The organism is Bacteroides difficilis (genome assembly GCF_048319815.1).
GTDB lineage: Bacteria > Bacteroidota > Bacteroidia > Bacteroidales > Bacteroidaceae > Bacteroides > Bacteroides zhangwenhongii.
In genome coordinates this window covers 2,076,171-2,306,856 of sequence record NZ_CP182814.1, presented here as the reverse complement: position 1 = coordinate 2,306,856, position 230,686 = coordinate 2,076,171, and the positions used below count along the sequence as shown (strand labels likewise).

Annotated in this window: 157 protein-coding genes, 2 tRNA genes and 2 pseudogenes (2 of these 161 only partly in view); 95 read left to right on the top strand and 66 right to left on the bottom strand. The window is 44.0% G+C overall.

The annotated features are described in order from the left end of the window. The 6 genes in view from ACNOGP_RS08500 to ACNOGP_RS08475 are tightly spaced (at most 44 nt apart) and all read left to right on the top strand, a layout consistent with a single transcriptional unit that may run on beyond the window. Window positions 1-700, top strand: the end of a protein-coding gene (locus ACNOGP_RS08500; RefSeq protein ID WP_418214550.1) for a SusC/RagA family TonB-linked outer membrane protein. 2,564 nt of this gene lie to the left of the window's left edge; only the last 700 of its 3,264 coding nucleotides appear in the window; its start codon lies beyond the left edge, outside the window; its stop codon occupies window positions 698-700. A gap of 21 nt (window positions 701-721) precedes the next feature. Beyond that, entirely contained in the window at window positions 722-2,683 is a 1,962-nt protein-coding gene (locus ACNOGP_RS08495; protein WP_418214549.1) for a RagB/SusD family nutrient uptake outer membrane protein, read from the top strand. Window positions 2,684-2,694: 11 nt separating this feature from the next. Then, on the top strand, window positions 2,695-4,869 hold the full coding sequence (locus ACNOGP_RS08490; RefSeq protein ID WP_418214548.1) for a hypothetical protein: 2,175 nt from the start codon (window positions 2,695-2,697) through the stop codon (window positions 4,867-4,869). Between the two features lie 19 nt (window positions 4,870-4,888). Next, entirely contained in the window at window positions 4,889-6,481 is a 1,593-nt protein-coding gene (locus tag ACNOGP_RS08485; protein WP_418214547.1) for a pectinesterase family protein, read from the top strand. A gap of 44 nt (window positions 6,482-6,525) precedes the next feature. Continuing rightward, window positions 6,526-8,148, top strand: coding sequence for a pectate lyase (locus ACNOGP_RS08480; RefSeq protein WP_418214546.1), 1,623 nt, complete (start codon window positions 6,526-6,528; stop codon window positions 8,146-8,148). Between the two features lie 8 nt (window positions 8,149-8,156). Beyond that, window positions 8,157-9,623, top strand: a complete 1,467-nt coding sequence (locus ACNOGP_RS08475) for a pectate lyase (RefSeq protein WP_418214545.1) — start codon at window positions 8,157-8,159, stop codon at window positions 9,621-9,623. Window positions 9,624-9,750: 127 nt separating this feature from the next. Here the strand turns inward: ACNOGP_RS08475 and ACNOGP_RS08470 are convergent, their stop codons facing one another. From ACNOGP_RS08470 to ACNOGP_RS08455, 4 genes and pseudogenes are all read right to left on the bottom strand, one after another. After that, a complete protein-coding gene (locus tag ACNOGP_RS08470; protein WP_418214544.1) occupies window positions 9,751-14,322 on the bottom strand; it encodes a two-component regulator propeller domain-containing protein in 4,572 nt (1,523 codons plus the stop codon). Window positions 14,323-14,412: 90 nt separating this feature from the next. Next, window positions 14,413-16,155 (bottom strand): pectinesterase family protein, encoded by a 1,743-nt coding sequence (locus ACNOGP_RS08465; protein WP_418214543.1) that lies wholly within the window; start codon window positions 16,153-16,155, stop codon window positions 14,413-14,415. Window positions 16,156-16,557: 402 nt separating this feature from the next. Further along, window positions 16,558-17,493, bottom strand: coding sequence for a pectinesterase family protein (locus tag ACNOGP_RS08460; protein ID WP_055278523.1), 936 nt, complete (start codon window positions 17,491-17,493; stop codon window positions 16,558-16,560). After that, window positions 17,467-18,660, bottom strand: a pseudogene (locus ACNOGP_RS08455) (glycoside hydrolase family 88 protein); the annotation flags it as partial. The pseudogene ACNOGP_RS08455 and the gene ACNOGP_RS08460, both read right to left, overlap by 27 nt. Before the next feature lie 299 nt (window positions 18,661-18,959). On the opposite strand from ACNOGP_RS08455, the gene ACNOGP_RS08450 reads away from it, so the two are divergent. The 3 genes from ACNOGP_RS08450 (at window position 18,960) to ACNOGP_RS08440 (ending at window position 23,059) form a co-directional block, all read left to right on the top strand. Beyond that, window positions 18,960-20,360: a PTS galactitol transporter subunit IIC gene (locus ACNOGP_RS08450; RefSeq protein ID WP_007751151.1), complete on the top strand. Its 1,401-nt coding sequence runs from the start codon at window positions 18,960-18,962 to the stop codon at window positions 20,358-20,360. 37 nt (window positions 20,361-20,397) lie between these two features. Beyond that, window positions 20,398-21,318, top strand: a complete 921-nt coding sequence (gene kduI / locus ACNOGP_RS08445; protein ID WP_007764793.1) for a 5-dehydro-4-deoxy-D-glucuronate isomerase — start codon at window positions 20,398-20,400, stop codon at window positions 21,316-21,318. A 292-nt stretch (window positions 21,319-21,610) separates the two neighbouring features. Continuing rightward, window positions 21,611-23,059: an MFS transporter gene (locus ACNOGP_RS08440; protein WP_007764791.1), complete on the top strand. Its 1,449-nt coding sequence runs from the start codon at window positions 21,611-21,613 to the stop codon at window positions 23,057-23,059. A 396-nt stretch (window positions 23,060-23,455) separates the two neighbouring features. Here ACNOGP_RS08440 and ACNOGP_RS08435 read toward each other — a convergent pair whose 3' ends face one another. The 5 genes from ACNOGP_RS08435 to ACNOGP_RS08415 all read right to left on the bottom strand — a co-directional run bounded on the left by ACNOGP_RS08435 (window position 23,456) and on the right by ACNOGP_RS08415 (window position 31,571). Next, window positions 23,456-26,863, bottom strand: a complete 3,408-nt coding sequence (locus ACNOGP_RS08435; RefSeq protein ID WP_418214542.1) for an AAA domain-containing protein — start codon at window positions 26,861-26,863, stop codon at window positions 23,456-23,458. After that, window positions 26,838-27,662, bottom strand: a complete 825-nt coding sequence (tatC, locus tag ACNOGP_RS08430) for a twin-arginine translocase subunit TatC (RefSeq protein ID WP_186966756.1) — start codon at window positions 27,660-27,662, stop codon at window positions 26,838-26,840. Before tatC ends, ACNOGP_RS08435 begins: the two co-directional genes overlap by 26 nt. A gap of 11 nt (window positions 27,663-27,673) precedes the next feature. Continuing rightward, window positions 27,674-27,892 (bottom strand): Sec-independent protein translocase subunit TatA/TatB, encoded by a 219-nt coding sequence (locus ACNOGP_RS08425; protein ID WP_007751163.1) that lies wholly within the window; start codon window positions 27,890-27,892, stop codon window positions 27,674-27,676. Window positions 27,893-28,047: 155 nt separating this feature from the next. Further along, a complete protein-coding gene (locus tag ACNOGP_RS08420; protein WP_418214541.1) occupies window positions 28,048-30,606 on the bottom strand; it encodes a bifunctional UDP-N-acetylmuramoyl-tripeptide:D-alanyl-D-alanine ligase/alanine racemase in 2,559 nt (852 codons plus the stop codon). Then, window positions 30,582-31,571, bottom strand: a complete 990-nt coding sequence (locus tag ACNOGP_RS08415) for a GSCFA domain-containing protein (RefSeq protein WP_418214751.1) — start codon at window positions 31,569-31,571, stop codon at window positions 30,582-30,584. The genes ACNOGP_RS08420 and ACNOGP_RS08415 overlap by 25 nt, the downstream gene beginning before the upstream one ends. An 82-nt stretch (window positions 31,572-31,653) precedes the next feature. Between ACNOGP_RS08415 and dxs the strand changes: the two genes are divergently transcribed. The 14 genes from dxs (at window position 31,654) to ACNOGP_RS08345 (ending at window position 46,932) form a co-directional block, all read left to right on the top strand. Further along, on the top strand, window positions 31,654-33,558 hold the full coding sequence (dxs, locus tag ACNOGP_RS08410; protein WP_186966754.1) for a 1-deoxy-D-xylulose-5-phosphate synthase: 1,905 nt from the start codon (window positions 31,654-31,656) through the stop codon (window positions 33,556-33,558). 1 nt (window position 33,559) lies between these two features. Continuing rightward, a complete protein-coding gene (gene trkA, locus ACNOGP_RS08405; RefSeq protein ID WP_007764769.1) occupies window positions 33,560-34,900 on the top strand; it encodes a Trk system potassium transporter TrkA in 1,341 nt (446 codons plus the stop codon). A 40-nt stretch (window positions 34,901-34,940) separates the two neighbouring features. Continuing rightward, window positions 34,941-36,392: a TrkH family potassium uptake protein gene (locus ACNOGP_RS08400; RefSeq protein ID WP_143864891.1), complete on the top strand. Its 1,452-nt coding sequence runs from the start codon at window positions 34,941-34,943 to the stop codon at window positions 36,390-36,392. 110 nt (window positions 36,393-36,502) lie between these two features. Then, window positions 36,503-36,880 carry a hypothetical protein gene (locus tag ACNOGP_RS08395; RefSeq protein WP_186966752.1) on the top strand — a complete coding sequence of 126 codons (378 nt, stop codon included), beginning with the start codon at window positions 36,503-36,505 and terminating at the stop codon, window positions 36,878-36,880. Between the two features lie 118 nt (window positions 36,881-36,998). Continuing rightward, window positions 36,999-37,349, top strand: a complete 351-nt coding sequence (locus ACNOGP_RS08390; RefSeq protein WP_007751185.1) for an NADH-quinone oxidoreductase subunit A — start codon at window positions 36,999-37,001, stop codon at window positions 37,347-37,349. Continuing rightward, complete coding sequence (locus ACNOGP_RS08385) at window positions 37,340-37,942, top strand: NADH-quinone oxidoreductase subunit B (RefSeq protein ID WP_007764716.1); 603 nt, start codon at window positions 37,340-37,342, stop codon at window positions 37,940-37,942. The genes ACNOGP_RS08390 and ACNOGP_RS08385 overlap by 10 nt, the downstream gene beginning before the upstream one ends. 17 nt (window positions 37,943-37,959) lie before the next feature. Next, complete coding sequence (locus ACNOGP_RS08380; RefSeq protein WP_418214540.1) at window positions 37,960-39,552, top strand: NADH-quinone oxidoreductase subunit D; 1,593 nt, start codon at window positions 37,960-37,962, stop codon at window positions 39,550-39,552. A gap of 25 nt (window positions 39,553-39,577) precedes the next feature. Next, window positions 39,578-40,654 carry an NADH-quinone oxidoreductase subunit NuoH gene (gene nuoH / locus ACNOGP_RS08375; RefSeq protein ID WP_373172121.1) on the top strand — a complete coding sequence of 359 codons (1,077 nt, stop codon included), beginning with the start codon at window positions 39,578-39,580 and terminating at the stop codon, window positions 40,652-40,654. 7 nt (window positions 40,655-40,661) lie between these two features. After that, a complete protein-coding gene (locus tag ACNOGP_RS08370) occupies window positions 40,662-41,150 on the top strand; it encodes a 4Fe-4S binding protein (protein ID WP_007751191.1) in 489 nt (162 codons plus the stop codon). A 2-nt stretch (window positions 41,151-41,152) separates the two neighbouring features. After that, window positions 41,153-41,665 carry an NADH-quinone oxidoreductase subunit J gene (locus ACNOGP_RS08365; protein WP_007751193.1) on the top strand — a complete coding sequence of 171 codons (513 nt, stop codon included), beginning with the start codon at window positions 41,153-41,155 and terminating at the stop codon, window positions 41,663-41,665. Window positions 41,666-41,695: 30 nt separating this feature from the next. Next, window positions 41,696-42,004 carry an NADH-quinone oxidoreductase subunit NuoK gene (gene nuoK, locus ACNOGP_RS08360; RefSeq protein ID WP_007764713.1) on the top strand — a complete coding sequence of 103 codons (309 nt, stop codon included), beginning with the start codon at window positions 41,696-41,698 and terminating at the stop codon, window positions 42,002-42,004. A 39-nt stretch (window positions 42,005-42,043) separates the two neighbouring features. Next, entirely contained in the window at window positions 42,044-43,933 is a 1,890-nt protein-coding gene (gene nuoL, locus ACNOGP_RS08355; protein WP_418214539.1) for an NADH-quinone oxidoreductase subunit L, read from the top strand. A 38-nt stretch (window positions 43,934-43,971) separates the two neighbouring features. After that, window positions 43,972-45,456 (top strand): complex I subunit 4 family protein, encoded by a 1,485-nt coding sequence (locus ACNOGP_RS08350; protein ID WP_186927299.1) that lies wholly within the window; start codon window positions 43,972-43,974, stop codon window positions 45,454-45,456. 36 nt (window positions 45,457-45,492) lie between these two features. Beyond that, complete coding sequence (locus ACNOGP_RS08345; protein WP_418214538.1) at window positions 45,493-46,932, top strand: NADH-quinone oxidoreductase subunit N; 1,440 nt, start codon at window positions 45,493-45,495, stop codon at window positions 46,930-46,932. A gap of 60 nt (window positions 46,933-46,992) precedes the next feature. On the opposite strand, the gene ACNOGP_RS08340 is transcribed toward ACNOGP_RS08345, so the two are convergent. From ACNOGP_RS08340 to ACNOGP_RS08315, 6 genes are all read right to left on the bottom strand, one after another. Beyond that, window positions 46,993-49,797, bottom strand: a complete 2,805-nt coding sequence (locus ACNOGP_RS08340; RefSeq protein ID WP_418214537.1) for an ATP-binding protein — start codon at window positions 49,795-49,797, stop codon at window positions 46,993-46,995. Window positions 49,798-49,965: 168 nt separating this feature from the next. After that, window positions 49,966-51,219, bottom strand: a complete 1,254-nt coding sequence (locus ACNOGP_RS08335) for a hypothetical protein (protein ID WP_418214536.1) — start codon at window positions 51,217-51,219, stop codon at window positions 49,966-49,968. A 42-nt stretch (window positions 51,220-51,261) separates the two neighbouring features. Continuing rightward, the gene (locus ACNOGP_RS08330) at window positions 51,262-53,976 is read right to left on the bottom strand and encodes a TonB-dependent receptor (protein ID WP_418214535.1); all 2,715 of its coding nucleotides are present in this window, start codon (window positions 53,974-53,976) and stop codon (window positions 51,262-51,264) included. A 126-nt stretch (window positions 53,977-54,102) separates the two neighbouring features. Then, on the bottom strand, window positions 54,103-55,443 hold the full coding sequence (locus tag ACNOGP_RS08325) for a mechanosensitive ion channel family protein (protein WP_143864884.1): 1,341 nt from the start codon (window positions 55,441-55,443) through the stop codon (window positions 54,103-54,105). A 33-nt stretch (window positions 55,444-55,476) separates the two neighbouring features. After that, window positions 55,477-56,478, bottom strand: coding sequence for a DUF4435 domain-containing protein (locus tag ACNOGP_RS08320; protein WP_007751215.1), 1,002 nt, complete (start codon window positions 56,476-56,478; stop codon window positions 55,477-55,479). Continuing rightward, window positions 56,456-57,304, bottom strand: coding sequence for an AAA family ATPase (locus ACNOGP_RS08315; RefSeq protein WP_007764689.1), 849 nt, complete (start codon window positions 57,302-57,304; stop codon window positions 56,456-56,458). The genes ACNOGP_RS08320 and ACNOGP_RS08315 overlap by 23 nt, the downstream gene beginning before the upstream one ends. A 107-nt stretch (window positions 57,305-57,411) precedes the next feature. Here ACNOGP_RS08315 and ACNOGP_RS08310 point away from each other — a divergent pair, with 107 nt between their 5' ends. After that, entirely contained in the window at window positions 57,412-58,329 is a 918-nt protein-coding gene (locus ACNOGP_RS08310; protein WP_143864882.1) for a DMT family transporter, read from the top strand. Window positions 58,330-58,340: 11 nt separating this feature from the next. Here the strand turns inward: ACNOGP_RS08310 and meaB are convergent, their stop codons facing one another. The 5 genes from meaB to ACNOGP_RS08285 form a co-directional block, all read right to left on the bottom strand. Further along, the gene (meaB, locus tag ACNOGP_RS08305) at window positions 58,341-59,435 is read right to left on the bottom strand and encodes a methylmalonyl Co-A mutase-associated GTPase MeaB (protein WP_007764683.1); all 1,095 of its coding nucleotides are present in this window, start codon (window positions 59,433-59,435) and stop codon (window positions 58,341-58,343) included. Window positions 59,436-59,448: 13 nt separating this feature from the next. Beyond that, the gene (locus tag ACNOGP_RS08300; protein ID WP_186927306.1) at window positions 59,449-60,516 is read right to left on the bottom strand and encodes a DUF1573 domain-containing protein; all 1,068 of its coding nucleotides are present in this window, start codon (window positions 60,514-60,516) and stop codon (window positions 59,449-59,451) included. Between the two features lie 237 nt (window positions 60,517-60,753). After that, entirely contained in the window at window positions 60,754-66,477 is a 5,724-nt protein-coding gene (locus tag ACNOGP_RS08295) for an alpha-2-macroglobulin family protein (RefSeq protein WP_418214534.1), read from the bottom strand. A 701-nt stretch (window positions 66,478-67,178) separates the two neighbouring features. After that, complete coding sequence (locus ACNOGP_RS08290; protein WP_418214533.1) at window positions 67,179-68,636, bottom strand: aminoacyl-histidine dipeptidase; 1,458 nt, start codon at window positions 68,634-68,636, stop codon at window positions 67,179-67,181. A 24-nt stretch (window positions 68,637-68,660) separates the two neighbouring features. After that, the gene (locus ACNOGP_RS08285; RefSeq protein WP_186966740.1) at window positions 68,661-69,647 is read right to left on the bottom strand and encodes a lysylphosphatidylglycerol synthase transmembrane domain-containing protein; all 987 of its coding nucleotides are present in this window, start codon (window positions 69,645-69,647) and stop codon (window positions 68,661-68,663) included. 112 nt (window positions 69,648-69,759) lie between these two features. Between ACNOGP_RS08285 and rsmA the strand changes: the two genes are divergently transcribed. From rsmA to ACNOGP_RS08270, 3 genes are all read left to right on the top strand, one after another. Then, window positions 69,760-70,548 carry a 16S rRNA (adenine(1518)-N(6)/adenine(1519)-N(6))-dimethyltransferase RsmA gene (gene rsmA, locus ACNOGP_RS08280; RefSeq protein ID WP_007751236.1) on the top strand — a complete coding sequence of 263 codons (789 nt, stop codon included), beginning with the start codon at window positions 69,760-69,762 and terminating at the stop codon, window positions 70,546-70,548. Continuing rightward, entirely contained in the window at window positions 70,545-71,885 is a 1,341-nt protein-coding gene (mgtE, locus tag ACNOGP_RS08275; protein ID WP_007764675.1) for a magnesium transporter, read from the top strand. Before rsmA ends, mgtE begins: the two co-directional genes overlap by 4 nt. 85 nt (window positions 71,886-71,970) lie before the next feature. Then, window positions 71,971-73,824 (top strand): DUF349 domain-containing protein, encoded by a 1,854-nt coding sequence (locus tag ACNOGP_RS08270; RefSeq protein WP_418214532.1) that lies wholly within the window; start codon window positions 71,971-71,973, stop codon window positions 73,822-73,824. Between the two features lie 318 nt (window positions 73,825-74,142). Here the strand turns inward: ACNOGP_RS08270 and ACNOGP_RS08265 are convergent. Continuing rightward, a tRNA-Gln gene (locus tag ACNOGP_RS08265) sits at window positions 74,143-74,213 on the bottom strand. A 264-nt stretch (window positions 74,214-74,477) separates the two neighbouring features. On the opposite strand from ACNOGP_RS08265, the gene rsfS reads away from it, so the two are divergent. The 3 genes from rsfS to ACNOGP_RS08250 are packed head-to-tail and all read left to right on the top strand — an operon-like array spanning window position 74,478 to window position 77,853. After that, on the top strand, window positions 74,478-74,837 hold the full coding sequence (gene rsfS / locus ACNOGP_RS08260) for a ribosome silencing factor (protein WP_007764646.1): 360 nt from the start codon (window positions 74,478-74,480) through the stop codon (window positions 74,835-74,837). A gap of 9 nt (window positions 74,838-74,846) precedes the next feature. Then, on the top strand, window positions 74,847-76,979 hold the full coding sequence (gene ftsH, locus ACNOGP_RS08255; RefSeq protein WP_272720236.1) for an ATP-dependent zinc metalloprotease FtsH: 2,133 nt from the start codon (window positions 74,847-74,849) through the stop codon (window positions 76,977-76,979). A 31-nt stretch (window positions 76,980-77,010) separates the two neighbouring features. Beyond that, window positions 77,011-77,853 carry a phosphatidate cytidylyltransferase gene (locus ACNOGP_RS08250; protein WP_029425812.1) on the top strand — a complete coding sequence of 281 codons (843 nt, stop codon included), beginning with the start codon at window positions 77,011-77,013 and terminating at the stop codon, window positions 77,851-77,853. A gap of 112 nt (window positions 77,854-77,965) precedes the next feature. Here ACNOGP_RS08250 and ACNOGP_RS08245 read toward each other — a convergent pair whose 3' ends face one another. The 3 genes from ACNOGP_RS08245 to surE all read right to left on the bottom strand — a co-directional run bounded on the left by ACNOGP_RS08245 (window position 77,966) and on the right by surE (window position 80,860). Further along, a complete protein-coding gene (locus tag ACNOGP_RS08245) occupies window positions 77,966-78,772 on the bottom strand; it encodes a NigD-like protein (protein WP_186927167.1) in 807 nt (268 codons plus the stop codon). Between the two features lie 91 nt (window positions 78,773-78,863). Further along, window positions 78,864-80,000, bottom strand: a complete 1,137-nt coding sequence (gene lpxB, locus ACNOGP_RS08240) for a lipid-A-disaccharide synthase (RefSeq protein ID WP_418214531.1) — start codon at window positions 79,998-80,000, stop codon at window positions 78,864-78,866. A 92-nt stretch (window positions 80,001-80,092) separates the two neighbouring features. Beyond that, window positions 80,093-80,860, bottom strand: coding sequence for a 5'/3'-nucleotidase SurE (gene surE / locus ACNOGP_RS08235; RefSeq protein WP_418214530.1), 768 nt, complete (start codon window positions 80,858-80,860; stop codon window positions 80,093-80,095). A gap of 57 nt (window positions 80,861-80,917) precedes the next feature. Between surE and ACNOGP_RS08230 the strand changes: the two genes are divergently transcribed. The 6 genes from ACNOGP_RS08230 (at window position 80,918) to ACNOGP_RS08205 (ending at window position 88,086) form a co-directional block, all read left to right on the top strand. After that, entirely contained in the window at window positions 80,918-81,061 is a 144-nt protein-coding gene (locus ACNOGP_RS08230) for a hypothetical protein (RefSeq protein WP_157444699.1), read from the top strand. Window positions 81,062-81,885: 824 nt separating this feature from the next. Continuing rightward, window positions 81,886-82,650 carry a ParA family protein gene (locus tag ACNOGP_RS08225; protein WP_007749166.1) on the top strand — a complete coding sequence of 255 codons (765 nt, stop codon included), beginning with the start codon at window positions 81,886-81,888 and terminating at the stop codon, window positions 82,648-82,650. Between the two features lie 11 nt (window positions 82,651-82,661). Beyond that, complete coding sequence (locus tag ACNOGP_RS08220) at window positions 82,662-83,552, top strand: ParB/RepB/Spo0J family partition protein (protein ID WP_007749168.1); 891 nt, start codon at window positions 82,662-82,664, stop codon at window positions 83,550-83,552. Next, window positions 83,553-84,437: a DUF5683 domain-containing protein gene (locus ACNOGP_RS08215; protein ID WP_055278632.1), complete on the top strand. Its 885-nt coding sequence runs from the start codon at window positions 83,553-83,555 to the stop codon at window positions 84,435-84,437. It abuts the gene before it with no gap. Window positions 84,438-84,471: 34 nt separating this feature from the next. Further along, on the top strand, window positions 84,472-85,767 hold the full coding sequence (locus ACNOGP_RS08210; RefSeq protein WP_418214529.1) for a transglycosylase SLT domain-containing protein: 1,296 nt from the start codon (window positions 84,472-84,474) through the stop codon (window positions 85,765-85,767). 72 nt (window positions 85,768-85,839) lie between these two features. Beyond that, on the top strand, window positions 85,840-88,086 hold the full coding sequence (locus ACNOGP_RS08205; RefSeq protein ID WP_418214528.1) for a RelA/SpoT family protein: 2,247 nt from the start codon (window positions 85,840-85,842) through the stop codon (window positions 88,084-88,086). Between the two features lie 35 nt (window positions 88,087-88,121). Here ACNOGP_RS08205 and ACNOGP_RS08200 read toward each other — a convergent pair whose 3' ends face one another. The 12 genes from ACNOGP_RS08200 to ACNOGP_RS08145 form a co-directional block, all read right to left on the bottom strand. Then, a complete protein-coding gene (locus ACNOGP_RS08200) occupies window positions 88,122-90,179 on the bottom strand; it encodes a hypothetical protein (protein ID WP_418214527.1) in 2,058 nt (685 codons plus the stop codon). Between the two features lie 20 nt (window positions 90,180-90,199). Continuing rightward, complete coding sequence (locus ACNOGP_RS08195) at window positions 90,200-91,423, bottom strand: glycoside hydrolase family 88/105 protein (RefSeq protein ID WP_272720230.1); 1,224 nt, start codon at window positions 91,421-91,423, stop codon at window positions 90,200-90,202. Window positions 91,424-91,426: 3 nt separating this feature from the next. Further along, window positions 91,427-93,403 carry a hypothetical protein gene (locus ACNOGP_RS08190; RefSeq protein WP_418214526.1) on the bottom strand — a complete coding sequence of 659 codons (1,977 nt, stop codon included), beginning with the start codon at window positions 93,401-93,403 and terminating at the stop codon, window positions 91,427-91,429. 11 nt (window positions 93,404-93,414) lie between these two features. Beyond that, window positions 93,415-94,185, bottom strand: coding sequence for a rhamnogalacturonan acetylesterase (locus tag ACNOGP_RS08185; protein ID WP_270539934.1), 771 nt, complete (start codon window positions 94,183-94,185; stop codon window positions 93,415-93,417). A gap of 44 nt (window positions 94,186-94,229) precedes the next feature. Further along, window positions 94,230-95,834, bottom strand: coding sequence for a glycoside hydrolase family 28 protein (locus ACNOGP_RS08180; protein ID WP_418214525.1), 1,605 nt, complete (start codon window positions 95,832-95,834; stop codon window positions 94,230-94,232). Window positions 95,835-95,857: 23 nt separating this feature from the next. Then, the gene (locus ACNOGP_RS08175) at window positions 95,858-98,884 is read right to left on the bottom strand and encodes a glycoside hydrolase family 2 TIM barrel-domain containing protein (protein WP_418214524.1); all 3,027 of its coding nucleotides are present in this window, start codon (window positions 98,882-98,884) and stop codon (window positions 95,858-95,860) included. Window positions 98,885-98,930: 46 nt separating this feature from the next. After that, a complete protein-coding gene (locus tag ACNOGP_RS08170; protein WP_418214523.1) occupies window positions 98,931-100,646 on the bottom strand; it encodes a hypothetical protein in 1,716 nt (571 codons plus the stop codon). 11 nt (window positions 100,647-100,657) lie between these two features. Beyond that, window positions 100,658-102,487 carry a RagB/SusD family nutrient uptake outer membrane protein gene (locus tag ACNOGP_RS08165; RefSeq protein WP_418214522.1) on the bottom strand — a complete coding sequence of 610 codons (1,830 nt, stop codon included), beginning with the start codon at window positions 102,485-102,487 and terminating at the stop codon, window positions 100,658-100,660. A 12-nt stretch (window positions 102,488-102,499) separates the two neighbouring features. Beyond that, a complete protein-coding gene (locus ACNOGP_RS08160; protein ID WP_418214521.1) occupies window positions 102,500-105,763 on the bottom strand; it encodes a SusC/RagA family TonB-linked outer membrane protein in 3,264 nt (1,087 codons plus the stop codon). Between the two features lie 20 nt (window positions 105,764-105,783). After that, on the bottom strand, window positions 105,784-109,689 hold the full coding sequence (locus ACNOGP_RS08155) for a hybrid sensor histidine kinase/response regulator transcription factor (protein ID WP_418214520.1): 3,906 nt from the start codon (window positions 109,687-109,689) through the stop codon (window positions 105,784-105,786). Window positions 109,690-109,971: 282 nt separating this feature from the next. Next, window positions 109,972-110,313, bottom strand: a complete 342-nt coding sequence (locus ACNOGP_RS08150; RefSeq protein ID WP_186966726.1) for a MerR family transcriptional regulator — start codon at window positions 110,311-110,313, stop codon at window positions 109,972-109,974. 23 nt (window positions 110,314-110,336) lie between these two features. Next, on the bottom strand, window positions 110,337-111,305 hold the full coding sequence (locus tag ACNOGP_RS08145) for a M23 family metallopeptidase (protein WP_143864869.1): 969 nt from the start codon (window positions 111,303-111,305) through the stop codon (window positions 110,337-110,339). A 172-nt stretch (window positions 111,306-111,477) separates the two neighbouring features. Between ACNOGP_RS08145 and alaS the strand changes: the two genes are divergently transcribed. The 7 genes from alaS (at window position 111,478) to ACNOGP_RS08110 (ending at window position 123,535) form a co-directional block, all read left to right on the top strand. Next, window positions 111,478-114,096, top strand: a complete 2,619-nt coding sequence (gene alaS, locus ACNOGP_RS08140; protein ID WP_007764627.1) for an alanine--tRNA ligase — start codon at window positions 111,478-111,480, stop codon at window positions 114,094-114,096. A 183-nt stretch (window positions 114,097-114,279) separates the two neighbouring features. Then, window positions 114,280-116,517: a GH92 family glycosyl hydrolase gene (locus ACNOGP_RS08135; protein ID WP_418214519.1), complete on the top strand. Its 2,238-nt coding sequence runs from the start codon at window positions 114,280-114,282 to the stop codon at window positions 116,515-116,517. A 29-nt stretch (window positions 116,518-116,546) separates the two neighbouring features. Beyond that, a complete protein-coding gene (locus tag ACNOGP_RS08130) occupies window positions 116,547-117,107 on the top strand; it encodes an RNA polymerase sigma-70 factor (RefSeq protein WP_418214518.1) in 561 nt (186 codons plus the stop codon). 31 nt (window positions 117,108-117,138) lie between these two features. Continuing rightward, entirely contained in the window at window positions 117,139-118,146 is a 1,008-nt protein-coding gene (locus tag ACNOGP_RS08125) for a FecR family protein (RefSeq protein ID WP_418214517.1), read from the top strand. A gap of 37 nt (window positions 118,147-118,183) precedes the next feature. Then, a complete protein-coding gene (locus ACNOGP_RS08120; RefSeq protein WP_237924646.1) occupies window positions 118,184-120,463 on the top strand; it encodes a GH92 family glycosyl hydrolase in 2,280 nt (759 codons plus the stop codon). Next, window positions 120,460-122,727 (top strand): GH92 family glycosyl hydrolase, encoded by a 2,268-nt coding sequence (locus ACNOGP_RS08115; RefSeq protein ID WP_418214516.1) that lies wholly within the window; start codon window positions 120,460-120,462, stop codon window positions 122,725-122,727. Before ACNOGP_RS08120 ends, ACNOGP_RS08115 begins: the two co-directional genes overlap by 4 nt. 373 nt (window positions 122,728-123,100) lie before the next feature. Beyond that, the gene (locus ACNOGP_RS08110; protein WP_186966720.1) at window positions 123,101-123,535 is read left to right on the top strand and encodes a DUF6078 family protein; all 435 of its coding nucleotides are present in this window, start codon (window positions 123,101-123,103) and stop codon (window positions 123,533-123,535) included. A gap of 261 nt (window positions 123,536-123,796) precedes the next feature. Here the strand turns inward: ACNOGP_RS08110 and ACNOGP_RS08105 are convergent, their stop codons facing one another. From ACNOGP_RS08105 to ACNOGP_RS08090, 4 genes are read right to left on the bottom strand one after another with little or no spacing between them, the layout of a single operon-like run. After that, window positions 123,797-125,278, bottom strand: a complete 1,482-nt coding sequence (locus ACNOGP_RS08105) for a BACON domain-containing protein (protein WP_418214515.1) — start codon at window positions 125,276-125,278, stop codon at window positions 123,797-123,799. A gap of 54 nt (window positions 125,279-125,332) precedes the next feature. Further along, on the bottom strand, window positions 125,333-126,754 hold the full coding sequence (locus ACNOGP_RS08100) for a BT_3987 domain-containing protein (RefSeq protein ID WP_186966718.1): 1,422 nt from the start codon (window positions 126,752-126,754) through the stop codon (window positions 125,333-125,335). Between the two features lie 25 nt (window positions 126,755-126,779). Continuing rightward, window positions 126,780-127,934: a DUF1735 and LamG domain-containing protein gene (locus ACNOGP_RS08095; RefSeq protein ID WP_186966717.1), complete on the bottom strand. Its 1,155-nt coding sequence runs from the start codon at window positions 127,932-127,934 to the stop codon at window positions 126,780-126,782. Between the two features lie 11 nt (window positions 127,935-127,945). Further along, complete coding sequence (locus tag ACNOGP_RS08090; RefSeq protein WP_418214514.1) at window positions 127,946-128,884, bottom strand: glycoside hydrolase family 18; 939 nt, start codon at window positions 128,882-128,884, stop codon at window positions 127,946-127,948. Between the two features lie 181 nt (window positions 128,885-129,065). Between ACNOGP_RS08090 and ACNOGP_RS08085 the strand changes: the two genes are divergently transcribed. Genes ACNOGP_RS08085 through ACNOGP_RS08065 form a run of 5 tightly spaced genes read left to right on the top strand, consistent with a single transcriptional unit; the run spans window position 129,066 to window position 138,192 of the window. After that, complete coding sequence (locus ACNOGP_RS08085) at window positions 129,066-132,416, top strand: SusC/RagA family TonB-linked outer membrane protein (RefSeq protein WP_418214513.1); 3,351 nt, start codon at window positions 129,066-129,068, stop codon at window positions 132,414-132,416. Window positions 132,417-132,435: 19 nt separating this feature from the next. After that, complete coding sequence (locus ACNOGP_RS08080) at window positions 132,436-133,998, top strand: RagB/SusD family nutrient uptake outer membrane protein (RefSeq protein WP_418214512.1); 1,563 nt, start codon at window positions 132,436-132,438, stop codon at window positions 133,996-133,998. Window positions 133,999-134,010: 12 nt separating this feature from the next. Continuing rightward, window positions 134,011-135,042: a glycoside hydrolase family 18 gene (locus ACNOGP_RS08075; protein WP_237924641.1), complete on the top strand. Its 1,032-nt coding sequence runs from the start codon at window positions 134,011-134,013 to the stop codon at window positions 135,040-135,042. Between the two features lie 10 nt (window positions 135,043-135,052). After that, window positions 135,053-136,222 carry a DUF1735 and LamG domain-containing protein gene (locus ACNOGP_RS08070; RefSeq protein ID WP_418214511.1) on the top strand — a complete coding sequence of 390 codons (1,170 nt, stop codon included), beginning with the start codon at window positions 135,053-135,055 and terminating at the stop codon, window positions 136,220-136,222. Between the two features lie 29 nt (window positions 136,223-136,251). Next, window positions 136,252-138,192, top strand: coding sequence for a BT_3987 domain-containing protein (locus ACNOGP_RS08065; RefSeq protein ID WP_418214510.1), 1,941 nt, complete (start codon window positions 136,252-136,254; stop codon window positions 138,190-138,192). Between the two features lie 75 nt (window positions 138,193-138,267). Here ACNOGP_RS08065 and ACNOGP_RS08060 read toward each other — a convergent pair. Further along, window positions 138,268-138,654: pseudogene (locus tag ACNOGP_RS08060) on the bottom strand (ATPase); the annotation flags it as partial. A gap of 172 nt (window positions 138,655-138,826) precedes the next feature. Then, window positions 138,827-140,245: an ATP-dependent DNA helicase gene (locus ACNOGP_RS08055; RefSeq protein ID WP_418214509.1), complete on the bottom strand. Its 1,419-nt coding sequence runs from the start codon at window positions 140,243-140,245 to the stop codon at window positions 138,827-138,829. 95 nt (window positions 140,246-140,340) lie between these two features. Here ACNOGP_RS08055 and ACNOGP_RS08050 point away from each other — a divergent pair, with 95 nt between their 5' ends. Together ACNOGP_RS08050 and ACNOGP_RS08045 are read left to right on the top strand one after the other, a co-directional pair. Next, window positions 140,341-141,027 carry a hypothetical protein gene (locus ACNOGP_RS08050; protein WP_143864850.1) on the top strand — a complete coding sequence of 229 codons (687 nt, stop codon included), beginning with the start codon at window positions 140,341-140,343 and terminating at the stop codon, window positions 141,025-141,027. Continuing rightward, on the top strand, window positions 141,027-141,797 hold the full coding sequence (locus ACNOGP_RS08045) for a DUF3822 family protein (RefSeq protein WP_418214508.1): 771 nt from the start codon (window positions 141,027-141,029) through the stop codon (window positions 141,795-141,797). Before ACNOGP_RS08050 ends, ACNOGP_RS08045 begins: the two co-directional genes overlap by 1 nt. 40 nt (window positions 141,798-141,837) lie before the next feature. Here the strand turns inward: ACNOGP_RS08045 and ACNOGP_RS08040 are convergent, their stop codons facing one another. Then, window positions 141,838-142,413: an ORF6N domain-containing protein gene (locus ACNOGP_RS08040; protein WP_418214507.1), complete on the bottom strand. Its 576-nt coding sequence runs from the start codon at window positions 142,411-142,413 to the stop codon at window positions 141,838-141,840. Window positions 142,414-142,715: 302 nt separating this feature from the next. Between ACNOGP_RS08040 and ACNOGP_RS08035 the strand changes: the two genes are divergently transcribed. Then, the gene (locus ACNOGP_RS08035; protein WP_143864824.1) at window positions 142,716-143,279 is read left to right on the top strand and encodes an RsmD family RNA methyltransferase; all 564 of its coding nucleotides are present in this window, start codon (window positions 142,716-142,718) and stop codon (window positions 143,277-143,279) included. On the opposite strand, the gene cls is transcribed toward ACNOGP_RS08035, so the two are convergent. From cls to ACNOGP_RS08020, 3 genes are all read right to left on the bottom strand, one after another. Continuing rightward, window positions 143,248-144,687, bottom strand: coding sequence for a cardiolipin synthase (cls, locus tag ACNOGP_RS08030; RefSeq protein ID WP_186966706.1), 1,440 nt, complete (start codon window positions 144,685-144,687; stop codon window positions 143,248-143,250). The genes ACNOGP_RS08035 and cls overlap by 32 nt on opposite strands. Before the next feature lie 128 nt (window positions 144,688-144,815). Continuing rightward, a complete protein-coding gene (locus ACNOGP_RS08025) occupies window positions 144,816-147,746 on the bottom strand; it encodes a TonB-dependent receptor (RefSeq protein WP_418214506.1) in 2,931 nt (976 codons plus the stop codon). An 83-nt stretch (window positions 147,747-147,829) separates the two neighbouring features. Next, entirely contained in the window at window positions 147,830-148,234 is a 405-nt protein-coding gene (locus ACNOGP_RS08020; protein WP_007764558.1) for a hypothetical protein, read from the bottom strand. An 87-nt stretch (window positions 148,235-148,321) separates the two neighbouring features. Between ACNOGP_RS08020 and aroB the strand changes: the two genes are divergently transcribed. After that, entirely contained in the window at window positions 148,322-149,383 is a 1,062-nt protein-coding gene (aroB, locus tag ACNOGP_RS08015) for a 3-dehydroquinate synthase (protein WP_418214505.1), read from the top strand. A 5-nt stretch (window positions 149,384-149,388) separates the two neighbouring features. On the opposite strand, the gene ACNOGP_RS08010 is transcribed toward aroB, so the two are convergent. Then, window positions 149,389-150,255 carry a helix-turn-helix domain-containing protein gene (locus ACNOGP_RS08010; RefSeq protein WP_186966703.1) on the bottom strand — a complete coding sequence of 289 codons (867 nt, stop codon included), beginning with the start codon at window positions 150,253-150,255 and terminating at the stop codon, window positions 149,389-149,391. Between the two features lie 309 nt (window positions 150,256-150,564). On the opposite strand from ACNOGP_RS08010, the gene ACNOGP_RS08005 reads away from it, so the two are divergent. The 3 genes from ACNOGP_RS08005 to ACNOGP_RS07995 all read left to right on the top strand — a co-directional run bounded on the left by ACNOGP_RS08005 (window position 150,565) and on the right by ACNOGP_RS07995 (window position 152,507). Next, window positions 150,565-150,639, top strand: a tRNA-Pro gene (locus ACNOGP_RS08005). A 103-nt stretch (window positions 150,640-150,742) separates the two neighbouring features. Then, window positions 150,743-151,963, top strand: a complete 1,221-nt coding sequence (locus ACNOGP_RS08000) for an S-adenosylmethionine:tRNA ribosyltransferase-isomerase (protein WP_418214504.1) — start codon at window positions 150,743-150,745, stop codon at window positions 151,961-151,963. Window positions 151,964-151,985: 22 nt separating this feature from the next. Beyond that, window positions 151,986-152,507, top strand: coding sequence for an NUDIX hydrolase (locus ACNOGP_RS07995; RefSeq protein WP_418214503.1), 522 nt, complete (start codon window positions 151,986-151,988; stop codon window positions 152,505-152,507). Window positions 152,508-152,723: 216 nt separating this feature from the next. Here ACNOGP_RS07995 and glmM read toward each other — a convergent pair whose 3' ends face one another. The 8 genes from glmM to ACNOGP_RS07955 all read right to left on the bottom strand — a co-directional run bounded on the left by glmM (window position 152,724) and on the right by ACNOGP_RS07955 (window position 162,196). Beyond that, entirely contained in the window at window positions 152,724-154,115 is a 1,392-nt protein-coding gene (glmM, locus tag ACNOGP_RS07990) for a phosphoglucosamine mutase (RefSeq protein ID WP_143864818.1), read from the bottom strand. Window positions 154,116-154,154: 39 nt separating this feature from the next. Beyond that, the gene (locus ACNOGP_RS07985; RefSeq protein ID WP_186966700.1) at window positions 154,155-154,847 is read right to left on the bottom strand and encodes a DUF4827 domain-containing protein; all 693 of its coding nucleotides are present in this window, start codon (window positions 154,845-154,847) and stop codon (window positions 154,155-154,157) included. A 118-nt stretch (window positions 154,848-154,965) separates the two neighbouring features. Beyond that, window positions 154,966-156,003, bottom strand: a complete 1,038-nt coding sequence (locus ACNOGP_RS07980; RefSeq protein WP_195477290.1) for a DHH family phosphoesterase — start codon at window positions 156,001-156,003, stop codon at window positions 154,966-154,968. A 46-nt stretch (window positions 156,004-156,049) separates the two neighbouring features. Further along, window positions 156,050-158,134, bottom strand: coding sequence for a ComEC/Rec2 family competence protein (locus ACNOGP_RS07975; RefSeq protein WP_418214750.1), 2,085 nt, complete (start codon window positions 158,132-158,134; stop codon window positions 156,050-156,052). 25 nt (window positions 158,135-158,159) lie between these two features. Then, a complete protein-coding gene (gene rpe / locus ACNOGP_RS07970) occupies window positions 158,160-158,810 on the bottom strand; it encodes a ribulose-phosphate 3-epimerase (protein WP_143864815.1) in 651 nt (216 codons plus the stop codon). Between the two features lie 23 nt (window positions 158,811-158,833). After that, complete coding sequence (fmt, locus tag ACNOGP_RS07965; protein ID WP_418214502.1) at window positions 158,834-159,802, bottom strand: methionyl-tRNA formyltransferase; 969 nt, start codon at window positions 159,800-159,802, stop codon at window positions 158,834-158,836. A 36-nt stretch (window positions 159,803-159,838) separates the two neighbouring features. Then, the gene (locus tag ACNOGP_RS07960; RefSeq protein WP_195477293.1) at window positions 159,839-161,632 is read right to left on the bottom strand and encodes a chloride channel protein; all 1,794 of its coding nucleotides are present in this window, start codon (window positions 161,630-161,632) and stop codon (window positions 159,839-159,841) included. Next, window positions 161,633-162,196 (bottom strand): L-threonylcarbamoyladenylate synthase, encoded by a 564-nt coding sequence (locus ACNOGP_RS07955; RefSeq protein ID WP_186966698.1) that lies wholly within the window; start codon window positions 162,194-162,196, stop codon window positions 161,633-161,635. A 78-nt stretch (window positions 162,197-162,274) separates the two neighbouring features. Here ACNOGP_RS07955 and ACNOGP_RS07950 point away from each other — a divergent pair, with 78 nt between their 5' ends. From ACNOGP_RS07950 to ACNOGP_RS07805, 30 genes are all read left to right on the top strand, one after another. Continuing rightward, a complete protein-coding gene (locus ACNOGP_RS07950) occupies window positions 162,275-162,706 on the top strand; it encodes an acyl-CoA thioesterase (protein ID WP_418214501.1) in 432 nt (143 codons plus the stop codon). A 136-nt stretch (window positions 162,707-162,842) separates the two neighbouring features. Then, on the top strand, window positions 162,843-164,357 hold the full coding sequence (locus ACNOGP_RS07945; RefSeq protein WP_418214500.1) for an HAL/PAL/TAL family ammonia-lyase: 1,515 nt from the start codon (window positions 162,843-162,845) through the stop codon (window positions 164,355-164,357). Window positions 164,358-164,368: 11 nt separating this feature from the next. Continuing rightward, window positions 164,369-164,839: a hypothetical protein gene (locus ACNOGP_RS07940; protein ID WP_195477297.1), complete on the top strand. Its 471-nt coding sequence runs from the start codon at window positions 164,369-164,371 to the stop codon at window positions 164,837-164,839. After that, window positions 164,836-165,564, top strand: coding sequence for a 3-oxoacyl-ACP reductase FabG (gene fabG, locus ACNOGP_RS07935; RefSeq protein ID WP_418214499.1), 729 nt, complete (start codon window positions 164,836-164,838; stop codon window positions 165,562-165,564). The genes ACNOGP_RS07940 and fabG overlap by 4 nt, the downstream gene beginning before the upstream one ends. 26 nt (window positions 165,565-165,590) lie before the next feature. Continuing rightward, on the top strand, window positions 165,591-166,814 hold the full coding sequence (locus ACNOGP_RS07930; RefSeq protein WP_007764491.1) for a beta-ketoacyl-[acyl-carrier-protein] synthase family protein: 1,224 nt from the start codon (window positions 165,591-165,593) through the stop codon (window positions 166,812-166,814). A 21-nt stretch (window positions 166,815-166,835) separates the two neighbouring features. Then, window positions 166,836-167,087, top strand: coding sequence for an acyl carrier protein (locus tag ACNOGP_RS07925; RefSeq protein ID WP_004305450.1), 252 nt, complete (start codon window positions 166,836-166,838; stop codon window positions 167,085-167,087). A gap of 2 nt (window positions 167,088-167,089) precedes the next feature. Further along, entirely contained in the window at window positions 167,090-168,001 is a 912-nt protein-coding gene (locus ACNOGP_RS07920; protein ID WP_418214498.1) for an acyltransferase, read from the top strand. 25 nt (window positions 168,002-168,026) lie between these two features. After that, the gene (locus ACNOGP_RS07915) at window positions 168,027-169,097 is read left to right on the top strand and encodes a class I SAM-dependent methyltransferase (RefSeq protein ID WP_099146013.1); all 1,071 of its coding nucleotides are present in this window, start codon (window positions 168,027-168,029) and stop codon (window positions 169,095-169,097) included. Continuing rightward, window positions 169,094-169,531, top strand: a complete 438-nt coding sequence (locus tag ACNOGP_RS07910) for a hydroxymyristoyl-ACP dehydratase (RefSeq protein WP_418214749.1) — start codon at window positions 169,094-169,096, stop codon at window positions 169,529-169,531. The genes ACNOGP_RS07915 and ACNOGP_RS07910 overlap by 4 nt, the downstream gene beginning before the upstream one ends. Then, complete coding sequence (locus tag ACNOGP_RS07905) at window positions 169,528-169,971, top strand: acyl-CoA thioesterase (RefSeq protein WP_004305454.1); 444 nt, start codon at window positions 169,528-169,530, stop codon at window positions 169,969-169,971. The genes ACNOGP_RS07910 and ACNOGP_RS07905 overlap by 4 nt, the downstream gene beginning before the upstream one ends. Continuing rightward, window positions 169,956-171,728, top strand: a complete 1,773-nt coding sequence (locus tag ACNOGP_RS07900) for a beta-ketoacyl-[acyl-carrier-protein] synthase family protein (RefSeq protein WP_418214497.1) — start codon at window positions 169,956-169,958, stop codon at window positions 171,726-171,728. Before ACNOGP_RS07905 ends, ACNOGP_RS07900 begins: the two co-directional genes overlap by 16 nt. Beyond that, the gene (locus ACNOGP_RS07895) at window positions 171,721-172,002 is read left to right on the top strand and encodes a phosphopantetheine-binding protein (protein WP_004297289.1); all 282 of its coding nucleotides are present in this window, start codon (window positions 171,721-171,723) and stop codon (window positions 172,000-172,002) included. Before ACNOGP_RS07900 ends, ACNOGP_RS07895 begins: the two co-directional genes overlap by 8 nt. A 3-nt stretch (window positions 172,003-172,005) precedes the next feature. Next, a complete protein-coding gene (locus ACNOGP_RS07890) occupies window positions 172,006-173,196 on the top strand; it encodes a beta-ketoacyl-[acyl-carrier-protein] synthase family protein (protein ID WP_418214496.1) in 1,191 nt (396 codons plus the stop codon). A gap of 24 nt (window positions 173,197-173,220) precedes the next feature. Further along, window positions 173,221-174,219 (top strand): beta-ketoacyl synthase chain length factor, encoded by a 999-nt coding sequence (locus ACNOGP_RS07885; RefSeq protein WP_418214495.1) that lies wholly within the window; start codon window positions 173,221-173,223, stop codon window positions 174,217-174,219. Continuing rightward, on the top strand, window positions 174,216-174,893 hold the full coding sequence (locus ACNOGP_RS07880) for a polysaccharide deacetylase family protein (RefSeq protein WP_418214494.1): 678 nt from the start codon (window positions 174,216-174,218) through the stop codon (window positions 174,891-174,893). The genes ACNOGP_RS07885 and ACNOGP_RS07880 overlap by 4 nt, the downstream gene beginning before the upstream one ends. 12 nt (window positions 174,894-174,905) lie before the next feature. Then, the gene (locus tag ACNOGP_RS07875; protein ID WP_418214493.1) at window positions 174,906-175,541 is read left to right on the top strand and encodes a LolA family protein; all 636 of its coding nucleotides are present in this window, start codon (window positions 174,906-174,908) and stop codon (window positions 175,539-175,541) included. Then, entirely contained in the window at window positions 175,516-176,076 is a 561-nt protein-coding gene (locus ACNOGP_RS07870; RefSeq protein WP_115484526.1) for a hypothetical protein, read from the top strand. Before ACNOGP_RS07875 ends, ACNOGP_RS07870 begins: the two co-directional genes overlap by 26 nt. A gap of 3 nt (window positions 176,077-176,079) precedes the next feature. Then, complete coding sequence (locus tag ACNOGP_RS07865; RefSeq protein ID WP_418214492.1) at window positions 176,080-176,514, top strand: 3-hydroxylacyl-ACP dehydratase; 435 nt, start codon at window positions 176,080-176,082, stop codon at window positions 176,512-176,514. Continuing rightward, a complete protein-coding gene (locus ACNOGP_RS07860; protein ID WP_418214491.1) occupies window positions 176,511-177,701 on the top strand; it encodes a DUF2062 domain-containing protein in 1,191 nt (396 codons plus the stop codon). The genes ACNOGP_RS07865 and ACNOGP_RS07860 overlap by 4 nt, the downstream gene beginning before the upstream one ends. Next, complete coding sequence (locus ACNOGP_RS07855; RefSeq protein ID WP_418214490.1) at window positions 177,698-181,555, top strand: 1-acyl-sn-glycerol-3-phosphate acyltransferase; 3,858 nt, start codon at window positions 177,698-177,700, stop codon at window positions 181,553-181,555. Before ACNOGP_RS07860 ends, ACNOGP_RS07855 begins: the two co-directional genes overlap by 4 nt. 1 nt (window position 181,556) lies before the next feature. Further along, complete coding sequence (locus tag ACNOGP_RS07850) at window positions 181,557-183,047, top strand: phytoene desaturase family protein (protein WP_418214489.1); 1,491 nt, start codon at window positions 181,557-181,559, stop codon at window positions 183,045-183,047. Further along, window positions 183,040-184,761, top strand: a complete 1,722-nt coding sequence (locus tag ACNOGP_RS07845; protein WP_418214488.1) for a C45 family autoproteolytic acyltransferase/hydolase — start codon at window positions 183,040-183,042, stop codon at window positions 184,759-184,761. The genes ACNOGP_RS07850 and ACNOGP_RS07845 overlap by 8 nt, the downstream gene beginning before the upstream one ends. Window position 184,762: 1 nt before the next feature. Further along, a complete protein-coding gene (locus ACNOGP_RS07840; protein WP_186966682.1) occupies window positions 184,763-186,058 on the top strand; it encodes a phenylacetate--CoA ligase family protein in 1,296 nt (431 codons plus the stop codon). Between the two features lie 55 nt (window positions 186,059-186,113). Beyond that, complete coding sequence (locus ACNOGP_RS07835; protein ID WP_418214487.1) at window positions 186,114-186,689, top strand: hypothetical protein; 576 nt, start codon at window positions 186,114-186,116, stop codon at window positions 186,687-186,689. 349 nt (window positions 186,690-187,038) lie between these two features. Then, on the top strand, window positions 187,039-190,200 hold the full coding sequence (locus ACNOGP_RS07830; RefSeq protein WP_418214486.1) for a SusC/RagA family TonB-linked outer membrane protein: 3,162 nt from the start codon (window positions 187,039-187,041) through the stop codon (window positions 190,198-190,200). Window positions 190,201-190,212: 12 nt separating this feature from the next. Next, window positions 190,213-192,036: a RagB/SusD family nutrient uptake outer membrane protein gene (locus tag ACNOGP_RS07825; protein WP_418214485.1), complete on the top strand. Its 1,824-nt coding sequence runs from the start codon at window positions 190,213-190,215 to the stop codon at window positions 192,034-192,036. Window positions 192,037-192,073: 37 nt separating this feature from the next. Then, window positions 192,074-194,809 carry a SusC/RagA family TonB-linked outer membrane protein gene (locus tag ACNOGP_RS07820; RefSeq protein ID WP_418214484.1) on the top strand — a complete coding sequence of 912 codons (2,736 nt, stop codon included), beginning with the start codon at window positions 192,074-192,076 and terminating at the stop codon, window positions 194,807-194,809. Window positions 194,810-194,821: 12 nt separating this feature from the next. After that, a complete protein-coding gene (locus ACNOGP_RS07815; protein WP_418214483.1) occupies window positions 194,822-196,474 on the top strand; it encodes a RagB/SusD family nutrient uptake outer membrane protein in 1,653 nt (550 codons plus the stop codon). A gap of 50 nt (window positions 196,475-196,524) precedes the next feature. Continuing rightward, window positions 196,525-198,042, top strand: coding sequence for a glycoside hydrolase family 16 protein (locus ACNOGP_RS07810; RefSeq protein WP_418214482.1), 1,518 nt, complete (start codon window positions 196,525-196,527; stop codon window positions 198,040-198,042). 94 nt (window positions 198,043-198,136) lie between these two features. After that, window positions 198,137-202,234 carry a glycoside hydrolase family 3 N-terminal domain-containing protein gene (locus ACNOGP_RS07805; protein ID WP_418214481.1) on the top strand — a complete coding sequence of 1,366 codons (4,098 nt, stop codon included), beginning with the start codon at window positions 198,137-198,139 and terminating at the stop codon, window positions 202,232-202,234. Window positions 202,235-202,372: 138 nt separating this feature from the next. Here ACNOGP_RS07805 and ACNOGP_RS07800 read toward each other — a convergent pair whose 3' ends face one another. The 5 genes from ACNOGP_RS07800 to ACNOGP_RS07780 form a co-directional block, all read right to left on the bottom strand. After that, window positions 202,373-203,758, bottom strand: a complete 1,386-nt coding sequence (locus ACNOGP_RS07800) for an ATP-binding protein (RefSeq protein WP_418214480.1) — start codon at window positions 203,756-203,758, stop codon at window positions 202,373-202,375. Between the two features lie 86 nt (window positions 203,759-203,844). Next, on the bottom strand, window positions 203,845-205,779 hold the full coding sequence (locus ACNOGP_RS07795; protein WP_418214479.1) for a RagB/SusD family nutrient uptake outer membrane protein: 1,935 nt from the start codon (window positions 205,777-205,779) through the stop codon (window positions 203,845-203,847). Window positions 205,780-205,841: 62 nt separating this feature from the next. Further along, on the bottom strand, window positions 205,842-209,324 hold the full coding sequence (locus ACNOGP_RS07790) for a SusC/RagA family TonB-linked outer membrane protein (protein WP_418214478.1): 3,483 nt from the start codon (window positions 209,322-209,324) through the stop codon (window positions 205,842-205,844). A 41-nt stretch (window positions 209,325-209,365) separates the two neighbouring features. Continuing rightward, window positions 209,366-210,532 carry a FecR family protein gene (locus tag ACNOGP_RS07785; RefSeq protein WP_418214477.1) on the bottom strand — a complete coding sequence of 389 codons (1,167 nt, stop codon included), beginning with the start codon at window positions 210,530-210,532 and terminating at the stop codon, window positions 209,366-209,368. A 58-nt stretch (window positions 210,533-210,590) separates the two neighbouring features. Next, window positions 210,591-211,112, bottom strand: a complete 522-nt coding sequence (locus ACNOGP_RS07780) for an RNA polymerase sigma-70 factor (RefSeq protein WP_007764431.1) — start codon at window positions 211,110-211,112, stop codon at window positions 210,591-210,593. 243 nt (window positions 211,113-211,355) lie between these two features. On the opposite strand from ACNOGP_RS07780, the gene ACNOGP_RS07775 reads away from it, so the two are divergent. The 10 genes from ACNOGP_RS07775 (at window position 211,356) to dnaG (ending at window position 226,659) form a co-directional block, all read left to right on the top strand. Further along, entirely contained in the window at window positions 211,356-213,542 is a 2,187-nt protein-coding gene (locus tag ACNOGP_RS07775; protein ID WP_418214476.1) for a glycoside hydrolase family 3 N-terminal domain-containing protein, read from the top strand. A gap of 22 nt (window positions 213,543-213,564) precedes the next feature. Continuing rightward, window positions 213,565-215,379, top strand: coding sequence for a DUF4091 domain-containing protein (locus tag ACNOGP_RS07770; protein ID WP_418214475.1), 1,815 nt, complete (start codon window positions 213,565-213,567; stop codon window positions 215,377-215,379). Window positions 215,380-215,581: 202 nt separating this feature from the next. Then, on the top strand, window positions 215,582-217,300 hold the full coding sequence (gene recJ, locus ACNOGP_RS07765; RefSeq protein ID WP_272720715.1) for a single-stranded-DNA-specific exonuclease RecJ: 1,719 nt from the start codon (window positions 215,582-215,584) through the stop codon (window positions 217,298-217,300). After that, on the top strand, window positions 217,293-219,197 hold the full coding sequence (locus ACNOGP_RS07760; protein ID WP_418214474.1) for a RecQ family ATP-dependent DNA helicase: 1,905 nt from the start codon (window positions 217,293-217,295) through the stop codon (window positions 219,195-219,197). Before recJ ends, ACNOGP_RS07760 begins: the two co-directional genes overlap by 8 nt. Window positions 219,198-219,236: 39 nt before the next feature. Next, window positions 219,237-220,199, top strand: a complete 963-nt coding sequence (locus ACNOGP_RS07755; protein ID WP_418214473.1) for a tetratricopeptide repeat protein — start codon at window positions 219,237-219,239, stop codon at window positions 220,197-220,199. Window positions 220,200-220,498: 299 nt separating this feature from the next. Beyond that, complete coding sequence (locus tag ACNOGP_RS07750; protein ID WP_418214472.1) at window positions 220,499-221,347, top strand: prephenate dehydratase; 849 nt, start codon at window positions 220,499-220,501, stop codon at window positions 221,345-221,347. After that, the gene (locus ACNOGP_RS07745) at window positions 221,322-222,533 is read left to right on the top strand and encodes a pyridoxal phosphate-dependent aminotransferase (RefSeq protein ID WP_418214471.1); all 1,212 of its coding nucleotides are present in this window, start codon (window positions 221,322-221,324) and stop codon (window positions 222,531-222,533) included. The genes ACNOGP_RS07750 and ACNOGP_RS07745 overlap by 26 nt, the downstream gene beginning before the upstream one ends. Window positions 222,534-222,607: 74 nt before the next feature. Continuing rightward, the gene (locus tag ACNOGP_RS07740) at window positions 222,608-223,669 is read left to right on the top strand and encodes a bifunctional 3-deoxy-7-phosphoheptulonate synthase/chorismate mutase type II (protein WP_007764407.1); all 1,062 of its coding nucleotides are present in this window, start codon (window positions 222,608-222,610) and stop codon (window positions 223,667-223,669) included. Between the two features lie 9 nt (window positions 223,670-223,678). Further along, complete coding sequence (locus ACNOGP_RS07735; protein WP_007749366.1) at window positions 223,679-224,452, top strand: prephenate dehydrogenase; 774 nt, start codon at window positions 223,679-223,681, stop codon at window positions 224,450-224,452. A 125-nt stretch (window positions 224,453-224,577) separates the two neighbouring features. After that, the gene (gene dnaG / locus ACNOGP_RS07730; RefSeq protein ID WP_195475716.1) at window positions 224,578-226,659 is read left to right on the top strand and encodes a DNA primase; all 2,082 of its coding nucleotides are present in this window, start codon (window positions 224,578-224,580) and stop codon (window positions 226,657-226,659) included. Here the strand turns inward: dnaG and folE are convergent. From folE to ACNOGP_RS07700, 6 genes are all read right to left on the bottom strand, one after another. Beyond that, a complete protein-coding gene (gene folE, locus ACNOGP_RS07725; protein ID WP_007749368.1) occupies window positions 226,656-227,243 on the bottom strand; it encodes a GTP cyclohydrolase I FolE in 588 nt (195 codons plus the stop codon). The genes dnaG and folE overlap by 4 nt on opposite strands. Window positions 227,244-227,250: 7 nt before the next feature. After that, window positions 227,251-227,700 (bottom strand): SPOR domain-containing protein, encoded by a 450-nt coding sequence (locus ACNOGP_RS07720; protein ID WP_007749378.1) that lies wholly within the window; start codon window positions 227,698-227,700, stop codon window positions 227,251-227,253. Window positions 227,701-227,801: 101 nt separating this feature from the next. Next, window positions 227,802-228,560, bottom strand: coding sequence for a triose-phosphate isomerase (tpiA, locus tag ACNOGP_RS07715; protein ID WP_418214470.1), 759 nt, complete (start codon window positions 228,558-228,560; stop codon window positions 227,802-227,804). 14 nt (window positions 228,561-228,574) lie between these two features. Next, a complete protein-coding gene (locus ACNOGP_RS07710) occupies window positions 228,575-229,870 on the bottom strand; it encodes a BT_3928 family protein (protein ID WP_418214469.1) in 1,296 nt (431 codons plus the stop codon). Beyond that, window positions 229,860-230,402 carry a DUF1599 domain-containing protein gene (locus ACNOGP_RS07705; protein WP_022275726.1) on the bottom strand — a complete coding sequence of 181 codons (543 nt, stop codon included), beginning with the start codon at window positions 230,400-230,402 and terminating at the stop codon, window positions 229,860-229,862. The genes ACNOGP_RS07710 and ACNOGP_RS07705 overlap by 11 nt, the downstream gene beginning before the upstream one ends. A 121-nt stretch (window positions 230,403-230,523) precedes the next feature. Then, window positions 230,524-230,686: the 3' portion of a peptidoglycan DD-metalloendopeptidase family protein gene (locus ACNOGP_RS07700; RefSeq protein ID WP_186966669.1), read on the bottom strand. It continues 710 nt past the right edge of the window; the window shows 163 of its 873 coding nt (coding positions 711-873); the start codon falls outside the window, past its right edge; the stop codon is at window positions 230,524-230,526.

Here is a 230,686-nt window from a genome sequence, read left to right as displayed (position 1 = left end):
GACCATTACAGGTGGTAATTATTATCCCGGAGGACTGAAAGTTGAATGTGACGCAAACGGAAATCCAATCAAACAAAAGCTTGGAAATACTGTAGCTCCCGTTGTAGGCGGTTTCGGATTAAACGGACGTGTCGGCAACTTCGACTTCAACCTGTTCTTCAATTATTCTATAGGAAATCAGATTGTTAACGGAGCCAAACTGGCGACTTCCTTTTATTCAAGTTCCCGCGAAGGTTACAATCTAAACAATGATTTTGCATTGGCAAACCGCTATACATGGGTGGATCCGGTAACAGGAATGAATTTAGGACGCCCTTCATCCAGTGTTCTCAACACATATGGAGGTGAGCAAGGATTGATTAACCGACTCAATGCCATTAATTCTGAAGCCTCGAACTACAATCCTGCCGCCGTATCAACTATGCAGTTGACCGACTATGCAGTGGAAGACGCTTCATTCTTACGTGTCAATAATATCACCATAGGTTATTCATTTCCGAAATCATGGATAAAGAAATGCTTTATGGAAAACGTCCGCATCTACGTCACCGGTTATAACTTATTCTGCATAACCAAATACTCAGGGGCCGATCCGGAAGTAGATACCAGCAGTAAACGAAACGCTATGACACCGGGTATAGATTATGCAGCTTATCCGAAAAGCCGTTCGTTCATAGGAGGCATTAATGTCACATTCTAAATTATCATAACAGACAGCATCATGAAGAATATATCAAAACTAATCATACTAACTGCCGGTATCCTGACCGTTACCGGGTGTTCTGACTTTTTAGACCAGACTTCCCCGTCTGAACTCAACCGGGATGAACTCAGTGAAAGTACCTATTATACGGGACTGTTGATCAATAACGTCTATGGCGGCCTTGTACAAGATGCAACTTATTCCCGTGACATTCCAATTGCAATGAGTACCAACACAGATTGTGAGCTTATCGACGGACTGGGCTCAGATGCTCAGAACACATCCAACGAACGGGGAAACATGAATTATAACGCTAATCCCGGATGGTCAGAACTTGCCAGAATATGGGATGCCATGTATTCCACAATCGAAAGCGCCAACCTTGCCATTGCCACTATTGAGAACAGCGCTCTTATCCATTCCGGAGGAACTGACCAGAAAATCATGGAACGTTATAAAGGCGAAGCACTTACCTTACGAGCAATGCTCTATCTGGACTTAATCCGTATTTTCGGTGATATACCTTTCAAGACTGATGTTTCATCCACCGATCTGAGTAATGTGTATAAAGGAAAGACAGACCGTGACGAAATAATGGATTCTCTGATTATCAATCTGAAAGAAGCTATAGAATTATTGCCATGGGCAGGAGAAGTATCCGGATATACCACAGAACGCGCAACTAAAGGATATGCTCACGCACTATTGGCAACCATCGCACTGACACGTGCCGGATGGGCTATACGGGAGCAAGCTAAAAATGGTTACGAAACTCATAGAACCTGTTCGGACCCTGTTTATCCCACCCAACGTTGTGGTGAAGAGAAACGAAAAGAACTGCTAAAACTGGCTTTGACACATCTGACTGCCGTCATGAGCAATCCCTCTCCACACCAACTTAATTCGTCTTTTGAAAATCAATGGACAATGGTGAATAGAAGGGAATTGGATGAGACTTTCCGCGAAAACCTATTTGAAATTCCGATGGGACTAGGTGTCAGCAGCGAATTCGGTTATACAATCGGAGTACGTATCAATGGAGAAACAGCCGAATATGGCACACGTGGCAACTCTTCCGGAAAGCAGCGTCTTACCTCCACTTTATATTGGTCATACCGTCCGGATGACGAACGACGGGACATCACTTGTTCCAACTTGCAACTGACACAAAACAGTGCCGGAATAACCGTAGAGGAAATGTTGGGGAATTCTCCTTTCCAAATATACTGTGGGAAATGGGATGTACGTAAAATGCCGGATGATTTGGCAAACGTGGCACTCAATGCCGGAGACTCAAAATGGTTTACCGGAATCAACTGTGTGAAAATGCGTTATTCGCAGGTATTATTGATGTATGCTGAGGTCATGAACGAATTATCAGGCAGTGCTGATGGCTCTTACGCCGGAAGTGCCGGAATTACCGCACGCCAAGCTCTATCTAAAGTGCACTGCCGCGCATTTGCCGATCCTTCTGCTGAAGAAGAAGCGTATATCAACCAACTGCCAAGTAATAAAGACGAATTTTTCAAGGCCATCGTTGACGAAAACGCATGGGAACTGGCAGGTGAAGGAGTACGCAAATACGATTTGATCCGCTGGAATTTACTGGTAGATAAGATCAACCAATTTAAGAATGACTATAGCGAACAGATACAAGGGGCATATCCCAGGTATTGGTTATTCAATTATGCAGATGCTCAAAAAACAAAAATAGACCTCAATTCTATCACGGGAGACGGTTACTACGCCTCGTCTACTAACAGCAACTGGGCAGCAACATACGATGCACGTGTCAGTGCTTGGGGCAGTGAAAGAACAACCAGCAACCCCCGTAATTCTCAAGAATACTTGCCAAGTATCTCTAGCGGATTGGTTGGTGATAATGTACAGGTAGTCAACCGATATCTGATGCCTATCGCCTCCACTACCATCTCCGCGCTGAACGGACGCATTCACAATTCATACGGATATTCTGACTAACACACTAAATCATGAAAGTAATGAAAAGATTCAACCATATATTAACATCGGGAGTTCTGGCATTCTTATTAGGAATGATAGTTTTCTCCTGTACGGATGGTAACGATTGGGAAACGAATACTGCATCAGCCCGTTTATTTCGGGTAAACCCAAAAAGCATTTCCATCACCGCATCTGCCCTGACGGCCTCTGTTACATGGGACACAACTCCTGAAGCAGAATATTACATCATCGAAATCAGTAAAAGCCCTTTGACTGACGACATCGTAATAGGTAGTCAGGGAAATCTGATTTTCGGACAAGACCAATCCATTCGAAAAGCGCCCTATATTCTTTCGGGACTGGAAAGTGACACTGAATATTACCTGCGCATCAAAGCTGTAGGAAACGGAAAAGAATCCTATTGGTCTTACCCGTCTGATGAAAACTTTGAAACTACGGACGAACAGATTCTGAATGAAATAACTGCCGAAGATATCAACGGGGGAACTATTCGGACTACATGGGATGCAGCCGGTTTGCCTGTTACTCACTTAACTTATCAGAAAGAAGGTGAGACAGATGTTGTACGCCGTGATCTGACAGCCGAAGAGATTGCCACAAGCAGTGCTACCATTACCGGTTTGGAACTTGGCTCATCATATATAATCTATATCTATAATGCAGAAACAGTACGCGGCATGACATCTTCTGCGGTGACAACCGAACAAATCATGAATGAAGTAACGGATGAAGATTGTACTAGTGAATCTATCCGAGTAACCTGGAATGCAAACGGCAAAAACGTCAACCGACTGATTTGCTATCTGAAAGAAGGTACTACTGAAACCGAAGTAATAAACCGCCCGCTCACTATGGATGAGCTGAATGCAAGTACAGCCACGATTGACGGGCTACAACAATTCAGCCAATATGTGATCCGTATTTACAATGAAGATATTTTGCGAGGAGAAATTGAAGCTACCACTAAATTAGGACAGCCGGTAGAATCAACAATAGAAGAAGGCAGTTTGACAGCCAACTCGGTCACAATTCTTTGGAATGCGGAAGAAATCGGTACTATTACCGGCTATATTCTATATGAAGGTGAAGTAACGGATATTCCGCAAGAACCGACAGAAGAACAAAAGGCATTAGAAAACAATGGAAAACTGTCACTCGCCGACTTGGATTCAAATACGACTTATACGTTGGTAATTTATAATGGTAAGAATATACGGAGTACTTGTACGTTTACTACATTAAAAGGTATCCCCACTGGATATACCATTGTAAAAGTTACAAATTTGGCAGAATGGAGAACAGCGTTAACCGGTAATTCCGGAAATGTTGCAATTATCATTCCTAGTGGTTCAAATATAGATATAACAGGAACCACGAATGGACTGGAAATTCCATCTACTATTTCTTCACTCCTAGTTTGGGGAGGCGATTACGACAATCAAAATTATGAAGAATATAAAGAGGATGAGAAACCTAAATTAGGAAGCTATGGATTCTATTTTACAGGAGGTAAAACTAATATCCAATTCTATAATCTAAATTTATATTCCAACAATAATTATATAATAAATCAAGCAGGCAATGACAATATTGAAAATCTAACATTTGAATCTTGCAATATCTCAACGGCCGCAGGAGTATTTTGTGTGAGAAAAACTTCTGCAGCAGGAGGAAGTTGCTCAACCATAAACTTCAACGATTGTGTTATATCTAATATTGGAAACTATTCGTTAGTTTATTTACATATTGATGGGGATGCCGGTACCTATACAACCAACAGTTTATCAATTACAAATTCTACGGTAGATACCGTTACCGGAAATATCTTTAGACTAATGCAAACCAATCCATTTAATCTAAACATAAATGGCTGTACGTTATATAATAGTATACAATCTTGGTTGCGTTCAGGAGCTTCTTCCGCTAATATTACCATTAGTAATACACTTATTGGTAATGTTAATACAAGCACTAATCCTAATAATACATTAGGAAATGCTATTAGCAGCAAGAACAAAGATAATGTATATACAACTAATGAGGCAAACATATGTTACTCTGTCGTGTGGGCAACCAAAACAACATATAGCTCTGAACAATTCTTTAATCTTTCATCCGATAAGAAATTCAAAGTAACAGATTCAACTTACGCCCCTTATGGTGACCCACGTTGGAAAGAATAAACTTAAAAAACGAATAACCATGAATAAAAGATATATTTATACAATCAGTACATACATCCTCTCTCTCATGCTCCTGTTCGCAGTACAAGCGTGCAAAGATGATGATAACACAACAGACAATAGCGTATTAACGCTATTGTCCTACACACCTGATAATGGTTCTGAAATAGCGGAAACAGGCACAGTACAGCTGACTTTCAACAAGAATGTACGTCAGACAGCGGGTTCTACCATCTCAATGAACGGCGAAGCGGTCAGAGTGATTATCACTAACAATATAGTGTATTGCCATTTCGACCTGCCTACTGCAACAAAACTCACTTTGGATATTCCGGAAGGGGCTTTGACTGACTTCTATGGACAAAGTTTCGAAGGGATCACTTTAAACTTTCCGTTGGTTCCAACCATGAAACTATTTGATGCGGTAGTCGATAAAAATGGCAAAGGTGACTATACTTCCGTGCAGGCAGCAATCAATGCAGCACCAACTAATCAAACCCAACCCTATCTGATATTCATAACCAATGGTACGTATGAAGAGCTAGTGAATGTAAACAGTAATAAACCCTTCATACATCTCATCGGACAGGACTGGGAAAAGACAGTCATTACCTACAAAATGAACCGCACTACTGATGAAAATAATGCCGGATGGCCTTACTCAAGCCGTAATCCTGCTAACGCATCCATTATCACTCAAGACGGAGCAACCGTACTTCAAGCAACCGACTTTTATGCCGAAAACATCTCTTTTGAGAATAAATGGGGAACCGACGAACGGGGCAACAGAGGACCGCAAGCAGATGCAATGATTACCAGAGCAGACCGAATCGCTTTTAATCATTGCCGTCTCCGTTCCTATCAGGATACTTGGTGGACAAGAAACTACACATCCGGCTCATCAAGCAATATCAATATGCGGAACTACGCAACAGATTGCTGGATAGAAGGCTGCGTAGACTACGTATACGGTGGAGGAAATATTGTGATAGAGAATTCCACCTTTTATAATGTAGACCAGCAAAGCAAAATAACTGCCGGATCTCATGTAGAAGGAACCGAATGGGGATATGTCATCAAAAACTGTATCGTGGATGGTGAAGAAGCAGCCAATAATTCTACAGTATTTGGTCGTCCTTGGCAAAACAGTCCGCTTACTGTATTCATCGATACAAAATTAAAAATAAACATAACTCCGGCTGGCTGGGAAGACATGAGTACGCTTCCTAAACTATACGCTGAATACAACACTACAGATGCGGATGGTAACCCCGTTGACACTAGCGAAAGAAGAACGCACTATAACGCTGGAGAGTACACCAAAACAACCCTCACAGCAGAAGAAGCCGCCCGCTATACATACGAAAATATCATCCAAAGCAAAGATGGCTGGAATCCCAAACTTTATATGCAGAAAACCGCCACTCCGGAAGTTAGCAAAAACGGAGCTACCCTGAATTGGGATAAAGTAACGAACGCTATTTGTTACGTGATATTCAAAGATGGAGTCTACGATGGACAGACAATAGACACCTTTTATGAAATAGAAGACCAAGACGCCACTTACACGGTTAAATCCGTTAATAGATATGGTGGATTGAGCGAAGATTAATTATATTTGTCAAATAATCATTTACCGAAAAAGCACATAAAACAATGTATATACGCAATCTTTATATAATCGGTCTGTTGTTGACCTCCCTATCTTTCTTCACCATAGCATGCAGTGATGAGGAAAACGGACAGAGTAACGAACAAACAGGAGGTGAGACCGATAATGAATATATCAACAATCTACCCGAATATTCCGCTCCTGACCGTTCACGGATCGCTTCATTTCCCGGTGCCGAAGGTGCGGGAAAATACACAACCGGAGGTGCGGGAGGAACTGTCTACACGGTTACCTCTCTAGCCGATGACGGTTCGGAAGGCACATTGCGCTGGGCTGTAGAACAACCGGGAAAGCGAACGATCGTTTTCGCAGTAGGCGGAGTGATTTCCCTGACCAAAAAACTGCAAATCAAGAACGGAGATATAACCATTGCCGGACAAACAGCCCCCAAACCGGGAATCTGCTTAAAAGGAAACACCCTGAATATCAGTGCAGACAACGTCATCATCCGCTTTATCCGTTCACGTATGGGAGATGAGACTCAGACAGAAGACGACGCGATGAATGGTTATCAGAAAGAATACCCCGGTAAGAAGAATATCATAATCGATCATTGTTCCATGAGCTGGAGTACGGACGAATGTGCATCATTCTATGGCAATTCCAATTTTACCATGCAATGGTGTATCATCAGCGAAAGCCTTACCAATTCGATTCATGGTAAAGGAAAACATGGCTATGGCGGTCTGTGGGGAGGAACTCCCGCCACTTTCCACCACAATCTGATAGCCCATCACAGCAACCGCACTCCACGCCTTTGCGGAAGCCGTTATTCCAATAAGAAAGAGATGGAGAATGTAGACATTATCAATAATGTAATCTACAACTGGACAGGCGAAGGAGCCTACGGCGCGCAAGGCGGTTATTACAATCTCATGAACAATTACTATAAACCGGGACCGGCTTCCGTTTCAGCCGAAATTCATTGCCGTCTCTTCACCGCCTACATCAATAACGAAGTGGACGCAAACGAAGAAAACCAAGCGGCAGGTATTTACGGAAAATTCTATGTCAACGGAAACTATATGGACAACACCGTTACGGGATTGACTACCAATCAGCAAGAAGAAATAGCGGCTGCCAATGCTGACAACACTTCCGAAAGCGCATTCAAAATGAAAGTTGTAAATGCAAAAGGCAATGAGGTGAAAGAAGGTATAGTAATCATCGTTCCAAACAGAGAACAGTACTTATCCTCCTCTCAATTCGTACTATGGCAGGATTACCGCTTCATGCAAGAAGCCCAAACAGCCTATCAATCCGTATTGGCTTATGCCGGTGCTTCCAATATCCCCGACAAAATCGATACACGTATCATCAAAGAAACACGGGAAGGAACAGTTACTTATACCGGTTCAATAGGCGGACTTTCAGGTCTCATTGATACTCAAACGGATGTTGAAGGCTGGGAGGAATATATCGAATCCCGTTCTACCTTGACCGATACAGATGGAGACGGTATCCCCGACAGCTGGGAAACGGAAAACGGGTTGAATCCGAACGACAAAAATGACGGCAGTAAATACAACCTAAGTAAAGAGTATACCAATCTGGAAGTATATCTTAACAGCCTGGTAAATTCATTATATCCTACAACTAGTAACTGAATAAGACTATGAGCAAAAGAATTTTAACAGCACTATATACGTTGCTGATCGTTTCTTTGGCAGCCAATGCCACAGTTCTTACCTCTACCCCCGACCGCTCCAAAGTCCCCGCCTTTCCCGGAGCCGATGGAGCCGGTAAATACACCACAGGCGGTGCCGGTGGCGCAGTCTACACCGTCACCTCCTTAGCCGATGACGGTTCGAAGGGAACACTCCGCTGGGCTATCAATCAAAAAGGTCCGCGTACCATTGTTTTCGCGGTCAGCGGGATCATTGAACTCCAGAAATCATTGAAAGTGAATAACGGAGACCTGACTATTGCAGGTCAGACAGCACCGGGCGATGGTATATGTCTGAAGAACTACACATTCTCCATTCAAGCGGACAACGTGATTGTCCGTTTTATCCGTTCACGTATGGGAGTTGACATCAAGCAAAAAGGCGACGATGCCATGAACGGAACGAAAGCGCATCAGAATATCATCATCGACCACTGCTCCATGAGTTGGAGCACGGACGAATGCGCCACATTCTATGACAACCGCAACTTCACCCTCCAATGGTGTATCATCAGCGAAAGCCTTGCCAACTCCATTCATGAAAAAGGAGCACACGGCTACGGAGGTATATGGGGCGGTCAAGGAGCTTCTTTTCACCACAATCTGCTGGCGCACCACACCAACCGCACACCGCGTCTCTGCGGAAGCCGCTATACCGGCAAGCCAGAAGAAGAAAAGGTAGACCTGTTCAATAACGTGATATACAATTACGGCAGTGACGGAGCATACGCGGGAGAAGGCGGTTCGTACAACTTCATCAACAACTACTACAAGCCGGGTCCTTTCAGCGCCACCAAAGGTTCTTACAAACGCCTGTTCACCGCATACGCCGATGACGGAAAGAACAATAATAAAGCCGGAGTTCACGGAGTGTTCTATTTTGACGGCAACTATATGGATCCTACCTGCTCCAGTCTGACAGACAAACAAAAGGAAGCTCTCTACAAAGTGAACCGGGACAATGCTTACGGACTGGTTATCAAAAAGGAATTCGCACCCGAAGACGAGGTTCTCTCTTCCAAAATATTCGATATAGCCGAACGCGCCTCATTGCAACCTGCCAAGAAAGCGTACAAGGATGTTCTCGAATTTGCCGGAGCTTCTTATCGCCGTGATGCGGTAGACCAACGCATCGTGGAAGAAACAAAGAAAGGGAAGTATACTTACGAAGGTTCTCATGGCAGCACCAACGGAATGATCGACCAACCGAAAGATGTAGGCGGATGGCCAGAATATAAAACAACCGCCGCACCTGCCGACACAGACGGTGACGGTATGCCTGACGAATGGGAGAAAAAGAACGGATTGAATCCGAATGATCCTGCTGACGGGGCGGTTTATGGACTTAGCAAAGAATACACCAATCTGGAAGTCTACATGAACAGCCTGGTCAATCACTTGTTTCCTCAAAAGTAAATTCCGCGATACCACAATCGGATAAAACGCAGGATTAACGCGGATTTTCGCAGATCAGGCTCCAGATAAAGAGTTTATCTTTGCGAAAATCCGCGTTAATTCACGTTAATCCGTATTTAAACAAATCCTATTTTCCCAGTTTCTTATCTCTATATTCAGTCGGTGTCATCCCCACTTGCGCTTTGAAACACTTGCTGAAATATCGCGGATCATTAATACCCACCATATACGAAATCTGCGTCATATTAAACTCCCCTGTCTCTATCAACTGCACGGCACGCTTCATACGCATCTCCTTTATAAACTCAATAGGCGCCAGTCCTGTCAAGGTCTTCAGTTTCTTAAAGAATACCGAACGGCTGACTGCCAGTTCACTGACCAGATCGTCGACAACCAACTCTCCGTTATCCATATTCTTTTCCATCAGTTCGACCAACTTATCCATAAACTTACGGTCGTTGGGAGACATCACCGGAACCTCCGACACCTGTCCGTCCACATCGTTCTTCTGTGCTTCGGAGGTACCCCCGACAACCGTTTCGGACGTTGTGGATACACCGGACAAACTACCGTTCGAGTCCACAACCGGTATATTCAGCAAATTCTCCCGATAGAAACTCTGCAACTTCTTCCGCTGCGACAGCAAGTTCTCCACACGCGCCTGCAAATAAGTCGCACTGAAAGGCTTCGTTATGTAATCATCCGCGCCATATTCCAACCCCTCCAGTTTACTCTCGATCGTAGTCTTGGCCGTCAACAAGATAATAGGTATATGGCTGGTCGTCATATCCGCCCGGAGTTCACGCGTCATCTCAATACCATCCTTCTCCGGCATCATGACATCACTGATAATAATATCCGGTACATACTTCAACGCCTTGCTCCATCCTTCCATACCATCGGCAGCCTCCACCACCCGATAATTCGAAGCGAATATGCTACGCAAAAATACTCGCAACTCTTGATTATCCTCCACTAATAACATCAGTTCCTTAGCGTTTCCCTCTTCCGTTTCCTGTTCTTCTTCCACAGAAGAAGCGGTCCCCACCTCCTCCGCGTCCGCAACCAACCTTTCGGACTGAATGGAGGAATTTGCCAAATCCACCACCTGCCCCATTTCCATCGGAGCGTCGGTATCTTCGAGGATAAACTCAACCTCTTTATCATAATGTTCTTTCCCTTTCAGGAAATCCACTTTGAAACAACTGCCCTCTCCCAAACGGCTGTCAACACTGATAGTAGCCTGATGCATCTCTACGAGTTCCTTCACCAGCGAGAGCCCGATACCCGTGCTCGCCTGATTGAAAAGATTCTTATCCACCAGATTCTCAAAACGGACAAACAGCGATTTCTTCTTGTTCTCGGCTATACCGATACCTTGATCCTGTACACCGATGGAAACGATTTCTTCATCCTCACGGATAAAAATCGTAATCATCTTCCCGTTCGGCGTATATTTAAAAGCATTGGAAAGCAAGTTAAACACAATCTTCTCCAACTTATCCGCATCCACCCAAAGATAAAGATGTTCCTTTTCCGTCTCAAACAAGAAATCAATCCGGTGCTCTTCGGCGACAGCCTCGAAGTTATCCATCACCTTACGGACGAACGGCACGACATCCACACGCTGCACCTGCATCTTCATCTTCTTGTTCTGAATCTTGCGGAAGTCCAATATCTGATTGACGAGACGAAGCATCCGACTGGTGTTCCTTTCTACCACCACCAACTGCTCCCGTGCGTCGGCCGGCAATCTATCATTCTTCAGCACCTGCTCCACCGGTCCGGCTATCAACGTAAGCGGCGTACGCAGTTCGTGGGAAATATTTGTAAAGAAGCGCAACTTAATATCCGAGATCTGCTGCTCTACCGATACCTCATGCTTCAACCGATAGATCGTGAACAGAATATAAACAGCCACGAGGATAATAATCAAAACAAAGAGTACATACATCACATACGCCACAGGAGTCTCCCAAAATGAAGGAAGAATCACTATATCCAACGCACGTTCGTTCTCCACCCACACCCCGTCGCTGTTGGTAGAACGGACACGGAGCACATATTTCCCTTTCGGAAGATTCGTATAAGTCACACTCCGCTGCTTGTCGGCAAACGTCCACTGCTTTTCAAAACCGTCCAGAATATATGAATACTGCACATTCTGCGGATTGGTGTAGTCCAATGCCGCAAAATGAATGGAAAAGATGTTCTCGTCATGCGAAAGCACTAACCGGTCTGTATCATCAATATCCACTTTCAGCAACGAGCCGTCTCCGGGTACGACGTCTTCATTGGCTACCGTCAACTTGGAGAATACGATAGACGGAACATAGCTGCTCTTGTGAATAGAATCCGGATTGAAAATAAAGACACCGCCACTGGCGCCGAAAAGCATACTTCCTTTGGCAGTCAGCGTAGAGGCCGCCTCACTGAAACGCACCGGAAAAGTAATGCTGCGTTCATCAAAACTCTCGAAGCGTTCTTCCGACGGACTGAACTTGCAAAGCCCGTTCTCCGTACTGATCCATAGATTCCGTTTATGGTCTTCGCGGATGGAAAGCAGGATATCCGAAGAAAGCCCATCCTGCACCGAATAGGACTCGAATTTAGCATGACCGTCTTTGTCGATAGATACCAGTTTGTTGAGACCGCCGCCGAATGTTCCCAGATAAAGTTCCTTATTTTGAGTAGGGATAATCCAATGCACGTCATTGTTGCTCAAGCTTTGCGTGTCGTTCGGCACACGGGAGAAATGATGGAACTCCACCTCTTCCGGTTTTTCAAAGTTCTCGTCGAAAGCGATAGCCCCCGTAGTAGTCCCCACCCACAGGCGGCCGTTATTGTCGGAAGTAATAAAGCGAGCCTTATAGCAAGGGTCGATAGGATAACCTTTCAGATTATTACGATGATTGATAAACAAAGTCTTCCGGTCCTTGTCCTCCGTGATATAATTGACACCTCCGCCAAAAGTAGCTACCCAAATACGCCCGTGATGGTCTTCGTACACACAATACACGTTATTATCACTCAAACTGTACATATCATCCTCCTGATGAAGATAGCGGGTCAGCTTGTAGGACATACCGTCCGGAGAGGTGGACTCGGCACGGATCAGTCCGTCACCTTTCGTCGCAATCCAGATGATACCTTTTGAATCCTGAATGACGAAATAGGCGGTTCCCCTCATCGGAGTACCGGTGGTAGAGACAGTACCGTTCTCCGTCAGATAACCTTTGTACGTTCTGCGGACATCATACAGACGGAGCATACCGTCTTTCAACCCCACCCACAGGTTACCCAATTTATCTTCGCACAAAGCACGCACCTCGTTATGCAGCGATTCATGCTCGTGCAATACGGGAATCATCATCGAAAAGGGAACATTGCGATACGTCACCTTTTCCAATCCTTTGGAGTGGGTACAAAGCCATAGGTTGCCTTGTTTATCAGAAAAAGCCGAGTGAATCTTATTGGAGAAACGCCAGTCGTGACTGCCCAATTCATTATAGAAAGGAACCAGACGCCTTTTTTGCCGGTCGAAGAAAGAGAAACCGCCACCGTACGGATGCACCCAGAGGAAACCGTTCACGTCCTCAAAAATGTGGAAAGCCGGACGCGAACGTTCGGGATTACTGTATTCAATCAGAATCTGTTCACGGGTGACTGCTCCTGTTGCCGGATTGAAATGAGCCACGACACCCGGTTCTTCCTGTTCAAACCAAACTTCAGAAGAACGGTCTACGTAGGCCGAAAGAATCGGACGGTCGGGCAACGCTTTGCAAGTCAGAGAAGAATAATGTACGGCAGCTTTCGTCTTCAGATGATAGGTAAAGAAACCATCCGAGTCCGTTGTGACCACCGTCTGATCCGGAGCGACTTCGTGAATGGAGGTGATGCGGCTCTTCGTAGGCAGTTCAAACAACGTAAAGTCGCCACCTTCTTTCCGATAAGACCAGATGCGTCCATGATCGGAAGCGAAACGGATGTGTCCGTCATTCTCCTGCGCCGCATAAAAAGCCTGGTTCATGCCACCGTTCTTTCCTTTTGTCTCCGTAAAGTAGGAAACAGGTTCCCGCGTGCCAGGACGAATCAAGCCCAATCCGTTATCCGTCAACAGCCAATCGTTTCCCGCTTTATCCTGATAGACTTTAAAAACATGGAAAGAAGGGAACAATTCCGACTTGCCAGAGTAAATATCCCATGTCAGGCGGTTATTTTCTTCGGGATGGGTCAGGATACGGATCGCTCCGTCATTGTCGGTCAGCAACCAGACAGTCCCGTTCGGCATTACTTCAATGGTATGTACATTGAACGTACTCCCCTCTTCTCCCGCAGCGGGCACTTGCTCGAAAGTCTCCGTTTTGGGATCGAAGCGATGGACACGGTTGTCGTATGTCAGCAGCCAGAGGAAACCGTAACAATCCTCATACATACGGTCCACCCTGTTATTGGTCAGACTGATGTAATCTCCCTGACGTGCCTTATAGGTCTTGAAAGTGTATCCGTCAAAACGGTTGATACCATCCCAAGTAGCAAACCACAAATTGTCTTTATGGTCCTGAAGGATGTTCATGACCGTGTTCTGCGACAATCCGTCCTCTGTAGAATAGTGGGTAAAGAAGCAATGTTGCTGTGTATGTGCCGTGAATACGACAGCCAACAATAGAATTACGGAAATTAAGGTTTTCTTTATCATATATCACTCGATTCTGTGCCGTAAAGATAGAAAAATACTTGCATTCTGGCGCTATCTTCAACAGCTATTTTGCAGAATCGGGAGATATAATCAACGTTTCACATCCAACAACCGATTTCCGTCCCTCACCGGATTCCAACCATCGTCTCCTGCCAGCACTGTTACCGGCTCATAACCTTTCAGATTTTTCAACTGACGGGAGAATGCCACACGTGCTTGCGGATTGGCCCCTGCGCCCTTACTGTCATATTCGGCATAAAAGACGGTCTTTTCATTTTCCTTCTTACCCCAATTATTCCAGCCGACAGGAAGAATATGTTTACCCAGTTCGCAGCGAATAAATACAGCCTGTGCATAAGGTCGCCAGGGACGTGACAAATAGACCTTTGTAGCTTCCGCATCAGCCGTCAGCCGGCAGTCGTAGAAAACGTAGCCATACTTCTTTCCTTTATCGGTAGAAGGGGCAGTGACGTAACCATCCCCCTTGCTGTGAATGCGGCAACGGTTGAAGACAGCCGTAGACCAGCCGAAAATAAAATCGACCGTTCCTTCGATGTAGCAGTCCTCATAATATTGGCGGCTTTGCTTGCCGTACGTGTAGAGTGTATCCTGAAAGCCGAGAAAACGACAGTTCTTAAAATAGGCACGGTCGGCAGAAACAAAACAGGCAACGGCTTGTCCCACGGGACCCGCAGAGTTCTCGAAGGTGATATTCTCGGCATAAAAATCAGGAGCATAGATGTAACAGCTGGACGAACCGGAAGTTCCCATGTTCTCACCGAATACGTTCTTCTTATTCGCGAAATCGTCATTGGTCAGTATCGTACCATCTTCGCCAATCAGGGAGATATTAATCTTACTTTCGGGGATGATTATCTTTTCTTTGTAAGTGCCTTTGCGGACAAGGATTGTGGTACGTACATTTTTGCGAAAGTCGGGGACAGCATTAACGGCTTCCTGCACAGTGAAGAAATCACCGCTGCCGTCTTGCGCCACCACATAATTATAATGACGGATATATTTCGCCAATTCTGGAATTTCTTTGCCGATGGCTTCCACCGCCAATCCCGCTACGGTTCTTGCCCCATAGATATTCAAATGAGTATTGTCCTCACGTCCTTTCGGAAAGGCCGGAACCCGATTGGGTTCTACAAACATGAACAGCTTTTTCGACTCTACGGGACCAAGTCCCTGCACCAAGTCGTGCGTGATTTTATTCAAGTCGATGAAGGTCACTCCCAACTCTTTGGCAACATTGCGGGGAGAGTCCAGATATGCCCCATGAGTATCGAACAGAACGGTTCCTTCTTTGGGCTGCTCTTTGGATGTACCGGGTATCCGTCGGATGTCTTTCGCAATAGAAGCGTCTTTTGGCTGAACAAAGTTACGGCGGACGATGGAATTGAATAGTACGGGGATACCGCCTTTCGCACGGGTTTCGTTGACAAACCGACGGAGATTATCGTCGAAAGTAGTTCCCGGATCGGTATGACGGGTAGAATCCGCTTTTTCATCATTATGCCCGAACTGAATAAAGACATAATCTCCTTTCTTCACTTTAGAAATCACTTTTTCCCAACGTCCTTCAGAAATAAAGCTTTTGGAACTGCGCCCGTTGGCGGCATGATTGTCTATCCGTACATCTTCGGAAAAGAAACCGGGAAGCATCATTCCCCATCCCCTTTCGGGATTTCCCCCATCCATCTTTTTATTTGCCATCGTCGAATCACCGATCATAAAGATAGTGACAACAGGTTTATCCGCACGGAATGCAGACAAAAGAATAAAAGCCGCCGCCAGCAGCCATATCATTTTATTTCCTTGTATTTTCATACTTATCTTACTTTAATTATACTACTCTCCTACATACAAAAAAAACGTTTTCCTCTATCACCTATTACCTTCGATAGTCAAACTGCTTATTATCAAACAGTAAGGTGGTGACAGATCCTCATAACCAACCTATCACCCATCTGTCACCTATCACCGTGAAGCCAAACGCTTATCACCGTAAAGCTAAGTGTTTGCCGGTACAAAGCAAAGAGTTTCAAGCAGCCGAACAGAAAGTTTCAAGCGCTTGAAACTAAAGTTTCCCACTGATGAAACTAGAGTTTCTCACCGGTGAAACTACAGTTTCACGCCGATGAAACCGAAGTTTCATGCCGTGAAACAAAAAGTTCGCTGTGGCGAAACAAGTGGAAACAAGCCGGCAAAGGACCGTTTACCCCATTTCTCTTACTTGTAAGGATACCAATTGCTATTTTCTTTGAAAATATTCTCCGGTGTATACCTCAAGGCTTCCTTCTTTGTAAGCTGTTTGCTCCATGCCACGCGTCCCGATGTATCCGCACCGTCTCCTGTGTTTCCAAATTCCGCATAACGGGCTGTTCTCTCATTCTCCGGATTCTTCCAATTATGCCAACCTTCGGGACGGATATGTCCGCCAAACTCACAATTAATAAAAGCCGTAGCGGCATACGGACGCCAAGGACGGCCTAAATAGACCTTTTTCACTCCAGGGGCAGCCGTCAGCTTGCAGTTTTTAAAGACATAGCCGAATTCTTCATTTTGAGGAGTCGAAGCGGCAGTGATATACGAATCACGTTTGCTATGCAGCTCGCAATACTCAAAAAGTGCAGTGGAAGGACCGAAGATAAAATCGGTAGTACCTTCTATATAACAGTTGGTAAACAACAAACGGCTACCCTCCGAGCCTGTATAAATGGTATCTTGATTTCCAAGAAAGCGGCAGCCGACAAACATCAGCCGGTCTCCTTCGGTATGGAGGGCAACTGCCTGCCCCAAAGGAGCGGCATTATTCTCAATCGTCAAGTCCTTGAAAGTGATATCACTACCCTCCACTTTCACAGTGTAGGTACGGAATGTCCCCATCTTATTGATATTGGCATGATCATCGTACGTAATAATCGTCTTTTCGGGATCTTCACCTACCAGTTGCACGTTCTTCACCCACGAAGGAATCACTAGCTTTTCTTTATATACCCCTTTCTTTATATAGATAGTCACCGTATAATCCATAAAGGCGCGTACCGCCTCCACAGCGTCCTGAATATTACGATATTTACCCGTTCCATCACGTGACACAACCAACGTGTCTTGCTTTTGCTGTTGCTCATAGGGCAAAAGACGTTCATATTCCAGACTCGCCATTATGAACGGACCTACCGCCTTCGGGTCATTATTGCGAATCGTTTCATTGATATAATAGTCATAATCGCCTGAACGGTATACTTTTCCTCCCAATCCTGCCACCGCGCAAGCCTTCGTGACAGTTACCACTCCATTCTTGTCCACTTCGATAAAATTATTCAGGAAACCTTTATAGCCTTTCAACGCCACATTCAAATATGATTTATCAATATATCCCAGCCGTACCGCCTTGAACAAGGAATAAATAAACATAGCAGAGCAGGAAGATTCCACATAATTCCCCTTATCCCCGCTTCTGTCCATCACCTGATACCATCCTCCGGTCTTCGGGTCTTGAAGTTTCTTCACTTGTACGGCAACATTATTCAAAATATCCAGCAGAGAATCTCTTCCGGCTTCATGCTGCGGAATAAACTCCAGCGCATCAACCAAAGCCATCGCATACCACCCCATCGCACGTCCCCAAGTGTGCTTGGACTGTCCCGTGACGGGATCCGCCCAACGTTCGGTGCGGCTCACGTCCGCCGCATGACGGTAAAGCCCGTTCTTTGGATCGTATGTGTGGCGGGCACAGGTAACAAACTGATTGATTACATCCGCATAAGCCTGCGGAAGATTATTGCGGAACGCATATTCCGCGTAGAAAGGAGCTCCCATATAAATGCCGTCCAGCCACATCTGATGCGGGTAAATCTTCTTGTGCCAGAAGCCGCCATCCGCATTGCGGGGCTGCCCTTCAAACTGGCTGTAAAGCAAGTCGAGCGCTTTCTTATACTTGGGATTCTTCGTCTGCTCATAAATACGGAAAAGGATTTTACCGGAGTTGATACGATCGAGACTGTAATCGGTCAGCTTATAAGCGGTAATCGTCCCGTCTTCATGTACCATTGTGTCTGCGTAAGCGATGGCGTAATCACGAATCTTCTTATCGCCATACGCATCATATACATCGAGCATAGCCCCCAATTCAAGTCCGTGACAATAGTCCCACTTCAACTTCGGCTGGAAATCAAGCTGCCAGGATTCGGGGCAACGGATCATTTCCGATTCAGTCATCCTCACCGACCAGGGCAATTTGCTGTCTACCTGCTGAGCCGACAAGACTAAAGGAACGGTTGTTATGAATAAAAACAATATAAAAAAATCAGAAAAGAGAGTTCGTCTCATGGATTGCTATTTTAAGGATTAAACATTCAGGTCTTTTCACGGTACGAAAGTAGCGCTTTTCCTCCAAAGCCTATGGGATTTTTTAGTCAACTAGGTGTATTTTTTGTTTTTCGTGCACGGAAACGACTAATTTTGTGCACGTAAACGTCAAAAATGTCCATTTTTGATGCAATATCTGATAAATTAAGAGTTTCGTTTTGGAAGAAAGCGGAAAAGGTCGTACTTTTGGCACGGTTTACAACTAATACCCTCTGGGGAAACACAGTAATATATCATTAAAACAGAGAAAAAAGAACAGAATGGAAGAAGTATTCAAGTACATTATCGGTCTTGGAGCGGCAGTAATGATGCCGGTCATTTTCACAGTCTTAGGAGTATGTATCGGTATTAAACTACCGAAAGCGCTGAAAAGCGGTTTATTAGTAGGTGTCGGTTTCGTCGGTTTGTCGGTAGTCACAGCGTTGCTTACCAGCAGTCTGGGTCCTGCACTGAGTAAAATGGTAGAAATCTACGGATTGGAATTGGGTATTTTCGACATGGGTTGGCCTTCTGCGGCAGCAGTAGCCTATAATACCTCTGTCGGTGCTTTTATTATTCCGGTTTGTTTGGGAGTCAACTTGCTGATGTTGCTTACCAAAACGACACGCACTGTCAACATCGACCTTTGGAACTACTGGCATTTCGCTTTTATCGGAGCGATCGTTTATTTTGCTTCCGACAGTATTCTTTGGGGATTCTTCGCCGCTATCATCTGCTACATCATCACGCTTGTAATGGCGGATATGACTGCTCCCGCTTTCCAGAAGTTTTATGACAAGATGGACGGTATCTCTATCCCTCAGCCGTTCTGCCAAAGTTTTGTTCCATTCGCTATTGTTATCAATAAATTACTTGATATGATTCCGGGATTCGATAAGTTGAATATCGATTCGGAAGGTATGAAAAAGAAATTCGGACTGATGGGCGAACCGTTGTTCCTGGGTATCGTAATCGGTTGCGGTATCGGAGCGCTGGGTTGCGCAAGCTGGCAAGAAGTAGTGGACAGCATTCCCGGCATTTTAGGATTGGGTATCAAGATGGGAGCCGTAATGGAATTGATTCCGCGTATCACCAGCCTCTTTATCGAAGGTTTGAAACCAATCTCCGACGCTACCCGCGAGTTGATTGCCAAGAAATATAAGAACAGCACCGGTTTAAGCATTGGTATGAGTCCCGCTTTGGTGATCGGACATCCTACTACACTGGTGGTATCTCTGCTTTTGATTCCTGTCACTATCTTCCTGGCTGTTATCCTTCCGGGCAACCGTTTCTTACCGCTGGCTTCTCTGGCAGGTATGTTCTACTTGTTCCCGATGATTCTGCCTATCACAAAAGGCAATGTGGTGAAATCATTCATCATCGGTCTGGTAGCCTTGATAGTAGGTCTGTACTTCGTTACAGAACTGGCAGGATTCTTCACACTGGCTGCCAAAGACGTATATGCAGCTACGGGTGACCCGACAGTAAATATTCCCGCAGGCTTTGAAGGCGGTGCGCTCGACTTCGCTTCTAGTCTCTTCTGCTGGGGTATCTTCCACCTGACTTACAGTCTGAAGATTGTCGGCCCGGCTATCCTTGTGATACTTGCGCTCGGAATGGCTGTTTACAACCGTATCCGCATGACTAGAAAAGATGCGAAAGAAGCATTAGAGAACAAATAATCAATGACATAATAATAATCCAATAAAAATTCGAAATATGAAAAGATTAGCAATTGCAATGATGTTGGGTATCGCAGCCATGTCTGCTTCAGCCCAAGTAAATTACAAGATGCAAGTGGCTTGCAATCCGCAAGACGTGAAAACGTATGATACAAACCGCCTGCGTAGTAGCTTCCTGATGGAAAAAGTAATGGTTCCGAACGAAATCAACGTTACTTATTCCATGTATGACCGTTTTATCTTCGGTGGAGCAGTTCCTGCAACTAAAGAGCTGGTATTGGAAACTATCGACCCGCTGAAAGCTAAATTCTTTTTGGAACGCCGCGAACTGGGTGTTATCAACATTGGCGGTGAAGGTATCGTAACCGTAGACGGTAAAGAATACACATTGAAATTCAAAGATGCTTTGTACGTAGGTAGAGGCAAACAGAAAGTGACTTTCAAGAGCAAAGATTCAAGCAATCCCGCTAAGTTCTACATCAACTCGGCTACTGCTCACAAGGAATACAAGACTCAGTTGATTACAATCGACGGACGCAAAGGTTCTCTGAAAGCGAACTCTTTCCCTGCCGGAAAGATGGAAGAAAGCAACGACCGCGTTATCAACCAGCTGATTGTCAATAACGTGCTTGAAGAAGGCCCTTGCCAATTGCAGATGGGACTGACAGAGTTGAAACCGGGTAGCGTATGGAACACAATGCCTGCACATACTCACAGCCGTCGTATCGAAGCATATTTCTACTTCAACGTACCGGCAGGCAATGCAATCTGCCACTTCATGGGCGAACCGCAAGAAGAACGTATCGTCTGGATGCAGAACGAACAGGCTATCATGTCACCGGAATGGTCTATCCACGCCGCTGCCGGAACCAGCAACTATATGTTTATCTGGGGTATGGCGGGTGAGAACCTGGACTATGGAGACATGGACAAGATTAAATATACAGAAATGCGCTAATCGTTGCGCAGCTCTGAATCACATATCAGTAAGAGAATGTGTTAATACGCAGATTAACGCAAATTATCGCAGATTGTTTTAATTATATATAGGTTAACCAACGGCCTATAAAATTACTTCTGTGATAATCTGCGTTAATTTGCGTTTTATTATTCGTTATGATGCCCCCTTTGAAACAAATTACATATATAATGTAACGGATAATACATGAATTCGACCAATTTTTACAAATGAAATCCAGTCGAAATACCGACCTTTGTCAGCGAATCAAAATCTATTTAAATCCATTATCATGAATGCATTTCAAAAAACAGGCGAAAAGATGACAAACTACAGATGGACTATCTGTGCTATGCTATTCTTTGCTACTACAGTCAATTATCTCGACCGACAGGTTCTTTCATTGACCTGGGACGAATTTATCAAACCGGAATTTCATTGGAATGAGGTACACTATGGTACGATCACTTCCGTATTTTCTATTGTCTATGCCATTTGCATGTTGTTTGCCGGACGCTTTGTCGACTGGATGGGAACCAAGAAAGGATATCTCTGGGCAATCGGCGTATGGTCGGCAGGTGCTTGTATGCACGCACTTTGCGGAATCGTAACCGAGCAATACGTAGGTATGCACAGCGCAGCCGAACTGATGGCCGCTACCGGAGACGTTGTTGTCGTGCTGGCTACCGTAAGTATGTACTGTTTCCTGGCTGCACGCTGTATCCTTGCACTTGGTGAGGCCGGTAACTTCCCTGCAGCTATCAAAGTAACAGCCGAATATTTCCCGAAGAAAGACCGCGCTTATGCAACTTCCATTTTTAATGCCGGTGCTTCTATCGGTGCTCTGATCGCTCCCGTATCTATCCCATTGCTCGCTAAGGCTTGGGGATGGGAAATGGCTTTTATCGTTATCGGTGCTCTCGGCTTTATCTGGATGGGAATGTGGGTATTCATGTATACTTCTCCCGACAAGAGCAAGCACGTCAATAAAGCCGAATTGGACTATATCGAACAAGATAAGTTTGAGGAAGGTGAGATCCCCGCAAATGCAGAAGTGAAGGAAGAAAAGAAAATGAGCTTCCTCCAATGCTTCACATACAAGCAGACATGGGCTTTTGCCGCCGGTAAGTTTATGACCGACGGTGTGTGGTGGTTCTTCCTGTTCTGGACTCCGTCTTATCTGAACACCCAATTTGATATTAAGACATCCGATGGATTGGGTATGGCATTGATTTTCACGTTGTATGCGGTGACCATGTTGTCTATCTACGGTGGTAAACTTCCGACTATCTTTATTAATAAGACAGGTATGAACCCGTATGCTGCCCGTATGAAAGCGATGTTGATTTTCGCATTCTTCCCATTGGTAGTATTGTTGGCACAGCCGTTAGGAACACTTTCTCCGTGGTTCCCGGTTATTTTAATCGGTATCGGTGGAGCGGCTCACCAATCATGGTCGGCCAATATCTTCTCTACGGTGGGCGATATGTTCCCCAAAACCGCAATTGCAAGTATTACAGGTATCGGCGGTATGGCCGGTGGCGTAGGTTCTATGCTTATGCAATACGGTGCGGGCGTATTATTTGTGCATGCTGACGAAACTCACATGACATTCATGGGATTTGAAGGCAAACCTGCCGGATATTTCATCATGTTCTGTATCTGTGCAGTATCTTACTTACTCGGATGGGTGATTATGAAAGCATTAGTTCCGAAATACAAACCTATCGTATTGGATTAATTCATCCACTTACGTTAGATAACAAACAAGAGGGGGAACTCATCGCGAGTTCCCCCTCTCTCTTGTGTATTAACAATAAATTTCTTTGAAAAAGGAAAAATAAAAAAGCCTCTTCTCACGAAGAAGGCTTTTTAGGTTTACTTATTCTGCACCATCTTCCTGCAATATTTCCAATTGCAACACTTGAGATGAAGTGTCATTGCATTCTCATAATGAAGAATAGTAAACGTTAAGATGAAAAAAAGGGAAGTCTCACGACTTCCACAATTCTTCTAACCTTAAATCTAAATCTCTATGAAAAAAACGTGCTGCAAATATAGGCGTTTGTTCAACATAGAGGTGTTAATGAATCGCATAAAGAGAGAATAAAAACTAACATCTGCAAAAATTAGCAAATCACTCCTTATACTCCATTAAATTTAATAAACTTTCGTAGAGTGGATTGGACTTCAGATACTTAGGGACTCCTGTCACAAACATCTGTTTTCGCGCACGGGTAAGAGCTACATTCAGTTTACGATCAATCAGCGTACCGTCTTCTTCTGTTAAATTCGATACAAACTTTAATTGAAAATAACTGTTGATGCAACAGGAATAGATGATTACATCCCGTTCGCTCCCTTGAAAACGCTCGACAGTATCAACCATAATCCGGTTCAGAGCCGGAATGCCCAATGCGGCTATTTCTTTTTTAATCAGTGCTATCTGACTTCTGTAAGGGGTAATGATTCCCAACGTACGCGCCTCATCGAAATCTGTCCGGCAATCCTCATAGATACGGGCAACCAGATCCGCTACAATACGGGCTTCCGAATGGTTTATTTTCGTAGATGTTCCTGTCTTCTCCGGTACGGAAGGATAAAAAGCCAGACGACAAACAGTATCGGAGTCTTCCAGTTGGTGAGGCAATCCGACGGGAATCAGACGCCCTCCATAAAAAGCACGGTTGGCAAATAGAGCCACTTCGGGATGCATACGACCTTGACGGCAAAGCATATCGTAGGAAGGATGAGAGGTCAGGGATGACTGACGAGCGGTGCAGTTGCGGTAGAGACGTTCAAACAGGGAATCTTTCAAGTTGGTCAGTCCGATAGACAGCAAGGACTCCTCGTAGATAGCGGACTGTTCAGAACTTTGCAGCACAACGGCAGGAAGTTGCTTATGGTCGCCAATCAGGATAAATTTATCAATGGCATTCCCACCCTCTTCGCCACGTGCACAAAGAATGCCTAATAGCTGAGGTTCCAATATCTGGGTAGCTTCATCTATAATGGCAACATTAAAATGTTTCAGACGGAACAATTCCGGTTTGCCGGAAATGGCCGCTACGGTTCCTACAATGATGCGGCAACTCCGAATACGCTCGTAAACTTCCGAACGGCGGTTGCAGGAGGCCAACTCGTTTTCTATCAGATGAGTGCGGTAAGTCTCGTCGCACGACAATTCACTTCCCACACGGATAAAATCAACGACAGGACGAATGGAAGCAAGCGATTTGCATATCTCGTCGACAGCCCGGTTCGTATACGAAAGCAGGAGGATTTGAGCGCCTTTATCCGCATGGAATGTTTCAACCATCTTCTTTAAGGCACAAGAGGTCTTTCCGGTTCCCGGAGGACCGATAAGAAGAAAATAATCTTGCGCGGCTTTCGCTTTCAATGCGACACGGGTGAAGTCGTCTTTCGCCTGTGAAACAAGAGAATCCAATGATTCGTCGAACTTCGGCGGACGCTGTGCCAGCAATAAGTCGCGACGTTCCTGTGTTGCAGAGAGATAAGCGTACAATCCTTGATACATGGAGCGGAATGTCGTATCCATCGTGTCATGTTCTATCGCATAAAGGCTATCGGCAGGGAGCACCGAAGGATTCTGCTGTGTAGCCCGAAGGCGGATACCTATTTCATGATCGGTCAGATGTTCGATATTACCCTTGAATACCATTTTATTGGTTACGTTATCCGTCCCGCAGTTTCGTTCATAGAGGATAATGGCGTCACCTTGACGGAAATTAGGAAGTACGTTTTGTATATCATTGTCCCCCACTGTCTCCGGCAGTTCCTTTTCTTCTAGATCGGAACGTACCAATAATAAATAAGCTTTATGCTCGTCGGCGGCATGATTTTCACGAATCCGCAAATTATAGATAATCTCACCGGCTTCGCATTTCTCGGCCAATGTGGAAAGCCACAAGGAAGCTGCACCCGTACGCCCTTCATAATCCACATCACCGGACTTAGAAGTATAAAGTTCTTTCGTCAGAAAATTATAGACCGCATAAAAATAGCTCTTTTCTATGGCGGAAAGCCTCTGCAACTTCTCCTGAAAGCGATCAATGGGCGGCCGCAAATAGGTTTCCCAGAAACGTCCTCGCAAGCCACGTTCATTCAGTGTGGAAGCATTGATCTCATCTAACTTCCGTGCGGTATATTCCGGATTGTTATGCAACTGGATACCATATTCATCGGCTACAATCCGGTTGCGCAAGTCAATCACACGGCGCACCATTGCCCAAGAAGGCCGTGAAGGGTAAAGAAGCGGATAACGGGTATAAAGCAAATAGGCTTTTACTTTCCGGTGATCCATCCCCATAGAGTATTGCAATACTGCCTGATAAAGCAACATCTGCACCTTGTTGTTCTCTTTCGGTTCCACCTTGCCACGGATAGCGTACTCGTCAGCCTTACCCGATTTCATTTCGATGAAGGAGGACATATCCCGTTGCATATAATCAAGGCGGCCTTGCAGTCCGAGCGCTTCGCAGATATAAGAAGGTTCAAGCACCGCATCCGTCTTGTCCAATTCGTATCCGGCAGCATGAAAAGTATCATTCACCGTTTCGCGGATATGCTCGAAATGTAATTTGCAATCATCAAAGAATTGCCGCTCCTTCTCTCTGTCCCGCAAATCGGGGCAAGCCGCCAATTCGATGGGATAGCGGCGGAAAGCCTTTTGCATACAAGTCCGATAATCAATATCCTCGTTCGGCGCATGAATCCATTCATCCAGAAAGAGATTGGCAATATTTCCCAGTAACAGGGGACGGGCATTCTCAATCGGTTGCATTCGGGAAAGGAAGTAGTTTCCCGGATGGTGTCCGTAATCGCGGAAACACTCTGCAAGCGAACTGATATCAATCAGATAATCCGGTTCGAGAACGATGAAAGAAGGGGTAAGGATTCCCGCCTCATCTATCGCAACGTCAAGCAGATTCACCTGGGCATGTTGCCAAAGCAGCTTACAGGTTTCTGCAAACTCTTCGTTTATTTGAGGTATATTATAGCGGACAAGATAGGGCTTTTCCGAGACTTCGTCCAAAGGAGTCACATACAGATATTGTTCGTCCGCATATTGAAAACAGACACGCATTCGCCGGACTCGTTCACGGGCAGGAGGGGCAACCAGATAGGTAGCGTCCGCACGGGGAAGCAAACGGTATAACTCATCCGGAATATTTTCTCCCGAAAGTTTGCGGATCAGAAAGGCCAGTGTTTTAACATCCCGCAAGAGGTTTTCCCTGTTCGGTTCGAAACGGCGGTTCAGGATTTGATTGGAAGTCAGGCGGAAAGTATGAAGCCGGTTCTGCTCTCCTACCGAAAGTCCGGTCTTGGCGGCAATAAAACTGATTCGTGCCGAGAGGTCGGTCATTTGCAAACTGCCGCTCTGCATTTGCGCCCGGCAAATACGTTCGAGCAAGTCGCGCATCTGCTTGTAACCAACGGTCAGTTCATCCTCTCCCGCCTTGCAGACTGCTAAAAGTAATTCATAAGATTCTATCGCTTCACTCTTCTGACAGGGCAATTTCATCTTCTATTTCCTCTTCGGTTTTCTTCTTATCCTTTATCATCAGGATACTCATTTCGTATAGCAGATAAAGCGGAATAGCGACAACACTCAATGTAAACGGATCGCCTGTCGGAGTAATAATGGCAGCAGCTATCACAATGACGACAATCGCATGGCGACGGTATTTCCGCAAGAAAGACTTATTGACTATTCCCAGCAGGGATAGCAACCAGGTCACTAACGGCAACTCAAAAGCCAGCCCCATACAGAGTACCAACATCATAAAATTGTCGATATAGGAATTGAGCGACAGAATATTCTCCACTTCCGCACTCAACTGATAGGTGGAAAGAAAACGGAGCGTCAACGGATAAACCATAAAGTAACCCAGCAAAACACCGACAAAGAACATCACCGTTCCAACTGTCAGAGCTTTACGCACTCCTTTCTTTTCATTGGGATAAAGGGCAGGACCGATAAAGCGCCATACTTCAAAGAAAAGATAAGGCATGGCAGTGACTACCGACATCCAAAAGGCTGTCGACATATGTATAAAGAAAGGAGCCGCCAAGTTAATATTGACCAGCTTCACTTGAAATTCTTGTGTGAAGAAATCATCGGTCAAATCAAGCGCCCGACCGATATGCCGTAATAAATCGTAGAATATGAAATCATTGTGGCAAGGCGCCAATATCACATGATCAAAAAGATAAGGCATGGCAATAAAATAACCTATTGCCAATACAAACCAAACTCCGATCACCCGGAAAAGTACCTTGCGCAGTTCATCCAAATGATCCCAAAAGGTCATTTCTGCCATCCGTACTTGCTTTACTTACTTGAGTCCGCCGGTTTGTCCAGGTCTTCTTTTGCCTTATTTATTTCCTCTTTCGCATCATTCACTCCGTCTTTGAAGCTCTTCACTCCTTTTCCCAAGCCACGCATCAATTCAGGAATTTTCTTTCCGCCAAAAAGAAGAAGGATAACCAAAGCGATAATAATCCATTCGGACCCACTAGGCAAAAAGCCTAACAATAATAAGTTTGTCATAAGTTTATTTGATAAAGAGGTTTTTATTAGTCGGTACAAAGATAATTATTTTCACCACAGATTACACGGATTAACACAGATTTATAGTTTATCGCCTGATTTACCCTTCTGATAATCCTCTTCAATCTGTGTTAATCCGTGTAATCTGTGGTGAACTAATCCTGATAATATACCCGTTTCACCCGCGTCGATATGCTAGTCAGCACTTCGTACGGAATCGTATCCAGCTTGTCGGACAATACTGTGATCGGCAGGTCGTCACCGAAGATTATAGCTTGGTCGCCTTCACGGCAGTCGATGTCCGTAACGTCTATCATACAGACATCCATGCAGATATTGCCCACATAAGGGGCTTTCTTGCCGTTCACCAGACAGTAAGCATTTCCACGCCCCAAGTGTCGGTTCAGGCCATCGGCATAACCGATAGGAATAGCGGCTATACGGGACGGACGTATCAAGTGTCCCATCCGGCTATATCCCACCGTATCTTCTTCGGGGACATCCCGAATCTGAAGTATGGTTGTCTTGAGCGTGCTGACATTATGTATAATCGAATTATCTATCGGACTCACTCCGTAAAGTCCGATACCTAGCCGTACCATGTCAAACTGTGCTCCGGGAAAACGCTCGATTCCTGCCGTATTGCAGATATGGCGTAAAATCTTATGCGAGAAAGCCGCCTGCAATTCTTGCGAGCCTTTTTCAAACAACTCGATTTGCTGCCGGGTGAAAGCGTCAAATTGAGGAGAATCACTGCCCACGAAATGAGAGAATACCGAACGGGGAATTACCGCATTCTGATTCTTCAAGCGACGGATAAGCAAGGGGATATCTTCCGCTTCAAAACCCAGCCGATGCATTCCCGTATCCAGTTTCACATGAATAGGGAAATTGGTGATTCCTTCCTTTTCTGCGGCTTTAATCAGCGCATCAAGCAAATGGAAATTATAAACTTCCGGCTCCAGTTTATAGTCAAACATCGTTTTGAACGCTGTAAGCTCCGGATCCATGATGATGATAGAGGACGTGATACCCGCTTTGCGCAGTTCGGAACCTTCATCGGCTACCGCCACAGCCAAGTAATCGACATGATGTTCCTGCAAAGTCTTGGCTATCTCGTATGAACCGGCTCCGTATGCCGACGCCTTCACCATGCAGATCATTTTCGTCTCAGGATGGCGCAACATGGAGCGGTAATGATTCAAGTTCTCCACCATCGCACCCAGATTTACCTCCAGTATCGTTTCATGCACTTTCAGTTCGAGTGCTTCGGACACCAGATCGAAGTTGAACACACGAGAACCCTTTATCAGAATCACTTCCGAATGAAGGGATTTGAGCAGTTCCGATTTAAGAAGCGCTTCGGTATTAGGGAAGAAATAACGTTCTATCCCGTCGTCAAAACGAGCGGCACACGAAGAAATTTCCGGTCCTACTCCTATCAATTTATCAATACCCCGACTCTGCACCAGTTGGGCTACACGCCGATAAAGCGTGGCAGTACTCTGTCCCGTTTCCAGAATATCCGACAGAATCAGCGTACGTTTCAGTCCTTTTTTTTCAGAACGGCGCACCAGGAAGTCAAGAGCTATATCCAGAGAGGCCAGATCCGAATTATAGCTATCATTAATCAATAGGCAGTTATTCTTTCCCTCTTTCACTTCAAGGCGCATGGCAATCGGTTCGAGACGTGCCATGCGTTCCGTTATCTGATCGGCGGGAGTCATCAAGTAAAGACAGGCAGCCAAGCAGTTTAGTACGTTTTCGATAGAAGCGTCGTCGATGAAAGGAATGCAGAAAGTGTTATCCATATTCAGATAACGGTAAGCGATAACGGTATGGTCTTCTTTCTTTGTCACACGACTGATGTACAACGGACGTTCAATATCCGTACGGCTCCAGGCAATCTCACGTGCGGTCAGCATTGATTTCGCCACACAATTGCTAATCAACTCATTATCACCATCATAAATCACGACATCACAATCTTTGAAAAGGGTTAGCTTTTCCATGCACTTCTCCTGCAATGAGAAGAAGTTTTCCTGATGAGCACCACCGATATTCGTCAGAATACCGATAGAAGGCTTTATCATCCGTTTCAATGCACCCATCTCCCCCATCTCAGAAATACCCGCCTCGAAAATTCCCAATTCTGCTTCTTCGGAAAGTTGCCACACAGACAATGGAACACCAATCTGCGAATTATAACTACGCGGAGAACGGACGATACAACGGTCCGGACTCAGCAATTGGTGCAACCACTCTTTCACAATGGTTTTTCCATTGCTTCCGGTGATACCGATTACAGGAATATTAAACCTCTCCCGATGTACCTCAGCCAGTTTCTGCAATGCTTTCAGAGGGTTCGGAACGATGAGGAAATTGAGAATGGAGGAGAAATTGAGAGTTGAGAGTTGAGAATTGAGAATTGGCTGCGCATCATCACCCTGCATAGCACTCTCAATTCTCAACTCTCCATTCTCAACTTGTTTAAACTCTTCCTCTGAGACCACAAAGTTTCGGACACCCCGGGCGTACAGTTCGGGGATGTAGCGGACTCCACTATTGCGTTTGGTGGTTAATGCAAAGAAAAGGGTTTCTTCCGGAAAACTCAGGGAACGGCTATCTGTTAAGAGCCAATCGATAGTCGCTTCATATTCACCCACACGGCGGGCGCCGATACTTTGGGCTATGGATTCAATCGCGTATGACATAGTTCTGTTTCTTTTTGAAAATCTAAGTACGGGTATTTTCTGATAAGTCGTTCTATTTTTAACACTATTTGTCCTAAAAAGCGTTGATACGCTTCGGACTCGGGATGAAAGGGCTTGTGCGCCAAGTCCCGGCGAATGTCTTCTACTTCGCGGATAACCTGCTTTGTTTCAGCGGAAAAGAAGGTTTCGGAAAAGCGCTCCCAAAGGTAACGGACCGCCAACGGAGACGGATGCAACATATCATCCGCATAGAAGCGATAATCACGTAATTCATCCAATACGATTTCATAAGAGGGGAAGTAGAAAACTTGTTCCGGGAACAATTGCTGCAACCGGTCGATGGCCAGTAACAAAGTAGATTTACTCAATTGGTTGGCGTGCATTCCATCCCGGATATGACGGATGGGACTGACTGTAAACAAGAATTTCAAGGTTGCATTGCAAGCAGCCATATCGGTAATCAATGAAGTGTATTCATCTACTATCTCATCCACAGACAAAAGTCGGCGATTAAAATCATTCTCCGGTAATTTGTGACAATTGGAGACTACCTTTCCTGTCTCTTTTGCTTCATAAACATAGGCTGTTCCGAAAGTCAACATCAGCCAATCAAGCTTCGGCACAGTCTGATGGGCTTGCAGCAAACGGGCATTGATATTCTGCAACGTAACCTCCGGAATAGTAGCCGAAAAAGAGCCATGATGCATAGTACTATGCCACACCCCTCTATAAGTAAACAAATCTTTCTCCGTATATTCTTTCTTTGTAATAATCTCTTTCAAAGCTGAGGATATGGACAAAGGATTATACAGAATTCCGAAAGGATTCAAATCCAGTTGAAACTTGGCCTCTGTCAAGAAAGTTCCCATATTCTCAGCAAAACAAGATCCCATCAAAAGAATAGGAGATATATGGCTGATAGACGGTAGTCCGACCGGCAATTCCACTGATGTTTGAAAGTTCATCATGATTTTCCTACATTTTATTACGTTTCGTGGGCAAAAGTATACTTTCTTTTCGTATTTTTGCGCTAAATTTCCTCGAATCATGAAGAATGAACCGATATATAACTTGCTAAATGCTATTAATTACCCCGAAGACCTACGAAAACTAGACGTAGACCAACTGCCGGAAGTATGCGATGAACTAAGGCAAGACATTATTAAAGAGCTCTGCTGCAACCCGGGACATTTTGCTGCCAGTCTGGGGACGGTGGAATTGACTGTAGCCTTACACTATGTCTACAATACGCCATACGACCGTATTGTATGGGATGTGGGACATCAGGCGTACGGCCACAAAATTCTGACAGGGCGGCGCGAGGCTTTTTCCACGAACCGCAAATTTGGGGGAATCCGCCCTTTCCCGTCACCGGAAGAAAGTGAATATGATACTTTCACTTGCGGACATGCTTCCAATTCCATCTCCGCAGCTCTCGGTATGGCTGTAGCCGCTGCCCGGAAAGGAGAAACCCAACGTCATGTCGTAGCCATCATCGGCGATGGTTCGATGAGTGGCGGACTGGCTTTTGAAGGACTTAACAACGCATCTACTACGCCTAATAACCTGCTGATTATCCTGAATGACAACGATATGGCAATTGACCGTAGCGTGGGAGGAATGAAACAATATCTTTTCAATCTGACAACCTCCAACCGTTACAACCAATTGCGTTTCAAACTTTCACGGATGTTGTTCAAGCTCGGTATTCTGAATGAAGAACGCCGCAAAGCGCTGATACGTTTCGGCAATAGCTTGAAATCGATAGCTGCCCAGCAACAGAATATTTTCGAAGGGATGAATATCCGTTACTTCGGTCCGATAGACGGGCACGACGTGAAGAACCTAGCCCGGGTGTTGCATGATATTAAAGATTTGCAAGGTCCCAAAATCCTTCATCTGCACACAATCAAAGGAAAAGGATTTGCACCGGCGGAAGAACACGCTACCGAATGGCATGCTCCGGGCAAGTTCGATCCTGTCACCGGCGAACGTTTCATAGCCAACACGGAGGGAATGCCTCCTCTCTTTCAGGAGGTATTCGGTCATACCCTAGTGGAGCTTGCAGAAGCTAATCCAAAGATTGTCGGTGTGACCCCCGCCATGCCCAGCGGTTGTTCGATGAATATTCTTATGGAGAAAATGCCCGAACGCGCGTTCGATGTCGGTATCGCCGAAGGACACGCCGTTACCTTCTCCGGAGGAATGGCTAAAGACGGGATGTTGCCATTCTGCAATATCTATTCCTCGTTTATGCAACGGGCGTATGATAATATGATTCATGATGTAGCCATACAAAATCTTCCCGTTATATTGTGTCTCGACCGTGCCGGACTTGTCGGCGAAGACGGTCCGACTCATCACGGAGCTTTCGATATGGCTTATTTGCGTCCGATACCCAACCTGACCATCTCCTCCCCAATGGATGAACATGAATTGCGCCGATTGATGTACACAGCACAACTGCCGGATAAAGGTCCGTTTGTGATCCGTTATCCGCGAGGACGCGGGGTAGTGGTTGACTGGAAATGTCCGTTGGAAGAAATCCCGGTAGGAAAAGGCCGGAAACTGAAAGATGGTGACGACCTTGCGGTTATAACAATCGGCCCGATAGGCAACACTGCCGCCCGCGCCATTTCCCGTGCTGAATCGGAACCAGGCAAGTCTATCGCCCATTACGACTTACGTTTTCTGAAGCCTTTGGATGAAGAGCTATTACATGAAATCGGACGGAAACATCAACGTATCCTCACCATCGAGGATGGTATCGTCAAAGGTGGCATGGGTAGTGCGATTCTTGAATTTATGGCCGACAATGAATATAAGCCGACCGTAAAACGTATCGGTATTCCTAATATATTTGTGGAACATGGTTCAGTTGCAGAGCTGTATCATTTATGCGGTATGGACGAGGAAGGTATTCTGACTAAAATAAAAGAATTTATCAACTGACATGAAGATCATTATTGCCGGTGCCGGCAACGTAGGCACCCATTTGGCCAAATTGTTATCGCGCGAAAAGCAAGATATTATCTTGATGGATGATGACGAAGAGAAGCTAAGCGCTCTCAGCTCTAACTTCGACTTGCTGACAGTTGCCGCCTCTCCTTCTTCCATTTCCGGACTAAAAGAGGTGGGTGTCAAAGAGGCCGATCTGTTTATCGCAGTCACTCCGGATGAGAGCCGCAATATGACTGCCTGTATGCTGGCTACCAACTTGGGAGCAAAGAAGACAGTGGCGCGTATCGACAACTACGAATATCTTCTGCCTAAAAACAAAGAGTTCTTCCAGAAACTGGGAGTAGATTCATTGATCTATCCGGAAATGTTGGCTGCTAAAGAGATCGTATCTTCCATGCGTATGAGCTGGGTACGTCAATGGTGGGAGTTTTGCGGAGGAGCACTCGTGCTGATCGGTACAAAGATGCGTAAGAAAGCGGAAATTCTAAATATTCCCCTACATCAGTTAGGCGGTCCCACCATTCCATATCACGTAGTAGCCATCAAACGTGGAACGGAAACCATTATCCCGCGCGGAGATGACGTAATCAAACTAAATGATATTGTTTACTTCACCACTACTCGCAAATATATTCCTTATATACGTAAGATAGCCGGGAAAGAGGATTATGCCGACGTGCGTAATGTAATGATTATGGGTGGAAGCCGCATCGCTGTCCGTACCGCCCAATATGTGCCGGACTATATGCAGGTGAAAATCGTCGATAATGATATCAACCGTTGCAACCGACTGACCGAATTATTGGATGACAAGACTATGATTATCAACGGGGACGGCCGTGACATGGATCTTCTTATTGAAGAAGGGCTGAAAAACACAGAAGCCTTCGTTGCCCTGACCGGGAATTCCGAAACCAACATCCTTGCCTGTCTCGCCGCCAAACGCATGGGAGTGGAAAAGACAGTTGCGGAGGTGGAGAATATCGACTATATCGGCATGGCGGAAAGTCTCGACATCGGCACGGTTATCAATAAAAAAATGATCGCCGCCAGCCACATCTACCAGATGATGCTGGATGCTGATGTGTCTAATGTAAAATGCCTGACATTCGCCAATGCGGATGTTGCAGAGTTTACCGTTCCCGCCGGAGCTAAGATAACCAAGCATTTAATCAAAGACTTAGGGCTCCCGAAAGGAACTACCATCGGAGGTATGATCCGTAATGGAGAGGGAATACTGGTAACCGGCGATACGTTGGTCCAACCGGGTGACCACGTAGTGGTGTTCTGCCTGAGTATGATGATTAAGAAAATTGAGAAGTTCTTTCATTAAGTTCTTTAATTAGATAGATAGTAAGTATCAGGTAATTGTTATGATTAACTCGAAGATGATATTCCGGATTCTGGGCTTTCTGCTTCTGATAGAAACAGCCATGTTACTATGCTGCGGAGGTGTCTCGCTCTTCTATGAAGAAGGGGATTTAAAAAGTTTCCTAATCTCATCAGCTCTTTCTGCCGGTATAGGCATTGTATTGCTCGCCATCGGCAAAGGGGCGGAAAAATCACTCAACCGACGTGACGGATATGTCATTGTCAGTGTGGCGTGGGTTACATTTTCCCTTTTCGGGATGTTACCTTATTATATAGGAGGATATATTCCCAATGTCGCCGACGCATTCTTCGAGACAATGTCCGGATTCAGCAGTACCGGTGCCACTATCTTGAACAATATCGAATCAATGCCTCACGGAATCCTATTCTGGCGTGCAATGACGCAATGGATAGGTGGTTTGGGAATTGTATTCTTCACCATTGCCGTCCTACCGATTTTCGGTGTGGGAGGTATCCAGGTATTTGCAGCGGAAGCCAGCGGACCGACGCACGACAAAGTGCATCCCCGTATTGGTGTCACCGCCAAATGGATATGGGGAATCTATGCCGGAATGACGGGAACTCTGATTATATTACTGACAGTGGGAGGCATGAGCATATTTGACAGTGTATGTCATGCTTTCACAACAACCAGTACAGGTGGCTTTTCCACCAAACAGGCCAGTATCGAGTATTACCATTCGCCTTATATAGATTATGTAATCTCTATTTTCATGTTCCTTTCAGGTATCAACTTTACGTTGCTACTGCTCATGTTCAATGGTAAAATAAAGAAATTTATCCATGATGCGGAACTGAAATTCTATTTCCTATGCGTATCTTTCTTCACCATATTCATTGCAGTCTGGCTCTATCAGACTTCTCCGATGAGCGTGGAAGAAGCATTCCGCAAATCCCTCTTCCAAGTTATTTCACTACAGACTTCGACAGGATTCGCCACAGCCGACTATATGCTCTGGCCTTCTATTCTTTGGGGGTGTCTCCTTATCGTAATGATCATCGGAGCCTGCGCAGGCAGTACAACCGGAGGTATCAAATGTATCCGCATGGTGATCCTCTTCAAGGTAGTAAAAAATGAATTCAAACATATCCTGCATCCCAATGCCGTACTTCCGGTACGGGTGAACAAACAGGTTATCTCCCCTTCCATCCAATCCACAGTATTGGCCTTCACCTTTTTGTACGCGGTAATTTCTATTATCAGCATACTCATTATGATGGGCTTTGGAGTCGGTTTTCTGGAGTCAGTGGGAACAGTTATCTCAAGTATGGGCAATATGGGACCGGGACTTGGCACGTGTGGTCCGGCTTTCTCATGGAGTGAATTGCCCGATGCAGCCAAATGGCTGCTTTCCTTCCTAATGCTGTTGGGGCGTCTGGAATTATTTACGGTATTATTGCTTTTCACTTCCGACTTTTGGAAGAAGAACTAAACAAAGATTGATATAAATTAATCGGAGTGCTAAAAAAACCTTTTTTGCTACCCCGACTTTGCAAAAAGTATAAATATTAGTTCTATATTTGCAGCCATTAAAAGAGAAAGATGAAACAAAGCTTAAAATTCGGACTACTTTTGGTACTGGCTTTGCTCATTCATTGCGCTACAGACGGGGCAATGGAAAACAATTGCAAAGCTTCCTCCCCGACTTATCGGCAGGAGAAGTGCTATGTATCTCAGGACCGTCCGGTACATAATGCTTTGGAACGCCTTTACCATCTTTATTCCACCCAATCTTGCGATATGAGTCATACGGACGTCGCACATGTTCCGGCAGATAAAAGTATACTGTTACTGATCACTTACTTCTGCGAGCATTATAAATTCCAAAGTCCGCCTCCCTTATCTTCGCTTCACTCTTCCGAATATTTCTACGATCCTATCTCCTATTATATATATGGGTTAAGAAAGATTGTGGTTTAGCCGACGGTACAGTCGACACTTTCATTCGTCATCTCTTACAGTTGGTTTTATCCCCCAGAGGGTGGACAAACTAATTGTTTATTTCTATATAATATTCAATCTAAACAGCTATTGAATTATGAATTTTACATTTTTAGTTGTTGTTTTACTGACAGCGCTTGCTTTTGTCGGTGTGGTGATAGCTCTTTCACGCGCTATCTCTCCCCGTTCGTACAACGCACAAAAATTCGAGGCTTACGAATGCGGTATCCCGACACGTGGTAAATCATGGATGCAGTTCCGTGTGGGCTATTACCTGTTTGCCATCCTGTTCCTGATGTTCGACGTTGAAACAGCTTTTCTGTTTCCATGGGCAGTGGTCATGCAAGATTTAGGCCCGCAGGGACTTGTTAGTATTCTCTTCTTCTTTATTATCTTAGTTCTGGGCCTTGCGTATGCCTGGAGGAAAGGAGCTTTGGAATGGAAATAACCAAAAAGCCAAAAATAAAATCAATTCCTTATGAGGAGTTCATTGACAATGAATCATTGGAAAAGTTGGTCAAAGAGCTCAATGCCGGAGGGGCAAACGTCGCTCTCGGAGTTCTTGACGACTTCATCAACTGGGGACGCAGCAATTCACTGTGGCCGCTTACTTTTGCAACCAGTTGTTGCGGTATCGAATTTATGGCACTGGGTGCCGCCCGTTATGACATGGCCCGCTTCGGGTTTGAAGTAGCCCGTGCCAGTCCGCGCCAGGCTGATATGATTATGGTATGTGGAACAATCACTAATAAGATGGCTCCGGTACTGAAACGACTGTACGATCAAATGCCCGATCCGAAGTATGTAATTGCTGTAGGCGGATGCGCTGTTAGCGGAGGTCCTTTCAAGAAATCCTATCATGTGGTGAATGGAGTAGACAAGATTCTCCCGGTCGATGTATACATTCCCGGATGCCCGCCACGTCCCGAAGCTTTCTATTATGGCATGATGCAATTGCAACGCAAAGTGAAAATAGAACGATTCTTTGGTGGAGTGAACAGAAAAGAGAAGAAGCCGGACTATTTAAATAATGAAGAATAAGGTATTAAAAAGGATTTATGCAAGAAATACAATTTATAGCCCCTGCAGCATTACACGACGAGATGTTGCGCTTGCGAAATGAGAAGCAGATGGACTTTCTCGAAAGCCTTACCGGTATGGACTGGGGAGTGGCAGATGAGAAAGACGCTCCGGAGAAGCTCCGTGGATTAGGCGTAGTCTATCATTTGGAATCTACCGTTACGGGCGAACGGATAGCACTGAAAACTGCGACAACAAACCGCGAACAACCGGAAATCCCGTCCGTCAGCGATATATGGAAAATAGCCGACTTCTATGAACGGGAAGTTTTCGATTACTATGGTATCACCTTTATAGGTCATCCTGATATGCGCCGTCTTTACCTGCGCAATGACTGGGTAGGTCATCCGATGCGCAAAGACAATGATCCAGAAAAAGACAACCCGCTCTGCATGACCAATGAGGAGACGTTCGATACAACTCAAGAAATCGAGCTGAACCCTGACGGAACAATTAAAAACAAAGAAACCAGACTTTTCGGGGAAGAAGAATATGTGGTCAACATCGGCCCGCAGCACCCTGCTACACATGGTGTTATGCGTTTCCGTGTTTCACTAGAAGGTGAGATCATCCGTAAGATTGACGCCAACTGCGGTTATATCCATCGGGGTATCGAGAAGATGAATGAAAGCCTCACTTATCCACAAACATTGGCCTTGACAGACCGTCTTGACTATCTGGGTGCGCATCAGAATCGTCATGCATTATGTATGTGTATTGAGAAAGCGATGGGGATCGAAGTAAGTGAACGTGTGCAATATATCCGCACGATCATGGACGAATTGCAACGTATTGATTCTCACTTGTTATTCTACTCCTGTCTGGCTATGGACTTAGGAGCCTTGACAGCTTTCTTCTATGGATTCCGCGACCGCGAAAAGATCCTTGATATTTTTGAAGAGACTTGTGGCGGACGTTTGATTATGAACTATAATACGATTGGCGGTGTACAGGCCGACCTTCATCCTAACTTCGTCAAACAAGTAAAAGAGTTCATTCCTTATTTAAGAGGAGTTATCCACGAATACCACGATATATTTACAGGCAATATCATTGCACAAAGCCGTATGAAAGGTGTCGGTGTATTGAGTCGTGAAGATGCGATTTCTTTTGGTTGTACGGGAGGTACGGGTCGTGCTTCAGGATGGGCCTGCGATGTACGCAAACGAATGCCATACGGTGTATATGATAAAGTGGATTTCAAGGAAATCATTTATACGGAAGGCGACTGTTTTGCCCGTTATCTGGTACGTATGGACGAAATCATGGAAAGCCTGAATATCATCGAGCAATTGATAGACAATATTCCCGAAGGGCCCTATCAGGAAAAGATGAAACCCATCATCCGCGTTCCTGAAGGAAGTTATTATGCCGCCGTGGAAGGAAGTCGCGGTGAGTTCGGTGTATTCCTCGAAAGCCAAGGTGACAAAACCCCTTATCGTCTCCACTACCGTTCTACCGGTTTGCCGCTTGTTGCAGCGATAGACACGATCTGTCGGGGAGCCAAGATAGCCGATTTGATCGCTATTGGCGGAACAATAGACTACGTAGTTCCGGATATAGACCGGTAATCACTAACCACTAAAACACTAAAAAATGTTCGACTTTAGTATAGTAACAAACTGGATACATGAGCTACTCCTCTCCGTCATGCCGGAAGGATTGGTCATCTTTATAGAATGTGTGGCTGTCGGTGTGTGCCTTGTTGCATTGTACGCCATCCTCGCCATCATCCTAATCTACATGGAACGTAAGGTTTGCGGTTTCTTCCAATGCCGTCTCGGTCCGAACCGTGTCGGTAAATGGGGTTCTATCCAAGTGGTATGCGACGTGCTGAAAATGCTGACAAAGGAAATCTTCATGCCGAAAGGCGCCGATCATTTCCTCTACAACCTTGCTCCATTTATGGTAATTATCGCTTCATTCCTCACTTTCGCCTGCATTCCTTTCAACAAGGGAGCGGCGATTCTGAATTTCAATGTAGGTGTATTCTTCCTGCTGGCTGCTTCCAGTATCGGTGTGGTCGGTATTTTGCTCGCCGGATGGGGTAGTAACAATAAGTTCTCTCTGATTGGCGCCATGCGAAGCGGAGCGCAAATTATCAGTTATGAACTTTCCGTCGGCATGAGTATCATGACGATGGTAGTACTGATGGGAACCATGCAATTCTCTGAGATTGTGGAAGGACAAGCCAACGGATGGTTTATCTTCAAAGGACATATTCCTGCCGTGATTGCCTTTATCATCTACCTGATTGCCGGAAACGCTGAATGTAACCGTGGTCCGTTCGACCTTCCCGAAGCGGAAAGTGAGCTGACAGCCGGATACCACACCGAATATTCCGGTATGGGTTTCGGTTTCTTCTACTTGGCGGAATACCTGAATCTGTTTATCGTAGCCAGCGTTGCCGCCACTATCTTTTTAGGAGGATGGATGCCGTTGCACATTGTCGGGCTGGATGGATTCAATGCCGTGATGGATTATATTCCCGGTTTCATCTGGTTCTTCGGTAAGGCATTCTTTGTAGTATTCCTGCTGATGTGGATCAAATGGACTTTCCCACGTTTGCGTATCGACCAGATTCTGAATCTGGAATGGAAATATCTGGTTCCTATCTCTATGGTAAACCTATTATTAATGGCATGTTGCGTAGCCTTCGGCCTCCACTTTTGATTAGATTATGGAATATAAAGATAAAAAATATACGTACTTAGGTGGTCTGGTGCATGGCATCAGTACACTGGCAACGGGTATGAAAACCAGTATCAAGGTGTACTTCCGCAAGAAAGTGACCGAGCAATATCCCGAGAACCGTAAGGAACTGAAAATGTTTGACCGGTTCCGCGGAACACTGAACATGCCCCACAATGAGAATAATGAACATCGCTGCGTAGCTTGTGGATTGTGCCAGATGGCTTGTCCGAATGACACTATCAAAGTGACCGGCGAAACAATCGAAACGGAAGACGGCAAAAAGAAGAAAATCCTGGCTAAATACGAATATGACTTAGGATCTTGCATCTTCTGCCAACTTTGTGTGAATGCGTGTCCGCATGATGCCATCACGTTCGACCAGAACTTCGAACACGCAGTATTCGACCGGACGAAGCTCGTCTTGCAACTGAACCGTCCCGGCAGTAAAGTAATAGAAAAGAAAAAAGAAGTATAGATATGGGATCAACACTTGAAACAGTAGTATTCTACTTTTTGGCAGCATTTATTATTGCTATGTCCATCATGACGGTGACTACCCAACGCATTGTCCGCTCGGCTACTTACCTGCTCTTCGTGCTTTTCGGCACGGCGGGTATCTACTTCTTGCTGGGCTACACCTTTCTGGGCTCTGTCCAGATTATGGTTTACGCCGGTGGTATCGTTGTGCTTTATGTATTCTCCATCCTGCTGACCAGTGGAGAGGGTGACCGTGCCGAAAGGCTGAAACGAAGCAGGTTCCTGGCAGGACTCTTTACAATGATTGCCGGTCTGGCGATAATCCTGTTCATCACGCTGAAGCACAACTTCATGCAGACAGCCAATCTTGCCCCGCAGGAGATAAACATCCATACGATCGGACACGCTTTGCTGAGTAGCGACAAGTACGGTTATGTACTGCCTTTCGAAGCAGTCAGTATCTTATTGCTGGCCTGTATCATCGGTGGAATCATGATCGCCCGCAAACGTTAATCATTAATCACTAAAAAACGAATCACTGATATGATACACATGGAATATTATCTGGTGGTCTCTACCATCATGATGTTTGCAGGAATCTATGGATTCTTTACCCGCCGCAACACGCTGGCTATCCTGATTTCCGTAGAGTTGATGCTAAACGCTACAGATATCAACTTCGCCGTGTTCAACCGTTTCCTCTTTCCGGGAGGAATGGAGGGCTATTTCTTTGCATTGTTTTCCATCGCCATCTCGGCTGCGGAAACCGCAATAGCCATCGCGATTATGATTAACATTTACCGTAACCTCCGAAGCATCCAGGTACGCAATCTGGACGACTTGAAATGGTAAGTATAAGTAATAATAACTCAAGTAATTAAAATAAACTGTATGGAACTAACAATTCTAATACTCCTTCTTCCTTTTTTCTCCTTTCTCCTATTGGGAATCGGGGGAAAATGGATGTCACACCGGACGGCAGGTGCCATCGGTACGTTGGTACTGGGAGCGGTAGCAATACTGTCTTACGTGACTGCTTTCCAATATTTCTCAGCCCCGCGACTGGAAGACGGAACATTTGCCACATTGATACCTTATAATTTCACGTGGCTACCTTTTACAGAGACGTTACATTTCGATTTGGGCATTCTGCTCGATCCTATATCCGTAATGATGCTGATTGTCATCTCTACCGTGTCGCTAATGGTACACATCTACTCCTTCGGTTACATGAAAGGCGAGATCGGTTTTCAACGTTATTACGCTTTCCTTTCCCTGTTCACCATGTCAATGCTGGGATTGGTAGTAGCTACAAACATTTTCCAGATGTATCTTTTCTGGGAGTTAGTGGGCGTAAGCTCTTATCTATTAATCGGATTCTACTATACAAAACCTGCTGCAATCTCCGCCTCCAAGAAAGCGTTTATTGTCACTCGTTTTGCAGACCTGGGCTTCCTCATCGGTATCCTGATTTACGGATATTACGGAGGAACATTCGGTTTTACTCCGGATACGGTATCGCTGGTTAGCGGCGGAGCGGCCATGCTTCCATTAGCCCTCGGATTAATGTTCGTAGGTGGTGCCGGAAAGAGTGCGATGTTCCCGCTACATATCTGGTTGCCGGATGCAATGGAAGGTCCTACTCCTGTCAGCGCCTTGATTCATGCGGCTACGATGGTAGTTGCCGGAGTCTATCTGGTGGCACGTATGTTTCCGCTCTTCATCGAATATGCTCCGAATACGTTGCATATGGTTGCCTGGGTAGGTGCAATCACTGCCTTTTATGCAGCAAGTGTAGCCTGTGTACAATCGGATATCAAACGTGTACTCGCATTCTCTACTATCTCGCAGATTGGTTTTATGATGGTGGCTTTAGGAGTTTGTACATCAATGAATCCTCATGAAGGCGGTTTGGGATACATGGCATCCATGTTCCACCTTTTCACGCACGCCATGTTCAAGGCGCTGCTCTTCCTCGGTGCCGGTAGCATTATCCATGCAGTACACTCCAATGAGATGTCGGCCATGGGCGGATTACGCAAATATATGCCGATTACCCATGGGACATTCCTGATTGCTTGTCTCGCCATTGCGGGTATCCCCCCATTCTCGGGTTTCTTCTCGAAAGATGAGATTCTGGCAGCTTGCTTCCAATACAGCCCTGTAATGGGTTGGGTGATGACGGTAATCGCCGCTATGACCGCTTTCTATATGTTCCGCCTTTACTACGGTATCTTCTGGGGAAAAGAGAACAAAGAACTTCATGCGCATCACACTCCCCATGAAAGTCCGTTGGCTATGACTTTCCCATTGATGTTTTTGGCAGCAGTGACTTGTGGAGCCGGATTTATTCCTTTCGGACACTTTATCAGTTCCAACGGTGAATCCTACTCCATTCATCTTGCCCCGTCAGTGGCTATCACAAGTGTTGTTATCGCGATTATTTCCATTGCCATCGCGACCTGGATGTATAAGAACGCCAAACAGCCTGTCGCCGATTCGCTGGCTAAACAGTTCAAGGGATTGCATAAGGCTGCCTATCACCGTTTCTATATTGACGAGATATACCAGTTCATTACGCATAAGATTATTTTCCGTTGCATCTCTACTCCTATCGCATGGTGGGACCGTCATGTCGTAGACGGATTCTTTGACTTCCTGGCATGGGCGACGAATGCGACAAGCGACGAGATTCGCGGCTTACAGAGCGGTCAGGTACAACAATATGCGTATGTGTTCCTTTGCGGTGCACTGGCACTTATTCTGCTGCTGGTTCTCTAAACAAGTAATAGTAAATCTTTAAACAGTAAATCATAAAGATGAATTTCTTATCAATATTCGTACTTATCCCCCTCCTGATGTTGGCCGGACTTTGGGCGGCACGAGGAATTAAAGCTATCCGGGGGGTTATGGTTACGGGCGCATCAGCGCTTCTGATAGCCTCTGTCGTACTTACATTCATGTATTTGGGAGAGCGTAGCGCCGGAAACACGGCGGAAATGCTTTTCCGTGCAGACACACTATGGTACGCACCGCTTCATATCTCCTACTCGGTAGGCGTAGACGGCATCTCGGTAGCTATGCTGTTACTGTCCGCCATCATCGTATTTACCGGCACATTCGCTTCCTGGCGTTTGCAACCGTTGACCAAAGAATATTTCCTTTGGTTCACGCTGTTGTCGATGGGAGTGTTCGGATTCTTTATATCCGTAGACCTGTTCACCATGTTTATGTTCTACGAAATAGCCTTGATACCTATGTATCTGCTGATTGGCGTATGGGGTTCGGGACGTAAGGAATATGCAGCGATGAAGCTGACACTCATGCTGATGGGTGGTTCCGCTTTCCTGCTGATCGGTATTCTCGGAATCTATTTCGGTGCAGGAGCCACTACCATGAACCTTCTCGAAATCGCACAGTTGCACAACATACCTTTTGCACAACAATGTATCTGGTTCCCGCTGACATTTCTCGGTTTCGGTGTGCTAGGCGCTCTTTTCCCCTTCCACACATGGAGTCCCGACGGTCATGCCTCCGCTCCGACAGCAGTTTCCATGCTTCATGCCGGAGTGCTGATGAAATTAGGAGGTTATGGTTGTTTCCGTATCGCCATGTATCTAATGCCGGAAGCCGCTAACGAACTTTCCTGGATATTCCTGATACTGACCGGTATCTCTGTCGTTTACGGAGCTTTCTCCGCTTGTGTACAGACTGACTTGAAATATATCAACGCATACTCTTCCGTATCCCATTGCGGATTAGTTCTTTTCGCAATCCTCATGCTGAACCAGACAGCAGCCACAGGCGCTATCCTCCAAATGTTGTCACACGGACTGATGACAGCATTGTTCTTTGCGCTTATCGGTATGATTTACGGACGTACCCACACCCGTGACGTACGCGAGCTTGCCGGTTTAATGAAGATCATGCCTTTCCTGAGTGTATGTTATGTCATTGCCGGTCTTGCCAATCTCGGTCTGCCGGGATTGAGCGGTTTTATTGCCGAGATGACCATCTTTGTCGGATCTTTCCAAGACAATGATGTATTCCACCGCACACTGACCATTATAGCCTGCTCCTCCATCGTGATTACAGCAGTCTATATCTTGCGTCTGGTAGGTAAGATTCTGTACGGGACCTGTACCAACAAGCATCACCTCGAACTGACCGATGCAACTTGGGACGAGCGTGTAGCCGTTATCTGCCTCATCGTTTGTGTAGCCGGACTGGGTATGGCTCCTTTCTGGGTAAGCCACATGATTGGTGAAAGTGTATTGCCCGTTGTCTCACAACTGATACCCTAGCTCTTTAATTTTTAATCTCTAATTTAATTGATAAAGATGGATTATTCACAATTTCTACATATGCGAGAAGAGCTGTCGCTCGTAGTAGTTCTGTTACTACTGTTTCTAGCCGACCTCTTCATGAGCCCGGATGCGCACAAGAACGATGGAAAGGCACGACTGAATACAATGTTTCCCGTCATTCTGATGGCTATCCATACGGCTATCAACCTGATACCGGGTACCGCTGCCGACATTTTCGGCGGTATGTACCACTATGTGCCCATACATACAGTCATTAAGTCAATCCTGAACGTAGGTACATTAATCGTCTTTCTGATGGCGCACGAATGGATGAAGCGTGAAGACACTTCATTCAAGCAAGGAGAGTTCTATGTACTCACTCTCTCTACTCTGTTCGGTATGTATCTCATGATTTCCGCCGGACACTTCCTGATGTTCTTCATCGGACTGGAGACTGCTTCCGTTCCCATGGCAGCTTTGATTGCCTTCGATAAATACCGTCACAACTCCGCCGAAGCAGGAGCCAAGTATATTCTTACCGCACTCTTCTCCAGCGCATTGCTGTTGTTCGGTTTGTCTATGATTTACGGTTCTGCCGGAACCTTGTATTTCGATGACCTTCCCGCCCATATTGACGGAAACCCGTTACAGATTATGGCATTTGTATTCTTCTTTACGGGTATGGCATTCAAGTTATCGCTCGTTCCGTTCCATCTTTGGACGGCAGACGTTTACGAAGGAGCCCCGAGTACGGTCACCGCTTACTTGAGTGTTGTATCCAAAGGATCGGCGGCATTTGTATTGCTGACTATCCTCATCAAGGTATTTGCTCCTATGATAAACGATTGGCAGGAAGTGCTCTATTGGGTAACGATAGCTTCCATCACCATCGCGAATATATTCGCTATCCGCCAACAGAACCTGAAACGTCTGATGGCATTCTCCAGTATCTCGCAGGCAGGATATATCATGCTTGGTGTAATCGGTGGCACGGCACAGGGAATGACAGCCCTAGTATATTATGTACTTGTGTATGCAGCCGCCAATCTCGGTGTATTTGCCGTAATCACTATTGTGGCATTGCGCAGCCAGAAGTTCACCCTCGAAGATTATGCGGGACTTTATAAAACGAATCCGAAGATCGCCCTCCTGATGACCCTTTCTTTGTTCTCATTAGCAGGCATTCCTCCATTTGCCGGATTCTTCTCCAAGTTCTTTATCTTCATGGCGGCCTTCGATGCAGGCTTTCATTTGTTGGTGTTTATAGCATTGGTCAATACAGTAATTTCGCTGTATTACTACCTGCTGATCGTGAAAGCGATGTATATCACCCCGTCCGAAAACCCGATTCCGACTTTCCGCAGTGACCGATGCACAAAGTGGGGACTGGCACTCTGCACGCTGGGCATCATCGGACTAGGTATCGCAAGCGTTGTATACCAGTCTATCGACAAACTGGCATTTGGAATCTAAACAAAAGAGCGTATGTCACTTCAAGGTGACATACGCTCTTTTGTTTATCTTTGTTGTCTTTTACTGAAGACTTTCTTCCGTCATGACCATTCCAGGTATCGTAAACCAAAAACGCGATCCCTTACCTTTTTCGGAGTCAACGCCAATACGTCCACCTAATTGTTCCACAATACTTTGGCAAATAGAAAGTCCTAATCCCGTGCCATGCACAAAAGAATTAAGCTTTACAAAACGCTCAAAGATGTGCGGTAATTGTTCCTTCTCTATTCCTATCCCCGTATCCTGAACATAGAACTCCAATCCTTCATCTTTCAGCACATATCCCACACGGATACTGCCCTCTGAAGTAAACTTAATCGCATTGTTCACAAAATTGGATATCACCTGATATATACGGTTACGGTCACTAGTAATATGGCAAATAGAAAAATTTGGTTCGAATACTAACTTTACATTCTCTTTCGTTTTCATCTGCATAGAACGGACCAGATCTTCACACAGCAGATTCACATCCACATCTCCATGCGAAAATTCAAATGTCCCTGCCTCAATTTTGGAAAGGTCGAGAATATCTGATATTAACTGTAACAGCAAATCATTATTTTCCCGCACGATCTTCATATACTCTCTCCGTTCTTCTATATCCGCAGTTTCCACCAATAAATCGGAAAAGCCTACGATAGCATTCAGAGGCGTACGGATTTCATGGCTCATATTGGCAAGGAAAGCACTTTTCAGACGGTCCATCATCTCCGCCTTATCACGTGCATGAATCAGTTCAGCCTCCGTCTCTTTCAGTTTCGTTATATCATAATTGACACCAATGATTTCGATTTCACCCTCTTCCGGTTTATATTGGGTTACCATCACATTCGTATTTACCCAGTTCCACTCATTTTCCGTTCCGGGACGAAGAATACGCATTTCCCCTTGAAAATGTTTTCTTTTCCCGACTTTGACTTCTTTATAGAAATCAAGCAGACCTTTGCGGTCTTCCGGATGCATTTTACGATAGACTCCTACTACATCACTTAATGCAATGTCTTCCTCTTCCCCCATATTTTTATACCATTGCTTGATGGCATATCCCTTCCGATTCAGAAGATTTAATTTCGCATAACCAACTTTTGCAAAATCGGATATCATCAAAAAGAAATTTTCAAAATCACGAATACGGTTCATTGCATCAATACGTTCCGTATTATCAATACTAATCAGAATATACCCGATAAACTCTCCCTCTCTATCGTACAGTTTAGTTACTTTCGAATACAATTCTATCACATTAGAACGCATGGTACGATAATATCCTTTAATCTGGTCGAAAGAATAATTAAGTCGGAAATCCACTAAATCCTCATTTCGTACACGATCACGAATCGTTTGCGGCACGTTCGGATTTTCAAAGAAGTTAATACCTATTACATCCTCTTTATTGGCAATTCCGAATATTTCCAAATTCTTATTGTTCAGATCAAGCAGATATCCATCCTTATCATAGATCTCTACTCCTGCCGGAATATTAGCAAATATATTTTTAAAAAGTTTCTCACTACGGTCCAATGCACGATTAGCCTCTACAGCCTCAGTTGAGTCCGTAAACAATCCTACCACCTCATCTTTCTCCGGCGAATACACAATCCAGTGAGTGTACAATCCCGTTTGAGGAAAATACTCATCCTTTTCTTTGTAAGGCTTACCATCAAGAACTTCAAGGATAAAATCCATTTTCTCTGAATGATCGGAAACCAAATCCGAAGCCAACACACCTACATATTGTTCCAAAGGTTTGCCAAAGAAATGGGAACTGATCTGGTTAGCGTCCGTTATCCGATAATCATAAGGCTTGTTGTTCTCGTCACGAAGAACAGACATACGTATATACCCCATTGGCATAAAATGGAAAAGATTACGTAAGAAAGACTGTTCATAAGTTACTTTATCTTTTGCTACGCGTAGTTCAATACAAATGCTTATAATATTTCCCAACGAAGAGAACCATTGAAAATCCTCGTTGCTCCAGTTACGATAACTATCTATCAATTCAATACCCATTCCTCCCCATACATGATCACCAGCCATCAAAGGAGTTACCATGAATGAATAGACTCCCCGTTCAGCAAATTCTCGTCTCGTTTCCGATGCTTCTTCCGGTAGTTGTTTCAACGAATTCAACACGATAGCTTTGCCAGACAGAATCTGCTGATTCCACCATTCCGACCGATCGACCGGTATGTCTTGCCAACATTGTTTTTCTGTCGACATCCCTTCGGAAACGACTTCATACGTGCAACTGCGATAAGTGTGTTCTTTATTGTACTCGAAAATATAGACACGTCCTTTTCCATTATAAAGATTCAGTATATCCTTTAAAATCTCTGTTACACATTCTTCAACTCTTTCATCCCGAAGAAAACGGTATAAAGACTGCGAAATGTAATTCTGACGGAGAAGCAAGTCATTCACACGTTTCAGAGCTTTCTTCTGTTCTATCTGTTCAGGAGCCTCTACGCGTTGAATCACTCCAAAAGATTTGTCTCCCCCATTAGTCCCCGTTCCTTTCTCACGGGAAGCCAAACGGGTATGCAACCAGACTTCGCCATATTTCGAATAGATGGGAAAGGTCTGTTCGTAAAAATCCTTATGGATAGAACTATTTGCCCGGAACTCATGTGCAATCTGACAACGATAATCTTCACGCACCAAGTTCAGAAAATCAGAAAATGAGATAGTATCTCCATCCAAATCCAAAAGATCACAAAGAAAGTCGGAACAAAGATAATATCCTCCCGTCAAATCCGCTTCCCACCATCCGACTTGAGCCAAAGAAGCCATTTTACGATACCGTTCGTAGTCTGTATGCATAATATTGATTTTTAAAGATACAAATATAAGAAAAATACATTACAAACAGTTATTTACAACTCAAATTTCAAGGCTGTATAAACAAAATAGTTGACAAACGGAACAATAAATGCGTACGTCGGTATCGACGCACGCATCAAACAATTGAAAAACCTCTTTAATCTTTTATTAATTCAAAGTCGGAAAAGAATAGTTTGTCCATGCAAAAACAGAAGTGTTTGCACCGGCATTAGAAGCCGACGTAGTCAGTGTGACAGTTCCCTGCCCAACGACATTCTTATCGGGATTTGTTTTATCAACATAATCCACCACTTTTTCGTTTGTATATGAGAAAGAAGAAGAAGTCGTAATATTGATAGTCACGGTGCCTCCCCCTTTTGAGTCGGTAGCGTCAACCAGGTCTTTTGCTTTCAGTGCATCAGCCGAAGTAGAAGCTACCAATGTGTTCTTGATAGTAGCAGTTGCACCACGACGCACCTTGATTACATCGTCCATTGCATTCTTCTGTCCGGTAGTCGTATTTCCACCTACCGTGTTATTGACAATCGTCATTCCGTCTATGATAAAATCAGACTGCCCCACATGGTCTACTCCGTTTCCATCCAGATTACCATCAGCCTCAACTCCACGCGGATCTTCTTCCGTGCTGGTATACCCGTCTTCCCAGATACCATAACAATTACTCAATGTGCCCTTATATCCTTGAGTGAAATCAAACATATCATCATCAGGATTGACAGCCAGCAGATTAGTCACATTTACTGTTCCACCGAAGAATTCGATAGCGTCATCGGCACTTTCCAACACATAAACGTTCTGGATTTTCGTCCCGTTACCCACACCGTTCAAAGTCAGCCCGTTGTGCTCAATATCAGCCGTATTACGTGCACCGGCATAGAGGATATTCACATAAGTCAGCGCACCGGAATTGTCGGCTCTGTCACTACCGCCGTATTTGTAAGCATTGTTAATCTCCGCATTGGCTGTATTAGTACCCTCTGCTCCCGCACCGGAAATAGGTGCTTTACCATTAAGGATAATTCCTCCCCAGTCACCGGCTTTCTTTGTCGCTTCTCCAGAAGTAAATGTGACAGGTTGTGAAGACGTACCGTTAGCATAAAGTTTTCCACCCTGTGCTACAAGAATATAGCTACTGAAACCTTTAGTCGCTTTAATCGTTGTTCCGGCAGGAATAGTCAGTTCGCCTCCATTTTCGATAATCACCGTTCCACCCAGAATGTATTCCCCTTCTTCCAACGTTTGTTTACCGGTCAGGTTTCCCATCAATGTTTTACCGTCGGCAGCCAGAATAGAAGCCCCGTCGGGAGTATCATTCCCGTCATCATCACTACCACAAGAAGTTAAAGTCAAAGTTGTTGCGATAGCAGCCATTGCCATCATGCTTAAGAATAATCTTTTCATCTTTTTAGCGTTTAATTGATAATATTTCTGTTTATATAGAGCTTAGAATGTGCACGACACTCCCAAGCTCACGTTAATTCCTTTTTTATAATCGCCCAATATCACTTTCCGACCGCTACCGTTCGCCTTACGGCTCAGTTGATAGGACGGATTAAGCAAGTTGCGTGCTTTAAGAGTAAGGGCAATATGCTTGCCTAATTTCGCCTGCGATACGAAGTCGAGCGTAGCCACTCCCTCTTCCATCACATCCTGAAACCCTTGTGTACCGATAGTATACACTTTTTCTCCCACATATCCGAAGACCAATGTGTTGGTAAACGAATATCCGGCTGAAACATAGGTGTGTGACAGATCGAAGTTGGCAATCCAAGGAGCCGCCCCTTCCAGTTGCGAGCCATCCGTATCGGTAGCGGCAATATCGGGGTCGTCCACTTTGGCATTCGTGTAGATATACGATCCGTTCAATCCTGCCGTCAGGCGGTTCATACCGTTGTTGGCTGTCGAGCGTGAGAATATTTTTTTGCGTATCTCCAGTTCAATCCCCGCCACAGTAGCCTGGTCGGCTACGTTTTCGTATGAAAGGAAACCTCCGGCACTTGGCGTTTCGATACGCGAAATAGGATTCTTTATCATTTTGTAGAAAGCAGTAACAGAGATCAATTCGGTTGATGTAGGGTTGAAATCCCATTTCAAGTCTATGTTGTAATTGTCCGACGGTTTCAGATTTGCGTTACCCTGACTCTTAAAGTTGACACCCACATAGCGGTAAGGTGAAATTTCCTTCGACTGAGGCAAAGTATATGTCTTGCTCAATCCAAGCCGCAAGGCGTTCTTATCATTCAGGCTGTACCTCATGTTCAAACTCGGAAGGAAGTAGTTTTTCCGGATATTGTTCTTGCCTTTGGAGTTTCCTTTATCCACATTGTAGTCTACGGTCATATCCACATTGTCATACTTCAAGCCGAGATTGACCACCCAATGCCGGGTGAACTGATAGACCGCTTCCGCATAAACCGAATGTATGTTCTTCTTCACCGCATATTTATCCACCGCATTGTCCAGCGTGAAACGGTCGTTGAAATGGGCCGCAGAATAAAAGTCATCCAATGAAATATCGTCCACCGAAGTAAATGAAGGACCATTCAAGGTAATCATATTGTATTCCGTCTGTTTGAAATCATCGTTAATGATACGTCCGGTGTATCCGAACCGAAGTCTGGAGATTTCTTCCCAATCGTCTTTCAAGCGATAAACCACTCCGGCACGGAGATTCAGATCATTCTCCGTCAGAGAAGAGAAAGTACGGAACTGTGTATTACCTCCTACCAATCCGTATCCGGTTTCATTCCGGGTTATCTGGTTGATACGGCGATCCGGCTCATATCCGCGCACCATATTATAGGAGGCTCCTGCGTCAACGCTCAGCCGGTCTGTCAATCCCCAGTTCGTCATGATCTGGTTGACTAATAACAGATTGTCGTTCACCTGCTGACGACGGGTCATTCCCAGATTACCGTAATCGTCACTGAAAGTAGCGTCTTTCCCTTCGTAGTTTCCCACAGACTGCACATTGCTATGTACCATCATGAAGTTGTAAGACAAATGATGACGATTGTGCATATCATAATCTACATTAGCCAATGCCAACTGACTGATATTCGTTGTTGACTTATGTCCGTTCAGATCTTTGTATATAGTACCGCCCGTATTTGTATTACGTATGATTTCATCCGTATATCGATAATCAACGGAATGCCCCACAGTGGCAAAGAACGAAAGAGCATCCCGTTGCCGACCTACATAAAACTTCTTTCCGCCTGCGATATTATAACTGCGGTCCATCTGGAAGTTTTGCGCCGACGGGTCGAGTTTGTTCTTAAATCCCCACACATCCGTGCCCGGTTCCGTCCGATTGGCAAATCCCAGCAGATTCACTCCATCCGGTTGGAAAAAATCGGAGGAAAGGGTCTGTGTATTCACACCGGCCGATACACTGGCGCTAATGTAACCGTTGCCTACCAGTTCTTTGGACGAGATATCAATATTTGCGCCCCCTACATCGCCTCCGTTCCCGGCAGTAAATGCTTTGTTGACTCCTACGGACTGTATAAGGTCGGTTCCGAAAAAATCAAGAGAGATATTCTTGTATTCCGGGTCTTCCGACGGCACAGGGAAACCATTGAACGTAGTAGTATTATAGCGGTCACCCAATCCACGTACGAATACGTTCTTCACACCGTCCTGCTTGGAAATTCCGGCGACTTTCGTCACAGCTCCTTCCGCATCCGAAACTCCTTTGCGTGAAAGCTCCTTCACACTGACCGACTGCACGGCAATGACCGCCTTTTGCTGTTCCAGCAAAGCCATATTCTCATTTTCCCGGTTCTTTTTCGCCACAACAACCACATCCGACAGCTCTTGCGCATCCGTCTCCATCTCCATATTCAGAATGACCAGATTCCCATTCTCTACGCGGACCTTCCGACGTACTTCAGTCTTATATCCTACGTATTTAATCTCGATATCATACATACCCTCCAACACTCCCACACCGTTTAGCTCAAAATTACCGTTCATATCGGTAACCGCTCCGGCCTGGGTTCCAAGCAAGCGTATCGTCGCACCTATCAAAGGCTCTTTGGATAACTTGTCCTTTACAGCTCCTTTAATCTTGATATTGGCAGCCAATGCGGGAAGTACACACAACAGACAAAAGAAGGCCGCCACTGAAAATCGGATAAGAAATAGCTTTTTCATCTACCTTTACTCTACGTTTTTGATTACGTCGGCAAAGGTAGATGGCCTGTGTTACAAGATTGAGACAAAGAAAATACAATCAATTGAAAGAGTCGTTGCAATGTTATTACACTGCAATATCCTCTATCAGTTTTCTATCTTTACTCCTATCCGGCGCAAGTCCGCACCTGACGGATTCTGGAAGACACGCAAGTCAAATTCCGGAATAATGGCAAGCACATGATCGAAAACATCCGCCTGTATGCCTTCATACGGAATCCAGTCCTTAGAAGCGGAAAAGAAATAAAGTTCCATCGGAATACCTGTTTCGGTAGGTTGAAGCTGGCGTACCATGCACGTCAAGTCTTGATTGACGGTAGGCAGGCTTTTCAGATAATTCGTAAGATAGGCACGAAAGACGCCCAAGTTAGTCTGGCGACGCCCGTTCACCAATACGGAGTTGTCAATATGATGCTCTTTATTATACTCCTTCACGACCTTCTCCGTTGTCTCCACATACTCCTTCAGCAATTGGATTTTACGATATTTCGCCAACATCTCCGGTGTACAGAAACGAACGCTGGTCATGTCGATATTAATGGAACGCTTCACACGCCGTCCACCGGATTCCCGCATCCCCTGCCAGTTCTGGAAAGAATCACTGACCAGCAAATAAGGCGGTATGGTCGTAATCGTATTATCCCAATTACGCACTTTTACCGTATTCAAAGTCACTTCTATCACAGTTCCGTCGGCGCCATATTTCGGCATAGCAATCCAGTCGCCTACTTTCAGCATATTATTGGCAGAAAGCTGAATACCGGAAACAAAACCCATAATACTATCCTTGAACACCAACATCAGAATAGCGGCCGAAGCTCCCAATCCGGTAAGCAACACCATCGGACTCTGCTTAATCAGAATACTTACGATAATAATAGCCCCGACAAAGAAAAGAACGACTTGAGCGGTCTGCAACAACCCCTTCAGAGGCTTGTCCTTATATTGCTCCTTTTCACTGTAAACATGATATACCGCCGACAGAAAGACACTGATGAAACGGAGGAAAACCGCCAAGATATAAATAAGGCAAAGCCGTCGCAGGAAATCGAGCAAGTTGGAGTCGGCATGTTCCGGGAAAGCGATGGGAATAGCAAGGTAAATCAATATCGGGGCTACCATCCGGCTGACGTGAACCATTACCTTATGGTCGAACACTATGTCGTCCCAAGTAGCTTTGGTCCGTTTCACCAATTTCGCTACCGTACGCAAAATGATCTTACGGCAAATCAGATTAGCCAACAAGGCCACACCAATAATCAGCAACAAAATGACAAAGTTGTCCACCTTATCCGCCAAAGCCTCATCCATTCCTGCCGAAAGCAATGCATGGTTCACTTCCTGAATCACTACATCAGTCACCTCCTGTGTTCCGCCATTGGCCAACTCAACTGTCACGGTATCAACTATTTCTTTTACTTCTTCCATAAGTAATCTTCTCTCTATTCTTCTTTCTTGTTCTTATTTCCCTCGTTCCAGGTATTCACGAATATCCTGTCGCAGCCAGTCGTAGTGGAAAAGCCGCTTATAGGCCACATTCTTCTTCAACATGATTTCCACATTTACCTGACTGTTCTGATAACAAGTCAATTCGTTCTTAAATTGTTCATTATGTTCGGCAAGTCGCTTGATTTCCTGTTCCCGTTCCCGGCGCAATACCGTACAAACCGGAATCAGAAGTTTCATCACCACATTATCCATTACGTGGTGTCCCTGCATATACAGATAGGTATTTTCCGGAAATAGCCCCAACTCTCTCAGATCTGTCCCTAAGGCATTTACTTGATTCATGCTGCGGGAAAAACGTTTCTTCAGTTCCGACAATTTCTGATTTACCCGTTGCTGCAATGATTCAAGACTCTTTTCCGGGTGTCTGAGATTTATCTCACGCAGAGAAGTATAGGCATGAAAATCATACATCGGAAAGGTGTAAGTATCCCGTTGGCGATAGAACCACACGTTCCATAAAAAAAGCGGATATACGATTTCAGAGTATCTTTTCAGGTAAGCATTGAAGTCCATCACAAAACGGTCGTTCAACGTAGCCTGCACACATACCTCATGGAGGCTTTCGGCAAAGCAATGATAGTTTTCAATGGCGTATGTATAGGTCTGGAAGATATATTTGTTGCGGTTGATTTTACGGGAAGTATTGGTCGCGCCCTGCAACAGGAAATCATAATCGCTGTCCACACAGGCAATCAGGCTTCTTCCCAGTTCCGCGGTATTCAACGTATTCATCAAGACCATCTTTTTCCCTTTAGCCAATGAGGTAGTAGAAGGAAGCATTACCTGGAAATAGTGTTCGTCATCTTCAAATTCTTCGAGCAACGTACGCCAGAAAGCAATGTCATCATAGCTTTCCACATAAGCTATGATACGCCGACGGGCCTTCTTTGAATAAAGCTTATGAGCGGCATTGAAATAAGAAGATGTCAGGTTATCTCGTAGTGAAGTTGCCATTATTATATAATGTTGAAATATCACTTACTTCCGTCACTGCATCCAGCCAGCCCTCCATAATGACGGCCGGCGAATGGGTAGTCAGGATGATCTGTACATTCGGATTCAACTCACGTATCATGGCAATCAACTTCTGTTGCCATTCAATGTGGAGAGAGGCTTCCGGCTCATCCATAAACAGTACGCAATGGCTGTTGTCCTGCACAAGCACGGTCAACAGAATGACCAGCATTTGCTTCTCACCGGAAGAAAGTTTGTAAGGGAACAACAGTTCTCCATCCTGATAGAAAGCAATATCATTCCGTTTGCGGTCTATTTTCTTGCGTGTATAACTGAACAACTCGTCAATCATATCCTGAAAACGACGCTTGGCTATGGACAAAGTAGCTGCTTTGGCCCGTACTTTCTCGTCATTATCGGAGAGCATTTCAATCATCTTGTTACCTATATTGACCTGATAATCAAGATAGCGGCGTTGCAACAGATAAAGCTGCCAATCCAATTCGGACTTCACGTTCTTATCGGCCATACGGGCAGTAAAGTCACCCATAATCAGAGGACGGTCATAACTCCGGATCACATCGTATGGGATATAGGTCGCCTGAGGATTGTCGAAGAAAAGACGGACACCGTTCTTCTCGTCACTTTTCATTTCGCCGGAGAGTTCTTCAAGATATCCTACCGAACGGTTCAAGATGGTAGTTTTTCCTACTCCGTTAATACCGGAAAGGATATTCACATCGGGACGCAAATCCCATCCTATATTAAAACGCTCCCAGAGTCCATGAATTTCGATACGACGGATATAGTTGGCCTGTTGTTCCATAATATTCAATTTTATTCAAGGCAAATATAAACAAATCATACGACAAATTAGCTACCTTTGCAGCAGTTTTCAATAAAGGTAACAATTAAAAAGGCGTATACGCACTTATGAAGAATAACAAGAATCTGCAAGGTCATCTGTTTGCACTTACGGCAAACGTCATGTGGGGGCTGATGTCTCCTATCGGTAAATCAGCGCTTCAGGAATTCTCCGCAATATCCGTCACCACTTTTCGGATGGTGGGAGCGGCGGCGGCTTTCTGGATACTTTCCATTTTCTGCAAACAGGAACACGTGAATCATCAGGATATGCTGAAGATATTCTTCGCTTCACTGTTTGCTTTGGTGTTCAATCAGGGAGTATTCATTTTCGGCCTTTCAATGACTTCACCCATCGACGCTTCCATCGTAACCACTACTTTACCGATTGTCACTATGATCGTAGCGGCTATTTATCTGAAAGAACCGATTACCAATAAAAAGGTACTGGGTATTTTCGTCGGCGCTATGGGAGCGCTTATCCTCATTATGAGCAGTCAGGCGGGAAACAACGGAAACGGAAGCTTAATCGGCGACCTGCTTTGTCTGGTGGCACAGATCAGTTTCTCCATCTACTTAACCGTATTCAAGGGATTATCCCAGCAATATTCGGCAGTCACTATCAATAAGTGGATGTTCGTTTACGCTTCGATGTGTTACATACCGTTCTCTTATCACGACATTTCCATCATTCAATGGGAGGCAGTCTCCACAATCGCCATCATAGAGGTTCTTTACGTAGTATTGGGAGGCAGTTTCCTTGCCTATCTCTGCATCATGACCGCACAGAAACTACTCCGTCCCACCGTTGTCAGTATGTATAACTATATGCAGCCGATTGTAGCTACAATCGCTGCCATCATCATGGGGATAGGAAGCTTCGGCTGGCAGAAAGGACTGGCTATCGCACTCGTGTTCTTGGGAGTATATATCGTGACACAGAGCAAATCAAGAGCCGACTTCGAAAAGATAGGGAAAGAACTGTAATCTGTGGTGAACTACATCTTTAAGTCCTCAAAATAAGTGTCCAGCAAACTTTTGGCGGCTATGAATGAAGTAAGATTACCACTTAATACTTGTTGTTCCTTCTCTTGAAGCATGGCTTCAATCTTCGGATTATGGTAGAAACTGTCGCGAAGCTGTTCATTGATACTTTCATACATCCAGTATTTGCTCTGCTCGTTACGGCGATATTCAAAATAGCCATTTTCTTTTACAAAGGCAATGTACTCATAAACCATATCCCATACTTCCTTAACGCCTATATTGTAAAAACCGGAATAAGTCAGAACCTTTGGTGTCCATCCGGATTCGGGCGCAGGAAACAGATGCAGCGCATTACGGAACTGAGTGGCAGCCAGCTTGGCACGTTCCAGATTATCTCCGTCGGCTTTATTAATCACAATGCCGTCCGCCATCTCCATAATGCCACGCTTGATACCTTGCAATTCATCTCCTGTTCCCGCCAACTGAATCAACAGGAAGAAATCGACCATCGAATGGACTGCCGTCTCGCTCTGTCCCACTCCCACGGTCTCCACAAAGATTTTATCGAATCCGGCCGCCTCGCAAAGAATAATCGTTTCACGCGTCTTACGTGCTACTCCTCCCAATGAACCGGCCGACGGGCTGGGACGGATAAATGATTTAGGATGTACGGAAAGCTGTTCCATACGGGTTTTATCTCCTAAAATGCTTCCTTTGCTACGCTCACTACTCGGGTCGATTGCCAGTACAGCCAACTTACCGCCTTTTTCGAGCACGTGCAGGCCGAAGACATCAATCGAAGTACTCTTTCCTGCACCGGGAACACCGCTGATACCTACCCGGATCGAGTTGCCGGAATAGGGAAGACACTTCTCTATCACCTCTTGGGCAACGGACTGATGTTCGGGTTTCACACTTTCAACTAACGTCACAGCCTGACTTAGTATAGTGACATCACCTTTTGTAATGCCGTCCACAAACTCAGCCACCGAGAGCTGGCGTTTCTTAGGCTTCCGTTTCAGATAAGGGTTCACCGACGAGGGCTGTTCAATACCTTTATTGACAACAAGCCCCTTATATTCTTCACTATTTTCAGGATGTTCCATAGCAATAGGAGATTTAACGTTTGATATTGATTTCAACTTTCGGGCGCAACGGGTCGTTTGTTATCATCAAGATACGCAAGTGGTGTTTCTTATTACCCACATCACGCTTACGAATAGTCACTTTCAACTTCGTCATTCCATCCGGAGGAAGTACCGTTTTTTTCAAGCTTACTCCGACCGACGAGTTGAATACCTGCAACTTACTAATTACCAATGGAGTCTTTCCGGCATTAGCGATCAGGATATCATGACTGGCTTTCTTCTTCTTTATCAACGGCACGCTAAGATCAATGTCCGTTTCCGAGATTCGTATAGCAGGCGCATTCAAAGAATCATTCGCTGTCATACGCGAGAAGTCGGGAAGAAGAATAGCCGAAACCGGTATTTCATTATCTTCGCTCACCTTATCACCGGAAAAACGGGAAAGGTAAACGGATGTCTGCGTCAATCCGTAGTCTTTCAACTGGCTGGCATCCAACGTCAGTTTCACAGTGCCTTTTTTACCTTTCAGCAGAACCTTAGGCTCCGCTTCCATTTTAAGATAAGGAGGCAGATGCATCAACACCGGTTCGTACGGACGGTCGGATAGGTTCGCAATGCTAAAAGTCATCGTGGGCTTCTGACCGTGATACACATCGGGGAAGGCAAATTCGTCACGATCGATACGGATATTACCTATTGCATAAGGATGAGTCTTGGTATAGTCTTTTATCTCTTGCACCACTTCACCGATAAATTTCAGATAAATCAGACTGGGCGTGGCATTGCTGTATATTCCTACTGTTTTTTCAAAGTGTCCCAAAGCTTTGGCGTCAAAGGAGGCTTTGACAATTCCTTTTCCTCCGGGAGCAATCGGTTCTTTGGTCCAGTCGGCTACGGAACAGGCGCAAGAGGTAGTGACATTGGTAAGCACCAATGGCTGGTTACCGGTATTGGTAATTGTATATTCCACCGTCACCGGGCGTTTCCATTCTATTTGTCCGAAATTATGTGTCTCTTTATTGGAAGAGATGCGAGGTTGGGCAACGGCTGCCAAAGCGACAGTGAGTAGAGAAAATATAAATAGCAAACTACGTTTCATGCGATACTTTTTTATTTTGGTGCACAAATGTAGGACTTTTAGATGAGTTTCTCACCACAGATTACACAGATTAACACAGATTGGGAAAAGACTTTACTTACAGAGAGAACCTGTAATGCCTTATTTGCAGACTAAAAGTTCCCCACCGAGGAAAAGGGTCTTCCTCGGTGGCGAACCACCTCTTCATCGGTGAGGGAGCACCCTTTCACCGGTGAGGAGGAAAATCTTCGCTTTTGGTTATTCAATAATAATTGTCATTGATGCGGAATGTGAAGCGTATTCGGGAGCGTATGCGCACTGAATAGTAGCCAGTCCTGTTTCGTAAGTTCCTTCACGGCTCACACGGTAGCTGTATTCCAGTACATAGACACCTTTGCCCAAATGGTCGAAGAAGAAGTTGGTAGAGGCGTCTTTAATGTCTACATAATAGCCGAATCCATTGTTCCAGCGATAACCGGAAATACTGCCGACAGGCTCGAAGCAGGCGCCACGCTGGTCTTTCAACTGCACAAAGTCCATCGTACGGTCTACACTGATGGTCAGACGGGAAACAACTTTATCACCTACTGTGAGAACGGTCTTTGAAGTAATAGGCTGCAATTGTGCAACGTTGTTCTCTATGCGTTCTACGTACAGTTGCTTCTCTACATTCAATGCACCCCCCTGTTGTTTCACATCACTGATAGGAGAATCGTATTCGGCGTAAACAGCTCCCCAAGCGATACCCGGATTCCTCTTTTCCACTTCAATCTTACGGGCGTCTACCACATTTTTCTGTGTGAACGAACGTTTGATATAGCCCAATCCCGGAACGGTTGTCTTACTCGGAGATACCGTTTCCAGTACCTCGTTGGCAATCACAATACGTACGTCCCCTTGATTATCGAGCAGATTGGCGCCTTTCATCAACAGGGCATACACAGCGTCCGCCGTAGCTACCGGAGAGCTCCACTGCTGCGTCTGTTTTTGCTTTAACAGCCAGAGTTTCATTTCTTCGACTGTTTCCCAATTTCCGTTTCCGCCAATCAGTTCCAATGCTTCCATCACATCTACATGGGCTTGCAACTTCATACCTCCCCAAGCATACGGACTCTCGTTGAAGGCAAAGAACATTCCTTGCTCATCCGTTTTCGTCAGATGTTCCTTCAAGGAAGCGACAAACTCTTGGGCTTCTTTCTTACGCCCGGCTTTATCAAGTACAATGGCGGCAATCGCTTTCGTTTCCATCGAAGAAGAGGTAAGCAACTCTCCCACTTTAGACAGATAATAAGCATAAGCAATCTTACTTGCCGCAGGAACCTGTTCACCGGAAATCGCGACAATATACAGATATTGCAGAATACCGCTTGAAACTCCTGTCTGTTTCACTCCCTTTTTCTGCGCTTTCAGTATATTCTTGTATTCTTCTAAAGCCGACTGATGAAGATAAGTTAACGCCTTAGCCTGCAAGTCAAGGGCGGTTCCACTCAATGGCACACCTGTCAGTAGCGCAAGGCGGGCATTCAGTTCGGCAATATAAGCCGTTACATAACGGCTGCCGTTCATTCCCTTAAACCATGACCAAGCACCGTCGGAATTCTGCAATTCCTGCAATCTGGTCAAAGCCGCTATGTTATTGCTGCGGATATTATTCAGGTCGAACAGCGTAGCGATACGTTCTTTCTGCTGTTCTTCCGTCTTGGCTTCGAGTACCCACGGCGATTCGGACAACAGAATATTCTTCACTTCCTGGTTCTTTTGCAAATTACTCAAGAAGGTTTCTTTCGTACCGCCTTGAAGTTTCCAGCTATCGAAAACCGCCTTAATGCGCGGCTGGCTGTTCATAATGTAAGAAGCCAATGTATTTGCATAGTAGGCTGTAGCCCACGAAATAGCATTATTATTCACTGGGAGGCTTAGCGAAGGCAGTGCCTGAATGGCATACCAAGCCGGATTTCCCGTAAACTCAATGGTCAGTTTGCGGTCGGTCGCCGTTTTACTATGCTGATTGAACAAGCTGTCGAGTGAGAATGTACGGGTTTCTTCTCCACGCACAGGCATCGGAAGCGTCTCTACCAAATGTTCCTTATTGCTCAGCACCGGAAGAAGTTGTTGCTCACCATCACTGAACGTACCGCTATCGGCTATCATCCGGCAACCCAGTATCTCGTATTTATCATTCACGGTAAATCTGAAATTCACTCCGATTGTCTTTCCGGCAGCTACCGAGAATTTCTGTTTCTGCGTGCTGACAACTTTTTCCGTCATTGGATCGAAAAGAATCATACTGACTGTACCTGCCTGCGGCTTGCCTGTCATATTGGAGATAGAAGCGGCAATAGACGTCTTGTCGCCTACACGGACGAAGCGAGGGAGATTAGGAGTCAACATAAATTCCTTGCTCGTGGTAGCTTCACCATCCAACGTTCCCGTCAGCATTCCTTTGGTATGGGAATATCCACGAAAGTTCCAACGTGTCAGACTTTCGGGCATAGTGAAAGAGAAGGATATTTCTCCCCGTTCATTCGTACGAAGCTGCGGATAGAAGAAAGCTGTTTCGGCAAGGTTCGTACGCAAGTCGGCGGGTACATCAGGAAGGGTTTCTTCTTCAAATTCCGCATCAGTAGCCTCAGAGACTAAGGCAGGCACATATTTCACTTCCACCGCATTGCTCCGGCTTGCAACACTGCCCGTCATCACTGCTTTCTTCTGCACTTCAAGCCCTCTAACCACCACTCCATCGGCCAATATTTCGGATTCAAAGAACACATTTCCGATCCTTGACGGCATTACGAAATAGTCATACGCCAGTACCGGTACTTTCAGCGTCTTATTGTTCCACCAGTAATTGAATGAGTTGTTTCCAAAATAGCCATTCATCCAACGGAAATTAGGAAGTATCCGATTATAGTAAAGCCGGAAATCCTGTCGGCGATTCCAAATTTTATCTAATGACGCATCATACATCGTAGCCAGCATTTCCGCATCGGCGGCCTGCCCCTGCGGTGTCTTAATCGTCAATTTCCACTCTTCTTTCTGTCCGGGACGCAATTTGTCACGGAACACTTCCCACTTCATCGTCAAATTCTTATCCGCCAAGCGTTTCTCTACGGAGACCTGTTCTTGATAAAGCTGCCCGTCTCTTACCATACAGAAGTTCACAAAAATACCGTCTCCATAGCTCTCCAGATACGGATAGGTAAAACGCACAATCGTATCGGACAAGTTCAACGCCTTACTTTCCAGTTGTTTGTCACCACAGAAGACATTCATCATCACATAAGTGTCTTTTTCTGAAGTACCGAAACAGAATACTGCCGGGCGGGTTGCATCAAACTCCGTATTTTCCGCATAGAACCAAGTAGGTGATTTCACCGGCGGACGCTTGTCGCCGATAGAGAATAGGATCGTCTGAGCCTCCGTCTCCACTTCTTTTCCCTGACTGTCTTTCGCTACCGCTTTCAGCATATAAGCTCCCGATGGAAGATTCTTCCAGTCAAGCGTCATTTCCTTATTAGAAGTAAATGTACCTGTTGCAACGGGATTCTCACTTGCCTTCTTAAAGCCGGTTTCTTTCAGGCTACTCTCTTTCACGTTTGTCTCTTCGAGGGGATACAGATAGTAATTGCCATTCACCTCCACAGGCTGTTCGTTCAGGTTCTGAGCTTTAAACACAATATCAAACGGCCGGTCTTTGCACGTCTTCTTGTCCAACTCCATCTGTAGAACCAACGAACGGTTACCTGCCGAAATCACATCCGTAGAAGATTGCGTTTCACCTGCCACATTGGTAACAGTAGCTTCGATGGAATAACGGTAATATACTCTATCATTATTCTTATACTCGTCACTTTCCTCCAGACGGACGGGTATCGTAAATTCTCCATTCTCATTGGCAGTCACCTCTCCGGAAGCAATCTGCACAGCCCCCGAAATTCTCCAGAGGTTATATGCAGAACGTTTTACCGTATATTTCACCGGAAGATCCTGAAGCGACACACCGCTATAAGATTGAATCTTACCTTTCACCTGCACTTCATCTCCGAGCTTGTAGCTTTCCGTCTGCTTTTCAAAAGTTATATCAAATGTCGGACGTTTATAATCTTCTACACGAACAGTCGTTCTACCCTCTCCCGCCGTTAAAGAAAAGACTCCGTTCAGACAAGCGGAAGGCAAAGCAAAATCAGTCGCAAACGAACCGAATTCATTGGTACGTACAGATTTCCGTCCCACTTCCTGATAGTTCGCATCGTACAAAGTCACTGTATAGGCTTTGTTCGGAATCACATCGGCTGTGTCCGATTTCTGGGCAAATGCAATACCTTTCACATACACAGTCTGTCCCGGACGATACAGAGAACGGTCGGTCAACAACGTCATTTCCTCAACAGCTTTATCTTTATTGCCATAGTATCCATAACTTCCGCCATAAATTCCTTGTTTCGGCATAGCCGTATCCGTGCCTTTCGAGGCTTTCAGATACCGATACTTGGCATTCCTGAGGAATACCACTTTTCCCTCTTTATCGGTCGTAAACTCTTGCAAGACTTTCTCGTCACTACTGTATAGTGTAACTTTCGCATTGGGAATAGGGTGGCCGGTCTGTCCGTCCAAAGTCACCACCTCGTATTGGTTTTCGGGCAAACGGCAGGTCAATACTTTAAAACGTGTCACGTTAAACTTGCTTTCGCTATCCCTCTTGGCACGGATATCCGGAATAATACGCATCACGTAAGTTCCCAAATCCGGAGCTTTGAATGTAAATACAGTATCCTTTGCCCGATAATCTTTCGGACGAAGAACGGAATAATGTTGTTCTTTAACCAGTTTCTTCGCCTGATACAGCCGAACAGTAAAGCCATCCAGATTTTTATGTCCCACATTCAACTTGATTTCTTCATTCGGAAAGGCCTGGCTCACTGCACTGACATTCAAGAAAGGCGCTAAAATCTCTTCACGGAGATTCTTCAGCGCATTTATCCTGCGATAGCCCGGATAAAGACGAATCGCCTCATCACAAAGTTGCAAAGCGTTGACTTGCTGCATCTTCTCAACAGCATAGCGGGCTTGTGCCAAATAGACTTCCGCACATATCGGCTCCGATTTGAACTGCCTTTTAAGCTCGTCCAAAGCGGCATTATATGTGTCTGCCGTCCATTCGCCCAATCCTTTTCTTAGTTGGACAGGCTGCAATTTGTTATCATTGCCACGTTCCCATTCCAGATATTGAAGCATGGTCAATACATACCCCTCTTTAAGCCCGACCGTCTCATAAGCGTCAGCCATACGCTCATATATATTGATAATATCCTGTTTCACAGGAGAAACTGTGATACCATTGAAGCTGCCGCGTTCGAGTCTTTCAATCTGATTCAGAGCCCTGATGGCACGGGAAGCCAGCAGATGGTACATATCGTGATGATAATATTCGCTGGTTTCGCCCAGCTCCACAAAAGGAATGTAATTGCGTGAAGAAGTCTTGAGCAATAAGAGAGAGTCCGCCAAAGCTTCCTTTACATTAGTCCGTACTTTCTCTACAAACATATTCGCCGTCCATTCGCGTATATCTGCGGACGGAGTCTCACCTACAATCTCGGTTCTTTGCCGGAGTTGCCACTGGTTGTCGGCAGCATAATTGGCATAGAATTCCGCTATCAAAGAGTGTAATATGGCGCGATCCATCGGCTGTTCTGTCTGCTTCGCCCATTGCTCCAAGTCTCTTAAACCGACATAAAAGCTATCCGGTGTCAATATATCCTGAGTTTTCATCCGCCACATATATGCTTTCAGCATTTGTGCGGAATTCCTTTCTTTCTCTCCTTTCTGATAAATTTCATCAGTCAGTTTTATCACTGTCTTAGGCAAGCTCTTTTTCTCTGCCTGCTCCACTTCTTTCCATAATTTGTCGAAAGTCTGTGCTTGCATTGCCGGAATCACTCCCAGTCCAAACAGCACCACCATACAAATCTGCCTTATTTTCATAATCTCTCCAGTTTAAGTTTGATAGATATCTTTGCTTAAACAACAAAGTAAAGAAATAAAGTTTAAAGGTTTGTACTTTTTAGCTTAAATTTTGCTTTCATCCTTACTGTAATTCAAAGATATACAGAACGGATAACCGGCCTTACAGGATATAAACAAAGTGGGGATATCGTTTTCAATAACGTATCCCCACTCTAAACTTAGTTAATGTACTCGTTCTCATTTCTCAATTCTATACCCCCATGACAGCATTTCGTTACGACCTACTTCACTGAGGATTTTTCTTACTAAAGAACTCATTTTCTTTGCCATAATCTTAAATCTTTTAAATTACTAATTCCTGAAAACTAAAACTTACTTGTTAGGGGTTGCATTAATTGTCGAATATCCCCAAACATGTACATCGGCTTCGCCGATCTTTCTAAACAATCTTTTTAACCTTTTCATTTTGTTATCCTCCTAATTACATGTTTTACAACACAAAAATACGGCCTTTGTTTATACATTGATCTAAAAAAGAGAGATATTTATGTTTTATAGCATATTTCTTGATTTGCATCAATTAATTTATTTGTTATAAAGCAGAATTGTAATATACGCTGCAATAAATATGACAAAAAGGCACAGATGAAATATCATCCGTACCTTCACTATGGTTACCTATTATATAATAGGAGAATATTTATATAAAGAGAAATACGTTACTTCATTGGAGTTTGCTCCAAAGTTGCTACTAGGAAGTCATAGAACTTCTGTACGGTAGGAATCAACGCCCTTTCGTCCGGTGAATGCGGTGAACGCAAAGTCGGACCAAAAGAAATCATGTCCAATCCCGGAATAATAGCACCAATAATGCCACATTCCAAGCCAGCGTGAATCACTTTCACTGCAGGTTCTACGCCAAACTGTTGTTTATAGGATGCCTTCATCGCATGTAAAATCGGAGAATTTACATCAGGTTGCCAACCGGAATATCCGCCTGTCATCTCTACCTTCATCCCTGCCATAGAGAAACAAGACTCCAGGCTGGTAGTCAGATATTCTTTCATGCTATCGCTTGAACTGCGAGCCAGAATCTTAATGGCTGCCTTTCCTTCACCAATCGTTATAATAGCAAGGTTGGAAGAAGTTTCTACCGTATCCGGAACAGTAGGGATCATACGTGTCACACCGTTCTGACAAGCAAAGATTGCATCAATCAGATTGTCTTGAATTTCTTCAGGTACTTCACCGGCAGGAAGTTCTACACGTTCAGCCGTAAAGCTGATCGGAGTTTCAATAGCCGAATATTCTTCGTTGAACAGGTTTTCGCAGTATTTCACCAAGCCCAACAGTTCTTCTTCATTTTCAGCCGGAATGGTAATAACCGCATGTGCTTCACGCGGGATAGCATTACGCATATTACCGCCTTCCCAACTTGCCAAGCGAGCTTCATAGCTGGCAACGGCTTCACGAATAAAACGAACCAGCAATTTATTCGCATTGGCACGTCCTTCATTGATTTCCAGTCCCGAATGTCCGCCGCGCAATCCTTTCAATGTTACTTTCACTGCGATATCTCCTTCTTCCGGAGCCACCTCTTTATATTCCAGAGTAGCAGTGACATCCATACCTCCGGCACAACCGATATACAATTCACCTTCATCTTCCGAATCCAGATTCAACAGGATTTCCCCATTCACCGTACCCGGTTTCAGACCGAACGCACCATACATCCCGGTCTCTTCATCCTTAGTGATCAGAGCTTCCAAAGGACCGTGTTTCAAATCTTTTGCTTCCAGCACGGCCATGATGGCAGCTACCCCCAGTCCGTTGTCCGCACCCAAAGTTGTACCTTTCGCTTTTACCCAGTCACCGTCTATATAAGTTTCAATCGGATCTTTTTCAAAATCGTGTACAGTATCGTTGTTCTTTTGGGGAACCATATCCATGTGCGCCTGAAGAATCACGCCTTTGCGGTTTTCCATACCCGGAGTTGCCGGCTTACGTATAATCACGTTGCCTGCTTCGTCTACAAAAGATTCCAGTCCTAAGCCTTTTCCGAAGTTAATCAGAAATTCAGTCACTTTTTCCATATGCCCTGACGGACGGGGAATCTGAGTCAACGAATAAAAATGCTTCCATACGTTTTGTGGAGCTAAAGAAAGAATAGTACTCATAACAAATCTATTTTTATTAAGTGATTACTTTCGTTGTCTGTTGGTGAACGGCAATGCCGCCAAACCATATATGCCCAACAAAACTACTAAAAAGGTTTGAATACCGTGCACAATCAAGGCAAATATTCCGGCATTTGTCACATTTACTCCATAAAGCATCATCATAGAGATAACGGCAAAGTGCCATGGACCCGCTCCGTTGGGGGTGGGCACGATCACTGCGAATGTGCCGCCAACAAACATGACCAAAGCCGCCATCATGCCTAAATGCTCAGTGAAAGCAAAGCAATAGAACGTGAAGTAAAAGTGGAAAAAGTAACAAGCCCAAATAGCTAATGTATAAAATATAAATAAAGGAATATTGCGCACTCCACGCAAGGACATAATTCCCTCCCAGATATTCAAGACAAAACCTTTTACCCGTTCATAAAAGAATAATGTCTTTCGTAAATAATAAAGTAACATCGCCACTCCGATGAAACAGAACAAGACAATATAAAACCATACGGACGTCAGCAGATGCATCATGGAAGGTATCTTCGTTCCGGTCTGTTGAAGAAAAGTGACGAATATCGGCATTTGCAGCAAGACGGTAATCCCTGTTATCAAGAGAATGGTCAACGTATCGACCAACCGTTCCGTCACGACTGTTCCCAATGATTTGGCAAACGACACATCATCGTATTTTGCCAATATGCCGCAACGGCTCACTTCTCCGATACGGGGAACGACCAGACTGGCGGCATAAGAAACAAAAATGGCGTTCACACAATCCCTTCTTTTAGGAAACGCATCCAAAGGCTCCAACGTCTGCCGCCACCGCCAGCCACGAAACACTTGCGCAAATATTCCGAACAACAGCGAGAAAAGCATCCACCACCAATTTGTACCATGCTTCAACACATCGCCCGCCTCTGCAAAATCAAAGTCGCGATACACCCAGAATAAAATAAAGCCGCCCAAAACAATCGGTAATATCAGTTTCAGCGTCTTTTTAAACAGTTTCTTCATCCTTAATTCTTCATTAGCTGCGCTGGCATATCATTTATTTTTAATTAGTGGCACGTTCTTCATTTAAAAGAATTACCTTTGTCGACTGCAAAAGTAATTATTTAGTTGGTAAATGAAATTAGTAAAGCCTAAAAAGTTTCTCGGACAGCACTTTCTGAAAGATCTGAAAGTAGCTCAGGATATTGCCGATACGGTCGACACCTTTCCCGAACTGCCCATTTTAGAGGTAGGACCGGGTATGGGCGTACTGACTCAATTTCTGGTGAAGAAAGACCGGTTGGTAAAAGTCGTAGAAGTTGACTATGAATCGGTTGCTTATCTCCGCGAAGCCTATCCGTCACTGGAAGACCATATTATTGAAGACGATTTCCTGAAGATGAATCTTCACCGGTTGTTTGATGGGAAACCTTTCGTTCTGACCGGTAATTACCCGTATAATATCTCCAGCCAGATCTTTTTCAAGATGTTGGATAATAAGGATATCATTCCTTGTTGCACAGGTATGATCCAGAAAGAGGTTGCCGAACGTATTGCCGCCGGACCGGGCAGCAAAACATACGGTATTCTCAGCGTATTGATTCAAGCGTGGTACAAGGTGGAATATCTGTTTACCGTCAGCGAACACGTATTCAACCCGCCTCCCAAAGTCAAAAGTGCCGTTATCCGTATGACGCGCAACGAAGTCCAAGAGCTGGGATGCGACGAGAAGTTATTCAAGCAGGTGGTGAAAACCACCTTCAACCAACGGCGCAAGACTTTGCGCAATTCCATCAAACCGATCTTAGGCAAAGATTGTCCGCTGACAGAGGATTCATTATTCAATAAACGTCCGGAACAACTATCGGTAGAAGAATTTATCGACTTGACCAATAAAGTGGAAGAAGCACTGAAACAACAATGAACGAGGAATACATTGATACCGTAAAACACCTTATAGAGCAGAAAGACGCTGATAAGGTAAAAGAACTCCTCGTCGACCTTCATCCGGCCGACATCGCTGAGTTATGCAATGACTTGAATGCGGAAGGAGCCAGATTCATTTATCGCTTGCTCGACAACGAAACGGCCGCCGATGTGCTGGTCGAAATGGACGAGGACGCACGTAAAGAGCTTCTCGAAATGCTTCCTTCGGAGACTATCGCCAAACGCTTTGTCGACTATATGGATACGGATGACGCCGTAGACCTGATGCGTGAACTTGACGAGGACAAACAGGAAGAAGTTCTTTCGCATATCGAAGACATCGAACAGGCAGGAGATATTGTCGACTTGTTGAAATACGACGAAAATACCGCCGGCGGTTTGATGGGTACGGAAATGGTACTTGTCAACGAGAACTGGAGTATGCCCGAGTGTCTGAAAGAGATGCGGCAACAAGCGGAGGAGCTGGATGAGATCTATTATGTATATGTCATCGACGACGACGAACGTTTGCGTGGTATCTTCCCGCTCAAGAAAATGATTACTTCTCCATCCGTGTCCAAAGTAAAGCATGTGATGCAGAAAGATCCGATTTCCGTGCACGTAGACACTCCTATCGATGAAGTGGTACAAGCGATTGAGAAGTATGACTTGGTGGCTATTCCCGTTATCGACAGCATCGGGCGGCTCGTAGGACAAATCACTGTCGACGACGTCATGGATGAGGTTCGTGAACAGTCGGAACGTGATTACCAATTGGCTTCCGGTCTTTCGCAAGACGTAGAAACCGACGACAACGTACTCAAGCAGACTACTGCCCGTCTCCCCTGGTTATTGATCGGTATGCTCGGCGGTATCGGAAACTCCATGATTCTGGGTAACTTCGATTCAACCTTTGCCGCCCATCCTGAAATGGCGCTCTATATCCCGCTTATCGGTGGTACAGGTGGAAATGTCGGAACACAATCTTCGGCTATCATCGTGCAAGGGCTGGCAAACAGCTCGCTGGATGCTAAAAACACATTCAAGCAAGTGACCAAAGAAGCGGTAGTGGCGTTAATCAATGCTACAATCATCTCTCTATTGGTATATACATATAATTTCATCCGCTTCGGCGCAACGGCTACGGTTACGTATTCCGTATCCATCAGTCTGTTTGCCGTAGTGATGTTCGCTTCTATTTTTGGAACACTCGTGCCAATGACGCTCGAAAAGCTAAAAATAGATCCCGCCATTGCAACGGGGCCCTTTATTGCCATCACAAATGACATTATCGGCATGATGTTGTACATGGGAATTACGGTTTTATTATCATAAAAACAGGCTAAACAAAAAAAAATAAGCAAAATAGTATGAAGTAATCGTTTTATTTCATTAATTTGTGACCCAAAACTAATATACAATGATGGACGCTCATGACACTAATCAACCCTTGAACCAAGGGGAATTAGAAGAAGAAAAAAAAACAGTCGAGGTTTCTGAAGCTATAACAGAGACTCCAACTGAAGAAGTTACTGCCGAAGTTCAAACTGAAGCAGCTCCTAAACCTGCTACAAAGGAAGATGTATTAAACCAATTAAAGGAGCTTGCGCAGAATGCAGAAAATGCGAACAAGCAGGATATCGACAATCTGAAACAATCATTCTACAAGTTACATAACGCCGAACTGGAAGCTGCTAAAAAGGAGTTCACAGATAACGGTGGAGCCATTGAGGATTTTGTTCCGCAGGAAGACCCGGAAGAAGAAGAATTCAAACGTCTGATGGGAGTTATCAAAGAAAAGCGAAGCAAAATGGCTGCCGAGTTAGAACGACAAAAAGAAGAAAACCTACAAGTCAAACTTTCCATCATCGAAGAACTGAAGGAATTAGTAGAATCCGGAGATGACGCCAATAAGTCTTACACCGAATTCAAAAAGCTGCAACAGCAGTGGAATGAGACAAAGCTGGTTCCACAAGGCAAAGTAAATGAACTGTGGAAGAATTATCAATTATATGTAGAGAAGTTCTACGACTTATTGAAACTGAACAACGAATTCCGCGAATATGACTTCAAGAAGAACTTGGAAATCAAGACTCACCTTTGCGAAGCTGCCGAAAAGTTGGCTGACGAGGAAGATGTTGTTTCCGCTTTCCACCAACTCCAAAAGTTGCATCAGGAATTCCGTGATACGGGTCCGGTAGCCAAAGAGTTGCGTGATGAAATATGGAACCGCTTCAAAGCGGCTTCTACCGCTGTCAACCGTCGCCATCAGCAACATTTTGAGTCACTGAAGGAAACAGAACAGCACAATCTAGACCAAAAAACCGTTATCTGCGAAATCGTAGAAGCGATAGAATATAATGAACTGAAAACATTCTCTGCTTGGGAAAACAAGACTCAGGAAGTAATTGCATTGCAAAACAAATGGAAAACAATCGGTTTTGCGCCTCAAAAGATGAATGTGAAGATATTCGAACGTTTCCGTCATGCGTGTGATGACTTCTTCAAGAAAAAAGGAGAATTCTTCAAGAGCTTGAAAGAAGGAATGAACGAAAATCTGGAAAAGAAAAAAGCACTGTGCGAGAAAGCGGAAGCCTTGAAAGACAGCACTGACTGGAAAGCTACTGCCGATGCTCTCACCAAACTTCAAAAAGAGTGGAAGACTATCGGACCGGTAGCCAAGAAACATTCGGATGCAGTATGGAAACGTTTCATTTCCGCTTGCGACTATTTCTTCGACCAGAAAAACAAAGCTACTTCTTCACAACGTTCTGTGGAAGTAGAGAACATGGAGAAAAAGAAAGCATTGATCGAAAAGCTGTCTGCCATCGACGAAAACATGGATATGGAAGAAGCCAGTACACTTGTTCGGGAGTTAATGAAAGAATGGAACTCTATCGGTCATGTGCCATTCAAAGAGAAAGATAAACTTTATAAGCAATACCACAGCTTGATTGACCAATTGTTTGATCGTTTCAACATCAATGCTTCCAATAAGAAGCTAAGTAACTTCCGTTCTAACATCAGCAATATTCAAGGAAGTGGCCCGCAATCTTTATACAGAGAACGAGAAAAGCTGGTACGTGCTTATGAGAATATGAAGAACGAACTACAGACATATGAGAACAATCTGGGCTTCCTGACTTCCACTTCAAAGAAAGGTAGTAGCCTGTTAACTGAATTGAATCGCAAGGTAGACAAATTAAAAGCAGATCTGGACTTGGTTTTACAGAAAATCAAGGTAATTGACGAATCAATAAAAGCTGAAGAGTGATCCACTCGCTGATTTGAGAAGATACAGGAAAGTGTATCAGAATGCAGATTAACGGTAAATTATCGCAAAAGAATTCTATAGAATATTATCAACGCATAGAATCTTCTGTGATAATTTACCGTTAATCTGCATTTTATCATTCATTATGACACCCCTCTTATTTTCAGCCGAATCAAATTTCAAATATCAGAGCATCCGTATCACCTAATTAGCCACCGAATTAGCGTCAACTTTTTTCGGATGGCATTTGTCAAAGCACAAAAAACCCGCTAAAATTGCATTTTTAGCGGGTTTTGTCAGTAAAAAGCTGGTGATTTGTTGGGCTACCTGGATTCGAACCAGGAATGACAGGACCAGAATCTGTAGTGTTACCATTACACCATAGCCCAATGATTTTCGTTTGCGGGTGCAAAGATACAAATAAATTGGGAAATCAAAACATTTCAGCTATTTTTTTTGCAAAAATCCTCAAATTAGTTTTCCCTAAGCAACTATCTCCACTAAAAAACACAAAAATTGAAGTATAACTTTCTTGTATCCAATAAATCAGCGTATATTTGTCAAAAATATCACGTTTATAATCAGAAACAAAGGGTGAGCCTTTTTTGTTATAAACCAAAAGAGAACATGAATTATTAATATCAAATGTAAGAATGAACGATACTAAAGTATTAATCGAGAAAATAAAAGAGGGAATTCAAGAAAAAAAAGGTAAGAATATCGTTATTGCCGATCTAACCAAAATAGAAGATACCATCTGTAAATATTTCGTTATCTGTCAGGGAAACTCTCCCAGCCAAGTAAGTGCTATTGTAGACTCAATCAAAGAATCCGCACGAAAGGGTGCTGACAGCAAGCCTTTTGCAGTAGACGGACTCCGGAATGCCGAATGGGTAGCTATGGATTATGCAGATGTATTGGTACATGTATTTTTACCGGAAACAAGAGCCTTTTATAATCTTGAACACCTTTGGGCTGATGCCAAACTTACTCAAATCCCCGATTTAGACTAAATTACGATTATGGACAATAAGAATAGCAATAACAATAATAACAGCAACAAACCTAACAATAAGGTTAACTTGCCAAAGTTCAATTTGAACTGGATGTACATGATTATTGCCCTGATGCTTCTCGGCCTCTGGTGGGGCAGTGATTCAAAGGGTGTCGGAAGTAAAAATGTTACTTACAGCGAGTTTCAGGACTACGTAAGAAATGGATATGTCAGCAAAGTGCTGGGTTATGAAGATAAGTCAATCGAAGCTTATCTGAAACCCACTGCTGTTGGCGCTGTATTCGGAGCAGACTCCACAAAGGTGGGACGTAACCCCGTCATTACCAGCCGGACGCCGTCTACCGATAAGTTGGAAGAATTCCTGCAAACGGAAAAAGAAGCCGGTCATTTTGACGGAACATCGGATTACCCTCCTAAGTCGGACATATTTCCCGCTATCTTAATTCAGATCCTTCCGCTCGTTCTGCTAGTAGCACTATGGATATTTTTCATGCGCCGTATGAGCGGTGGTGGAAGTGGAGGTCCCGGTGGCGTATTCAACGTAGGGAAATCAAAAGCCCAACTTTTTGAAAAAGGAGGAGCCATCAAAGTCACCTTCAAGGATGTAGCCGGTCTGGCGGAAGCCAAACAGGAAGTGGAAGAGATTGTCGAGTTCCTGAAAGAGCCGCAGAAATACACGGATCTGGGAGGTAAAATACCTAAAGGAGCTTTGTTAGTAGGTCCTCCGGGAACAGGTAAGACATTGCTTGCCAAAGCGGTAGCCGGTGAAGCGAACGTACCCTTCTTCTCCCTTGCCGGTTCGGATTTTGTGGAAATGTTCGTAGGTGTAGGTGCATCCCGTGTCCGCGACTTGTTCAAGCAGGCAAAAGAGAAAGCTCCCTGTATTGTCTTTATTGACGAAATCGACGCAGTGGGACGCGCACGTGGTAAAAATCCCGCAATGGGAGGAAACGACGAGCGCGAAAACACATTGAACCAGTTGCTTACGGAAATGGACGGCTTCGGTTCCAACAGTGGTGTGATTATTCTTGCCGCTACCAATCGGGTAGACGTATTGGACAAAGCCTTGCTCCGTGCAGGGCGTTTCGACCGTCAGATACACGTAGATCTGCCCGACCTGAATGAACGTAAAGAAGTATTCGGCGTACACTTGCGCCCGATCAAGATAGATGACACGGTAGATGTAGACTTGCTGGCTCGCCAGACTCCGGGATTCTCCGGCGCCGACATTGCCAATGTCTGCAACGAAGCGGCATTGATCGCTGCCCGTCACGGAAAGAAATTCGTTGGCAAACAAGACTTCTTGGATGCAGTAGACCGTATCATCGGTGGTCTGGAAAAGAAAACCAAGATTACCACAGAAGCCGAAAGACGTTCTATCGCCTTGCACGAAGCGGGACACGCATCCATCTCCTGGTTGTTGGAATACGCCAACCCTCTAATCAAAGTGACAATTGTTCCTCGTGGACGTGCATTGGGAGCAGCCTGGTATTTGCCGGAAGAGCGTCAGATCACAACAAAAGAACAAATGCTCGATGAAATGTGTGCTACGCTGGGAGGACGTGCAGCTGAAGACTTATTTATCGGCCGTATCTCTACCGGTGCCATGAACGATCTGGAAAGAGTTACGAAACAGGCATACGGCATGATTGCTTATTTAGGAATGAGTGATAAGCTGCCCAACTTATGTTATTACAACAACGAAGAATACTCCTTCAACCGTCCATATAGCGAGAAAACAGCCGAGCTTATCGACGAAGAAGTAAAAAAGATGGTCAACGAACAGTATGAACGTGCCAAAAAGATCCTGTCTGAACACCAGGAAGGCCACAATCAATTGGCACAATTACTGATTGACAAAGAAGTGATCTTCGCGGAAGACGTTGAGCGTATTTTCGGAAAGCGTCCTTGGGCTTCCCGTTCAGAAGAAATCATGGCAGCCAAAGAAAGCCAGGATGCGGCTAAAGCAGAAAAGCAACTTGCTGAAAAGCTGAAAGGGGAAGAAAAAGAGATAAAAGAAGAGGAAGCCAAGAATTCTGCGGAAGAAAAAGCTGCGGAAGGAAAAGTTACCATAGAAGGTTCTAAAGTCACTGTAGAGAAAAATACATCTACGGAACCGACTACCGATAAAGAAAAATAAGCCACTGTTTAATCAATTAAAAAACGAGCAGATTGTGAACAATTTTATAAAACGAGCCATCACAGGTGTACTCTTTGTTGCTATTTTGGTAGGATGCATCCTCTATGGCGCATTTAGCTTCGGCATCTTATTTACCGCCATTAGCGCACTCACCATTTATGAGTTCGGACAGCTGGTTAATATGCGTGCGGAAGGGGTTCAGATAAACAAGACCATCAATATGCTGGGCGGCGCTTATCTGTTTCTTGCCATCATGGGATTCTGCATTGACGCGGCTGATTCCAAAATCTTTATCCCCTACGTACTGCTATTGCTGTATATGATGATCAGCGAGCTGTATCTGAAGAAAGAGAATCCCGTGCTTAACTGGGCTTATTCCATGCTCAGCCAACTCTACATCGGGCTTCCGTTCGCTTTACTGAATGTATTAGCTTTCCACAACGATCCGGAATACAGCAGCATAAGTTATAACCCTATTCTACCACTATCCATCTTTATTTTCCTTTGGCTGAATGACACAGGTGCTTATTGCATCGGTTCGCTTATCGGAAAGCATAGATTGTTCGAGCGTATCTCTCCTAAGAAATCATGGGAAGGTTCTATCGGCGGCGGAGTAGTAGCGATCGGAGTAGCCTTCATACTCGCTCATTATTTCCCGTTGATGTCCATGCCGGAATGGGCAGGGCTGGCTTTAGTCGTAGTTATATTCGGCACATGGGGGGATTTGACAGAATCACTGCTGAAACGTCAGTTGCACGTTAAAGATTCGGGAACTATTCTTCCTGGACACGGAGGAATGCTCGACCGTTTTGACAGTTCTTTAATGGCTATTCCGGCAGCAGTCGTTTATCTGTATGCACTAACCTGGTTCTAATCCAATCGCTTTATCGGATTATCAAACAAACCAACATCATAAAAGAAAAGGTCGGGAACTTCACAGGAAGTGATCCCGACCTTTTTCACACACAGCGAATCATAGTTAGAGGTTATCGGATTGAAGAAGTGGAATGCACATCCTTCGCCTTTTCCGGCACTCCTACCGGATGGTCGAAATCAAGAACGATCACTCTTCCTTCTCCATTTTCTTTTGAATTTATAGTAACTTTAAAACCTTTCATCGTAGTTTCACCATCCTCTTCCGTCGGATAGAAATCTTCCAGATTATAGGAAACCCGTCCCCATCCCCAATAACCGGTCACATCATCATACGTATTATAACGCAACTCCAGATGAACATAACCGTCTTCAGCAACATTTACCGTCTCCGGTGCCGATGGATCGCCAGGTTCACCGGGTTCAGTCGTATCCATCAGATTCTGAACAAGGCTGATACGATGTTTCGTCGAACGAGGCAGGTTCTGATGGAAAATAACATTCAGGTATTTCCCCCCTAGCCACATATCACCTTGATAAATCACAATCGGATCATTTCCAAATTCCTCCTCTTCTTCCGTAGTTTTCATTTCTTCCACCCCTTTAGTCAAGACATCCTGAATGCCTTCCATTTTTACCTGAACGCCCTTTTCGTCTTTCATATCAGCCAAAGGATTAAAGAATGCAACCACCCGTTCACCATCTACCGGTCTGTACCAAGGAATGGAAGAGCTGACCGGATCAATGATTCCCCAACGGTCACCCTCTAGGAAATAACCGCCGCCACCGGTTGTACGTACGGTCGCCCAGTCCCAACTGAAATCTCCGATAGAATAATAATCGTCGTCATCGTCACATGACTGCAACATTGGCACCAATGCCAACAATAGAATTCCTAAAAGCCATTTAAATTTTTTCATGTTAGATCCTTTCTTTTTTAACCTTCTGTCTTATAAATAAAAAAGCCGTGCAAATATTGCATCGGCTTTACGTTTATTCAGAAAAAGAAAGTTATTTTTTCAACAGCTCCAACATCTTGCGCGCCGCATGACGAGGAGCGCCTGCCGGACCTAGCCGTTCAGCCATACGCTCATATTCCGCCAGCATTTCACGCCTGTACTTGTCATCTTCAAGAATCTTTTCCAGTTCACTCTGCATATTCTTCACAGTCATCGTATCAGCCACCAATTCCTTCACAACCTCACGATCCGCAATCAGATTGACCAAAGAAATGAACTTCACCGTCAGAATATGACGCCTCAAGAACGAAATCACTTTTCCAATCGGAGTGTGATAACAAACGACCTGTGGAACTCGGAACAACGCCGTTTCAAGGGTAGCCGTCCCCGAAGTAACCAAAGCCGCATCCGCGTGTTGCAGCAGACGATAAGTCTGACCGAAAATAATTTTCACCTTCGACTCTCCTATATACTGTTCGTAATATTCAGGAGCAATGGAAGGAGCGCCAGCCAGAACAAGTTGGTAGCCGGGAAAAGCAGAAGCCGCCTTCAACATATCCGGCAGATTATCTTTTATCTCCTGCTTTCTGCTTCCTGCCAAAAGTGCAATAATCGGTTTATTCTCCAACTGATTATCCGCAATAAACTCAGCCGTATTTTTCGGATGCGCTTCCTGATAGGCCGTCACTTCATCCACCGTAGGATTCCCCACATAATGGATAGGATAGTGATGCTTTCCTTCAAAGAACTCCACTTCAAAAGGAAGAATGGAGAAAAGCTCGTCCACATCACGCTTTATATTCTTGATACGGTATTCTTTCCAAGCCCATATCTTCGGAGAAATATAATAATATACGGGAATCTGCGTCTTTGCGTGGACAAACTTGGCAATATCCAGATTGAATCCCGGATAATCTACCAAAATGACAACATCCGGATTCCAGGAAACGATATCTTCCTTGCAACGTCTCATATTGGCAAAGATAGTACGCAGATGGAGCAACACCGGAATAAATCCCATATAAGCCAACTCCTTATAATGTTTCACCATCGTACCGCCTACGGCAACCATCAGATCACCGCCGAAAAAACGAAATTCAGCTTGAGGATCTTCCACCTTCAAAGCTGCCATCAGATGAGAAGCGTGCAAGTCACCGGAGGCTTCGCCCACAATCAGATAATACTTCATAGAGTTGAGAGTTGAGAGTTGAGAGTTGAGAGTTGGTAGGGATAGATGACCAATAGAGTGTCATGCTTTCTTTTTCAACTTTCAATTTTCAACTAATTAAACCATTTATTAAGTTCATCAATAAAGTGATATGCCGTCACATCGACAGTCGTCGGAGTGATGGCCACGTAGCCGTTTGCTAACGCCCAATGATCGTTCCTTTCATTTTCAGGTTCGTGATCGGTAAATTCACCTGTCAGCCAGAAATAATTCGGATCGCTCAGACGGGGGCAAGCAGCCCACTCGTTCGTCCAACACCCTTTGGCCTGTTCACAAATCTTTATTCCTTTTATATCAGCCGTATCCGGGAAATTCACATTCAAGCAAGTCAAAGGAGGAAGTCCTTTTTCCAGTACCATCGCGGCAATCTTGCGTATATAAGGTCCCGCAGCCTCAAAATCCGCATCGGGAGCATGATTGCACAAAGAGAATCCAATGGAAGGAATCCCATTCAGACAACCTTCAAACACAACTCCCATCGTACCGGAATAATGTACATTGGTAGCCGAATTATCCCCATGATTAATACCACCCACTACCAAATCCGGTATCCGGTCGAGTACTGTATTCCGAGCCAGTTTAATGCAATCGGTCGGGGTTCCCGAACATTTGTATACAGTCAGCCCAACTTCTTTTTTGACCAATTGATAATGAACAGGTTGTGTCACCGTAAGCGCACATCCGTTACCGGAACGCGGTGAATCCGGCGCCATTACCACGATTTCTCCTAATGGACGGAGAAACTTAACCAGCTCACTAATACCTTTAGCCATAATCCCGTCATCATTTGAAACGAGTATCAACGGCCTCTTATTTTCCATATATTCAATCCTTTCCTTTTTTAATTATTCGCACAAAAGTAGCAAAAAGAAGCCGGAATGCCAACATTGGTCAAATATAATCCTTTGAAGTTTCGTAAGTTCAACCGACAAACTCAATCCGCCTGCGGTCATTTTCCGGTCAGAACGACTTTCTCAGCCGGATACAAGCCGGACATTGAGTTATTCATGAGGCTTGTTTAATACATTATACAGCTTGCTTAATACATTTATACGGTAGGTTTAATGTATTTAGACGGTAATAATAACTCGTTTTACGTATATGAGCCATTCGGTTCACGTACGAAAACCTGAAAGTCCACGTACATCATCCGAACGAATCACGTACGTGAAACGGGAACGCAGTGCCTACCAAATACATTAGCAGTGCCCTGTCTGTACGTTACATCTACCGGCTTTGGCTTTAAATACCGCATCATATACAGAGAACATAACCACTAAACAACTACTTCATTCAGAAGAAAACACAGCAAAAGCTCAATCTTCCGGTCAAAAAGGGCTTTCTTAATACATAGGAATACAAAAGTCAGATTACGCATCAAAACACTAATAATCAATCATATAATACACGCGAATGCCCAAAAAGTAATGGATTAAGGTGATAATAAAAGGCCTTATTTTTCCTGTTATCACCTTATTATCACTCGCTATTATCACCAAATTACATTTGACTATCAGCATGTTTAGTCTAAAAAGTGACAAGTGACAATAAAAAGAGAGTTTTAAAACTCTATGAAAGCAGCGGAATCTCCTCCTCTCCCACCCGTTTACAAATCTTAATCTTCTGCAAGCGAGCAAAAAAAGGAATAGATATCCAATATAAATATGTATATTTGCAAACTCATAAAGAGAAAAACAGATGACGAACCTGCAAGATTTTGTAACTGTTTCGTCCGACAGTTATTAACAAAACAGGTGACTTATCAACAGAAATTGCAAAGTTTCTCTTTTTTCGTAGGCGCTCTAAGGATTTATCACTTATTTCGCTGCCAATAAATTTAGAGAATATGGGAAAAATTATTGCTTTGGCCAATCAAAAAGGTGGTGTAGGAAAGACAACGACTACGATTAACCTCGCAGCCTCACTTGCCACACTGGAAAAAAAGGTACTCGTGATAGATGCCGACCCGCAGGCTAATGCCTCTTCCGGACTGGGAGTAGACATTAAGCAGTCGGAATGCACTATCTATGAATGTATTATTGACAGAGCCAACGTACAGGACGCTATCCTCGACACGGAAATCGATTCTTTAAAAGTAATCTCTTCGCACATCAATCTTGTAGGAGCAGAGATTGAAATGCTGAACCTCCCAAACCGCGAAAAGATTCTGAAAGAAGTGCTCACTCCTTTGAAGGAAGAATATGACTATATCCTGATAGACTGCTCGCCTTCATTGGGACTTATCACCATTAATGCCCTGACAGCGGCAGATTCCGTGATTATCCCCGTACAAGCCGAATATTTCGCTCTTGAGGGTATCAGCAAGCTGCTGAACACGATCAAAATCATCAAATCAAAACTGAATCCGGCTCTGGAAATCGAAGGATTCCTCCTTACGATGTACGACTCACGTCTGCGTCAGGCCAATCAGATCTACGATGAGGTGAAACGCCACTTCCAGGAATTGGTGTTCAACACCGTTATCCAACGAAATGTCAAACTGAGCGAGGCTCCCAGCTACGGTGTTCCGACCATTCTTTATGATGCGGATTCCACCGGCGCCAAGAACCACCTGGCTCTTGCTAAAGAGATTATCAACCGAAATAAATAAAAGAAGAAGATATGGCAACACAGAGAAGAAATGCATTAGGACGCGGACTTGACGCCTTGCTCTCGATGGATGATGTGAAAACCGAAGGTTCTTCTTCCATTAATGAGATAGAACTGGCAAAGATTGCTGTCAATCCCAACCAGCCCCGTCGTGAGTTTGACGAAACAGCTTTACAGGAACTGGCTGATTCGATTGCCGAAATCGGTATTATCCAACCGATCACCTTACGCAAAATATCGGACGATGAATATCAGATCATTGCCGGAGAGCGTCGTTACCGCGCTTCACAAAAGGCCGGACTGAAAACAATTCCCGCTTATATCCGCACTGCCGACGACGAGAACATGATGGAAATGGCGCTGATTGAAAACATCCAGCGTGAAGACTTGAATGCCGTAGAAATCGCACTTGCCTACCAGCACCTGCTTGACCAGTACGAACTGACCCAGGAACGCTTGAGCGAACGTATCGGCAAGAACCGGACAACCATCGCCAACTATCTGCGTTTGTTGAAACTGCCCGCTCCCATACAGATGGCTTTGCAGAACAAGCAGTTGGACATGGGACATGCGCGTGCGTTGATTTCACTGGGTGATCCGAAACTGCAAGTTAAAATATTTGAGGAAATACAAGAACACGGATATTCAGTCCGCAAAGTAGAAGAAATTGTTAAATCATTAAGCGAAGGAGAAGCTGTGAAAAGCGGTACGCGGAAAATAACTCCGAAGCGTGCCAAACTTCCGGAAGAGTTCAACTTACTGAAGAAACAACTCTCAGGCTTTTTCAACACCAAGGTACAACTCACCTGTTCCGAAAAAGGGAAAGGGAAAATCAGCATTCCTTTCGGCAACGAGGAGGAGCTGGAACGTATCATGGAAATCTTCGACACGCTAAAGAAGTAAATGACAAGAAAAAGTAAGAAATATCAGTTACTCGTCATCACCCTGCTTCTCTGTATTTTACAGGTGGCAGGGATTGATGTGTATGCACAGTCCACTGTCACCCCGATGAAAAGGGACACGACTATCACGCAACGGGAAGCCCCGAAAGCCCGTGCCCGCAGACATCGTGAACCGGCTGTACAAGATTCTTTGAAGAAAGACTCGATCCGGATTGTCCCCTCCAAAGAGCTTGTACCCCTCGACAGCCTATCGGCCGCCAGCATACAAATAGCCGACAGTCTGGATGCAGCCAACAAGAAAGAATTAAAAAAGATTGAGCAGCCGGCATCCATCATGGTTAAGGCAGACAGCGTGCCGCCCGCAAAGGATATCAATAAAAAGATATTCATCCCGAATCCGACCAAAGCAACTTGGCTGGCAGTCGTATTTCCCGGCGGCGGACAGATTTACAACCGCAAGTACTGGAAACTACCTATTATATATGGAGGATTTGCCGGATGTGCATACGCGTTGAGTTGGAATGGCAAGATGTATAAAGACTACTCACAAGCCTATCTGGACATTATGGACAGCAATCCGAATACAAAAAGTTACGAAGACTTGTTGCCGCCCAACGCCACCTACAACGAAGAGCAGTTGAAAAATACAATAAAACGAAGAAAAGATATGTTCCGTCGTTATCGGGACCTCAGCATATTTGCATTTATCGGAGTTTACTTGATCTCTATCATCGACGCATACGTAGATGCGGAGTTGTCCAACTTCGATATCACCCCCGACCTGAGTATGAAAGTAGAACCGGCTGTTATTGACAATAACAACCAATTCCGCTCTACCAGTTTGAAGAACAAATCGGTGGGATTGCAATGTGTATTACGATTTTAAAAAACACAATTTAGATTGATCTTATTATTGAAGCATGAAGAAATTAGTTAACTATTGTTCGATGATTTTCCTTTTACTAGTGGCAACATCGCAAGTAAAAGCGCAAAGTGTAGATGTAGTGATTCGTGAAAATGGAACTGAGCGCAAAGAGAGCATTGACTTGCCTAAAAGTATGACATACCCGCTCGACAGCCTGTTGAATGACTGGAAAGCCAAAAACTATATTGACTTGGGTAAAGATTGCAGCACAGCGGAAATCAACCCTCTGTTCAGCGATTCGGTTTACATCGACCGTTTGTCGCGCATTCCGGCTGTCATGGAAATGCCCTACAACGATATCATACGCAAATTTATCGATATGTATGCAGGACGTTTGCGCAACCAGGTTTCTTTCATGTTAAGCGCTTGCAACTTCTATATGCCGATTTTCGAGGAAGCATTAGATGCATACGGACTTCCATTGGAGCTGAGATACCTTCCGATTATCGAATCCGCGTTGAATCCTTCAGCCGTATCGCGTGCCGGAGCTTCCGGTTTGTGGCAATTCATGATCGGTACGGGAAAGATTTACGGACTGGAGTCGAATAGTCTTGTGGACGAACGTCGCGACCCAATCAAGGCGACTTGGGCTGCCGCACGCTACCTCAAAGAGATGTATGATATTTACGGTGACTGGAATCTCGTGATTGCAGCCTACAATTGCGGTCCCGGCACTATCAATAAAGCAATCCGCCGCGCCAATGGTGAAACCGACTATTGGAAGATTTACAATTACCTGCCCAAAGAAACACGCGGATATGTACCGGCCTTTATCGCAGCCAACTATGTGATGACTTATTATTGCGATCATAACATCTGCCCGATGGAAACCAACATTCCGGCAAGCACGGATACCGTACAAGTCAACAAGAATCTGCATTTCGAGCAAATAGCCGACTTGTGCAACGTTCCGTTGGACCAAATCAAAAGTCTGAACCCGCAATATAAGAAACAAATCATTCCGGGTGATAACAAACCGTATACCCTCCGCCTACCGATCGAAGCCATCAGCACTTTTATCGACAGGCAGGATACAATTTTCACACATCGTGCGGATGAATTGTTCCGCAACCGTAAGACCGTTGCCGTGAAAGAGATCAGTCCTTCTACACGCAGGGCTGCGACAGCAGTTGCAGGTAAAGGGAAACCAACCTATTACAAGATAAAAAGTGGTGACACTTTATCGTCCATTGCCGAGAAATACGGAGTCAGAGTTAAGGATATACAGCGATGGAACGGAATGTCTAACACGAAGATTGCAGCAGGAAAACGATTGAAAATATACAAATAAACAGTTTCCCGCTTGCACCGTTCGGAAATTTGCTTATTTTTGCAAAACCAAGCAAATGAGAGGATAACAATTATGGATAATCTGCCCCCAAAAGAAATAGCTGATGAAGATATGATCAATCAGGCGTTCCAGCAACTACTGAATGATTATCTCAGCACAAAACATCGCAAGAAAGTTGAAATCATCACGAAAGCTTTCAACTTCGCCAATCAAGCGCATAAAGGTATTAAACGCCGTTCGGGTGAACCTTACATTATGCACCCGATTGCCGTTGCAAGTATTGTATGCAACGAAATCGGTTTGGGCTCGACCTCCATCTGCGCAGCCTTATTGCACGATGTGGTAGAAGATACCGACTACACCGTTGAGGATATTGAAAACATCTTCGGACCGAAGATTGCCCAGATCGTAGACGGACTGACCAAGATATCCGGTGGAATATTTGGCGACCGCGCCTCAGCACAAGCAGAGAACTTCAAAAAGTTACTGCTTACCATGTCGAATGATATCCGGGTTATCCTTATCAAGATAGCCGACCGTTTGCACAATATGCGCACACTCGGTTCGATGTTGCCCAACAAGCAATATAAGATTGCGGGTGAAACGCTCTATATCTACGCTCCGCTGGCCAACCGCCTGGGGCTCTATAAGATAAAGACCGAGCTGGAAAACCTGAGCTTCAAATACGAACATCCCGAAGAATATGCGGAGATAGAGGAAAAGCTGAACGCCACAGCCGCCGAACGCGATAAGGTCTTTAATGATTTCACAGCCCCTATCCGTACACAACTCGATAAGATGGGATTGAAATACCGGATTCTCGCCCGTGTAAAATCAATCTATTCCATCTGGAACAAGATGCAGACCAAGCATGTTCCTTTCGAAGAGATCTATGACTTGCTGGCGGTCCGGATTATTTTCGAGCCCCGCAATATGGAAGAAGAGCTCAATGATTGTTTTGACATCTATGTATCTATCTCCAAAATATATAAGCCGCACCCGGATCGCCTGCGCGATTGGGTAAGCCACCCCAAAGCAAACGGTTACCAGGCATTGCACGTGACTCTTATGGGTAACAACGGGCAATGGATCGAAGTCCAGATCCGTAGCGAACGGATGAACGACGTTGCCGAACAAGGCTTTGCAGCACATTGGAAATACAAAGAAGGAGGAGGCAGCGAGGATGAGGGAGAACTGGAAAAATGGTTGAAGACCATTAAGGAAATATTGGATGATCCGCAACCGGACGCCATCGACTTCTTGGACACTATCAAACTGAACTTATTTGCTTCCGAAATATTTGTGTTCACACCCAAAGGGGAACTAAAGACTATGCCGCAGAATTCAACGGCACTCGACTTCGCATTCTCCCTGCATACCGACATCGGTAGCCATTGTATCGGCGCTAAAGTCAATCACAAATTAGTGCCGCTTAGTCACAAGCTGCAAAGTGGAGACCAGGTTGAGGTATTAACTTCTAAATCGCAACGTGTGCAACCGCAATGGGAAGTTTTTGCGACCACCGCCCGCGCACGCACTAAGATAGCGGCAATTCTCCGCAAAGAGCGCAAAGCCAATCAAAAGATAGGTGAAGAGCTACTGAATGAGTTCTTGAAAAAAGAGGAAATACGACCGGGAGAAGCTGTCATCGAAAAGTTACGCAAGTTCCATAACGCCAAGAATGAGGAAGAACTGTTGGCAGCGATTGGCAGCAAAGCAATCATTCTGGGGGAAGCTGACAAGAATGAACTGAAAGAAAAGCAAACCAGCAACTGGAAGAAATACCTTACTTTCTCTTTTGTCAACGGCAACAAAGACAAGCAGCAAGAGGAGAAAGAACCTCAGGAAAAAGAGAAGATCAACCCGAAACAAGTGCTCAAACTGACAGAAGAGAGTTTGCAGAAAAAATATATCATGGCAGAATGCTGCCACCCTATTCCCGGTGATGACGTATTGGGATATGTGGATGAGAACGACCGGATTATCATTCATAAACGCCAATGCCCCGTTGCCTCCAAGCTGAAGAGCAGTTACGGCAACCGCATATTAGCCACAGAATGGGATACCCACAAAGAACTGTCATTCCTCGTATATATATATATAAAAGGTATAGACAGCATGGGACTGTTGAACGAAGTGACACAAGTTATCTCCCGGCAGCTTAATGTGAATATCCGCAAGCTGACCATCGAAACCGAAGACGGTATATTTGAGGGTAAAATACAGCTATGGGTTCATGATGTGGAGGATGTAAAGACTATCTGCAACAATCTGAAAAAGATTCAGAATATCAAACAGGTGAGCCGTGTAGAAGAGTAATAACACCTACACAGCTCACTAAAGGACAGTGAATACTAAAGGATATTTACGCTGATAGGTACTGAATACCCATTAGAAAAACGAATAAAGAATACTCCCCGATAACTCTTTCCTTCGCTCGCTTTTGTGTTGAAAAGTATGGAGAAAGAGCTATTTGGTATTATTTTACCACATTGCTCCGTTTCAAAAGCGAACCAATCCATATCGTTATTTTTGGTTAACCGATAACTCAAGTTATCAGGAATCTTGCCAACTTTGACTTCGACCTTTCCAGTGGCCTGGGATGACATTACAATTTTATACTTATCCACTTGTACATCTATCGGACGATGCGGTATCAAAGAAGAAGCCCCATACGCTAATGCTCCCAAATCGACAACACCTTCAACTCCTTCGGAAATATTGCACTGAGATTGTCCCTTACCTCTTGCCGGACTCTCAGGCAAAAGAGTAAAAACTCCGGCATCCGCCTGAACGAATAACGGATCTCCATATATAGCATGCTGTTCACACCCTATACTTTTCAGACGTGCTGTCCCCTTTTTATCCTTCTTGTTTTCATCATAAAAGAGATCATTGTCAAAATGATTATTAGGATGAGAATGGGATTCATAAATACCACACCCCCTAGCCTTAGGATTACTTTCTTTACGGTTGAAAAACAGATTATTCCTGCTATATCCCTGAAACATTCCCCGGTCAACATCACCACCATATCCTACACTTGAAATACAATTCCCGGATATATGGAAAGTATTGTTGATAAAATAATGTAGCCCATGCGAATACATGGTTCCCCCCCCATTCTTAATACCATAACTATATTCCCTATTACTATCCCCCAAGTTAAAGATGACATTTCTTATTAGATAGGAGGGCCCTTTCATATTAGGAGCTGTACTAATCCCTACTCTCACTTGTTCGATTCGATTATTATAAAGCCTTATATTACACTGCCCGCCATCCATCTCCAAGCCGTCATCTTGTGAGAAAGCCAAATAGTTTCCATAAACATCGGCATCCGTATTCATTCCCCCATCTATCTTTCCATTATTAAAGCCTCCAAGAAGATCATGTAAACGATGATGATCCATTCCGACAACATCATTGTACCGAATCACCAACCCACCACGACTTCTCATGTAGATACCTTGCGGTCCTTGAGGGTGCCAGAAACGATAAGGGATTCCTTTAGCCCGTCCAATCTCACGGATCCCATGCCAAGCATTGGAATGACCATTCGGATCATGGATATAGCACCGTTCAACAACAATATCCTTAGGTCCTGGTACTTTTCCTACTGTTCCCAAATAAATGCCTGCATCATTGCGGATGACAACTCCTTCTTCATCAATAAAACACGCGTTATCCCTTTTATACTTAACGGCCGGATAATTAATAGAATCCTCCAGATGTACCTGATCGACCGCAACACGCCCCCACGCAGAAATATCCGCACCGACTATCCTGACATTCTCACAATTCTCACGAATAGCCACCGCATCGATCTTCCCCCCTTTTACAACAAAATTTTCCAATATGAGATACCTACAATCGTCAACTTCGAGCGCTTGCCTGTAAGTAGAAGATACCTCAATAGGAACGTCTCCTATAATCTTAATCCATCCATCGGCACGTCCTTTCATTCCTTTCAACACAACTCCTGAACCGGCCTTGTACTCTTTCAACTCACTCAATTTCCACTCTCTTTTAATAGGAGGACAAGAGTTCCAAGTAACAAAATCCCCCTTTTTGGCCGTAATCCATTTATTCTTACGTTTTTTCTCCAAACGAACATCATACTCGGTATTCTCTTTCAAGTTCATAATAGATCCTCTCAACTGAAAACGTTGAATATCATAATAAGGAGGAAAAGCCTCACACCACTGAGATTCATTTTTTGCTTTATATAAAAGACGAAAAACATCGGATGTATTCCACGCTTTATCAAAAGTAACATCGAATACAGAATCGCAATAATAACTACAATTCTCAAATGTAGGAATCAATCTCAACTTTTGTTGTCCGGACATACGCATCCAAGAGAAAACAAAAATGAAACATACTATGGAAATTAAACGCAAACGACTCATATTAATATCTTTTTAATTACTTATTCTTCTAACTTGGCAACATCCGCCTCATGCAGTTCTATCCCGGCCAAAATAAAAGGAGCAATTCCTTTCGGATCATTCTCTACAATCTTTTCCGTTACATAATACTGATAGTCACCTTCGCGGTAAGGGATTCCTCCCAATCCACAACCACCACAAATTTGTGTCAATACCAGATTGCCATTCTCATCATTTTTCATTAAATTGGCAATGATACCATCAAAGGCCTCATGCGCTACTTTTAAGTAAGAAGGCTGTAAATAGCCCTTCCTTACCCCTTTTGCAAAGCTATAAATAAACATCGAAGATCCTGATGCCTCTAAATAGTTACCTTCTATCCCACCGCAATCAAGTACCTGAAACCAAAGTTTACTCTCCGGGTCCTGTACCTTCATCAAAGACTCAGCCACATTTACAAAGATAGAAATTAATGAGTCCCGCCCGACATGGTCCTCAGGTAAAAAATCAAGAACATCAACAATTGCCATCATATACCAACCGGTTGCCCGACCCCAAAAATGACGAGACTGCCCATTCTCAGGATTCGCCCAGCGTTGAGTCTTACTTTCATCCCAAGCATGATACAGCAATCCGGTTTTCGGATCAAGTGTTTTGGTATAAATCAAAGTTATCTGCCGGACAGCCTCATCAAACCATTGCGGCTGACCGAATACCTCCGCATACTCAGCCATGAAAGGCGATGCCATAAAAACACCATCCAACCACATCTGATGCGGATAAATCTTCTTATGCCAATAACCTCTTTCGGCAGTTCTCGGATGTGTTTCCAATTGTTTTATCTCCAGATGCAAAGCATTTGCATAACAAGAATCACCAGTTTCCTCATAAAGTGAAAACAAAGGAACTGCCGGACGAATCTTATCCAGATTATATTCCTCTAATTTATAATACCGGATATTCCCCACACTATCCACATAATAGTCAAAGAAATCCTTCATATATTCCCCATAAACCGGATTATTCGTATATCGTTCCAGTTTTCCTATAGCCTCAGCCAAAAGAGCATAATCATATTGCCATGAAGTCCTCTTATCAAGGTGGTCCATGTGATGAACAATAGAGTCATACCGAGACATTATCGCTTCTGCCACTTTGATGGAATATTCTAAAGGAACTGCTTTGACAATCGGTTGTTCAGAACACCCCATCAAGACTAAAAAGCCTGCCAATACCCAAGAGTAATATATTTTCCTGAACATCATTTTTTATTCCATTATAGTTATAGGTATAGAGAAACCGTCATCAAGACGGAACAGCACCATCCCATTCTTTGTATATTTCACATCTCCCACAACTTCCAATGTCAAAGTAACAGTGTCACCAGAATTAATATTCCCCATTGACGGAGTGACCTTCAACCAAGGTTTCATATCATCACTCATACGGATACAGAAACCTGTCGACACCATTTTTCCAATCTTTACGGTAATCTTCGCTGATTTCTTTCCGGATAATCTGATTAAATATTTATCAGCTACCATATCGACAGGACGACGGGGAAAAATCACTTCCGGACTTCCATATTCAAAAGCGCCCAGATCCGGTGCCTTCCCTTTATATCCATCGGTAAAATTAGGAATTTTCATTCCTTTATCAATTCCTTTATCTTTTTTTCTGAGAGTCAACAATCCCTGCTCTAAATCGACAAAAGCAGGCGCTCCATATACAGCATTTTTTTCACTTCCTTCCACTGCAACAATCTCACCTTTCTGCCGAGGTTCACATATATTTCCGAGAAAGTCATAATCAAAATCACAAAGAGGGTTTCGATGCGGATCATAAATATTATATCCTTTGCGAGCCGGATTATTGACAGCAATCAACGAATAAATAATATTATTACGAAGATATGCATTAAAAAGTTCTCTATTAGCATCTTTACCATACCCGACACCTGCCATTCCTCCACCGGCATGTATAATAGTATTATTAATCAAATATTGCATTCCTTGTGTAAAGGTATTCCCTCCTCCGTTCTTTATCGCATTACCGACAAGTCCCATTGAGTTGCCTTGATTCCATATCACATTATTAAAAATATAAGAAGGTCCTTTACGATTCGGAGCTGTACTTATCCCGCAATAAGTCTGTTCCATTCGATTATCAAAAATACGTACATTACATTGTCCTCCATCCATTTCAATGGCATCATCTTGTCCAAAAGCCAAGACATTGCCATATACATCTGCATCCTTAGCCAACCCTCCGATTTCACTTCGGTTTTCCCACCCCTCAACAGGATCATTATAACGATGTGTCTGGCTGCCGATAAAATCATTATAACGAAGCACCAGACCTCCTCCTGCTTGCATGACATAAACAGCATTCGGACCTTGCGGATGCGCAAACGTATATTTCTGTCCTGCCAGTTCCCCTAATTCAATAAATCCATTCCATGGATTGGTATAACCGATAGGATCATGTACATAACAACGTTCTATTACTACATTCTTTGAACGATAAACGGTTATGCCCCCATCGTTGTTTATCATCTTTCCATTTCTATCAAGATAATGTCCATCCTGATTTTGCCGGATACTTTCACGCCCCCACTGCGTCACTTCACAATTCACAAAACGGACATTCTCCACCTTCGCATTTGTTTTGATACCATGACGGAATCCTCCACTGACCAGCAGTTTTTCAAATATCAGATATTGACAATCATCTAGAATAAGAGCAGCCTCTTTGGTAATTCCCCCATGTACCGGAACATCACCGACTATTTTGATCCATCCGTCAGAAGTACCTTTCAACCCGACAATGGACAGTGTACCATCCGATTCTGTTTTAAACTGACTCACAGGTATCGTCTTTGCAATAACAGGTGTAGAAGTCCAGGTCGTAAAACCTTTTACAATAGTACGTGTATTCTTGCCATCCCGGAACAACCGAACCTGAATCTCATACGAAGTATCTTCAGAGAGACGTACCAAACTCCCTCGAAATTCTTGCAAGCCTTTGTCATAGTAGGGCACAAAAGCCTCATTCCAATGTATTTCCCCACTTTTTCTATAATGTACCCGGCATTCTATTTCTTTATCGCAAGGCACATAATAGCTGCAAGATTCGAATGTAGGATAAACAATACATGACTCCGCCTCCTCATCCCACGGTATCGCCGATGTGCTAAATAAAAAAAGCACTATCACACAACCTATGTATAAAATATATTGTTTCATTATCTGTTACTTTATCTTTTCAAGTTCTGAACCAGTCCTTTTAGATTCAATTCACGTACTCCTTCAACAACCAAAGAAGCCATCTTCATAGCACCGGTCTCCGAGAAATGAGTATCATCACTCTTTCCATCCGGTACAATCGGATTTGTGCCTGCCGCTACATAATTAAACCATTGTTTGGACTTTTCGTCTCCTTGTTTTGAGATAGCATCGGCACTTTTAGCCTGCAAATCTATCAAAAGAGTATTCTCTTTCTGAGCAACCTCTTTCACTATTTCCGGATACACTCCATGAGAGTCACTAAATACACCCTTTTTAAACTTACGACGACTCACAGGAGTTACTAATATAGGGGTAGCCCCTTTAGTTTTAACTTCAGTCACAAACTTAATCAGATTCTTCTTATAATCCTCCGGAGATGTGTAGCGATCAGGCTTCTTAATACTGGCATCATTATGTCCGAACTGAATAAAAACATAAGAGTTGTTATCCGCTTTGGCCATTAGCTTATCCCAACGCCCTTCTTCGATGAAAGTCCGTGAGCTACGCCCTCCTTTAGCAAAATTAAAGACTTCGACTTCTTCTGTGAAAAACCGGGGCAATACTTGTCCCCACCCCCAGTCCGTATTCTTCTCATGATTTACATCCTGCATAGTAGAATCACCGGCAAGAAGAACTTTCACCTTTTTCCCATCTTGCTCTCCGCTATGCACATAACTATATCCCATCAAAAGAAAAGCAGATAAGAGCAATAAAAATTTAAATGATACACCTTTCATCATAATAGTAAATATTTTGTCCTATAAAAACTGTTTATTTATCGTCTCTAAAAACTATCCAAACACTTGACAGCATCATTCCGAGCTCCCCGTTTAAAAAGTACCGGTTGCCTATAAACTGACAGATCGTTGTTATATAACGTTATACGACGGTTGGCCGAGCCCTCCACTTGTAAAAGTGTATTATTAATTCCAACCGGAAGATTTCCACTAATTTGTATATTTGCACACTGATTTAAAATGATAAGAGGCGCTCCCGGTTCCGGATTTTCAAATGTAAACCGATGTAAGCTCATGTTCTCTACATTTTCACAATAAAGCGCACTTCGAGGATCTTCACTTTGAGATTCTAGAAAAATATTCTGCATTCTCAATCCCTCTACATTACGTATAAAAAAGCCATAAGCCGGTGCATCTGCAAAAATCAAAGTTTCCGGATACTCTTTATTACGATCCCCTATATTCCGTCGGTGTGCATCTTCTTCGCTACCTCCTCCTTCACAAATAATATGAATATTATTCAGACTAACATTCTCTACCGGATGATTGACTAAACCTGATATAGAGCTTGTGACAAGTCCATACATCTTTGCTGTCATATTTGAAATACTGATATTTCGCAGTATGCCTGCTGTTTGCGACGGACCACCATCATAATAGTTACGTCCCCTGTCTGCCAGCCGAATAAAAATAGGAGTCATGAAACCATTGGAAACAATATTATCTATGTGGATTCCATCCACGAGAGCTCCATCCACAGTTTCTAATGCGATCGCTCCCAACGTCCGTTCATCACGGTCATAAATGGTAGGATGTTCCGATCGCCATAAAGCACAATTACTTACTGTAAAATTCAAAAATGCCCCATTCGTTTCAGTTCCCCATTTCAAAGCATTGCAATTAGAAGCTATTATACAATTAGCCACTACCACATTCTCACATTTACCGGTAGCATTCGTGGTTTTAAAACAGATAGCATCATCATCTGTATCAAAATTGCTATTGACAATACGAACATTTTTACAATTATCGATATCAATGCCATCATTATTATAGTTTCCATGATTCAACACGGTAATGCCATCCACTAGGATATTAGTACAGTTCAGATAATGTTGCATCCAGGCAGGAGAGTTCCTCAATGTAATGCCACTTACCTTTATCTGTTCACAACTAACAGCACGAATTATATAAGGTCTCCGAAGAATGGACTTAAGTACATCATTCTCATCAGCCTTAAAGTTCAAATGTGTTCCCTGACCATCAATAATACCCTCACCTTTTATCGCTATATTTTTTACGCCTTCCGCATAAATCAAACAGGAATGGGTGTACCTATTTATATGAGATATATAATGAGAAGGAGTAGGCGGATAATCCTCCAACCGGGTACTACCTAGCAAGACAGCCCCACGTTCAAGATTTAATGTAACATTATCTTTCAGAATTAAAGTGCCGGTAAGATAAGTTCCTGAAGGAAAACGTACTTCCCCTCCCTGCACTCCCGCCTTGTCAATAGCTGCCTGTATGGCATGAGTACACAATGTCTTTCCATCTCCCTTAGCTCCAAAAGACAAAACATCCATAGCCGCCATCATCGGGAAAGCAACAAGAGACAAACATCCTAGAATTAATACCTTTATTCTTTCCATATTATCACTTCATAAAAAGATTATTAATGTCCATAGCTTTTAAGAAAATGCCTATTAGGCAGCACCTCCTGATAAGGAGAGAATACAGGTGTCAACAATACATTCCCATCTTTTCCCATTACCAACAAGGTGAATTTTCCCCTCATATTGCCTACTTTATCAGCTTTATTGTTCACAACCGGCTGTGACAACTTGGTTCCATAAGAAGATACAATAGCATTATCTGTCATATAAATTGCATCTCCAATCTTCTCAACAGCCAGATCGGAAGCAGAACCGATAAATCCAATACCTGTATTTTCATTATCCAATAAGACGGCTACATCTACCTCTCCACGGTTACCAATGAAGTGTATATCATCCTTATGCAAAGCCCATATATCCCTTTCATTATACACCGTCTTGCCGGGAGTAGAAGTATAAGGTCCGTTCCCTAACCAGCGGAATGTCTCAACAGACGGATGAAGAGTTAAAGTCAATCCACATTCCCATAAGGTACCTGTCGCATGATAAGGTTTCAAGTCATAATCAACCGAGACAAGTCCACTCTTAGAGACAGAAAAGCAAACTTTTCCTTCTACATATTCATCTACCTTATCTACTCTTAACCATTTACAATACAAAATAGCCGAGACCTTATCCTTTTTTTCCATACACTTAAAGTCTATAACTTCCGGTTCTAAAATATACGGATTCCATCCGAATACCTTTTTGCGCATTAAAAAATTCTCTATATTAATACTCGGCTTACGTCCAACCCTCAAATATAGAGGAGAATCTACCAGTTTGCGTTTATTTCCATCTTGGATAGTAATCTGTCCCTCCCGATCAACTGTAAAAAGATAGTTTTCGCCTTCCACAGAAAGTGTGGTCGATGTTTTTCTTACCTTAAAACGTTTTTGGTCCGGAACACGGTTCAACAAATTTGTATAATCAGTTTTTTGATTGTTTACCAAAAGAGAGACGGACTTTTCATATACGGGCATCCCCCTATAATCAGTCACAGAAAGATAAAGCATACAATCATCATTCTCAATTTCAGCAGGTAACGTAATCTGTAATGGGATATTTTCTATCTGTTGCGCCTGCGCTTTCAAATCAACAGTACCCCGACACAATTCCTTTGACAGATTACGTACCGACCAATTACAATGATACCCCACAAGAGAAATAAAATTAAACCGGTTTTCCACCGTAAAGTTGATCATCTGTTCTCCCTTGCGAACATTGATATCCCGCTCACGCACAATAACCGGAGAATAAACTTTACGTAACTGCCAGTAGTCTTCTTGAGGGTATCCGTCAGCATATACGATTCCGTCTGTTCCTTTATCCTTGAAACTGTCAAGATAACGCAAAGAATCAATCCACACTCCCATAACGACAGAATCACGCATAAAATCATCAACAGTCCGATTGCGTAACAAAGCCTGATCACTCCAACACCATACGGCTCCCCCAGCAATATTCTTTCTACTCAAAATCGTGTCAAACTGGCTTTCCAAGACATCGAAAGCCAAGCCTAAAGAATGACTATATTCCGTAGTTATCACAGGCTTTTCTTTCAAATCTGCTATTTTCACCACTGCTTGGGGAGACTGGTAATGAAACGCATAGATATCAAGATTATCACTCAGACGCTCCCTATTTTCCATAAAATAATGTCCTGTCATCGGAAGCGCACGCGGACGTGTCGGATCTTTCAGTTTGACATACTGCACCACTTTCTCCACGACCTCCGTATAAGGATTTTCATTACCGATCGTCCACATGATTATTGACGGGTGATTTTTATCTCTTGTCAGCGTCGCTTCAGCCCTCGTACAAAGTTCTGTAGTAAACTCTGCTTTATATAAATTAGAATCACCATATCCAAACGGAACCTCGCAACAAACATAAAAGCCCATTTCATCACACATCTTATGAAAATTAGGATGGAACGGATAATGTGCCGTACGAATAAAATTCACATTAGCAGCCTTCATCATTTTCAACTGATTCTGACGGTCAGTATCTGTCAGAGTCCTTCCACGTATCGGATCTATTTCATTATGGCAAGTACCGCGAAGAAGAACCGGTGTATTATTAACCATCAGAATACCATCTTTCACTATAACCTCCCGCACACCTACATTTTCATATACCTGTTGAACAACTTCATTCTTGTTATTCACAATCCTCACTTCCATCCGATATAAATAAGGAGTCTCGGCAGTCCATAAATGGGGATGTTCCAATTCACAGGTAAACTGTAACGATTGGTGATTGTCCTGTAGTTTAATCGGTTGTGAAGAAGAGAACAACTGATGACCTACTTTATCATAGAACAGGATTTGTGCACGATATTGCCTATCACTGATAGTTGTTTCAAAAGTACCCACATCCACTTTAAAAGTAAGAGTTGCACATTCGTTACCTTTAAGTTGACTCACAAATGTGACATCTTTCAGGTGAAGATCGGGAACGGAGAACAATTCAACATCTCTGAAAATTCCCGCAAGTGCCCAGCAGTCATTCAAATCAAATCTCCAGCCCATAGTTCGCGTGGTTACTTTCACTGCAAGCACATTAGGCCGGTCAAAATATATAAACGGGGTTATATCAAACTGACAGAGATTAAATGAACTTCCCCATTTCCCTGCATAATGTCCGTTTACATACACTTCATATCCAAACAACACGCCATCAAAACGTAGAATAACGTGTTTATTACTCCAGGCTGGATTCGCTTTGAAAGTAGTCCGATACAATCCCCAAGCTTCTACAATATCAGCACCATATTGTGGCGTCTTAAAGCCCTCCGTTTCCCAATTAGACGGTACTGTAATATATTCCCAAGAAGAATCATCAAAAGACACCTCTGTAAACCCAGCCAAAGAGGACGGGATATTTTTATTCTTAACGTATTTAAATTTCCATTTTCCATTCAATGTCTGAATCTCCATCTTATCCCGCACTTGATATACCGATTGTTTCGGTATATCAAGTTTCTGAGCGAAGTTTAACATAGGAAATATCAGCAAAAGAATCTGAATAATACACTTTTTCATTGATTCCGTTTTATATGTAACTTCAAATTAACTGTTGCAACTCTTATTAATACCATCTAGGATCTCCGACATTACTAATTCCTGCATCCGGGGATATTTGATAATTATAGCTATTTCTTCCAGGGAAAATTCCATCGGCAGTTCCTACTAAATCTAATAAAGGTTTAACCGTAGTATCTCCAGATAACTTATTCTTAGAAGTACTAAGCATATACGAATTATCAACAAGCAAGCTAACTCCCTGTACAAATTTATTCGAAAGCTTCACAGTATACATTTCACCGAATATACATCCGTTTATTTCAGGTTTAATAGATGTAGTCACTCCCGATACTTTTAAATCAAGAAAAGGTTTAGCCATATCCTTATTATCTCCCGTCCAACTTCCTTCAATCATCGGTTTATCATTCCCTAATTCATCAAATGTACAGTTCTCTATCACAATAGAGGGGTTAGTATAACCATCTATCGTATCAAAGACACGGGCTTCAATAAGTCCCCTCATCAAATGGTGGAATGTACTGTTACGAATCGAATACTTCTGACAGAAGGCATTATAATCCTTTTTACTCGTCACACTGATAAATGAAGCATATCCAGTTTTGTTACGTCCTAAATCATACGCTTGTATATTGTCAACTGTGAGTGCTTGTATTCTTACTTTCTTAGAAGAGGAAGTAATTCCGGATATCAATTCTATAAATGAGTTTGCAAAATTCCGTATCACGCAATCCTTCACTAATAAATTTGTCACATACAATTCAGAAATATCTTTCAGATCAACTCCAATCAGTTGTGCCGCTGGCTCATTTGCTATATTTTCAGTCTGTCCATCCCATGACATTCCTGAAAATTCAATACGCTGTAAAGTCAGATTCTCAATCGTTGTTGCAGGAGTGTCACCAGTCAATAAGATTCCTTTCACATAAAGTACAGGACGTGCTACTCCCGGTTCACCTATCAAAGTAATATTCTTCTTAATATAAATATATTCATGGCTATAATCATAAACAGTCTCACCGGTAAACATAATCGTCGCACCTGCCGGAGCCTCATCAATAAGTGTTTGCAATGCAGATGCATTAGATTCATCTATTGTAATCGTACCCTCAGGTTTTGTAGGCATAGTGAAACGCATAACGCCTAGAGATTCTTCTCCATTATACATAGTAACTATATAACTTTGTCCCTCGCTCAACCCTGTGATCAACACACTTTGGGAAACTAGATCCTCCTCAGTTAACATTTGTACTCTTTCTTCCGAAGAGCCCGAAGTCTGTTCTATTTTAATCCTATCGGCCTCTACTGATTCACGCCATTCTAATTGGGCAGTTCTAAAAGACAAATTATTTTCTTCCACCGGCAAAAAAATAGAATATGCAATGCCAGTAGTTACCTCAGCATATATATATTTGGAATTTAGCGACTCGTCCGCCATTGTTCCACATAGTCTAAGGTAATAAAGCTGATTTTCCATCAAATCTGTCAGTGTTACTGTTCGTGTCTTACCATCTGTATCTACCGTTTTATCAATCGTTGTAAACTCTTTATCCGTTGCTATCTCAAGTCTATATCCCTGTGCACCTTCCGTACCGGTCCAGGTAGCAATCAATCCGTCATAATAAGCCTCCGCTTTCAAACTTTTCGGTTTAAAAAGACGGGGAGTTTCCAATTCATCTTCATCACAACCTGTCACAACAAAAGGATATATAATCAAACAGGCCATTACCAATATTAGATATATAAAACTATTCTTTCTCATCTTACCTCATTTTAATGTCCGTAATAATTTTGTAAAGCTCCCCGACTATCTGTTATGACATCCTTATGTAAAGGAAGAATATACACCATCGGAGTAGCATCGATATATTCATCTTTATAACTCTTTACAAAAGTCGTATTCAGTACGCCATTATTATCAGTGGTAGCACTTGCCCATGCTTTTTTCGTGTATCCTGAAGGGGCATTAGACAGAGAGTTATCAAAATTCAATATCTCCAACGTACCGTCATTGTTAGTTTTCACATAAACCGATTGAGGATATGCGCTATTATTCTTCATCTCAGCCAATTTAACCTTCATCTCTTGAATCTTTTTCTGAAGAAGGTTCCAGCGAATCAAGTCATACTTCCGAATGCCTTCACCACCAAACTCCCAAGCACGTTCATTCACCAATGCTTCAAAGAATGCATCTTTATCATCCAAAGCATCCACATAAGCATCTACTTTTCGTGCATGGTCTTCTGTTTTAAATGCCCGACGACGCACTTCTTTCAAAGCGTCACGTGCATCATCTGTGGGACCATTGTGAAGTTCGTTTTCCGTTTCAGCCAACATCAAAAGCACATCAGCATAACGAATTACAGGCCAATTGATTCCCGAACTATATTGCACATTCGGACCTTGAGGCGTTTTCATCCACATCCTTGACCATTTGCCAATATAAATAGATCTCCATTCGGTAAACACCTGTTCTATATATCCTTTTTCATCATTCCATGCCCATTTATACGGAGCACAAGTCACATCCCGGCGGGTATCCTTATAATCGAATGAAGCGTGGTAAGGTAAAGTAGCATAATACCAACCATCTGATTTTCCATAAGCAATATGAGAACTTCCTTCTATTTTATGACCGATAATCACTCCTACACTCCCGCTATATGTAGTTGCATAAGGAATTTCAAACAACATATCCTCATTCGAAGGATACACTTCTTCACATTGATTCTTAAACACTTGCAGAAAATCAGTGTTTGCTAATGTATGCTTCCTAGAATCCCGAAGTTTACGACAATACGTATTGGCTATTTCATAATAATCTATATAATTCTCAACCCGTTCAATAGTACCCGGAAAAGATGGATTAGCATAGTCCGGCATTAATGTATATCCTCCCAAAGTCAGTGCAATACGAGCTATCAGCCCCTGAACCGCACCACGATTCATCCGTTCTACACTTTGAGACATTTCGGATGCATAGAGCATTCCAGGCTCTACCGCTACCAGATCGTTAATCAATGTCTCAAGAATCTCGGTACGAGACGTTACCCCTTGATAAAAGTTATCATCAGGCATAGTAGGAGTCATCTTAAAAGGGACATCTCCCCAAGCACGTACCAAGTCGAGATAGAGCATGGCACGAAGTCCTTTTGCCTCTCCATAAAGCTGTCTTATCATCGATGGCGTATCAGCCGGATTCTGTTCCAGAAGCGGGCTGCTTTCGATTCCTGCTATACACTCATTTGCCGTATTGATGGCTTTGTAGATATAATCCCAACTCACCAGTTCTTCATTGTTATCTGTAGCAGAGTAATCCCAAATACCACGCCTTGTATTATCAGTAGTTGCATTACAAGTTCCAAATTCAATATCAGTATTAAAAGAATAAATCAAAGGAATAGTACGTCCATACAATTTTTCTTCTGAAATTTGGGCATAAATATTCAGAATAGCCCGATAGATATCCCCTTCATTCTGATAAATTTCATTATCTGTTAATTGTGAACCTGATGTAGTATCTAAGAAATCACTGCATGAAAAAGTGATTATTCCCAATATCCCAGTAAATAGTAAAATAATATATTTTCTAATCGTTCTCATAACTTAGTAGATTTAAAATGTGATATTAGCTCCAAGGGTAAATGTCCGTGCTTTCGGATAAGAAGAGAAATCAACTCCCGGAGTCAACGGGGTACTCAAACAAGTGCTCACTTCCGGATCAAAACCAGAATATTTAGTCCACACAAATACATTGTTTACTGTACAATAAACACGGCATCTATTAATCAAGACTCTTTTTGTCCATTTTGTAGGTAAGGTATATCCTATGGTAATATTGTTCAGTCGGAGGAAAGAACCATCTTCAATTGCCCACGAATGCAAAACTGGTATTTTCATAGCCGGACTCCAAATAGTTGCATTTTCATTGAGAGTACGTAACTGTTCCATATCTGTAATTTTATTGCCGGCATCATCCATATATCTGAAACGATTTGCACTACTCATTACAGACAACATATTATAATAGTCTTTTTTCCATTGGGTAGTAAATTGTATTTTATTCGCATTGTATACATCATTACCATATACCCAATTAAAGAACAAAGAGATATCCAAATTCTTATATACCGCCGAAAGATTTAATCCGCCTGTATGTTTCGGGTTTGTATTACCTATAATCTGACGATCATCGGGAGTAATATTATATGTATCCGGGTTATCCGGATCTACCGGTGTTGTTTTCTTTAATTTAAGAGAACCCGGAGACGGCACTCCCGCACCTTGATTAATTGTATTATATGCTTGAGTAATGCTTTGCGAGTTGGCTATACCCTCTTTCAAATACCATTTACCATCAGAACCCTGTTGATAATCATCCACTTGATAGAAGCCATCCGTCACATACCCATATATCAAACCGGTGGGTTGCCCTACACGAAGAATAAAGTCATCACTTTCACGCAGTCCCTCTGCCCATCCGCTGCGATAGAAAGTTTCATCAACTCCAGCCAGTTTATCGACTTTATTCCGGTTCAAAGAGAAATTCAGAGTAGCTGTCAATGAGAAGTTTCTTTTACGAACCAATTGTCCGGTAATTGAGAATTCAAATCCTCGATTGGACGTCTGTCCGATATTCCTCAACTGGTCATTATAACCGGACGAAGCTGGAACAACAGATTTCAGCAACAGATCTTTAGTCGTATTCCAATAAAAATCAATAGTTCCCGATAACCGGTTATTAAAGAATGAATAGTCAATACCAAAGTTTCTTGTGATAGTAGTCTCCCACTTCAAACTAGGATTTATCAATGTAGAAGATGTATTCTCATAATACAAATTCGGTACATTTCCAACTCCCGCTACCGGAGAAGTAATAGCCCCCACATAGGTACGTCTCCACATATCGTTATCTATTCGGTTGTTTCCTGCTTCACCATAACTAAGACGTATTTTCATATCATCAATCTGACTGACATTTTTTAGGAAAGGTTCACTCGAAATACGCCATGCAAAAGCTGCGGAAGGAAAGATCCCCCACTGATTTCCCGGTGCAAATTTAGTAGAACCATCCGCCCTCACTGTTGCGGTAAACAAATATCTATCTTTCAATGTATAATTCGCCCGCCCGAAAAAAGAGGCTAAACGAGTATCCGCTCCATTATTGGTAATCGTATATTCGGTAGAACCAGACTGCATTCTATCAAAAGCCTTCTGTGATGTAAAATCCTCAGGAAACATCCGGGAAGAACTTATAATGGAACGGTTTTCTTCTGACATTGCTTCAAACCCGGCCACAGCACTTAAAGAATGGATACCTTTCAGGTTACGCAATTTAAAATTCAACGTATGTGCAGTACGCCAACGAGGTCTTTCCTGACTTTGTATTTCTGCTACCGGTTTCCCGGCATTCTTACGTCCCGTATAGGTAATGGGACCATAATAACGCTCTATTTTCCGATCGCTTGTTTGTATACCAAATTCACTTTTCCAACTAAACATCTTATTGATTGTCCAAGAAAGGGCCGTATTGACATTAAGTTCCTCCCTCTTCTGTTTCTTATAATCCTGATTGATCAAAAGAACCGGATCATAGAGTTCACTCAACGCTTCAATATCATCATCCGCAGCCTCCTCAATATTAATATCCCCACGAGTATCACGCCCCGTAACCGGACGAAAACTAACCGCATTCTTTATCTGCGTAGAAGAAGTGGCAGACGTACCGGCTCCCATCGTAACAGCATTACTATAATATGCAGAAAGATCAAATTTCAATGCACAGCTAATCTGATGATTCAACTTAACATTCGCATTGAACCTTTCAAAAGAAGAATTTAACAAAATAGCATCCTCATTCAAGTACGTGAAACTAGCTGTAAATTTAGTCTTATCTGTACCTCCGTTAATACTTATATTATGAGACTGTCCCCATGCATCACGCCCATACATCTCATCCTGTGTATCCCTAGCTTTTATATTCTTATATATATCAAAATCATCTGTATCTCCATAAATCTTTAAAAAATTACTAATATCTTCCCCGTATTTAAGAGTTAGCAGTTCATGTTGCAGAGTTACAAATTCATACGAATCCAATACATCGTATTTCTTAGCCACTTTCTTATATTGTGCATAACCGTTGTAATTAATTGTCGTTTTCCCCGCCTGAGCCGATTTTGTAGTAATAATCACAACTCCGTTAGCACCTCTTGCCCCATAAATAGCAGTAGACGCCGCATCCTTCAAGATATCAATCGATTCAATATCATTAGGAGATATATCAGAAATCCGATCCATAGGAAAGCCGTCCACAATATACAGCGGGCTATTATCCTGTGTAATAGAACCTCCACCACGAACTCTCACTTGAATTTCCGCATCGGGAGCTCCATCTGTCGTCGTCACATTAACTCCCGCCATACGTCCGGTAAGAGCAGCAACAGTATTCGAAATTGGAATATTCGCGATGGACTTTCCGGACAAAGTAGCCACAGACCCCGTCAAATCTTTTCTCGCAATAGTTCCGTAGCCAATTACCACGACCTCATCCATATCAATAGACTTCTCCTTCATCACAACCTTATAAACAAGATTTTTACGATTAAAAGGAATCTCCACAGTCTCCATGCCGAGATAAGAAAAGACCAATACTTCTCCTCCTTTAGGAACCTTCAGATTAAAAGTACCATTGGCATTAGTCAATGTTCCGGTAGCTGTTCCTTTCACCGTCACTGTTGCACCAATAACCGGTTCTCCATACGAATCAATGACACTTCCGGTAATATCTCGCTGTGCAAAAGCCACAATTGGGCAACATAATACAACGAGTAGAATCAGATAGTGCTTAAACATCTTTTTTTCTTGGCTTGTTTTCATTGCATATTAATTTATATAGGTTAATTTTCATTCTCGACATTGTCTACATTACTATATTTTTTAGGTGTCACTCCAAATTGTTTCTTAAATGCCACACTAAAATATTTCACATCCGGGAAGCCAGTCAAATAAGCTACTTCACTGACATAATAACGTTGTTCCCTCAATAATGCTGCAGCCTTCTTTAGCCGGATAATCTTGATAAAATCATTTGGAGAAAGTCCCGTCAAAGCCTTTAATTTATTATAAACAGACGTACGGCTCATCCCCAACTCCGAACAGAAGGTATTAATGGAGAACGTCACATCCGATAGATAACGTTCAATTATATGTTCTGACTTCTGCATAAACTCATTGTCCATATTATTAGTATATTCTACCATTTTTTCTTCTCCTGCACTAGCTGCAAAGGCCTCCTGCAAGTGTAGTCTGTTTTTTAATATACTCTCGATCTTCACTTTCAATATCCCTATATCAAAAGGTTTCAGGATATAATCTTCCGCACCTGCTTCATATCCTGCTATAATATTTGACTTCTCATCCAAAGCCGTGATTAGTATAACCGGTATATGGCAATAAGACATATCCGATTTCATCCTCCTGCACAATTCATCTCCACGCATCAACGGCATCACCACATCCGAAAGAACAATTTGTGGAGAACGTTCCTTTAAGAGTTCCATTGCTTCCACTCCATTGTGGGCAACAAGTATATGATACTGCGAAGAAAGACTGGCTGACAAATATTCACACATTTCAATATTATCTTCAACCAACAGCAATTCGGGTAAAGATCCGGTTATTTCTTCATCGTCATTTTCTATATTTTCTATTTCATTCAACTTATCATCCACTATTTCTTCTGGAAGAAAATGCTGATTCCCATTTTTAAAGCGTAATACAAATGTACTACCCTTTCCTTCTTCACTTTTAAAGCAAATCTCTCCTTGCATTAAAGATACCAAGCTGCGAGTAATCAGTAACCCTAACCCACTCCCTGTTTCCGAAGTATTAATGGCATTGTCTGCCCGATAATAGCGTTTAAAAAGATGCTTCCGAGCTTTCACAGGGATTCCTATTCCATTATCAGACACCCTGAATCCCCAAGAAGTATCGTCCGCATAGGAAATAATTCGGACTGTACTACCCTCCGGACTATACTTTATTGCATTAGAAATCAGATTATCAAAAATGGTATCCATCTTTGCCGTGTCAAACCAAGCCATGACTCTCCTTCCTGTATCTTCAAAAGACAACGTAATTTTTTTCTGACCGGCAAGAGGTAAAAAGCTCTCCATTTTTCGCTTCAACCACATATCCAGTTCACACTGAGTAACTGTCAGTTTCAATGCGTTCGACTCTGCTCGTTGTAAATCAATCAATTGATTAATCAGTGTATTCAACTTTTCCACATTCCTCAACGCTAGATCAAGAAAATGCCTACCTTGGGCACTCAGACATTCCTCGTGTTCCAACTCATTTAAAGGGGCTTTAATCAAAGTGATAGGAGTACGAATATTATGTGCCGTATCAATAAAGAATCTGGTACGTTCACGCGAAGATCTCTCCGCCATCCTATTGGTAAAATAACGATAAAGCATATAAGCAATCCATAATACCAATAACATATAGACAATATAGGCATATATACTATTCCAAAATGGCGGTTGCACAACTATATCCATCGTCCTAGTCTCACTTACAGAAGAGTCATTTTCATTAAATACCCGAACCAATAATTTGTAACTTCCTGCATCCAGGTTACTGTACGATGCAACAGACTGATTAGTAGGCCGACTCCATTCCCGATCAAATCCCTCCAACTTCCAAGTAAACATCCACTTATCCGGATTACTAAAGTTGATATTCACAAATGAAACGGAAAATGTATTTTGATCATGCTTTAGAGTGATCCGTTCCGTTTCATCAACAGTTGTCTGCAAAGGTGAACCTTTTATTCCCGGATAAACAACTTGATTATACAAAGAGAACTGGTCGAAATAAAGTTTCGGTTGAGAGACTTTCGTTGCAGCCGACTCCGGAGAGAATTCAACAGCACCGATAGGTGATCCAAATACCAGATTCCCATTCGCCCTCCTCGTGTAAGCACCCGTATTAAAATCCTCACTTAAAAAGCCATCAGCGATACCAAATTTGTAAGTTTGTCCTGTCTGCGGATTCAAACGAATCAACCCCATATGAGTACTAATCCATAAATGTGAAAACTGATCTGCCTGAATACCACAAATAGTATAAGACTCAAAGCCTTTCACATTGACTATGCTTTTAGTCAATATATCATAATAACTCAGTCCTCCTTCTGTACCCATCCATAATCTCCCATTACTATCCAGATACATTGTATTTATATATGGATTATTCAAACTACCTTCCACCTGTAATCCGGTAGATATCTTTTCCACCTTATTATTATCCCTATTTATCTGATAAAGACCCGAGCGTGTACCAGCAAACAATGTCTGCGCATCTTTTTCTATGAATGTATTGACAAACTGAAGATTTACCCGAACATACGAATCTGTTTGAGGAGTATAACGTAATACGTCTCCTTTGAATTGTGAAATCCAAATATCGTTATCTCTGTCAGCATATATAGCAGTAATATCATTTGTTACCATTCTTTTTTTAGAAGACGTTACAGTAAAATGACGCATATTTCCCGTACGCTTATTAAGAGAATATACACCGGCCGAGAAACCAGCCGCCCAAATATTTCCATTCCTATCTTCACACAACGACATTATGCTATTATCCTGTGTAAAGAAATGTTTCCATTGTTGGGTAGCTGCTATAAAAACACTTACCCCTTTATTATTCGCATACCACATATCCCCCTCTTTATCTTCAAGTAATGCATTCACATAGCTATGCGCCAAAGAGTTAGGGTTCATTCTTTCATGTTGTGTCATTGTGACATCAAATGTATGCGGATTATAAACGCAAATCCCTCTATTATAGGTACCAATCCAAATCTTCCCCCCTCTATCACTATAAATGTCATAGACATTTTTACTTATCAAATCATTTACCTGATCTTCACTTTCCGTCATTGTTGTAACCACCTTGTGAGTGTTCTTATCTATAAATAGAATTCCACCTCCATCCGTACCGACAAGAATATTATCATGATCATCTGCTGTCATAGTACGAATAGCATAGTGATTACCAGCTAAAGGAATTTGAAGGAACTCACGACTTTCTAATTGATAAATAAATAATTTTCCTGTAAAACTTCCCAGCCAAATTGTTTTACTTGGAGCGTCATAGTAAGAAGAACGAATTTGAGAAATCGAACAATCAGACTGTAAAATATCCGTAGAGATTACATTAAAAGGGTTGTCCGTTATCTCCAACATACTAAATCCTCGCTCAGTAAACAGTGCATACTGCCCATTTCCAATCTCATTGATTTCATAAACAGTCTGATTTGTAATACCAGTCACCGAAGAGAACTTCTTTTCCTGCGGAAAGTAACAATAAAGCCCATAAGAAGAACAGATCCATATACGTTCCTGACTGTCGATATATATTTTAAATATGAATGGTTCATCTTCCTTCAATAGTGAATCCAAACTCAGTTCTAGAATATAACAGTCTTTATTCTTATCATAATAATAGAGATTTCCATGACTGCTGAACCCCCAAATATCTCCTCCACGAGTAGTAGCCAAGCCGAAAATTCGAGAATCTTTAGGCTGTGGCAGGGTATAATGGCGAATGTATTTACCGTCGTATCTGTCAAATCCTGCCCGCGTCGCAAACCACATAAAATTTGACTTATCTTTCACAATCTGAAAAACTCTCCGGTTACTTAATCCGTTATCACAGTTAATCGTTTGCATATATTGAGCATGCAACGAAGTAACAACAAACAAAAATAATATGTATATAATTGAGTATTTCATAGTCTTTTTATTCGAATAGTCATGAATGAATCTTAGCACAAATATAGTTGTAGAAATGAATTTGCAATACTTTCAAAAGACCTTTTTCCGGCATTTAACAGGTAACAAACCATTTATGATAAGAAACACACTTTTTAAGCAAGCCTAAGGCAAAATTCAGCTCGTCAACAGTTGGTATCAGCAATGAAAGAAACAAAAAAGAAAAGGCTGTCGCAATACTTGAACGTATCACAACAACCTTTCAATTTATTATATAAAGTAAATAAAAATCAGACTAATGAATCATCTACCGTCCAACTCGCGTTTAATAGCCAGAAGCTCTTCTTTAATCGCCTTCAACCGATTCATGATTTCATAATTCCGGACAGTAGCTTCTTTATTATCTTTCAAACGTTGGCGGGCGCCCGGAAGCGTCATGCCTTTCTCTTTCACCAGATGATAGATGAGCCCGATTGTTTCCACATCTTCTTTACGATATTGGCGTATTCCTCTACCGGCAGTCTTGGGAGAGATCTGCGGAAACTCCTTTTCCCAAAAACGGAGCAGAGAAGTATTGACTCCGAACATATCGGCAACTTCTCCTATGGAATAATATAGTTTCAGTTCTTTATCCGTATTAAGCATAACACTCCTGTCTTTTTTTAGAATTAATCGAATACCTTACCGTGGTTGGCAGCCAACTGAATCATCTTCTCGTAATCCTCAGCACTTAAATCCATGAAATAATAGTTCACCGGATTCACCACCTGTCCCTTCACGTGCACTTCATAATGAAGATGCGGCCCGGTACTCTTTCCCGTACTGCCCACTTTTCCAATCACCTCTCCACGCACCACCTTCTTTCCGACTTTCGTATTAAACCCCTGCAAGTGAGCATATCGAGTGAGATATCCGAAGCCATGATCAATCTCAATGGTATTGCCATATCCGGTTTCCCACCCTACCTTTACCACAGTTCCGTCTCCGGTAGCATATACATCCGTTCCCGGATGAGCGGAAAAGTCCATTCCCGCATGAAACTTCGTCGTACCGTAAATAGGATCAATACGTGTACCATAACCGGAAGCCGTCTGACGAAGGTCCTTATTGGAAATAGGCTGAATGGCGGGAATACATTTCAACATTTCATCATGATTCTTGCACATATCCACCACATCATCAAAAGATTTCGATTGGATATAGAGCCGTTTGGATAGAACGTCCAACTTCTGAGTAGTATTCACCACCAGTTTCGCATTCGCTAAGTCCATCAGTTCCTCATAACGGTTCGTACCTCCGTAACCGGCCTGACGGATGGCGGGAGAAACGGGATCGGCCTGCAGGATTACCCGATAGAGGTTATCATCACGCTGCTGAATATCCTGAAGTACCCCCATAGCATCGTCCAAACGACGGGAAAGTACATTATATTGTGCCAAAAGACGGCTGTTTTCAATTCTTAATTCCTTCTCCGATGGAGAGCCGAAGATAAGAAGCAACACGATAAAACAGCCCGCTCCCAACCCCATACCATAGAAAAGCCGACGCAAAATACTAAGCGCACGCTGCCGTACGGTGGGGTAAATTCGATCGTATGTCTGCGTCTGTGGATTATAGATATAGTAAACTTTGCGCATCTTTTTGAAAATATTTCGCTTGTTAATACGGCAAAAGTAATAAAAACGAGCTATCTTTGCACAGTTTTTACGAATTTATGAGCTGTGATTTATGATTTATTGGAGATTCCTCCCTTCTCTCATATTCCACAGCCACATAGTTCATAATTCATAACTCATAATTCTTCATTATATGTTGACTGCAAAAGAGATCAGAGATTCATTCAAGAATTTCTTTGAGTCGAAAGGACACCACATCGTTCCGTCGGCTCCAATGGTGATTAAAGACGACCCTACCCTGATGTTTACCAATGCGGGTATGAACCAGTTTAAAGATATTATTTTGGGCAACCACCCGGCAAAATACAAAAGAGTCGCGGACTCTCAGAAATGTTTGCGCGTAAGCGGAAAGCACAATGACTTGGAGGAGGTAGGACACGATACTTACCATCATACCATGTTCGAAATGCTCGGCAACTGGTCGTTCGGCGATTACTTCAAGAAAGAAGCCATCAGTTGGGCATGGGAATATCTGGTAGATGTCTTGAAACTGAATCCGGAACATCTCTACGCAACCGTATTCGAAGGAAGTCCCGAAGAAGGATTGAGCCGTGACGACGAAGCCGCTTCCTATTGGGAACAATTCCTGCCGAAAGATCATATCATCAACGGCAACAAGCACGATAATTTCTGGGAAATGGGTGATACAGGACCTTGCGGACCTTGTTCCGAAATTCATATCGACCTTCGTCCGGCAGAAGAACGCGCCAAGATTTCCGGTCGCGACCTCGTGAACCATGATCATCCGCAGGTGATTGAAATCTGGAATCTTGTATTCATGCAGTACAACCGCAAGGCAGACAGCAGTCTTGAGCCGCTTCCCGCAAAAGTGATCGACACCGGTATGGGATTCGAGCGTCTTTGTATGGCACTCCAAGGCAAAACGTCCAATTATGATACGGACGTATTCCAGCCAATGCTGAAAGCGATTGCAGCCATGTCGGACACTGAATACGGAAAAGACAAGCAGCAAGATATCGCTATGCGTGTGATTGCCGACCACATCCGTACCATCGCGTTCTCTATCACGGACGGTCAGTTGCCTTCCAACGCTAAAGCAGGTTATGTAATCCGTCGTATCCTCCGCCGTGCCGTCCGTTATGGCTATACATTCCTCGGACAGAAGCAAGCATTCATGTACAAGTTGCTTCCTGTGCTGATTGAGAATATGGGTGAGGCTTATCCGGAACTGATTGCACAAAAGACATTGATTGAAAAGGTAATCAAAGAAGAAGAAGAATCATTCCTCCGCACATTGGAGACAGGTATCCGTCTGTTGGATAAGACAATGGAAGATACCAAAGCTGCCGGAAAAACAGAAATCAGCGGTAAAGACGCCTTTACCTTATATGATACTTTCGGGTTCCCGCTCGACTTGACAGAACTGATTCTCCGTGAAAACGGTATGACCGTCAACATCGAAGAGTTCAACGAAGAGATGCAGCAGCAGAAGCAACGTGCCCGTAACGCTGCCGCAATCGAAACCGGTGACTGGATCACGCTGAAAGAAGGGACGACCGAATTCGTCGGTTACGACTATACGGAATACGAAGCTTCAATTCTTCGCTATCGCCAGATCAGGCAGAAAAACCAGACCTTGTATCAGATTGTACTAGACTATACTCCGTTCTATGCGGAAAGCGGTGGTCAGGTGGGTGATACCGGTGTGTTGGTAAGCGAGTTCGAAACGATTGAAGTGATCGACACCAAGAAAGAAAACAACCTTCCGATACATATTACCAAAAAGTTACCCGAACATCCGGAAGCTCCGATGATGGCTTGTGTAGACACCGACAAACGTGCTGCCTGCGCAGCCAATCACTCGGCCACTCACTTGCTGGACGCTGCTCTCCGTGAAGTTTTGGGTGAACACGTAGAACAGAAAGGTTCGTTGGTTACACCGGATTCCTTACGTTTCGACTTCTCTCACTTCCAGAAAGTGACCGATGAAGAAATCCGCAAGGTAGAGCACATTGTCAACGCCAAGATACGTGCCAACATTCCTTTGAAGGAGTACCGCAATATTCCTATCGAAGAAGCGAAAGAGCTGGGTGCTATCGCTCTCTTCGGCGAGAAGTACGGTGACAGAGTGCGTGTGATACAGTTCGGATCTTCCATCGAATTCTGTGGAGGTACACACGTAGCTGCTACAGGAAACATTGGTATGGTGAAAATCATCTCCGAAAGTTCCGTTGCTGCCGGTGTCCGCCGTATCGAGGCTTACACAGGAGCACGGGTAGAAGAAATGCTGGACACTATTCAAGACACCCTCAATGACTTGAAAGCTCTCTTCAACAATACTCCGGATCTGGGTATCGCTATCCGTAAATACATTGACGAAAACGCAGGTTTGAAGAAGCAGGTGGAAGACTTCATGAAAGAAAAAGAAGCAGCCTTGAAAGAAAGACTGTTGAAGAATATACAGGAAGTAAACGGTGTCAAGGTTATTAAGCTTTGCGCTCCACTGCCTGCAGAAGTGGTGAAGAACATTGCTTTCCAACTTCGCGGTGAAATTACGGAAAACTTGTTCTTCGTAGCCGGAAGCACGGACAACGGCAAACCAATGTTGACAGTCATGTTGAGCGACAACCTCGTAGCAACCGGCCTGAAGGCAGGCAACTTGGTAAAAGAGGCTGCCAAGCTGATTCAAGGTGGCGGCGGTGGTCAACCGCACTTTGCTACCGCCGGAGGTAAGAATGCCGACGGACTACCGGCAGCAGTTGAAAAAGTGATAGAGCTGGCAGGAATCTAAAAGTAAACAGATAAAAGGATAGCGTGTCTTAAGGTAGGAATTACTTTAAGACACGCTTTTTTATATATAAATTCAAGCCCCTTATTCCAGTTGTTACGGTTTTTTCCTATCTTTGCCAACAGATTAGTTATTTTCTTATCCTTCAAATAAATAAAATAAGTAATCACTAATACCTAAAGAGCAATGAGAACGCCTATTTATCTATGCTTGCTGTTAACCTGCATGCTGGTTTCCTGTACCCCTACGCAAGAAAAACACGAAACAGATTACACATTGTACGTAAATCCGTTCATCGGAACCGACTTCACCGGAAACACGTATCCCGGTGCTCAAGCTCCTTTCGGCATGGTGCAGCTCAGCCCTGACAACGGACTTCCCGGTTGGGACCGCATCTCCGGTTATTTCTATCCGGACAGTACCATTGCCGGATTCAGCCATACCCACCTTTCCGGTACAGGAGCAGGAGATCTGTACGACATCTCTTTTATGCCTGTCACCCTTCCTTATAAAGAAGCGGAAGCGCCTCTAGGCATTCATTCCAAATTCTCTCATGAAGATGAAAGCGCTTACGCAGGTTATTATCAAGTACGATTGAAAGACTACAATATCAACGTCGAACTGACTGCAACTGAACGTTGCGGTATCCAATGTTACACCTTTCCCGAAGCCCAATCCGCCATCTTCCTAAATTTGAAAAAGGCCATGAACTGGGACTTCACTAATGATTCTTATATCGAAAAGATAGACTCTGTTACCATTCAAGGCTACCGCTTCTCCGATGGTTGGGCACGCGACCAGCACATCTATTTCCGCACCCGTTTCTCCAGACCTTTCGAGAAAATGGAACTGGACACTACGGCTATTATCAAAGACAACAAACGTATCGGTACAGCCGTCATCGCCCGCTTCGACTTCAATACCAAAGAAGGTGAGCAAATTCTCGTCAATACTGCCATTTCCGGCACAAGCATGGACGGTGCAGCCAAAAACCTGCAAGCGGAAGTCCCCGAAAACGACTTCGATAAATACCTGGCTGAAACAAAAGCGAATTGGAACCGCCAACTTGGTAAAATCGAAGTGAAAGGCGATAACGAAGACGACAAAGTAAACTTCTACACCGCTCTCTATCATTCGATGATTGCCCCGACTATCTACAATGATGTGGACGGCACTTACTACGGCCCTGATAAGAAAGTGCACCAGGCAGACGGCTGGGTGAACTACAGCACTTTCTCCCTGTGGGATACCTATCGTGCAGCCCATCCTCTCTTCACTTACACAGAGCCGGAGCGTGTCAACGACATGATAAAATCCTTCATTGCCTTCTACGAGCAAAATGGCCGGTTGCCGGTATGGAACTTCTACGGAAGTGAAACAGACATGATGATCGGCTATCATGCCATTCCTGTCATCGTAGACGCCTATCTGAAAGGTATCGGTGATTTTGATGCGGAGAAAGCATTGAACGCTTGTGTTGCAACCGCTAATCTGGACAGTTATCGCGGTATCGGGCTTTACAAAGAATTAGGATATATTCCCTACAACGTGACAGACCATTACAACGCTGAGAACTGGTCATTATCTAAAACCCTGGAATATGCCTTCGACGATTACTGCATTGCCGAAATGGCTAAGAAGATGGGCAAACAAGACATTGCGGACACATTCTACAAACGTTCCCGGAACTATAGAAATCTTTATAACACGGAAACCTCTTTCATGCAACCGCGCGATGACAAGGGGCACTTTATCAAAGGTTTCAAAGCCGACGACTATACTCCACACATCTGCGAAAGCAACGGATGGCAGTATTTCTGGTCGGTACAGCACGATATCAACGGATTGATAGACCTTGTAGGCGGCAAAAACAGATTTGCCGAGAAACTGGACAGTATGTTCACCTATCATCCGGCAGCAGATGCCGAACTTCCACTGTTCAGTACGGGAATGATCGGTCAATACGCACATGGAAACGAACCGAGCCATCATGTCATCTACCTTTTCAATTCAATAGGCTTCAATGAACGGACTCAATATTACGTAGCAAAAGTAATGAACGAACTTTATAAGAACGAGCCTGCCGGTCTTTGCGGCAACGAAGATTGCGGGCAAATGTCGGCATGGTACGTATTCAGCGCAATGGGCTTCTATCCGGTAAATCCGGTCAGCGGCAAGTACGAAATAGGAACCCCGCTCTTTCCGGAAATGCAGTTGCATCTGACAAACGGTAAAACATTTACCGTGCTGGCTCCTAATGTAAACAAGAAGAATATCTATATACAGTCAACCAAAGTAAACGGACACCCCTACGACAAAACGTATATCACCCATGAACAAATCATGAGTGGAGCCACCGTAGAATTCGAGATGGGCAGTACCCCAAAAACAATCGGAGTCATATTCGAGGAAAAACGACCTTAAGTATATCTGAACTAATATCTATTGAGATAATGAATGAAAACTTCGATGTAACCTACAAGGCATTATTCCGCAAGTACTACCCCAGCCTCATCTTCTACGCTACCCGCCTGGTAGGGGAAGAAGAGGCGGAAGACGTGGTACAGGATGTCTTTGTGGAGCTATGGAGACGGAAAGACAGCATAGAGATAGGCGACCAGATACAGGCTTTTCTCTACCGTGCCGTCTATACCCGTGCCCTCAACGTGTTGAAACATCGCAATGTGGAAGACGGCTACTGTGCTGCTATGGAAGAAATAAACCAAAGACGTGCAGAATTCTATCAGCCGGACAACAATGAAGTAATCCAGAGAATTGAAGACAGAGAACTCCGTAAGGAGATCTACAACGCCATTAATGAATTGCCGGACAAGTGCAAAGAAGTTTTCAAACTAAGCTATCTGCACGAAATGAAAAACAAGGAGATAGCCGATGCTCTCGGCATTTCACTCCGCACGGTAGAGGCTCATATGTACAAGGCCTTGAAGTACTTGCGCAGCCGCCTCGATCCGCTTTGGATAATTCTTTTCTTATTTTTATGGAGAGATTGGTAAGTGTTTTTATGTTCTGAATTGTATTATTAATATGAAGGAAAAGAAAATGAATAATCTGAGTGAAGATATAATCAACAGATATCTGACAGGACAATGTTCCGAAGAAGAGCTTATCGAAGTGAATGCTTGGATGAAGGAATCGGAAGAGAATGCCCGTCAGTTATTTCGTATGGAAGAAATTTATCATTTAGGTAAATTCGACCAATATGCCGACGGACCACGGATGCTTCGTGCAGAAAAACGACTTTATAAGAAACTGGACGAGGAGAAAGGAAAACAGAATAAAATACTGCGTATGCATCGTTGGATGAAATATGCAGCAGTCATTGCTATCATATTTTCCATCAGCGGTGGAATCGGATATTGGTTTTATCACAATGGAACCGACCAGCAAATGATGGTTGCAGTTGCCAATGAAGGTATTGTGAAGGAAGTCGTTCTGCCGGACGGAACCAAAGTCTGGTTAAACAACTCGGCTACCTTAAAGTACCCGCGCGAGTTTTCCGAAAAAGAACGTAATGTACATTTGGAAGGAGAAGCTTACTTCGAAGTTACCAAAAATCGTCATAAGCCATTCACCGTACAAAGTGACGCCATGCGTGTACGCGTATTGGGTACAACATTCAACTTCAAATGCGACAAGCGTTGCCGAGTAGCCGAAGCAACATTGATTGAAGGCGAAATAGAAGTGAAAGGGAACAAGGAAGAGGGACAAATCATCCTTACTCCCGGACAGCGTGCGGAACTGAACAAAAGCAACGGCCGACTGACTGTAAAACAAGTAGACGCCAAGTTGGATGCAGTATGGCATGACAACCTGATTCCATTCCAAAAAGCCGATATATTCACAATAACCAGAACATTGGAGCGTTTCTATGATGTGAAGATTATTCTGTCTCCCGATATGAAACCGGACAAAACTTACTCCGGTGTACTAAAACGGAAGTCCGACATCGAATCCGTACTGAAATCATTGCAGAACTCCATACCTATTGATTATAAGATTGTCGGAAACAATATCTTTATTTCTCCTAAATAAGAAATATAAGGTGTGAAACTAAAAAGCTATTAATACCATGAAATTAAAAACATTCCTTCTAGTAGGATGTTTAGGAGGTTTATTTACACTTAGCTCCTGCACAGCCCCCACTAACGTAAAAGACTATAGTGCATACGTCAACCCTTTCATCGGTACCGGTGGACATGGACATACTTTTCCCGGCGCAGTAGTTCCCCACGGCATGATTCAGCCCAGTCCGGACACCCGGATTGACGGTTGGGACGCCTGTTCCGGTTATTATTATGCCGATTCTACAATCAATGGTTTCTCCCACACACACGTCAGCGGCACAGGGTGCTGTGATTATGGGGACGTACTGTTCATGCCAACTGTAGGCAAACAACAATACCTGACTACCGATCCTCAAAGTCAAGTACTAGCCTATGCTTCTTCTTTTTCTCACGAAAATGAGGTAGCCGAACCGGGATATTATGCTGTTTTTCTAGATACTTATCAGGTAAAAGCTGAAATATCAGCCACCAAACGTGGTGCTATCCACCGCTATACTTTCCCCGAAAGTTCGGAATCCGGCTTAATCATCGATTTAGATTACAGCCTGCAACGACAGACAAACTCGGAGATGGAAATAGAAGTAATCAGTGACACGGAAATATGCGGACATAAGAAAACGACCTATTGGGCTTTCGACCAATATATAAATTTCTATGCCAAATTCTCCCAACCGTTCTCTTACACATTGATAACAGACTCTATCACCATGGACGACGGCAAACGTCTTCCTGTCTGCAAAGCCCTGTTGCATTTCAATACAAAGAAGAATGAACAAATACTTGCGAAAGTAGGCGTCTCTGCCGTCGACATAGCAGGTGCACGCAAGAATGTCGAATCAGAGATTCCCGGATGGGATTTTGATAAAGTACGCAAAGACGCACGACAGGCATGGAATCAATATCTGTCGAAAATTGATATTACAACTTCCGACAAGGAAGACAAGACCATCTTCTACTCCGCTCTCTATCACACAGGAATCAGCCCGAATCTGTTCAGCGATGCAGACGGACGTTATTTAGGTATGGATCTCGAAGTACATCAGGGAGATACCGCCAATCCCGTATATACAGTATTTTCCTTATGGGACACCTTCCGTGCATTGCACCCGTTAATGACGATTATCGACCCCGATCTGAATAACCAGTTTATCAATTCACTGATAAAGAAGCACCAGGAAGGCGGAATATACCCGATGTGGGATTTGGCTTCCAACTATACAGGCACCATGATTGGCTATCATGCTGTCCCCGTCATAGTGGACGCCTACATGAAAGGATACCGTAACTTCGATGCAAAAGAAGCCTATAAAGCCTGTCTGCGTGCAGCCGAATATGATACCACCGGTATCAAATGCCCGGACTTGGTACTGCCTCATCTCATGCCGAAAGCGAAATATTATAAAAATGCGATTGGGTATATTCCCTGCGACCGCGAAAACGAATCCGTAGCCAAAGCCTTGGAGTATGCGTATGACGACTGGTGTATCTCTATCTTCGCAGAAGCAATGAACGATTTTGAATCCAAAGCCAAATACGAACGTTTTGCCAAAGCATACGAATTCTATTTCGACAAATCAACTCGTTTCATGCGCGGACTTGATTCGAAAGGTGAATGGCGCACACCATTCAATCCGCGTGCATCAACCCATCGCAACGATGATTATTGTGAAGGAACAGCCTGGCAATGGACTTGGTTTGTACCTCACGATATAAATGGATTGGTCAATCTGATGGGTGGAGAAGACGCATTCGTTCAGAAACTCGATTCGTTATTCACGGCCGATTCATCACTCGAAGGCGAAACAACATCGTCAGACATTAGCGGACTTATCGGTCAATATGCACATGGCAACGAACCCAGCCATCATGTGATTCATTTATACAATTACGTGAACCGCCCATGGAGAACTCAAGAATTGGTGGATAGTGTTTATCGTAGTCAGTATGCTAACAGTGTAGATGGATTATCCGGTAATGAGGATTGCGGTCAGATGTCTGCCTGGTACGTTCTCAACTCCATGGGATTCTATCAGGTATGTCCCGGGAAACCGGTATATTCTATCGGACGTCCGGCTTTCGACAAAGCAGTGATCAATCTGCCCGAAGATAAAACATTCAGTATAATAGTTAAAAACAACTCCAAAGAGAATAAATACATTGAAAGCATATCACTGAACGGCAAATCTTTGGACACTCCATTCTTCAATCATCAGGATATAGCAAATGGTGGAACAATGGAAATCAGTATGACCGACAAACCTAATTACAAAACACATATACCATGAAAAGAATATTATTAATTGCTTGTGTGCTTGGTTGTACACTCTTTGCCAAAGCGAAAGACTGGACACAGTATGTCAATCCGCTAATGGGTTCGCAGTCCTCCTTTGAGTTATCAACAGGTAACACTTATCCCGCCATCGCCCGTCCTTGGGGAATGAACTTCTGGACTCCCCAAACAGGAAAAATGGGAGACGGATGGCAATACACCTATACTGCCAATAAGATTCGCGGTTTCAAACAAACGCACCAGCCCAGCCCGTGGATTAATGACTACGGGCAATTCTCCATCATGCCAATAGTCGGCAAACCCGTGTTTGATGAAGAAAAACGCGCCAGTTGGTTTGCTCACAAAGGAGAAACAGCTACTCCTTATTATTATAAGGTATACCTTGCCGAACATGATATAGTGGCGGAAATGACGCCGACGGAACGTGCCGTTCTTTTCCGTTTTACTTTCCCGGAAAACGATCATTCATATATTGTGGTAGACGCTTTCGACAAAGGTTCGTATATCAAGGTGATTCCCGAAGAAAACAAGATCATCGGCTATACTACCCGCAATAGCGGAGGAGTTCCCGAGAACTTCAAGAATTACTTTATCATCGAGTTCGACAAGCCCTTTACTTATAAAGCAACGGTAGCCAACGGCAATCTGCAAGAAAACGTTGCAGAACAAACGACTGATCATGCCGGAGCCATCATCGGATTCCGGACACATAAAGGTGAGCAGGTACACGCCCGCATCGCCTCTTCCTTTATCAGCTTCGAGCAGGCTGCCACCAATATGAAAGAGTTGGGCAAAGACAATATTGAGCAGCTAGCCAAGAAAGGAAAAGAAGCTTGGAATCAGGTTTTGGGCAAGATAGAAGTGGAAGGTGGAAATCTTGACCAATATCGTACATTCTATTCATGCCTGTATCGTTCCTTACTCTTTCCGCGTAAATTCTACGAACTGGACGCGGCAGGAAAGCCCATTCACTACAGCCCGTACAACGGACAAGTATTACCGGGTTATATGTATACCGACACAGGTTTTTGGGATACATTCCGTTGCCTGTTCCCATTATTGAACTTGATGTATCCTTCCATCAACAAGGAAATGCAGGAAGGACTTATCAATACGTACAAAGAAAGCGGATTCTTCCCCGAATGGGCAAGTCCCGGACACAGAGGGTGCATGGTGGGCAATAACTCCGCCTCTGTCTTGGTAGATGCCTATATGAAAGGTGTAAAAGTAGACGATGTAAAAACCTTGTATGAGGGTTTGCTTCACGGGACAGAGAATGTTCATCCTCAGGTTTCTTCAACAGGACGCTTAGGACACGAATACTACAACAAACTGGGTTATGTTCCGTATGACGTAAAAATCAATGAGAACGCCGCCCGTACTTTGGAATACGCTTACGATGACTGGTGCATTTATAAACTGGCCAAAGAACTGAAACGTCCGAAAAAAGAAATCAGTCTCTTCGCCAAACGTGCCATGAACTATAAAAATCTTTTCGACAAGGAGTCTAAACTAATGCGCGGACGCAATGCGGACGGTACATTCCAATCTCCGTTCTCTCCGCTGAAATGGGGTGACGCCTTTACGGAAGGCAACAGTTGGCACTACACTTGGTCCGTATTCCACGATCCTCAAGGACTTATCGATCTAATGGGCGGGAAAAAAGAGTTTATCACTATGATGGATTCCGTATTCGCCGTACCTCCCGTTTTCGATGAAAGCTACTACGGACAGGTGATTCACGAAATCCGTGAAATGACCGTTATGAATATGGGTAACTACGCACATGGCAACCAGCCCATCCAGCACATGATTTATCTGTACGACTATGCAGGTCAACCCTGGAAAGCCCAATATTGGTTACGACAGGTTATGGACCGGATGTACACTCCCGGACCGGACGGGTATTGCGGTGATGAGGACAACGGACAGACTTCCGCCTGGTATGTATTCTCTGCCCTCGGCTTCTATCCTGTATGTCCGGGTACGGATGAATATATTGTAGGCGCTCCATTATTCAAGAAAGCCACCCTTCACTTCGAAAACGGCAATAGTCTGGTGATTGACGCTCCCAATAACAGCAAGAAGAATTTCTATATCAACTCCATGAGTTTCAACGGAACCGATTATACCAAGAATTATCTTCGTCACGGAGATTTATTCAATGGAGGAACTATCAAAGTAGATATGAGCAACAAGCCCAATCAAGACAGAGGAACAAAAGAAGAGGATATGCCTTATTCTTTCTCAAAAGAGTAAATCCATCAGACGCGGATTAACGCAAATTAGCGTTAATCCGCATTTAAATCTACACTATTTTTACATTTATCTGTGACGGAGCTCTTAATATAAGAACCCAACTATCCACAGAGGCAAGGTTGACTGCAAAAGTCTCACGTACAGTACCAATTTTCCCAGGATGGGAAGTGAGAGCATATAATAAGTTAGAATTATCCAAGCGAAAGATAAATATAAGTATTTGCTGTTTGCAAACAGCAAAAAACGCCATAAATTGCTGTCCACAAACAGCAGATCACACAATCCCCCTCTTTTTATCAAGATTCCTACTAAAAGAAATAGCCGGGAAGTATCTTTTCACTACTTTTGCTCCTACAAACAACACCTTATGAAAATGAAAGAGAAACTTGACTTCTCAGAAGTCCCCTACCAATATGCGATGTGCCTTAATCAACAATGCCCGAAGGCCGACACCTGTCTCAGACAACTTGCCGAACAAAGTGTACCGGAGGAAGTTGAATATTGGTCAATTATCAGTCCCAAACGTTTAAACCCAATAAAAGGCGATTGTCCCTACTATCGTTCCAATATCAAGGCACGCTATGCAAAAGGATTTATCGGGATCTTAGAGAGTCTGCCTCATAAGCAGATGGAAAACGTAATTTCCCACTTAATAAGTTTCTTCAACCGAAGGACATATTACCGTGTCCGCAAAGGTGAACGTCTACTCTCTCCTGCCGAACAACAACAATTTATAAACATCCTTAAGTACTGCGGTGTTTCCCAGCCACTAAAGTTCGATGAGTATACCGAAGCTTATGATTGGTAGCAAGCCACAGTGCCATAATAATGCCGCTCCTTTGTCACAATCGTGCCAATTCGATGGCACAACTGTGACAAAGGAATGGCACGGTTGTGACAATGCGGTGGCACAATTCATCTCCCAAAACAGTTATTAAGAAGCAAATGATAAATCCTCCTGCTCTACCATTCTATATGAATAAGATAAAGCAAGAGGATTTTATCTAAAGATGATAAGTAATGAATTAAACAGCTTTATTTTACTGAGCTATACCAAATGACAACCTCTTTATTTATAAACAATAGTCGTTGTATCATATTTTGTTAGTTCTGGAATATTCTGACCTTTCTTCAAATAAAGAGTTTTAACTTTATCGCTACGTTTAGCGTTTAATTCTCTCAGCATCGGACATTCAGAAACATCAATAGAAGTTACACAGTCATAATCTGCATACCACGAAGTATAACTCAAATCCAATGTTTCCAATTTACTTCCACTTATTTTAAGGCTTTCCGCATATGAATATGCAAGAGAACCACCCAAATTAAAACGGGAAATCGGATTGTCTCCAAAGTTATATTCTTCGCAATTTTCCGTATTACGGAATGATAATGATTCTACTTTATGCAATCCAGATATATCTAGTTTTTTCATTTCGTTACAATATCCCAAACTTAATGAAGTAAGATTCGGAAAGCTTTCTATTCCGGTAAGATCCATCAACTTACTGTAATACGATGTGTTTGTTAATGAGGTTGCTTCTAGTCCGGCTTCCAAAACGGCACATTGATCACCTGCAATAGAGAGAACCCATTTGTTTTTTATAACAAGCGCTCTTAGGTTATCATCCGGGATACTTACCAACTCTATGTTCGGATTCTTTTGAATTACAGCAATGTCACTTGTCAGAGTATTGTCGGTATCGGTAATTCGGATAAGACCACCACGCGTATCTGTAGCACTACTAAGACCATAAGTCAAAGTAACTGTTGTTAAACCATCATCTTCCGGTTGCGGTTGAGACACTGATTGTTTAGTTATCCATTCGTCTCCTTGAGTGACTGAAACGGTATACTCAATGTTATATTTTACTTTAAAAGAGATGGTACGTGCCGCGAGGTCATACATTAAGAGATTTGTTTCCGGAATAATAGCTTCCGTTCGCTTTTGATTTACATTGACATTTATAGGATCGGTAACGAATGGACTGGAAATGGTGATTGTTGCAGAACGATCCTTATAAGTTACATTTGTTGCCGCTTTAAATGATAAAATTACTTTACCACCAAAATCACTACGCCTATCAAACTTCAGCCATTCTTCACTACCCTCACTACAAGTAATGAGAGGTTCGGCTATATTTGTGTTGAGCTGAATTTGCACAAGGTTTTCTTCCTTCGAAATAGACAGATTGTCATCAGAAAGTAAATCTAGAATATAGTCGGGGAAAGTTTCCACTTGTAACGGTACCACAACAGAACCTGTAAAGAATTTAAAGATCGCAATACGCTTTTCGTCTGCTGTATTAGGATCGATGGTGAAAGTAACTACGTCACCATCTTTTCCTGATGTAACTGAAGGATGTGCCCAATCGCACGCTCCTGACAATCTCCAATCTCCCGAACTAGTCACTGTAACGGTAACATCACCTCCATTCTTATCTGCTTGAATAGTATTGGTAGATAATGAGATAATAGCCTCGTTACCATTATTAATCGATTCATCATCGGAACAACTCCATAACATGGTAGCTGCTAACAATGTTATCATTATTCTTTTTAGAAAGTCCATCTTTATCTTTTTTAAGTGAAATATAAACTTCTGTTAGAGAGCCTTACGCTCTGTACTATTTTTACTGTAATAATGGCTTGGATAAACAAGTTCTTCGTCATACAGACCTCTGCATACATTTTGACACTTATATACTTGTGAACCATATAGGGAAGGATCAAGTGCAAAGAACATATAGTATCCATAGCCGGCTACTTTTTTAGAACGTGCAGTTGATTCACTTGAACTTCCACTACCACGGCGAAGCTCTATTGACATACCACCGCATTGTTTCAGTGTCATACCAATGCCAGGACTTGCAGAACCACCATAGTCGGCTACAGCATAATCACAATATTGACCGGGCTCAACTCCATCAATCACTTGAAGACTATTTGAATACATTGCTCCAAGATTGTAAAGTGAAACTATTTTCTCGGGCATTACCGATTTACATTCGTACATAAGCCGTGAACCCGCATAAGCAGAGTGAGTTGAGAGCCATGGATTCGATAAATCCGGCGAGTTTGAATATTCATCATCAAAAGCAACACCATCCAGATTGTAAGCACGGCAATAGGCCGCCAATTCACGGGCAAACTCTTTGGCTCCCATATCCGACAGTTGAGCACACCCTGCCTGGTCGTGGTTACCCAATATACTGATGATGACTTTCATGCCCGCCTTGCGGAGCGGTTGCAGGTATTGTTCGTTATTGTCGAGCAAGAACTGCACATTTTCGTTGTTCTTGAGATAAACGCGATTGGTCACGGAATTCCAGTTGATGTTGGCGGCAAACAGCACAACGTGGTCGAAGAAATACTTACCGCTTGCTGTCAAGAATTCAAGCGCATTCAGCGGATTAGTATCATTTACCTCAAAATAAAGCACATTGGTCACAGCACCTTCACCTTTGAAAGTGTTCGGCATATTTCGGCAATCTTTTACGAGAAGTACCATGTGAGCGGACGTTTCGGTAAACGTTACCCCTTCGGTAGGCGAAGAGGCTGTCAAAGGTACGATATAGGTTTTTCCTTCTTCCATTCCATCGAAAGCGGTAAGCGTCACCTTTACGCTCGGAGTACTTTTATCATCCGGCGCAAGCAAGAAAATTCCATCGTGAGCAATCTTCACGTTCTCGGCAGGAAAGAGTTCAAAGTCGGTGTTATGGATAGCGTTGTAAGTGTCTTTATAGGCCTCATCCACCGCGATTTTCACATCCACCCCTTTTTGCGGAAGCTTGGAAAGGCTGAATATCACGTTCGTGCTATATTCCGCATCGCGCAATTCCACTACCGAATTGTTCTTGTTCGTGCTCTCGTCGAGCAACAAACCGTTCAGTTGAGTAGCACCCCAATAGGGGGTTTCGTCTACATTGCTTCCTACATTGATGTCTTCCTCACAAGAAGTCAGGAAAAGAACGGAACATACCGCCAACGACAAGAAGCCATATTTAATAGTATTCATTCTATTCATAATCAGAATTTTGTTTGGTTAATTGTTATTTCTTCTCAGGTAATGACACTGGCACCCATACAGGCTCATTGTCGAATGTCAAATCGTATCCGCTGGCATAGTCTATCACCTTAGTACCTGCGCCTTCGTCGAACTTCCAGTAAGCAATCAGGCCGTCGGATGCCGGATCGACAAAGTAGAAGTGATTCGGAGCCTTAATCTCTTCAGCGGTGAGCGCACGATTCCAAATACGGGCTTCAGCAACGACTCCATCGAAATAGCGTTGAGCCTCGTAAGAATAACCTATCCAGAACACACGGCTACCGTCTTCTTCATTATGATGCTTGGCACCTAAATTAACAGAAGTTCGACCTACATAAGCTCTCGACAATTTTTCGACCCCATTGACATAAACCGTGACATAGCCACCGTCGAACACTACTGCCAAATGATACCACACTCCACTTTCAAATTGCAGTTCTGAACTGGATACATTCTTAGTAGAAGCAATCTGTAACTGGTTGGAAGGTTCAGAATCGCCGAGACGCAACAAATAATGACTTTCGATACCCATCAGCGTACTGATGCCATTGGAGAATGAATTGGCCTTAAACAGAATTTCCATCGTATTCTCGCTCAATCTATTGAACTTAGAGTCATTATTAAAGTCCGGATAAGCCCTGTTGCGAGTCATGGTAGCCACCACATTGACAAGCGATGCCGCACGGAACACATAATAATAGGTTTTCGCACTCTGCAACACATCTATCCCTTCCACCGAGCGAATAGTAACAGGAAGCACATACACCTTGTTGATATCAAGATTACCGATATTCACAAATGTGACAGGAAGTGACGTACTGGCTATCGACCCCGCATTGATGACCGTCGTGGTTTCTTCCATCGAATAAAACTCTTCGGGAAGAAGTTCCACGTCTTCTTCATAATAAGTGAGTTTATAAGTTTCCAAAAGTGCCGGATCGGGAGCCATAGTCACTTTAATTTCGTGATCTTCCGGCTTTGCGATAGCCACCGAGATATCAGAGACTTGGTTAGGCATTCCCGCTTTGAAAAGCACATCTTCCGTAAAGACAGAGGTGGAAATGAAAAGTTTGTTGTCGAAGTTCTCATCATTTTCTGTGCATCCGACCAAGGAAAAGGCAAGACAGAGAACCCCAAATAATAATATATTTAGTTTCATACGATAATAGATTAATTTACGGTTGGATTCATTATGTTTATAGCCTCACGCGCATTAGGATATACGAACGTGACGTTAAAGTAGTCCTGTTGAATGGCGTCAATTGAAATTCCCGCTTTCACATAGCCCGATACGGGAAGAATAGCCCAACGAGCCGCACCGATAACGGAGAGTGTGCCATCGCCAAATTCACCGGTAGCTATTCCGGCAGCGTTTACATATGGAGTACTTACCCCCATCACATAACGGTCGGCGGGAATATCATCCATATACGACATCATAACAAGATAAGACATCTCGTCATAATTTTTAGCACTGTGGGCGCTAATGATAATAAACTCACAATCGGATAATATTTGCTTATCAATCACATTCTGCGGATATCCCTTGAAAAGAATCGTTTTCCCGCAGGAAGCCTTCCATTCGTTCACTAAATCGAAGAAAGCGCCTTGTCGCATGGTTTCCGCTGCAACAGCTTCCTCGCCTATGATACTATTAAGGTCGGTCCCCGTAAAGTTCAATTCGACTCCATCCAATCCAAGCACATCGCAAGCCGCTAATTGCTTAGCCGTTTCCGTTTTGCAAAAATCGATGAAACGGGCAGCAGGATCTACCACAACCTCTTCGTCTCCTTCCTCGCCGTCGCCCCCTTCTTCAGATTCTTCCGGAGCGGGGGTGTTGGCTTCTTCATCAAGAATCGCTTTCCAACGAGCCTCTATCGCATCGAAATCAATCAAGCCCACTACTTTCGTACCTTTCTTGTGAACTTCAGCTACTTCAGCCGCATTCATGGCATTCACTTCCAAGATATTGTTCAAACAAATGTAATCAATACTGTCCGGCAGATCGGTGAGATGCTCGTTGCGACAAACTGGAGCAGTGCCCTTATTATCTATCGAAGCAATCGTTATCTTATGAACGGATTGTTTGTATAATACTAAGTTCTCCAAGTACTTGGTAAGAAAAGCCTCTAAAGCCCTAGAAGATTTCTGATATTTTTCATTTTTCTAAAAAAAATGAGAAATAAGACTAAGTGTTTATTATATTAGCATTGTTTTATTAACAGAAGGAGAGACAGTCGACACTCTTCTTTGTAGAGTTTAATAAAAGTATAACCATTAAATTAAATGTATGGAAAGCAAACATTCGCTTCGAAAGCCAAAGCTATTTCGGACTTTATTGATTCTCCTGTTTATGGCAGTTCCTTTACAATGGGCTACTGCACAGCTGACCTTATCAACTCCCCGTACCACCCTAGGAGCTGTAATCAAACAAATTCAGTCTCAGTCCAAGTATCAGTTTTTCTACAATGACAAACTATCAACTATCACTGTTGATCCTCTCAAGGTAAAAGACGCTTCATTAGAACAAGTTCTGAGCAAGCTTTTAAATAATAAGGATGTCACTTATAAGATAGATGATAATATAATTTATTTATCAGAAAAAGGAGATCTCAATTCTAATCAACAACAAGCAGGAAAAGAGCGCACCATAACAGGGCAGGTTTTAGATTCAAAAGGAGAGCCGTTGATTGGTGTCAGCATTTTGGTAAAAGGTACAACTGACGGTGCAATCACTGACTTGGACGGTAATTACAAAGTTACTACAAAGAGCAACAATCCTATTATTGTATATTCCTATATCGGGTACAAAACCCAAGAAGTTCCATTACACGGTCAGACTTCATTGAATATAACATTAATGGATGACACACAAGTAATTGATGAAGTTGTTGTCACTGCTTTAGGTATTAAACGAGCAACTAAAGCTTTGAGTTATAATGTACAAGAAGTAAAAAGTGATGAACTTCTCACCAACAAAGATGCCAACTTTATTAATGCTTTGTCTGGTAAAGTAGCAGGTGTCACTATCAATAGTTCATCTTCCGGTGTTGGTGGTGCAAGTAAAGTTGTGATGCGTGGAACAAAAGCCATCAATCAATCCAGTAATGCATTATATGTCATTGATGGTGTTCCCATGTTTAACTTAGGAAGTGAAGGTGGTCAAGAAAATGACTCTAAAGGAACAACAGAAGCTATTGCTGATATTAATCCGGAAGATATCGAATCAATGTCAGTATTAACAGGTGCTGCTGCAGCTGCACTATATGGAAGCCATGCTGCCAATGGAGCTATTGTTATCACGACTAAAAAAGGAAAAGAAGGACGTTTGCAATTAACTGTAAGTCAAAATACAGAATTCCTTCGTCCTTTCAGAATGCCGGAGTTTCAGAACCGCTACGGCACGGGAGATTTACTGTCCAATACTTCTTCGGTAGAAAAAAGTTGGGGACATAAATTGAATTCTGCGAATTATATGGGATATTCTCCCGTAGATGATTTCTTACAAACAGGGGTTGTTACAACCGAAACTGTTGCTCTTTCTACAGGAACTGAGCGCAATCAAACTTACTTTTCTGCAAGTGCGATAAACTCAGACGGCATGGTACCCAACAACGATTACAATCGTTATAATTTTACATTCCGCAACACAACATCTTTCCTGAAAGATAAAATGACTTTGGATGTAAGCGCTAATTACGTCAAGCAGAACGATCGTAATATGGTTAATCAGGGAACCTACTCCAATCCTCTCGTCACTGCCTACTTATTCCCTCGTGGTGATGATTGGAATGATATTAAGATGTACGAACGTTATGATACCACACGTAAAATCTATACTCAATATTGGCCACAAGATTTTTCCGGCTTAACCGGGCAAAACCCTTATTGGATTGCTTATCGCAACTTACGCGAAACGGATAAAGATCGTTACATGCTGAGTGCAGCGTTAAATTACAAGATATTGGATTGGTTAAGCGTTTCAGGACGTGTACGTGTTGACAATTCAGATTCCAAATATACTCGTAAATTATATGCAACCAGTAACGAGATTTTGGTAGAAAATTCAAAGAACGGTCTTTATGGTATTAACCAAACTAATGATAAGCAAACTTATGCAGACTTTATGGTCAACATTAACAAAACATTTAAAGAAGTATTAAGTTTGCAAGCTAACCTTGGTGCATCTTATTCGGATATGCGACAAGACGTATTTAGTAATGAAGGCCCTATCAGTGATACAAAAGGTATTGCTAATGTATTCAATGTTTTTCACCTGGATAATGATAAAACCAAACGCTCACAGTCCGGCTATCGCGAACAGACACAATCTATTTTCGCCAGTGTAGAATTAGGATATAAAAGTACCTATTATTTAACATTGACAGGGCGTACAGATTGGCCTTCACAATTGGCAGGTCCGAATTCTGTAAAAAGCGCTTTCTTCTATCCTTCTATTGGTGGTTCGGTGATACTATCAGAACTGTTGCCTATGCCTAAACAGATTTCATTCTTGAAACTAAGAGCCTCCTATGCCTCTGTAGGTCTTCCTTTCCCACGTTTCTTGGCAAATCCAACATACGAATGGGATCAAAAAGCACAAAAATGGGCAGTTAAGACTCATTACCCGATGTATGAATTGAAACCGGAAAAGACTAATTCATGGGAAATAGGTATTACTGCACGTTTCCTTGACCATTTCAACTTCGACTTAGGATTGTACACAACTAAGACATATAACCAGACATTCGAACCAAACATCTCAGTGTCTTCTCAATATTCTACAATTTATGTACAAACAGGTAGTGTGCGTAATAAAGGTATCGAATTATCTTTAGGATACGATAACGACTGGAATGGAAAATTCAGATGGGGTTCTACCGTTACTTTCAGCGCAAATAAAAACGAGATACTTGAGTTGATGGAAAATTACAAGCATCCGGAAACAGGAGCCATCATCACATTGGACCGCTTGGAAGTCGGCGGTTTGGCAGATGCAAAATTCGTTTTGAAAAAAGGTGGTAGTTTAGGAGACCTTTACTCCATTAAAGATTTGCAACGTGATAGTAACGGTAACATATATGTGAATGAGAAAGGAGAAGTTGCCAGTGTAGCATCAGAAGACATTAAGCTAGGCAGTGTATTCCCTAAATGTAATCTATCATGGCGTAACGATTTCAAATGGAAGAATCTAAATTTCGGCTTTATGCTTTCAGCACGTTTTGGAGGTATTGTTTATTCAGCAACTCAATCTTATCTTGATTATTACGGAGTATCTGAGGCATCGGCAGTTGCACGTGATTTCGGTGGAGTTGTCGTGAATGGCGGTGATGTAGTTAATGCACAAAAATGGTACTCGGTTGTCGGGGCACAAAACGGTATTCCTCAATATTATACATACAGTGCCACTAATGTACGTCTGCAGGAAGCTTCTATCGGATACACTATTCCCAAGAATAAATTATGGGGAATTGCTGATATCACAGTATCATTGGTAGGACGTAATCTTTGGATGCTATATTGTAAAGCACCATTTGATCCGGAGGCTGTTGCAACTACCGGTAACTATTACCAAGGGATTGATAACTTCATGACTCCCAGTGCACGTAGTTTAGGATTCAATGTTCGATTCAAGTTTTAACCTCTTTTACTAAAATACAATGAATAAATCAATTATAAAATTATTTCTGTTAGGGGGATTGGCTATAACCTCAATCACTTCCTGTACGGACAATTATATGGATTACAACAAAAACCCATATGAAGTGACCGATGATGAAATGGAGCGGGATGCACACAAATTGGGAGCAGCACTTGTAGGTATGCAAAGTGTGATTGTGCCTGTAGGAGAACATCTTGCGCAATTCTCCGAATGTTTGCTGGGTGGTGTCTTTAGCGGCTATATGGCAGACTCAAAAACATGGGGAAATTCGTTCTCATATTTTAATCAATCAGAAGATTGGAATGGGAAAGTATATCTGGATATCATGCCTGAGATCTACTCTAACCTTGCTGAAGTTAAAAAGGCAACTACTGATCCTATTCCGTTGGCAGTAGCAGAGATTCTAAAAGTGACTGCCATTGTACGTGTTACTGATGTATATGGTCCCATCCCTTATTCACAAGTAGGACAGGATGGTAAACTGACAGCTCCTTTTGACACACAAAAGGATGTTTACACCAAAATGTTTCAGGAATTATCTGATGCCATTACTACTTTGACCGCCAACCGTACAAATGACTTTTCTCCGAATGCAGATCAAGTCTTTGGTGGTAAGGTTGAAAAATGGATAAAGTTTGCCAATTCATTAAAACTCCGTATGGCTATACGTATTCGCTATGCGGATGCTACATTGGCAGAACAAATGGTAAAAGAAGCTATCAGTACGGAAAATGGGCAGGTCGGTGTAATGGAAAACAATGATGACAATGCATTTATGAAAGTTTCTCTTAATCCATTTTATACAATATTCGGCTGGGGAGACTCCAGGATAGGTGCTGACTTACTTACATACATGAATGCCTATGAAGATCCGCGTCGTTCAGTTTACGCATTAGAAAGTACATTTACCGACTCATCAATAACCAATGGTTATCACGGGCTGCGTATTGGCAATACACATACTGCTGTTGACGCAAAAATGTATTCAAGTATGAATGTTACAGCTACAGCCCCATTAATGTGGATGAATGCTGCCGAAGTTATGTTCCTAAGAGCAGAAGCTGCTTTGTTGGGATGGGATACAAAAGATACACCGGAAAACTATTATAAAACAGGTATTCGTCTGTCATTCGGCCAATATGGAGCAAGTAACGTAGAAAGCTATCTGGAAGGAACGACAGCACCTAGCAGTTATAAAGATCCTAAAGGTACATACACTGTTACATTGCCAGGAAGCGCAGTTTCTGTACAATGGTCTGGAACTGACAATGAGGTTAATTTAGAACGTATCATTACTCAAAAGTGGATTGCCAATTTCCCATTAAGTTTGGAAGGATGGGCGGACTTCCGTAGAACCGGTTACCCCAGATTATTATCTACTCCAAATAACAGGAGCAATGAAATTATTGATGGTAAATTTGCCCGTCGGTTGAAATATCCACAACAAGAATATAATACGAATAAAGTTAATGTAGAGCAAATTGTCAGTACGTTACCAGGAGGAGATAAAATGTCGACTCACATGTGGTGGGACTGCAATCCTAGATTGTCAAATGAATAAAATCTAAATATTATGAAGAATAAATTTAAAATAGCAACCTTATTGTTCTTTGCGACAAGCTTCACATTAGGAGCATGTAGTGATTGGACAGATATTGAAGGTATAGATATCAAACAACCTAACATTCAGGAACAGAATCCTGAGTTATATACTAAGTACTTGGAGAACTTATGCGAATATAAAAAGAACCAGGAACACAAGCTAGTATACGCTTGGTTTGACAATAGTGAAAAGGTTCCTTATAATCGTGGGCAACACATGAGCGACTTACCTGACAGTATTGACATTGTTATATTAACTCATCCGAAAGAGTTAGTACCTTTCGAGAGAGAAGAAATAAAGATTTTAAAAGATAAAGGGACAAAAGTAGCTTATGCGGTTAGTTATGATGATATCAAAGCTAAATATGACGAAGAGCAGATAACGGCTTCCCAAATACAAATGAAAGAAAACTCAGAAAATACATTTGACGGCTTTCTAAGAGAAGAAGTAAAAAAGCAACTGGCATATTCGGAAACTTTCGATGGAGTCATCATCAAATTCAATGGGAAAAACCCAAAATACATGACAGATGAGGATAGAGTATCCTACGAAGCAACTCAAGAAGTATTCTTTAATACAATATCTGAATGGGAAAAAGAAAACAAAAACAAATTTCTTTCTTTTCAAGGAAAGCCACAGAATATAATAAAGAAAGAGCAATTGAGTCGTTTTCTCCATATTATAATAGAATTCTATCAAGTAACCGATGTGAATAAATTCTCTCTTACTATTCAGGATTGCCTAGAGCCAGGAGTACCTACTGACCGTTTTATAATGGCAGTTTCCACACCTTCTTTAGATTCCTCTGATACAACAACCGGTTATCTGGGAAAAGAGCTAGCTACCATTGAAACGGCTTACTGGATTACATCTATTTCTTCGGAATATAATAAATCCGGTATCGCAATTGATAATGTTCAGAATGATTATTATCAAACAAACGGTACTTACCGTAATGTAAAAGAGGTTATTAATATTATGAACCCAGCCCCCATCAAATAACTCAACTATCATGAAACTACAAAAATCATACAGTATTATATTGGGACTACTGATCAGTGTATTCACAGGATGCAACGATGACACAGAGAATTTTTCCAACAATATCTTCATGAGTTCCACTACTCCCGAGAATATCTTGGTAAAATCCAATATAGAGTCCGATGAACGGACTTTTCAGGTAGAAATGGCAAAGCCGGAAGCTACGGATGTAGAATTCACTATTAAAGTGGATCCTTCATTAATCTCTACGTACAAAGCGATTTACTATACAAATGATGTAGAAGAACTACCGGAGAAACATTACTCTCTTTCTACTACAACGGGAAAGATTCAGGCCGGTAGCGTTATTTCAGCTCCAATTACCGTATCTTTTACAGAAATCAATCAACTGAATATTGATAAAGTATACATACTTCCTATCACAGTAAACAGTGCTAGTATCAATATTCTCGCATCATCACGTACATTCTATTATGTATTTAAAGGGGCTTCACTTATCAACAAGGTGGCAAATATCAAAGAGAATAACATCTATGTAGACTGGAAAAATCCAGAAGTTGTTAATAACCTCAATACATTAACAGCAGAAGCTCTGATCCGTCCTCACAGTTTCAACAATGCGATTAGTACGTTGATGGGTATTGAAGGAAAATTCTTATTCCGCTTCGGTGATAATGATGTACCTAAAAACCATTTGCAGATTGCAGGAACTTCGTCGCAGACCAATATTCATATTAACAGAGATGTGCCATTAGAAGAGTGGTTACATATCGCTATTACCTATGACGCAAGTGCAAAAAATTTAAAAGCTTACTACAATGGAGAATTAGTAACCGATAGCCGAATGGATATTGGTGCTATTGATTGGGGCATTCCTCACTCCGACGAATCTAACGGTAAACCACGCTGTTTCTGGATAGGCTATTCATATAATAATGAACGATGGTTAGACGCAGATATTGCTGAAGTACGAATTTGGAACCGTGTATTAAGTGAAGAGGAAATTAATGCACAGGATCATGCATATGATGTAGATCCTAATTCTCAAGGATTAGTGGCCTACTGGAAATTAAATGATGGTATTGACGAGATAAAAGATTATTCCGTAAATGGTAATAATGCAACTCCCTCTTCAAAATTAACCTGGGTAGACGTTTCTCTTCCCGCTAAAGAGGATTAATTATCAACAATTTTAATTAGAATTAAGTTATGAAATATACGAGATTTATCAAATTATCTTTTTGGATTGCGATATTAGCCTGTACGAGTAATCTATTTATTGCCTGCGAAGATGATATTACTATATCATCTGAAAACAAATCATTTGGCAATATAGAAGGTAACTTTGGCTATGTCAAATCTGCAGCCGGAGCAAAAGCCCTAACCTCCATAACTATTAATGGAGATAAACACGGTACTGGACACTTATATTTTGAACTGAATAAAGCTGCCAATAAAGATATTACGGTTACATTCAAAATCGACGAATCAGTGCTAAAAGCTTACAATCAAGCCAATGGAACCAACTATCCAATGTATCCGACGGATAAGCTTTCATTAGAAAATGAAGGAGTCACAACAATCTCGGCAGGGAAGCAAAAATCCTCATCTATTGAGTTAGATATTCAGTCCGGAGGAACAATAGGTACTACGTATGCAGTTGCAGTATCTGCAACTGCTTCAGACGGAATTGAGACTTCAAGCAATAATCAGTCCTATATCTATCTTGTAACTCCACAAGCTACCCTGCCCAATACGGAGAAAGGAACAGTCAAAACAATTTGTTACATAGAGGTGAATAACGAGAATATATTGAATACAGGCGAATATACTATGGAAAACAGCGGGAAGCCCTTTTTCGATATTGTCAATGTTTTTGCAGCTAATATCCGTTTAAATGAAGAAGGAAAACCATATGTATATTGCAACCCACAAGTAACCTTTGTTTTGGAGAATGCCGATAAGCTCATCCGCCCATTGCAACAAAAAGGAATAAAAGTACATTTAACCATTTTAGGTGATCATACACCGGCTGGGATGAGAAGTTTGGGAAATGAAGCCGCTAAAGATTTTGCTAAAGAACTAAAATCCTATGTGGATATCTATGGATTTGACGGCATCAGTTTTGATGATGAATGGTCAAACTACGACCAGGTAACAGGATATCCCGGTTTAGTGGCACCTTCACAAGAACAATATAGCCGTCTAATTTATGAGTGTCGGCAAATAATGCCTGATAAACAACTGGGAGTATATTGGTGTAAGCAAGAAAATGGTGGTGCTTCTATCAATTATCCTTTAGGAGAGGTCGAAGGTAAAGACGTAAATGATTTATTAGACTACACTGTTTATGGAAACTATAATTTATGGGATAAACTAGGTCATATTGACGAGGGAAAACAATGTCCTTATGCTATAAATCTAACAGAAGGAGGAAATCCCAACTCTATATTTCTAAATCAAATAAAAGACAGCTGGGGATATTTTGCCCTTTATAATTTACAGATATCTAAGAATTCTGAAACAATCATTAATCAAGTTGGAGAAACATTATACGGAGAGAAAGTTAATTGGACTGGACAAATATACGGAAGAACAGATTTTACATCTTCAGAAACAACAACCCGTATTAATTACAAATACTATCTTGGAGAATGGAATGTCACAGCAAGTTGTATTTCATGGGCAAATAATTCTTGGAATCAATGGGCAGGAAACATGAAATTCACAATAAAAATAGAAGAGAAAGTCGAAAATGAATCCTATTATGTATATGGAATACAACCTTATGATCAAATTCTTAAAAAGTATCCACTAATTATGAACTATAATCAAGAAACTACTCAAATAAGTATTCCAATTCCGCAAACGATTCATGAACCTGATGAAGAAAATCCTCTTTTATGGCAAATGAGTTATGCTACAATTGGTGATCCCAAAACTGCTAATACGTGGAAAAAGGTTGAAACAACTGGTAATATTATTGGAGCATTTTATAATGGCACGCTATATTTAGAAGCCAATGGAACAGCAAGAATGCAGACATTAATACCATTCTGCTCCAACGATAAAGGAAGCACTTGGTTATATTTGCATACAAACTTTACAGATAAACATCCTAAAGCAAGTTTCACATTAACTAGAAATTAAAAAATACAAGGCAACTACTTCATTGCAAGTCAGTTGCCTTTTTAATGCTTTAGCTTTTCTTTGGTCTCCAACCACTTACTTATACACATACTTCAACCAGTACTCGAATGCAGGACCCTGAATTTCAATCACGTTTCCGGGCAATACATCAATCAAATCTTTTTTCAAAGTCGCTTTCCGCAGTTTTTTTATATTAGCGGAAGTTCCCAATTTATATTTAGTCAAAACTTCCTTAGAAGAAAAATTAGGAACTCCATCAGCAACAGCAAGCAGGAAATTTATCTGTTTAGGTGTCAATGTATCAATAATATTGGCAAACAATAGGTTTAATTGATCAATCAGACTATTGAAAGCTTTTTCTACATTTTTCTGCGTACAGCCACTGTCCGGTGTACGAAACCACACTTGCTGGCTAAGTTACTGGGTATAGTAAGGATGATTTTTCATCTTATCAGCGATAAGTCTGGACTATTCGTCCGTATAAAAAAAGGTGTATCCATAACAAACTATTTTGTGATAAATATAGAAAGCATGAAATCAAGAAGAATGGCTTCATCCAAAAGCCACAGAAAGTCCGGCACCAGGTAAGACACCGTTCCTCGTTGCCGGACTTTATAAGACCTGAAAGTCCGAATCACTCCACTTGTTCTTTCGGATAATTCACTAGATACAACGTTTTCGTTGCCCGAGTAAAAGCTGTGTACAACCATCGGAAATAATCGGGTGTCAGATACTCGTCCGTCATATATCCCTGATCCAGGAAAACATTCTGCCACTGCCCGCCTTGCGCTTTATGACAAGTCACGGCGTATGCATACTTCACCTGTAAGGCATTATAGTGCGGATCGGCTTTCATCTTTTTCATCCGGTCGCGCTTATTGGGAATATCGGCATAGTCCTCAAGCACGGTATAGAACAAACGATCATTATCCGCTTTCGGCAACGCAGGCGAATCCGAATGCAGAGTATCCAACAATAAGTTCGCATCGAGTTCAAAATCACTCTGGTCGGGAAATCTCAAGGTGACCTCCGCAAAACGGAATCCATACATCTCACGGGTGCGACGGACACGACGGACAACGGCTATTTCACCATTGGCTATGAAATCCATTTCCTTATACTTCTCTGTCCAATAATAGTTATTCTTGGACACCATCAGCATATCGCCTGTATTCAATTCGTCTTCACGCCATAGGATTTGCGCACGTATCCCATTATTATATAGGTTCGCACGTTTATTGGAACGGCAAATCACGATTGTCTCATCCATCCCGTCGTGGTCATAGCAGCTTGTCAATTCTTCTATCAGTTCCGTGCCCGGCACTTGCTTAATATCAGGAAAGCCCGTTATCTTTATCTTAGGCAAAGAGTAACATTCGTCTTCCGCTATCAATTGCCTCAACTGCGTGGCATTCCACAAGATACCGGACTCTTGCACCTGGCGGACTACCTGAGTCAGGCTAATCTCACGGACTTCAAGCCCGTATCCTTTCAATGCATCGGCAAAAAGCGCCGGACTCAATTCCTCCCCCACCGGAGGAAGCTGCGCCGTATCCCCCATCAACAAAAGACGACACCCCTGCCCCGAATAGACAAATTGTATCAAGTCATCCAGCAAACGTCCCGTACCGAACACGCTGCCGGACAGACCTTCGTTGGAAATCATAGAGGCTTCGTCCACAATAAACAAGGTGTTTGTAGTAAGATTGTCATTTATGGAGAAATTAGTAAGCTCGTTGGAATAGGACTGTTGCCGGTATATCTTCTTATGAATGGTGAAAGCGGGATGACCTGCATACGCCGAAAAAACTTTTGCGGCACGTCCCGTAGGAGCCAACAATACAGACTTCTGCTGCAACTGATCCATCGTTTTCACCAATGCTCCGACCAAAGATGTCTTACCGGTACCGGCGTAACCTCTCAAGATAAAAACTTCATCCGCCAGAGTAGACAACAGGAACTCTGAAAGAGATTTTACAGCAATTTCTTGCTCTAAAGTTGGTTGGTAAGGAAAATTTTCCTTAATTTGCCTTTCTAAATAGTTATTTATCATTTTTGTACGAGAAAAAAGTTCGAGGAACTATCGTATTTAAATATATTTATTCTATTTTTGCGATGCGAATATAACAACTAAAAACATAATTTATCATGAAAACAGTATTTAATATTGTATTGGTGCTCTGTGCTGCCGCATTGGTTTACATCTGCTACGCCAGTATCATGGGTCCTATCAATTTTGAAAACGCAAAAAAAGACAGAGAAAAAGCAGTCATTGCCCGTTTGATTGACATCCGTAAAGCACAGCAGGAATACCGCACGCTTAACCACGGAATGTATACAGACAAATTTGATACGCTGATTGACTTCGTTAAAAATCAAAAACTACCGTTCGTAATGAAAATGGGTATGTTGACAGACAAGCAGTTGGAAGACGGACTGACTGAAAAGAAGGCAATGGCTATCATCAACAAAGCCAAGAAGACAGGCAAATATGACGAAGTCAAGAAATGGGGACTCGAAGGTTTCAAACGTGATACTATGTGGGTAGCCGTTATGGATACTATCTTCCCTAAAGGATTCAATCCGGACTCCATGAGATATATTCCTTACGGAAACGGTGCTCAGTTCGAAATGAATGTTAAGAATGATACCGCTAAATCCGGTGCTCCTGTATTCTTGTTCGAAGTGAAAGCTCCGTACGAAACTTATCTGGGTGGTCTTGACAAACAGGAAATCATTAACTTAAAAGATGTTCAGAGCAAATTGGGTAGATACTGCGGTTTGATGGTAGGTTCTATCGATACTCCGAACAATGGTGCCGGTAACTGGGAATAATGATTGATTTTACTAAATCACAACAATATACTTTATCCATCCGTCTTAGTACGGATGGATTTTCTTTTTCTATCTATAACCCGATTCACGACAATTCGCTGTCGACGATAGAGAAAGAGACGGATGCTTCTCTGTCTCTTACCGCTAATCTGAAAGCCACTTTCCGCGAATCGGACTTTCTAAACCACTCCTACAAACGAGTTAACATCATGATGGCTGATAAGCGTTTTACTATCGTGCCACTGGACTTGTTTGAAGAGGAACAGGCGGAACTTCTATTTTACCACAATCATCAGAAACGGGAAAACGAGACGGTGATCTGCAATATTCTCAAAAAGAATAATGTAGCTATCATTTTCGGTATGGACAAGAGTGCACATACCTTTCTGAGCGAACAATACCCCGAAGCTCATTTCTATTCTCAATCTACCCCGCTCATCGATTATTTCTCCGTCAAGAGCAGGCTGGGCAACAGTAAAAAGATGTATGTTTCCATACGTCGGGAGGCGATTGACATTTATTGTTTTGAACGGGGACATCTGCTTTTAGCCAATTCTTTTGAATGCACGCATACGGAGGACCGCATTTATTATCTGTTGTATGTCTGGAAACAATTGGAGTTCAATCAGGAAAGGGACGAACTGCATCTGACCGGGACGCTTCCGGATAAAGAAACTCTGATGAGTGAACTGAAAAAGTTTATATTACAGGTATTTATCATGAATCCTGCCACTAATATTGATATGCAGGCCTTATTGACATGCGAATAACCGGTGGTTAACGGAGAGACGATAAGGCAGTCTGTTTTTTTTATTTCTTCTTAGGGGTAATGAAGCCAATAGGATTACGCGGCTTGTCTGCCAATGCTTTTTGCGCCTGCAATTCGGCTAACGTCTGATTTATCAACTCCAATTGCATACGAGTGTCGTCATTGATGTCGTTGTAGTCTGCGAACACTTCTTCGATATACTCTTTCAGTTCCTTGACTTCACGCTGTAGTTCATGTACCGGATTGATAGGAGGACTTAACAGTAACTGACGAACAGCAACAAAAGTACGCATAATGCCCATGTTTATTTGTATGGCCGTCTTTGAATTGAGCACACTGCTAAGCATTGCCACTCCCAATTCGGTAAATGCATAGGGATTCCGGCGAACCCCCATCTTTATAGAGTTGGACATCACAATTTGTGATTTCCAAATTTCCGTTTCTTCATCTGTCAACTGAAACATAAAATCAATAGGAAAACGATCTGTATTACGTTTCACCGCTTGATTTAAAGCGCGGGTTTCAACTCCATACATTTCTGCCAAATCTCTATCCAGCATAACCTTTTGCCCACGTATGTCATAAATCTTACTCTGTATTACTTCGAGTTGTTCCATCTTATTCTACTTTGGTATTATTCTTTTAGCACAATTGAGGCAGGCGATTGATATACTGTCAGACTTGGGCTGTATTCTATTGGGGAATATCTTTTCTGCAAAAGTAAGCAAATGTGTTCAATGTAACAAGTAAGCGCCAATCAATATATATTGCTATATCAAAAAGAATCTGTATCTTTGACCATGAAAAGTCTACCAAAACAGTCTGATTCATCAATGTCGTTACTATACTGTTACTTCCAAGCAGGGGAGGCAGGCTTTTCATCAGTGATATTCAATACATTATAAAAGGTCATGATCTTATGCGAGTAATCAGCGGTATTTACAAACGAAGAAGATTCGATGTGCCACGAACATTCAAAGCACGTCCTACAACAGATTTTGCCAAAGAGAATCTGTTTAATGTACTCAATAATTATATCGACTTCGAAGAGGGAGTCAGCGCATTGGACTTGTTTGCCGGAACCGGAAGCATAAGTATCGAACTTGTATCAAGAGGCTGCGACCGTGTAATCAGCATTGAGAAAGAACCTGCTCATCATGCGTTCATCTCCAAAATAATGAAAGAGGTGAAGACAGACAAATGCCTGCCGATACGCGGGGATGTATTCAAATTCATCAAAGGCAGCCGCGAGCAGTTCGATTTCATCTTTGCCGATCCCCCTTACGCTTTAAAGGAACTGGAGACAATCCCCGAACTTATCTTCCAAAACAATTTACTCAAAGAGGGAGGCTTATTAGTATTGGAGCACGGAAAGGACAATAACTTTGAGGAAAATCCGTATTTTGTAGAAAGGAGAGTATATGGAAGCGTGAACTTCTCTATCTTTCGTTTTACAGCAATGGAGCCAACAAACGGACAATAGACTCTACCGCTTTTTGTCTCCACGAACGCTTCACCCAATTCTTTAAGAATATCTGCGTGCTTTCCCGTTGGTCTTGCAGGAATATCTCCTTCATCTCAAGTGCAGTGTTCACATCGTATATAAAGGCATTCACCTCAAAATTATGCTCAAAGCTACGGAAGTCCACATTGGTGGATCCTACCGTAGAAAGCATATCATCCGAAACCATAAGTTTGGAATGCAGGAAGCCTTTTTTATAGAAATAAACCTTCACACCTGCTTGCATCACATCAGCCAGGTAGGAGCAAGAACCAAGATGAGTGATTCTATTATCGGCATGTTCCGGCAACATCAAACGTACGTCTACTCCGGATAATGCCGCCGTCTGCATAGCAGCCAATATCTGTTCGGTCGGCAAGAAATAAGGTGTTTGCATATAGAAATATTTCCTTGCACCGGTTATGGCTACGGTCAGTCCCTGCATGATTTCTTTCCAAGGACCGATAGGTTCGCTGGTAACGATCTGTACCAGTGAATTTCCATAAGAGTCTATTTTCGGGAAATAACGGGAAGCGGTTATCAGAGTACGGTCTACGAAATACCAATCGAGCAGAAAAGCCGTCTGCAAACCGTGCACCGCCTTACCTTCTATCATGATGTGCGTGTCTCGCCAGATTCCCCAAGAGAAACCGCGCATATAACGTTCCGCCAGATTCATTCCTCCTACAAAGCCTACCTGCCCGTCGATAACAACAATTTTCCTATGATTCCGATAATTCACCCTACTTGTGAATAAGGGGAAGCGGACTTTCAAGAAGCTCCTCACTTCAATACCCGCATTACGCATCTCCTCAAAAAAGCGGTTGGGAACATGCCAGCAACCTACGTCATCATAAATCACCCGTACCTCAACTCCCTGCATGGCTTTCTCTATCAATACATCTCTGACCATACGCCCGATAGCGTCATCCTCAAAGATATAATATTCCATGTGGATATGCTGCTTCGCTTTTTGCAATTCACGCAGTAAAGACTGAAGTTTAGTATAACCTTCCGTATAGACGACTACCCGGTTTCCTTCGAACGGAAAGGCTTGGTTGGTATGCTGGAATAGTTGGATAAGACGGGAATATTCGTATTGGACTTCCGAGCAATCTTGCGCCAAGTATTCCGCCATCGGCTTCTTGAGGAGACGGTCATAACTCTTCCTCCCGATAATCCGTTCGCGACGCTGGCTGCGCCCAAAGAAAAAATAAAAGACAAGACCTACAATGGGCAGAAAAAGCAAGATCAGTATCCAAGCCATAGTCTTAACCGGATTCCGGTTGTCAAGGATAATGATAACAATCGTACCGATGATGGCCCCGAAATAGAGAATATCAAAAGCCACCGTTGCAATCTGAGCAAGTATGTAATTCCAGTCTATCATAGGAATCTCTTCTTAAAGCGGATACTAAGCAACAAATATAGAGTAATTTATCGGATAAACAAAAAAGTCCCGGCAACAACTCTCGTTCGTTACACCGGGACTTCCTTTTTATCTATATTCACTTATCCTCAAAAACGCATCATCCGACCCGGACCACCGCCGTGTGGTCCACGTGGTCCACGATGACCACCTCCGTCAAATCCGCCTTGGCGCATATTGCCACGAGCTTCTTTATTTCCAAAAACATTCAGACGATAAGAAAAACGAAGCATACAGTAACTGTTTATTCCATTATACTCGGAAACGGAACGCATATCGGCCGTCAACGAACGACTGATATTGGACTGCTGTCTCAGAATATCGTATATCTCTAAACTGATTGTCGCAGCATTACCTTTCAGAAAGTTCTGAGCAATCTGCGCATTCCAGATAAGCTCATTCTTATTCATGCTGGCGTCACGATAACCACGACGTGCATTGTTGGTTATGTTTGTCGACAATGTCATACTCCAAGGCAAAGAAATATTGGTGCTTGCTCCATATCCGAACGTATATGGTTCCTGATTGTTCTCCGGACGCAGCTCATTACGCTCGAAATTATAGTTGATCGAACCGTTAATAGTAAACTCAAACCAATCATTACGGAAAGTTCCATTCAGATTCTCACCCAAAGTCAACGTTGTACTCGTGTTCTTATCATTCACCTGTGTACTTTCGTTATAAAGATAAGCCACTGCATTGGTATAGTTAACACGAGAGAACGAATTGATAGTAAAACGTTTATCCTTCAGAGCCGTATTAAATCCGAACATACCCATTGCATTCCAGTTACCATTAATATTCTCTGGTTTTACTGTCACCCCACCGGTTGCCTGATTATAAGTAGTAGAATTGGTAATGCTGTTTTGAGTCATATTGAGGAAGGCGTGCGCCATCATTCCACGTTGTTTGTCTCCATTATAAGTATTATAGAACAACCGCATAGAGTGAGAAAAAGAAGGTTTCAGTCCCGGATTACCCATACGGATATTCAACGGATTAGAATCATCGGTAACATCCAATAAGTTTTCCATACTTGGCTGACTAGCACGCCCCCGATAGGTAAAACGTAACTGGCTCACTTTAGAGAAACGATAGCGGAAATCAATATTAGGTGCAAAATTGAACACATTTCTCTTAACCACAGTATCTATTTCAGCCTTCTTATAATCCAACCGTGTGTTTTGTGGCTGCAAAGATACTCCAAAGTTCAACCGATATTTCTCACGGATTATGTTCAACCCCGCATTAATATCATGATTATAATATTTATACTGAGCATATTTACTCAGACTCATATCCTTATTGCTTTCGTAACCTTCAGGTAGTCCGTCACCATAATTCCAAATCCAGTCTTGGCCTTTATCAGCATCGGGAAGCAGACTGTACGTACTTCTGTCACTTTCACTATATTTGTATTGAAACTTATACCGGAACTGCAAAAAAGTAGCCTTTGCAACCGGTTCGTTATAAGTCAGTTCTGCCGTATAATCATAATTTTGGGTCGGAGATGTTATATACTGCTTACGTTCATCATCCGATTTTCCCGCTGCCGTATCAAAATAGCGTGTTAACGACTCGCTAAACTGTTCACTATCATTATCTCCATAACTAAATGTGCCACGAAAAGTTATATTCCTTCCCTGATTATTCAATCTTCTGTTCACTTGTAAAGAAGCATTAGCTGACAGACTGTTACTTTCAGTCGAAGACTCGCTATTGCTGGCATTCACACGGATATCATCCAAAGGATCATCCGTCGTATTCCAAATACTTTTATCCAGAAAGTCATTAGGATTGGGTACCACATTGAATGGATCACTCTTAAACGTTCCCGACTCGGATTTAGAGTGACTGTCAGACTTTCCATACGAGAAATTCGGACGAAAGATTATATTGGTCAGTGTATCGGGCTTCCATTCCAAACGGAAGTCAGCATTAAAGTTCGTATTTTTACTTCGATTCTTGCTATTTGAGTTCGAGTAAGAATTTCCATTCTGCAAGAAACGTTCCGAATAGTTGGTAGAAAGCGCATCACGGTCGCTAAAGTTATAACGGGCACTACCTCCTAGTTCCAATTTCTCCGACTGGGTAGCAAAGTTAGCTCCTAACATTTTGGTTGCAGTCAGTCCATTACTGTTTCGGAAACGGGGTCCGCCACCTCCGGAAAATCCCTGATCGTTTACATTATTAGCCGAACCAATCAAGGAGAACTGACTGTTATCAACAAAACGGTTCAACATCAAGTTACTCCCATAACGGTCTTCCGTACCGACAGCCGCACTCGCATTTCCAAACCAGCCTTCGTTCATTCCCTTCTTCACCTTCAAGTCGAGAACCGTTTCTTCTTCTCCATCATCAATTCCCGTAACACGGGCCAAGTCAGATTTCTTATCATATGTCTTCAGTTTATCAATCATGTTAACCGGCAAGTTTTTCAGTCCGGTTTTCACATCACCGCCAAAGAATTCCTTACCATCCACCATGATCTTCTTCACTTCCTTACCATTGATCTTGACATTCCCCTCATCATCAATTTCCGCACCGGGAAGTTTTTTCACCAATTCTTCGAGCATAGCTCCTTCAGGAGTACGGTAAGCGGAGGAATTATATTCCAATGTATCTTCTTTCACAGTCACTTGGGGAGCTTCGGCAGTAATCACCGCCTCCTTCAGCATAACAGCGTCAGACTCCAGCGCTATCGTCCCCACACGCTTTTCCGTCATGTTCGCATAAAGATGGAGAGGTACATACTTTGTGAGGAAACCGATATAGGATACCTTCAAAAGATATTTCCCGGCCTTCACTTTGGGAAGAGTAAACCAACCTTGATTATTACTGGCAATACCGGCAGCATAAGCGCTATCGGGCAATGACAACAATTGAACTGTAGCCTGTGCCGCCGGCTCTTTCGAGTCGGACTCTACAACACGTCCCGAAACAGTAATCACCTTATTTTGTGCAAAAATAGAGAAGGTGCTCAGTAATAGCAACACCAACCCGACTGAAAATCTTTTCATTTACCTTATTTACGATTATATTAGTAGCAATAGCAATGTTCTTTTGACAAATAAGATCGTAAAAGGTTTAATCGGGAAGATAATTATCTTTTAAAGAATCGATCAACGAGCGCTTTTTTCAGACCAAACTCCAGACAAAGCACATTAAAGACTAGGAAAGTAAGAAAAGAAGAAGTATCAACATTGATGACATCTCCTTGCATAACGCGCCATAACATCCCTCCAAAAACAAACAGGAACGTCAGAAAGATTGCATTCCGAACAGCCGCATTACGAATCTGCTCCGTTTCACGACTTTCATGCTTGCTAAAAGCAAAGATTATCAACAAACATCCTGCCATCATCAGCAACTTTGTACATTCTTTATAAAACAACAGATTGCTGTCGGTCACCATCCCTTGCATCACCAGAATAAAAGGAATGAACAGAGCTACCAACAAGACAACATATCCCAAAGGACGACAATAGACAGGTAATAATGCTTTCATAATTGAATGATTGAACGTTTTAACGAGACAAAAGTAAGCAAAAAAGATAATTTTATATACATTTGCAGACAGAAAAGCAAAAGAATCATGAGTAAACAAGAAGTTATTCTCTGTGAAAGCTTGGAAACAAGCCTGCGCCGTGCCATCGAACAGTGTCCGCACGACAAATTATTCATTCTTACAGACGAGCATACCCGCTCTCTCTGTCTTCCTTCCCTAAAGGAAACCTCATTGCTGAAAGAGGCTGTTGAAATATGTATCGGAGCCGAAGACGTACATAAGACGTTGGATACACTCGCCTCCGTCTGGTTGGCATTAAGCACGCAAGGAGCTACCCGCCACTCTCTGCTTATCAATCTCGGAGGGGGGATGGTTACGGATTTGGGTGGCTTTGCCGCAGCCACTTTCAAACGTGGTATTGCTTATATCAATATACCCACTACCCTATTGGCTATGGTGGACGCGTCTGTCGGCGGTAAAACAGGAATCAACTTCAACGGACTGAAGAACGAGATCGGCTCATTCTTTCCGGCCAACAGTGTGCTACTCGAAACAGAATTCCTGCGCACACTGGATGCGCATAACTTCTTTTCCGGATATGCAGAAATGCTGAAACACGGTTTGATCAGCAACGTAGAACATTGGGCAGAGTTACTCAGTTTCGATACCGTCAATATCGACTATCCCGCTCTCAAAAGGCTGGTCGGCAAGTCAGTACAAGTGAAAGAAGAAATAGTGGAGCAGGATCCCTTCGAACGTAACATTCGTAAAGCATTAAACTTGGGGCATACAGTAGGACACGCATTCGAAAGCATGGCGTTGGCGGAAAACCGCCCGGTGCTGCATGGTTATGCAGTCGCCTGGGGAATTGTATGTGAATTGTACCTGTCCCATACTAAAGTCGGTTTTCCGAAAGAGAAAATGAGACAGACAATCCGGTTTATCAAAGACAATTATGGAGTATTCACTTTCGACTGCAAGAAATATGAACAACTATACGCATTCATGACACATGACAAAAAAAATACTTCAGGAACAATTAATTTCACATTATTGAAAGACATTGGAGACATCTGTATCAACCAGACTGCCGATAAGGATACCATCTTTGATATGTTGGACTTTTACCGTGAATGTATGGGAATTTAATTCCCTTAGCCCAAGTGAGACATTCGATACTGAGAGAGCGACATTCCCGTATGTTTTCTGAAGAAACGTCCTAGCGAAGACTGGTTGGCAAAATTTGTCCTAATGGCTATCTCCTGAATATTCATATTTGTATTCTTCAACAGTGTTTTTATTTCCAGTATGACGTATTCAACGATCCAGTCTTTCGCTGACTTTCCGCTTGTCTCCTTGATAACCATAGTCAGATATTTGGAGGTGATACAGAGCTTATCCGCATAAAAAGCCACATCCTTATTCTCTTTAAAATGCTTCATGATGAGCCCGAAGAATTTATTTGCCAGCTCTTCCTTACGTATATCTTTCCTATCAGTCATCAAAGTAGCTTCTTTCTGATAAGCGTTGAACAATTCGAGATACAAATATCGCAGCAGGTGAATTATCAGTTCCCGTCTATATATATCCTGAGATGTAACTTTCCCTTTTATCATCCCCAGAAAATTATAGATCCGAAGAACATCAGATTCCGTCTGCGGATACCAATAATGGTTTCGCATATAAAAGAAAAAATGTGGAGAAAATCGGGGAGCTCCACTTAACGCATCGCTGAACAAGGAAGATGATATGACCATTGTTACAGTCAAGAAATCTTCGCTAGGATCACTAAATGAGACAAACTGTCCGGGCAACAGTATTATCAGTTCCTTCGGCTGTATCCAATGTACGTCCTCATGTACAGTAAGTTTCGCTTTTCCCTTCAAACTATATACAATCAAAGCAGATTGGATATTGGAAGGATAGGAAGTCAGAGGAAGGTATTTTAGATTCTGGTAAAATTTAAAGTCATCACCCAAAACATATATCTCTAATGTCTCTGTATTATTAATGTCTAACATTTAACGCCTTTCTAATCTAAACTAGTCTTTTCTACAAATGTATAACATCCCCTTATACCAAAGCACCATCAGTGGAATTATGGTATTATTCTACGGAAATAATACACCTGTTATTTGCATTAATTCATAAACAAAACTACTGGTGAATTGTTTATCCGCACCTCGTCACTTTAAACCTGCCATACCTCATTTATCCTCTACCAAACATAAGAAAAGATTTAAAACCGCACAAAAAAAATCACCGCACAATAAAATTCAAAGAATTTATTTGCTAATTAAAAATAAAGCACTACTTTTGCATCCGCAATTCGGGGTGTAGCTCAGCCCGGTTAGAGTACGCGTCTGGGGGGCGTGTGGTCGCTGGTTCGAATCCAGTCACCCCGACATTGGGAATCAGCCATTTACAAACAGTAAGTGGCTGATTTGTTTTTTAGTGGAACACATTTGGAACAATAAACCCATATTTATCAAGAATAGCCCTATAGCAATGAAAGAAGATCCGAAACATATCCGAATCAGTGAATACAACTATCCGTTGCCGGATGAACGTATCGCCAAGTTTCCGTTGCCCGTTCGCGACCAGTCCAAATTACTGATCTACCGCCACGGTGAAGTGAACGAAGACATTTTTACTTCTTTACCTGACTATTTGCCTAAAGGAAGCCTGATGATATTCAATAACACGAAAGTCATCCAGGCCCGTCTTCATTTCCGGAAAGAAACGGGTGCGTTGATTGAAGTGTTCTGCCTTGAGCCGATTCAACCAAATGATTATGTACTGAACTTCCAGCAGACGGAACACGCCGCATGGCTGTGCATGATCGGCAATCTGAAGAAATGGAAAGACGGGGAACTGAAACGGGAAATGACAGTGAAAGGATTTCCCATCACTCTGACCGCAACGAGAGGAGAATGCAGAGGGACCAGCCATTGGGTAGACTTCACCTGGAATAATGCGGAAGTGACTTTTGCCGATATTCTTGAAGTATTCGGAGAACTTCCTATTCCGCCCTATTTGAACCGGGATACGGAAGAGAGTGATAAAGAAACTTATCAGACGGTTTATTCGAAGATAAAAGGATCAGTCGCCGCCCCCACCGCCGGACTACATTTCACTCCACAGGTATTGGATGCACTGCAAGAGAAGGGAATCGAACTTGAAGAACTGACCCTGCACGTAGGTGCGGGAACCTTCAAACCTGTAAAGAGTGAAGAGATTGAAGGTCACGAGATGCATACGGAATATATATCAGTCAACCGGAGTACCATCAAGAAACTGATCGACCATGACGGTTGCGCTGTCGCCGTAGGAACAACTTCTGTGAGAACACTTGAAAGCCTTTACCATATCGGAGTTACTCTCGCTGAGAATCCGGACGCTACGGAAGAGGAACTACACGTCAGACAATGGCAACCTTACGAGAAGTACGACCAGATACCTCCGGTAGTTGCTCTGCAGAAAATATTGGAGTATCTCGACCGCCACGGTATGGAAACACTTCACACCAGTACTCAGATTATCATAGCACCGGGATATGATTATAAAATCGTAAAAGCGATGGTCACCAATTTCCACCAGCCTCAAAGCACCCTGCTACTTTTGGTTTCCGCTTTTGTAAAAGGCAATTGGCGGACGATCTACGACTATGCCTTAAGCCACGATTTCCGTTTCCTCAGTTATGGAGACTCTTCTTTATTAATACCATAATCTCCCCCCGAATATAAAAGCAATGGCACAGAGCGATAATAACCAAGAAATGTTCCCTATCGTAGATGAGCAGGGAAATATCACCGGAACCGCCACACGCAGAGAATGTCATAGCGGCAGCAAATTGCTCCACCCGGTCGTCCACCTTCATATATTCAATGCCAACGGAGACTTGTATCTACAGAAGCGGCCCGAATGGAAAGATATCCAACCGGGGAAATGGGATACAGCCGTAGGCGGACATATTGATTTGGGTGAAAGCGTAGATATCGCCCTCAGACGGGAAGCAAATGAAGAATTAGGTATCACAGATTTCACTCCCGAACGGCTTACCAGCTATGTATTCGAGTCCGAACGTGAAAAGGAGCTTGTCTTTGTCCACAAGACCGTTTATGACGGAGAAATTCATCCCAGTGACGAACTGGATGGCGGACGGTTCTGGACAGTCGAAGAAATAAAAGAGAATCTGGGCAAAGGGATTTTCACCCCCAACTTCGAAGGAGAATTGCAGAAAGTCTCCCTTATACCTTCTCTATCCAAGTAATTGTTTCTTCGGATAAAAAACACAGGCGGAAGCTACATTGAAAAGCAGCAACGAACACTTACTATGTCTGTTCGAAAGATTACCCTACTCAAGGCATCGATTTATGGTTTGACAACCAAACATTAAAACGCGGACCAACGCAATCATCGCAAATCGTAACTCCTCTTTGCGACAATCTGCGTTAATCCGCGTTTCTACTATAAGACAGGCGATTAATTATTTCTTCGCCAATTCATTGATTACATCCATTATCTTCTGTCCGATTTCTTCGGCAGCCTCCATAGTAGAAGCTTCGCTATATACACGGATAATCGGTTCTGTGTTACTCTTGCGCAAATGTACCCATTTGTCCGCAAAGTCAATCTTCACACCGTCGATATCGTTAATTTCCTCGTCTTTATAGATTTCCTTCACTTTAGCGAGGATAGCGTCCACGTCAATTTCCGGAGTCAGGTCGACACGGTTCTTCGCAATGAAGTAAGGAGGATAAGTAGCACGAAGCTCGCTAACCTTCTTTCCTTCGTGAGCCAGATGGCTAAGGAATAAAGCGATACCTACCAAAGCGTCACGACCGTAATGGCTGGCAGGATAGATCACTCCACCATTTCCTTCACCACCGATAACAGCATTGGTTGCTTTCATCTTCGTTACAACGTTTACTTCGCCAACGGCAGAAGCATTGTATTCCATACCGTATTTACGGGTTACATCACGCAGGGCACGAGTAGAGCTCAAGTTGGATACCGTATTGCCCGGAGTATGCTTCAGCACATAGTCGGCAACAGTAACCAATGTATATTCTTCACCGTACATCACACCGTTTTCGCAAATCATTGCCAGACGGTCAACGTCAGGGTCTACCACAAATGCCACATCCGCTTTTCCCCCTTTCATCAAGTTCATGATGTCTCCGAGATTCTTTTCAAGCGGCTCCGGGTTGTGCTGGAAGTTTCCGGTAGGTTCACAATATAGTTTTTCTACATGTTTCACACCCAAACGTTCGAGAAGTTCGGGAAGAATGATACCGCCTACTGAGTTTACACAGTCAATAGCCACACGGAAATCAGCTTTCTTGATAGCTTCAACGTCTACCAGGTCAAGAGCCAATACGCTGTCGATATGTTTTTGATTGTAGGTAAGATCCTTGCGATAAGAGCCCAAGTGATCAACATCGGCATAGTCGAACTCTTCAGCTTCGGCGATACGAAGTACTTCATTGCCTTCCGCCGCATTCAGAAACTCACCATGTTCATTCAGTAACTTTAGTGCATTCCACTGTTTAGGATTATGAGAAGCTGTCAGGATGATACCGCCACAGGCGCCTTCCATCGTTACAGCGAGTTCTGTAGTCGGAGTAGAAGCCAAGTCAATGTCTACTACATCCCAGCCCATTCCCATCAAGGTACCGACTACTACGTTTTTTACCATTTCACCGGAGATGCGGGCGTCACGTCCCACAACGATCTTGTTACTCTTTACCGTACAAGTCTTACGGATTAAAGTAGCATAAGCCGAGGTGAATTTCACGATGTCGAGCGGATTCAATCCTTCGCCCGCTCCTCCGCCGATAGTTCCGCGGATTCCAGAGATAGATTTGATTAGAGTCATAGGTTCTTTACTTAAAGATTTATTTAAATGTTAGTGTTTCTAGCTTCGTGCTTTACGGAACTCGGTGATATCATAGAAGTAAGGAGTTACGTACTGTTGAGCGGAAGTATGTCCCATCTTTGAAGGAACGATCAGACGCACGTGGGCATTGTCACGCAGGTAGGGCAATGCCAAAAGCCATCCTTGAGGTACGGCCGTACTGGCGTAATAGGACGACCAGACATAGTCCATTTCGATGAATGTACCGGCTGAATAAGTGTCTGTCTTCACATAACGGAATACGGCAGGATAGGCATACAGCTGTGAAGCGTCCATATACTCTTCCATAGGTATATTAAAAGCCGCAAGTTCGCGTGTAGCGATGTTGGTCTCCGCATAACGGGTACAAACGATGTTACCGTCTACGAACTTATCTTTTTCCTTGTCCGCGTCCGTATATTCTCCGCCATTATCATCACCACGTCCACGGTCTATAATCTGCATATATATTCCCTCGCTGGTGAAAGACACGAATTCATCGTATGCGTCCCCATTCGCTTTCGCTTTCGTCACCGTATCATTCTTTTCGAATTCCTCGACTGAAATCACATGAATCGCACTATCTTTGATGAACTGGCTTACCGCATTCTTCTCATCTTCCAGCATTTCCGCGTATGTCTTCGAATCATCGCACGCCTGGAACAGACTTCCGGCAGTCAGCAAAGAGAGAAATAAAAATACAAGTTTCTTCATTATCTGTTATTTAGCTATATTCCGCACAAATGTATCTCAAAATCATTAAAAGTTGAAAGAGCAATGTTGAAAGTTCGTATCTTTTAACCTTTCCATATTCACTTTTAACCTTCCGCCTTTAGCTTTTGGCTGTTAATAGAGGCTTATATTTCTCAAGCGCTTTCTCGAAAACAGCTTTTGCCTCTTCCATCGTTCCGAAAAATTCACCTCCGGATGCGTTCAAGTGGCCGCCACCGTTAAAGAATTCGGCAGCCAACTGATTGCACGGGAAAGTCCCGACCGAACGGAGGGAGATTTTAATCATCGGTTTTTCTGTATCTTCCCGCAAAAAGCAGGAAAAGCGAACGTTCTTAATGCTGAGAGGGATATTGACAAAGCCTTCACTATCTCCTTTTATATAGTGGAACTTGCTTTGTTCGGCTTTTGTCAGTGTAATTAATGCCGAGTTGCAATCCGAATAGACGGTCATATTCGACAAGACATATCCCATCAGCCGCAAACGGCTCTCGGAATAGGTGTTGTACACCTTACGGTAGATATCGTCTTTATCAATGCCTTTGGAAAGGAGTTCGCTGATAATGAAGTAGATCTCCCGATTGTTGGAATTATAGGTAAAGCCACCCGTATCGGTCATCATGCCCGTATAGATACACTCGGCACCTTCTTTAGAAATCTCGTCGAAATAGCCCATCCGGCAAATAAGGCGGAACACCAGTTCGGAAGTAGAAGAGATCTTCGGGTAGGACATCGTTATCTTACAGAAGTCTTCGGGAAACAGATGATGGTCTATCAGTATCTTACGCGCAGGAGAAGCAGCTACGGCATCCGCCATATCTTCGATGCGTTTCAGCGCGTTGAAGTCCAGGCAACAGATGACATCGGCCTCAGCAAGCAGTTTATCCGCAAACTCTTTATAGCGGTCATACAAAAGAATGTCCTTACTGCCCGGCATCCACTTGAGGAAATCGGGAAATGCATTAGGCACAATTACGTTCACTGTCTTTTCCTGAGAATCCAAGAAATGATATAATCCCAGTGATGAACCGATTGCGTCACCGTCAGGAGATACATGAGATACTATTACTATTTTGTCAGCTCGCTCAAACCATTTAGTGAAATGGTCTATTTTAGCTTGTTCTATTACTTTCGTCAACATACTCTTTTTCTTTATCAAGGTGCAAATGTACGATAATTCTTTGTACTTAGAGCAAAAAGCGGACAGAACCTTCTTCCGATAAGGAGATAAAATGTAAACCGTATTCCTTGCATTCCTCCTTAAAACGGTCTCTACGATACTCTGAGAGGGAGGCATCGAAGATGATACAACCGGGAAGAAAGAATTTGGCAAGTTCTTTCAATCGGCCGTCATAGCCTTTGCATAAGTAAAGATAATCAATATATAACGTGGGAGCTGTCGATTTGTTCCGCAACGTCTGCCAATGATTATCGTTTACAATACAGATATTACATCCATGAAATGATACAAGTTGCCGTTGTCGGGAAAATACGCCAGTCCGACAGTCGGAGGTGATTTCCGTCGGCGGTAAAAGATGCCGGCGTTTCCAATAGTTGGCTGTCACACGTTTCAATGCTTTTTTGTTCGGCAACGTATCCGCATAACTTATCCAGGAATGTCCACTGCTTTCTATGCAATGAACCGCCGGACAACCCCGTACATTATAAAAGGCCAAACCTCTCTGCGGACGGTCTATCCAAACCATCGTAACATGATAAATACTTAATAAAAGAACGGAAAGAAGACAGAATAACAGGGTTCTAAGCCGCCTATGCAAACAGTAACAGGCTGCTCCGAACAGGAAAACATAGATACCGCAAACTTCCAATTGATAAAGCCAGATTCCATCGACAGGCGAGCAAGGAAGTTGCTCCACCCATCTCACAAAGAGGTTCAATCCCTCCAAGAGTTTTCTGACGCCTACCGCTACCCATATCTGAAGCCAAGAAAAAGGAGTCAGAAGAAGCATGAAAATAGCGGCATACAGGATAATAGTAATCAAAGGAATGACCAGCAGATTCGTCAAAAGGAAGTGTACGGAGAATCGGGAGAAGTTAAACATGACAAGCGGAGCAGTTCCTATCTGTGCGGCAATAGATACGCTCATCAGTCCCCAGACGGACTTCCCCACTCTGTTTCTTACAGTAAACAGGCGATAAACCGGCCTCTGAATCAATAAAATGGAGGCAACCGCAAGGAAGGAAAGCTGAAAGCCGACATCAAACAGTCCTGCCGGATTACAAAGCAGCATAAACCATGCCGTCGCAGCTAATGTATTCAAGGAGAATGGTTGACGGCCGAATATATCCGCCAATGCCAGGATGGAGAACATGGTGACCGAACGGACTACTGAGGGAGAAAGTCCCGTAAAAAAGGCGAAAGCCCATAATAAGACTAAAAGAGACACGGAACGAACACATCTGCCGGTCCGCCCTTTTCGGGCAACAGGCCGTAGAATAAAGAAAAGAAAAGCATACAGAAGTCCGATGTGTAACCCGGATAGAGCTAGAATATGGCTCGCACCGGCTATCGAATAGCTTTCGCGAACAGATTCGCTTAATTCAGTCTTATCACCAATGGTCAAGGCAGACAGCACGGCTAGTTCATCTCCGGTAAAGCCTAATTGACGGTAAAGAGCTATCACTTTCTCACGGTAAAAATCGGCCAGACACCGAAGACGCAAATGAATCGCTCCGTTTGTCTGCACAGAACGTAGTGTTATCCATTTTCCGGCAGCGACATAGCCCGTCCCACTAATACCTCTTCGCATCAAGTAGCGGGCATAATCAAACTCATCGAAGTTCTTCTGATTAGCAGGTGGGGAAATGCGTGTAGAAACCAACAATTCATCCCCGCTCTTCAAGCAGGCGGCAGCTGAATCCTGTTTCAGATAGAGTATCGCTTTTCGCTCTACCGGATGACTACCGATAAAATCATAATATTCTTTCACAAGTACCCTGCAGAGAGATGTACGCTCCCTTGGTTGTGGAGTATCCGTTATCAGAGCCCGATAAATTACGTCATCGTCAGGAAAGGTATATTGTGTTTGCCGCAACTGCCAAGTTATTCCCGTCCATCCGCCCGCGAAACACAGGACTGTCAGGACTGCTCCGAAACACCAACGCTGCGAATAATGCTCACAGAAATGAAAGAGAAAAGCCAAGATTAACAGGAAGATGGAAGCTGATACTCCCCAAAGAACATCCATCGAACAGTCGAAAAAGCGTTCTCCACAAAAAACGCCTGCTATCCAAGGGATAACCAGGCGCATATAAGGATATTGGTGGATGCAATAATTACAAGTCATGTAATTGATGAATCATCGCCTCCGGATCCGGTGCTGCAAAGACGGCATTACCGGCCACCAACGCATCGGCTCCCGCCTCCACCAGTCGGGCTCCTGTTTCCAAATTCACACCACCGTCTACTTCAATCAGCGCTTTCGATCCTGTCCGTTCAATCAGGGCACGCAGCTCACGGACTTTCTCAACCGAATGTTCGATAAACTTCTGTCCGCCAAATCCCGGATTCACGCTCATGACAAGCACCATATACACATCCCGGATAATATCTTGCAGCAGAGCTACCGGAGTAGCAGGATTGATGGTTACGGCAGGCTGCATCCCCGCTTCCCTGATTTGCTGTATCACCCGATGCAAATGCGGACAAGCCTCATAATGCACATTCATCGTATGAGCGCCCAACGCCTTTACTTCAGGGATGAATTTTTCCGGATTAACAATCATCAGATGCACGTCCAACGGCTTCTTACTCAACTTCGCTACATACTTCAATACCGGAAAGCCGAATGAAATGTTCGGGACAAAAACCCCGTCCATTATATCAATATGTACCCACTCCGCTTCACTGCGGTTTATCATTTCAATATCTTTCGCCAAATGTCCGAAATCGGCAGAAAGAATGGAAGGAGCAATAATCGGTTTCATAATTCTTCTATATTTAAGGTTTATCACTTCATCTTACAGCCGTCCGCCAAACGGTATCCACGAAGCAACTCATCTGTTTTCAAACGTTTCTTGCCGGGAAGCTGCAAGGAAAGAATGGATACAAACCCATCCGGCACGGCAACCTTTATATATTTCTTGCCATCCGTCACAACCGTCCCCGCAGAGAGCTGATGCGATTCGTACATCTTTTCAGTCTCGAAGATTTTCACCACTACCGTTTCATTTTCAGAAGTGACCAGTTCACTCCAGGCAGCGGGATAGGGCGATAATCCACGAATAAAGTCGTACACCTTCTTCACCGGTTGATTCCAATCAATCCGGCAAGTATCCTTGAATATCTTCGGAGCAGGACGAAGTTCACCGACAACCGCCATTTCTTCTTGAGGAATCGGTTTTACCGTTCCATCCAAGATAGCGTCTACCGTTTCAAGAACCAGTTTCCCTCCCAACATCATCAATTTGTCATGTACCACTTCCACATTGTCCGTATCCGCAATAGGCACACGTACCTGCTGAATAACCTCTCCCGTATCAATCTCATGTTTCAGGAAAAACGTAGTGATTCCTGTCTCCGTGTCACCATTGATCACCGCCCAATTGATAGGAGCAGCTCCACGATATTGAGGAAGCAGAGAAGCATGAAGGTTAAACGTACCCAGTCGCGGCATATTCCAGACCACCTCCGGCAACATCCGGAAAGCAACCACAATCTGCAAGTCGGCTTTCCATTCGCGCAAGGCCTCCACAAAAACCTCATCTTTCAACTTCTCGGGCTGAAGCAACGGTAAGTTCCGCTCCAACGCATATTGCTTGACCGGAGAATACTGTATTTTATGTCCGCGTCCGGCAGGCTTGTCGGGCATTGTGATCACACCCACTACATTATAACCGCCTTCCACCAACTGACGCAAGGCCTCCACCGCAAAATCGGGAGTACCCATATATACTATTCTTAAGTCTTCTTTCTTCATAATCCAACTATGTTATCATTAACTTAAACGCAAAGTCTAGTCTTCCGAAAAATGTACCAGCACCTGCCGATATGAGTTAAAAATCTTCGATTTAGAGACAAAGCCCTCATAGCGTCCCTCCTCGTCCACCACCGGAAGATTCCAGGCTTTCGTATCGTCAAACGTCTGCATTACCTGTTCCATTCCGTCCGTATCGAATATCTTGGCAGGAGCGGATGTCATCAATTTGTTAACAGTGAAACGATGATAAAGTTCTTGCCGGAACATGATGTTACGGATGTCATCGAGCAAGACAATACCCAACAGTTCGCCCGTTTTTTTATCCGTCACCGGGAACACATTCCGATGGGAAGCGGCAATCGCTTTCACCAGTTCACCCAAATCCATCTCCGGATGTACAACTACAAAATCCTTCTCCACCACATTCTCCATCTTCATCAATGTCAACACAGCCTTGTCTTTGTGATGCGTAATCAGCTGTCCTTTCTTCGCCAGACGCATGGAATATATACTATGAGGCTCAAATGCGATAATCGTCAGGTATGAGCTAACGGATACAATCATCAGCGGAAGGAACAAATCGTATCCCCCCGTCAGCTCGGCTATCAGAAATACTCCCGTCAGAGGAGCATGCATAACACCGCTCATGACTCCCGCCATTCCCATCAAAGCAAAATTCTTTTCGGGCAGATAGGCGGAGAAAGTAAAGTCATTACTGAAATGGGAAAAGACGAATCCGGCGATGCACCCCAAATAAAGCGAAGGGGCAAAGATACCACCGCAACCGCCGCCACCATTCGTTGCGCTAGAGGCAAATACTTTCAAAAGAATGATCAACATCAGATAGACCAACAGCAGATTGCCATAACCATAAAACATGGAGTTGTTCATCACCGTATCCCATTCGGCTGTGGAAGTTCCGTTCAGCAACAGCTCAATCGTATCGTATCCTTCACCGTAGAGAGGCGGGAAAAGGAAAATCAACACACTCAACATCACACCGCCGAAAGCAAGTTTCTTATAGGGATTATTGAGCTTGCCGAACACGCCCTCCACCGAATTCATGGCACGTGTGAAATAAAGCGAAACCAGACCACAAAAGATACCCAGCAGGATGACATAAGGAATACGTTCCAATTCGAATGCCTGATCGAGGTGGAATTTAAACATAGCCTCCGTACCGGTAGTAATATAGGAAACGGTAGCTGCCGTGACTGCAGAAATCAGCAACGGAAGCAGAGACGACATGGTAAGGTCAATCATCAGAACTTCCAATGTAAATACCAATCCCGCAATCGGTGCTTTAAAGATACCGGCAACCGCACCCGCCGCACCACAACCTACGAGCAACATCAATGTACGGTGCTCCATCTTGAACACACTTCCCAGATTGGAGCCGATGGCGGAACCTGTCAAGACGATAGGCGCCTCCGCCCCGACCGATCCACCAAAACCGATGGTTATCGCACTGGCAATGGTAGACGACCAGATATTATGTCGTTTGATGCGTCCCTGTCGGCGGGAAATAGCATACAGAATCTTTGTGACTCCATGGCTGATATCGTCTTTAACAATGTTGCGTACAAACCAGCCTGCCAGGAAAATTCCGACTACCGGATATACCAGATACAAATAGTTAGCTTGGGTCGCGTTGAAATTATCGGTCAGGAAATTCTGTATCTGATGGATAAAGAATTTCAATATTAATGCGGCAAACGCTGTAAAGATACCGACCAGAAAACTTAATATAAGGATAAACTGCTTTTCCTTTATATTCGCTTCCCGCCACTTGATACAACGCTGTAATAAACTCAGTTTTTCTTCTTTCATTTATTCGCGAATTATCTTAATCACTCCACCTTTGTCCAACTTAATAATGCTTGAGGGTTTCGGCCGACTCACATCCTCTTGACGGAAACCGACGATATAGTCCACCGCCGACTTGATTTCATCGCTGATCTCACTAAAATTCGCAGCTCCGGGCTGACCGCTCACATTGGCCGATGTGGAGACAATCGCTTTGCGGAATTGCTGGCAGAGCCTTCGGGAAAATTCTTCGTTTGTAACACGGATTCCCACACTGCCGTCTTCCGCCAACAGGTTCGTCGCTAAATTGCGCGCACCGGAATATATAATCGTCAACGGCTTGTCGGCAACTTCAATCAAGTCCCACGCTACAGCCGGTACATCCTGTACATAAAAATCCACCTTCACAGGACTGTCCACCAACACCAGCATAGCCTTGCTATCAGCACGTTTCTTAATCTCATACACACGGCGTACAGCCTCTTCATTAGTAGCGTCGCAGCCTATTCCCCATACGGTATCGGTAGGATAAAGAATCACTCCTCCTTCATTCATCACCTGACAGGCTTTTTTAATATCTTCTATCATTTCTTGATTAATTTCTGTTGAGAATAACACGCAAAAGTAGTACTTTTGCGCCGAATTCAAAAAGATTAAGTGAAAACAATGGAAGAAATCGTATTTCACCACACTCTGCCTATCCAGTTGCGCTTCAATGACGTAGACAAATTCGGGCACGTCAACAATACTGTTTATTTCTCTTTTTATGATTTGGGAAAGACTGAATACTTCGCTTCAGTATGTCCGGGAGTCGATTGGGAAAAGATGGGAATTGTCGTCGTTCACATCGAAGCGGACTTCGTCAAACAAATCTTCGCCTCAGACCACATCGCTGTGCAAACGGCTGTCTCCAGAATAGGTACGAAGAGTTTTCATCTCATCCAACGGGTCATTGATACCGCAACGAATGAAATAAAATGTATCTGCAAGTCCGTCATGGTGACTTTCGACCTCGAAAGGCATGAATCCATCCCCTTGACAAAAGAGTGGATAGAGGCGATATGCAAGTATGAGGGACGGGATTTGCAAAAGGAATAGACGTTCCATTAATAAGGGGCAGAACAAACAAAACCAATTTGCAGGAAAAAGTTTTATTTTAATTCATATCCCTATATAATAGAAATTAGCTATTTTTGCATCTCATTAGTAAGGTATAATATATCTAGTACAGAAAATGATAGCTGACAACAGTATAAATTTAGCCGCTCTTTATAAAGTATTGTTTGAAGATGAAAAATTAGAACTCTCTGAAGAATGCGTTCAGAAAGTAGAAGAAAGCTTCAACTTCCTGCAATCTTTCTCCAACGATAAAATCATTTACGGAATCAATACGGGCTTTGGGCCGATGGCACAATATAGAATAGAAGACCAGTCTTTGATTGATCTCCAGTACAACATTATCCGAAGCCATTCTACCGGTGCCGGTAAGCCGCTTCCCGAACTTTATGTAAAAGCAGCCATGATTGCCCGCCTGTATACCTTTCTGCAAGGCAAGTCGGGTGTACACAAGGATTTAGTATTACTTCTCTGCGAGTTTATCAATCGCGGAATTTGCCCTTTCATCCCCGAACACGGAAGCGTAGGTGCCAGTGGAGACCTCGTACAGCTGGCTCACATCGCATTAACCCTCATAGGTGAGGGAGAAGTTTTCTATCAAGGCCAACTGTGCGACACAGCAAGCGTGCTCCAAGAAAATGGGTTAAAACCGTTCTCTATGCATATTCGCGAAGGCCTGTCCGTAACCAACGGCACTTCCGTGATGACAGGAATCGGCATTGTCAATCTGATTTATGCACAAAAGCTGCTTCATTGGTCGGTAGTTGCCTCTGTCATGATGAATGAAATTGCCGCCTCTTACGATGATTTTATGGCGCAAGCCTTGAACGAAGCCAAACATCATAAAGGACAACAAGAGATAGCTGCTATGATGAGAGAATGGGTGTCAGGCAGCCAATGCATACTTCAAAGAGAAAACGAGCTATACAACCAAGTGCATAAAGAGAAAATCTTCGAACACAAAGTACAGCCCTATTATTCCTTACGATGTGTTCCGCAAATACTCGGTCCCATTTATGACGAGCTGGCAAATGCGGAAGAAGTACTTATTAACGAAATAAATTCCGCCTGTGACAATCCGATTGTGGATCCGGAAACACAGAACATCTATCATGGAGGTAACTTTCACGGAGACTATATCTCTTTTGAGATGGATAAACTAAAAATTGCCGTGACCAAACTGACCATGCTTTGCGAAAGGCAGCTCAACTATCTGTTCCATGACCGTATCAACGGTATTCTGCCTCCGTTTGTCAATCTGGGAGTGCTTGGATTGAACTATGGTCTGCAGGCTTCGCAATTCACTGCAACATCCACCACAGCGGAATGTCAGACATTATCAAATCCGATGTATGTACACAGTATTCCCAACAACAACGATAATCAGGACATTGTCAGCATGGGAACCAACTCCGCCCTGTTGGCAAAGACGGTCATCGAAAATTCATATCAGGTAATGGCTATCCAGTTCATGGGCATTGTACAAGCTATCGACTACTTGAAAATACAAGAGAAACTTAGTTCTAAAAGTCGGCAGGTTTACGAAGAAATACGTAGTTTCTTCCCTGCATTTACAGAAGACACACCTAAGTATAAAGAGATAGAACAAATGATCACTTATCTCAAAAATTAAATAAACACATTATGAAAAGAATCATCTTCACCATTATCCTACTCAATTTGGCGTATCTTATCAACGCACAAGAGAAAACCCTTAAAGAATTGGTAGCGGAAGGGAATAAAGCTTATGTTGAATTTGTAGATGTAAAGAAGAACATTCCGGAAGCCCAAAACGCCATCAACACAGCTCTCACAGGAGAAGAGTGGAACCGCTGGACTTTGGTAGAAAAGAAAGAGCTGGCTGATTTCATTTTAAAAGTATCTGTTGAGAAAAAGGGAGTGAATCTTTTGAGTATGGCTTCCGACGGCGCACGCATACGTGTCATTACGGAAGTATGCAACTTGAAAGGCCAATCACTATGGAAGTCCAAACGCTATCAAGGAAATGCTTCTATATTTACAGGTTTTTCCGCTTTAGACGATGCGATGCGTAAAATGGTACGTCGCGCATTGGGAGATGAGCTTTTAAAACAATGCGGAGAGAAGAAGAAATGAAATACGCATTAGTAACCGGAGGAAGCCGAGGTATCGGTCGTGCTGTCTGTTGTAAACTGGCGGAAATGGGCTACTTTATACTGATAAATTATCAGAATAACGACGCAGAAGCGGAGAAAACATTGCAGTTAGTACAAGAAAAAGGAAGTAATGGCGAGTTGATGAAGTTCGATGTGACCGACCCTGCCGCTATCACCCTTGCTTTGGGCAACTGGGCTTCCCAACACCCTGACGAATATATCGAGGTACTGATAAACAATGCAGGTATCCGCAAAGACAACCTGATGCTCTGGATGACAGGAGAAGAATGGAGCAAAGTGCTCGATATCAGCCTGAACGGATTCTTCAACGTGACACAGCCTTTATTGAAGAATATGCTGGTCAAACGTTATGGACGTATCGTAAATATCGTGTCATTGTCGGGCATTCAGGGAATGCCCGGCCAAGCCAATTACTCCGCAGCCAAAGGTGGCGTAATAGCCGCTACCAAAGCACTGGCACAGGAAGTTGCCAAGAAGAAAGTAACAGTCAATGCAGTAGCTCCGGGATTCATCTGTACGGATATGACGGAAGGAATTGATGAGAACGAATGGAAGAAACATATTCCCGCGGGACGTTTCGGCACTCCGGAAGAGGTTGCCGACCTGGTCGGTTTCCTGGCATCTCCAGCCTCATCCTACATCACAGGAGAAGTGATTTCCATCAACGGAGGACTATATACCTAAAATAAAAGCATAGAATAGACAAAATAATGAAAAGAGTTGTTATCACGGGAATGGGGATTTACTCTTGCATCGGCAAGAATCTGGATGAAGTAAAAGACTCACTATATCATGGGAAATCGGGAATTGGCATAGACCCGGTACGGAAAGAATTGGGCTATTTTTCTGCATTAACGGGGATATTGGAACGTCCCGACTTGAAGAAGTTGTTGGACCGCCGTAAACGTCTCTGTCTACCGGAGCAGGGAGAATATGCTTATCTCGCTACATTAGAAGCTTTCCGTAATGCCGGTATTAATGAGGATTTTCTCGAAGCCAATGAAGTGGGTATCTTGTATGGCAATGATAGTAGTGCCGCTCCTGTTATTAACGCAGTGGACATCATTCGTGAAAAGAAAAACACTGCACTGGTAGGTTCCGGTTCTATTTTCCAGTCGATGAATTCCACCGTGACAATGAACCTGTCGGTTATTTTCAAACTAAGAGGGGTCAACTTCACCATTGCCGGAGCCTGTGCAAGCGGTTCTCACGCTATTGGTATGGGTTACCTGCTTATAAAATCGGGATTGCAGGATTGTATTCTTTGCGGTGGCGCACAAGAAGTCAATCCTTATGCAGTAGGAAGTTTCGACGGACTAAGCGCATTTTCCACCCAGGAAGCAGTCCCCGAGAAAGCCTCGAAACCTTTTGATAAACGACGTGACGGACTGATTCCGAGTGGAGGAGCCGCCAGTCTGGTATTAGAGAGTTATGAATCGGCTGTAAAAAGGGGAGCTCCCATTCTGGCCGAAGTCATCGGTTACGGTTTTTCATCCAATGGAGATCACATCTCCGTGCCTAATGTGGACGGCCCGAAACGTTCTCTTCAAATGGCTATCAAAGATGCAGGGATTGCACTCGAACAGATCAGTTATATCAATGCACACGCCACCTCAACTCCGGTAGGTGACTTGAACGAGGCGAAAGCCATTGCGGAAGTATTTGAAGGGCATCACCCGTATGTGACTTCCACGAAGTCTATGACAGGACATGAAATGTGGATGGCCGGTGCCAGTGAAGTGATTTATTCCACCCTCATGATGAACAACGGTTTCATCGCTCCCAACCTCAATTTCGAGGAACCGGACGAGGCCTCTGCACAATTAAATATACCTACCCAACGGGTAAACCTGGAATTTGATACGTTCCTTTCCAACTCATTCGGATTCGGAGGAACCAATTCCACGCTAATCATACGCAAAATCAATCCATAATTTACTAAAGAAAACAGATATATGACAAACGAAGAAATCATCGAGAAAATAAGAACCACTCTGGCAGAAGAGTTTGAAGTAGACATCGACGTTATCCAGCCGGATGCACCGTTAATGGAAACTCTTGAACTGGACAGCCTGGACTTGGTCGATATGGTGGTACTGGTAGAAAAGAACTTCGGTTTCAACGTAACCGGACAAGATTTTGCGGGTATCAAAACCTTCCAGGACTTCTACGATCTCGTTATCACCCGTATGCAGGAAGCCAAGTAAATATGTCGACGTGGAAAGGCAAAACCCGGGGAGGAACATTCGGATACTTATTCTTTATTTACCTGATTAAGTATCTGGGCATTACTGCCGCTTATATATTTCTAAGTCTGGTAGTATTGTACTTCATACCGTTTGCTCCGAAAGCCACCAAAAGCACCTGGTTTTATGCCCGCCACATTCTGAAATACAACCGAATACGCTCTTTGGGTATGTTGCTACGCAACTATTACCGGTTAGGGCAAATCCTGATTGACAAAGTAGCCATTGGCAACGGAAAAGTCGATCAATACCGGTTCGAGTTCGAACGGTATCCGGAATTTCTGCAATTGCTGAACAGCGAACAGGGAGTGATTATGATTGGCGCCCATGTGGGAAACTGGGAAATAGGTGTTCCTTTCTTCGACGATTACGGAAAGAAAATCAATATCGTGATGTATGATGCAGAACATCGTAGAATCAAAGAGATATTGGAGAAAAATGGTCAGGACAAGGATTTTAAGATTATCCCCGTCAACGAAGATAACCTGACACACGTTTTCCGTATTACCGAGGCGTTAAACAAGAAAGAATATGTATGCTTTCAGGGCGACCGTTATCTGAATAAAGAGAAACTGCTGACAGGAACACTCCTGGGACAGAAAGCTCCTTTCCCTGCCGGTCCTTTCCTGCTTGGTTCGCGAATGAAAGTTCCGGTGGTATTCTACTTTGCCATGAGAGAGCCGGGCAGAACCTACCGTTTTCATTTTATAAGGACGGAACCAATCATACGAACCAAAGAAAAGAAAGCAGAGACAGCTCTGCTCGAACAATATACGGCCGCTTTGGACCAGATACTGAAACGCTATCCGGAACAATGGTTCAATTATTACTCATTCTGGGAAACCACAAGTGACGGTTCGCTCTCAAAGGATTGAAATAGAAAGATATAACAAAATAAAGATGCAACAGAATCAATATGATAAGGAACCGTTGACCGCGGTAGAGGCACAACGCCTGGCACAAGAAATAGCTTTCGGGCCCGTCGTGTTTCAGGTATCACGCCTTATGCTCAAATTCGGTATTTTTCAGTTACTGGCCGACGAACGCGCTGGCATGACACAAGAAGAAATCAGCAAGGCTTGTGGGTTGTCTTCTTATGCGACACAAGTTTTGTTGGAAGCCTCATTAACCATCGGTACCGTATTGCAGCACGAAAACCGTTACCGCCTTGCCAAAGCCGGATGGTTCCTGCTCAATGACAAGATGGTACGTGTCAATATGGATTTCAACCACGATGTCAACTATCTGGGAATGTTCCATCTTGAAGAGGCTCTCACCAACGGACGTCCCGAAGGGCTGAAAGTATTCGGCGAATGGAGTACCATCTATGAAGGGCTGTCAAGTCTGCCCTCACAGGTACAAAAGAGCTGGTTCGGTTTCGATCATTATTACTCGGATTGCTCGTTTGACGAAGCTTTGGCGATTGTTTTCGCCCGCCATCCCAAGACTTTACTGGATGTGGGAGGTAATACCGGTCGATGGGCAACCAAGTGCGTAAGCTATGACGACGCAGTGGAAGTAACTATAATGGACCTTCCGCAACAATTGGAGATGATGCGTCAACAAACTAAAGAACTGCCCGGAGCAATGCGTATCCACGGGTATGGCGCCAATCTGCTCGATCCCGAAGTTCCTTTCCCAACAGGGTTCGATGCTATCTGGATGAGCCAGTTCCTTGACTGTTTCTCGGAAGAAGAAGTAACCAGCATACTGACCCGTGCAGCCCGCTCTATGAGCCGGGAGAGCCGCCTCTATATCATGGAAACTTTCTGGAACCGGCAAAAGTTTGACACAGCCGCTTATTGCCTGACACAAATCAGTCTTTATTTCACAGCCATGGCAAATGGTAACAGCAAAATGTATCATTCGGATGATATGGAACGGTGCATCAAAGCAGCGGGATTGGAAGTTGAAAAGATAGATGACCATTTAGGAATGGGACACAGCATTGTACAATGCAGATTGAAATGAACAACAGGGAAGTTATCATACAAGGAGAAGGAATACTCAATTTAATTCCACAGCGTCCACCCATCGAGATGGTGGACAGTTTCTTTGGTATCGAAGAGAATCATTCCTATTCCGGACTGACTGTTACTGCTGATAATATTTTCTGCGAAACCGGAAAACTGCAAGAGGCAGGAATTATTGAACACATCGCTCAATCGGCAGCAGCACGTATCGGATTTCTTTATACCCGGCAGGGTGAAAAAGTACCGTTAGGGTTTATCGGCTCGGTAGACAAACTTAAAATCTACGATTTGCCAAAGATCGGGATGAAACTATTTACCGAGATTACCGTTGTACAGGAGGTATTCGACATTACATTGATTTCTGCACAAGTGAAAGTGGAAGACAAGCTGATAGCTGAATGCAGGATGAAAATATTTATAAAAAAAGAATGAAACGGAAAACGAATCAACAGGTTGCAGCTTTGACTAACCGGACTACCTTCAGAGTGCGGTTCAGCGAAATAGACTCCATGCAGATTGTATGGCATGGTGAATATGTGCGCTACTTTGAAGATGGAAGAGAAGCTTTTGGCAAACAGTATGGTTTGGATTATATGAGTATTTACCGAGAGGGATACATGGTTCCTATCGTGGATTTAACCTGTCAGTTCAAACAATCACTATCTTTTGGTGAAGAAGCGATTGTCGAGACGCGCTATATTGCCTGTGAGGCAGCCAAGATAAAATTTGAATACGTTATCTACCGGGCTACCGACCAGAGTATAGTAGCTACCGGAAGCACCATACAAGTGTTCCTGAACCTGAATAAAGAATTGGAGCTTATGAACCCTCCGTTTTATCTGGAATGGAAAAAGAAATGGAATATCCTTTAAACATATACATCACAGCCCATACGCTGATTAGTTCGTTAGGTTTCGGCATCCCGGAAAATCTGGAGGCCATCCATAACTACCGAAGCGGAATCCGTATGCAAGAAGCCGGCCTAATTTCCGATCATCCCCTATTGGCGGGAATGATTGATTCTGTGGAACTGGAAAAACGGGCGAAGCTGATGCAGATTACGGATTATACCCGGATGGAGCAATTATTCATACTGGCTATCCAAGAGATTATTTCTCAATCGGGAGCCGACTTGCGGGAGCCGGATTGCGCCTTGTTATTATCTACCACTAAAGGAAATGTTGATTTATTGAGTGAATTACCTGCTGACAGTCCGGTTTTTCTTTGGAAAATGGCAGAACGAATCGGAGATTTCTTTGGAGCGACAAATCAGGTAGAGGTCATCTCCAATGCCTGTATATCAGGAGTCTCGGCACTAATCGTCGCTAAGAGATGGATAGAATCAGGACGTTACAAACGAGTGATTGTGGCAGGTGGGGATATTCTTTCTCATTTCATTACCAGCGGCTTTCTATCGTTCCGATCTGTCAGCGCACAGCCCTGCCGACCATACGATATACAACGGGATGGATTAAGTCTGGGCGAAGCCTGTGGAGCTGTTCTTTTAGAAACTCAAGAAAACACGAATCATATTATTCTCTCCGGAGGAGCAATCAGTAATGACGCCAACCATATATCCGGTCCTTCCCGAACAGGGGATGGTTTAGCTCTAGCTATCAATCAGGCAATGGAAGAAGCCGGAGCACTCCCCGAAGACATTAGTTTTATCAATGCACACGGAACAGCTACGGTTTACAATGATGAAATGGAATCCAAAGCCATACATCTGGCGGGATTAGCTACAGTTCCGGTGAATAGCCTTAAGCCCTATTTCGGTCATACATTAGGAGCTTCGGGCATTATCGAAACCATACTTTGCATAGAGCAACTAAAAGAAGGAAGATACTACGGAACTTTAGGGTATGAAACACTCGGTGTTCCCATGCCTATCACTATCTATGCCACTCATCAGCCGATGCCGATGAAATGCTGCATCAAAACTGCTTCCGGTTTCGGAGGCTGTAATGCTGCACTGGTATTATCCCTCCCCGATGCTTATCTGAAACAGAAAGCAAACTCACAGGCAACCGACAAAGCGAGTGCTCCGTCAGTTTGCAAAGCAGTGGTGGAATCGGGTAACATGGTCAAAATCAGACCGGGAGCAGTAGAAAGTAAAGGAACAACTGTATTCAGCTCTTCGGAAACAGACTTTGCACCATTCATCCGGGAAGCATACAAGCATCTGGGAGAAAACAATATGAAGTTCTATAAGATGGACAACCTCTGTAAGCTGGGATATGTAGCTGCCGAATATTTACTAAAAGATACACACTACCGTCCGGAAGAGATTGGAATCATTCTTGCCAATGCTTCTTCCTCTCTGGATACGGACTGCAAACATCAGGCAATCATCAGTAAAGAAGGAGACAAAGCAGCCAGTCCTGCCGTGTTTGTCTACACTCTCCCCAATGTAGTATTGGGAGAAATCTGTATCCGGCACAAGATTCAGGGAGAGAATACATTCTTTGTCCGTCGACAATCCGATGCTGCCTCATTAGAGGATTATGCAAGGATTGTGATGGCGAAAGGTAAGTTACGTACCTGTATCATAGGCTGGTGCGAACTATTGGACGGACATTATCAAGCAGAATTTAAACAACTTAATAATATATCAACGATTTATGGATAATTTAGATCAAACCAAAAGAGAACTGATGGACGAAGTGAAAGGGAAACTAATCGAAGAGTTGAACCTTGAAGAAATCACTCCGGAAGATATTGACAATGAAGCCCCTCTGTTTGGCGACGAAGGTCTTGGCCTTGACTCCATTGACGCACTCGAAATCATCCTGATTCTGGAACGCGAATACGGTATAAAGATAGAGAATCCCAGTGAAGGAAAACAAATCTTCTACTCGGTACGTACACTGGCAGACTACATCATTGCTAATCGCAAAGCTTAACCGATGAAGATATACGTCACCGGATTGGGAGTTGTTTCAGGCATCGGTATCGGAGTTTCCGAAAATATAGAAGCGTTGAGACAAAAAAAGCATGGCATCGGAAAAGTAACTCTTTTTCCGACTGCTCTCGATGTGCCCGTATCCGAAGTGAAACGTAGCAATGAGGAACTAAAGAAACTGATCTCTTTACCGCCGCAACGCACTGTATCACGTACAGCCTTGTTGGGAATGATAGCAGCCGAAGAAGCAATGAAAGATGCGGGACTCACACCATCAGTACGTATCGGGTTTATTTCCGCCACTTCCGTTGGCGGCATGGATTTGAGCGAGCACTTCTATGAATCTTTCAAGAAGAACCCGGGACAGGGACGGTTACGGGAAGTAATTTCACACGACTGCGGAGCCAGCACAGAATTGATTGCTTCGTATTTGGGTATCAATGATTTTATAACCACCATCAGTACAGCCTGCTCATCAGCAGCCAATGCCATCATGCTGGGAGCAAGAATGATTAAACACGGGCTACTGGATGCTGCTATCGTGGGAGGCACAGATGCACTTTGCCGGTTTACGCTCAATGGATTCAACTCCCTGATGATTTTGGACAAAACACATTGCCGTCCCTTTGACCGCTCACGTACCGGATTAAATCTGGGAGAAGGTGCCGGTTACTTAGTACTTCAATCGGAAAGTTCACTTCAAAGAACTCCTTATTGCGAACTTAGCGGTTACGCCAATACAAATGAGGCTTATCATCAAACAGGAAGTTCTCCTGAAGGGGACGGTGCCTTTCTGTCAATGAGTGAAGCTATCGCCTCCAGTGGCATTTCTCCCAAAGAAATCGATTATATCAATGTACATGGAACAGGTACTCCCGGCAATGATGCGTCAGAAGGTATGGCACTCCGAAGAATCTTTGGAGAATATGTTCCGCCATTTAGTTCGGTAAAAGCTTTTATCGGACATACCTTAGGAGCTTCCGAAGGAATTGAAGCTGTTTACTCCGTTCTTTCAATAGATAAAGGGCTGATTTATCCCAACCTGAACTTTACGGATGCGATGCCGGAAACAGGACTGATACCGGAAACCTCTTTTCAAGAAGGAATCCCCATCCGACATGTGTTATCCAACTCTTTCGGTTTCGGAGGAAACGATTCATCGCTCCTCTTTTCCGCAACGAATTTTCCAGCATGAACGCACCTTTAAGTATTTAAGCCTATGCAGCCAGTTTATATTCAACGCATCGCTTCCATTCATCCGCCAAAGGATCATTCACCAGAAAATAATCACCCTTATCTTCAGGCTTGCGAACCCGATTATAAGGATATTATCACCAATGCGACCTTGCGCAGACGCATGAGCCGTATCGTAAAAATGGGGGTGGCCTGCGGATTGGAATGTATGGGTGAACTATCTCCTGAAAAGATACAAGGAATCATCACAGCGACAGGATTGGGCTGCCTGACAGATACGGAAAAATTCCTGAACAACCTATTGGATAATGAAGAGCGGATGCTGAATCCTACTCCTTTCATCCAGTCGACATTCAATACAATCGGTGCACAAATAGCTCTGATTCATCAAATACATGCCTACAACATGACTTATGTCCACCGTGGACTTAGTTTTGAAAGTGCTTTATTGGACGCTATGATGAAAATAGGAGAAGGAAGCGAGAATATACTTGTGGGAGCCATCGATGAAATGACAGAAACCAGTTACACGATTCAGCAACGACTGGGAATGCTGAAAGGGATAGCAGCCGGAGAAGGTGCTCAATTCTTCCTGTTAAGTCGGGAAGCCGGAGAGCATCCGTTGGCTGAAATACAGGGAATCGAAACTTTCATCGGGAAACAGACTACAGAAGAAATCAGCTCCCGAATCATCCGTTTTTTGCAACGAAATGGTTTAGAATGTCAGGATATTCAGTGGTTGGTTACCGGGAAAAACAAGAAGCAACACAATCAAGATGACTCTCACAAGCAAACTGTCGACAATGGCAACTCTATTTATGAAGAGCTTGAAACAAACCTTTTCCCGGAAAGTGTTCATCTTAGTTTTAAGAATGAATGTGGTGAATATCCTACCGCAACATCGTATGCGGTATGGAAAGCAGTGAACGAATCGGCCAACTGCACTACCTCGACCCATATATTGATTTACAATCATCACCACTCCATCAATCATTCATTGATTCTAATCCGGAAAAGCGTATGATAATCGTTTGTCTCCTTCTTTGCTTGCTCTTGCTCCTGTCTTTTCTCGTTTATGCCTCTTATAGCATTCAATCGGGAATTTACCTCCGGTCATTTTGCAAAAAGCATACTGCGGAAAAGATTGTCGCCCTGACTTTTGATGACGGCCCCGACTCCCTACAGACTCCCAAAGTTCTGCAGGTACTAAAAGAATATCAGGTAACCGCCTGTTTCTTCTGTATCGGTCATAAGGTAAAAGGGAATGAAGCAATCTTGCAAAAAATGGTGGCAGAAGGTCATCTGATTGGAAATCATTCGCATACCCATTCCGGTTTATTCCCGCTATACGGGCTCTCCAAGATGAAAAAAGACTTGCAAACTTGTCAGTGTGAACTAGAACGAGTAACTTCGCAGCCGGTTAGTTTGTTTCGTCCGCCGTTCGGTGTCACTAATCCAACGATTGCGAAAGCCGTTCGACAGCTAGGATATACCTCTATAGGATGGAGCATCCGTACACTGGATACACAACAAGCACCGGATAAAGTCCTTGCCAGGATTCGAAAACGTCTTGAACCGGGAGCCATCATTCTGTTGCACGACCGGATGCCGGACAGCGACCAGCTAGTGAAACAAATCTTGGATTTGCTGAAAGAACAAGGATATACCGTTGTCCGTCCGGACAAACTATTGGCATAAAATAAAAAAGGTATGAGAACTTTATTAATATATTTATCGCTTTTCTTCTTGTCAATAGCCTCTACCCATGCCCAGGGCATGAAAAAGATGGCGCAAAAGACAGAGTTTGAAAGCCGCCTGGCAAAGGAGGCGCAAACCGTAGAGTCCATCGAAAGCGATTTCACCCAAGTGAAATATCTCGATGTATTCGATGAGAAGGTTACTTCCAAAGGGAAGTTCTACTACCAGAAGAACAATAAAATCTGCATGGAATATTTCCGCCCGATGGATTACCTCATCGTGATAAACGGCAGTAAGCTCAAAATCGTTTCGGATGGCAAGAAAAGTATCATGAATCTTAGTTCGAACAAAATGATGGCACAGATGCAGGATATGCTGACCGCATGTATGATAGGCGACCTGTCTAAAATGTCGTCCAACTACCTGCTGGAGTATTTTGAAGACGCACGATACTATCTGGTTAAAATAAAACCGACCAACAAAGCGGTACAAGCCTATATTGCCGGTATAGAAATCTATCTGGACAAGAAAGATATGTCGGTACACAAACTCCGTCTGTCCGAAACAGCCACAAACTATACAGAATACGAATTCTATAATAAAAAGTTCAACTCCCTGAAGAATGAGACGAAGTTTGCGATTCGTTAGTCTGACGGCTCTGCTATTCTTATGGATACAGATCCAGACTTCCTGCTCTCCACGGATGAGCGGGGAAGGAAGTACCGTGCCCCCCGCTATCGAACTAACACAAGGAGAAAGCTCGCAAAAATACAATATCCAACTGGATTTCATGAAACATCACATGAGCGGTATGCTAATAGTACGCCGTATGCCTGATAACGAAATCCGGATCGTAGCGTCTACCTACTTCGGACTAAGCCTTTTCGATTTTTCTCTTCGCAACGATCAGTTTACTGTCAACAGTTGCATTGAACCCATGAAAAAGGAAAAGGTGCTGAAACTTCTGGAGATGGATTTCAGACGTCTGTTCTTAAGTGGGAAAGACACTCGTGTGAAAGCGACCAAAGACAGTGCTACTGAAAAAAGAACCAGTGGAAAAGGCTTTGGAAAGTCAGTGGTCTACATCACTGGCAATACTCCGGGCGATCCCGCACAAATAAAAATCAAACATCCGTGGATTCGGTTAACGATCCGTCTGGATAAACTATCTAAAGAGATTTAATATATGCTACTTGATAACTTCTATACCATCATTTCCTCCGAATCATCGGACTCAACGATCTGGACTATCCAGGTAAAGTTGAATCCCGGGCATCCTGTTTATCAGGGACATTTCCCCGGACATCCGGTAGTTCCGGGAGTTTGCCTGTTACAACTTATCAAGGAATGTGTAGAAGACATTCGCCAGCAAAAATTGCAAGTAACACAAGTGTCTTCCTGCAAGTTTCTTTCGGCTATCAATCCGATAGAAACACCGCACATTTCGGTGGCACTGACTTTTAAAGAGACAGAAGAAGGTACACTTCAGTTGCAAGCGGAAGGGAGTGTAAAGAAGGAAGCTGTAAAAAAGAGTACAGTGAAAGAGAGCACTGTAGAGGAAAATACCGTAAAGGACGAATGTTTCATCAAACTAAAAGCTGCACTTACCCCGACAGTATGAAGGAACAAATAAGTACAGCCTATTGGCACGAGAAGTTGAAACAATTAGGGATCATCGTTATCATCCCAAGTTACAACAATGGAAAGACACTGGCGGACGTCATAGAAAGTGTACGTTTCTACGCCCCCGATATCCTTGTTGTCAACGACGGTTCTACAGATGAAACTGCCGGAATACTTAGCCGAGAATCTAACTTACATATCATCACCCACCCTGTCAATCAAGGAAAAGGAGTAGCTTTGAGACATGGACTATCCTTTGCCAAAAAGCAAGGATTCCGGTATGCAATCACCATTGATTCTGACGGACAGCATTTCGCTTCGGATATTCCCGCATTGATCGAAGCCATAGAAAAAGAACCGGACACATTATTAGTAGGTGCCCGTAACCTCGCCTCGGACAATATGCCGGGAAAGAATACATTTGCCAATAAGTTTTCCAACTTCTGGTTTACCCTCGAAACAGGTATCAAACTGCAAGATACACAATCCGGCTACCGCCTGTACCCCATCCAACGAATGAATGTGGACAAGTGGTATTACACCGCCAAATACGAATTTGAGTTGGAAGCACTTGTCTTTGCAGCCTGGGGAGGCATTACCGTTAAAAACATTCCGGTACATGTTTATTATCCGCCACAGGAAGAGCGGGTTTCTCATTTCCGACCGTTCCGTGATTTCACCCGTATCAGTATCCTGAATACAGTACTGGTGCTCGTCACTTTCTTTTGGATCATCCCCCGAAACTTCTTCCGTAAACTGACCTGGAAGAACTGCAAGCAGTTTTTCTCGGATCATGTCACCCACTCCCCCGAATCTAATCTGCGGATCACGGCTGCCATCACACTCGGCGTATTCATGGGTATCGTTCCGGTATGGGGATATCAAATGCTAATCACGTTATTTCTGGCACATTTGTTCAGACTGAATAAAGTCATAGCTATTGTAGCAGCCAATATCAGTATCCCTCCGATGATTCCATTTTTGCTGTACGGCAGTTACGTAACCGGCTGCAAAGTGCTGGGAGATCCTGTCAATCTGCATTTAAACGAACTTTCTTTTGAAAATGTAAAATCAGTCATAGAGCAATATTTAATAGGAAGTGTTATCTTTGCAGTCGTATGCAGCATACTGGCAGGAACCATCGCGTTCATTCTGCTCACGGCGTGTAGGAAAAAAAAGATATGACCCAGTTTTTTATCGGACTATATGATTATTTCGAGAGGCACAAGATTCTGTTCTATTTGTCACTCATCAGTTGTGTCCTGTTAATGGGATTCTTTGCCCTGCAAGTAAGGTTCGAAGAGAACATCACACAATTTTTCCCCGACACTAAAGATTCCCAGAACACAATCAAAGTGTTCGACAATCTCAAGATTAAGGATAAGATCATCATTATGTTATCCTCGGCAGATACCTGCCACCGCGTAGAACCCGACTCCCTGATAGAAGCAGCCGGACAACTGCAACAAACCCTGACTGAAAAAGCCGGAGGAAAACTGATTAAAGGAATTTTCGCACAGGTAGACCAAAGCCTCATCCAAGGAGCCACAGACTTCGTTTATGAACATCTTCCGCTTTTCCTGACAGATACGGACTATCAACGCTTCGATTCCTTACTGACGGATAAAGGGATACAGGCTGTCATGCAGAAGAATTATACCAACCTCCTCTCTCCTGCCGGAATTGCATTAAGAAGCTATATTCTCCGGGACCCGCTCGGACTGGGAAGCGAAACCCTGAAACATTTGCAAGATTTCCAATTGGAAGCCAACTACGAGATTTATGACGAACATATCTTCTCCAAAGACGGCTCCACCTTACTTATGTTCATTACCCCGGTATTCAGTACAGGCAGCACCGGAAAGAACGACGAACTGATAAAGATACTCGAAGAAGAGCTCAAGCACGTACAGGGAGAATCTCCTACCATTCGAGCTGAATATTTCGGTGGTCCCTCCGTGGGAGTCTACAACGCCCGTCAGATTAAGAAAGATACCATCCTGACCTCCTCCCTGGCACTGCTTATCATCATTGTATTTATCTCACTCGTTTTTAAACGAAAGAGATCGATACCGTTGATTATTACTCCGGTACTGTTCGGAGGATTATTTGCCCTGTTTCTCATTTTCTTTATTAAAGGAAGTATCTCCGCCATTGCAGTGGGAGCCGGTTCGGCAGTGATGGGTATTGCACTAAGCTATTCCATTCACATGCTGGCACATCAGAACCACGTTTCCACCGTGCAACAACTTATTAAAGAGATAGCCTATCCGCTTACGGTAGGTAGTTTCACCACCATCGGCGCATTTCTGGGATTGATATTCACCAGTTCCGATCTGTTACGCGACTTCGGTTTGTTTGCCTCTCTGGCATTGGTGGGCACCACCCTCTTCTGTCTCATTTACCTGCCTCATTTTCTGAAAGGACAGGCAGACGTCAAACAGGGACGTATACTACGCATCATCGAAAAAATAAATGCTTATTCTTACGAAAAGAATAAATGGCTGGTAGGCGGCATCCTCCTCATTACAGTGATCTGTTTGTTTACTTCGCAAAAGGTAGGCTTCAACAACGATATGATGAGTCTCAACTATGAGCCCCGCCATCTCCAACAATCAGAAGAAAAATTACTGCAACTCTTCGACAACGACGAAAAGACCGTGCTTTTTGTCAGTGTGGGCAAAGACATGAATCAGGCTACCGAAACTTATGCAATGACCAATCAGAAGTTATCGGCACTGAAAGAGCAGGGACTCATCAAAGAGTATGCCTCCGCCTCGCTGTTTCTGATCTCTCCGCAAGAGCAGCAGAAACGCCTGAAGAAATGGAAAGATTACTGGACGGATGAAAAACAGCAACAAGTCCGTGAACAGCTGGAAACAGCTGCTGCCGAATATCGTTTCCGTCCGGGAAGTTTCGAACCTTTTTATCAATGGATGAACCAACCTTTCGGTGAATATCATTACGCCGCGCAAGGAGACGATTTATCCGGCAAGCTATTAAATGAATGGCAAACCTCTGCCGATTCCATCACCATGCTTATCAGCCAGATACGGATCAGCGAACCGAATAAGGAAGCTGTGTACCAGAACTTTAATAAAGACCCGAATGTAGTCATCTTCGACCGTTCCTACTTTGCCAACAAATGGGTATCGGCCATCAATGACGACTTTTACCTGATTCTTTACATCTCTTCTTTCCTGATATTCTTTGCACTATGGTTCTCCTATGGACGTATCGAGCTTACCTTGATGAGTTTTCTCCCGATGCTAATCAGCTGGGTAATCATCTTAGGATTAATGGGAATTCTGGGAATTGAGTTCAATATTATCAACATCATCCTGTCCACCTTTATCTTTGGCATTGGAGATGACTTCAGTATCTTCATTATGGACGGGCTACAAAACAAATACCGTACAGGTCAGAAGGTGTTGAATTCCCATAAAACAGCCATCTTCTTCTCCGCCTTCACCACAGTGGTCGGTATGGGAGCACTTGTGTTTGCCAAACACCCGGCTTTGCAATCCATTTCACTGATTTCCATTCTGGGTATGATAGCAGTGGTATTGGTGGCCTATACCATTCAGCCACTCATTTTCCGGTTCTTCATCGCAGGCCCCGCTTCCAAAGGATTGCCGCCTTATACGCTTATCGGATTGATACGTACCGTGTTGCTCTTCCTGCTTTTCTTTATCGGCTGCATCGTCCTCCGTATATTGATTATTCTGCTTTATCCGGTGCCTGTGCGCAAAAGCAGCAAGCAGCGTTTGGTGTGCCGCCTGATACAAATCACCTGCAAAGGAATTTTGCTACTGGCCACCGCCGTCAAAAAAGAGCATATCAACAAAGCCAACGAACGCTTCCGGCATCCGGCAATTATCATTGCCAACCACCAGTCGTTCATCGACATTCTGGTATTGCTGTCTCTTTCATCTAAAATCCTGATGGTAACCAACCATTGGGTATGGCACTCTCCTTTCTTCGGAGCCATCATTCGTTATGTTGACTTCTATTATATAGGCGAAGGATACGAGCAATATATGGAACGGATGCGGAAAAAAGTGAAGGAGGGCTACTCCATCGCCATTTTCCCGGAAGGCACACGTACCTATAACGGAAAGATGAAACGTTTCCACAAAGGAGCATTCTATCTGGCAGAAGCATTGAAACTGGATATTCTCCCGATCCTGCTTTACGGTAATAACAAAATCATTGCCAAAGCACAACCTTTCAATATCCGGAAAGGAATCATCTATACGGAAATACTTCCCCGTATACCATTAGACGATCTGTCTTTCGGAAGTACTTATCAGGAGCGTACCAAACGCATATCCGCTTACATGAAAGAGGTTTATGCCCGTATCTGCCGTGAACAGAACACGACGGACAATCCTGCATTCTACGAAGCTCTTATCCAGAACTATATCTATAAAGGTCCCGTCGTAGAATGGTATATCCGTATCAAAGTAAAGATGGAAAAGAATTACCGGCTATTCAACCGGTTGATTCCCGTCCAAGGGCAAATTACAGACATCGGTTGCGGCTTCGGCCCGTTATGCTATATGCTGTCTCTGCTTTCCGAGGACCGGGAAATCCTAGGTATTGATTACGATGAAGACAAAATAGCGCTGGCGCAGCACGGATGGTTACGCAATGAGCATCTCCAGTTCAAGCATGGCAATGCATTGGAATATCTCTTGCCGGAAAGTGATGTCTTTATCCTGAACGACATGCTTCACTATATGAGCTACGAACATCAACAAAACCTATTGTTGAAATGTGCCGGTCGCTTACGTTCACAAGGAATGATTATCATACGCGACGGAAATTCAGCCAACGCTTCCAAGCACCGGTTAACCCGGTTCACGGAATTACTATCCACCCGTATTTTCAACTTCAACCGGACAACCGGAGAGCTGTATTTCACCACTGAAACCCAATTACGGGAAATAGCAGTCGCCTGTGGAATGGCTGTCGAAATCATTCCTAATGACAAATATACATCAAACACCATTTACATATTTAGAAAACCGAATTAGTATGAGCAAATATGACATCATCATTATCGGCAGCGGCCTTGGCGGACTGGAATGCGGAGCGATTCTTAGCAAAGAGGGATTCAACGTATGCGTAGTAGAAAAAAATGCGCAATTCGGCGGATGCTTCCAGACTTACCAACGAAAAGGGCATCTGTTGGATACGGGTATTCATTATGTAGGAAGCCTGGATGAGGGTCAAGTGATGAACCAGTATTTCCGCTATTTCGGTATCATGGACAAGCTGAAAATAAAACGCTTGGACGATGCTGCTTTTGATACGATCTACTATAAAGGAAAAACATACGATTATGCAATGGGGTACCCGCAGTTTATTGAAACCATCTGCCGTTCCTTCCCGCATGAGAAAGAAAACTTGAAATGCTATGCCGAACAGCTTCAGGCTGTCGGAAACCTGATTAGCGTAGACCACCTGAAACAAGGCACACTCGCTTTAGAGGGTATGAAATACTTTTGTACCTCTGCCGCCCATCTGATTGCGGATATCACTCCGGACCCCGCCTTACGAAATGTACTGGCAGGTTCAGCTTTACTCTACGGAGGTTTGAAAGATGTATCCACTTTCTACCAGCATGCCATGATTAACCACTCCTATATTGAAGGTGCCTACCGTTTTGTAGACGGAAGTATGCAAGTCAGTCTGGAGCTAATTAATATAATCCAGGCAAACGGAGGGACCGTGCTCAATAACAGTGAAGCCACCCGCATCATCGTTGAAAACGAAAAGGTACAAGGGGTTATCATCAACGGAGAAGAGCGACTGGAAAGCGACTTCGTCATCTCCAATATGCATCCCCAACGGACATTGGAGATACTGGATAAAAACCGTAGCATCAAGAATGCCTATATTTCCCGCATCCGTTCGCTGGAAAATACCTACGGCATCTTTACGCTCTACCTGGTAATGAAGAAAAAAAGCACTCCCTATCAGAACCGCAACCTGTATCTGCATGCGAACAATAAAGTGTGGTATGATAAACTGCTCTATCCGGGACGGACCACCAACTGTATGATTTCCATGCAAGCGTCTTCCGAGGACAGTCAATATGCCAGTGTCATTTCCATCCTGACACCTATGTATATAGATGAACTGTCTGCCTGGAAGGACACGACTCCCGAACATCGGGGAGGAGACTACCAATCCTTCAAAAAGGAGAAAGCAGAACAGATTCTCCGCTTCATCCGAGGACATGGCATTGACCTTTCAGAAAATATAGAAGAGATGTATACCACTACTCCATTAAGCTATCGCGACTATACAGGAACAGTGGATGGTTCCGCGTATGGGATTATCAAAGATTATAAATGTCCGCAAATTGGTTTCGTATCTACAAGAAGCCGCTTGGGAAATCTCTTTCTCACCGGGCAAAACCTGAATGTGCATGGTGCATTAGGGGTAACACTAACTGCCATGCTGACTTGTGCGGAGTTTGTAGGACAAGAATATCTGGCTAAAAAAGTAGGAAATGCATAGAAAGATTAAAAAGACAATCAAGTACACAGGATACATCTTCCTGTCACTCATCATCGTATTGATAGCCGGCATCAGCTACCTCTACTATTCCGCGGATATGATGCAACCCAAACATGAGCCCATGATCCCAATGAGGGAAGTGTCTTATGCAGACACCATCATCGGCATGGTTCCGGCAGAGGTTATCTACAACGACACTCTTGACCTCCGGTTTTACGCTGACAACTTCCTGCGTCACAGCGAAAGCGGGCTGTGGGAATTGTTCGTTAGAGGGGATGCTCTTGAAAGGGGGGATGCCATCGGCAAACTGTCTGCCGATCTGCTCCATCATCAGGAGAAAGTATTTATCGACCAGATTCGCGAAATTATTCCTTCGGACAGTTATCTGAAATTTCTGCGGTTCTTCATTGTACTATTCAACCGTAATCTGGGTGCGAATGTCCCTGAAGAATATCGAGAAGAGATTTATGGAATATCGCAATCGTGTACCCATGAATACGATTTTATCGGCACTCCTTACGAACGCCAATTAAATTATCATTCGGCACATGATCTGGGACATGCCATGCAAGATTATATGTTAGTAGGATGCAGTTCATTCGCTGTTTGGGGAACACAAAGTGCAGATTCATCCCTGCTCATCGGACGTAATTTTGATTTCTACGTAGGAGACGCTTTCGCCGAAAACAAACAAGTAGCTTTTTATGCACCGGAGAAGGGATATAAGTTTGCTTCCGTCGGGTGGCCCGGCATGATAGGTGTATTGTCCGGCATGAACGAAACAGGGCTGACCGTCACGATCAATGCTGCCAAATCCGCTGTCCCGACCGGTTCGGCTACTCCCATCTCCATCCTGACCAGAGAAATCCTACAATACGCTTCAACGATTGAAGAAGCCTTTGCCATCGCCAAAAAACGGGAGACATTCGTCTCCGAATCCATATTAATAGGTTCCGCCAAAGACGGCAAGGCCGTGATTATCGAGAAATCGCCCGAGAAGACTGTACTTTTCACCGGTAAGGAGCCCAACCGCCTCATCTGTACCAACCATTATCAATCAGAAGCATTCAGTGAAGACGAACGGAATCTCGACAATATCCGTACTTCCGACAGTCCTTACCGTTTTGCCCGATTGGAGGAACTCATCAACGAGAAGCAACCGCTGGACACCAAAGCCGCAGCCTCTATCCTACGCAATCGCAAAGGTCTGCAAGAAACCGATTTGGGGCTGGCCAACGAGATGTCCATCAACCAATTCATAGCCCATCATTCCGTTATCTTCCAACCGGAAAAACTATTGATGTGGGTTTCCACCTCTCCTTGGCAATGCGGAAAGTACATAGCTTACGACTTGAACAAGATATTCAAAGGCTATATCAAGTTAAAGCAAGAGGTATTCATCCCGGAACTCACCATTCCGGAAGACGAGTTCATCGAAACACCGGAGTTCCGACATCTTCTCACTTATAAGAAACTGACTCCACTTTTATTGAAGAAAATCAGTAGAAAAGAAAAAATAGAAGACCATACTTTAAAGACATATTTGGCCTCCAACCCTTCCCTCTATTATGTGTATGAAGTAGTGGGAGATTATTACGAAGCAATACGACAGCCCCAACAGGCCATCGTATATTGGCGAAAGGCATTGAGTAAACCCATTCCCAAGTTGCAAGAGAAAGAACGTATCCAACAGAAAATCAAAAAACACTCCTAATATGGAAAAGAATCCAGAAATTCAGTTTCGCTCACCGGAGGAAATAAAGTGCTATCAAGAAAAACAGCTGGCCACAGCATTAGCTTACCTGCAAGCACATTCCAAATTCTACCAACGAATGTTTGAAGAACAGCGCATTGATATCAATCAGATAAAGACGATTGAAGACTTGCAGCAGCTCCCCGTCACTACCAAGACGGATTTACAGCTTTATAACGATGATTTCATCTGCGTAGACAAAGAGGAGATTATCGACTATGTGACGACTTCCGGCACATTGGGAGATCCGGTAACTTTCGTGCTCACTTCTGAAGACCTGGACCGCCTGGCCTACAACGAATATTTATCATTCACTACAGCCGGATGCAGCAAGCAAGACATCCTGCAACTAATGACCACCATCGACCGTCGTTTCATGGCGGGACTGGCCTATTATATGGGAGCCCGTGAACTCGGTATGGGAGTAATCCGTGTAGGCAACGGTATCCCGGAACTACAATGGGATACGATTCGACGAATACATCCGACTTGTGGAATGGTAGTCCCCTCTTTCCTTATCAAACTGATAGAGTTTGCCGAAAAGAACCATATCGACCATAACACATGTTCCATGCAGAAATGTATCTGTATCGGCGAAGCCCTACGCAATCAAGAATTCCGGTTAAATACGCTCGGACAGAAGATTCACGACAGATGGCCTGCCTTGCAACTGTATTCTACCTATGCTTCCACCGAAATGCAGTCATCCTTCACCGAGTGCAATGAATTTCACGGCGGACATTTGCAACCGGAACTTATCATCGTAGAGTTTCTGGACGACAACAACCGACCTGTCTCTGAAGGAGAAGCAGGCGAAGTGACTATCACGACACTCGGAGTGAAAGGTATGCCGCTACTCCGTTTCAAAACGGGTGATATTTGTTATCATCATACCGAACCTTGCGCCTGTGGAAGAAATACAATCCGCCTAAGTTCTATACTCGGACGAAAAGGACAAATGATAAAATACAAAGGAACAACATTGTATCCCCCTGCATTATTTGATATTTTAGATAATATTCCTTCAGTCAAAAACTATATCATTGAAGTCTATACCAATGAATTGGGAACGGATGAGATTCTGATCCGTATCGGAAGTGAGAACCGTAGCGAAGCCTTTGCCAAAGAGATTAAAGATCTGTTCCGCTCGAAAGTCAGAGTGGCGCCAAGCATCAATTTCGAGTCGGCGGAGTATATCGCCAAAATACAAATGCCCCCGATGAGTCGAAAAACGATAAAGTTCATTGATTTGCGATAATAATTCCCTATTTTTGGGAGTTAATAACCAACTTATCACTTTAACATTAATGTATATGAAGAAGCTTATTCTATTTCTATTTGTATCCCTAAGTACAAGTCTGTTCTGTTTCGGACAAGGTAAGAGCGCGTTGAAGGACATCCAGTCCATTAAGTTCTATGGAGTAGACTACTCCCAAGTAAAGATTTTCGGTGCATATGAATCACCGATACAATTCAAGAATGCTTTCAGACGTATCAATGAGCTATTCATCAGAGAAGCCAAGAAGTACAACGTAGGAAAACAATTGAAAAAAGAAGTAACAGAGATCTCATTGGATGCGGTTAACCAAGTGAACGAGAATATCGATCCGTCCAAGTTAATGACCTATAAAAGCGAATACAGCCTTAGCAAAGAAGAAATCAAGGCTGCCATAGACGCATTGCCTATCCAAAAAACATCCGGCGTAGGTATGGTATTTATCGCACAGTTCTTGGATAAATCGAACAACAGAGGCACGTATGAAGTAGTGTTCTTCAATACCGAAACAAAGGAAATCATTGAAGAATGGATCACAAGCGGTAAAGCGCGCGGCTTCGGATTGCGCAACTATTGGGCAGGCTCTATCCATAGCGCACTCAAGAAACTATAAATTAAAAACTGCGCCTCTATTGCTTTTCACCAATTAATTTTGTATCTTTAGGACTCACGTCCGTTTGAAAATAGGTAGTCACCTTATAGAATGACATTTGTCACTTTATAAGGTGACTATTGTCATTCTACAAAGTGACCATTGTCCCCTTGTAAGGTGACGACTACCCGGCTACATAAAACCCCACTCTTTTTCGCACAGCAAGACCTTATTCTTAGCGCCCAAGCACCTTAAATACAATGGTGAAATAATAGGAACTACACCAAGTTCCAAAAAAATTCTTTGGATTCCCCCTACCCATTTCAAACCCCATGACTGTTAATGGTATGAATCAATTAATTTAATCACCATGAAAAACTATGCATCAAAAGGCAGACGAATCGGATTGTTACTGGCTATGCTATTCACAACATCCTGGATGTTTGCCCAAGTTACCGTAACCGGTAATGTTCGGGATGAGAGAGACGAAGGAGCCATCGGTGCCACAGTCTTACTTGTCGGTAGTCAGAAAGGAGCCATTACAGACTCCGAAGGTAATTTCAAGTTAAGTGTACCGAACGCCCAAACGGCAGTATTACAAATCTCTTACGTCGGCTACGAGACGCAGACGATCCCCCTCAAAGGAAAAACCAGAATCAGAGTCATCCTAAAGGAAGAAGCCAACGCGTTGAATGAAGTAATGGTAGTAGCCTACGGAACCCAAAAGAAAGAGACACTGACGGGAGCCATCTCTTCTGTCAAAACGGACGTCCTGCTCCGCTCTCCCAATGCAAGTATCGCCACCTCCCTTGCCGGACAAATCACCGGCCTTTCTTCCGTAGCCACAAGCGGGCAACCGGGAAAGGAAGATCCGGCAATCTACATCCGCGGAGTAGGATCATTGACTGAAAGAGCTTCGGCTCCGCTCATATTGGTAGACGGAGTGGAACGTTCCTTTTTCCAGATGGACCCCAATGAGATAGAAAGCGTGACCGTCTTGAAAGACGCTTCCGCTACGGCTGTATTCGGTGTACGTGGGGCCAACGGCGTTATTCTGGTCACCACCCGTCGAGGAGAGGAAGGAAAAGCCAAGATATCCATTTCTTCTTCTGTCGGTATCCAACAACCCACACGGATTTTGGAGATGGCGGACAGCTACACCTACGCCCGGCTCTTCAATGAGATGAATGACAACGACAAAAAGCCGAAGCACTCTTTCGATGAATATGCATTGGAGCGCTTCCGGCTCGGTGACGACCCGATCATGTATCCCAACATGAATTGGCGGAAATATATCATGAAGAGTTCATCCATCCAAACCCAGCACAACCTCAACATCAGTGGCGGAACAGAGCGCGTCCGTTACTTTATATCTATGGGATTCTTATGGCAGGACGGACTTTTCCGCCAATATAAGGAATTGGACTATAACAATAACTTCAACTACACCCGTTACAACTATCGGGGAAACCTCGATTTGGACATCACCAAAAGCACTTTATTGAAAGTAGGACTCGGCGGTATCGTCGGTATCACCCACGAGCCCAATGACAATAATTACGCGTACGGTCTCTTCTCGCTCATCAACATGGCGCAGCCATTCAACAGTCCGGGAATCATAGACGGGAAGCTCGTCACCATCAATCCGGGAAAGTATGAAGGTATCTTGATGAATAATAATGCGTTGGCACGCTATTATGGGCAAGGATACGACCGGAATACCAGCAATACCATGAATATGGACTTGTCATTGACGCAAAAGTTGGACTTTATCACAAAAGGATTGTCCGTAGAAGTAAAAGGCGCCTACAATACCTCTTACTCCTTCCTACAGCAACGTCACGGTTCTGTCGAATCGTACACTCCTTATTACCAGTCGGAACTGGAGAATCCGGATTTGGATATCAAAGACCCCGCTTACAACAAAACCATCGTTTACCGGGTAGACGGACAGAACAAACGGCTGGGCTATGCCGAAAAGACCTATCGGGGACGTAACTGGTATTTTGAGGCGAGTCTCCGCTACAGCCGGAAATTCGGTGACCATAATGTAGGCGGACTATTGCTCTACAACCAGAATAAAAGGTACTACCCTTCCGAATTCACGGATGTTCCGACGGCATACGTCGGTCTGGTAGGCCGACTGACCTACGATTACAAATCCCGGTATATCGCGGAATTTGACTTCGGATACAACGGTTCCGAAAACTTTGCCCCCGACAAGCGGTTCGGCGCTTTCCCCGCCGGTTCGGTAGGATACGTGCTTTCGGAAGAACCGTTCATGAAAAGACAAAAGGTAGTGGATTATTTGAAACTGCGCGCTTCCGTCGGTCTGGTGGGTAACGATAACATGAACGACAACCGTTTCCTCTACCTGCCCAACGGATGGACAGTAGACCAACTGGGCAACGCCGATAACTGGGGAGCTTACCAGCACGGATACAACTTCGGGTATAACAACAGCAACACGATGTTCGGTGCTATCGAAAGCCGTATCGGCAACCCGAACGTCAGTTGGGAGACAGCCTTAAAACACAATTACGGTATTGATGTCAACTTCCTGAACAATCGTCTGAAAGTGAGTGCCGACCTTTTCTTCGAGAATCGGAAAGACATTCTGATCAAGCGGAAGACCATTCCCATCTTCACCGACCTGAACAGCAACATCATGCCTGTGGTCAACATGGGACAGGTGAAAAACCATGGATACGAAGTCGATATAAAATGGGAAGACCGGATAAAAGGAGACTTCCATTATTATATCAATGCCAATGTATCTTACAGTAAAAACAAGATTATCTTCCAGGACGAGATAGAGCCGAACGAGACTTACCTATGGCGTACCGGACAACCGGTAGGAAGTATCTTCGGATATGTGGCCGACGGATTCTACGGCGAGGAGGACTTTACGAACGGAGGAGTATTGAAAGACGGGCTGCCCGTCCCCGACGCGGATGTGCAACCGGGTGACATCAAATACAAAGACCTGAATAACGACCATGTCATCAATGAAGATGACCAATGCAAAATCGGCCATCCTACACGTCCGTCCTATACTTTCGGTCTGAATTACGGGGCCGACTACAAAGGATTCTTCTTCAGCATGAACTGGACAGGAGCCGCCGAGCGTTCACTTCTGCTGGAAGAATTCTTCCGGATACCTTTCGGAATCAACTCCAACAATGCATTGATGCAGTTCCATGCCGACAACCGATGGACTCCCGAGACTGCCGGAAGCGCTACTGTGCCCCGATTCGCAACGAAGACTATAACACACAACAGCAAGACTTCTTCGCTATGGGTAAAGAACGGTAACTATCTCAAGCTAAAGACCGTCACACTAGGGTATAACTTCCGCAACGTGGCTGCCTTGAAGAAAATCGGTATCTCCGAACTTGCCATCAAGCTAAGCGGATACAACCTGCTCACATTCGATAAATTCAAGATCATGGACCCCGAATGTACGCCGGGACTGACCGATTCATACCCCATCAACAAGATCTATAATCTAGGAGTCAACATCACCTTTTAAAACATCAATATCATGAAACGAAGGAATATATTACATACCGGCATTGCAGCCATGCTACTGCTTTCTGTCAGTGCGTGCGAGGACTTCAAGTTCGGCAATGACTTCCTCGACAAGCCCATTACAACCGATGTCACTATCGACACCGTATTTTCACGCAAAGTATATGCCGAACAAGCGTTGGCGGAGATCTACCGTTCCTTGCCCGACTTTCTCCCCACAGGCGGAAGACTGTCCTGGGCGACACTGGAGTGTATGACCGATCTCGGCGACACTTCCAAACCCGGTGGCATACGCGCCTATCATGCGGGAGACGTCAATGCCTCCTCCGTAGGTTCCCTGCCCTACCGACTGGATGTACCGCCTGCCGAAGACGGCCCTACCGTAGGCATGGCTCCCATGACGGGCATACGCAAAGCCTACATCTTTCTGGAGAATGTCGACCGCGTGCCGGATATGACAGACCGTGAGAAAACGATACGCAAGGCGGAAGCTAAAGCCATCATCGCCTTCCATTACGTACAAATGCTGCGCTACTACGGTGGAATGCCATGGGTAGACCGCTCTTACCGTCCGGATGAAGAGATGACATTCACCCGTATGACTGTGGAAGAGACCGTCCGGAAGACCCTCGAACTAATGAAAGAAGCTGCACAGGATTTACCATGGAACATTTCCGCATCCGACGAGGGACGAATGACGGCAGCAGCCGTTCTCGGTCTGAAGTCGAGAATGCTTCAATTTGCGGCAAGTCCTCTGTTCAATAATAAAGACCCTTTCATGAGTGGGGAAGCTGCCGACAAGCATTACGTGTGGTACGGCAATTATGACCGGACCCGTTGGCAGAACGCCTTAGACGCCGGATTGGAATTTCTGCGCGCCAATAAGGAAAATAACGAATATTACAAACTCGTCAACACGGGAAACCCCAGAGAGGACTTTATCTCCGCCTATTTCGACCGTTACAATGGCGAGGTACTGCTTGCCTCTCACCGCTGGGTTACTTACAATGTATGGGGAAATGCTTTCAACGAGCTTATTTATGGTATGGGCGGCGCTACCTCCAACTATGCGGATATGTTCGAAATGGCCACCGGAGAGCCTTTCAACTGGGATGATTTTGCTTTGGGAGAACCGGACAAGTACGCCAATCCTTTCTTTGACGAGCATAACAATCCGATCCGGGATATCCGCCTGTACGAAACCCTTTTCGTCAACGGCGACCGTTTCAGAGGGCGTACACTGGAAATATACAAAGGCGGACGGGAACAATGTGACGGATATTCGGACGAACTGGCCAGAGCCACTTACAACGGTTACGGTATGCGCAAATTCCTAAGAGACCGGAGTACGGAAGTCGGCGGCAAGTTCTACTCCTGCCCGCTTATCCGCCTTCCGGAAATCTACCTGAACATAGCGGAAGCCATGAACGAACTGGGGAAAGCGACTGATAAAGATGAATTCGGGCGAGATGCTTACGATTATGTCAATCTGGTTCGCGAACGGGTAAAAATGCCTGCACTGACCAGTCAGAAAGCGGCTCCCGGTTTGCCTTTGAGAGAAGCCATCCTCCACGAGCGTGCCGTAGAAATGGGATTTGAAGAGGTACGTTATTTCGACTTGGTACGCTGGAAACGTTCCGACCTATTCAAGACCGACATCGAGCGTCTCGTTATCACCAAGAACGGAGATGAAAGTTTCAATTATGTAAGGGACAACAAGCTGGCCAACCCTCGCGGCTGGATAAAACGGTGGACAGACCGCTACTTCCTTATTCCTATTCCACTGGATGAAATCAACAAGAAGTACGGACTCGTACAGAATCCGGGATGGGAATAAACAATCAACAAAAGACTAATTAAAAACGAAAGAACGTATGAAACGTAAATATATACTAATGGGGTTTGCCATGTTATCTTACGTCGTCGCAGGAGCGCAGGATATAACGGATAGCATTGCCCGGAAGACACAGGCCGTCTCCACAATATCGGCCGACGAAATATCAAAGAATGCCACTCCCAATGTATCCAATACATTATATGGTTTGCTACCGGGACTGTCAGTCATGCAGCAGACGGGGTGGACGGACGACGCCGCCACTCTTTTGCGGGGATACAATAATCCGCTGATTGTAGTCGACGGATTCGCACGCCCGTTCTCTTATCTGAACACGGAGGAAATCGAATCGGTCACCGTGCTGAAGGACGGTGCCGCGACTGCCGTATGGGGAACACGCGGAGCAAACGGTGTGATTCTGATTACCACCAAAAGAGGTCAGTACAACACCAAAATGCAAATAGGCGCCAGCTATAAGTTCGGTATGGATTTCCCTATCAACCAACCCAAGTTCGCCAACGGATACGAGTATGCGTCGGCACTGAACGAAGCGCTTTATTACGACGGGCTGGAACCGCAATACACACGTGAGGAGCTGGACGCGTTCAGAAGCGGAAGCAACCGGGATTTATACGCCGACACCGATTGGATGAAAGAAGGGCTGCGCAAGCATACCATCAACAATCAGCTCGATATCTCCTTCCGCGGGGGTGGCAAACGTCTTCGCTACTTCACCCTGTTAAGCTACAAGAACGACTACGGTATCCTGAATGAGACATACGCCAAATATTCCGACCGCTACACCGCCCAGATGAGGAAATACGAACTGGGACTGCGGATGAACATTGACGTGGACATCACACCGACGACTTTGGCGCAATTCAGTATGTTAGGCCAGCTCCGCGAACGGAAACGTCCGAATACAAGTGAATACGACTTATTCGCCGGGCTTTTCAACACGCCGTCCGGCGCCTTCCCCATGCAAACGTCTCATGGATATTGGGGCAGCAATGATGTACTGAAAACGAATCCGATAGCCCATATCGCAGACATCGGCTATTTCAAGGAAAACCCGCGAACATTGCAAGCCGACTTCCGTATCCGGCAGGATTTGTCGCTCGTCACACCAGGATTAAGTATGGAGGCTGCCATAGCGTATGACAACAATGCCGTCTACAAGGAAGAGGGTTACAAGAAATTCCAATATGAAGTCAATACGCCTGTCAGAAATGTAATCACAGACAAGATAGAAGCGGATTCCAAAGTGTATGGTGACAACAGTGCCTTGCAAGTAAACAACCTCGATATGACGGAACAATACATAAACGCCAATCTGGAAGCCGCTTTGAAGTATAACCGTTCTTTCGGGAAACATACCGTCAGCGCTTTAGGTTCGTATCGCCTGGAATCGGAGAGAGGAATCGGACGTAACAATGCCCACAAACGGATGTACGTGAATGCTTCCGCCGGATACAGCTACAAAGACACTTATCTGATTCACGCGTTAGTCAACCACACAGGGACAAGCGTACTTCCCGACGGGGATAAATTCCGCACCTACCCTGCCGTATCAGCCGCTTGGGTCATCTCCAACGAAAACTTCATGAAGAAGGCTACCGCCATTGACTATCTGAAGCTGCGTGCTTCTTACGGACGCGCCGGATGGGATGACATCAGTTATGAACTGGACCGCCAGTATTGGGCATGGGGTGGAGCCTATTGGTTTGGTGATGCAAACACCCAGTCGGAGGGTATGAAAGAGGACAAACTAGCCATGAATAACCTCACGCTCGAAGTGTCTGACAAATATAACGTCGGTCTAGAGATGCGGTTATTCAAAAGGCTGAACCTGTCCGTTGACGCTTATATGGATAAAAGGAGCAAAATGCCGGTAAGCGGCAGCAATGTCATTTCTTCCGCCATCGGTATCAGTATCCCGCAACAGAACAACGGTAAGACCGAATACAAAGGGATTGACTTGGGAATCGACTGGAAAGACAAAGTCGGCAAAGACTTCACTTACTACGTGGGTGGCACACTGAACTATATCCGGACTGAAGTAATAGAAAACGGGGAAGGATATATTCCCTACAACTATCTTTCCGGCAAGGGACTTCCCGCTGGACAACTTTTTGGTCTGGAAGCAATCGGTTATTTCCGGGATGAAGCGGATATCGCCAATAGTCCTCAACAGATGTTTTCCGAAGTGCGACCGGGCGATATCAAATATAGGGATATAAACGGAGACCGGATCATTGACGACAACGACGTGCATCCCATCGGACATTCAAGTTCCGTGCCGGAAATATATTATGGCATCAAACTCGGATTCGAATACAAGGGATTTGGTCTTGACGCTCTATTTCAAGGAGTGGCAGGCTACAGCAGAATGATGAATGTAAGCAGTGTATATTGGCCATTGCGCAATAACACCAATGTATCCGACTGGTATCTGCACGACAAAATCCGGTGGACGGAGGAGACGAGAGACATTGCCAATGTACCGCGTCTGACAACGCTGAACAACAGCAATAACTTCCGCAACAGTACCCAATGGCTGGTAAACGGTGATTACTTTAAGCTGCGCAACCTTAACGTCTACTACAACCTGCCGCAGCGCTGGATCTCAAAAGTCAAACTGGAACAGTGCCAGATTTTTGCCCGCGCCAACAATGTGTTCTCCATCGACCATGTGAAATACATGAACTGCGAAGATTTCAGTGTTAACTATCCGGATATGTTCTCCGTATATTTCGGAGCGAGTATCAAATTCTAATAGATTGATTGTATGAAACTGACTAAATATATCACAATAGCTTGCATAGTGACTTCCCTGTCGGGATGCGACTATCTGGATTTCGACGAATCCATCGGTAAGACACAGGACGAGATGTACACCTACTTCGAGAATATCTCAAGCCTGGCAACCTACATTTATTCCCAACTGCCTCAAGATTACGGCGCCATCGGCGGTGCTGTACGGGATGCGGCAACCGACAATGCCGTATATACATGGAACAGCAACAGCGTATACGACATCTATAACGGCAACTGGAGTCCGCTCAACCCCATAGACGATGTATGGGGCAACTATTATACCGCCATCCGTGCCGCCAATTCTTTTCTGGAGAACTATTCGCTGGAAAAGCTGGAACGCTTCCAATGGAATCCCAACTACAAGGAGAACATGGAAAAGGCCAAGATGTATGTGAACGAGGTACGTGCCTTGCGTGCTTTCTACTATTTGGAACTGGCCAAAAGATACGGTGACATCCCTCTGCTGACCCGCACTTACGGAATTGACGAAATCAACACTGTATCCGAAACTCCTTTCGACAAGGTAATCGAGTTCATCGCCCAAGAATGCAGCGAAGTGGCTCCGGCATTGCCCGTCTCACAAAAGGAGTTTTACAACGAGTCCGGACGGGTAACACGCGGCATGGCATTGTCCGTCAAGGCACGCGCCCTGCTCTATGCCGCCAGCAAACTGCACAATCCGTCCGGCGAGAAAAGCAAATGGAAAAAAGCCGCCGAAGCCGCTTATGACATTATCAAAGAGAACTGGTATTCTTTGCCCAATATTGATGTAGACCCGCTCTACAATGTGAATGGGGGAAATGATGTCCTTAGTTCTTCGCAGCTCATCTTCGAACGCCGCAATGGCGCAAGCAACTCATTCGAAGGACTGAATCTGCCTATCGGCTTCGAGAACGGGAACAGCGGAAGTACGCCTACACAGAATCTGGTAGACGCTTTCGAGATGTCCGACGGAAAGCCGTTTGACTGGAATAACCCGAAACATGCCGCACGACCTTACGTGAGACGAGACCCGCGTTTCTACAAAACGGTTCTCTACAACGGAAGTTCATTCATGAATACCCCCATCGAGACTTACGAAGGCGGCAGAAACGGTGCTCCTCTCAATGGCGCTACACTGACCGGATATTACTTGAGGAAAAACATGAACGAAACGGTTTCACTCTCTCCGACCGAGCCGGTGACCAAGCCTCACCATTTCATCTTATTCCGTTATGCGGAAACATTGCTGAACTATGCAGAAGCCATGAATGAACTAGGCGGACCGGATTACAAGATTACCGGCAGACCTACAGCCCGCGAAGCCTTGAACCAGGTACGTGCCGCTGCCAATATGCCGCTTATAGAGGACACCGGAGAAGCTTTCACCAAACGTTTACGCAATGAACGCCGGGTAGAGCTGGCTTTCGAAGATCATCGTTTTTGGGATATTTGCCGGTGGATGGACGGGGACACGGTAAAAGATATCTATGGGATTAAAATCACCAAGAAGGGCAGCAAGTACACCTATACCCGCACGAAAATCCAGACACGCGTATGGGACAAGAAGATGTACCTGTATCCCATCGCCCAAACAGAGCTTTACAAGAACCCTAACTTAACACAAAATAGTGGCTGGGAGTAATCATACTCCCTCCACTCCCCCTTTTTTAAATCAACTAAAAGTGAGACAATATGAAACAGATCATTGCTTTTTTAGTCTTCTGGATCAGCTTTCTATCCTGCCAATCCGAAGAAATAAATATCTATACCCAGCACGTGAAGGAGGTATCGAAAAACAAAGATGGATGGAATCTGGTATGGTCGGAAGAGTTTGAACAGGAAAGTAACATTCCGAATACCAAAATCTGGTCATTGGCGGCCAAAGAGGTTTCTCCGTGGAATCGCTATATGTCCGAAAGCTATGACCAAGCTTACGTGAAAGACGGGAAACTATACCTGACAGCCGAAAAGAAGGACGGTGAATACAAAACCGGTGGCGTGTGGACAATGGACAAAATGGGGTTCAAATATGGGAAGCTGGAGGTCTGCGCCAAGTTCACCAGTTTTCAAGGTGGATGGGCTGCTATCTGGCTCATGCCGCAAGAACGGCAATATCCATCGGTAAACAATAGTTACCCCGGTGAGATCGATATCATGGAACAAGTTAGTATGGATAAGATTGCCCAACATTCGGTGCATACGCATTATACACTGGATTTAGGTTATGACAAGAATCCTCCTCGCAACGGCTACGGAGAATATCGGGACGGCGAGTTCAACATTTACGGAATTGAATGGACAGCGGAGAAGATTATCTTTACGGTGAACGGGGAAGAGACTTTCAGCTATCCGAACCTGCATCTTCCGAATGAATCGCTTATGCAGCAATGGCCGTTCGATGTGCCCTATTACTTGATTCTCAACTATTCGGTAGGCGGTGAGGACGCATGGCCGGGACCGATTGACGACAGAGGACTGCCTGCACACATGGAGGTGGAGTATGTCCGGTATTATGAGAAAGAGAACAAAGGAAATGACGATGACGGAGATGAGGAAATTCCTGAGGACCTTATCAAGAACGGTGGTTTCGAAGATACCTTTGCAGAAGGCAAACAACCCGGTGTCTTTATGTCCGGAGATATTGAATGGGAAAAGACTCTAAACCATCTCGATCAATGGGTATGCCGATGGGATGCACCGGATTGCAGCCTGACCATAGACAATAACGAAGGAGCGAACAACAGCTATTGTTCATTGAAATATGCCGCATCGGAAGTCATGAACACTTGGTGTGTCAACCTATCTTATCCATCACAAAACATTAAAGCCGGAAGATATGAGTTCAGTTATTATGTCAAGACCAATCAAGACGACACGCCATTTACCCTTAGTATTGTTGTCTGTGAAGATACCGATGAAATAGGCTGGGGACTGACCGGACAGAAAGTGATTGTCGTCAAATCAGACGGTTCGCAGGAAATCTCCACCGCTCCAACTTGGGACGTGGCTTGTACCAGCGAATACCACGCCGGGAAAAAGTGGACCAGATGTTCCGTAACAGTAGACATACCCAACAATGTATTAGTGCGGTTTGTTTTCAAACCTTGCGCCTACAAAGGGAATGGCGATCCATACGACATTTGGGGTAAAGGCACTTGGGGTGGTGTCACCTATTGGTTCGATGATTTTGCACTGACACCGGTGGAATAACCGACCTTATCAACAGGAGAATGTGTCAAAAGGAAGATAGTATTCACTTCCTTTTGACACCTCTCTATTCATATCTTATCTAATCCTTATTAATATGCGAAAGTTCAACTTGACAATCTTATTTCTTCTTACCCTCCTTCCCGTATTATTTGCCGGACAGACAACCCGCATTCCATATCGGGGTATCTACGCCGACGATCCGAACGGCACTGCCGGAATATATAATCCGGAAAGAGGCTTCCGCCTGGAAATAGCCGTAGACATCGCTAAAAAATGCGATGTGTGGAAACCGCAGGAATATCCGGGAATTACCGACTACCTGGAATCAGAGATAAACAAATACGCTTGCGACAGTGTCTCGTTAGTCCAAACATATTTTTATCTGCATGGATATATAGGCCGACAGCTACCTCCGGAAGCTTTTACCACAATGGATGTCTACTTCAACAAGTTGCGCCAACTTGGCAAGAAAGCTTTGCTCCGGTTCGCTTACGAAACAGAACCGATGGGAACCGTCTCGTCAGGTCCCACAATGGAAGATATGTTTCGCCATATGGAACAATTGAAACCTTACCTCGAGAAAAACAAAGATGTCATACTGGCTCTTCAAGCCGGATTTATCGGTGCATGGGGAGAATGGCACAGTTCAAAGCATAACATCGAAAGTTCCGACGCGAACAAACGTATAGTCCTTGAAAAGATCTGTCGGATGACACCTCAAGACCGGATGGTACAAGTCAGAGTGCCGGACTACAAGAACCTGTTGTCCAAAGATAGCGAAGCCTACCGGAAAACCTCTTTCCATGACGACTTTATCGTAGTAGACCCACACAGATGGGACGGAAATATGCATGAAGGTACGCCCAACTTCGACCAGATTGTAGAAGAAGGAGCATTCATGCCCGTAGACGGCGAACTGCCTTGGGGAACGTGGAGCATGAACAAAGAGAACGGAGACGCGAACGGCTGGATCATAGACGGCAAAAAGACAGCACGACAATTATTCCTGGAGCATTACACCTCATTAAGCGTCATCCACAATTACAAAGAACGCGGTGCACCGGACAAGTATTCCATGATGTACTGGAAAGAAACACCCATCAGCGAAGAATACCTGAAAGAGAAGCACATGCCCGTCTCTGACGGATATTTCCGGAAACACGACGGAAGTGCAACCCAAAGAAACGCATTCGAATATGTGCGCGATCATCTGGGATACCGCCTCGAACTGCAAGAACTGCAAATCGACACACTCAAGCATACGGATAACCATATCCTCGACCTTTCGCTCACTCTGATAAACCGCGGCTTCTCTACGCTGTTCAATGAGCACCCTGTCTACTTCGTATTAGTGGACGAACACAACCAAGTGAAAGAGTTCCTGACCAATGCGGATACCAACAGTTTCCAGCCTTATCGACCGGGAGATAAAACCTACACGCCTTTGATTCACACAATCAAAGGACAAGTGACTCTCCCCAAGACGGCGAACGGCATTTACAAACTCGGTTTATGGATACCCGACGGTTCCCGACAGCTCCAACACCTTTCCCGCTTTGCTATCCGCTGCGCCAACGGAGATATTCCTTGGTGGATTTCGCCCGACCGACGTTATGGAATCAATATCCTCACCACTCTGCAAGTGCCTGTATCATCAGCAATCTCCTTTTCATCAGCAACAGCCTCACCCAAACTGCCTTATCAAAGAGCGGATCTACCTATTGAGGAGCGGGTAAAAGACTTGTTACAACGAATGACTCCGGAAGAGAAACTCGCTCAAATCAGACATATCCATTCTTGGGAAATATTCAACGGACAAGCGCTGGACGAACGCAAGTTGGAAGAAAAAGCGCAGGGAATGAGTTGGGGGTTCGTTGAGGGTTTTCCCCTGACGGCAGAGAACTGCGCAAAGAATATGTTAGCCATCCAACGCTTCATGGTCGAGAAAACCCGTTTAGGCATTCCTATCTTTACCGTAGCGGAATCGCTACACGGGGTAGTGCATGAGGGAGCTACCGTATTCCCGCAGAACATTGCTCTAGGAAGTACTTTCGACACAGATCTCGCCTATCGCAAAACATCTATGATTGCCGACGAGCTTCATGCGGTAGGTATGCGGCAAGTGTTATCCCCCTGCATCGATGTGGTGTGCGACCTCCGGTGGGGAAGAGTGGAAGAGTCTTTCGGAGAAGATCCTTATCTCTGCGGAAGATTCGGCATAGCCGAAGTGAAAGGATATATGGACAACGGCATATCCCCCATGCTGAAACACTATGGTCCGCACGGCAACCCTTTAAGCGGCCTCAACCTCGCATCCGTAGAAACCAGTATCCGTGACCTGCACGAAGTCTATCTGAAACCGTTCGAAATGGTAATGAAACAAGCGCCTACCCTCGCCGTGATGTCCGCCTATAACTCATGGAACCGCATCCCTAATTCCGCCTCGCACTATCTGCTAACGGATGTTCTAAGAAAAGAATGGGGATTCAAAGGATATGTCTACTCGGATTGGGGAGCCATTGAAATGCTGAAGAACTTCCACTTCACAGCCCGCAATTCGGAAGAAGCCGCCTTGCAGGCACTGACCGCCGGTCTGGACGTAGAAGCCTCGAGTGACTGCTATCCGGCCATTCCCGAACTGATAGAAAGAGGAGAGCTGAACCGCGAGATAGTGGACGAAGCTGTCCGCCGGGTATTGTATGCCAAATTCCGGATCGGTCTGTTTGATGATCCGTACGGAGAAAAATTCGCCAAAGGGACTATTCACTCCGGGAAAGCGATAGCGCTATCGAAAAAGATAGCGGACGAATCGACCGTCTTATTGAAAAATGACCGGCAGCTACTCCCTCTCTCTATCGGAAAGTTGAAATCGATTGCAGTCATTGGTCCGAACGCCGACCAGATACAATTCGGTGATTACACATGGACACGCGACAACCGTTTCGGAGTTACCCCCTTACAAGGTATCCGGAAATGGGCAGGCACAAACGTGAAAGTCAATTACGCTAAAGGTTGCAGTTTGGTATCTATGGATGAAAGCGGAATCCGGCAAGCGGTCGAAGCCGCCGAGCAAAGCGATGTCTGTGTGCTTTTTTGCGGAAGCGCCAGCGCGGCTTTGGCACGCGACTATAAAAGTTCGACTTGCGGAGAAGGATTCGACCTCAACGACCTGACCTTGACAGGAGCACAACCCGCCTTGATAAAAGCGGTTCAAGCCACAGGCAAACCTGTCGTTCTTGTCTTAGTAACCGGCAAGCCTTTTGCCATTCCCTGGGAGAAGAAAAATATACCGGCTATCCTGGTACAATGGTATGCCGGGGAACAAAGCGGAAACTCCATAGCGGACATCCTGTTCGGAAAGGCATCCCCCTCCGGTCGGCTGACATTCTCTTTTCCCGAAAGTACCGGACATCTCCCTGTCTACTATAACCATCTACGCTCTGACCGCGGATTCTACAAATCCCCCGGCAGTTATGACTCACCGGGAAGAGATTATGTTTTCTCCGCTCCTGTCCCGCTATGGTCATTCGGACACGGACTGACGTATACCACTTTCGAGTATTCCAACCTACAAACGGATCGAACGTCTTATCTGCTCAACGATACCGTTCACGTACGGATAGATTTGAAAAACACCGGGAAGCGCGAAGGAAAAGAGGTGGTGCAATTGTATGTATCAGACGTATACAGTTCGGTTGCCATGCCGGTACGCCAATTAAGAGATTTCCGCAAGGTAGCTCTCCAAGCAGGCGAGACTCAAACTGTCCGTCTCAGTATTCCTGTCAGTGAGCTTACCATTCTGAATGAGAAGAATGAAGCCATCGTAGAACCGGGAGAATTTGAGATACAAGTAGGTTCTGCCTCTGACCATATTCTCTTACGGAAGACTATCCGAGTGGGACAGCCTCAGCCGGTCGTGAACAGGCAGGAACAGGTTCTACCCAAAAGTGAACGGCAAATAACCGTGCAAGGAGTCATCAGAGACGTGCAGGCCACCTTGATCCCCGAAGTCCGGATTTATGAGAAAACGACCGGCAAACTGCTAGGGAAAAGTGACAATCGGGGAAACTTCACCGTAAAGACCGGCAATCGGGAGATACTGCGCTTTCAGAAGAAAGGGTATCAATCTCTAGAAAGGTTTGTTGACAATCAAGAAAATATAAATATAAGGATGGATTACGGAATCGACTAGATTTTTTGTACCATTCACACGGAAAAAGTCCGGCACCGGGGAAGGAGGTGTTCGGCACCGGGGAAGGGAGTGTTCGGCACCGGGGAAGACCTCCTCCGCCACCGAGGAAGAAAACAGACGGTAACGGAGGGAGTTTTCTTATTGTTGCAACAGTATCTTTTTTCCTTTATCCGTCAACTGCCAATAACCTGTTTTCTTTGAACCTTGACGAATTATAACCCCTTCTTCAAGGAATCGACCAATAGCTCTGCTGATTGTAGGGACAGAAATAGACAAGGTACTGGCAATGACCGGATATGTAATAACAGGATTATCAACTATCAAATGGAGAATAGAAAGCTCCTTTTCTGATAGATTTATCTTATCATTTATCTTATCATTTATCTTATCATTTATCTTATCATTACTATTACCCGCCATCCGTCTTGGCATTGTAACCAACAGGCCGCCACAATGCTCTTCAAATATTGGTGCAGGCAGACCTGCCGACAAAAAGCCATCAATAATCTTACCGATCCCCCGCCCCCAACTCTCAATGAAACCGGCTTTATAGAAAGCGGCTGCTATATGTTTGTTTCGTGGCTGCGAAGAATGCGGAGCCAATATTTTTTCCACCGTCCAACCGGTAGGTAATGTACCTTGGTTCCATAGTTCAATACGGTCATTAAATACTTTCATCTGAATATGCACACCACTATAATCCTTATGAATAATGGCATTGAAGATGGCTTCACGCAAAGCTTTCTCCGGTATTTCCAATGGCTCGAATCGTCCGAGTCCTTCGTAATGAATGGGGGTGGTAAGATACTTGGAACGCAGCACTTCAATGACTTTGTCTGCCATACGAAGAATGTCGCCCTCTATCACATCTTGAAAGATAAGATCAGTCTCGTCCTTAATGAATCGTCCAATGCGAAAATCACACAGCGTAAAGTAGCGCGAAGGTCGTTTACCGAACAGAAGAAGAGCAGCATTTCTGAGGTGACCCTCTTCATCTATCAGATCAAGACTTTCTAATACAGCCTTTACATCCAAAGAGTAGTCACTCTCCATCATTCTGCCATGACTGATAGCCGAACGCTGTAAATAATCAACCGCCGCCGGGTCAATGGCATCGATAGAAGCAAACGGCTGGACGATATCATCCCAACTAATTCCCATTTTCTTTAAGATAAATTGTTGAAGCGCCACCCCTTTCAGCTCCTGTTTAGTAGATCCACTACGAAAATGATATTGCCCATGATAGGCAATGGGGATATTGCTTGGTTCCACAACAATTTCTATATAATCCTTTCCTTCATCAGATTGCATCAGATTAACATCTGCCACAATACCCAAGTAATTGACAATCTTATTAGGAATATCTTCCATCAACTTCTTAGAATCGGTCACACCAATCACTTGTTGGTTATCGCTTATGCCAATATAAATACGACCACCTTGCGCATTGGCAAAGCCGCATATCCACTTCAAATATTCGTCACGCCACGACTCCTTATATTCTATGTTCTGACTTTCGCTCATAGTCCGCTTGCTTTATCAACTCACAAAAGTAGATATTTATCTCTATAAACCATTTAATATCAATCATATTTTATTATACCGAAGTCCTACCAAAGAGGATTCTGTACGATTTTCTTATTCACCTGAAGTTCGTCGAAGGGTATTGGATGTAGATACATCGCCCGTTTCCAGGGGCGGTTTTCAATCAGTGTCCGGCGATAAAAAGATTGGTCTGTACCCAAAGGGCGGTTTCTTTCTCCGTTCATATTCATGCCATGTACAAATCGCTGGTCGGCATCCTCCCCTTCTCCGCAAATCATCCAGCGGCGGATGTCGAAGAAACGCTGTCCCTCAGCAAAAAGCTCTACCCTGCGCTCTTGCTGAATAGCCCTGCGTTGTAATTTCCGGTCGCCTATGATATTCTTTTTCCCGGTGGCTGCCAGCTCACGATATCCAGGCAACCCGGCACGCTCGCGTATCTTATCCAAATAATCAATGACACATTCGTCTTCGGGATCAATTTCATTGCAGACTTCCGCATAATAAAGATAAAAATCCGCCAAACGGAACAGGATGGACGGACGTGCCCATTTCTTGATATAATCACCGGTGTACATAATCTGACGATTCTTGAACTTATAAAGCAAATATCCGTTTCGAGGATAATCGCCAACCGAGTTATCGCTTCCTTCCCCTTTTGCAAAACCGGCTCCCCAGTCATAATTGAAACGTGGCTGTATATGCCAGCTTTTCCCTTCATAAGTGACAGCAGCATAGAAACGAGGTTCTCTGTCGGCATACATCGTAAAGATATTCTTATCGGTACGTTTTCTATCGTTGCACGGATTGACGACCTCCGTAAATCCGCTTTCATCGTATCCAGTGCCCGGATCATCAATGGTCAGTCCGTCCTTCATGAAAAAACCGTCGACCGACTCTTGAGTGACACAAACGTGCGCCCATCCTTTATAGAGATCACGCGGAGTCGTATTCTCCTCCATTACACCATCCTGGCTTCCGGTGTGATAATAGTTTCTTCCGGTAGCCCAGATTATTTCATCATTATAAGCCTGGAACACCTCATAAACAGAACGGTCGGCATCTATGGAGCCATCGGTTTGGTAAACCTTGTACAATCTGTATCCACAAGCTTCCGCATCTTCCAGTACCTCTTCGAGGCGCTTCTTGGCTATCTTCCATTTTTCCGGATCATAAGGAGGAAACAGATGTTCTCCATCGTTGTTTTTCACTTCTAAAGCTTCCGCATATCCTCCGTTGAATAATGGAGAAGCGGCATATACCCATAATTTGGCGCGCAGCGCGATAGCCGCCGAACGGGTAGGACGGACAATCTCATTCAAATTATACCGCTCGTTCCCGTCAGGGATGGCGGCATTAATCAATGTAGGCGGCAAATCGCCCGACTGAATCACCTCTTCGAGCAGCCGATCGATATAATCCACCAACTCATCCACCGTAGCCCGGGAAAAATTCAAATCCTTACTTTCCGGATCAACCTCTTCCGTCAGTAAAGGCACCGGTCCATAAAGTTCAAACAGGGAAAAATAGGAATAGGCAATCAAGAACTTCGCTTCCGCTTTCATACGGCGTACACTTTCTTCCGTCAACTGCTGCTCATCTTCCACCGCTCCCAACGGCGTTACCCGTTTCAAGAAAATAAAAGCGTCACGTATCTCCCGATAAAGCACCCACCAACGATGGAGGGGAGCGTTACTCGAATTGTAACCGGCTTCCATCAGCCGGGAGGAAGGTCCGCTGCTAATCAACGTTTCACCACAAAGAGACGACCAGACATTGGTGAACCCACTGGCATTGTTACCGCCGGTACATGAATATTCGGAAATACAGTTAAAAAGATTGGCATGCCATTGCCGTGTATATGCCGGATTACGGAATACCGCTTCCAGATCCAACGACTCCGCAATCTCATTCGAGACATCCAGATAATCGGAACAAGCCGCCAAAGCCATGCAGAGCGTAAAACCGAGTGTCCCTATCGTTTTCTTCCAAATTCGTTCCATCTTGTTTCCTTCCCTTAATTTAAATAAGTGACTTTTCTGTTTTTAATGAGTGACCTTCCGTTTTAATAAGTGATTTCCAAACCAACGGTAAAGTTCCTGCAAAGCGGATATTTAGCTCCCGAGTTAGCATTTCCCAATTCCGGGTCCCAATATTTAATCTTGTCCCACACCGCTACATTGTTCCCCTGCACATAGACACGCAGATTCTCCATCCTCAGTCGTTGGAGTACCGTCTTATCGAATTCATATCCTACTTCTATATTCTTCAGACGCAGAAACGCCGCATCACGCATCCACCAGGTACTAGGCAACTGGTTGTGCTGAAACGCTCCTGTGTGAAGACGCGGAAAAAACACCTTTTGATTGAAAGGTGCTTCAGCCGACCAGTGGTCACGTATAATATCGCGGGCGGAACCATTGTCCCTGCCCGACGTAAAAGGAATGATATTACTAGGAGAAGCTATCAGACTGGCAGACGCATGGGATACTCCCTGAAAAAAAGCCCCGACAAACAGGCCGTTCCAGGAAAGATTCACCCCGAATCCATATACAATTTCCGGTATGCCCGTAGAGTAGAATCCGCTGTCGTAGGTCTTATCGTAGGAATCGATAATACCATCCTTGTTCAAGTCTCTATACTTGATATCACCCGGAGCCACATTTGCCGAAGGTTTCGGTAATCCTTCCCTCAATTGATAAGTCCGGGAACCGTCTCCCCGTTCCGTCACATCGAAGTCATCAGGAGTATACAGTCCCTCCGCAATATACAGAGATTGCTGACCGATAGAGGTTCCCACCTGTGACATCCAACTATATTTAGGAGCAATTTCATCACATTCAATGATTTCATTCCTTGCATACGTTACATTTCCGCGAGCGGAAAGACCGACCGGTCCCCACTGATGTCGGAAAATGAGATTGGCGTCCACCCCTTTATTCGTCGTAATACCGAAATTCTGATACATCCCGGTACGGAAACCCGTAACGGCGGAAATGGTCTTCCGCTGAATCAGAATATCTTTTCTACGGTTGCTGAAATAGTCGACAGAAAAATCAATCCTGCCCTCCCATAAGCCGACATCCAACCCTACATTCAACTTCCGTTCCGTTTCCCAGCTCAGATTCGGACTGGCAAAGCTCCGTTCGTACACCCCGCCCACCCAATTGGACATTCCGCCACCGGCACCGGGCGTCAGTCCGAAATCATATCCGGGACCGTCAGTCGTTACTTGCCCCCGATATGGAAAACGTACCAACCCGCCATCTTGGCTGAACACATTGTCGTTGCCCGCTATTCCGTAAGAGGTTCTCAATTTCAGCTTGGTCAAGCTGTTTTCCACCCCCTGCATAAATTTCTCATGACTGATATACCAGGCCACTCCCACTGCCGGAAATATTCCCCAGCGATGATTCCGCGCAAAATTCTCACTTCCGGTAGCTCCCATACTGACTTCTACGATATACCGGTCATCATAAGCGTATGAGATACGCGATACAAGGCTCTGTTTCCGATAGGGAAGCCGCAACAATCCTTCTTCCTGCTGGTACTGGATCTCTTTCTGCATATACAGAAACAAAGCGGAAAGGTCATGCTTGTCCGCAAAGCGTTGCTGATAGTTCAGAGAAGCCTCCAGATAAATCCTTTTGGCTCCCGAAGTCTCTCCCTTGACAGGATCGCTCAAGGCAGTCCCCTCCTCCATCGTTTTCTTCTCCAGAGTACCATCCTCTTTCCGGCGCAACGCAAAATAAGTTTTAGGAGACTTGGTTCTCTTCGTCGAAGCTCCGAAGTCCGCATCAAACCCCATCATTCCTTTGACCGACAAGCCCGGAAGAAGAAAATCCATCTTTTGCTCCAAACAAACCTTCGACTGGAGATATGTATCCCACGTCTTGGTATATCCGCTATGATTGAGCATACTGTAAGGCTGCTTGTCGTGTCCGTAGCCTAAATTACTGTAAATAGAAGCTGTTCCGTCCGAATAATACATAGGAATAACGTGAGTAGGGCTATGGGTTATGTACGAAAATATCTGGTCGGAACTATACCCGGGATTATTCTTCATCACATACTGCCCGCTCAAATCTACGGACAGTTGGGTAGTCTTTGTGATTGTCATATCAATGTTCGAGCGCAGATTAAAACGCTTCAAGTCAATATTGGCATTATAGTCCTCAATAGGATTTGAACGGTAGATTCCCTCTTCCGTATAATAAGCTCCCGAAACGAAAAAGCGTGTTTTCTCGGAACCGCCCCTGAAATTGATCGTATAACGCTGGCTTTGGGTGTGTTTCTTCAGCAAATCAGTCCAATCAACGGAAGGATATAAATCGGTATCCGCTCCCGAACGGTATTTTTCCATAACCTCATCGGTCACTTCCGGCTGAAAATGATCTTTATCCGGATTTCCCCGATCATTCCACACCGCCTCGTTATACATGGACAAATACTCACAGGCATCCAACGATCGGGGCATTCTGAAAGGAGTGGCAATGGCATATTGTGCGCTGAAGTTAACGAGAGTCTTCTGTGGCCTTCCGCGTTTGGAAGTAATCAGCACGACACCATTTGCCCCTTCAGCTCCATAAACGGCAGTGGCAGCGGCATCTTTAAGTACCGTAAAAGTCTCTATTTCATCTACATCGATATCTTCCATATTACGGGGAACACCATCCACCAGCACCAACGGGTTGGTTCCTCCCGTATACGAACTCTGTCCGCGAATGTAAAACTCCGCTTCGTCATTTCCCGGTTCGCCGCTACGCTGTACGGAAATCACACCGGCAATCCGTCCGGCAATATTGGTTGCCAGATTACGTTGTTTCACGTTCATATCCCGCGATTCCAATGTCTGTATAGACGAAACGACGCTGGATTTCTTCTGCTGTCCATATCCGACTACCACCACATCTCCCAGCCCAACCGGTAATTCCATCATACGCACATTAATGACCGGGACCTTCCTCACGACCCTTTCCTCGCTATTATATCCGACATAACGAAATTCCAGCCGGTCACCTTCCGTCACCTCAATCTGATAACGGCCGTATAAATCGGAAACAACACCCGTGCTTTTCCCTTTCACCAGAATATTGACACCGATAAGCGGGTTTCCGTCTCCATCCGTAATCAAGCCGCTAACGATGACGGAAGCTTTTTCTTCCGCCATCGTTGGCAATTTACCGGCAATCTTGTCCGAAACCGGTTTTGGCCGTTTGGAAATAGCGATATAGTCATCAATCTGCCGACAGATATAGCCGTCGCCCAATACGGCATACAACGCTTCCAAAATATCGGATGTCTCTATCTTGACGGTCACCGGCTTCTTCCGGTCGAGTACCTCGTTATTATAGGCAATCTTGATTCCAGTCTGCTTGGTGACGGCGTCCAGTACGGCTTCTACCGGAGTATCCTTAAAATCAAGCACAATCGTGTACTTTTGAGCAAGTACATCCCCATAGAGAACAGCGCAATGCAGGTAACTGCCTGCCGTATACAGCAGCAGGAACAACATCACTATCCATTTCATCTTGATCAAGGTCAGCATAGGCTCTATTTTGTTTTTTCGTGACACAGTTCTTTCTTACTTCATTGTATCCTCCTTTGTTTTTTTACATTAATACTCTTTCCTTGTTTCTCCAATTTAACATCCGAAGTGTAGTTTATCACTTCCAAGAGTTTGTCTATATCCGTTTTTCGGTCTGCGGTAAGAGAAAAACGGGTGTGTTTCAATGTTTCATCCTGATAGGTAACAGAGAAATCATACCATCGGGAAAGTTTCTCCAATATTTCCTCCAAAGGCATATTCTTAAAGATGTATACACCGTTGATCCAGGAAGTATAAAGTTCAGTATCCACTTTCTCCACAGATAACTGATGACTTTTCTTATTATACGCCAATCGTTCGGAAGGCGTTATTGTCCGTTCCGCACCATTGGCCATGCTCACAGCTACCGATCCCTCCACCAATGTCGTACTCGTACTCTCGCTATCTTGATAAGCACTTACGTTGAAAGAAGTTCCCAGAACACGTATATCCATTCCGTTCGCCTTTACATAGAATGGTCTTTCCTTGTCTGGAGTGACTTCAAAGAATGCCTCACCCAATAACATTACTTCCCTCTTGGTTCCGGCAAATCGGCTCGGATACGAGAGTTCCGTTTCTGAATTTAGCCATACTTTCGTGCCATCCTCCAACACCAGTCTGTACGTTTTTCCTCTCGGGATAATCAGGCGGTTATGAACAATCTTCGCTTTATCCGCCCCGTCTTCCGCCTCATAAGAGAGCAGGTTGTCCGCATCGTTCTTTATCAAAGCTTGATCACGCTTCATCGTAAAGGACTGCCCGCTCAAATCAATCTCATCCCCCCCTTCCAAAAGTAGGGTAGGCTCATTGTAAGCCATCATGTCTATCCCATCCGGACTGTCCGCACGGAACCAATCTGTGATAAAGAACAATCCGCTTGCCACCACAACAGCTACAACGGCCGCATAGCGCACCCACGTAGACAGATACCAACTTTTCTTTTTATATATGGTATGGTCGGCCACCTGTTTCCAAGCCCGGTCTGCATCAAATTGTTTGGGTTTACGAGGAGCCGTCGCTTTCTCATACATACGACGCATCCCCTCATATTCCTCTCTGTTTTCCTCAGACTCACGCAGCCACTCGTCAACAATCTTTTGTTCCTCATCGGTAGCCTCATGAGCTAATGTAGAAAGAATAGCTTGATAGATCAATTCCTGTTTCATCATTTTCTTTTTATCTTTCTGTTACTATGACAATTGCTTTCCATAAAATGGGTAGGTACAATCAGCTAAAAATTAATATTAATAGTATCATCAGGTCTTTCAGTTCTTCCCTCATGACACGAAAAGCCTCTCCCAGATGGTATTTCACGGTATTGACCGAAATATCGGAAATTTCCGCGATTTCTTTATAGCGGAGACCGGTGACACACTTCAGCAAAAATACTTTCCTGCATTTTTCCGGTAACTTCTGAAGAGCGGCACGTACCTCCTGTTTATATCTGAACTCCTCTTCTTCTTGCAGTTGTAATTGCCATTCCTCCGCCAGCACAGTGAAAAAATTCTCTTTGGCAATCTCTGACTTATAGTAGTTGATACAACTGTTCTTGATAGCACGATAGGCATACGGAAGAAAAGTATCCTCCGTTATAGATAAGTGTTTCTTCTCCCAGACGGCAATAAAGAAATTCTGTACGATGTCCTCTACCGCCTGCTCATTACAGACAATACTATTCGCATAATTACATAGAAGGGAATAATGCTCCCTAAAGAGCTTCTCGAATGTTTTTTCATCAGTATCTAGCATATAAGTAGGGCTTTATTGGATGATAAAGTCCGCAATATTATAAATAAATAAAGTAACGAACAAATTTTCCCTTTCAAATTCTTTGCCCGCTTTACTTGTGTACTTCGAATATTATTCCTAATATTGCAACGTGTTTCTCTTCTCCAATTAAAATCGGGATGTTTCCACATCCCCTGTTTGTCTGTGTAAATAAGAAAAGTCTGCGGTAATATTTATTAATTTAACTCATAACAGACTTTAAACATGAACAAGTTTATCTTTATAACACTATTCCTTGTGGGAAACGTGTTTTCGGTATGCCTTGCACAATCCTATCCTTATCAAAAGGAATCCATCCCCGTCCCCCAACGGGTGAAAGATCTATTGTCACGCATGACACTTGAAGAAAAAATAGCAGAACTGAACTTAATACCTTATTATACGAAAGACGACTCCATCTGCCGGTCTCTGATACGTGCAGGGAAAGTCGGTGCTTTTTTGAAAGCGAATGGAGCGGAACTAAACCGTTCTCTACAAGAGGAGGCTCTGAAACATAGCAGGTTAGGTATTCCTTTAGTTTTTCATGAAGATGTCATTCACGGATATCGCACCATTCCCCCCATTCCACTAGCCGAATCGTGTAGTTGGAATCCGGAACTAGTAGAACAAAGTGCCGCTATGGCAGCGCGGGAAGCCGCCGCAGCAGGTATCCAACTGACCTACGCGCCGATGGTTGACATATCATACGATCCTCGTTGGGGACGTATTATGGAAACATCCGGTGAAGATGCTTACTTGTGCGGAGAACTGGCTGCCGCAAGAGTCCGAGGTTTTCAAGGGGACGACTTGACAAGTCCTCATACGATTGCTGCCTGCGTAAAGCATTTTGCCGGTTATGGGGCAGTCATGGCAGGAAGAGACTATCAAGAAACGGACGTATCTCTGCGCAAACTTCAGGAAGTTTATCTCCCTCCTTTTCAAGCAGCCATTAATGCAGGAGTAGCAAGTGTCATGTGCGCATATACCTCCTACGATGGAGAGCCGCTGACAATGAACTATTTCATGAATGAAGAGGTGTTGCGTAAACAAATGCAGTTCAAAGGATTGCTAATGACCGATTGGACAACTTTCCAACATGCAGTGACGGAAGGAGCCGCCGACAACGGACAAGAAGCTGCTGAAAGAGGCATCAAAAGCGGAATAGACATGGATATGAGCGCCAAACAGTTTATCGAATTCCTGCCGGAGCTGGTAAGAACACAGAAAGTTCCGGAACAACTGATTAACCGCGCTGCCGCCCGTGCCTTAGAACTGAAATTCCGGTTGGGGCTGTTTGACAATCCATTCGCCTACTTTAATACCGAACGGGAAAAGCAGACACTTTATTCTAAAGAAAGCCAGGAAGACGCATACCAAATGGCTTGTCAAAGTATGGTACTCTTAAAAAATGAAGATCGGACACTTCCCTTATCCGACTCTAAAAGAATAGCACTAGTTGGTCCATTCGCCAATGCACGCTACCATTTGCTGGGTTCCTGGAATATGAAAGGAAACAGTAAAGAGGTAATTACGGTAGAAGAAGGCTTCAAAGCCTTACGTACCGATATCCCGATTGATGTACGGGCTTGTGACTTCTCCGGTATTACACCGGACTATTTGTCGGATGTTTGTGCTTTGGCACAAAAAAATGAAATCATTATAGCTTGTCTCGGAGAACCGTCCAACTTATCTGGAGAAGCTGTTTCAACCGCCAAAATCGAGTTACCAGATCAGCAGATGAGATTGCTGAAAACATTGAAGACAACCGGAAAAAAAATCATCGTGGTGTTATTCAACGGCCGACCGCTAGTATTGGATGAAGTCATCAAGAACTGCGATGCCCTACTGGAAGCCTGGTATCCCGGCACTATGGGAGGAAAAGCCGTAGCAGCCTTACTGACAGGTATTGAAAATCCCTCAGGGAAACTTTCGCAGACTTTCCCCAGACATGCGGGGCAGATTCCTATTGTTTATAATGCCAGAAGAACTTTTTACACAGTACACCACGCCGACATACCGCAAGGAGCCTTATTTCCATTCGGATTCGGTCTGAGTTACACGCAATACAAATATTCCTCTCCCGTTACCGATAAGACAGAATATCGAAAGGGAGATTCCGTCACTGTACGGATAAAAATCAAGAATACAGGTTCCGTAGCGGGCAGAGAAATTGTACAGCTTTATATACGTGACGAAGTGGCTACCGTCATTCCAAGAGAAAAGGAATTAAAACGCTTTGTTTCCATCCATCTTCAGCCCGGCGAAGAGAAGGAGATTCGTTTTACTATTCCTTCCGCAGATTTTAGCATATACAATAATAAAATGGAAAAGGTACTGGAATCCGGAAGCTTTACCATCGGCATCGGTCCAAATTCTTCTGAATTAAATCAAACTAAAGTATATTTCCTTTAATCACCTATTAAAAACAACTCGTATGAACATTAGAGTAAAAGCTATCGTCCTCATCTTCTCCGGACTTTGCAGTCTGGGAAGCCTGAACGGACAACCCCCGATGGGAGTTACCCACTCCGGGCAGTCAACCTCGCAAGCTCCTTTCCCATTGACACAGTACACGGAACTCAAGAATCCGGCCCCAACGGACGGGGAGTCTTGGAAAGACCTTTCCGGCACTCGTTGCGCATGGGGAAACACTTACACCCGATATAAGAAAGAGGTAAATCCACGTCTCAATCAGAAAAAGATTGATATCAAAGGATGGAAAGGAGAAAGAGTCGCCGCACAGTTGGTAGTTTCTTCCACTATCGATTTGGATAATGTTTCCGTAGAAATAGCTCCCCTGACGCATTCCTCCGGTAAACAAAGCATTTCGGCAGACCGTATTCTGAAAGGGTTTGTCAGATATGTGATGACAGATGAACTGAACAAGAACCAAAAAGGTACTTGCGGTCCCCGGCCGGACTTGTCACAATTCGACTCCACACTGGTAGCTGACCCTATCGACCATCTCGCCGCTGCTTTACCGATAAAAGCGAAAACCTCTCAAGGATACTGGATACGCGTCTGGATTCCTGAAGATGCAATTAGCGGCAATTATTCATCCGATGTACTTATAAAGAATAATCACGAAGTGATCGGGAAGTTAAAACTGACCGTACAGGTTCAGCAACGCACATTGCCTCAACCCGATCAATGGGCTTTCCATCTGGACCTTTGGCAAAACCCATTTGCAGTGGCCCGTTATCATCAGGTTCCTTTATGGTCGGAGGAACACTTCAGAATCTTAAAGACAGAACTGCAACCATACGCGGAGGCAGGTGGAAAAGTGATTACCGTCCCCATCATGCACCACCCTTGGGGCGGACAAACTTACGATCCATACGAAACGATGATCACTTGGGTTCGGAAAATAGACGGCAGCTGGTGGTTCGACTACACGATCTTCGACAAATGGGTGGAGTTCATGATGGATATGGGAGTAAAAAAGGAGATCGGATGCTATTCCATGATTCCCTGGAAACTGTCTTTCCTCTATTTCGACCAAGCCACCAACAGCATGAAAGAATTAAAATCCAAGCCGGGAGAGCAGGCTTATCACGACCTATGGCTAAGTATGCTGAAAGACTTTGCCACTCACTTAAAATCCAAAGGCTGGTTTGACATTACGCACATCGCTATGGACGAACGCCCCATGCCCGATATGTTGAAAGCACTGAAGATTATCCGTGAAGCAGATCCGGATTTCAAGGTTTCACTTGCCGGCTCACTCCATAAAGAACTTTCCGACGAACTGAATGATTATTGCATTGCCATCGCAGAAAAATTCAGTGAAGAGATGAAAGCGAAACGGAAAGCAGAAGGAAAAATCACAACTTACTACACCTGTTGCGCAGAATCCCATCCCAACACATATACATTCAGCAACCCGGCAGAAGGCGCTTGGATAGCCTGGTATGCAGCGAAAGAGAATCTGGACGGATACCTGCGTTGGGCATTGAACAGCTGGACTATCGAACCGTTACTAGACAGCCGCTTCTACACATGGGGAGCCGGAGATACTTACCTTCTCTATCCGGGAGGAAGGACCTGTCTGCGTTTCGAGAATCTGGTGGCAGGCATACAGGCATACGAAAAAATCCGAATCCTGAAAACGGAACTGCAAACCCAAAACAAGACTGCTACACTACGCAAACTGGAGAGAGTACTTGAAAGTTTTGATGAGCTCCAACTGTTAAAGACTCCGGCAAACGTCGTAGTGGAAAAAGCGAATCTGTTTATCAACGGGCTCTAGGTTTCCGATTGCTTACAGAACACATTGTGCCACTCTATTGCTATGAGGGTGGCATAATAATTTGCGTTTCAACACACCATCATGAAATATTTTCGTCATATCTTATCCTACACTTCCGCTTTTTTTCGTACTTTTACCCCTTGTTGGAAAGAAGTGCCTTTCTGACCCTTGAGAACAGAAAAAGAAAAAAGCAATATATAAAATGAATCACAAATGGAATTATCGACCCATTACACCCGAACAGGCAGAGACAAGCCAGATATTGGCCCAAGAATTAGGGATTAGCCCGATACTTGGACAACTTTTGGTGCAACGGGGAATTACGAAAGCGGCAGACGCTAAGAAATTCTTCCGTCCGCAATTGCCCGACCTGCACGACCCATTCCTGATGAAGGATATGGACGTTGCAGTAGAACGTCTGAACAAGGCGATGGGAAAGAAAGAACGCATTCTAATTTATGGAGATTATGACGTAGACGGCACTACTGCGGTAGCATTGGTCTACAAGTTTATTCAACAGTTCTATTCGAACCTTGACTATTACATACCCGACCGTTACAATGAAGGGTATGGCATTTCTAAAAAAGGAGTGGACTATGCCGCCGAAACCGGTGTAGGGCTTATTATTGTACTCGATTGCGGCATAAAGGCTGTGGAGGAAATCACGTATGCCAAAGAGAAAGGAATCGACTTTATCATCTGCGACCATCATGTGCCGGATGAGATGCTTCCACCTGCCGTAGCCATTCTGAATGCCAAGCGCTTGGACAATACGTATCCGTACACACACCTTTCCGGTTGCGGGGTCGGTTTCAAATTTATGCAGGCGTTCGCCATCAGCAACGGCATCGAGTTTCATCATCTGATTCCGCTGCTCGACATCGTGGCGGTAAGTATCGCATCGGATATCGTGCCCATCATGGGTGAAAACCGTATTCTCGCCTTTCATGGGTTGAAGCAGCTGAACAGCAACCCGAGTACCGGAATGAAAGCGATCATCGATGTATGCGGACTCTCCGAAAAAGAGATTACCGTCAGCGATATCGTATTCAAAATAGGACCGCGCATCAACGCATCGGGACGCATTCAGAACGGGAAAGAAGCGGTAGACTTACTCACCGAAAAAGATTTCTCGGTAGCGCTGGAGAAAGCCGGACAAATTAATCAATACAACGAGACTCGTAAAGACCTCGACAAGAGTATGACGGAAGAGGCGAACAATATCGTCGCCAATCTGGACGGGCTTGCCGACCGCCGCTCTATCGTGATCTACAACGAAGAGTGGCACAAGGGAGTGATCGGTATTGTGGCTTCCCGACTGACAGAAGTCTACTATCGCCCGGCTGTAGTGCTAACCCGGACGGACGACATGGCGACAGGTTCCGCACGTTCCGTTTCCGGCTTCGATGTATATAAAGCAATCGAACATTGCCGCGACCTGCTGGAGAACTTTGGAGGACATACGTATGCTGCCGGACTATCCATGAAAGTAGAAAACGTGGAAGAGTTCACCAGACGATTTGAAGAATACGTCTCGCAGCATATTTTACCGGAGCAGACCAGTGCCGTAATCGACATTGATGCGGAGATAGATTTCAGAGACATTTCATCCAAGTTCTTCAATGATCTGAAAAGATTCAATCCTTTCGGTCCTGACAATATGAAACCTATTTTCTGTACGCACCATGTCTACGACTACGGAACAAGCAAGGTGGTGGGACGTGATCAGGAGCACATCAAACTGGAACTGGTGGATAATAAATCGAACAATGTAATGAACGGCATTGCCTTCGGGCAAAGTTCGCACGTACGTTATATCAAGACGAAACGCTCGTTCGACATCTGCTACACCATCGAAGAAAACACGCATAAGCGTGGCGAAGTCCAACTTCAAATTGAAGATATAAAGCCGATTGAATAAGTATCAGGAGATATTGAAACAATACTGGGGGTATGACTCCTTCCGCGACTTGCAGGAGGAGATCATTACCAGTATCGGCGAAGGCAAAGATACATTGGGGCTTATGCCGACAGGCGGTGGAAAGTCCATCACCTTCCAAGTGCCTGCTCTCGCTCAAGAAGGCATTTGCATCGTCATTACCCCCCTCATTGCCTTGATGAAAGATCAAGTGCAGAACCTGCGCAAGCGGGGAATCATGGCGCTTGCCGTATATTCCGGCATGACGCGCCAAGAAATTCTCACCGCACTGGAGAATTGTATCTTCGGTGATTACAAATTCCTCTATATTTCTCCGGAACGTCTGGATACGGAGATTTTCCGCACCAAACTGAAGGCGATGAAAGTCTCCATGATCACAGTAGACGAAAGTCACTGTATCTCCCAATGGGGCTATGACTTCCGGCCTGCCTATCTGAAAATTGCGGAAATACGGGAACTCCTGCCCGGAGTTCCGGTGCTGGCACTGACTGCAACCGCTACACCGGAAGTAGTAAAGGATATTCAGAATCGTCTGAACTTCCATGAAGGCAATGTCTTCCGCATGAGTTTTGAACGGAAGAACCTGGCGTACATCGTCCGCAAGACAGACAACAAGACGAACGAGTTATTGCATATCTTACGGAAAATACCGGGTAGCGCCATCATTTATGTCCGCAACAGGCGACGGACAAAAGAAATCACCGAACTGCTGGTGAACGAAGATATTACCGCTAATTTCTATCATGCCGGACTGGATAATGCAGTGAAAGACCTCCGCCAAAAACGCTGGCAAAACGGGGAAGTCCGCGTAATGGTAGCCACCAATGCTTTCGGAATGGGTATTGACAAACCGGATGTCCGCATTGTCCTTCATCTTGATCTCCCCGATTCTCCGGAAGCGTATTTTCAAGAGGCCGGGCGGGCAGGCAGAGACGGGGAAAAGGCATACGCTGTCATTCTATATGCCAAATCTGATAAGACTACCCTGCACAAACGGGTGGCAGACACCTTCCCCGACAAAGAGTATATTCTCGATGTTTACGAGCATTTGCAATATTACTATCAGATGGCGATGGGCGACGGTTTCCAATGTGTCCGCGAATTTAATCTGGAAGAATTCTGCCGGAAATTCAAATACTTTCCGGTCCCGGTAGACAGTGCACTGAAGATACTGACGCAAGCCGGTTATCTGGAATATACGGACGAACAGGATAATGCTTCCCGCATCCTTTTTACGATTCGCCGGGACGAGCTGTACAAACTACGGGAGATGGGAAAAGAAACCGAAGCGCTGATACAGACAATCCTTCGTTCCTACACAGGGGTATTCACGGATTATGCCTATATCAGCGAGGCTTCACTGTCGATACGCACAGGGTTGACACGCGAACAGATCTATAACATTCTGGTGACATTGACCAAACGCCGCATCGTGGATTATATTCCACACAAAAAGACACCTTATATTATATATACGCGCGAACGGCAGGAACTGCGTTTTGTACATATTCCTCCCTCTGTCTACGAAGAACGGAAAGCAAGGTACGAAACACGCATCAAGGCGATGGAGGATTATGTCACTTCAGAAAACGTATGTCGGAGCCGGATGCTGCTCCGCTACTTCGGAGAGAAAAACGAACATAATTGCGGCCAATGCGATATCTGCCTCAGCCACCGCGCCACAGACAGTCTGTCCGATGACTCCTTTGAAGAATTAAAAAGGCGAATGACCGGACTGCTCATTCAAAAACCGCTTACTCCGGCAGAAATAGCCAATAACATGGAAGCGGAGAAAGAAAAGGTTGGAGAGGTTATCCGCTATTTATTGGAGGAAGGCGAATGGAAGATGCAGGATGGAATGATACATATATCAAAATAAGTTATTACATTTGCAAGTGTAACTCAAAAACAACATATCATGCCGAACTTTTTTAAATCTTTCTTCTCCGGGAAATCGGAGACACCGGAAAGTGAAAAGCAGAAAAACGACCGGAAAAGATTCGAGATCTTCAAATATGACGGTTTGCGTGCGCAACGCATGGGACGCCCGGATTATGCCGTAAAATGTTTCACGGAAGCCCTTGCCATTGAGGAGGATTTCGAGACATTGGGATATCTCAGCCAACTCTACGTCCAATTGGGAGAAACAGCAAAGGCCCGCGAACTTTTGGAGAAAATGGCTGTAATGGAACCTCATGTTACCAATACTTTCCTGACATTGGCGAATGTATGCTTCATTCAGGAAGATTATCAGGCTATGGAAGAGGCAGCCAACAAGGCCATCGCCATCGAAGAAGGAAATGCCGTAGCGCATTATCTGCTGGGAAAAGCCCGCAAAGGCCAGGACGACGACCTGATGACTATCGCCCACCTCACCAAAGCTATCACCTTGAAGGATGATTTCATCGAAGCCCGCCTGTTACGTGCAGAAGCCTTATTGAAAATGAAACAATACAAAGAGGTAATGGAGGATGTAGATGCCATATTGGCTCAGAATCCGGAAGAAGAAACGGCGATACTCCTGCGTGGAAAGGTGAAGGAGGACAACGGAGAGTCCGAAGAAGCGGAAAAGGATTATCGACTTGTCACGGAAATAAATCCTTTCAACGAGCAGGCGTACCTCTATCTGGGAGGACTTTACATCACTCAGAAGAAACTGACGGAAGCTATCGGACTCTTTGACGAAGCCATTGAGTTGAATCCGAACTTCGCAGAAGCTTATAAGGAACGCGGACGTGCCAAATTGTTAAATGGCGACAAGGACGGTTCTATCGAGGACATGAAGAAATCATTGGAGCTGAACCCGAAAGATGAAGCCGGTTTGAACGGTGAATTCAAGAATCTGGGAGCAAAGCCGGAAACTCTTCCGGGTATCTTCTAAGTGTCCTTTTTATATTTTTTAGGCAAGAATAGAAAAAAAGTATCGCTTTTTGTTTGCATCTAACAGAAAATTATTACTTTTGCCCCAGAATTAGAAACCAAAGCAAAAACAAAGGATCGAATGAAATCGTTTACTTATGCATATTACTTCTTTTTTTACTTTTACTTTAGCAACAAAGTAGAGCGGGAGTTTGTATGTATCAAGTGACAGTGATGCTTAAGGACTGAATAGAGAAATCAATCATATGAATCCCGCTCCAATATGGACGCGGGATTTTTTTATATAAACCATTTAGAACAATGAAAAAGATAGCAATTCAAGGAACATTAGGTTCCTACCATGATATCGCCGCACACAAGTACTTCGAAGGGGAAGAAATAGAGCTAATCTGCTGCGCCAACTTCGAGGACGTGTTTACTTCGATACGAAAAGACAGCCAGGTAATCGGAATGCTCGCCATCGAAAATACAATTGCGGGAAGCTTGTTGCACAACAATGAGTTGTTGAGACAAAGCGGCACACAAATTATCGGCGAATACAAATTGCGTATCTCACACAGTTTTGTCTGCCTTCCCGACGAAAGCTGGGAAGACCTGACGGAAGTAAATTCCCACCCTATCGCCCTGATGCAATGCCGCGAATTCCTGAACCAACATCCGCAACTGAAAGTAGTAGAGGGTGAGGATACGGCACGCAGCGCGGAAATCATCAAGAACGAGAACTTGAAAGGACACGCCGCCATCTGTTCCAAAGCGGCAGCCGAGCGTTACGGTATGAAGGTGCTTCAAGAAGGAATCGAGACAAACAAACACAACTTCACCCGTTTTCTGGTAGTTGCCGATCCCTGGCAGATGGATGAACTACGCCAACATCATGCAAATGCTACCAACAAGGCAAGCATGGTATTCACCTTGCCGCATACGGAAGGCAGTTTGTCACAAGTGTTGTCCATCCTGTCTTTTTATAATATCAACCTGACCAAGATACAATCGTTACCGATCATCGGACGTGAATGGGAATACCAGTTTTATGTAGATGTGGCTTTCAACGATTATCTGAGATATAAGCAGTCCATTGCAGCAATCACTCCATTAACCAAAGAACTCAAAACATTAGGCGAATATGCAGAAGGAAAGTCAAATGTATAAGATCGCTCCTGCCGACAGACTGGCAAGCGTAAGTGAATACTACTTCTCCAAAAAACTGAAAGAGGTAGCACAGATGAACGCGGAAGGTAAGGACGTCATCAGTCTGGGTATCGGAAGCCCCGATATGCCCCCCTCCGAGAAAACCATCGAAACATTGTGCAACAATGCGCATGATCCCAACGGACACGGCTACCAACCGTACGTGGGTATCCCCGAACTTCGCAAGGGTTTTGCCGCCTGGTATCAACGCTGGTATGGAGTGGAACTGAATCCGAACACGGAGATACAGCCTTTGATCGGCTCGAAAGAGGGAATACTCCATGTCACTCTGGCATTTGTCAATCCGGGAGAACAAGTGTTGGTTCCCAATCCGGGATATCCCACTTATACTTCGCTGAGCAAGATACTCGGTGCGGAAGTCATCAACTATGACCTCAAAGAAGACGAGAACTGGATGCCTGATTTTGAAGTCCTGGAGAGAATGGACCTCAGCCGTGTAAAACTGATGTGGACCAATTATCCGAATATGCCGACAGGCGCCAATGCAACTCCGGAATTATACGGGCGTCTCGTTGACTTTGCCCGCCGCAAGAATATTGTAATCGTGAATGATAACCCATACAGCTTTATCCTGAACGAGAAACCGATCAGTATTCTGAGCGTACCGGGGGCCAAAGACTGTTGTATCGAATTCAACTCCATGAGCAAAAGCCACAATATGCCGGGATGGCGTATCGGTATGCTGGCCTCAAATGCGGAGTTTGTACAATGGATTCTGAAGGTGAAAAGCAATATCGACAGCGGAATGTTCCGTGCCATGCAACTGGCGGCAGCCACTGCTCTGGAAGCTGAAGCCGACTGGTACGAGGGCAATAACAAGAACTACCGTAACCGTCGCCACCTAGCCGGTGAGATTATGAAAACACTAGGGTGCACATACGATGAGAAACAGGTAGGTATGTTCCTTTGGGGAAAGATCCCCGCTTCCTGCAAAGATGTGGAAGAGTTGACGGAAAAGGTATTGCATGAAGCCAGAGTGTTTATCACACCGGGATTTATCTTTGGCAGTAACGGAGCGAGATATATCCGCATCTCTCTTTGCTGCAAAGACGCCAAGTTGGAGGAAGCACTCGAAAGGATAAAAACAATGGCACAATGTGCTGACAGCCAATGTGCCGATAAATAGAACAATTAAATAGTTTAGATAACCCAACTGCCAATGGAATTACTAGCACATTGGCATATTGATACATTATTATTATGGAACTCGAATCAATTTTATTACCGGGCATTGAGGCTAAAAGACCGATCGTCATTGCCGGCCCGTGTAGCGCAGAAACAGAAGAACAGGTAATGGATACAGCCAAGCAATTGGCAGCGAAAGGTCAGAAGATATTCCGTGCAGGAATCTGGAAACCACGTACCAAACCGGGAGGCTTCGAGGGTATAGGCGTCGAAGGTCTTGCCTGGTTGAAAGAGGTGAAAAAAGAAACCGGTATGTATGTCGCAACCGAAGTTGCAACGGCCAAGCACGTTTACGAATGTCTGAAAGCCGGAATCGATATTCTTTGGGTAGGTGCACGTACCACTGCCAACCCTTTCGCCGTACAGGAAATCGCAGACGCTCTGAAAGGCGTTGATATCCCCGTATTGGTCAAGAACCCAGTAAATCCGGATCTTGAATTGTGGATCGGAGCCTTGGAACGTATCAACAATGCAGGTCTGAAACGTCTGGGTGCTATTCATCGTGGTTTCAGCAGCTACGATAAGAAGATTTACCGCAATCTACCCCAATGGCACATTCCTATCGAACTGCGCCGCCGCATCCCTAATCTTCCCATCTTCTGTGATCCCAGTCATATCGGTGGAAAACGCGAACTGGTAGCTCCGCTTTGCCAGCAGGCTATGGACCTTAACTTCGACGGTCTGATCGTAGAAAGCCACTGCAATCCGGATTGTGCATGGAGTGACGCTTCCCAACAAGTGACTCCGGATGTACTCGACTATATCCTCAATCTATTGGTTATCCGTACCGAGACCCAATCGACCGAAAGTCTGGGGCTGCTACGCAAACAGATTGATGAATGTGATGACAACATCATTCAAGAGTTGGCAAAAAGAATGCGCGTTGCCCGTGAAATCGGTACATACAAGAAAGAACATAATATCACCGTACTCCAGACCGGACGTTACAATGAAATTCTGGAAAAGCGCGGTTCACAAGGGGAACAATGCGGTATGGATGCGGAATTCATGAAGAAAATCTTCGAGGCTATCCACGAAGAGTCTGTCCGCCAACAGATGGAGATTATCAACAAATAAACAATAGACATGAGAATATTAATACTCGGAGCCGGAAAAATGGGCTCTTTCTTTACTGATATATTGAGCTTCCAACACGAAACGGCCGTGTTCGACGTCAACCCGCACCAATTGCGTTTTGTCTACAACACTTATCGTTTCACGACATTGGAAGAAATCAAGGATTTTGAACCGGAACTGGTTATCAACGCCGCAACAGTAAAGTACACACTGGACGCTTTCCGCAAAGTGTTGCCTGTGCTGCCCAAAGATTGTATCATCAGTGATATCGCTTCTGTTAAAACGGGACTGAAGAAGTTCTACGAAGAAAGCGGCTTCCGTTATGTTTCCAGTCACCCTATGTTCGGTCCGACTTTCGCCAGCCTTAGCAATCTAAGCAGCGAGAACGCCATTATCATCAGTGAAGGAGATCACTTGGGTAAGATCTTTTTTAAAGACCTCTACCAAACCTTGCGGTTGAACATCTTCGAATATACCTTTGACGAACATGATGAAACGGTGGCTTACTCGCTATCCATCCCGTTCGTTTCGACGTTCGTATTTGCAGCTGTAATGAAACACCAGGAAGCGCCGGGAACCACATTCAAGAAGCATATGGCTATTGCCAAAGGTTTGCTGAGCGAAGATGACTACCTGCTTCAGGAAATTCTGTTCAACCCGCGCACTCCGGGACAGGTGGCCAACATCCGCACCGAGCTGAAAAATCTTCTCGAAATCATTGAGAACAAGGATGCGGAAGGAATGAAGAAGTATCTGACAAAGATTCGGGAAAAGATCAAATAACCCGTAACCGGCAATCACTGATTACACATAAGATTTAACGGTCCCCTGCAAAAAAGTTCTTTGCAGGGGATTTTTTTATGTGTACCTTTGTATCCGCAAAAACAGATTTACAGGAGATAGAAAGAATGATAGATCAAGCTACCATAGACCGGATATTGGATGCGGCACAGATCATGGATGTCGTTTCAGATTTTGTCACACTACGCAAGCGTGGAGTGAATTATGTCGGTTTGTGTCCTTTTCATAACGACAAGACTCCTTCTTTTTATGTCTCTCCCGCCAAAGGGCTTTGCAAATGTTTCGCATGTGGAAAAGGGGGAAATGCCGTACACTTCATCATGGAGCACGAGCAGATGTCCTATCCGGAAGCACTAAGATACCTCGCCAAGAAGTACAATATCGAAATCAAAGAACGGGAACTGAGTGATGAAGAAAAGTTTGTGCAAAGCGAACGGGAAAGTCTGTTTATCGTCAATAACTTCGCACGCGATTACTTTCAGAATATACTGAAGAACCATGTAGACGGTCGTAGTATCGGGATGGCTTATTTCCGCAATCGCGGCTTTCGGGATGATATCATCGAGAAGTTTCAGTTAGGATATTGCACCGACAGCCACGACGCTTTCGCCCAAGAAGCAATACAGAAAGGATATAAGAAAGAGTATCTTGTGAAAACGGGACTTTGTTATGAAACGGATGACCACCGTCTGCGGGACCGCTTTTGGGGACGTGTCATATTCCCGGTACACACTCTTTCGGGAAAGGTAGTAGCCTTCGGCGGACGTGTGCTTGCCAGTGCGACCAAAGGGGTTAAGGTCAAATATGTCAATTCTCCCGAATCGGATATTTACCACAAGAGCAACGAACTATACGGTATCTATTTTGCCAAACAGGCGATTGTAAAACAAGACCGTTGCTTTTTGGTTGAAGGGTACACAGACGTAATCTCTATGCACCAATCCGGCATCGAGAATGTAGTGGCCTCTTCGGGAACAGCGCTTACACCGGGACAAATCCGTATGATTCACCGCTTCACAAACAATATGACGGTGCTTTATGACGGTGACGCCGCAGGTATCAAAGCTTCTATCCGTGGTATTGATATGCTGCTCGAAGAGGGTATGAACGTCAAAGTCTGCCTGCTTCCCGATGGTGATGACCCGGACTCTTTCGCCCGCAAACATAACTCTACGGAATTCCAGGCTTTCATCTCGGAACACGAAACGGACTTTATCCGCTTCAAGACTAACTTGCTGTTAGAGGACGCCGGAAGAGATCCCATCAAACGTGCGGAACTGATCGGCAATCTGGTACAAAGCATTTCGGTCATACCTGAAGCGATTGTACGGGATGTTTATATCAAAGAATGTGCCCAACTATTACATATAGAAGATAAACTGTTGGTTTCGGAAGTTGCCAAAAGACGGGAAACGCAAGCGGAGAAACGGGCGGAACAGACAGAACGGGACCGACGGATTGCCGAAAGGGCAGCCTCTATGCCACAAGGTGAACAGGCCGGAAATATGCCTGCTCCCAATGGGGATGTTCCATTGCCTCCTGAAATTGCTGAGGCAGGATATACAGAATCCCCTTTCCCGCCACAAGAAGACAACTATGCTTCTTTTATTCCGCAGGAAGGAAAAGAAGGGCAGGAGTTTTATAAATTCGAGCGGTTGATATTACAGGCTGTAGTCCGTTACGGTGAGAAAGTCATGTGTAATCTGACTGACGAAGAAGGAAATGAAATCCCAGTCACTGTCATAGAATATGTTGTCAATGACTTGAAAGAGGATGATTTGGCTTTCCATAATCCGTTGCATCGCCAAATGCTGTCGGAAGCTGCCGCACATATGCATGATTCGGGGTTTATCGCGGAGCGTTACTTCTTGGCACATCCCGACCCGATTATCAGTAAATTAAGCGTAGACCTGATTAATGTACGTTATCAACTCAGCAAATACCACTCCAAATCACAGAAGATTGTGACAGATGAAGAACGGCTCTACGAACTGGTTCCCATGTTGATGATTAACTTTAAATACGCAATCGTTACGGAAGAACTGAAGCATATGCTTTATGCACTGCAGGACCCGGCGCTCGCTCATGACAATGAAAAGTGCGACTCACTAATGCAACGTTATAATGAGCTGAGAACCGTACAAAGCATTATGGCAAAACGCTTAGGGGATAGGGTTGTTCTACGCTAACTCCCGTGCTGGATGAGATTCATAAACTCTTCGCGAGTCTTTGCCTGATTGAAAGCCCCCGTAAAGTCGGAAGTAGTAGTAATAGAGTTCTGTTTTTCAACACCACGCATTTGCATACACATATGTTTAGCTTCCACTACAACCATTACACCTAACGGATTCAGCGTTTCCTGAATACACTCCTTGATTTGCAGCGTCATGCGTTCCTGCACTTGCAGGCGATGAGAGAATATATCGACCACACGGGCAATCTTACTAAGTCCCGTGATATAGCCGTTAGGAATATAGGCCACGTGTGCCTTTCCATAAAACGGTAGCATATGATGTTCGCAGAGAGAGAAGAAATCAATGTCTTTCACAATCACCATCTGACTGTATTCCTCCTTGAATTTAGCGGAACGAAGTACTTCGTGCGGGTCGATGTGATACCCTTTTGTTAAACTCAGCATCGCCTTAGCTACCCGTTCGGGAGTTTTCAACAGCCCTTCCCGTTCAGCGTCTTCGCCCAACAAAGTTATAATACTACGATAATGATTCTTCAATTCCTCCAAATTCGGAGAGACAATTTCTTCTTTTTCCAACATGACAGATTTATAAAGGAATATTGATCTGGTCTCTTACAATAGAAACCTCTTTAAACATACCGGTAGCTTTCAACCGACGCATCATTGCATCCGCCTCTTCAATGCTCCGGAAATCACCCACACGACAAAGCCAACGGGGTGAAATAAACGAAGTATATACCGACAACTCCGGAAAATACTCTTTGACTCTTGAAGCTACACGATCAGCATCGTTTTTTGCCTGTCGTGTATTATTGCCTGCATACGCCTGTATCCGGAAACCGGAAGTCTTTATCACCTTCTGTTCGCCTGTTGCAGGACGCTCCATGCCAATCAGAGCTTCAATACGGGGATCCTGGTGAATGGTCACCTTTCCCTGCCCCGGCACCGTACGCTCCAAACTCCTGATAATGCCCTGCGCCTGTGCACCGGCACCCACCAAGAGAAGCAATAGGACAAATAAAACAAGTTTTCTCATTTGATAATGAAATAGTTCACCACAGATTACACGGATTAACACAGATTTTCATTGAATGAAGTTAATCTGTGCGAGTCTGTGTAATCCGTGGTGAAAGTTAATTATGCATTGAACGCATCAATGATACCTTTGAAATCAGCAACCTTCAAAGCAGCGCCACCGATCAAACCACCATCAACGTCCGGATTAGCGAACAGTTCTTTTGCATTAGAAGGCTTGCAGCTACCACCATAAAGGATAGAGGTATTGTCAGCGATCTCCTTGCCATACTTGTCAGCAACGATTGAACGGATGAAAGCGTGGATTTCCTGAGCTTGTTCCGGAGTAGCAGTTTTACCTGTACCGATAGCCCAAACCGGTTCGTAAGCCAAGATAGTCTTTGAGAAATCTTCAGCAGACAGAGAGAATACAGAAGCCATCTGTGCAGCTACCACTTCATTCTGCTTGTTAGCTTCGCGTTCTTCCAGAACCTCACCGATACAGAAAATCGGAGTCAGACCGTTAGCCAAAGCCAATTTCACTTTTTCTTCAAGGATAGCAACTGTTTCACCGTAGTAAGCACGACGTTCAGAGTGTCCTAAAATTACATATTTGGCTCCTGTAGAAGCAACCATCTCAGCCGATACTTCACCTGTATATGCACCGGAAGCTTTGTCTGCACAGTTTTCAGCACCTACACCAATCTTAGCAGCGTCTACCAACGGAGTGACAGAAGCCAAGTGGATAAACGGAGTACAGATGATCACATCACAGTTAGGCTTTTCGTTAGCCAATGCTTCGTTCAATTCTTTAGTCAAAGCGATACCCTCTTGAAGGGTTTTGTTCATTTTCCAGTTTCCTGCAACAATGTTCTTTCTCATTTTGTTTTCTTTATTTAAAGGGTTAATAAAACTTTTTTTCGTTCTCTACGGCGAATAACCAGCACATCCACGCCCAGCACAAGCAACAACGGGATAACAAACCACAGGAAAACATATCCCACTGTGTGAAAATCACTTTCCAACTTTTGTTGTCCCAATGGCAAATTCTCCAGTTTATCGGTCAACACGTATTCGTCCGGAATATCCTCGTCACTCCACTTATTCAGAATAGTCCCGTTCTTAATCAGCATTAATCCCGGATTGGAACGCACCATCGTCTTCAGAGTTATATCATCCATCTGACAGAAAGGATACTCTGCACCGGTCTTGTCTTTCCATAATTCGATTTGTTCTTCGGGTGAGGAAGTCAGGCAATAAAATCTGTAACCATGTTCCACCGAATAATCATATATTTCATTAATCAAATCAATATTACTGTCATCCGCTTCCTCAATCCGGTGGGCAACCAACAGGAATGTATATCCCATATCGGTCAGGACATCTTCCGTAATATCATCTCCTGTATTCAAATCCATTATGGAAAAATCATGGATGGGCGGTTCATAGCCTTTTTCCTTAAGTACAGTACGTGTATCGACAAATGTCCAAGTACTGTCCGGATAGTTATCCAGCGTAAATTCTTTCTTTTCGCCATTCTTTTCCAGCACAAAGATACTTTCATATACACTCGGTTTCGCTCCATCGGGAATCGTCATCCCTTCCGATATATTCTTCCCAATCTTATACGGTCGGAAGTCTAAGACAGGCAAACGGTCCAAGCAATAAAATGACAAAGTAAACACAAAAAACAGTGTATATAATGAAACCAGCCATTCCATCTTCACGCTAATGAACCGGAACACCATCTTCCTATATCGGAACGTTCCGACAGCCGCAAGCAGGAGCACTACATTTTTGCCAAATGTCTCCCAATTCGTCAAAACCCAAGCATCACCAAAACAACCACAGTCCGAAACCGGATCAAAGAGGGCAAGGTACAGTGTCAGTGGCGTCATAAAAATCATCAGCATTAACGCCAATGAAGAAGCGATCGTCCTCCGCGTTCCGAAAAACAAAGAGATACCAATAAAGAATTCGACGGAAGATAACACGATACCTCCCAATAGCGGGAAAAATGAAGGGAACCAAGAGGCCATTCCGAATGCAGCCAGATAATCCTGTATCTTATACTGGAATCCCAGTGGATCAACTGCCTTTACAAATCCGGAGAATATGAACGAAGCCGCCAGAATAAAGCGACCGGTGTTCGCCACCACTTCCTGAATGATATGTAAGTTCTTATCCTTCAAATTCTATCTTTATCAATCCAAAAACCGAATAATTAATCATGTCCATGTAATTAGCGTCGATTCCTTCGGACACCAATGTGTTACCGGACAGACTTTCAATCTGCTTGGTGCGGTAAATTTTCATCAAAATCAAGTCTGTATACGAACTAACGCGCATACTCCGCCAAGCCTCATCATAATCATGGTTCTTGGCAAGCATCAGTTCCAGTGCCGCTTGGGCATACTTATCATAAAGCGCCATCGCTTCTTCATTGCTGATGTCGGCAGATTCGGCATACCCCAATTCCAGCTGAATCAGTCCGACAATACCGTAATTGACAATCGCAATGAATTCAGAACGGATTCCTTCGTCTACCAAAGTCACTCCTTTAGTTTCAATACTACGTATCCGGTTGGCTTTGATAAAAATCTGATCGGTCACCGAAGCCGGACGCAGGATACGCCACGCAGGACCGTAATCGTGCAGCTTCTTGGAGAATAAGTCACGGCATAAAGCGATGACATGTTCAAATTGTTGCTTGGTATCTTTCATTTTCTTCCAAATAGTGCGCAAAGGTAACAATAATTAAGTAAAAACAGAAAGAGGGCACTCTAAATTATATTAAAGTGCCCTCTTCTAAAGATATTGTATTACTGTTTTATAAGCAAGATATTTATGAACAACGCAAAACTTGTCCGATGCGCAAAGTCGTTGTCGGCTTAATACGGTTTAACTTACAAAGCGTGCTGACCGATACGCCACGCAACTTAGCGATGCGGGACAGGGTATCCCCACTTTTCACTTTATGATAGCGGATAGTGCCATCTGCCACTTGT

Coding starts and splice junctions, on each gene's coding strand:
- ACNOGP_RS08495 (WP_418214549.1), top strand. CDS start 722: ATGAAGAATATATCAAAACTAATCATACTAACTGCCGGTATCCTGACC.
- ACNOGP_RS08490 (WP_418214548.1), top strand. CDS start 2,695: ATGAAAGTAATGAAAAGATTCAACCATATATTAACATCGGGAGTTCTG.
- ACNOGP_RS08485 (WP_418214547.1), top strand. CDS start 4,889: ATGAATAAAAGATATATTTATACAATCAGTACATACATCCTCTCTCTC.
- ACNOGP_RS08480 (WP_418214546.1), top strand. CDS start 6,526: ATGTATATACGCAATCTTTATATAATCGGTCTGTTGTTGACCTCCCTA.
- ACNOGP_RS08475 (WP_418214545.1), top strand. CDS start 8,157: ATGAGCAAAAGAATTTTAACAGCACTATATACGTTGCTGATCGTTTCT.
- ACNOGP_RS08470 (WP_418214544.1), bottom strand. CDS start 14,322: ATGATAAAGAAAACCTTAATTTCCGTAATTCTATTGTTGGCTGTCGTA.
- ACNOGP_RS08465 (WP_418214543.1), bottom strand. CDS start 16,155: ATGAAAATACAAGGAAATAAAATGATATGGCTGCTGGCGGCGGCTTTT.
- ACNOGP_RS08460 (WP_055278523.1), bottom strand. CDS start 17,493: ATGGCGAGTCTGGAATATGAACGTCTTTTGCCCTATGAGCAACAGCAA.
- ACNOGP_RS08450 (WP_007751151.1), top strand. CDS start 18,960: ATGGAAGAAGTATTCAAGTACATTATCGGTCTTGGAGCGGCAGTAATG.
- kduI (WP_007764793.1), top strand. CDS start 20,398: ATGAAAAGATTAGCAATTGCAATGATGTTGGGTATCGCAGCCATGTCT.
- ACNOGP_RS08440 (WP_007764791.1), top strand. CDS start 21,611: ATGAATGCATTTCAAAAAACAGGCGAAAAGATGACAAACTACAGATGG.
- ACNOGP_RS08435 (WP_418214542.1), bottom strand. CDS start 26,863: ATGAAATTGCCCTGTCAGAAGAGTGAAGCGATAGAATCTTATGAATTA.
- tatC (WP_186966756.1), bottom strand. CDS start 27,662: ATGGCAGAAATGACCTTTTGGGATCATTTGGATGAACTGCGCAAGGTA.
- ACNOGP_RS08425 (WP_007751163.1), bottom strand. CDS start 27,892: ATGACAAACTTATTATTGTTAGGCTTTTTGCCTAGTGGGTCCGAATGG.
- ACNOGP_RS08420 (WP_418214541.1), bottom strand. CDS start 30,606: ATGTCATACGCGATTGAATCCATAGCCCAAAGTATCGGCGCCCGCCGT.
- ACNOGP_RS08415 (WP_418214751.1), bottom strand. CDS start 31,571: ATGAACTTTCAAACATCAGTGGAATTGCCGGTCGGACTACCGTCTATC.
- dxs (WP_186966754.1), top strand. CDS start 31,654: ATGAAGAATGAACCGATATATAACTTGCTAAATGCTATTAATTACCCC.
- trkA (WP_007764769.1), top strand. CDS start 33,560: ATGAAGATCATTATTGCCGGTGCCGGCAACGTAGGCACCCATTTGGCC.
- ACNOGP_RS08400 (WP_143864891.1), top strand. CDS start 34,941: ATGATTAACTCGAAGATGATATTCCGGATTCTGGGCTTTCTGCTTCTG.
- ACNOGP_RS08395 (WP_186966752.1), top strand. CDS start 36,503: ATGAAACAAAGCTTAAAATTCGGACTACTTTTGGTACTGGCTTTGCTC.
- ACNOGP_RS08390 (WP_007751185.1), top strand. CDS start 36,999: ATGAATTTTACATTTTTAGTTGTTGTTTTACTGACAGCGCTTGCTTTT.
- ACNOGP_RS08385 (WP_007764716.1), top strand. CDS start 37,340: ATGGAAATAACCAAAAAGCCAAAAATAAAATCAATTCCTTATGAGGAG.
- ACNOGP_RS08380 (WP_418214540.1), top strand. CDS start 37,960: ATGCAAGAAATACAATTTATAGCCCCTGCAGCATTACACGACGAGATG.
- nuoH (WP_373172121.1), top strand. CDS start 39,578: ATGTTCGACTTTAGTATAGTAACAAACTGGATACATGAGCTACTCCTC.
- ACNOGP_RS08370 (WP_007751191.1), top strand. CDS start 40,662: ATGGAATATAAAGATAAAAAATATACGTACTTAGGTGGTCTGGTGCAT.
- ACNOGP_RS08365 (WP_007751193.1), top strand. CDS start 41,153: ATGGGATCAACACTTGAAACAGTAGTATTCTACTTTTTGGCAGCATTT.
- nuoK (WP_007764713.1), top strand. CDS start 41,696: ATGATACACATGGAATATTATCTGGTGGTCTCTACCATCATGATGTTT.
- nuoL (WP_418214539.1), top strand. CDS start 42,044: ATGGAACTAACAATTCTAATACTCCTTCTTCCTTTTTTCTCCTTTCTC.
- ACNOGP_RS08350 (WP_186927299.1), top strand. CDS start 43,972: ATGAATTTCTTATCAATATTCGTACTTATCCCCCTCCTGATGTTGGCC.
- ACNOGP_RS08345 (WP_418214538.1), top strand. CDS start 45,493: ATGGATTATTCACAATTTCTACATATGCGAGAAGAGCTGTCGCTCGTA.
- ACNOGP_RS08340 (WP_418214537.1), bottom strand. CDS start 49,797: ATGCATACAGACTACGAACGGTATCGTAAAATGGCTTCTTTGGCTCAA.
- ACNOGP_RS08335 (WP_418214536.1), bottom strand. CDS start 51,219: ATGAAAAGATTATTCTTAAGCATGATGGCAATGGCTGCTATCGCAACA.
- ACNOGP_RS08330 (WP_418214535.1), bottom strand. CDS start 53,976: ATGAAAAAGCTATTTCTTATCCGATTTTCAGTGGCGGCCTTCTTTTGT.
- ACNOGP_RS08325 (WP_143864884.1), bottom strand. CDS start 55,443: ATGGAAGAAGTAAAAGAAATAGTTGATACCGTGACAGTTGAGTTGGCC.
- ACNOGP_RS08320 (WP_007751215.1), bottom strand. CDS start 56,478: ATGGCAACTTCACTACGAGATAACCTGACATCTTCTTATTTCAATGCC.
- ACNOGP_RS08315 (WP_007764689.1), bottom strand. CDS start 57,304: ATGGAACAACAGGCCAACTATATCCGTCGTATCGAAATTCATGGACTC.
- ACNOGP_RS08310 (WP_143864882.1), top strand. CDS start 57,412: ATGAAGAATAACAAGAATCTGCAAGGTCATCTGTTTGCACTTACGGCA.
- meaB (WP_007764683.1), bottom strand. CDS start 59,435: ATGGAACATCCTGAAAATAGTGAAGAATATAAGGGGCTTGTTGTCAAT.
- ACNOGP_RS08300 (WP_186927306.1), bottom strand. CDS start 60,516: ATGAAACGTAGTTTGCTATTTATATTTTCTCTACTCACTGTCGCTTTG.
- ACNOGP_RS08295 (WP_418214534.1), bottom strand. CDS start 66,477: ATGAAAATAAGGCAGATTTGTATGGTGGTGCTGTTTGGACTGGGAGTG.
- ACNOGP_RS08290 (WP_418214533.1), bottom strand. CDS start 68,636: ATGAGTACTATTCTTTCTTTAGCTCCACAAAACGTATGGAAGCATTTT.
- ACNOGP_RS08285 (WP_186966740.1), bottom strand. CDS start 69,647: ATGAAGAAACTGTTTAAAAAGACGCTGAAACTGATATTACCGATTGTT.
- rsmA (WP_007751236.1), top strand. CDS start 69,760: ATGAAATTAGTAAAGCCTAAAAAGTTTCTCGGACAGCACTTTCTGAAA.
- mgtE (WP_007764675.1), top strand. CDS start 70,545: ATGAACGAGGAATACATTGATACCGTAAAACACCTTATAGAGCAGAAA.
- ACNOGP_RS08270 (WP_418214532.1), top strand. CDS start 71,971: ATGATGGACGCTCATGACACTAATCAACCCTTGAACCAAGGGGAATTA.
- rsfS (WP_007764646.1), top strand. CDS start 74,478: ATGAACGATACTAAAGTATTAATCGAGAAAATAAAAGAGGGAATTCAA.
- ftsH (WP_272720236.1), top strand. CDS start 74,847: ATGGACAATAAGAATAGCAATAACAATAATAACAGCAACAAACCTAAC.
- ACNOGP_RS08245 (WP_186927167.1), bottom strand. CDS start 78,772: ATGAAAAAATTTAAATGGCTTTTAGGAATTCTATTGTTGGCATTGGTG.
- lpxB (WP_418214531.1), bottom strand. CDS start 80,000: ATGAAGTATTATCTGATTGTGGGCGAAGCCTCCGGTGACTTGCACGCT.
- surE (WP_418214530.1), bottom strand. CDS start 80,860: ATGGAAAATAAGAGGCCGTTGATACTCGTTTCAAATGATGACGGGATT.
- ACNOGP_RS08230 (WP_157444699.1), top strand. CDS start 80,918: ATGCCAACATTGGTCAAATATAATCCTTTGAAGTTTCGTAAGTTCAAC.
- ACNOGP_RS08225 (WP_007749166.1), top strand. CDS start 81,886: ATGGGAAAAATTATTGCTTTGGCCAATCAAAAAGGTGGTGTAGGAAAG.
- ACNOGP_RS08220 (WP_007749168.1), top strand. CDS start 82,662: ATGGCAACACAGAGAAGAAATGCATTAGGACGCGGACTTGACGCCTTG.
- ACNOGP_RS08215 (WP_055278632.1), top strand. CDS start 83,553: ATGACAAGAAAAAGTAAGAAATATCAGTTACTCGTCATCACCCTGCTT.
- ACNOGP_RS08210 (WP_418214529.1), top strand. CDS start 84,472: ATGAAGAAATTAGTTAACTATTGTTCGATGATTTTCCTTTTACTAGTG.
- ACNOGP_RS08205 (WP_418214528.1), top strand. CDS start 85,840: ATGGATAATCTGCCCCCAAAAGAAATAGCTGATGAAGATATGATCAAT.
- ACNOGP_RS08200 (WP_418214527.1), bottom strand. CDS start 90,179: ATGAGTCGTTTGCGTTTAATTTCCATAGTATGTTTCATTTTTGTTTTC.
- ACNOGP_RS08195 (WP_272720230.1), bottom strand. CDS start 91,423: ATGATGTTCAGGAAAATATATTACTCTTGGGTATTGGCAGGCTTTTTA.
- ACNOGP_RS08190 (WP_418214526.1), bottom strand. CDS start 93,403: ATGAAACAATATATTTTATACATAGGTTGTGTGATAGTGCTTTTTTTA.
- ACNOGP_RS08185 (WP_270539934.1), bottom strand. CDS start 94,185: ATGATGAAAGGTGTATCATTTAAATTTTTATTGCTCTTATCTGCTTTT.
- ACNOGP_RS08180 (WP_418214525.1), bottom strand. CDS start 95,834: ATGGAAAGAATAAAGGTATTAATTCTAGGATGTTTGTCTCTTGTTGCT.
- ACNOGP_RS08175 (WP_418214524.1), bottom strand. CDS start 98,884: ATGAAAAAGTGTATTATTCAGATTCTTTTGCTGATATTTCCTATGTTA.
- ACNOGP_RS08170 (WP_418214523.1), bottom strand. CDS start 100,646: ATGAGAAAGAATAGTTTTATATATCTAATATTGGTAATGGCCTGTTTG.
- ACNOGP_RS08165 (WP_418214522.1), bottom strand. CDS start 102,487: ATGAGAACGATTAGAAAATATATTATTTTACTATTTACTGGGATATTG.
- ACNOGP_RS08160 (WP_418214521.1), bottom strand. CDS start 105,763: ATGAAAACAAGCCAAGAAAAAAAGATGTTTAAGCACTATCTGATTCTA.
- ACNOGP_RS08155 (WP_418214520.1), bottom strand. CDS start 109,689: ATGAAATACTCAATTATATACATATTATTTTTGTTTGTTGTTACTTCG.
- ACNOGP_RS08150 (WP_186966726.1), bottom strand. CDS start 110,313: ATGCTTAATACGGATAAAGAACTGAAACTATATTATTCCATAGGAGAA.
- ACNOGP_RS08145 (WP_143864869.1), bottom strand. CDS start 111,305: ATGCGCAAAGTTTACTATATCTATAATCCACAGACGCAGACATACGAT.
- alaS (WP_007764627.1), top strand. CDS start 111,478: ATGTTGACTGCAAAAGAGATCAGAGATTCATTCAAGAATTTCTTTGAG.
- ACNOGP_RS08135 (WP_418214519.1), top strand. CDS start 114,280: ATGAGAACGCCTATTTATCTATGCTTGCTGTTAACCTGCATGCTGGTT.
- ACNOGP_RS08130 (WP_418214518.1), top strand. CDS start 116,547: ATGAATGAAAACTTCGATGTAACCTACAAGGCATTATTCCGCAAGTAC.
- ACNOGP_RS08125 (WP_418214517.1), top strand. CDS start 117,139: ATGAAGGAAAAGAAAATGAATAATCTGAGTGAAGATATAATCAACAGA.
- ACNOGP_RS08120 (WP_237924646.1), top strand. CDS start 118,184: ATGAAATTAAAAACATTCCTTCTAGTAGGATGTTTAGGAGGTTTATTT.
- ACNOGP_RS08115 (WP_418214516.1), top strand. CDS start 120,460: ATGAAAAGAATATTATTAATTGCTTGTGTGCTTGGTTGTACACTCTTT.
- ACNOGP_RS08110 (WP_186966720.1), top strand. CDS start 123,101: ATGAAAGAGAAACTTGACTTCTCAGAAGTCCCCTACCAATATGCGATG.
- ACNOGP_RS08105 (WP_418214515.1), bottom strand. CDS start 125,278: ATGATAACATTGTTAGCAGCTACCATGTTATGGAGTTGTTCCGATGAT.
- ACNOGP_RS08100 (WP_186966718.1), bottom strand. CDS start 126,754: ATGAATAGAATGAATACTATTAAATATGGCTTCTTGTCGTTGGCGGTA.
- ACNOGP_RS08095 (WP_186966717.1), bottom strand. CDS start 127,934: ATGAAACTAAATATATTATTATTTGGGGTTCTCTGTCTTGCCTTTTCC.
- ACNOGP_RS08085 (WP_418214513.1), top strand. CDS start 129,066: ATGGAAAGCAAACATTCGCTTCGAAAGCCAAAGCTATTTCGGACTTTA.
- ACNOGP_RS08080 (WP_418214512.1), top strand. CDS start 132,436: ATGAATAAATCAATTATAAAATTATTTCTGTTAGGGGGATTGGCTATA.
- ACNOGP_RS08075 (WP_237924641.1), top strand. CDS start 134,011: ATGAAGAATAAATTTAAAATAGCAACCTTATTGTTCTTTGCGACAAGC.
- ACNOGP_RS08070 (WP_418214511.1), top strand. CDS start 135,053: ATGAAACTACAAAAATCATACAGTATTATATTGGGACTACTGATCAGT.
- ACNOGP_RS08065 (WP_418214510.1), top strand. CDS start 136,252: ATGAAATATACGAGATTTATCAAATTATCTTTTTGGATTGCGATATTA.
- ACNOGP_RS08055 (WP_418214509.1), bottom strand. CDS start 140,245: ATGATAAATAACTATTTAGAAAGGCAAATTAAGGAAAATTTTCCTTAC.
- ACNOGP_RS08050 (WP_143864850.1), top strand. CDS start 140,341: ATGAAAACAGTATTTAATATTGTATTGGTGCTCTGTGCTGCCGCATTG.
- ACNOGP_RS08045 (WP_418214508.1), top strand. CDS start 141,027: ATGATTGATTTTACTAAATCACAACAATATACTTTATCCATCCGTCTT.
- ACNOGP_RS08040 (WP_418214507.1), bottom strand. CDS start 142,413: ATGGAACAACTCGAAGTAATACAGAGTAAGATTTATGACATACGTGGG.
- ACNOGP_RS08035 (WP_143864824.1), top strand. CDS start 142,716: ATGCGAGTAATCAGCGGTATTTACAAACGAAGAAGATTCGATGTGCCA.
- cls (WP_186966706.1), bottom strand. CDS start 144,687: ATGATAGACTGGAATTACATACTTGCTCAGATTGCAACGGTGGCTTTT.
- ACNOGP_RS08025 (WP_418214506.1), bottom strand. CDS start 147,746: ATGAAAAGATTTTCAGTCGGGTTGGTGTTGCTATTACTGAGCACCTTC.
- ACNOGP_RS08020 (WP_007764558.1), bottom strand. CDS start 148,234: ATGAAAGCATTATTACCTGTCTATTGTCGTCCTTTGGGATATGTTGTC.
- aroB (WP_418214505.1), top strand. CDS start 148,322: ATGAGTAAACAAGAAGTTATTCTCTGTGAAAGCTTGGAAACAAGCCTG.
- ACNOGP_RS08010 (WP_186966703.1), bottom strand. CDS start 150,255: ATGTTAGACATTAATAATACAGAGACATTAGAGATATATGTTTTGGGT.
- ACNOGP_RS08000 (WP_418214504.1), top strand. CDS start 150,743: ATGAAAGAAGATCCGAAACATATCCGAATCAGTGAATACAACTATCCG.
- ACNOGP_RS07995 (WP_418214503.1), top strand. CDS start 151,986: ATGGCACAGAGCGATAATAACCAAGAAATGTTCCCTATCGTAGATGAG.
- glmM (WP_143864818.1), bottom strand. CDS start 154,115: ATGACTCTAATCAAATCTATCTCTGGAATCCGCGGAACTATCGGCGGA.
- ACNOGP_RS07985 (WP_186966700.1), bottom strand. CDS start 154,847: ATGAAGAAACTTGTATTTTTATTTCTCTCTTTGCTGACTGCCGGAAGT.
- ACNOGP_RS07980 (WP_195477290.1), bottom strand. CDS start 156,003: ATGTTGACGAAAGTAATAGAACAAGCTAAAATAGACCATTTCACTAAA.
- ACNOGP_RS07975 (WP_418214750.1), bottom strand. CDS start 158,134: ATGCGCCTGGTTATCCCTTGGATAGCAGGCGTTTTTTGTGGAGAACGC.
- rpe (WP_143864815.1), bottom strand. CDS start 158,810: ATGAAACCGATTATTGCTCCTTCCATTCTTTCTGCCGATTTCGGACAT.
- fmt (WP_418214502.1), bottom strand. CDS start 159,802: ATGAAGAAAGAAGACTTAAGAATAGTATATATGGGTACTCCCGATTTT.
- ACNOGP_RS07960 (WP_195477293.1), bottom strand. CDS start 161,632: ATGAAAGAAGAAAAACTGAGTTTATTACAGCGTTGTATCAAGTGGCGG.
- ACNOGP_RS07955 (WP_186966698.1), bottom strand. CDS start 162,196: ATGATAGAAGATATTAAAAAAGCCTGTCAGGTGATGAATGAAGGAGGA.
- ACNOGP_RS07950 (WP_418214501.1), top strand. CDS start 162,275: ATGGAAGAAATCGTATTTCACCACACTCTGCCTATCCAGTTGCGCTTC.
- ACNOGP_RS07945 (WP_418214500.1), top strand. CDS start 162,843: ATGATAGCTGACAACAGTATAAATTTAGCCGCTCTTTATAAAGTATTG.
- ACNOGP_RS07940 (WP_195477297.1), top strand. CDS start 164,369: ATGAAAAGAATCATCTTCACCATTATCCTACTCAATTTGGCGTATCTT.
- fabG (WP_418214499.1), top strand. CDS start 164,836: ATGAAATACGCATTAGTAACCGGAGGAAGCCGAGGTATCGGTCGTGCT.
- ACNOGP_RS07930 (WP_007764491.1), top strand. CDS start 165,591: ATGAAAAGAGTTGTTATCACGGGAATGGGGATTTACTCTTGCATCGGC.
- ACNOGP_RS07925 (WP_004305450.1), top strand. CDS start 166,836: ATGACAAACGAAGAAATCATCGAGAAAATAAGAACCACTCTGGCAGAA.
- ACNOGP_RS07920 (WP_418214498.1), top strand. CDS start 167,090: ATGTCGACGTGGAAAGGCAAAACCCGGGGAGGAACATTCGGATACTTA.
- ACNOGP_RS07915 (WP_099146013.1), top strand. CDS start 168,027: ATGCAACAGAATCAATATGATAAGGAACCGTTGACCGCGGTAGAGGCA.
- ACNOGP_RS07910 (WP_418214749.1), top strand. CDS start 169,094: ATGAACAACAGGGAAGTTATCATACAAGGAGAAGGAATACTCAATTTA.
- ACNOGP_RS07905 (WP_004305454.1), top strand. CDS start 169,528: ATGAAACGGAAAACGAATCAACAGGTTGCAGCTTTGACTAACCGGACT.
- ACNOGP_RS07900 (WP_418214497.1), top strand. CDS start 169,956: ATGGAATATCCTTTAAACATATACATCACAGCCCATACGCTGATTAGT.
- ACNOGP_RS07895 (WP_004297289.1), top strand. CDS start 171,721: ATGGATAATTTAGATCAAACCAAAAGAGAACTGATGGACGAAGTGAAA.
- ACNOGP_RS07890 (WP_418214496.1), top strand. CDS start 172,006: ATGAAGATATACGTCACCGGATTGGGAGTTGTTTCAGGCATCGGTATC.
- ACNOGP_RS07885 (WP_418214495.1), top strand. CDS start 173,221: ATGCAGCCAGTTTATATTCAACGCATCGCTTCCATTCATCCGCCAAAG.
- ACNOGP_RS07880 (WP_418214494.1), top strand. CDS start 174,216: ATGATAATCGTTTGTCTCCTTCTTTGCTTGCTCTTGCTCCTGTCTTTT.
- ACNOGP_RS07875 (WP_418214493.1), top strand. CDS start 174,906: ATGAGAACTTTATTAATATATTTATCGCTTTTCTTCTTGTCAATAGCC.
- ACNOGP_RS07870 (WP_115484526.1), top strand. CDS start 175,516: ATGAGACGAAGTTTGCGATTCGTTAGTCTGACGGCTCTGCTATTCTTA.
- ACNOGP_RS07865 (WP_418214492.1), top strand. CDS start 176,080: ATGCTACTTGATAACTTCTATACCATCATTTCCTCCGAATCATCGGAC.
- ACNOGP_RS07860 (WP_418214491.1), top strand. CDS start 176,511: ATGAAGGAACAAATAAGTACAGCCTATTGGCACGAGAAGTTGAAACAA.
- ACNOGP_RS07855 (WP_418214490.1), top strand. CDS start 177,698: ATGACCCAGTTTTTTATCGGACTATATGATTATTTCGAGAGGCACAAG.
- ACNOGP_RS07850 (WP_418214489.1), top strand. CDS start 181,557: ATGAGCAAATATGACATCATCATTATCGGCAGCGGCCTTGGCGGACTG.
- ACNOGP_RS07845 (WP_418214488.1), top strand. CDS start 183,040: ATGCATAGAAAGATTAAAAAGACAATCAAGTACACAGGATACATCTTC.
- ACNOGP_RS07840 (WP_186966682.1), top strand. CDS start 184,763: ATGGAAAAGAATCCAGAAATTCAGTTTCGCTCACCGGAGGAAATAAAG.
- ACNOGP_RS07835 (WP_418214487.1), top strand. CDS start 186,114: ATGAAGAAGCTTATTCTATTTCTATTTGTATCCCTAAGTACAAGTCTG.
- ACNOGP_RS07830 (WP_418214486.1), top strand. CDS start 187,039: ATGAAAAACTATGCATCAAAAGGCAGACGAATCGGATTGTTACTGGCT.
- ACNOGP_RS07825 (WP_418214485.1), top strand. CDS start 190,213: ATGAAACGAAGGAATATATTACATACCGGCATTGCAGCCATGCTACTG.
- ACNOGP_RS07820 (WP_418214484.1), top strand. CDS start 192,074: ATGAAACGTAAATATATACTAATGGGGTTTGCCATGTTATCTTACGTC.
- ACNOGP_RS07815 (WP_418214483.1), top strand. CDS start 194,822: ATGAAACTGACTAAATATATCACAATAGCTTGCATAGTGACTTCCCTG.
- ACNOGP_RS07810 (WP_418214482.1), top strand. CDS start 196,525: ATGAAACAGATCATTGCTTTTTTAGTCTTCTGGATCAGCTTTCTATCC.
- ACNOGP_RS07805 (WP_418214481.1), top strand. CDS start 198,137: ATGCGAAAGTTCAACTTGACAATCTTATTTCTTCTTACCCTCCTTCCC.
- ACNOGP_RS07800 (WP_418214480.1), bottom strand. CDS start 203,758: ATGAGCGAAAGTCAGAACATAGAATATAAGGAGTCGTGGCGTGACGAA.
- ACNOGP_RS07795 (WP_418214479.1), bottom strand. CDS start 205,779: ATGGAACGAATTTGGAAGAAAACGATAGGGACACTCGGTTTTACGCTC.
- ACNOGP_RS07790 (WP_418214478.1), bottom strand. CDS start 209,324: ATGCTGACCTTGATCAAGATGAAATGGATAGTGATGTTGTTCCTGCTG.
- ACNOGP_RS07785 (WP_418214477.1), bottom strand. CDS start 210,532: ATGATGAAACAGGAATTGATCTATCAAGCTATTCTTTCTACATTAGCT.
- ACNOGP_RS07780 (WP_007764431.1), bottom strand. CDS start 211,112: ATGCTAGATACTGATGAAAAAACATTCGAGAAGCTCTTTAGGGAGCAT.
- ACNOGP_RS07775 (WP_418214476.1), top strand. CDS start 211,356: ATGAACAAGTTTATCTTTATAACACTATTCCTTGTGGGAAACGTGTTT.
- ACNOGP_RS07770 (WP_418214475.1), top strand. CDS start 213,565: ATGAACATTAGAGTAAAAGCTATCGTCCTCATCTTCTCCGGACTTTGC.
- recJ (WP_272720715.1), top strand. CDS start 215,582: ATGAATCACAAATGGAATTATCGACCCATTACACCCGAACAGGCAGAG.
- ACNOGP_RS07755 (WP_418214473.1), top strand. CDS start 219,237: ATGCCGAACTTTTTTAAATCTTTCTTCTCCGGGAAATCGGAGACACCG.
- ACNOGP_RS07750 (WP_418214472.1), top strand. CDS start 220,499: ATGAAAAAGATAGCAATTCAAGGAACATTAGGTTCCTACCATGATATC.
- ACNOGP_RS07745 (WP_418214471.1), top strand. CDS start 221,322: ATGCAGAAGGAAAGTCAAATGTATAAGATCGCTCCTGCCGACAGACTG.
- ACNOGP_RS07740 (WP_007764407.1), top strand. CDS start 222,608: ATGGAACTCGAATCAATTTTATTACCGGGCATTGAGGCTAAAAGACCG.
- ACNOGP_RS07735 (WP_007749366.1), top strand. CDS start 223,679: ATGAGAATATTAATACTCGGAGCCGGAAAAATGGGCTCTTTCTTTACT.
- dnaG (WP_195475716.1), top strand. CDS start 224,578: ATGATAGATCAAGCTACCATAGACCGGATATTGGATGCGGCACAGATC.
- folE (WP_007749368.1), bottom strand. CDS start 227,243: ATGTTGGAAAAAGAAGAAATTGTCTCTCCGAATTTGGAGGAATTGAAG.
- ACNOGP_RS07720 (WP_007749378.1), bottom strand. CDS start 227,700: ATGAGAAAACTTGTTTTATTTGTCCTATTGCTTCTCTTGGTGGGTGCC.
- tpiA (WP_418214470.1), bottom strand. CDS start 228,560: ATGAGAAAGAACATTGTTGCAGGAAACTGGAAAATGAACAAAACCCTT.
- ACNOGP_RS07705 (WP_022275726.1), bottom strand. CDS start 230,402: ATGAAAGATACCAAGCAACAATTTGAACATGTCATCGCTTTATGCCGT.